The organism is Methylobacterium oryzihabitans (assembly GCF_004004555.2).
GTDB lineage: Bacteria > Pseudomonadota > Alphaproteobacteria > Rhizobiales > Beijerinckiaceae > Methylobacterium > Methylobacterium oryzihabitans.
Genome location: NZ_SACP01000003.1, coordinates 1 through 224249, shown reverse-complemented (window position 1 = coordinate 224249; position 224249 = coordinate 1). Strand labels below are relative to the sequence as shown.

The 224249-nt window shown below is 72.0% G+C and carries 212 protein-coding genes, 2 pseudogenes and 1 riboswitch (1 of these 215 running past the window's edge); of the genes and pseudogenes, 108 read left to right on the top strand and 106 right to left on the bottom strand.

Annotated elements, in window-relative coordinates:
- The 4 genes from sufC to EOE48_RS05020 form a co-directional block, all read right to left on the bottom strand.
- Positions 1 to 416, bottom strand: partial view of a Fe-S cluster assembly ATPase SufC gene (sufC, locus tag EOE48_RS05035; protein ID WP_127727686.1) — the 5' portion only. 337 nt of this gene lie to the left of the window's left edge; 416 of the gene's 753 nt are visible here — the first part of the coding sequence; its start codon is at positions 414 to 416; its stop codon lies off the left edge, out of view.
- A 41-nt stretch (positions 417 to 457) separates the two neighbouring features.
- Complete coding sequence (locus EOE48_RS05030) at positions 458 to 883, bottom strand: hypothetical protein (protein WP_127727685.1); 426 nt, start codon at positions 881 to 883, stop codon at positions 458 to 460.
- A gap of 20 nt (positions 884 to 903) precedes the next feature.
- Positions 904 to 2373 carry a Fe-S cluster assembly protein SufB gene (gene sufB / locus EOE48_RS05025; RefSeq protein WP_127727684.1) on the bottom strand — a complete coding sequence of 490 codons (1470 nt, stop codon included), beginning with the start codon at positions 2371 to 2373 and terminating at the stop codon, positions 904 to 906.
- A 68-nt stretch (positions 2374 to 2441) separates the two neighbouring features.
- Positions 2442 to 3614 carry a cysteine desulfurase family protein gene (locus tag EOE48_RS05020; protein ID WP_127727683.1) on the bottom strand — a complete coding sequence of 391 codons (1173 nt, stop codon included), beginning with the start codon at positions 3612 to 3614 and terminating at the stop codon, positions 2442 to 2444.
- A 275-nt stretch (positions 3615 to 3889) separates the two neighbouring features.
- Here EOE48_RS05020 and EOE48_RS05015 point away from each other — a divergent pair, with 275 nt between their 5' ends.
- Entirely contained in the window at positions 3890 to 4546 is a 657-nt protein-coding gene (locus EOE48_RS05015; RefSeq protein ID WP_127727764.1) for an alpha/beta hydrolase, read from the top strand.
- 39 nt (positions 4547 to 4585) lie between these two features.
- Here the strand turns inward: EOE48_RS05015 and EOE48_RS05010 are convergent, their stop codons facing one another.
- Positions 4586 to 4975: a DUF3775 domain-containing protein gene (locus EOE48_RS05010; RefSeq protein WP_127727682.1), complete on the bottom strand. Its 390-nt coding sequence runs from the start codon at positions 4973 to 4975 to the stop codon at positions 4586 to 4588.
- Positions 4976 to 5086: 111 nt separating this feature from the next.
- Here EOE48_RS05010 and EOE48_RS05005 point away from each other — a divergent pair, with 111 nt between their 5' ends.
- Positions 5087 to 5827 (top strand): sulfate transporter family protein, encoded by a 741-nt coding sequence (locus EOE48_RS05005; protein ID WP_127727681.1) that lies wholly within the window; start codon positions 5087 to 5089, stop codon positions 5825 to 5827.
- Here the strand turns inward: EOE48_RS05005 and EOE48_RS05000 are convergent.
- The 6 genes from EOE48_RS05000 to EOE48_RS04975 all read right to left on the bottom strand — a co-directional run bounded on the left by EOE48_RS05000 (position 5821) and on the right by EOE48_RS04975 (position 10675).
- Positions 5821 to 6987, bottom strand: a complete 1167-nt coding sequence (locus tag EOE48_RS05000; protein ID WP_127727680.1) for a complex I NDUFA9 subunit family protein — start codon at positions 6985 to 6987, stop codon at positions 5821 to 5823. The genes EOE48_RS05005 and EOE48_RS05000 overlap by 7 nt on opposite strands.
- Before the next feature lie 90 nt (positions 6988 to 7077).
- Positions 7078 to 7509: a Rap1a/Tai family immunity protein gene (locus EOE48_RS04995; RefSeq protein ID WP_127727679.1), complete on the bottom strand. Its 432-nt coding sequence runs from the start codon at positions 7507 to 7509 to the stop codon at positions 7078 to 7080.
- 235 nt (positions 7510 to 7744) lie between these two features.
- A complete protein-coding gene (locus EOE48_RS04990; protein ID WP_127727678.1) occupies positions 7745 to 8425 on the bottom strand; it encodes a hypothetical protein in 681 nt (226 codons plus the stop codon).
- 187 nt (positions 8426 to 8612) lie between these two features.
- Complete coding sequence (locus EOE48_RS04985; RefSeq protein WP_127727677.1) at positions 8613 to 8975, bottom strand: septal ring lytic transglycosylase RlpA family protein; 363 nt, start codon at positions 8973 to 8975, stop codon at positions 8613 to 8615.
- A gap of 161 nt (positions 8976 to 9136) precedes the next feature.
- Positions 9137 to 9766 carry a response regulator gene (locus EOE48_RS04980; RefSeq protein WP_127727676.1) on the bottom strand — a complete coding sequence of 210 codons (630 nt, stop codon included), beginning with the start codon at positions 9764 to 9766 and terminating at the stop codon, positions 9137 to 9139.
- A gap of 24 nt (positions 9767 to 9790) precedes the next feature.
- Positions 9791 to 10675, bottom strand: coding sequence for a fumarylacetoacetate hydrolase family protein (locus EOE48_RS04975; RefSeq protein ID WP_127727675.1), 885 nt, complete (start codon positions 10673 to 10675; stop codon positions 9791 to 9793).
- Between the two features lie 416 nt (positions 10676 to 11091).
- Between EOE48_RS04975 and EOE48_RS04970 the strand changes: the two genes are divergently transcribed.
- Complete coding sequence (locus EOE48_RS04970) at positions 11092 to 12384, top strand: OmpP1/FadL family transporter (RefSeq protein ID WP_127727674.1); 1293 nt, start codon at positions 11092 to 11094, stop codon at positions 12382 to 12384.
- Positions 12385 to 12423: 39 nt separating this feature from the next.
- On the opposite strand, the gene phaC is transcribed toward EOE48_RS04970, so the two are convergent.
- A complete protein-coding gene (gene phaC, locus EOE48_RS04965; RefSeq protein ID WP_127727673.1) occupies positions 12424 to 14217 on the bottom strand; it encodes a class I poly(R)-hydroxyalkanoic acid synthase in 1794 nt (597 codons plus the stop codon).
- A gap of 114 nt (positions 14218 to 14331) precedes the next feature.
- On the opposite strand from phaC, the gene EOE48_RS04960 reads away from it, so the two are divergent.
- The 6 genes from EOE48_RS04960 (at position 14332) to EOE48_RS04935 (ending at position 19234) form a co-directional block, all read left to right on the top strand.
- Positions 14332 to 14673 carry a hypothetical protein gene (locus tag EOE48_RS04960; protein WP_246153956.1) on the top strand — a complete coding sequence of 114 codons (342 nt, stop codon included), beginning with the start codon at positions 14332 to 14334 and terminating at the stop codon, positions 14671 to 14673.
- A gap of 303 nt (positions 14674 to 14976) precedes the next feature.
- Positions 14977 to 15249 carry a hypothetical protein gene (locus EOE48_RS04955; RefSeq protein WP_127727672.1) on the top strand — a complete coding sequence of 91 codons (273 nt, stop codon included), beginning with the start codon at positions 14977 to 14979 and terminating at the stop codon, positions 15247 to 15249.
- 39 nt (positions 15250 to 15288) lie between these two features.
- Complete coding sequence (locus tag EOE48_RS04950) at positions 15289 to 16443, top strand: ABC transporter permease (protein WP_127727671.1); 1155 nt, start codon at positions 15289 to 15291, stop codon at positions 16441 to 16443.
- Between the two features lie 106 nt (positions 16444 to 16549).
- Positions 16550 to 17296, top strand: a complete 747-nt coding sequence (locus EOE48_RS04945; protein ID WP_246153966.1) for an ABC transporter ATP-binding protein — start codon at positions 16550 to 16552, stop codon at positions 17294 to 17296.
- A 125-nt stretch (positions 17297 to 17421) separates the two neighbouring features.
- Positions 17422 to 18513 (top strand): MlaD family protein, encoded by a 1092-nt coding sequence (locus EOE48_RS04940; protein WP_127727670.1) that lies wholly within the window; start codon positions 17422 to 17424, stop codon positions 18511 to 18513.
- Between the two features lie 109 nt (positions 18514 to 18622).
- Entirely contained in the window at positions 18623 to 19234 is a 612-nt protein-coding gene (locus EOE48_RS04935; RefSeq protein ID WP_127727669.1) for an ABC-type transport auxiliary lipoprotein family protein, read from the top strand.
- A gap of 69 nt (positions 19235 to 19303) precedes the next feature.
- Here EOE48_RS04935 and EOE48_RS30455 read toward each other — a convergent pair.
- The 5 genes and pseudogenes from EOE48_RS30455 to EOE48_RS04910 all read right to left on the bottom strand — a co-directional run.
- Positions 19304 to 19561: pseudogene (locus EOE48_RS30455) on the bottom strand (type II toxin-antitoxin system RelE/ParE family toxin); the annotation flags it as partial.
- 9 nt (positions 19562 to 19570) lie between these two features.
- Positions 19571 to 19780, bottom strand: a complete 210-nt coding sequence (locus tag EOE48_RS04925) for a hypothetical protein (protein WP_127727668.1) — start codon at positions 19778 to 19780, stop codon at positions 19571 to 19573.
- 107 nt (positions 19781 to 19887) lie between these two features.
- The gene (locus tag EOE48_RS04920) at positions 19888 to 20508 is read right to left on the bottom strand and encodes a helix-turn-helix domain-containing protein (RefSeq protein WP_127727667.1); all 621 of its coding nucleotides are present in this window, start codon (positions 20506 to 20508) and stop codon (positions 19888 to 19890) included.
- 127 nt (positions 20509 to 20635) lie between these two features.
- Positions 20636 to 21082 carry an NUDIX domain-containing protein gene (locus EOE48_RS04915; RefSeq protein ID WP_187371319.1) on the bottom strand — a complete coding sequence of 149 codons (447 nt, stop codon included), beginning with the start codon at positions 21080 to 21082 and terminating at the stop codon, positions 20636 to 20638.
- A gap of 54 nt (positions 21083 to 21136) precedes the next feature.
- A complete protein-coding gene (locus tag EOE48_RS04910) occupies positions 21137 to 21835 on the bottom strand; it encodes a fumarylacetoacetate hydrolase family protein (protein WP_127727666.1) in 699 nt (232 codons plus the stop codon).
- Between the two features lie 124 nt (positions 21836 to 21959).
- Between EOE48_RS04910 and EOE48_RS04905 the strand changes: the two genes are divergently transcribed.
- The 4 genes from EOE48_RS04905 (at position 21960) to EOE48_RS04890 (ending at position 27463) form a co-directional block, all read left to right on the top strand.
- Positions 21960 to 23423, top strand: a complete 1464-nt coding sequence (locus tag EOE48_RS04905) for an FAD-binding oxidoreductase (RefSeq protein ID WP_127727665.1) — start codon at positions 21960 to 21962, stop codon at positions 23421 to 23423.
- Between the two features lie 91 nt (positions 23424 to 23514).
- Positions 23515 to 25878 (top strand): xanthine dehydrogenase family protein molybdopterin-binding subunit, encoded by a 2364-nt coding sequence (locus EOE48_RS04900; protein ID WP_127727664.1) that lies wholly within the window; start codon positions 23515 to 23517, stop codon positions 25876 to 25878.
- Positions 25875 to 26186, top strand: coding sequence for a DUF2218 domain-containing protein (locus EOE48_RS04895; RefSeq protein ID WP_127727663.1), 312 nt, complete (start codon positions 25875 to 25877; stop codon positions 26184 to 26186). Before EOE48_RS04900 ends, EOE48_RS04895 begins: the two co-directional genes overlap by 4 nt.
- 38 nt (positions 26187 to 26224) lie before the next feature.
- A complete protein-coding gene (locus EOE48_RS04890; RefSeq protein WP_127727662.1) occupies positions 26225 to 27463 on the top strand; it encodes an aminopeptidase in 1239 nt (412 codons plus the stop codon).
- A gap of 315 nt (positions 27464 to 27778) precedes the next feature.
- Here the strand turns inward: EOE48_RS04890 and EOE48_RS04885 are convergent, their stop codons facing one another.
- The gene (locus EOE48_RS04885; protein WP_127727661.1) at positions 27779 to 28357 is read right to left on the bottom strand and encodes a hypothetical protein; all 579 of its coding nucleotides are present in this window, start codon (positions 28355 to 28357) and stop codon (positions 27779 to 27781) included.
- Positions 28358 to 28722: 365 nt separating this feature from the next.
- On the opposite strand from EOE48_RS04885, the gene EOE48_RS04880 reads away from it, so the two are divergent.
- Positions 28723 to 28983, top strand: a complete 261-nt coding sequence (locus tag EOE48_RS04880) for a hypothetical protein (protein ID WP_127727660.1) — start codon at positions 28723 to 28725, stop codon at positions 28981 to 28983.
- A gap of 1 nt (position 28984) precedes the next feature.
- Here EOE48_RS04880 and EOE48_RS04875 read toward each other — a convergent pair whose 3' ends face one another.
- The 9 genes from EOE48_RS04875 to EOE48_RS04835 all read right to left on the bottom strand — a co-directional run bounded on the left by EOE48_RS04875 (position 28985) and on the right by EOE48_RS04835 (position 36478).
- A complete protein-coding gene (locus tag EOE48_RS04875; protein ID WP_127727659.1) occupies positions 28985 to 29728 on the bottom strand; it encodes a DUF1223 domain-containing protein in 744 nt (247 codons plus the stop codon).
- 6 nt (positions 29729 to 29734) lie between these two features.
- Positions 29735 to 30715: a lipid A biosynthesis lauroyl acyltransferase gene (locus EOE48_RS04870; RefSeq protein ID WP_127727658.1), complete on the bottom strand. Its 981-nt coding sequence runs from the start codon at positions 30713 to 30715 to the stop codon at positions 29735 to 29737.
- A gap of 144 nt (positions 30716 to 30859) precedes the next feature.
- On the bottom strand, positions 30860 to 31882 hold the full coding sequence (locus EOE48_RS04865) for a zinc-binding dehydrogenase (RefSeq protein ID WP_127727657.1): 1023 nt from the start codon (positions 31880 to 31882) through the stop codon (positions 30860 to 30862).
- A gap of 266 nt (positions 31883 to 32148) precedes the next feature.
- Positions 32149 to 32430 (bottom strand): SH3 domain-containing protein, encoded by a 282-nt coding sequence (locus EOE48_RS04860; protein ID WP_425463621.1) that lies wholly within the window; start codon positions 32428 to 32430, stop codon positions 32149 to 32151.
- Positions 32431 to 32528: 98 nt separating this feature from the next.
- Positions 32529 to 33296, bottom strand: coding sequence for an SDR family oxidoreductase (locus EOE48_RS04855; RefSeq protein ID WP_127727655.1), 768 nt, complete (start codon positions 33294 to 33296; stop codon positions 32529 to 32531).
- Positions 33293 to 34570 carry a beta-ketoacyl-ACP synthase gene (locus EOE48_RS04850; RefSeq protein ID WP_127727654.1) on the bottom strand — a complete coding sequence of 426 codons (1278 nt, stop codon included), beginning with the start codon at positions 34568 to 34570 and terminating at the stop codon, positions 33293 to 33295. Before EOE48_RS04850 ends, EOE48_RS04855 begins: the two co-directional genes overlap by 4 nt.
- Positions 34567 to 35706, bottom strand: a complete 1140-nt coding sequence (locus EOE48_RS04845; protein WP_127727653.1) for a beta-ketoacyl-ACP synthase — start codon at positions 35704 to 35706, stop codon at positions 34567 to 34569. Before EOE48_RS04845 ends, EOE48_RS04850 begins: the two co-directional genes overlap by 4 nt.
- Positions 35703 to 36167, bottom strand: a complete 465-nt coding sequence (locus EOE48_RS04840; RefSeq protein ID WP_127727652.1) for a 3-hydroxyacyl-ACP dehydratase FabZ family protein — start codon at positions 36165 to 36167, stop codon at positions 35703 to 35705. Before EOE48_RS04840 ends, EOE48_RS04845 begins: the two co-directional genes overlap by 4 nt.
- Positions 36168 to 36190: 23 nt before the next feature.
- Positions 36191 to 36478 carry an acyl carrier protein gene (locus tag EOE48_RS04835; protein WP_127727651.1) on the bottom strand — a complete coding sequence of 96 codons (288 nt, stop codon included), beginning with the start codon at positions 36476 to 36478 and terminating at the stop codon, positions 36191 to 36193.
- A 410-nt stretch (positions 36479 to 36888) separates the two neighbouring features.
- Between EOE48_RS04835 and EOE48_RS04830 the strand changes: the two genes are divergently transcribed.
- On the top strand, positions 36889 to 37998 hold the full coding sequence (locus EOE48_RS04830) for an AI-2E family transporter (RefSeq protein WP_425463620.1): 1110 nt from the start codon (positions 36889 to 36891) through the stop codon (positions 37996 to 37998).
- On the top strand, positions 37995 to 38471 hold the full coding sequence (locus EOE48_RS04825) for a RidA family protein (RefSeq protein ID WP_127727650.1): 477 nt from the start codon (positions 37995 to 37997) through the stop codon (positions 38469 to 38471). Before EOE48_RS04830 ends, EOE48_RS04825 begins: the two co-directional genes overlap by 4 nt.
- Positions 38472 to 38476: 5 nt before the next feature.
- Here EOE48_RS04825 and EOE48_RS04820 read toward each other — a convergent pair whose 3' ends face one another.
- Together EOE48_RS04820 and acnA are read right to left on the bottom strand one after the other, a co-directional pair.
- Entirely contained in the window at positions 38477 to 39142 is a 666-nt protein-coding gene (locus EOE48_RS04820; protein ID WP_127727649.1) for a metal ABC transporter permease, read from the bottom strand.
- A 275-nt stretch (positions 39143 to 39417) separates the two neighbouring features.
- Positions 39418 to 42117, bottom strand: a complete 2700-nt coding sequence (gene acnA, locus EOE48_RS04815; RefSeq protein WP_127727648.1) for an aconitate hydratase AcnA — start codon at positions 42115 to 42117, stop codon at positions 39418 to 39420.
- Positions 42118 to 42715: 598 nt separating this feature from the next.
- On the opposite strand from acnA, the gene ccmA reads away from it, so the two are divergent.
- The gene (gene ccmA / locus EOE48_RS04810) at positions 42716 to 43360 is read left to right on the top strand and encodes a heme ABC exporter ATP-binding protein CcmA (protein ID WP_127727647.1); all 645 of its coding nucleotides are present in this window, start codon (positions 42716 to 42718) and stop codon (positions 43358 to 43360) included.
- Positions 43357 to 44025, top strand: a complete 669-nt coding sequence (ccmB, locus tag EOE48_RS04805) for a heme exporter protein CcmB (protein WP_127727646.1) — start codon at positions 43357 to 43359, stop codon at positions 44023 to 44025. Before ccmA ends, ccmB begins: the two co-directional genes overlap by 4 nt.
- A 3-nt stretch (positions 44026 to 44028) precedes the next feature.
- On the opposite strand, the gene EOE48_RS04800 is transcribed toward ccmB, so the two are convergent.
- Positions 44029 to 44202, bottom strand: a complete 174-nt coding sequence (locus EOE48_RS04800; protein ID WP_127727645.1) for a DUF1328 domain-containing protein — start codon at positions 44200 to 44202, stop codon at positions 44029 to 44031.
- Between the two features lie 295 nt (positions 44203 to 44497).
- Between EOE48_RS04800 and EOE48_RS04795 the strand changes: the two genes are divergently transcribed.
- From EOE48_RS04795 to EOE48_RS04760, 8 genes are all read left to right on the top strand, one after another.
- Positions 44498 to 45268: a heme ABC transporter permease gene (locus tag EOE48_RS04795; protein WP_127727644.1), complete on the top strand. Its 771-nt coding sequence runs from the start codon at positions 44498 to 44500 to the stop codon at positions 45266 to 45268.
- 14 nt (positions 45269 to 45282) lie between these two features.
- Positions 45283 to 45429, top strand: coding sequence for a heme exporter protein CcmD (ccmD, locus tag EOE48_RS04790; RefSeq protein ID WP_127727643.1), 147 nt, complete (start codon positions 45283 to 45285; stop codon positions 45427 to 45429).
- Positions 45426 to 46043 (top strand): DsbE family thiol:disulfide interchange protein, encoded by a 618-nt coding sequence (locus EOE48_RS04785; RefSeq protein ID WP_127727642.1) that lies wholly within the window; start codon positions 45426 to 45428, stop codon positions 46041 to 46043. The genes ccmD and EOE48_RS04785 overlap by 4 nt, the downstream gene beginning before the upstream one ends.
- A 3-nt stretch (positions 46044 to 46046) precedes the next feature.
- Positions 46047 to 46367: a hypothetical protein gene (locus EOE48_RS04780; RefSeq protein WP_127727641.1), complete on the top strand. Its 321-nt coding sequence runs from the start codon at positions 46047 to 46049 to the stop codon at positions 46365 to 46367.
- A 115-nt stretch (positions 46368 to 46482) separates the two neighbouring features.
- Positions 46483 to 47259 carry a GntR family transcriptional regulator gene (locus tag EOE48_RS04775; RefSeq protein WP_127727640.1) on the top strand — a complete coding sequence of 259 codons (777 nt, stop codon included), beginning with the start codon at positions 46483 to 46485 and terminating at the stop codon, positions 47257 to 47259.
- Positions 47256 to 48092, top strand: a complete 837-nt coding sequence (kduI, locus tag EOE48_RS04770; RefSeq protein WP_127727639.1) for a 5-dehydro-4-deoxy-D-glucuronate isomerase — start codon at positions 47256 to 47258, stop codon at positions 48090 to 48092. Before EOE48_RS04775 ends, kduI begins: the two co-directional genes overlap by 4 nt.
- 5 nt (positions 48093 to 48097) lie before the next feature.
- On the top strand, positions 48098 to 48853 hold the full coding sequence (gene kduD, locus EOE48_RS04765) for a 2-dehydro-3-deoxy-D-gluconate 5-dehydrogenase KduD (RefSeq protein WP_127727638.1): 756 nt from the start codon (positions 48098 to 48100) through the stop codon (positions 48851 to 48853).
- A 55-nt stretch (positions 48854 to 48908) separates the two neighbouring features.
- The gene (locus EOE48_RS04760; RefSeq protein WP_127727637.1) at positions 48909 to 49388 is read left to right on the top strand and encodes a hypothetical protein; all 480 of its coding nucleotides are present in this window, start codon (positions 48909 to 48911) and stop codon (positions 49386 to 49388) included.
- 21 nt (positions 49389 to 49409) lie between these two features.
- On the opposite strand, the gene EOE48_RS04755 is transcribed toward EOE48_RS04760, so the two are convergent.
- Positions 49410 to 50177, bottom strand: coding sequence for a GyrI-like domain-containing protein (locus tag EOE48_RS04755; RefSeq protein ID WP_246153962.1), 768 nt, complete (start codon positions 50175 to 50177; stop codon positions 49410 to 49412).
- 187 nt (positions 50178 to 50364) lie between these two features.
- On the opposite strand from EOE48_RS04755, the gene dapF reads away from it, so the two are divergent.
- A complete protein-coding gene (gene dapF, locus EOE48_RS04750) occupies positions 50365 to 51252 on the top strand; it encodes a diaminopimelate epimerase (RefSeq protein WP_127727636.1) in 888 nt (295 codons plus the stop codon).
- Entirely contained in the window at positions 51252 to 52484 is a 1233-nt protein-coding gene (mtaB, locus tag EOE48_RS04745; protein WP_127727635.1) for a tRNA (N(6)-L-threonylcarbamoyladenosine(37)-C(2))-methylthiotransferase MtaB, read from the top strand. Before dapF ends, mtaB begins: the two co-directional genes overlap by 1 nt.
- Positions 52485 to 52494: 10 nt before the next feature.
- Here the strand turns inward: mtaB and EOE48_RS04740 are convergent, their stop codons facing one another.
- Together EOE48_RS04740 and EOE48_RS04735 are read right to left on the bottom strand one after the other, a co-directional pair.
- Positions 52495 to 53508, bottom strand: a complete 1014-nt coding sequence (locus EOE48_RS04740) for a zinc-dependent alcohol dehydrogenase family protein (protein WP_127727634.1) — start codon at positions 53506 to 53508, stop codon at positions 52495 to 52497.
- 112 nt (positions 53509 to 53620) lie between these two features.
- Positions 53621 to 54406 (bottom strand): S24 family peptidase, encoded by a 786-nt coding sequence (locus EOE48_RS04735; RefSeq protein WP_127727633.1) that lies wholly within the window; start codon positions 54404 to 54406, stop codon positions 53621 to 53623.
- Positions 54407 to 54629: 223 nt separating this feature from the next.
- Between EOE48_RS04735 and EOE48_RS04730 the strand changes: the two genes are divergently transcribed.
- Positions 54630 to 58166: an SPRY domain-containing protein gene (locus tag EOE48_RS04730; RefSeq protein ID WP_127727632.1), complete on the top strand. Its 3537-nt coding sequence runs from the start codon at positions 54630 to 54632 to the stop codon at positions 58164 to 58166.
- Between the two features lie 331 nt (positions 58167 to 58497).
- Here EOE48_RS04730 and EOE48_RS04725 read toward each other — a convergent pair whose 3' ends face one another.
- The 5 genes from EOE48_RS04725 to EOE48_RS04705 all read right to left on the bottom strand — a co-directional run bounded on the left by EOE48_RS04725 (position 58498) and on the right by EOE48_RS04705 (position 62974).
- Positions 58498 to 59106 (bottom strand): thiamine phosphate synthase, encoded by a 609-nt coding sequence (locus tag EOE48_RS04725; protein ID WP_127727631.1) that lies wholly within the window; start codon positions 59104 to 59106, stop codon positions 58498 to 58500.
- Positions 59103 to 59882, bottom strand: coding sequence for a thiazole synthase (thiG, locus tag EOE48_RS04720; RefSeq protein ID WP_127727630.1), 780 nt, complete (start codon positions 59880 to 59882; stop codon positions 59103 to 59105). Before thiG ends, EOE48_RS04725 begins: the two co-directional genes overlap by 4 nt.
- 24 nt (positions 59883 to 59906) lie before the next feature.
- The gene (gene thiS / locus EOE48_RS04715) at positions 59907 to 60119 is read right to left on the bottom strand and encodes a sulfur carrier protein ThiS (RefSeq protein ID WP_127727629.1); all 213 of its coding nucleotides are present in this window, start codon (positions 60117 to 60119) and stop codon (positions 59907 to 59909) included.
- A complete protein-coding gene (gene thiO, locus EOE48_RS04710) occupies positions 60116 to 61312 on the bottom strand; it encodes a glycine oxidase ThiO (RefSeq protein ID WP_127727758.1) in 1197 nt (398 codons plus the stop codon). The genes thiS and thiO overlap by 4 nt, the downstream gene beginning before the upstream one ends.
- 69 nt (positions 61313 to 61381) lie before the next feature.
- Positions 61382 to 61516, bottom strand: a riboswitch (TPP riboswitch).
- 207 nt (positions 61517 to 61723) lie between these two features.
- Positions 61724 to 62974: an adenylate/guanylate cyclase domain-containing protein gene (locus EOE48_RS04705; protein WP_127727628.1), complete on the bottom strand. Its 1251-nt coding sequence runs from the start codon at positions 62972 to 62974 to the stop codon at positions 61724 to 61726.
- Positions 62975 to 63295: 321 nt separating this feature from the next.
- On the opposite strand from EOE48_RS04705, the gene EOE48_RS04700 reads away from it, so the two are divergent.
- The gene (locus EOE48_RS04700; RefSeq protein ID WP_127727627.1) at positions 63296 to 63550 is read left to right on the top strand and encodes a DUF2798 domain-containing protein; all 255 of its coding nucleotides are present in this window, start codon (positions 63296 to 63298) and stop codon (positions 63548 to 63550) included.
- A 44-nt stretch (positions 63551 to 63594) separates the two neighbouring features.
- Here EOE48_RS04700 and rpoD read toward each other — a convergent pair whose 3' ends face one another.
- From rpoD to EOE48_RS04680, 4 genes are all read right to left on the bottom strand, one after another.
- Positions 63595 to 65595, bottom strand: coding sequence for an RNA polymerase sigma factor RpoD (rpoD, locus tag EOE48_RS04695; RefSeq protein ID WP_127727626.1), 2001 nt, complete (start codon positions 65593 to 65595; stop codon positions 63595 to 63597).
- A 171-nt stretch (positions 65596 to 65766) separates the two neighbouring features.
- Positions 65767 to 67668 (bottom strand): DNA primase, encoded by a 1902-nt coding sequence (dnaG, locus tag EOE48_RS04690; protein WP_127727625.1) that lies wholly within the window; start codon positions 67666 to 67668, stop codon positions 65767 to 65769.
- A 98-nt stretch (positions 67669 to 67766) separates the two neighbouring features.
- Positions 67767 to 69452 (bottom strand): methyl-accepting chemotaxis protein, encoded by a 1686-nt coding sequence (locus EOE48_RS04685; RefSeq protein ID WP_127727624.1) that lies wholly within the window; start codon positions 69450 to 69452, stop codon positions 67767 to 67769.
- Positions 69453 to 69918: 466 nt separating this feature from the next.
- Complete coding sequence (locus EOE48_RS04680) at positions 69919 to 70374, bottom strand: GatB/YqeY domain-containing protein (protein ID WP_127727623.1); 456 nt, start codon at positions 70372 to 70374, stop codon at positions 69919 to 69921.
- Between the two features lie 146 nt (positions 70375 to 70520).
- On the opposite strand from EOE48_RS04680, the gene carA reads away from it, so the two are divergent.
- From carA to EOE48_RS04665, 3 genes are all read left to right on the top strand, one after another.
- Positions 70521 to 71738 (top strand): glutamine-hydrolyzing carbamoyl-phosphate synthase small subunit, encoded by a 1218-nt coding sequence (carA, locus tag EOE48_RS04675; RefSeq protein ID WP_127727622.1) that lies wholly within the window; start codon positions 70521 to 70523, stop codon positions 71736 to 71738.
- Between the two features lie 118 nt (positions 71739 to 71856).
- Positions 71857 to 72228: a hypothetical protein gene (locus tag EOE48_RS04670; RefSeq protein WP_127727757.1), complete on the top strand. Its 372-nt coding sequence runs from the start codon at positions 71857 to 71859 to the stop codon at positions 72226 to 72228.
- Positions 72229 to 72237: 9 nt separating this feature from the next.
- The gene (locus EOE48_RS04665) at positions 72238 to 72936 is read left to right on the top strand and encodes a class I SAM-dependent methyltransferase (RefSeq protein WP_127727621.1); all 699 of its coding nucleotides are present in this window, start codon (positions 72238 to 72240) and stop codon (positions 72934 to 72936) included.
- A gap of 226 nt (positions 72937 to 73162) precedes the next feature.
- On the opposite strand, the gene EOE48_RS29080 is transcribed toward EOE48_RS04665, so the two are convergent.
- From EOE48_RS29080 to EOE48_RS04645, 5 genes are all read right to left on the bottom strand, one after another.
- Positions 73163 to 73339, bottom strand: a complete 177-nt coding sequence (locus EOE48_RS29080; RefSeq protein ID WP_187371315.1) for a hypothetical protein — start codon at positions 73337 to 73339, stop codon at positions 73163 to 73165.
- 85 nt (positions 73340 to 73424) lie between these two features.
- Positions 73425 to 73616 (bottom strand): hypothetical protein, encoded by a 192-nt coding sequence (locus tag EOE48_RS04660; RefSeq protein ID WP_127727620.1) that lies wholly within the window; start codon positions 73614 to 73616, stop codon positions 73425 to 73427.
- 393 nt (positions 73617 to 74009) lie between these two features.
- Complete coding sequence (locus EOE48_RS04655; RefSeq protein WP_246153953.1) at positions 74010 to 74285, bottom strand: hypothetical protein; 276 nt, start codon at positions 74283 to 74285, stop codon at positions 74010 to 74012.
- Positions 74286 to 74733: 448 nt separating this feature from the next.
- A complete protein-coding gene (ilvC, locus tag EOE48_RS04650; protein ID WP_127727618.1) occupies positions 74734 to 75753 on the bottom strand; it encodes a ketol-acid reductoisomerase in 1020 nt (339 codons plus the stop codon).
- Between the two features lie 222 nt (positions 75754 to 75975).
- Entirely contained in the window at positions 75976 to 76902 is a 927-nt protein-coding gene (locus tag EOE48_RS04645) for an alpha/beta hydrolase (RefSeq protein WP_127727617.1), read from the bottom strand.
- 167 nt (positions 76903 to 77069) lie between these two features.
- On the opposite strand from EOE48_RS04645, the gene EOE48_RS04640 reads away from it, so the two are divergent.
- The 3 genes from EOE48_RS04640 to EOE48_RS04630 all read left to right on the top strand — a co-directional run bounded on the left by EOE48_RS04640 (position 77070) and on the right by EOE48_RS04630 (position 79590).
- Positions 77070 to 77522, top strand: coding sequence for a cupin domain-containing protein (locus tag EOE48_RS04640; RefSeq protein ID WP_127727616.1), 453 nt, complete (start codon positions 77070 to 77072; stop codon positions 77520 to 77522).
- Between the two features lie 24 nt (positions 77523 to 77546).
- Positions 77547 to 78398, top strand: a complete 852-nt coding sequence (locus tag EOE48_RS04635; RefSeq protein ID WP_127727615.1) for a branched-chain amino acid aminotransferase — start codon at positions 77547 to 77549, stop codon at positions 78396 to 78398.
- Between the two features lie 82 nt (positions 78399 to 78480).
- Positions 78481 to 79590 carry a calcium:cation antiporter gene (locus EOE48_RS04630; protein ID WP_127727614.1) on the top strand — a complete coding sequence of 370 codons (1110 nt, stop codon included), beginning with the start codon at positions 78481 to 78483 and terminating at the stop codon, positions 79588 to 79590.
- Between the two features lie 3 nt (positions 79591 to 79593).
- On the opposite strand, the gene EOE48_RS04625 is transcribed toward EOE48_RS04630, so the two are convergent.
- Positions 79594 to 81138 carry a sensor histidine kinase gene (locus EOE48_RS04625; protein WP_127727613.1) on the bottom strand — a complete coding sequence of 515 codons (1545 nt, stop codon included), beginning with the start codon at positions 81136 to 81138 and terminating at the stop codon, positions 79594 to 79596.
- A gap of 236 nt (positions 81139 to 81374) precedes the next feature.
- Between EOE48_RS04625 and EOE48_RS04620 the strand changes: the two genes are divergently transcribed.
- The 3 genes from EOE48_RS04620 to EOE48_RS04610 are packed head-to-tail and all read left to right on the top strand — an operon-like array spanning position 81375 to position 84775.
- Positions 81375 to 81830, top strand: coding sequence for a (2Fe-2S)-binding protein (locus EOE48_RS04620; RefSeq protein ID WP_127727612.1), 456 nt, complete (start codon positions 81375 to 81377; stop codon positions 81828 to 81830).
- A 17-nt stretch (positions 81831 to 81847) separates the two neighbouring features.
- Complete coding sequence (locus EOE48_RS04615; protein ID WP_127727611.1) at positions 81848 to 84031, top strand: xanthine dehydrogenase family protein molybdopterin-binding subunit; 2184 nt, start codon at positions 81848 to 81850, stop codon at positions 84029 to 84031.
- Between the two features lie 39 nt (positions 84032 to 84070).
- Complete coding sequence (locus EOE48_RS04610; protein ID WP_127727610.1) at positions 84071 to 84775, top strand: uracil-DNA glycosylase family protein; 705 nt, start codon at positions 84071 to 84073, stop codon at positions 84773 to 84775.
- Here the strand turns inward: EOE48_RS04610 and EOE48_RS04605 are convergent.
- Both EOE48_RS04605 and EOE48_RS04600 read right to left on the bottom strand, forming a co-directional pair.
- A complete protein-coding gene (locus EOE48_RS04605) occupies positions 84762 to 85244 on the bottom strand; it encodes a type II toxin-antitoxin system YhaV family toxin (RefSeq protein WP_127727609.1) in 483 nt (160 codons plus the stop codon). The genes EOE48_RS04610 and EOE48_RS04605 overlap by 14 nt on opposite strands.
- Before the next feature lie 3 nt (positions 85245 to 85247).
- Positions 85248 to 85574 (bottom strand): type II toxin-antitoxin system PrlF family antitoxin, encoded by a 327-nt coding sequence (locus EOE48_RS04600; RefSeq protein WP_127727608.1) that lies wholly within the window; start codon positions 85572 to 85574, stop codon positions 85248 to 85250.
- Positions 85575 to 85738: 164 nt separating this feature from the next.
- On the opposite strand from EOE48_RS04600, the gene pyrF reads away from it, so the two are divergent.
- Both pyrF and EOE48_RS04590 read left to right on the top strand, forming a co-directional pair.
- Positions 85739 to 86452 carry an orotidine-5'-phosphate decarboxylase gene (pyrF, locus tag EOE48_RS04595; protein ID WP_127727607.1) on the top strand — a complete coding sequence of 238 codons (714 nt, stop codon included), beginning with the start codon at positions 85739 to 85741 and terminating at the stop codon, positions 86450 to 86452.
- A 279-nt stretch (positions 86453 to 86731) separates the two neighbouring features.
- A complete protein-coding gene (locus EOE48_RS04590; RefSeq protein WP_127727606.1) occupies positions 86732 to 87076 on the top strand; it encodes a DUF1330 domain-containing protein in 345 nt (114 codons plus the stop codon).
- Between the two features lie 7 nt (positions 87077 to 87083).
- Here EOE48_RS04590 and EOE48_RS04585 read toward each other — a convergent pair whose 3' ends face one another.
- Positions 87084 to 88958: a sigma-54-dependent Fis family transcriptional regulator gene (locus EOE48_RS04585; RefSeq protein ID WP_127727605.1), complete on the bottom strand. Its 1875-nt coding sequence runs from the start codon at positions 88956 to 88958 to the stop codon at positions 87084 to 87086.
- Positions 88959 to 89223: 265 nt separating this feature from the next.
- On the opposite strand from EOE48_RS04585, the gene adh reads away from it, so the two are divergent.
- Positions 89224 to 90744, top strand: a complete 1521-nt coding sequence (gene adh / locus EOE48_RS04580) for an aldehyde dehydrogenase (protein WP_127727604.1) — start codon at positions 89224 to 89226, stop codon at positions 90742 to 90744.
- Positions 90745 to 90792: 48 nt separating this feature from the next.
- Complete coding sequence (locus EOE48_RS04575; RefSeq protein ID WP_187371314.1) at positions 90793 to 91197, top strand: DUF779 domain-containing protein; 405 nt, start codon at positions 90793 to 90795, stop codon at positions 91195 to 91197.
- Here the strand turns inward: EOE48_RS04575 and EOE48_RS04570 are convergent.
- Positions 91182 to 91514: a hypothetical protein gene (locus EOE48_RS04570; protein ID WP_246153951.1), complete on the bottom strand. Its 333-nt coding sequence runs from the start codon at positions 91512 to 91514 to the stop codon at positions 91182 to 91184. The genes EOE48_RS04575 and EOE48_RS04570 overlap by 16 nt on opposite strands.
- A 206-nt stretch (positions 91515 to 91720) precedes the next feature.
- Here EOE48_RS04570 and EOE48_RS04565 point away from each other — a divergent pair, with 206 nt between their 5' ends.
- Positions 91721 to 92581, top strand: a complete 861-nt coding sequence (locus EOE48_RS04565; protein WP_127727603.1) for a S49 family peptidase — start codon at positions 91721 to 91723, stop codon at positions 92579 to 92581.
- 134 nt (positions 92582 to 92715) lie between these two features.
- Here EOE48_RS04565 and EOE48_RS04560 read toward each other — a convergent pair whose 3' ends face one another.
- Together EOE48_RS04560 and EOE48_RS04555 are read right to left on the bottom strand one after the other, a co-directional pair.
- Positions 92716 to 93801 (bottom strand): 2'-deoxycytidine 5'-triphosphate deaminase, encoded by a 1086-nt coding sequence (locus tag EOE48_RS04560; protein ID WP_127727602.1) that lies wholly within the window; start codon positions 93799 to 93801, stop codon positions 92716 to 92718.
- A 64-nt stretch (positions 93802 to 93865) separates the two neighbouring features.
- Positions 93866 to 94390 (bottom strand): hypothetical protein, encoded by a 525-nt coding sequence (locus tag EOE48_RS04555; protein ID WP_127727601.1) that lies wholly within the window; start codon positions 94388 to 94390, stop codon positions 93866 to 93868.
- Between the two features lie 139 nt (positions 94391 to 94529).
- On the opposite strand from EOE48_RS04555, the gene apaG reads away from it, so the two are divergent.
- Positions 94530 to 94922: a Co2+/Mg2+ efflux protein ApaG gene (apaG, locus tag EOE48_RS04550; RefSeq protein ID WP_127727600.1), complete on the top strand. Its 393-nt coding sequence runs from the start codon at positions 94530 to 94532 to the stop codon at positions 94920 to 94922.
- Positions 94923 to 94947: 25 nt separating this feature from the next.
- Positions 94948 to 96117 carry an acetylornithine deacetylase gene (gene argE, locus EOE48_RS04545; protein ID WP_127727599.1) on the top strand — a complete coding sequence of 390 codons (1170 nt, stop codon included), beginning with the start codon at positions 94948 to 94950 and terminating at the stop codon, positions 96115 to 96117.
- Between the two features lie 16 nt (positions 96118 to 96133).
- Here argE and EOE48_RS04540 read toward each other — a convergent pair whose 3' ends face one another.
- The 7 genes from EOE48_RS04540 to wrbA all read right to left on the bottom strand — a co-directional run bounded on the left by EOE48_RS04540 (position 96134) and on the right by wrbA (position 102412).
- Positions 96134 to 96556, bottom strand: a complete 423-nt coding sequence (locus tag EOE48_RS04540; RefSeq protein ID WP_127727598.1) for a GNAT family acetyltransferase — start codon at positions 96554 to 96556, stop codon at positions 96134 to 96136.
- Between the two features lie 25 nt (positions 96557 to 96581).
- Positions 96582 to 97664 (bottom strand): DUF2332 domain-containing protein, encoded by a 1083-nt coding sequence (locus tag EOE48_RS04535; protein ID WP_127727597.1) that lies wholly within the window; start codon positions 97662 to 97664, stop codon positions 96582 to 96584.
- A gap of 66 nt (positions 97665 to 97730) precedes the next feature.
- A complete protein-coding gene (locus EOE48_RS04530; protein WP_127727596.1) occupies positions 97731 to 98234 on the bottom strand; it encodes a PRC-barrel domain-containing protein in 504 nt (167 codons plus the stop codon).
- 110 nt (positions 98235 to 98344) lie between these two features.
- Positions 98345 to 99409: an Hsp33 family molecular chaperone gene (locus tag EOE48_RS04525; protein ID WP_127727595.1), complete on the bottom strand. Its 1065-nt coding sequence runs from the start codon at positions 99407 to 99409 to the stop codon at positions 98345 to 98347.
- A gap of 130 nt (positions 99410 to 99539) precedes the next feature.
- Positions 99540 to 100484 (bottom strand): ornithine carbamoyltransferase, encoded by a 945-nt coding sequence (gene argF / locus EOE48_RS04520; RefSeq protein WP_127727594.1) that lies wholly within the window; start codon positions 100482 to 100484, stop codon positions 99540 to 99542.
- Positions 100484 to 101677, bottom strand: coding sequence for an aspartate aminotransferase family protein (locus tag EOE48_RS04515; RefSeq protein ID WP_127727593.1), 1194 nt, complete (start codon positions 101675 to 101677; stop codon positions 100484 to 100486). Before EOE48_RS04515 ends, argF begins: the two co-directional genes overlap by 1 nt.
- A 135-nt stretch (positions 101678 to 101812) precedes the next feature.
- Positions 101813 to 102412 (bottom strand): NAD(P)H:quinone oxidoreductase, encoded by a 600-nt coding sequence (wrbA, locus tag EOE48_RS04510; RefSeq protein ID WP_127727592.1) that lies wholly within the window; start codon positions 102410 to 102412, stop codon positions 101813 to 101815.
- Between the two features lie 115 nt (positions 102413 to 102527).
- Here wrbA and EOE48_RS04505 point away from each other — a divergent pair, with 115 nt between their 5' ends.
- The 6 genes and pseudogenes from EOE48_RS04505 to EOE48_RS04480 form a co-directional block, all read left to right on the top strand.
- Positions 102528 to 103448, top strand: a complete 921-nt coding sequence (locus tag EOE48_RS04505) for a LysR family transcriptional regulator (RefSeq protein WP_127727591.1) — start codon at positions 102528 to 102530, stop codon at positions 103446 to 103448.
- 140 nt (positions 103449 to 103588) lie between these two features.
- The gene (locus EOE48_RS04500) at positions 103589 to 103849 is read left to right on the top strand and encodes a DUF6489 family protein (RefSeq protein WP_127727590.1); all 261 of its coding nucleotides are present in this window, start codon (positions 103589 to 103591) and stop codon (positions 103847 to 103849) included.
- Positions 103850 to 104070: 221 nt separating this feature from the next.
- Entirely contained in the window at positions 104071 to 106728 is a 2658-nt protein-coding gene (aceE, locus tag EOE48_RS04495) for a pyruvate dehydrogenase (acetyl-transferring), homodimeric type (protein ID WP_127727589.1), read from the top strand.
- Positions 106729 to 106896: 168 nt separating this feature from the next.
- On the top strand, positions 106897 to 108192 hold the full coding sequence (gene aceF / locus EOE48_RS04490; protein WP_127727588.1) for a dihydrolipoyllysine-residue acetyltransferase: 1296 nt from the start codon (positions 106897 to 106899) through the stop codon (positions 108190 to 108192).
- Between the two features lie 28 nt (positions 108193 to 108220).
- Complete coding sequence (gene lpdA / locus EOE48_RS04485) at positions 108221 to 110062, top strand: dihydrolipoyl dehydrogenase (RefSeq protein ID WP_127727587.1); 1842 nt, start codon at positions 108221 to 108223, stop codon at positions 110060 to 110062.
- 463 nt (positions 110063 to 110525) lie between these two features.
- Positions 110526 to 112787 (top strand): annotated as a pseudogene (locus tag EOE48_RS04480) (NADP-dependent malic enzyme); the annotation flags it as partial.
- A 36-nt stretch (positions 112788 to 112823) separates the two neighbouring features.
- On the opposite strand, the gene EOE48_RS04475 reads toward EOE48_RS04480, so the two are convergent.
- Positions 112824 to 113270 carry a Ros/MucR family transcriptional regulator gene (locus EOE48_RS04475; protein WP_127727754.1) on the bottom strand — a complete coding sequence of 149 codons (447 nt, stop codon included), beginning with the start codon at positions 113268 to 113270 and terminating at the stop codon, positions 112824 to 112826.
- 431 nt (positions 113271 to 113701) lie between these two features.
- Positions 113702 to 114667, bottom strand: a complete 966-nt coding sequence (locus EOE48_RS04470; RefSeq protein WP_127727586.1) for a cation diffusion facilitator family transporter — start codon at positions 114665 to 114667, stop codon at positions 113702 to 113704.
- A gap of 166 nt (positions 114668 to 114833) precedes the next feature.
- Between EOE48_RS04470 and EOE48_RS04465 the strand changes: the two genes are divergently transcribed.
- The 4 genes from EOE48_RS04465 (at position 114834) to EOE48_RS04450 (ending at position 118292) form a co-directional block, all read left to right on the top strand.
- A complete protein-coding gene (locus EOE48_RS04465; protein WP_127727585.1) occupies positions 114834 to 115109 on the top strand; it encodes a hypothetical protein in 276 nt (91 codons plus the stop codon).
- 140 nt (positions 115110 to 115249) lie between these two features.
- On the top strand, positions 115250 to 116533 hold the full coding sequence (locus tag EOE48_RS04460; RefSeq protein WP_127727584.1) for an O-acetylhomoserine aminocarboxypropyltransferase: 1284 nt from the start codon (positions 115250 to 115252) through the stop codon (positions 116531 to 116533).
- A gap of 35 nt (positions 116534 to 116568) precedes the next feature.
- A complete protein-coding gene (locus tag EOE48_RS04455; RefSeq protein ID WP_127727583.1) occupies positions 116569 to 116979 on the top strand; it encodes a response regulator in 411 nt (136 codons plus the stop codon).
- A gap of 17 nt (positions 116980 to 116996) precedes the next feature.
- Entirely contained in the window at positions 116997 to 118292 is a 1296-nt protein-coding gene (locus EOE48_RS04450; RefSeq protein WP_127727582.1) for an O-acetylhomoserine aminocarboxypropyltransferase/cysteine synthase family protein, read from the top strand.
- A gap of 4 nt (positions 118293 to 118296) precedes the next feature.
- Here the strand turns inward: EOE48_RS04450 and EOE48_RS04445 are convergent, their stop codons facing one another.
- Positions 118297 to 119049 (bottom strand): RNA methyltransferase, encoded by a 753-nt coding sequence (locus EOE48_RS04445; protein ID WP_127727581.1) that lies wholly within the window; start codon positions 119047 to 119049, stop codon positions 118297 to 118299.
- Positions 119050 to 119354: 305 nt separating this feature from the next.
- Here EOE48_RS04445 and EOE48_RS04440 point away from each other — a divergent pair, with 305 nt between their 5' ends.
- On the top strand, positions 119355 to 120569 hold the full coding sequence (locus tag EOE48_RS04440; protein WP_127727580.1) for an NADP-dependent isocitrate dehydrogenase: 1215 nt from the start codon (positions 119355 to 119357) through the stop codon (positions 120567 to 120569).
- A gap of 33 nt (positions 120570 to 120602) precedes the next feature.
- On the opposite strand, the gene EOE48_RS04435 is transcribed toward EOE48_RS04440, so the two are convergent.
- The 4 genes from EOE48_RS04435 to glgX all read right to left on the bottom strand — a co-directional run bounded on the left by EOE48_RS04435 (position 120603) and on the right by glgX (position 127213).
- Complete coding sequence (locus tag EOE48_RS04435; RefSeq protein ID WP_127727579.1) at positions 120603 to 122219, bottom strand: hybrid sensor histidine kinase/response regulator; 1617 nt, start codon at positions 122217 to 122219, stop codon at positions 120603 to 120605.
- Between the two features lie 221 nt (positions 122220 to 122440).
- Complete coding sequence (locus tag EOE48_RS04430; RefSeq protein WP_127727578.1) at positions 122441 to 124399, bottom strand: AI-2E family transporter; 1959 nt, start codon at positions 124397 to 124399, stop codon at positions 122441 to 122443.
- 34 nt (positions 124400 to 124433) lie between these two features.
- On the bottom strand, positions 124434 to 124811 hold the full coding sequence (locus EOE48_RS04425) for a response regulator (RefSeq protein ID WP_127727577.1): 378 nt from the start codon (positions 124809 to 124811) through the stop codon (positions 124434 to 124436).
- A gap of 125 nt (positions 124812 to 124936) precedes the next feature.
- A complete protein-coding gene (glgX, locus tag EOE48_RS04420; protein ID WP_127727753.1) occupies positions 124937 to 127213 on the bottom strand; it encodes a glycogen debranching protein GlgX in 2277 nt (758 codons plus the stop codon).
- A gap of 190 nt (positions 127214 to 127403) precedes the next feature.
- Here glgX and EOE48_RS04415 point away from each other — a divergent pair, with 190 nt between their 5' ends.
- A complete protein-coding gene (locus tag EOE48_RS04415; protein ID WP_246153950.1) occupies positions 127404 to 127829 on the top strand; it encodes a CBS domain-containing protein in 426 nt (141 codons plus the stop codon).
- 7 nt (positions 127830 to 127836) lie between these two features.
- On the opposite strand, the gene EOE48_RS04410 is transcribed toward EOE48_RS04415, so the two are convergent.
- Positions 127837 to 128106 (bottom strand): hypothetical protein, encoded by a 270-nt coding sequence (locus tag EOE48_RS04410; RefSeq protein WP_127727576.1) that lies wholly within the window; start codon positions 128104 to 128106, stop codon positions 127837 to 127839.
- A 265-nt stretch (positions 128107 to 128371) separates the two neighbouring features.
- Between EOE48_RS04410 and EOE48_RS04405 the strand changes: the two genes are divergently transcribed.
- Entirely contained in the window at positions 128372 to 129802 is a 1431-nt protein-coding gene (locus EOE48_RS04405; RefSeq protein WP_127727575.1) for a hypothetical protein, read from the top strand.
- Between the two features lies 1 nt (position 129803).
- On the opposite strand, the gene cobD is transcribed toward EOE48_RS04405, so the two are convergent.
- A complete protein-coding gene (cobD, locus tag EOE48_RS04400; protein WP_127727574.1) occupies positions 129804 to 130838 on the bottom strand; it encodes a threonine-phosphate decarboxylase CobD in 1035 nt (344 codons plus the stop codon).
- On the opposite strand from cobD, the gene cbiB reads away from it, so the two are divergent.
- Positions 130837 to 131820 (top strand): adenosylcobinamide-phosphate synthase CbiB, encoded by a 984-nt coding sequence (cbiB, locus tag EOE48_RS04395; protein WP_127727573.1) that lies wholly within the window; start codon positions 130837 to 130839, stop codon positions 131818 to 131820. The genes cobD and cbiB overlap by 2 nt on opposite strands.
- Positions 131821 to 131830: 10 nt before the next feature.
- Here cbiB and EOE48_RS04390 read toward each other — a convergent pair whose 3' ends face one another.
- Together EOE48_RS04390 and EOE48_RS04385 are read right to left on the bottom strand one after the other, a co-directional pair.
- Positions 131831 to 133159, bottom strand: a complete 1329-nt coding sequence (locus tag EOE48_RS04390; protein ID WP_127727572.1) for an MFS transporter — start codon at positions 133157 to 133159, stop codon at positions 131831 to 131833.
- A gap of 86 nt (positions 133160 to 133245) precedes the next feature.
- Positions 133246 to 133479, bottom strand: a complete 234-nt coding sequence (locus EOE48_RS04385) for a hypothetical protein (RefSeq protein ID WP_127727571.1) — start codon at positions 133477 to 133479, stop codon at positions 133246 to 133248.
- 394 nt (positions 133480 to 133873) lie between these two features.
- Between EOE48_RS04385 and EOE48_RS04380 the strand changes: the two genes are divergently transcribed.
- The 3 genes from EOE48_RS04380 (at position 133874) to EOE48_RS04370 (ending at position 136278) form a co-directional block, all read left to right on the top strand.
- On the top strand, positions 133874 to 134794 hold the full coding sequence (locus tag EOE48_RS04380) for a sugar kinase (protein WP_127727570.1): 921 nt from the start codon (positions 133874 to 133876) through the stop codon (positions 134792 to 134794).
- A 12-nt stretch (positions 134795 to 134806) separates the two neighbouring features.
- Positions 134807 to 135457: a bifunctional 4-hydroxy-2-oxoglutarate aldolase/2-dehydro-3-deoxy-phosphogluconate aldolase gene (gene eda / locus EOE48_RS04375; protein ID WP_127727569.1), complete on the top strand. Its 651-nt coding sequence runs from the start codon at positions 134807 to 134809 to the stop codon at positions 135455 to 135457.
- A gap of 188 nt (positions 135458 to 135645) precedes the next feature.
- Positions 135646 to 136278 carry a L,D-transpeptidase gene (locus EOE48_RS04370; RefSeq protein WP_127727568.1) on the top strand — a complete coding sequence of 211 codons (633 nt, stop codon included), beginning with the start codon at positions 135646 to 135648 and terminating at the stop codon, positions 136276 to 136278.
- 51 nt (positions 136279 to 136329) lie between these two features.
- Here the strand turns inward: EOE48_RS04370 and EOE48_RS04365 are convergent, their stop codons facing one another.
- Entirely contained in the window at positions 136330 to 136704 is a 375-nt protein-coding gene (locus EOE48_RS04365; RefSeq protein WP_127727567.1) for a gamma-butyrobetaine hydroxylase family protein, read from the bottom strand.
- Between the two features lie 180 nt (positions 136705 to 136884).
- Here EOE48_RS04365 and moaA point away from each other — a divergent pair, with 180 nt between their 5' ends.
- The 3 genes from moaA (at position 136885) to EOE48_RS04350 (ending at position 141428) form a co-directional block, all read left to right on the top strand.
- Complete coding sequence (gene moaA, locus EOE48_RS04360; RefSeq protein WP_127727566.1) at positions 136885 to 137922, top strand: GTP 3',8-cyclase MoaA; 1038 nt, start codon at positions 136885 to 136887, stop codon at positions 137920 to 137922.
- Positions 137923 to 138234: 312 nt separating this feature from the next.
- Positions 138235 to 140283: a methyl-accepting chemotaxis protein gene (locus EOE48_RS04355; protein ID WP_127727565.1), complete on the top strand. Its 2049-nt coding sequence runs from the start codon at positions 138235 to 138237 to the stop codon at positions 140281 to 140283.
- Between the two features lie 146 nt (positions 140284 to 140429).
- Complete coding sequence (locus EOE48_RS04350) at positions 140430 to 141428, top strand: SDR family oxidoreductase (RefSeq protein ID WP_127727564.1); 999 nt, start codon at positions 140430 to 140432, stop codon at positions 141426 to 141428.
- 42 nt (positions 141429 to 141470) lie between these two features.
- Here EOE48_RS04350 and EOE48_RS04345 read toward each other — a convergent pair whose 3' ends face one another.
- From EOE48_RS04345 to EOE48_RS04330, 4 genes are all read right to left on the bottom strand, one after another.
- Positions 141471 to 142403: a DMT family transporter gene (locus EOE48_RS04345; protein WP_127727563.1), complete on the bottom strand. Its 933-nt coding sequence runs from the start codon at positions 142401 to 142403 to the stop codon at positions 141471 to 141473.
- A 277-nt stretch (positions 142404 to 142680) separates the two neighbouring features.
- The gene (locus tag EOE48_RS04340) at positions 142681 to 142902 is read right to left on the bottom strand and encodes a YbdD/YjiX family protein (protein ID WP_127727562.1); all 222 of its coding nucleotides are present in this window, start codon (positions 142900 to 142902) and stop codon (positions 142681 to 142683) included.
- A 4-nt stretch (positions 142903 to 142906) separates the two neighbouring features.
- Entirely contained in the window at positions 142907 to 144970 is a 2064-nt protein-coding gene (locus tag EOE48_RS04335) for a carbon starvation CstA family protein (RefSeq protein ID WP_127727561.1), read from the bottom strand.
- Positions 144971 to 145116: 146 nt separating this feature from the next.
- On the bottom strand, positions 145117 to 145782 hold the full coding sequence (locus EOE48_RS04330; RefSeq protein WP_127727560.1) for a response regulator: 666 nt from the start codon (positions 145780 to 145782) through the stop codon (positions 145117 to 145119).
- A gap of 685 nt (positions 145783 to 146467) precedes the next feature.
- Here EOE48_RS04330 and EOE48_RS04325 point away from each other — a divergent pair.
- The 3 genes from EOE48_RS04325 (at position 146468) to EOE48_RS04315 (ending at position 150608) form a co-directional block, all read left to right on the top strand.
- Complete coding sequence (locus EOE48_RS04325; protein WP_127727559.1) at positions 146468 to 147631, top strand: FIST N-terminal domain-containing protein; 1164 nt, start codon at positions 146468 to 146470, stop codon at positions 147629 to 147631.
- Positions 147628 to 149013: an ATP-binding response regulator gene (locus EOE48_RS04320; protein ID WP_127727558.1), complete on the top strand. Its 1386-nt coding sequence runs from the start codon at positions 147628 to 147630 to the stop codon at positions 149011 to 149013. The genes EOE48_RS04325 and EOE48_RS04320 overlap by 4 nt, the downstream gene beginning before the upstream one ends.
- A gap of 425 nt (positions 149014 to 149438) precedes the next feature.
- Entirely contained in the window at positions 149439 to 150608 is a 1170-nt protein-coding gene (locus EOE48_RS04315; RefSeq protein ID WP_127727557.1) for a lipid II:glycine glycyltransferase FemX, read from the top strand.
- 34 nt (positions 150609 to 150642) lie between these two features.
- Here the strand turns inward: EOE48_RS04315 and EOE48_RS04310 are convergent, their stop codons facing one another.
- Both EOE48_RS04310 and EOE48_RS04305 read right to left on the bottom strand, forming a co-directional pair.
- Positions 150643 to 152190 carry a glucosamine inositolphosphorylceramide transferase family protein gene (locus EOE48_RS04310; RefSeq protein WP_127727556.1) on the bottom strand — a complete coding sequence of 516 codons (1548 nt, stop codon included), beginning with the start codon at positions 152188 to 152190 and terminating at the stop codon, positions 150643 to 150645.
- 31 nt (positions 152191 to 152221) lie between these two features.
- Positions 152222 to 153514, bottom strand: a complete 1293-nt coding sequence (locus EOE48_RS04305) for a VpsF family polysaccharide biosynthesis protein (protein ID WP_127727555.1) — start codon at positions 153512 to 153514, stop codon at positions 152222 to 152224.
- Positions 153515 to 153803: 289 nt separating this feature from the next.
- Here EOE48_RS04305 and EOE48_RS04300 point away from each other — a divergent pair, with 289 nt between their 5' ends.
- A complete protein-coding gene (locus EOE48_RS04300; RefSeq protein WP_127727554.1) occupies positions 153804 to 154943 on the top strand; it encodes a glycosyltransferase family 4 protein in 1140 nt (379 codons plus the stop codon).
- Here EOE48_RS04300 and EOE48_RS04295 read toward each other — a convergent pair.
- From EOE48_RS04295 to EOE48_RS04285, 3 genes are read right to left on the bottom strand one after another with little or no spacing between them, the layout of a single operon-like run.
- A complete protein-coding gene (locus EOE48_RS04295) occupies positions 154937 to 156025 on the bottom strand; it encodes a glycosyltransferase family 61 protein (RefSeq protein ID WP_127727553.1) in 1089 nt (362 codons plus the stop codon). The genes EOE48_RS04300 and EOE48_RS04295 overlap by 7 nt on opposite strands.
- 45 nt (positions 156026 to 156070) lie before the next feature.
- Positions 156071 to 156484, bottom strand: a complete 414-nt coding sequence (locus EOE48_RS04290) for a hypothetical protein (protein WP_127727552.1) — start codon at positions 156482 to 156484, stop codon at positions 156071 to 156073.
- A complete protein-coding gene (locus EOE48_RS04285) occupies positions 156481 to 156708 on the bottom strand; it encodes a hypothetical protein (protein WP_127727551.1) in 228 nt (75 codons plus the stop codon). The genes EOE48_RS04290 and EOE48_RS04285 overlap by 4 nt, the downstream gene beginning before the upstream one ends.
- Before the next feature lie 151 nt (positions 156709 to 156859).
- Between EOE48_RS04285 and uvrC the strand changes: the two genes are divergently transcribed.
- The 5 genes from uvrC to EOE48_RS04260 all read left to right on the top strand — a co-directional run bounded on the left by uvrC (position 156860) and on the right by EOE48_RS04260 (position 161622).
- Entirely contained in the window at positions 156860 to 158911 is a 2052-nt protein-coding gene (gene uvrC, locus EOE48_RS04280; RefSeq protein WP_127727550.1) for an excinuclease ABC subunit UvrC, read from the top strand.
- Between the two features lie 218 nt (positions 158912 to 159129).
- Positions 159130 to 159651, top strand: coding sequence for a DUF4760 domain-containing protein (locus tag EOE48_RS04275; protein ID WP_187371312.1), 522 nt, complete (start codon positions 159130 to 159132; stop codon positions 159649 to 159651).
- Between the two features lie 81 nt (positions 159652 to 159732).
- Positions 159733 to 160332: a CDP-diacylglycerol--glycerol-3-phosphate 3-phosphatidyltransferase gene (gene pgsA, locus EOE48_RS04270; protein ID WP_127727548.1), complete on the top strand. Its 600-nt coding sequence runs from the start codon at positions 159733 to 159735 to the stop codon at positions 160330 to 160332.
- Positions 160333 to 160339: 7 nt separating this feature from the next.
- Positions 160340 to 160591, top strand: coding sequence for a molybdopterin converting factor subunit 1 (gene moaD / locus EOE48_RS04265; protein WP_127727547.1), 252 nt, complete (start codon positions 160340 to 160342; stop codon positions 160589 to 160591).
- On the top strand, positions 160588 to 161622 hold the full coding sequence (locus EOE48_RS04260; RefSeq protein ID WP_127727546.1) for a DUF3616 domain-containing protein: 1035 nt from the start codon (positions 160588 to 160590) through the stop codon (positions 161620 to 161622). The genes moaD and EOE48_RS04260 overlap by 4 nt, the downstream gene beginning before the upstream one ends.
- A gap of 353 nt (positions 161623 to 161975) precedes the next feature.
- Here the strand turns inward: EOE48_RS04260 and EOE48_RS04255 are convergent, their stop codons facing one another.
- The 3 genes from EOE48_RS04255 to EOE48_RS04245 all read right to left on the bottom strand — a co-directional run bounded on the left by EOE48_RS04255 (position 161976) and on the right by EOE48_RS04245 (position 165237).
- A complete protein-coding gene (locus EOE48_RS04255; RefSeq protein WP_127727545.1) occupies positions 161976 to 162875 on the bottom strand; it encodes a metal ABC transporter substrate-binding protein in 900 nt (299 codons plus the stop codon).
- Between the two features lie 71 nt (positions 162876 to 162946).
- Positions 162947 to 164533 carry a regulator gene (locus EOE48_RS04250; RefSeq protein ID WP_127727544.1) on the bottom strand — a complete coding sequence of 529 codons (1587 nt, stop codon included), beginning with the start codon at positions 164531 to 164533 and terminating at the stop codon, positions 162947 to 162949.
- A gap of 29 nt (positions 164534 to 164562) precedes the next feature.
- On the bottom strand, positions 164563 to 165237 hold the full coding sequence (locus EOE48_RS04245; protein WP_127727543.1) for a cysteine hydrolase family protein: 675 nt from the start codon (positions 165235 to 165237) through the stop codon (positions 164563 to 164565).
- Between the two features lie 252 nt (positions 165238 to 165489).
- Between EOE48_RS04245 and EOE48_RS04240 the strand changes: the two genes are divergently transcribed.
- The 3 genes from EOE48_RS04240 (at position 165490) to EOE48_RS04230 (ending at position 168543) form a co-directional block, all read left to right on the top strand.
- Positions 165490 to 165747: a hypothetical protein gene (locus tag EOE48_RS04240; RefSeq protein WP_246153947.1), complete on the top strand. Its 258-nt coding sequence runs from the start codon at positions 165490 to 165492 to the stop codon at positions 165745 to 165747.
- A gap of 112 nt (positions 165748 to 165859) precedes the next feature.
- Positions 165860 to 167635 carry an ABC transporter ATP-binding protein gene (locus tag EOE48_RS04235; RefSeq protein ID WP_127727542.1) on the top strand — a complete coding sequence of 592 codons (1776 nt, stop codon included), beginning with the start codon at positions 165860 to 165862 and terminating at the stop codon, positions 167633 to 167635.
- Positions 167632 to 168543, top strand: coding sequence for a DMT family transporter (locus EOE48_RS04230; RefSeq protein ID WP_127727541.1), 912 nt, complete (start codon positions 167632 to 167634; stop codon positions 168541 to 168543). The genes EOE48_RS04235 and EOE48_RS04230 overlap by 4 nt, the downstream gene beginning before the upstream one ends.
- Before the next feature lie 200 nt (positions 168544 to 168743).
- On the opposite strand, the gene EOE48_RS04220 is transcribed toward EOE48_RS04230, so the two are convergent.
- Positions 168744 to 169469, bottom strand: coding sequence for a fused DSP-PTPase phosphatase/NAD kinase-like protein (locus EOE48_RS04220; protein WP_127727539.1), 726 nt, complete (start codon positions 169467 to 169469; stop codon positions 168744 to 168746).
- Between the two features lie 365 nt (positions 169470 to 169834).
- Here EOE48_RS04220 and EOE48_RS04215 point away from each other — a divergent pair, with 365 nt between their 5' ends.
- Both EOE48_RS04215 and ppa read left to right on the top strand, forming a co-directional pair.
- Positions 169835 to 170341, top strand: a complete 507-nt coding sequence (locus EOE48_RS04215) for a GNAT family N-acetyltransferase (RefSeq protein ID WP_127727538.1) — start codon at positions 169835 to 169837, stop codon at positions 170339 to 170341.
- Between the two features lie 131 nt (positions 170342 to 170472).
- Positions 170473 to 171009: an inorganic diphosphatase gene (gene ppa / locus EOE48_RS04210; protein WP_127727537.1), complete on the top strand. Its 537-nt coding sequence runs from the start codon at positions 170473 to 170475 to the stop codon at positions 171007 to 171009.
- A gap of 49 nt (positions 171010 to 171058) precedes the next feature.
- Here ppa and EOE48_RS04205 read toward each other — a convergent pair whose 3' ends face one another.
- The 3 genes from EOE48_RS04205 to EOE48_RS04195 form a co-directional block, all read right to left on the bottom strand.
- On the bottom strand, positions 171059 to 172306 hold the full coding sequence (locus tag EOE48_RS04205) for an acyl-CoA dehydrogenase (RefSeq protein WP_127727536.1): 1248 nt from the start codon (positions 172304 to 172306) through the stop codon (positions 171059 to 171061).
- A 134-nt stretch (positions 172307 to 172440) separates the two neighbouring features.
- Complete coding sequence (locus tag EOE48_RS04200; RefSeq protein WP_127727535.1) at positions 172441 to 173571, bottom strand: NHL repeat-containing protein; 1131 nt, start codon at positions 173569 to 173571, stop codon at positions 172441 to 172443.
- Positions 173572 to 173652: 81 nt separating this feature from the next.
- Complete coding sequence (locus tag EOE48_RS04195; protein ID WP_127727534.1) at positions 173653 to 174540, bottom strand: protein-methionine-sulfoxide reductase heme-binding subunit MsrQ; 888 nt, start codon at positions 174538 to 174540, stop codon at positions 173653 to 173655.
- Positions 174541 to 174709: 169 nt separating this feature from the next.
- Between EOE48_RS04195 and EOE48_RS04190 the strand changes: the two genes are divergently transcribed.
- The 5 genes from EOE48_RS04190 (at position 174710) to EOE48_RS04170 (ending at position 178617) form a co-directional block, all read left to right on the top strand.
- Entirely contained in the window at positions 174710 to 175042 is a 333-nt protein-coding gene (locus tag EOE48_RS04190) for a hypothetical protein (protein WP_127727533.1), read from the top strand.
- Between the two features lie 51 nt (positions 175043 to 175093).
- Positions 175094 to 175621, top strand: coding sequence for a Uma2 family endonuclease (locus EOE48_RS04185; protein WP_127727532.1), 528 nt, complete (start codon positions 175094 to 175096; stop codon positions 175619 to 175621).
- A gap of 71 nt (positions 175622 to 175692) precedes the next feature.
- Positions 175693 to 176691 carry an adenosine kinase gene (locus tag EOE48_RS04180; protein ID WP_127727531.1) on the top strand — a complete coding sequence of 333 codons (999 nt, stop codon included), beginning with the start codon at positions 175693 to 175695 and terminating at the stop codon, positions 176689 to 176691.
- A 17-nt stretch (positions 176692 to 176708) separates the two neighbouring features.
- Positions 176709 to 177551 carry a sn-glycerol-3-phosphate ABC transporter permease UgpE gene (gene ugpE, locus EOE48_RS04175; protein WP_127727530.1) on the top strand — a complete coding sequence of 281 codons (843 nt, stop codon included), beginning with the start codon at positions 176709 to 176711 and terminating at the stop codon, positions 177549 to 177551.
- 13 nt (positions 177552 to 177564) lie between these two features.
- Complete coding sequence (locus tag EOE48_RS04170; protein WP_127727529.1) at positions 177565 to 178617, top strand: ABC transporter ATP-binding protein; 1053 nt, start codon at positions 177565 to 177567, stop codon at positions 178615 to 178617.
- 2 nt (positions 178618 to 178619) lie between these two features.
- On the opposite strand, the gene EOE48_RS04165 is transcribed toward EOE48_RS04170, so the two are convergent.
- From EOE48_RS04165 to EOE48_RS04155, 3 genes are all read right to left on the bottom strand, one after another.
- Positions 178620 to 179819 carry a DUF2235 domain-containing protein gene (locus EOE48_RS04165; protein WP_127727528.1) on the bottom strand — a complete coding sequence of 400 codons (1200 nt, stop codon included), beginning with the start codon at positions 179817 to 179819 and terminating at the stop codon, positions 178620 to 178622.
- A 112-nt stretch (positions 179820 to 179931) separates the two neighbouring features.
- Positions 179932 to 182478: a hybrid sensor histidine kinase/response regulator gene (locus tag EOE48_RS04160; protein ID WP_127727527.1), complete on the bottom strand. Its 2547-nt coding sequence runs from the start codon at positions 182476 to 182478 to the stop codon at positions 179932 to 179934.
- 150 nt (positions 182479 to 182628) lie between these two features.
- Positions 182629 to 183540 carry a LysR family transcriptional regulator gene (locus tag EOE48_RS04155; protein WP_127727526.1) on the bottom strand — a complete coding sequence of 304 codons (912 nt, stop codon included), beginning with the start codon at positions 183538 to 183540 and terminating at the stop codon, positions 182629 to 182631.
- Positions 183541 to 183685: 145 nt separating this feature from the next.
- Between EOE48_RS04155 and EOE48_RS04150 the strand changes: the two genes are divergently transcribed.
- The 5 genes from EOE48_RS04150 to EOE48_RS04130 are packed head-to-tail and all read left to right on the top strand — an operon-like array spanning position 183686 to position 190105.
- A complete protein-coding gene (locus EOE48_RS04150; protein ID WP_127727525.1) occupies positions 183686 to 185212 on the top strand; it encodes an ABC transporter substrate-binding protein in 1527 nt (508 codons plus the stop codon).
- Between the two features lie 7 nt (positions 185213 to 185219).
- Entirely contained in the window at positions 185220 to 186134 is a 915-nt protein-coding gene (locus tag EOE48_RS04145; protein WP_127727524.1) for an ABC transporter permease, read from the top strand.
- The gene (locus tag EOE48_RS04140) at positions 186131 to 187042 is read left to right on the top strand and encodes an ABC transporter permease (RefSeq protein WP_127727523.1); all 912 of its coding nucleotides are present in this window, start codon (positions 186131 to 186133) and stop codon (positions 187040 to 187042) included. The genes EOE48_RS04145 and EOE48_RS04140 overlap by 4 nt, the downstream gene beginning before the upstream one ends.
- 31 nt (positions 187043 to 187073) lie before the next feature.
- Positions 187074 to 188486 (top strand): M20 family metallopeptidase, encoded by a 1413-nt coding sequence (locus tag EOE48_RS04135; RefSeq protein ID WP_127727522.1) that lies wholly within the window; start codon positions 187074 to 187076, stop codon positions 188484 to 188486.
- Positions 188483 to 190105 (top strand): ABC transporter ATP-binding protein, encoded by a 1623-nt coding sequence (locus EOE48_RS04130; protein WP_127727521.1) that lies wholly within the window; start codon positions 188483 to 188485, stop codon positions 190103 to 190105. Before EOE48_RS04135 ends, EOE48_RS04130 begins: the two co-directional genes overlap by 4 nt.
- 76 nt (positions 190106 to 190181) lie before the next feature.
- On the opposite strand, the gene EOE48_RS04125 is transcribed toward EOE48_RS04130, so the two are convergent.
- Together EOE48_RS04125 and EOE48_RS04120 are read right to left on the bottom strand one after the other, a co-directional pair.
- Positions 190182 to 190652, bottom strand: coding sequence for a PIN domain-containing protein (locus EOE48_RS04125; protein ID WP_127727520.1), 471 nt, complete (start codon positions 190650 to 190652; stop codon positions 190182 to 190184).
- Complete coding sequence (locus EOE48_RS04120) at positions 190649 to 190933, bottom strand: hypothetical protein (protein ID WP_127727519.1); 285 nt, start codon at positions 190931 to 190933, stop codon at positions 190649 to 190651. The genes EOE48_RS04125 and EOE48_RS04120 overlap by 4 nt, the downstream gene beginning before the upstream one ends.
- 153 nt (positions 190934 to 191086) lie before the next feature.
- On the opposite strand from EOE48_RS04120, the gene EOE48_RS04115 reads away from it, so the two are divergent.
- From EOE48_RS04115 to EOE48_RS04055, 13 genes are all read left to right on the top strand, one after another.
- Positions 191087 to 191353 (top strand): hypothetical protein, encoded by a 267-nt coding sequence (locus EOE48_RS04115; protein WP_127727518.1) that lies wholly within the window; start codon positions 191087 to 191089, stop codon positions 191351 to 191353.
- A gap of 469 nt (positions 191354 to 191822) precedes the next feature.
- Complete coding sequence (locus EOE48_RS04110; RefSeq protein WP_127727517.1) at positions 191823 to 192935, top strand: NAD-dependent epimerase/dehydratase family protein; 1113 nt, start codon at positions 191823 to 191825, stop codon at positions 192933 to 192935.
- Positions 192936 to 192943: 8 nt separating this feature from the next.
- Positions 192944 to 194032: an NAD-dependent epimerase/dehydratase family protein gene (locus EOE48_RS04105; protein ID WP_127727516.1), complete on the top strand. Its 1089-nt coding sequence runs from the start codon at positions 192944 to 192946 to the stop codon at positions 194030 to 194032.
- The gene (locus tag EOE48_RS04100; RefSeq protein WP_127727515.1) at positions 194029 to 195321 is read left to right on the top strand and encodes a TIGR04295 family B12-binding domain-containing radical SAM protein; all 1293 of its coding nucleotides are present in this window, start codon (positions 194029 to 194031) and stop codon (positions 195319 to 195321) included. Before EOE48_RS04105 ends, EOE48_RS04100 begins: the two co-directional genes overlap by 4 nt.
- Positions 195306 to 196448 (top strand): glycosyltransferase family 4 protein, encoded by a 1143-nt coding sequence (locus EOE48_RS04095; RefSeq protein WP_127727514.1) that lies wholly within the window; start codon positions 195306 to 195308, stop codon positions 196446 to 196448. The genes EOE48_RS04100 and EOE48_RS04095 overlap by 16 nt, the downstream gene beginning before the upstream one ends.
- Positions 196445 to 197557: a CgeB family protein gene (locus EOE48_RS04090; protein WP_127727513.1), complete on the top strand. Its 1113-nt coding sequence runs from the start codon at positions 196445 to 196447 to the stop codon at positions 197555 to 197557. Before EOE48_RS04095 ends, EOE48_RS04090 begins: the two co-directional genes overlap by 4 nt.
- Positions 197554 to 198666, top strand: a complete 1113-nt coding sequence (locus tag EOE48_RS04085; protein ID WP_127727512.1) for a CgeB family protein — start codon at positions 197554 to 197556, stop codon at positions 198664 to 198666. The genes EOE48_RS04090 and EOE48_RS04085 overlap by 4 nt, the downstream gene beginning before the upstream one ends.
- Positions 198663 to 199817: a CgeB family protein gene (locus EOE48_RS04080; protein WP_127727511.1), complete on the top strand. Its 1155-nt coding sequence runs from the start codon at positions 198663 to 198665 to the stop codon at positions 199815 to 199817. Before EOE48_RS04085 ends, EOE48_RS04080 begins: the two co-directional genes overlap by 4 nt.
- On the top strand, positions 199814 to 200821 hold the full coding sequence (locus tag EOE48_RS04075; protein ID WP_127727510.1) for a UDP-glucuronic acid decarboxylase family protein: 1008 nt from the start codon (positions 199814 to 199816) through the stop codon (positions 200819 to 200821). The genes EOE48_RS04080 and EOE48_RS04075 overlap by 4 nt, the downstream gene beginning before the upstream one ends.
- Positions 200822 to 200857: 36 nt before the next feature.
- Positions 200858 to 201961, top strand: coding sequence for an inositol-3-phosphate synthase (locus EOE48_RS04070; RefSeq protein ID WP_127727509.1), 1104 nt, complete (start codon positions 200858 to 200860; stop codon positions 201959 to 201961).
- A complete protein-coding gene (locus tag EOE48_RS04065) occupies positions 201958 to 202566 on the top strand; it encodes a histidine phosphatase family protein (RefSeq protein ID WP_127727508.1) in 609 nt (202 codons plus the stop codon). Before EOE48_RS04070 ends, EOE48_RS04065 begins: the two co-directional genes overlap by 4 nt.
- 29 nt (positions 202567 to 202595) lie before the next feature.
- Positions 202596 to 203375 carry a TIGR04290 family methyltransferase gene (locus tag EOE48_RS04060; protein WP_127727507.1) on the top strand — a complete coding sequence of 260 codons (780 nt, stop codon included), beginning with the start codon at positions 202596 to 202598 and terminating at the stop codon, positions 203373 to 203375.
- Positions 203372 to 204310 (top strand): glycoside hydrolase 5 family protein, encoded by a 939-nt coding sequence (locus EOE48_RS04055; RefSeq protein WP_127727506.1) that lies wholly within the window; start codon positions 203372 to 203374, stop codon positions 204308 to 204310. Before EOE48_RS04060 ends, EOE48_RS04055 begins: the two co-directional genes overlap by 4 nt.
- A 3-nt stretch (positions 204311 to 204313) precedes the next feature.
- Here the strand turns inward: EOE48_RS04055 and EOE48_RS04050 are convergent, their stop codons facing one another.
- The 5 genes from EOE48_RS04050 to EOE48_RS04030 form a co-directional block, all read right to left on the bottom strand.
- Positions 204314 to 204838, bottom strand: coding sequence for a histidine phosphatase family protein (locus EOE48_RS04050; RefSeq protein WP_127727505.1), 525 nt, complete (start codon positions 204836 to 204838; stop codon positions 204314 to 204316).
- A 63-nt stretch (positions 204839 to 204901) separates the two neighbouring features.
- Positions 204902 to 205495, bottom strand: a complete 594-nt coding sequence (locus EOE48_RS04045; RefSeq protein WP_127727504.1) for a hypothetical protein — start codon at positions 205493 to 205495, stop codon at positions 204902 to 204904.
- A gap of 50 nt (positions 205496 to 205545) precedes the next feature.
- Complete coding sequence (ilvA, locus tag EOE48_RS04040) at positions 205546 to 207072, bottom strand: threonine ammonia-lyase, biosynthetic (RefSeq protein WP_127727503.1); 1527 nt, start codon at positions 207070 to 207072, stop codon at positions 205546 to 205548.
- Between the two features lie 89 nt (positions 207073 to 207161).
- Positions 207162 to 208241: an AbrB family transcriptional regulator gene (locus EOE48_RS04035; RefSeq protein WP_127727502.1), complete on the bottom strand. Its 1080-nt coding sequence runs from the start codon at positions 208239 to 208241 to the stop codon at positions 207162 to 207164.
- 67 nt (positions 208242 to 208308) lie between these two features.
- A complete protein-coding gene (locus EOE48_RS04030; RefSeq protein WP_127727750.1) occupies positions 208309 to 209250 on the bottom strand; it encodes a LysR substrate-binding domain-containing protein in 942 nt (313 codons plus the stop codon).
- 192 nt (positions 209251 to 209442) lie between these two features.
- Here EOE48_RS04030 and EOE48_RS04025 point away from each other — a divergent pair, with 192 nt between their 5' ends.
- Positions 209443 to 211032, top strand: coding sequence for a catalase (locus tag EOE48_RS04025; protein WP_127727501.1), 1590 nt, complete (start codon positions 209443 to 209445; stop codon positions 211030 to 211032).
- Between the two features lie 266 nt (positions 211033 to 211298).
- Here the strand turns inward: EOE48_RS04025 and EOE48_RS04020 are convergent, their stop codons facing one another.
- Entirely contained in the window at positions 211299 to 211514 is a 216-nt protein-coding gene (locus tag EOE48_RS04020; protein WP_127727500.1) for a hypothetical protein, read from the bottom strand.
- A gap of 293 nt (positions 211515 to 211807) precedes the next feature.
- On the opposite strand from EOE48_RS04020, the gene EOE48_RS04015 reads away from it, so the two are divergent.
- Both EOE48_RS04015 and EOE48_RS04010 read left to right on the top strand, forming a co-directional pair.
- The gene (locus EOE48_RS04015) at positions 211808 to 213070 is read left to right on the top strand and encodes an efflux RND transporter periplasmic adaptor subunit (protein ID WP_127727499.1); all 1263 of its coding nucleotides are present in this window, start codon (positions 211808 to 211810) and stop codon (positions 213068 to 213070) included.
- A gap of 99 nt (positions 213071 to 213169) precedes the next feature.
- Entirely contained in the window at positions 213170 to 216352 is a 3183-nt protein-coding gene (locus EOE48_RS04010; RefSeq protein ID WP_127727498.1) for an efflux RND transporter permease subunit, read from the top strand.
- A 16-nt stretch (positions 216353 to 216368) separates the two neighbouring features.
- Here the strand turns inward: EOE48_RS04010 and aat are convergent, their stop codons facing one another.
- The 5 genes from aat to EOE48_RS03985 form a co-directional block, all read right to left on the bottom strand.
- Complete coding sequence (aat, locus tag EOE48_RS04005) at positions 216369 to 217028, bottom strand: leucyl/phenylalanyl-tRNA--protein transferase (RefSeq protein ID WP_127727497.1); 660 nt, start codon at positions 217026 to 217028, stop codon at positions 216369 to 216371.
- 149 nt (positions 217029 to 217177) lie between these two features.
- Complete coding sequence (locus tag EOE48_RS04000) at positions 217178 to 217447, bottom strand: hypothetical protein (RefSeq protein WP_127727496.1); 270 nt, start codon at positions 217445 to 217447, stop codon at positions 217178 to 217180.
- Between the two features lie 162 nt (positions 217448 to 217609).
- Positions 217610 to 218965, bottom strand: a complete 1356-nt coding sequence (gene accC, locus EOE48_RS03995; protein WP_127727495.1) for an acetyl-CoA carboxylase biotin carboxylase subunit — start codon at positions 218963 to 218965, stop codon at positions 217610 to 217612.
- Positions 218966 to 219046: 81 nt separating this feature from the next.
- The gene (gene accB, locus EOE48_RS03990; protein ID WP_127727494.1) at positions 219047 to 219532 is read right to left on the bottom strand and encodes an acetyl-CoA carboxylase biotin carboxyl carrier protein; all 486 of its coding nucleotides are present in this window, start codon (positions 219530 to 219532) and stop codon (positions 219047 to 219049) included.
- A gap of 293 nt (positions 219533 to 219825) precedes the next feature.
- Positions 219826 to 220617, bottom strand: a complete 792-nt coding sequence (locus EOE48_RS03985) for a DsbA family protein (protein WP_127727493.1) — start codon at positions 220615 to 220617, stop codon at positions 219826 to 219828.
- Between the two features lie 114 nt (positions 220618 to 220731).
- Here EOE48_RS03985 and EOE48_RS03980 point away from each other — a divergent pair, with 114 nt between their 5' ends.
- Positions 220732 to 221901 (top strand): pyridoxal phosphate-dependent aminotransferase, encoded by a 1170-nt coding sequence (locus EOE48_RS03980; RefSeq protein WP_127727492.1) that lies wholly within the window; start codon positions 220732 to 220734, stop codon positions 221899 to 221901.
- A gap of 45 nt (positions 221902 to 221946) precedes the next feature.
- On the opposite strand, the gene EOE48_RS03975 is transcribed toward EOE48_RS03980, so the two are convergent.
- Entirely contained in the window at positions 221947 to 223383 is a 1437-nt protein-coding gene (locus EOE48_RS03975) for a sulfatase family protein (protein WP_246153945.1), read from the bottom strand.
- A 278-nt stretch (positions 223384 to 223661) separates the two neighbouring features.
- On the opposite strand from EOE48_RS03975, the gene dksA reads away from it, so the two are divergent.
- Positions 223662 to 224081 carry an RNA polymerase-binding protein DksA gene (gene dksA / locus EOE48_RS03970; protein WP_127727491.1) on the top strand — a complete coding sequence of 140 codons (420 nt, stop codon included), beginning with the start codon at positions 223662 to 223664 and terminating at the stop codon, positions 224079 to 224081.
- The last annotated feature ends 168 nt before the right edge of the window (positions 224082 to 224249 follow it).

Sequence of the window (224249 nt, the reverse complement as noted above, 5' to 3'; positions counted from 1 at the left end):
TTGAGCATCTCCCGGTTGATCTCGAGGGTGTCGGCGGCGGCGTAGACCCGGCGCATGAAGTCGGGAGTGGTCAGTTCGTCCTCGCCCCGCGCCTTGCGCTGCGCGTTGAGGCATGCCTTGAGGAACGTCATGGTGCCGACACCGGGGATCTCCAGCGGGTACTGGAAGGCCAGGAACACGCCGGCGGCGGCACGCTCGTCGGCCGCCATCTCCAGGACGTTCTGGCCGTCGAGCAGGATCTCGCCGTCGAGGACCTCGTAGTCCTCCTTGCCCGCGATGACGTAGGACAGGGTCGACTTGCCGGAGCCGTTCGGGCCCATGATGGCGGCGACCTCGCCGTCGGCGACGGTGAGGTTCAGGCCGTTGAGGATGCGGTTGTCCTCGATCTGGACAACGAGGTTCTTGATTTCGAGCATGTCAGTTCACGTCCATATTCGTTGTTCAGCTCACTCGATGGCTATTTATCAGGGGCGCTGTGAAAGGCATCGAGCTCAAAATATCCGCAACTCCCGATCCCGAACGTGTTCCGAGTCCGAGACGCCTTCGTGAGCGCAACGGTCAGCAGCCTCCGGTCGGATGCTGCCTGAAAAAGGGACGTGCCGAGGCCGCAATTTGCGCTCTCGTCGCCGCCTGATGTCCGAAGCCGGATCTTGCGGTCCAGTTTCCCCTTGATCGTTTTGATCACCGTTGCGTCGCCGAAGACGTCCGGTTCACCACGCCTAGCATCCGGGATTCTGACGCGATCGACTCGAAGAGTCGCCACGAGCTTCGCTTGGTTGAAGCGATAGGCCAGCCTTTCCTCATCCGTCTTGAGACGGCGAGGCCAGAGGCAGTCGCAAGCCTGTGCCCGACCAACCGATGCGGCGACTGCCACGACCAGCATCGCGGCAGCCGTCGTCCGTCTCACCCCACCGAGCCTTCCAGGCTGATCGAGATCAGCTTCTGGGCCTCGACGGCGAACTCCATCGGGAGTTGCTGCAGCACGTCGCGGACGAAGCCGTTGACGATCAGCGCCGTCGCCTCCTCCTCCGACAGCCCGCGTTGCAGGCAGTAGAACTTCTGGTCCTCGGAGATCTTCGAGGTGGTGGCCTCGTGCTCGAACACGGCCGACGCGTTCTTCGACTCGATGTAGGGCACGGTGTGCGCCCCGCACTGGTCGCCGATGAGCAGCGAGTCGCAGTTGGTGAAGTTGCGCGCGCCCTTGGCCTTGCGGTGGGCCGAGACGAGGCCCCGGTAGGTGTTCTGCGACCGGCCGGCCGAGATGCCCTTCGAGATGATCCGGCTCGTCGTGTTCTTGCCGAGATGGATCATCTTGGTGCCGGAATCGACCTGCTGCATGCCGTTCGACACCGCGATCGAGTAGAACTCGCCACGGGAATCGTCGCCGCGCAGGATGCAGGACGGGTACTTCCAGGTGATCGCCGAGCCGGTCTCGACCTGCGTCCACGAGATCTTCGAGCGCGCACCGCGGCAATCGCCGCGCTTGGTCACGAAGTTGTAGATGCCGCCCTTGCCCTCGTTGTCGCCCGGGTACCAGTTCTGGACGGTCGAGTACTTGATCTCGGCGTCGTCGAGGGCCACCAGCTCGACCACCGCGGCGTGGAGCTGGTTGTCGTCGCGCTTGGGGGCGGTGCAGCCCTCGAGATACGAGACGTAGGAGCCCTTGTCGGCGATGATGAGCGTGCGCTCGAACTGGCCGGTGTCGCGCTCGTTGATTCGGAAATAGGTCGACAGCTCCATCGGGCAGCGCACGCCCGGCGGGATGTAGACGAACGACCCGTCCGAGAACACGGCCGAGTTCAGCGTGGCGAAGAAGTTGTCGGTCACCGGCACGACCGAGCCGAGATACTTCCTCACGAGATCGGGATGCTCGCGCACCGCCTCGGAGATCGGCATGAAGATGACGCCGGCCTTGGCCAGTTCCGCCTTGAAGGTGGTGGCGACCGAGACCGAATCGAACACCGCATCGACCGCGACGCGGCGCTCGGGGGCGATACCCTCCAGCACCTCGACCTCGCGCAGCGGGATGCCGAGCTTCTCGTAGGTCTTCAGGATCTCGGGGTCGATCTCGTCGAGCGACTCCGCCGTCTTCCGCTTCGGCGCGGCGTAGTAGTAGATGTCGTTGTAGTCGACCCGGTCATAGGACACCCGCGCCCATTCCGGCTCCTTCATGGTGAGCCAGCGCTTGTAGGCGTCGAGGCGCCATTCGAGCATCCAGTCGGGTTCGTTCTTCTTGGCCGAGATGAACCGGATCACGTCCTCGGAGACGCCCTTCTCGGACTTCTCCATCTCGATCGTGGTTTCGAACCCGTACTTGTACTGATCGACGTCGATGGCGCGAACGCGATCGACCGTCTCCTGCACTGCAGGCATTCACGTCTCCTACCGCTGACGGCTTCAAGGGCCGCGGGTTGATGACACGGCCGGCCGGGGCAGCATGGTCATGCCGCCCTCTCCTGCCGCTTATATAGGGTGGCGAGCAGCCGATCGAAGGCCGCGAGGACCCGGTCCCCGTCGGCGGATTCGCTGTTCCACCCCAGACTCAGGCGCAGAGCGCCCCCGGCGAGGGCCGCCGGAACGCCCATCGCCGCCAGAACCGTCGAGGCCGCCACCTTGCCGGACGAGCAGGCCGCGCCCGAGGACACCGCCACGCCCGCGAGGTCGAGGGCGATCAGCGCCGTCGAGGCCGACAGGCCCGGCACCGCGACGCACAGGGTGTTGGACAGCCGCGCCGCGCCGTCGCCGAACACCACGGCGGCGGGCGCGCGGGCGCGGAGGCCGGCCTCCACCGCGTCGCGGATCGCCGCGAGGCGGGCCGGCTCCCGGGCGAGGCCGCCGGTGGCCAGCTCCGCCGCGACCCCGAAGCCGACGATCCCAGGCACGTTCTCGGTGCCGGCCCGGCGCCGCGACTCCTGGCCGCCGCCGCGCAGGGCGGCGTCCAGCGCGACGCCCGGGCCGAGCACGACGGCGCCGGTGCCCTTCGGAGCGCCGAGCTTGTGGCCCGACAGCGTCACGGCGTCGATCCCGAGCGCCGCGATGTCCACCGGGATCCGGCCGGCGGCCTGGACCGCGTCGCTGTGGACCAGCGCCGCGCCGTGACCGCGGGCGAGGTCGGCGACCCGCGCGAGCGGCTGGATCACCCCGGTCTCGTTGTTGGCCGCCTGCACCGAGATCAGCACCGCCTCGCCGGAAAGGGCGGCGAGGCGCGCCTCCAGGGCGGCGAGGTCGATCACCCCGTCCGCACCGACCGCCAGGATCTCGACCCGATCGGCCGGAAAGCCGTGGCCGTCGAGGACGCACGGGTGCTCCGTCGCCCCGACGAGGAGCCGCGTCGGCGCCGGCCGGCCGGACCGGCGGAGCGAGCCGCCGAGGACGAGGTTTGCCGCCTCGGTGCCGCCGCTCGTGAACACCACCGCGTCCGGCGCCGCGCCGACCAGGGCTGCGACCTGCCGGCGGGCGGTCTCCAGCGCGGCGCGGGCCGCCCGTCCCTCCTGGTGGACCGAGGACGGATTGCCCGGCAGCCCGGTGAGCGCGCGCACGACCGCCGCCGTCACCTCGGGCCGCACGGGCGAGGTGGCGTTGTGGTCGAGATAGCAGCGCGTCCCGCAATCCATCCGTTGATTTCCTTTGCCTTTCCCCCCGGCCGGCGTGGTAAGGCGCGCAGGATGCACGCCCGTGACGCCGTCGCGGTTCCAGGCCGACGAGGGATCAGCACCCGCAGAAACCCAGTTTAGAACGATTCCAGTCACCTAGAACTGTTCTAAGAGTGCTTTTAGGAGAGCGCCGACCCGAGTCAAGGCTCGTGGCCGCGATCTCCGACCGGCCGGCCCGCCCGCCCCGGGGCCTCTGCCGCTCCCCCGCCGACCGCCACGCCAAGAGGTTCGACACCATGCCCGAGGTCATCTTCGCCGGCCCGGCCGGCCGGCTCGAAGGCCGCTATCAGGCCCCGAAGCAGAAGGGCGCCCCGATCGCCATCGTGCTCCATCCGCACCCGCAATTCGGCGGGACGATGAACAATCAGATCGTCTACAATCTTTTTTACACCTTCGCCAATCGTGGCTTCGCCGCCCTGCGGTTCAATTTCCGCGGCGTCGGCCGCAGCCAGGGCTCGTTCGACCATGGCGCCGGCGAGCTGTCGGACGCCGCCGCCGCCCTCGACTGGGTCCAGGCGGTCAATCCGGAGGCGCGGGCGTGCTGGATCGCCGGCGTGTCGTTCGGCTCGTGGATCGGGATGCAGCTCCTGATGCGCCGGCCGGAGATCGAGGGCTTCATCTCGATCGCCGCGATGGCCAACCGCTACGACTTTACCTTCCTGGCGCCGTGCCCGTCCTCGGGCCTGTTCGTCCACGGCTCCGAGGACCGGGTCGCCCCGGCCCGCGAGGTGATGCCGGTGATCGAGAAGGTGAAGACGCAGAAGGGCGTCGTGATCGAGCATCAGGTCGTCGAGGGCGCCAACCACTTCTTCGACGGCAAGGTCGACGAGCTGACCCAGACCGTCGAGACCTACCTCGACAAGCGCCTCGGCAAGCGCGACGAGGCGGCCTGATCCATGGACGGCGCCCCGTTCACGGGGCGCTTCCTCCGGTCACGGGGCGCAGCTCAGGCCGAGCGCGGCCAGCCCCTCGTCGAGCAGGTCGCCGACGTTCGGGATGCCGAGGAGGTAGTCGGCGGCGTTGGTGCCGGCCGCCTCGCGCTCGCGGGCGAGCCGCACCGCGTCGGCCCATTCCTCCGGCTCCAGGTCGTTGCGGCCGATATAGACGAGCGCCAGCAGCTCGGGCCGCTCGTCGTCGTTGAGGCCGGCGATCATCTCGCGCAGTTCCTCCTCGGTGGCGTCGTCGGTGCCGCCGACCAGCACGTCCCGGGCGCCGTCGTCGATCGGGTTGGAGCCGGAATCCGGATCGGTCAGCCCCTCCTTCACGTCGAGGGCCCGGGCCCGCAGGATGAACTCACAGACCTTCTCGACCGCGATCTCCATTCATACCTCCAGCGTGCCGCCCGTCCGTGGCGGCGTCCGCTCTTCAACCCGTGAAGGACGGGGCGGTTCGCAACCCGGCCGCCCCCGCCTTCACCCGCGCCCGAGGTCCCGATGCTGTTCAACGCCGCCTTCGCGGCCCTGCGGCAGGTGCTGTCGCCGCCCCTGCGCCGGATCCTGTGGAAGTCCCTCGGCCTGACGGTCGGGCTCCTGGTGCTGATCTGGTTCGGGCTCACCCGGCTCATCAACGCCTTCCTGGCCGGGCACCCGCTCTCGACCGACTACCCGTTCGTCAACGGGCTGGCGTTCTTCCTCGCCGGGGCCGGGCTGTTCGTCGCCCTGGCCTACATCCTGCCGGCGGTGTCGATCCTGGTGGCCGGCTACTTCCTCGACGACGCCGCCGAGATCGTCGAGCGCAGCGACTTCCCGGACGAGGTCCCGGGGCAGGCGCTGCCGCTCGGCCAGGCGATGCTCTACGCCGCCCGCTTCGCCGGGCTCGCCCTGCTGGTCAACCTCTGCGCGCTGGCGCTGTTCTTCGTGCCCGGGGTCAACCTCGTGGCGTTCTTCGGCGCCAACACCTACCTGCTCGGGCGCGAGTATTTCGAGCTCGCCGCGGCGCGGTTCCGGCCGCTGCCGGAGGCCGGCGCCATGCGTCGCCACCATTCCGGCACGGTCATGCTCGCCGGCGCCCTGCTGGCCGGGCTGATGGTGGTGCCGATCCTCAACCTGCTGACGCCGCTGTTCGGCATCGCCCTGATGGTCCACGTCCACAAGGGCCTGAGCCGCGACCGGCTGCTGATGCCGCCGCAGCGCAGCGGCGCGCTACGGCCGCCGGCGTCGGGGCCGCTTCAGTAGCGCCGGCCCCAGCGCATCCCCGGCGCCTGCCCGGCGCCGGCCCCCTTCTGCCCGACGGCGGGACCGCCGGCATCGTGCGGGTGGTGGGCCGAACCCGGCCCCATCGGCTCCGGGGCGATCAGGTCGGGGATCGTCGCCATCTCGGGCGTGCCGCGGCGGGTGGCGAACTGGCCGGCCTTGCGGAAGCGCCAGAGGTAGCCCGGCACCACCGCCTCGACGGCGGTCGGGGTGATGCCGAGGGCCTCGATCGTGCGCCCCTCGGCCTTGGCCGCCTCCGACACGACGTTGTCGCTCTGGAGCATCACCACCTGATCGCGGGTGAGCTTCAGGCCGTCGGGCAGCAGCCCGAGGGTCAGGGTGTCGGCGAGTTCGAGCGCCCGGGCCTGGAGCATCGCCAGCGGCTGCGGCAGCGGCAGCACGACCCGCTGGCGCATCGTCACGGCGAGCGTGTAGTCGATGAGCTCCTGGAGCGTGCGGATCTCCGGTCCGCCGAGTTCGTAGACGGTGCCGGCGCGGGCGCGGCCCTCGACCGCGTGGGTGATCGCCTCGGCGACGTCGCCGACGAAGACCGGCTGCATCCGGGTCGCGGCCCCGGCGATCGGCAGCACCGGCATCAGGCGGGCGAGACCGGCGAAGCGGTTGAAGAAGCCGTCGCCCGGGCCGAACACGATCGAGGGGCGGAACACGATCGCCTCGGGGCGCGCCGCGAAGACCTGGGCCTCGCCCTCGGCCTTGGTGCGGGCATAGGCCGCCGGAGACTCCGGGTCGGCGCCGATCGCCGAGACGTGGACGAGGGGCGCGCCGATGGCGGCAGCCGCGCGCGCGACCTCGCCGGCCCCCTCGGCCTGGAGCCGCTGGAAGCTCTGGTTGCCGCCCTCCTGCAGGATGCCGACGAGGTTGACCACGATGTCGGCGTGCTCGGCCGCGCGCCGGATCGACTCGGGGTTGCGCAGGTTGGCCTGGACGCCGACGATCTGGCCGACCCGGCCGAGGGGCTGCAGGAACTGGGCGAGGTCGGGCCGGCGCACCGCGACCCGGATGCGGTAGCCCTGCTTGGCGAGCGACCGCACGACGTGCCGGCCGAGGAACCCCGAGCCCCCGAAGATGGTCACGAGCTGCGAGGCGGGCCGGGTCAGGCCGACGGTGTCGAAGCCGGTCATGGGTCTCAGGATCCTGTGCGCGACGGTCATGGGCTCCTTAGTCAAACGCCCGGGCGCTGTGAAGCTCCCGCGCCGCCGCAACGGCATCGCTCACGGCTTGGCCGGAGGCTTCGCCACCGGGGGCTTCTCGTCCGGCTGCGGCCGGTCGCACGGATAGGCGTCGCGCAGGGCGAGGAGCGCGAGCACGCCGGCGCTCTCGCGCTGCGCCGCCGGGCGGGTGCTGCCGTAGGCCACGACCGTGCGCACGAGCTGGATCAGGGTGCCGTCCGGCGGCAGGCAGGTGCGCAAAAGGGGCGGCGCATCGCCGGATTCCGCGACCGCGGCGAGATCCTGGACCGCGCCCATGAACGACCAGCACGCCACCGTGTCGGGGTCCTGGCGGAAATCGACCTGCCTGCCCGTCACCTTGGCGCTGCGGAGCAGGCTCCGGCACTGCGCCACGAGCTGAGTACCCTCGACCGCGGCGGCCGGAAGCGGGGCGAGGCCGGCCGCGAGGGCGGCGGCCAGGAGGATGTGTCGCATGGTCGGGGTCCCGGGTACCGTCGTCGCGCGACGGCCCGGGATGCGGAGCGACGACCGGGGGATCCCGCCGACGACCCCCCGGCCGCCGGGTCCTTCCTCGCCGCCATTCCCGCCCACATCCCGGACGCCCGCGCGACCGCCGGCTCCGTGTGTAGCAAGCTTTGCGGCGGCACGGGCCCGGGCCGGCGGGATGAGCGGTGGAGAGCGCCGCGCGCGTTGCCGCACCGCGGGTGGGTCAGCGGGCGGGGTAGATCACCCGCATCAGCGACGCCTCGGCGCGCGCCTGCGCCGGTTCGGCCGGCTCGGCCGGCTTCGGCCCGCGCCGGGTGAACTTCGCCATCAGCTTGCGGGCCTCGTCGGCCGGCAGCGCCCCGACCGGCGTGGTCATGGCGAGCAGCTCGCGCCGGGTCCGGGCATCGACGGCCTTCGAGGAGCGCACGTCCTCGAAGTCGCTCATCCGGTGCTGGGTGTCGTCCGCGTCGCCGCGGAACACCCGCGGGCCTTCGGGCAGCACCACGATGTCGCCGGGCCGCAGGGTCGGATCGCGCAGGAGCGCCGCGCGGGCGTCGAGCGTCTCGCCCGGCGCCGCCACGACCGGGCGCGGCGGCGGCTTGGGCGCCTCGGGCTTCGGCAGCGCGACGTAGCGGATCTTCGGCCGGTGCTTGCGGACCTTGGCCGAGACCCGGCTACGGGGCGCCCATCCGTAGGGATCGGGCTGGCCGTAGGCCGGCACGGGAGCCGGAACCGGGGCCGGAGCGGCCGCCTGCTGGCCGAAGAGGCCGCGGAAGAAGCCGTCGAGACCGTCGCCATCGGCGGCGTGCACGCCCGCCACCGTCGAGATCAGCAATCCGCACGAGGCCAGCGCCACCAGCAGCCGGCGGGGGCGGGCCGCCGGGTTCGCAGAATGCGGCTGCATGGGCGCTCTCCGGATCGGGTTCACGACAAGTTGAAGCTTTCGCGACCTCAACCGCAATCGCACCCGAACCGTTCCGTTTCGCGGACGGGAAATACGCCTCGCCTTTAACAAATCCGTACTGATCCGGGCGACGGCTCATCCGCCCTGGACTGCCCGGATATGGCCAAGCTTCCGGCCTCTGATGGGTCTAGAGCCGGCTCACGCGGACCTTGGCGACGCCGTGGATGCCGATCGCCCGGGCCGAGGCCTGGCTCAGGTCGATCACCCGGCCGCCGACATAGGGGCCGCGGTCGTTGATGCGCACCACGACCGAGCGGCCGTTGCTGGTGTTGGTGACCCGGACCCGGGTGCCGAACGGCAGCCGGCGGTGGGCCGCCGTGTAGGCGTGGGTGTTGAAGCGCTCGCCGTTGGCGGTGCGGCGGCCCTGGAAGCCCGGCCCGTACCAGGAGGCGGCCCCCGACTGGGCGTGGGCAGGCGTGCCGGCTTGTAGGCTCGCGATGCCGGTGGCAGCCACGAGACCGATGATCGCCAGCTTGGCCTTCGAATCCATGTCGCATTCCCGTCTTGTTGTTGGTGGCGGGCAACATGCCGCCGATCAAGGCGAGAATATGAACCAGTCTATCCAAGTCGTCAGTAGCGGGATCGACTTCATCTTTGCGGAGGTCAGGTCGACATCTTCTATGCCGATCATGACGAGCGGGGTCCGTCGAATCACGTCGCAGCGGCACTCCGGACGGCAATGCGGATCAGGTCGGCGAGGCTGCGCACCCCGAGCTTGTGGCGGAGCTGGGTCGCGGCGTTGGCGACGGTCTTGTAGCTGACGCCGAGCTCGGCCGCGATCGCGGCGTGGGACCGCCCGGCCCCGAGCAGACCCAGGACCTGCCGCTCCCGGGCGGTCAGGCCGGCGAGCGGCGGCGCCGGGGGCGCCGCGCGCAGTAGCGAGACCTCGGCGGCCAGGGCCGGATCGACGTAGGGCTCGCCGGCCCGCACCCGTTCGACCGCCCGGTGCAGGTCGGCGGAGGCGGTGTCCTTCAGCACGTAGCCGAGGGCGCCGTTGTCGAGGGCGCGGGCGACGATGACCGGGTCGTTGTGCATGCTGAAGACGAGGATGCGGGTCTCGGGCGCGTGGGCGTGGATGCGCCGGACGAGTTCGAGCCCGTGCAGGCCGGCGCCCTGGAAGGTGAGGTCGGCGACGACGAGGCCGGGGCGATGGCGGTGGAAGCTGCGGTAGCCCGCCACCACGCCGGTCGCCTCGTGCACCCGGGCGACGCCGGCATCCTCCAGCACCCGCCGGCAGCCGCGCAGCACGATCGGATGATCGTCGACGACCAGCACCTCCATGGCGCCCTCCCCCGCTCCGGCCGATCAGCTCGTCGGCTGGCCGGCGCCCTTGCGGGCGGTCCAGTCGTCGAAGGCGACGACCGCCTGACGCTGCTCGCCGAGCCCCTCGATGCCGAGGCTCACCACGTCGCCGGACTTGAGGAACCGCGGCGGCTTCATGCCGAGGCCGACTCCGGGGGGCGTGCCGGTGGTGACGACGTCGCCGGGCTCCAGCAGCATGAAGTGCGACAGGTACGAGACGATCTGCTTGACGTCGAAGATCATCGTCTTCGTCGAGCCGGTCTGCATCCGCTCGCCGTTGACGTCGAGCCACATCGACAGGTTCTGCACGTCGGGGACCGCGTCCGGCGTCACCAGCCAAGGCCCGAGCGGCCCGAAGGTCGGGCAGCCCTTGCCCTTGGTCCAGGTGCCGCCGCGCTCGATCTGGAACTCGCGCTCGGACACGTCGTGGCAGACGCAGAATCCGGCGACGTAGTCCATCGCCTCGTTGGCGTGGACGTAGGAGGCCCGCTTGCCGATGACGACGGCGAGCTCGACCTCCCAGTCGGTCTTCACCGACGCCTTCGGGATGATGACGTCGTCGTTGGGGCCGACGATGCAGGACGGCGCCTTGTTGAAGATGATCGGTTCCTTGGGGATCTCAGCCCCGGTCTCGGCGGCGTGGTCGGCGTAGTTCAGCCCGATGGCGATGAAGTTGCGGGTGTGGCCGACGCAGGGGCCGAGCCGCGTGCCGGCCGGCACCGCCGGCAGCGTCGCGGGGTCGATCCGCGCGAGGTTGGCGAGGCTGTCGCGGGCCAGATACGGGCCGGCGATGTCGCGGATCACGCCCGAGAGGTCGCGGATGGTTCCGTCCGGGCCGACGAGTCCGGGCTTCTCGTCGCCGCTGTCACCCCAGCGCACCAGCTTCATCGCATCCTCCCATGGCCCGCCCGGGCCGGCATCCGGGGACGCGGTCCGTGGCGCCCCGGACATTGGCGGCCCCCGCCGCAACCCGCAAGCGCCGGGCGGGGCTTTTTCCCCGCCCCGGGACGTGGCCCGCAGGCCACAGATGCGGGCAAATCGCGAACGATCATGCCCAGTCTTACTTTGGATCATGAAAGTCTTTGTTCGGGATGGGCAGAGACAGACTTGCCTGCATAAGTCGACGAAGCCACCGACAAGTCTCCGTCCGATTTTCCTGTCACCGCAACTTGCGGCGATACGCCGGGACGAAACTCGACGCGGCGTTGCCGACCGGCGCGCGAACCGGCAGGATCTCGGCCAAGCCGTGCAGGAGTGGCGACATCCCCTGTCAAACGGTACGAGAGCGGGACGAGGAAACCCCAATGACGAATCGGTGGACGACGCTCATTCCGGCGGGCGTCGCGGCGGCGCTCGTCCTGGCGCCGGGCGGCGAGGCGCGGGCCGGCGCCTTCGGGATCCGCGAGCAGAGCGCCCAGGCGCAGGGCATGGCGTTCGCGGGCGCCGCGTCGGGCTCGGGCGGCCTGTCGTCGATGTTCTGGAACCCGGCCGTCGTGACGATGAAGCCGGGCTGGAACTCCGACTTCAACGCCGCGCTCATCATCCCGCAGGCGGAGCTGCGCACCCAGCCCGGCACGTTCCCGCCGCTCCAGCGCCTCGGCGAATCCGGCGACATCGGCCAGTCGGCGGTGCTCGCCTCGACCTACGCGAACTACCAGCTCGGCGACCGGCTGTTCGTCGGCCTGTCCGGCACCGCACCGTTCGGCCTCATCACCAAGCCCAACGTCGTCTCGGCCGGGCAGGTCTACGGGCGCTCGTCGCGGGTGTTCTCGCTGAACTTCAACCCGGTGATCGGCGTCAGGGTCACCGACTGGCTGTCGGTCGCCGCCGGCCCGGTGGCGGAATACTTCCGCATCACCCTGCGCCAGGCCACCGGCATCGCCCCGACGGCGCCGAGCGCCTTCCTCAAGGGCGACGACTGGGGCGTCGGCTTCACCGCCGGCGTGCTGATCCAGCCCTCGGCCGGCACCACGGTCGGCATCGGCTACCGCTCGTCGATCCATCACGACCTCGAAGGCTCGGCCTCGCCGATCGGCCAGATCGGCGCCAACCTCAACACGCCCGAAAAGGTCTCGGTCGGCCTGACCCAGGCGCTGACGCCGACGATGCGGGTCAATTTCGGCTTCGAGTGGGACAACTGGTCGAGGATCGGCACGCCGGCGATCACGCTGCTGGCGAGCGGGCGGCCGGTGTCCTCGCTGCCGCTCAACTACCGCGACGGGTTCTACTACGCCGTCGGCGGCGAGGTCGACCTGACGCCGCAATGGACCGCCCGGGCCGGCTTCGCCTACGAGATCTCCCCGATCACGGTGGCCAACCGCACCCCTCGCCTGCCGGACGGCGACCGCTTCCACCTCTCGGGCGGCGTGAGCTACCGCTACAGCGAGAAGATCCAGTTCGACCTCGGCTACACCCACATCTTCCAGGCCAGCCCGATCCGCCTCGCCCTGGTGCCGGGCGAGCCGTCCTACATCGCGCCCCTGGCCTACATCGCCACCGCCAGTACCAGCGCCGACATCGTCTCGGTCGGCCTGAAGTACCGCTGGGACACGCCGGCCGCGATTGTCGAGCCGGCGCCGGTCGTCCGCAAGTACTGAGCCTGCGGCGCCGCCCCGGGACCGGGGCGGCGCCGGACGTCACGCCCGTTCGCGCACGTAGGTGCCGGGCGCCGGTCCGAGCGAGGGCAGGCGGCCGCCGCCGGGCTCGCGCGCCGGCACCCGCTCGGGGTTCTGCGCCTCGATCCAGGAGAACCAGTAGGGCCACCACGAGCCCGGATGCTCGGTCGCCGCCCGGACCCAGTCGCCGAGTTCGCCGTGCGCCGGGCCGCCAGTCCAATACTGGTACTTGACCTTGCCGGGCGGGTTGACGACGCCGGCGATGTGGCCCGAGCCGGCCATGACGTACTCGACCGGCCCGCCGAAGGCGCGGCAGCCCTCGAACACCGACAGCGCCGGGGCGATGTGGTCCTCGCGGGTCGCGAGGTTGAAGACCGGCATCGTCACCTTCGACAGGTCGAGCGAGACGTTGCCGAGCCGCATCTCGCCGCGCGACAGCCGGTTCTCCAGGTAGCAGTTGCGCAGGTAGAACGAGTGGTTGGCGGCCGGCATCCGGGTCGCGTCGGAGTTCCAGTACAAAAGGTCGAAGGGCAGCGGCGCCTTGCCCTTGAGGTAGTTGTTGACGAAGTAGGGCCAGATCAGGTCGTTCGGCCGCAGCATGTTGAAGGCGTTGGCCATCTTCGAGCCTTCGAGATAGCCGACGTTCTGCATGCCGGCCTCGATCGCGGCGATCTGCGGCTCGTCGACGAACACCTTGAGGTCGCCGGCATGGGTGAAGTCGACCTGGGTCGTCAGGAAGGTCGTGCTCTCGATCCGGTCGTCGTTCGTCGCCGCCATGTAGGCCAGCGTCACGGCGAGCAGCGTGCCGCCGACGCAGTAGCCCGCCGCGGTGACCCGGCGCTCGCCGGTCGCCTCCTCGATCGCGTCGAGGGCGGCGAAGACGCCCTCGCGCATGTAGCTCTCGAAGTCCTTGGTGGCGTGGCGCGCGTCCGGGTTGACCCAGGAGATCACGAAGACGGTCAGCCCCTGCGACACCGCCCAGCCGATAAAGCTCTTCTCCGGGTTGAGGTCGAGGATGTAGAACTTGTTGATCCACGGCGGCACGATCAGGAGCGGGCGCTTCAGCACCGTCTCGGTCCGGGGCGCGTACTGGATCAGCTCGATCAGGTCGTTGCGGAACACCACCTCGCCCGGCGTCGTGGCGAGGTTGACCCCGACCTCGAACCGGCTCGGGTCGGTCTGGCGCATGCGCAGCTCGCCCTTGCCGGCCTCGACGTCCTCGGCGAGCATCTTCATGCCGCGCACGAGGTTGGCCCCGCCCTCGCGCAGGGTGTCGCGGATCAGCTCCGGGTTGGTCATCAGGAAGTTCGTCGGCGACAGCGCCCCGGAGAGCTGCCGGACGTAGAACTGCGCCTTGGCCCGGGTGTGCTCGTCGAGCCCGTCGGCCTCGTCGACGAGGATCTCGGCCCAGCGCGAGGTGATGAGGTAGCTCTGCTTGATGAAGTCGAACATCGGGTTGCTCGACCATTCGGGCGCCGCGAACCGCCTGTCGCGCGGGTCGGGCATCGCCACCGGCAGCGTCGACTCGCCCTGCATCTTCTGCAGGGTCGAGCCCCACAGGGCGAGGAATTGCCCGCCGAGCAGGGTCTGGGCCTCGGCCGCCTTCTGCGGGTCGGCGAACCACCGCTCGGCGACCGTCCCGAGGGTGCGCACCACCTCGCCGACGCTCTCGGCCATCGCGGTGTTCGGCTTGCCCTCCTCCAGCGGCTTGGCGTAGGCGAGCGCGGCCCGGCCGAACTCCTCGACCAGGAGGCTGGCGTTCCGCGACAGGGCCTCCACGTCGGCGACAGGGGTCGCGATCTTCTCGACCGTCACGCGTCATCTCCTCCCTGATCGTGGGCGGTCCCCCGGAGCGGGCCGCCTTTCCGACAAAGTAATGCGCCACGAAGCAGTTCCACCAGACGTCCCTCCCGGGTTTTGTTCGTTTCCATGCCGCTTCCGCGTCCCCTGTCCCGTGACCCGCGCCCGGCGCTGGTCGCGCTCGCCGCCCTCCTCGGCCTCGGCGGCTGCGTCCTCGACGGCAGCGGCATCCGGGACGGGATCAAGTCGGCCGGCTTCGCCCCCAAGCCGGTCGAGGCGCCGGACTTCGTCGCTGCCTCCCGCCGCGAGGGCGGCGACTTCCTGCCGGTGGGCGTCTCCGCCCCGCCCCGCGAGATCCGGGCCAAGTCGGCCGCCGGGGTGAAGGACCTCGAAGCCGACCTCGAGGCGAGCCGGCGCCGCAACGAGGCCCGGGGCCGCGACGCCGCCCGTCCGGTCGGCCCCGCCCCCTGACGCAGGGATAGCACCGCCGGGCGCCGCAGGCATCTCCCCGCCCGGGCAGGATCACCGGAATCGCGGTGCCCCGGACCGGGGCTTCCAACGGCGTAGGGCCGGCACCGGAACCGACCCCGCCCCCCGCGGTTTCGGGTCACCGGCGCGACGCCGGCTCGCGACCGCGTGCGCAGCGGCACCCCCAAGGGGGCTTTGCGCCGTGCCCGCGTGCCGGCGCGCACGGGCGCCGGGAGGGTTTCGGGGAAGTCTCGGCGGATCGGCCGGTCCTTCGCTCCGGCCGGCCACCACAGGAGGCCCGAGGCCATGCCCCACCCCCGCAAGACCCGCCGAGCCGGGCGCGCGCGCCGCCACCCCCGCCTGCGCCGGGCCGCCGCCCCGCCCTGCGGCGGCGTCGTCCACGTCGTCGACATCCTCGACCTCTTCGTCGAGATGCCGACGCGGGGCGCCAACGACAACGCCCCGGGCGGCCGCCGGTCCCGGCCGCGCCCGACGCTGGCGGCCCTCGCCGGCGGCCGGGGCGCGCCGTTCGAATCCCGTCCGCCGTGGTTTGTCACCGCTTGCCCGGCGGGGGTATAAGCGGGGCCACGAGGGGAAGGGTCGGGTCGAGGAGGGTCCGTGGCTACGGATGCGAGCACGCGCCGGGACGGTGCCGCCGGCATCGCCCTGGAGCGCGGGGCGGACGGCGTGCGGGCGCGGCTCGCCGGCCGCTGGACCGCCGATCAGGCCCCCGCCGTCGAGGCGGCGGCCGACCGCCTCGTGCGCGGCGGGGCCGACGGGCGGATGGTCATCGACCTCGCGGGCCTGGAACGCCTCGACACCCTGGGCGCCTGGGTGCTCGAACGGGCGCGCGGCGACCTGGAACAGGCCGGCCGCTCGGTCGTCTACGGCGGCGCCGCGCCCGAGCACCGCATCCTCCTGCGCGAGGTCGGCTACCGCGAGCCCGAGGCGCCGCCGCCGCGCCGGCCGCGCAGCCTCCTCGACCCGGTCGTCGCCCTCGGCGGCGGGGTGCGCCGCCTCGGCGGCGAGGTCCTGGCGGGCATCGCCTTCCTCGGCGAGGTCGTCGCCGGCTGCCTGCGGGTGATGGCCCGGCCGCGCACCTTCCGGGGCGCGGCGCTGGTCAACCAGATGCAGCAGATCGCCTTCAACGGCACGCCGATCATCATGCTGATCGCGTTCCTGGTCGGCTGCATCGTGACCCAGCAGGGCATCATCCAGCTCCAGCGCTTCGGCGCCCAGACCTTCGTGGTCAACATGATCGGCATCCTCACCCTGCGCGAGCTCGGGGTGCTGCTGACCTCGATCATGGTGGCGGGCCGCTCCGGCTCGGCCTTCACCGCCGAGATCGGCTCGATGCGGATGCGCGAGGAGGTCGACGCCCTGCGGGTGATGGGCCTCGACCCGATCGAGATCCTGATCGTGCCGCGCATCCTCGCCCTGATGCTGGCGCTGCCGCTGCTCGCCTTCCTGGCCGACCTCGCGGCGCTGGCCGGCGGCGCCCTGACCTCGCTGCTCTACGGCGGGCTGTCGGTGGACGCGTTCCTGTCGCGGCTCCAGAACGTCATCACCTTCCGCCACGTCGCCATCGGGCTCATCAAGGCGCCGTTCATGGCGCTGGTCATCGGCATCATCGCGTCGATCGAGGGCTTCGCGGTCGCGGGCTCGGCCGAATCGCTCGGCCGCCACGTCACCGCCTCAGTCGTGAAGTCAATCTTCATGGTCATCGTGTTGGATGGCCTCTTCGCCGTGTTCTTCGCGGCCCTCGACGTCTGAGACGCTCGCTCCCGTGCCGGATCCGCACCCCCTCCCGTCCCCGCCGCCGCGCGACGCGATCATCCGCGTGCGCGACCTCGTCGTGGGCTTCGGCGACCGCATCGTCATGAAGGGCCTCGACCTCGACATCCGCCGGGGCGAGATCCTCGGCTTCGTCGGGCCGTCGGGCCAGGGCAAGTCCGTCCTCACCCGCACCATCCTCGGGCTGGTGCCGAAGCGCTCGGGCACGATCGAGATCTTCGGCGAGGACGTGGACGGGCTCTCGCTGGCCCGCCGCCGGGTGCTGGAGCGGCGCTGGGGCGTGCTGTTCCAGCAGGGCGCCCTGTTCTCGGCGCTCACCGTCAAGCAGAACATCCAGGTGCCGATGCGCGAGCACCTCGACCTCTCCGAGCGCCTGCTCGACGAGTTCGCCCGGCTCAAGATCGCGATGGTCGGGCTCAAGCCCGACGCCGCCGACAAGCTGCCCTCGGAACTCTCCGGCGGCATGATCAAGCGCGCGGCACTGGCCCGGGCGCTCGCCCTCGACCCCGAAGTGCTGTTCCTCGACGAGCCGACCTCCGGCCTCGACCCGATCGGCGCCGGCGAGTTCGACGACCTCGTCGCGACCCTGCAGAAGACGCTCGGCCTGACGGTGTTCATGGTCACCCACGACCTCGACAGCCTCACCACCGCCTGCGACCGCATCGCCGCGCTCGGCGACGGCCAGATCATCGCCGAAGGGCCGATCGAGGCGATGCTCGCCCACGAGCATCCCTGGCTGCGCGCCTACTTCCACGGCAAGCGCGCCCGGGCGGCGCTGCCGCCGGGGCTCGTGCCCGGCGCGCCGCCGCACGCGGCGGCACGGCCGAGCTGATGTGCGGGCGCGCACAACCCGAACCGGGATCGGAGCGTAGCCTTCCCGATCTCACCCCGAGACCCCGCCCGCACGGGCCCGCCGGAGCCGGCACGGCCCCGCGCGCGAACGCAAACGGGTAAGGCATGGAAACCCGCGCCAACAACCTCCTGATCGGCGCCTTCACGCTGCTGGTGATCGTGCTGGGCTTCGCCTTCGCGTTCTGGCTCGGCGGCCGCGCCTCGAACCAAGCCCGGCTGCCGGTGCGGATCGTCTTTTCCGGCGGCGTCGGCGGCCTCGCCAAGGGCTCGGTCGTCACCTTCAACGGCATCCGGGTCGGCGAGGTCACCGACGTGCAGCTCCTGCCCCAGGACCCGCGCCGGGTGATGGCGCTCGCCGCCCTCGACCCGACCACGCCCCTGCGCGCCGATACCCGCGCGCGCCTCGACATGGCGATGCTGACCGGCATCGCCTCGATCTCCCTCGTCGGGGGCAGCGCCGACGCGCCGCCGCTCGCGGCCAACGCCAACGACCCGCTCCCGACGATCTTCGCCGACGCCTCCGACATCCAGGACCTGATGCAGAGCGCCCGGGCGATCGCCCAGCGCGCCGACGACATGCTCCAGCGCCTCGACCGGGTCGTGGCCGGCAACGAGGGCGCGATCAACCGCACGCTCGCCAACGTCGAGACCTTCTCGAAGACGCTCAGCGACAGCGCCCCCGCCCTCGACGCCCTGGTCAAGGCGGTGGACGGGCGCAAGCTCGGCAGCCTGATCGACAACGCCGACCGGTTCTCGGCCGCCCTCGCGGCGGCCTCGCCGGACGGGGCGCCCGCCCCCCCCCCCCCCCCCCCCCACGCCCGCTCCCTCGCCGCCAAGCTCAACGCCTCGGCCGACCGCATCGACGCGGTGCTGAAGGGTGCGCAGAGCTTCCTCGGCTCGGCCTCCGGCGAGCAGGGCCGCAGCGCCTTCACCGACATCCAGGAGGCGGCGGTCTCGGTGCGCGATGCGGGCCGCGCCTTCCGGCTGATGTCGGAGAACCTCGACAAGCGCACCGCGACGCTGGCCACCAGCGTCAGCCGGCTGAGCGGCGCCGGCCGACGCGAGGTGCAGACCCTCTCGACCGACGGCCAGCGCACCCTCAGCACCCTCAACAGCGCCGTGCGCAGCATCGAGCGCGACCCGTCGCAGGTGATCTTCGGCGGCAAGCCGTCGTTGCCCGAATACAACGGGCGGTAGCTTTCGGCCCGGCCCGGACCGGAAGCGGCCCGGGATCTGCTCCGCCTCGGTGCTTCGTTAGGACGACTCGCCTATGTCCCCTGGGCTAGGTGGCCCGAATTCCGCAATGATGACCTGCCGTCCCGTCCCGTTCCCTCCGGCGCCCCGTCGCGCTCCGTCGTCCCTGCTGGCGGCGGCCGGGCTCGTGCTCGCCCTCGCCGGCTGCGGCGGCGCGGTGCCGACGACCTTCGACCTCACCGCCCTGCCCGGCGCGGCGCGGGCGGGAGCCGCGCGCCGCTCGATCGTCGTCGCCGAGCCGGTCGGCATCCAGCCGTTCGAGGCCGACCGGATCATCGTGCGGGCCGGCGGGACGGTGTCGTTCCTCGGCGGCGGCCAGTGGGCCGACCGCCTGCCGCGGCTGATCCAGACCCGGCTGATCCAGAGCCTCGAGAATGCCGGCCGCCTGCGCTCGGTCGGGCGCCCGGGCGACAAGGTCGCGGCCGACATCATCCTGGTCAGCGACATCCGCGCCTTCGACATCGTGGCGCCGAGCCGCGAGGCGGTGGTCGACCTGTCGGTGAAGCTCGTGCAGGACTCCACCGGCACCGTCACGGCGGCGCGGGTGTTCCAGGCCCGGGTCCCGGTCGAGCAGGTCGCCGCGCCCCAGGCCGCCAACGGCCTCGACCGCGCCCTGTCGATCGTGCTCGCCGACGTGGTGCGGTGGGTCGGCGCCGGGGGGTGAGGCCAGGATCGGCGTCCTGGGCGTTCGGAGCACGTCCTGGCTCTGGCCCGGCCCGAAGACGCGCATGACGGTGACGATCCCCGAGCCGGACCGTGACGGGACATCGACGCGATCGATGATCCTGTGTCGCGCGACGCTGCGGGCACGATAGCCCGCATGCTCGCTTTCGGGCCATAGAAGAGGATCGTCCGCCAGAACCAGGATGGCGCGCCGGATATGATCCAGGCGGTTCGTAGCCCTTGGGCCTGCCCCGGCCTGCGTCAACCATCGGCGCGCCTCGGCTAGATCCCTGCGCGCTGCATCGGTGATGCGGAGGCGGTACGGCACGGTGAGGGATCAGCCCCGGTCGCCACCCTGTCGCTTCGGCGTCGCTGCGTCCCCGCCGCCTGCCCAGGCCCGAAGCCATGCTTCGGCTTCATCCCCTTCGATGACGCGGCCCGCATTCAGGTCGTCTTCGGCGGCCGCGAGCATGTGGCGCTCACGCCTTAAACGTTCGCCCTCTGCCGAAGGCTCCTGATCGTGCCATCTGAGGTCGGTCTTCGGCATCACCAGCTCCAGCCGCAGCGTGACGCCTCCGACGCCGTGCGTACAGCGGCGGACATGCCCGATCCGGGGACCGTTGAACGGAATGCGGTGACCGGACCGGACGCCCCCTACTCCATCACCGCCGCCTTCATGATGACCACCATGGTGGCCCGGCCGGGCTTGTCGCCGGTGCAGCGCACGGTGTGGGGCCGGTCGCAGCGGTAGCGCAGGGTCTCGCCGGCCCGCGCCCGCTGCACCGTGCCGGCCACGTCAACCTCGAACTCGCCCTCGATCACCGACAGACACTCGACCGAGCCGCGCTGATGGGCGTCGGAATCGAGTTCGCCGCCGGGATCGGCCGAGAGGTCGTACCATTGCAGCCACTCGACGGTCTTGATCCAGCCGATGATCGCCAGCCGCATCCGGCCGTCGTCGGAGACGAGGATCGGCGTGTCGGCCTTCGACGACTTCTCGATGAACGGTTCCTCGTCGCCGGTGGCGAGCACCCGCTCGATCGACACGTCGAGCGCCTGACTCAGGCGCCAGATCGTCGCGAGGGTCGGGTTGGTCTCGTTGCGCTCGATCTGGCTGATGATCGACTTCGCCACGCCCGACTGCTCGGCGAGTTCCGACAGCGACAGGTTGTAGGCCTTGCGCAGGCGCTGGATCGTCTTGCCGAGCTGGCCCGACAGGACCTGCGCGCCGGTGATCAGGTCCCTGGTGCGCTCACGCCCCCGCTCGACGCCCATGACCGCCCCTCGCACCGTTCGACTCCGCCCCGGCCGTTCCGCATTCCGAACGTCCGTACGCTCCATCAAACGCAAACGGGTCCAGGGTGCAAGGGCGCAGGCGGTCGCGGAACCCGATTTCGCTGCATCACCAGCGGGTCGCGGGCGGCGTTCCCGCAGTGATCTCGGCGAGTCGCGCCCGGGTCGCCGGGGTGGTCCCCTCGGGCAGGGCGTCGAGGGGAAAGAAGCCGGCCTCGGCGATCTCCCGGTCCGGGCGCTTCGGCGCCCGCACCGTGAAGGCGCGGGCGACGTAGAGCGCGACGTGGTCGCGGGCGGTGGCCCGGTCGTTGAGGTAGAAGCCGTGCAGCACCGGCGCAACCGCCGGATCGAGCACCACCTCCGCCTCCTCGGCGAATTCCCGGGTCAGCGCCTCGACCGCGGTCTCGCCCGGCTCGACGCCGCCGCCGGGCAGGTACCAGCCCGGCAGGTAGGTGTGGCGGATGAGGCAGACCCGGCCCTCGGGGTCGATGGCGGCGCCGCGCACGCCGAGCGTCATGCCGCGCGAGACGCGCCACACGAGGTGGGCGCCGCGCATCAGCAGGCGCTGCGAGCGGCGCCGCAGCGCCTCGGTCCGCCGCCGCACGGCGCCTCAGACCACCGTCAGGCGGATCTCGCCGACGCCCTCGATCGCCCCGACCATGGTCTGGCCGCGCGCGACGGCGCCGACGCCCTCCGGCGTCCCGGCGAAGATCACGTCGCCCGGCTCCAGGGCGAAGTAGGTCGACAGGTAGGCGATCTGCTCGGCCACCGACCAGATCATGTCGGACAGGTCGCCCTTCTGGCGCAGGGCGCCGTCGACCGACAGGGTGATGGCGCCCTTGTCCGGGTGGCCGATCTCGGCGGCGCGACGCAGGACGCCGACCGGGCCCGAGAGGTCCGCCGCCTTGCCGAGTTCCCACGACCGCCGCAGCGCCTTGGCGTCGTCCTGGAGGTCGCGCCGGGTCATGTCGAGGCCGACGGCGTAGCCGAAGACGTGGTCGAGGGCGCTCTCGACCGGGATGTCGCGGCCGCCCTGGCCGAGGGCGACCACCAGCTCGACCTCGTGGTGATAGTTCGCGGTCTTCGGCGGATAGGGATGATCGACCGTCTCGCCGTCCGGCACCACTTGCAGCGCGTCGGCGGGCTTCATGAAGAAGAACGGCGGCTCGCGGGTCGGGTCGGCGCCCATCTCGCGGGCGTGGGCGGCGAAGTTGCGCCCGACGCAGTAGACCCGCCGCACCGGAAACAGGTCCTCGGTGCCGCGGATCGGAAGCGTGGTGCGCGGCGGGTTGGGGATCACGGAGAGCATGGACGCCTCAGGACGTTGCGCCGCCTTGGGAAAGCGGGGCCCGAGGGCTATCTAGAGGCCCTCCCCGCCCGGCGCTATCCCGGTGCCGCCACGGTGCCCGCAATCCTGCCGCCGCCCTGCAGCCATGACGCCCAGCGCCCTCCTCGACACCCTCGCGGCCCGCCTCGGGCCGGCCCAGGTCCTCACCGCACCGGACGCGATGGCGACCCACCTCGCCGAGACCCGCGGGCTCTACCAGGGCCGGGCGCTCGCGGTGCTGCGCCCGCGCGACACCGGGGAGGTCGCCTTCGCGGTGCGGGCCTGCGCGGCGGCCGGCGTGCCGGTGGTGGCCCAGGGCGGCAATACCGGCCTCGTCGGCGGCGGGGTGCCGCAGGGCGGAATCGTCCTGTCACTCGCCCGCCTCGACCGGGTGAGGGCGGTCGATCCGCTGAACGCGACGCTCACGGTCGAGGCCGGCTGCATCCTCGCCCGCGTCCAGGAGGAGGCCGAGCGGGCCGGGCTGCTGTTTCCGCTCTCGCTGGCCTCGGAAGGCTCGTGCCGCATCGGCGGCAACCTCGCGACCAATGCCGGCGGCACCGCGGTGCTCGCCTACGGCAACGCCCGCGAACTCGTGCTCGGCCTCGAAGTCGTGCTCGCCGACGGGCAGGTCTGGAGCGGGCTCAAGGGCCTGCGCAAGGACAATACCGGCTACGACCTGCGGAATCTGTTCATCGGCTCGGAAGGGACGCTCGGCATCATCACGGCGGCGGTGCTGAAGCTGTTTCCGCGCCCGGCCTCGACGGCGACGGCGTGGCTCGGCCTCGCCTCGCCGCATGCCGCCCTGGAGCTGTTCTCGCACCTGCGCGAGCGCGCCGGCGGGCGGCTCACCGCCTTCGAGTACGTGCCGCGCTTCGGGCTGGAGATCGTGCTGCGCCACGCCGCCGGCGCCCGCCGTCCGCTTGCCGGGGAGCATGCCGGCTACGCGCTGGTCGAACTCTCCTCCGCCGGCCCCGACGCGCCGGCCGAGTTGGAGGCGATGCTCGCCTCCGCCCTGGAGGCGGACCTCGCCGAGGACGCGACGATCGCGGCGAGCGCCGCCCAGGCGGCCGCCCTGTGGTCGCTGCGCGAGAGCCTGTCCGAGGTCCAGCGCCACGAGGGCGGCTCGATCAAGCACGACGTCGCGGTGCCGGTCTCGCGGGTCGCCGAGTTCCTGGAGCGCGCCACCGCCGCCTGCGAGGCCGACCTGCCGGGGGTGCGGGTCTGCGCCTTCGGCCATCTCGGCGACGGCAACATCCACTTCAACCTCACCCAGCCGGTCGGGATGGACAAGGCGGAGTTCCTGGCCCTGTGGCCGCGCTTCAACCGCATCGTCCACGACATCGTCCACGCCTTCGACGGCTCGATCGCCGCCGAGCACGGGGTCGGGATGATCAAGCGCGACGAGCTCTCGCGCTACAAGGACCCGGTCGCCCTCGACCTGATGCGGCGGCTCAAGCAGGCGCTCGATCCGCAGGGCCTCCTCAACCCGGGCAAGGTTCTTGTCGACCCGGGCAAGATTCTTGCACCCCGCGACGAGGTTCCGGCGCCTTTTCCCCACGGTCAGACCTGACGGCGAAGCCGGTCAGCCCCGCCCGCGGGCGGGTTGCAGGATTTTCGCGGATCGCTAGCTGGAAGCGGCATCCTCTCCCGGAGAGCCCGGCATGAACGCCCGTCCCGACGCCCGCGACTTCGCCTCCCCGCAGAAATTCGGCATTGGGCAGCCGGTGCCCCGCGCCGAGGATCCGGTGCTGGTGCGCGGCGAGGGGCGCTACACCGACGACCTCGCCCTCGACGGGCAGGTCTACGGCGTGTTCGTGCGAAGCCCGGTCGCCCACGGGATCCTCGACGGGATCGACGCCGAGGCGGCGCTCGCGCTGCCGGGCGTGCTGGCGGTGCTGACGGCCGCCGACCTCGACGGCTACGGCGGGATCGGCAACGGGCTGCCGTTCAAGAACCAGGACGGCAGCGACATGCGCAAGCCGGCCCAGCCCTCCCTCGCCACCGGCAAGGTGCGCTACGTCGGCGAGCCAGTGGCGCTGGTCGTCGCCGAGACCCTGGCCGGGGCCCGCGACGCCGCCGAGGCGGTGGTGCTCGCCATCACCGACCTGCCGGTGGTGACGACGCCGGAAGAAGCCGCCGCCGAGGGCGCGCCGCTGCTCTACGACGACGTGCCGGGCAACCTCGCCCTCGATTTCCGCACCGGCGACGCCGCCGCGACCGAGGCGGCCTTCGCCGGGGCCGCCCACGTCACCCGGCTGCCGCTCATCAACAACCGCCTCGTCATCAACCCGATGGAGCCGCGCGCCGCGATCGGCGTGCACGAGGCCGAGAGCGGGCGCTTCACCCTGCATGTCGGCTCGCAGGGCGTGTTCGGCCTGCGCAACGGCCTCGCCGACGGGGTGCTGAAGCTGCCGCGCGAGCAGGTGCGGGTGCTCACCGGCCATGTCGGCGGCTCGTTCGGCATGAAGGCGCCGGTCTATCCGGAATACCTGCCTCTCCTGCACGCCGCGAAGGTGCTCGGGCGGCCGGTGAGGTGGACCGACCAGCGCTCCGAGAGCTTCCTCTCCGACCATCACGGCCGCGACGTCGCGGTCGATGCCGAACTCGCCCTCGACGCCGAAGGGCGCTTCCTCGCCTACCGGCTCCGGGGCGTCGCCAACATGGGCGGCTACCTCAACCCGCTCTCGCCGCTGTTCCAGACCATCAACATCGCCCGCAACATGGTCGGGGTGTACCGCACCCCGGTCTATGACGTGGCGATCGCCTGCCTGTTCACCAACACCACGCCGATCGGCGCCTATCGCGGCGCCGGCCGGCCGGAGGGCAACTACTTCATCGAGCGCCTGATCGACACCGCTGCCGCCGAGACCGGCCGCGACCGGGTCGCCCTGCGGCGGCTCAACCACATCCGGCCCGAGGACATGCCGTACCGGGCTCCCTCGGGCATGACCTACGACAGCGGCGACTTCCCGGCGGTCCTCGACCGGGCGCTCGCCGCCGCCGACTGGGACGGGTTCTCCGCCCGCCGGGCCGAGAGCGAGGCGGCGGGCAAGCTGCGCGGCATCGGCATCGGCGACTATCTCGAGATCACCGCGCCGCCGACCAACGAGATGGGCGGCATCCGCTTCGAGGAGGACGGCACGGTGACGATCCTCACCGGCACCCTCGATTACGGCCAGGGCCACGCCACCCCGTTCGCCCAGGTGCTGCACGACCGTCTCGGCATCCCCGTCGACCGGATCCGGCTGCTCCAGGGCGACAGCGACCAGCTCATCGCCGGCGGCGGCACGGGCGGCTCGAAGTCGCTGATGGCGAGCGGCGCGGCGATCGTCGAGGCCGGCGACCTTGTGATCGAGAAGGGCCGCGAGGCCGCCGCCTCGGTGCTGGAGGCCGGGCCCGGCGACATCGAGTTCCGCGACGGCCGCTTCGTCATCGCCGGCACCGACCGCGGCATCGCCCTCATCGACCTCGCCGCCCGGGTGCGCGCCGGCCTGCCCGACCCGGCGGCGCCGCGGAGCCTCGACGTCGCCCACATCCACAAGGAGTCGCCCTCGGCCTTCCCGAACGGCTGCCACGTCGCCGAGGTCGAGGTCGATCCCGAGACCGGCGTCGCCGCGGTGGTGCGCTACACCTCGGTCAACGATTTCGGCACGGTGGTGAACCCGATGCTGGTCGAGGGCCAGATCCACGGCGGCGTCGTCCAGGGTATCGGGCAGGCGCTCATGGAGCGCACCGCCTACGACGAGCAGGGCCAGCTCGTGACCGGCTCGTTCATGGATTACTGCCTGCCGCGGGCCTCCGATTCCCCGAGCGTCGGCTTCGCCAGCCACCCGGTCCCGGCGACCACCAACCCGCTCGGCGTCAAGGGCTGCGGCGAGGCCGGCTGCGCCGGCTCGCTGCCGGCGGTGATGAACGCCCTCGTCGATGCGCTACGCCCGCGCGGCATCGCCCACCTCAACATGCCGGCGACGCCGCTGGCGATCTGGTCGGCGTTGCAGGAGGCGGGCACCCAGGAGGCCGCATGAGCGATCCCGTCACCCTGACCTCGGAGGCCCGGGTCGAGACCCCGAATGCCAGCCGCTACCTCACCCAGCTCTGCAAGCACTGGAGCCACAAGTTCCCCGAGACCGCGTTCTCGCCGGAGCGCGGCACGGTGCCGTTCGGCGACGGGCGGGCGGCGGCGTTCGAGGCCGATCCGGACGGGCTGACGCTCCGGGTCTCGGCCCCCGACTTGGAGACGCTGACCCGGATGCAGGGCGTGGTCGCCGAGCACCTCGCCCGCTTCGCGTTCCGGGAGGATCTCGGCGGCATCGCCTGGACGCGGGTGGTGTGACCGGGCATCACGGCAGTTCAGCCGAAGGAGATGAGTGCATGTCGTCCAGCCACGATCCTCGCCTCGACCGTCTCGCCGAGGTGGCGGTGCGGGTCGGCCTCGGGCTGAGGCCGGGGCAAGAACTGGTGATGACGGCACCGCTCGAGGCGCTGCCGCTCGCCCGCTGCATCACCGCCGAGGCCTACAAGGCCGGCGCCTCCCTGGTGACGACCCTCGTCGGCGACGACGCCTCCACCCTCGCGCGCTTCGCCCACGCCCCCGACGCGGCGTTCGACACCGCCGCCGGCTGGCTCTACGAGGGCATGGCCAAGGCGTTCCGGAACGGCGCCGCGCGGCTGGCCATCGCGGGCGACGACCCGTCGCTGCTCGCCGGGCAGGACACCGAGAAGGTGGCGCGGGCCAACCGCGCCCGCTCCCGGGCCTACCAGCCGGCGCTCGAACTGATCGCCAACTTCTCGACCAACTGGACCATCGTCTCGGCCGCCACCCCGGCCTGGGCCCGCACCGTCTTCCCGGATCGGCCGCCGGACGAGGCGGTGGCCCGGCTGTGGAACGCGATCTTCGCCGCCTCGCGGATCGAGGGCGAGGATCCGGTCGGCGCCTGGGCGGCGCACAACCGGGCGCTCCAGCGCCGGACCGAGGTGCTGAACGGCCACCGCTTCGCCGCCCTGCGCTTCCGCGGCCCGGGCACCGACCTGACGGTCGGGCTGGCCGACGACCACGAATGGTGCGGCGGCGCGACGACCGCCCGCAACGGCATCGTCTGCAACGCCAACATCCCGACCGAGGAGGTGTTCACCACCCCCCACCGCCTGCGGGTCGAGGGCACGGTGTCGGCGACCAAGCCCCTATCCTACCAGGGCACCCTGATCGAGGACATCGCCGTGCGGTTCGCGGAGGGCCGCATCGTCGAGGCGAAGGCCCGCACCGGCGGCGACGTGCTCGCCAAGGTGCTCGACACCGACGAGGGCGCCCGCCGCCTCGGCGAGGTCGCGCTGGTGCCGGCCTCCTCGCCGATCTCGGCCTCGGGGCTCTTGTTCTTCAACACCCTCTACGACGAGAACGCGGCGAGCCACATCGCGCTGGGCCAGGCCTACAGCAAGTGCTTCCGCAATGGCGGCATCGACTTCGGCGAGGACGACCTGACCGCCCGCGGCGCCAACCGCAGCCTCATCCACATCGACTGGATGATCGGCTCGGCCGAGGTCGATGTCGACGGCGTCTCCCTCGACGGCACCGTCGAGCCGGTGATGCGCCGGGGCGAGTGGGTGGATTGACGGCACGAACGCCACGGCCGAGGACGCGTCGATGACCCGCGGGCGGTCCGGCAGCCACCGGGCCGAGGTCTTGCCGACGGGCGTGCCGGGGATCGAGGCGCTGCGGGTCGTCTCGGAGCGGGGATTTCCCGTCACAGCCACGACCCGTCCGGCATAGGCGCGGTCGGCTTCGGCGCCCAGTGGTCGCGGACCGGTGGAGGCCAGCGACGTCCGGCGAGTCGGTTCGCCAGGGAGAGAAGCCGGGTTCGCACCGGTCACACACCACTGTAGAAACGGCTCCCGGGCGCCAGGGTCCAGGAGCCGTTTCGCTTATGCTCAGAAATATCGAGTCACCGGCTGTCCGGGGATGAAGTCGGGCGTTGGCAGGCAGGCCGATTTGCCCTTGTCGCCGCACACCTTCATGCGCTCCGCATAGAGTTCGAGCTCCTTGAAGGGCGTATAGACCAGCCCATCGCCGCACTCTTCCGTATCGGCGAGCCCGGCCTGACCGATGGCGGGCGTGATCCGCTTCGTCTCCGTCCAGAGTTGACTCCCCGTCATCACGATGCACCGCATGCGATTGGGGCCGTTCGGGTTGATGAAGGGATTCACTCGCGCGGAGTAAGCAGCCCGGACCGGGAAGCGTGCGACGACGGACACTTCCGATCCAAAGAGCGTACGGCCGTAGTACGGGGCGCTGATCTCGGCGCGGCCCGCACCGTCGGCCATGAACCCGTCGAGAAGCCGTTCACCCAGGATGCGCCGGTAGTCGCGCGGCAGCTTCGGCGCTTCGGGCGGAATCTCGGCGGGTTGTCGGATCGGCACGGGTGCCGTGCCCTTGGTGGATGACGTCTGACAGGCCGACAGGCTCGTTCCGGCCAGCAGGCAGGCGGTGATCAGGGACGGGATACGCATCGCTTGGAGGTCGATCTCGACGAGGAGCGGACAGCGTGCGGCATCGTTCCGGCAGAACCAGGCACATGCGACAGTTCAATCCGTGTAGGCCACGAATGCCGGCCTTGCCTCGCCGCGAGACGAAGCCACGCATCGTGTCTCTTAAGGTCGCGCCTGCCGCAGGGGAAGGTGTTTCTCGCCGGCTTCCCCGGCACGTGCCGTTCAAGCGGGCTTCACGCACTCGGACGACCTGCGCCGTTGGGCGATGTCCCGGATAGGCCGTGATACGGTTTCTGATTGATCCCTTCGCGATGCAGAAACCGGCTTCGCTCAGTCGCCGCGCGGGCTGGTGATACGGTTTTCGGAACTGATCGTCCGAAAACCGTATGACAACCCGCCCCGCCCATGCACTCGGCCCCGTGACGCCCCGCGTCGCCTATGCCGATGCCGGACGCCCGGACTGGATCGACGGCTTCGTGCGCCGCACCTTCGTGGCGATGGTGGCGGGTATTCGCGAACCGGCGATCGCCGCCGGCCTCATCGGCGCCGACGCCTTCGACCGGGGCATCCGGGCCCTGCTGCGCACGGCGGAGCCGGACGGCAGCTTCGGCTACACCTTCTTCAAGGCCGTCGGGCGCAGGCCGTGAGCTACAGCCCCGGCCCCTTCGCCGCCCCGAGGATCCGCCCGGGGCCGCCATGCTCGGCCTGGAGCACCAGGACGTAGGAATCCGCTTCGCCCGGGCGCAGGAGCGAGCGGGGCACCTCGTAATGCGCCGCCGCTCCGGACCACGGGCCGACATGGTGCATGCCGCGCACGACGTTGCGGTAGACCATCGTGCGGCCGCGGTTCTCGCCGCGGACGATGGCGACCTCGCGGGTGCGGGCGACCGGCAGCAGCCACAGTTCCGCCCGCCGTCCGGGAACCGGCGAGGGCGCGATGTCGATCGCGATGCTGTCGGGGCCGACCTCGCTGCGGATCGCCACCGGCAGGCTGGCGGCGGTGCCGGGATCGTGGATGCTGCGCTCCAGGGCGGCCCGGTCGGAGCCGACCAGCGTGACGGCGCCGTTGACCACCGCCTGCGGCGTGTAGACCTGACGGTCGCCGCGCATGCCGGCATAGGCGCGCTGGCGCTCGGTGAAGGCACGGCTGGCCAGCGTATCCTTCCAGCCGAGATAGTCCCAGTAGGTGACCGGCAGGCTCAGCACGATCACGTCGGGGTTGCGCGCCAGTTCACCGACGAGACGGTCCGCCGCCGGGCAGGCGGCGCAGCCCTGGCTGGTGAACAGCTCGACCACCGCCCGCGGCGTCTCCCCGGCACCGGCGGCCCGCGGCCCGACCAGGACGGCCGCGAGCGGGACGGCGAGGAGCCAGCGGGAGGACGGGTGCGGCATGCGCCATCAAACCCCGCCGACGGCGCCGACGGAAGTCACGTTGGCTTGAACCGCCGGCTTCGGCAGCATCGAGGGCCGCCAGCGCCGGTGCATCCACAGCCATTGCTCGGGATGCTCCCGCACCCAGCCCTCGATGATCTCGGTCATCGCCTGCATCGCCCCCGCGACGTCGACCGCGCCGCCCTCGTCCCGCGGCAAGTCGAGGGCCGGAGTGAGCTGCAGGCGGAACCGGCCGCGGGCGAGGCGGATCACCCGCACGCCGTGAACCGGGCATTCGTAGTGCCGGGCGAGCTTGGCCAGCAGCGGGTTGACCAGGGCCGGCCGGCCGAAGAACCGCACCACGACGCCGCGGGTGAAGTGCTGGTCGACCAGCATGCCGAGATGGCCGCCGCGCTCGATCACCCCCTGCATCCTGAAGGCGGCGCCGGGGCCGGCGGCGGTGAGGCCGCCCATGGTGGCGCGCCGGACCTCCTGCACCAGTTGCGCCGCCGCCGGGCTGTTGGGTGGCCGGAACACCGCGCTCGCTTCCAGGCCGAAGCGGGCGGCGCAGATCGCCGGCAATTCCCAATTACCGAGATGGGCCGAGAAGATCAGGCCCGGCCGGCCGTCGTCGCGCATCGCCGTGAAGTGCTCGATGCCCTCGACCTCGATCCGGCCGTTCTCGGCCGCGTCCGGGTCGTAGTCGAAGATCTCGCCGAGATGGGCGTATTCCGCGCCGGTGCGGCCGAGATTGTCCCAGGAGCCGAGGGCGATGGCGGCGAGCTCGGCCGGATCGCGGCCGGGATAGGCGAGGCGCAGGTTGGCGAGCGCCGTGCGGTGCGAGGGCAGCCACGGTCCGAGCGTCCGGGCGATCCGGGCGCCGGCGGCGGCGGCCCGCTCCGGGCCGAGCCGGCGGGCGAGCCAGAACAGACCGCGCACCACGGCGACCATCGGCAGCCCGGCGAAGCGGGACAGGGCGCGGTACAGCCTCAGCTTCAGACGCAGCACGGACGAGGGTCTCGCGGGATCGACAGGGCAGGTTGCCCTGCCGGAGGGCAGGTCCTTGCCTGTAAGCGCGCCGCCGAGCCGTCACAAGGGCGCAACCGCAACGCTCCAAGGTCATCGCTTCACAGCGATGCCCCTGAGACGAGCTCACAGCGTCGCGATGATCTTGCCGAAGACCTTGCGCGATTCGAGCCGTTCCAGGCCGTGGGTGAAGTCGGCGAGCGGCAGTTCGGTGTCGATGACCGGGGTGAGGCCGGACGCCATCTTGTCGAGCGACGTGCGGATGTTGTCGAGGCGGCAGCCGAACGAGCCGGTGATGCGGTATTGCTGCTGAAACAGCTGCATCAGGTTCATGGTGGTCGAGACGCCGGAGGTCGAGCCGCAGGTGACCAGCCGGCCGCCGCGCTTGAGGCAGAGCAGCGAGCCGTTCCAGGTCTCGGCGCCGACGTGCTCGAACACGACGTCGACGCCCTTGCGCTTCGTCAGCCGGCGGACCTCGCCCTCGAACCGCTCGGTGCGGTAGTTGACGACGTGGTCGGCCCCCAGTTCGCGCGCCCGCTCGCCCTTGGCATCGTCGCCGACGGTGGTGAAGACGGTGCAGCCGATCGCCTTCGCCATCTTGATCGCCGCGGTGCCGATCCCCGAGCCGCCGGCATGGACGAGGATCGACTCGCCGGGCTCCAGCCGGGCGTTGTCGAACAGCATGTGCTCGACGGTGCCGAAGGCGACCGGCGCGCAGGCCGCCTGTACGAAGCTCACCCCGGCCGGGACCTTCACGACGAGACGGGCCGGCATGGTGACGAAGTCGCGGGCGAAGCCGTCGATGTGGAAGCCCATCACGCCGCCGACCTCCTCGCAGAGGTTGTCGCGGCCCTCGCGGCAGGCCCGGCAGCGGCCGCAGGTCATCGCGCCGTAGAGCGCGACCGCGTCGCCCTCGGTCAGGCCGGTCACGCCCTCGCCGAGCGCCGCGATCTCGCCGGCCGCCTCGGCGCCGACCGTCAGCGGCAGCTTGCGCTTGGCGAAGGCCATGCCGCGGAAGCCCCAGACGTCGATGAAGTTGAGGCCGACCGCCCGCACGCGGACCCGCACCTCGCCCGGTCCGGGCGGCGGCGGGTCCGCGACCTCGGTCAGGCGCATGTCGCGGTCGCCGAAGAGCTGGAGGGCCTGCATGGGGAAACCTTCTGAAAGCTGGCCTGGCGGCCTCGCAGCCCTGTCGGGCGCGAGAATCGCCCCTTTCTCGGACGACTGAAGCGTCGGCGGAAGGAGATCCGGGAACCAGCACAACGAGTCGCGAAGCGTCCGGACTCAGCGACGGTGCCACCACACAGAGTCGCTTCGCGACGATTCTGATGGCTGGATCCCGGATCTCCTTCCACTTCGTTTCAGTCGTCTGGGAAAGGGGCGGAGGTGCAGAGGAACGCAACCCGCCCAAAAAACTAATCGGCGGGCGCGAGGTAGCGCCGCCGGGCCCAGCCGACGACGGCGCCGTACTTGACCCGGCACCAGGTCCGGCCGCTCGGGGTGTCGTTGGTGCAGCCGGCGCCGCGCAGCAGGGCGTTGGCCGGCGCCCGGCCGACGGCGGGCGAGTCCGCATCCGGCGCCTCGCGGATGCCGAGCGAATCGCCCGGCGGCACGTCGTCGACCCGAAAGGTCTCGGCCAGGGCCGGGGCGCCCGAGAGGACGAGGAGGACAGCCGCGGCTCGGACGCGGCGCGGCACGGGGTGCATCATGGATCCGGTGTCATACGGTTTCTGCTTCGCTCAAGCGCCGCGCGGGCTGGTGACACGGACACGGGACTGATCGTCCCGTCACCGTGTCAGGTGCGGTGGATGCCCAGCATCGCGGTGAGGCCGCCATCCACCGGCAGGACCGCACCGGTGACGTAGGCGGCTCCGGGAGACAACAGGAAGGCGACGAGGTTCGCCACCTCGTCCGGCGCGGCGAATCGCCCGGCCGGGATCTGCTTCTCCATGCCGGCGCGGTGCCCGGCATAGGCCGTCATCATGTCGGTGTCGATGAAGCCGGGGGCGACGACGTTGACGGTGACGCCGCGGCGGGCCGATTCGATCGCCAGGGTGCGGCAATAGGCGATCAGAGCCCCCTTCGAGGCGGCGTAGGCGGCGTTGCCCGGATTGGCCCGCAGGGCCGCGACCGAGCCGACCGCGACGATGCGCCCGGCCCTGGCACGGGTCATCGGCCGCACCAGCGCCTTGGCGAGGCGGGTCAGCGACCAGAAGTTGACCTGCATCGCCGCCTCGGCGCGGTCCTGGTCGAGCATCGCGGCGAGCCCGTCGCAGGACTGCCCGGCATTGTGGACGAAGCCGTAGATCCCCTCCTCGGCCATCGCCTCGCTGAAGGCGTCGAGGGCGCCGCGATCCGACAGGTCGAGGGCGTGGGTGCGGATGCTGCGCTCGGGGTGCGCGGCGGCGAGTTCCTCCGCGAGGGCGGCGGCGGCCTCGGCCGACTCGCGAAACGTGAAATCGACGTCGTGACCGGCCGAGACCAGGGCGCGCACGATGGCGGCGCCGAGACCGCGGCCCCCGCCTGTGACGAGGACGCGGCGGGCCGGATCCGGGGCGCTCACGCCACCGGCTCCGCGCCGAAGACGAGGCAGGTGTTCTGGCCGCCGAAGCCGAACGAGTTCGACAGCACCGTCGCGACCGGCAGGTCGCGGGCGCTCGTCACCACGTCGAGGGGGATCGCCGGGTCGGGCACGGCGTAGTTCAGGGTCGGGGGCACGCGGCCATGCGCGATGGTGAGGAGCGAGACCGCCGCCTCGACCGCGCCGGCGGCGGTGAGCGTGTGACCGATCATCGACTTGTTCGACGAGATCGGCACGCTGCGCATCCGCTCGCCCAGCACCGCGAGGCAGCCGAGCGCCTCCATCTTGTCGTTCTCGGGCGTGCCGGTGCCGTGGGCGTTGACGGTGTCGATCCGCTCCGGGCCGATCCCGGCATCGTCGAGGGCGCCCCGGATCGCCGCGATGATCGGCGCCCCGTCCGGCGAGGAGCGGGTGCGGTGGAAGCCGTCGCCCTTCTCGCCGCAGCCCAGCACGTAGCCGAGGATTCTCGCGCCCCGCGCCCGGGCGGCGGCGGCGTCCTCCAGCACCAGGGCGGCGGCGCCCTCCCCCATCACGAAGCCGTCGCGGTTCTTGGCGAAGGGCTTCGACGCCGCCTCCGGCGGGTCGTTCTGGGTCGAGAGGGCCGAGAGCAGCGAGAACCGGATCAGCGATTCCGGGTTCACCGAGCCGTCGGTGCCGACGCAGAGAGCCGCCGCCATCTCGCCGCGGCGGATCGCCTCGACGCCGAGCTGGATCGCGGTGGCACCCGACGAGCAGGCGGTCGAGAGCGAGATCGGCGAGCCACGGGTGCCGAAGCGGTCGGCGATGCGGTCGGCGACGGTGCCGAAGATGAACAGGTCGTGCCAGTCGTCGAAGCGACGGGTGCCGGCGGCGCGCAGCAGGTCGGCATAGGTGACCTCGCCGTACGCCCCCGCGGCCTCGGCGAGCGCCTGGCGCTGCGGCCATTCCATCTCGACCGGCGGCACGGCGATGAACAGCGCACCGGGAAATGCGCGGCCGAGGCCGGCCTGACCGATCGCCTCCTCGGCGGCCGAGGCGGCGAAGCGCTCGGACAGGGCCGGCGCCACCATCGGCTCGGCGTCGAGGAAATCGACGGTGCCGGCGATGCGGGTGCGCAGGCCGGTGGTCGGAAAGCGGCGGATCGCGTGGATGCCCGAGCGGCCGGCGGTGAGGGCAGCCCAGTTCTCGGCCGCGCCGATGCCGAGCGAGGTGACGATGCCGAGGCCGGTCACGGCGACGAGCGGGCGGCCCAGGGCGTCGCGGTCTGCGCGGCTCATGCGGCCTCCGTCGCGGGCAGGATGCGGATCACGCCCTCGCCACGGCGATGGCCGACGACGCTGACGACGGCCTCCCGCGCCGCGCCGGCCGCGACCGCCGCGGCGGCCAGCGCCGCGCCGAACGGGGCGGCGGCTTCGAGGGTGTGGCCGGTGAGGTCGCCGAGTGCCGTCCGGCGGGCGCCGGGGGCCAGGGTGGCGAGAGCCTCGCCCTCCTCGGCGGTGATGCCGGCGCAGCCGGTGGCGGCGCTGATCGCGAGGTCCGGCGCCGTCGCGCCCGCCCCCTGCCACAGGGAGGCAAGGCTCGCCCCGACGCTGCCCGGCACCCGCCGAGTGCGGTCGCTGGCGACGGCGGCGAGGCGTGCCACCGGGGCGGCGCCGCGGGCGCGAGCATGATCGGCCGCTTCCAGCACCAGGAAGGCGGCGCCGGAGCCGAGGATGAAGCCGGGGGCGTCGTCGCGCTCGAAGACCGGGCGGAAGTCCGGCTTGCGCAGGTAGCCGCCCATCTCGTGGACGAGCAGCACGTCGGCCCGTTCGGCGTTGTACGAGCCGCCGACGAGCATCAGGTCGACCTGTCCCGCCGCGATGCGGGCATGGGCGATGCGCAAGGCGTCGGTGCCGGCCGATTCCTCGCCCATGAAGGTGCGCGAGGCGCCGGTGACGCCGTGCACGATGGCGATGTTGCCGGCGAGCAGGTTGGAGAGCTGGGCCAGGAACAGGGTCGGGCGCAGGTCGTTCTGAAGGCGCTCGTTGAGGAACGCGCCCTTGTCGTCCGCCCCGGCGAGGCCGGCGAGGATCTGGCCGTCGACGGCGTAGTCGCGCTCGCCGCCGCCGGCCGCGACCACGAGGTGCATCCCGGCCTTGAGGGCGGCATCGGCCTTGGCCCCGGCGGCGTCGAGGGCGAGCCCGGCGGCATAGACGCCGAGGCGCTGCCACGGCTCCATCTGGCGCTGGTCGGATTTCTTGGGGATCTGCCCGTCGAGGGCGAGCGGCGCCACCGGATGCACCGGGTAGGGCGCGAAGGTCGCGGCATCGACCCGCGGCGTCCCGCCGGCCCGCAGGGCGTCGAGATGGGCCGTCACGCCCTCGCCCGCGCAGGAGACGAGGCCGAGGCCGGTGATGACCACGTCGCGCGTCACGCCGGATGTCCCTCGATCAGGCCGATCGCCCGCGCCCGCTCGCGCATCGGCGCGTCGAGGCCATCGGGGAACGGCATCGTCCTGAACCGCAGTTCCGCGTTGCAGAGCGGCTTGCCCCCGGTGCGGATCGCCGCCCTGGTCACGGCATAGCCCGAGCCGTCGTGCTCCAGGCTCGCCTCGACGTCGAGCACCGCGCCGGGGCCGACGAAGCTGCGGAAGCGTGCCTTGTCGACGCCCATCAGGAACGGCATCTGGCGGAAGTCGAGATGGGCGAGGAGGAGGTAGCCCGACGCCTGCGCCATCGTCTCGGTCAGGAGCACGCCCGGCACCAGCGGGTGGCCGGGGAAGTGCCCCTCGAAGACCGGGCTCGCCGTCGGCACCGTGGCGCGCGCCTCGATCCGGCCCGCCCCCCGGTCGAGCCGCACGACCCGGTCGATCATCTCGAAATATTCGAGCCGCATGGTGCGCGACCGCGTTCCGGCGCCTAGACCTTGGCGGCCTTCTGGGCCACCAGGGCGTCGATGCGCGCGCAGAGGTTCTTCAGCACGAAGTACTCCTCGGCCGGCACCTTGCCCTCGTTGACCTCCTGGGTCCACTGCTCCAGCGGCAGCTTGATCCCGAACGCCTTGTCGATGGCGAAGGCAATGTCGAGGAAGGCGAGGCTGTCGATGCCGAGATCGTCGATCGCGTGGCTCTCCGGCGTGATGGTGTCGCGCGGGATGTCGGCGGTGTCGGCGATGATGTCGGCAACGCGGTCGAAGGTATCGGACATGGGCGTGCAGCCGCTTCCCTGCTGGGGTCTGGCTCGAACGGCGCGGCCTGCGGACTCCCGCCCGAGCCCCTGACCACGGACCGCGACCGGCGGTCTCGAGCGATGGTGGAATGCCGGAACCCGCGCGATTCCGCGGATGCGGACGGCGTCCGATCGAGCGGTCCGCATACACGAGGGGGGTGCGGCGGGCAACAGCCCGGGCGGACGAGCACAGGGCGATCGCGCCGTGTGCCGGGCGCAAGCCAAGTGAGCGGACGCGAACGCCGGCGCTTGAGGGCAAGCAAAAAACCAGGGCGATCGCGTTCGAGCGATTGTCCTGCGGACGGGCGCCCGCCACACGGCCGACACGCTCCGTTCACCCGGCCCGGCCATGCCCTAGATGCACCCGCACCCAGCGCCGGAACGCCCGCATGCCCGACCCGATGCCGCCCCCCGCCCCGCCGGTCGAGATCCGGGCCGGGGCGACGCCCGCCCTCGCCCGCGCGGCGCTGGTGCTCGGCCTCGCCGCCCTCGGCCTGTGGATCCTGCACGAGTTCCTGCCGGCGCTGGCCTGGGCGGTGGTGCTGGCGGTGGCTCTGTGGCCGCTCTACCGCCGGCTGACCGGGCGCTTCCCGCCCGGTCCGCACAACATCCTGTGGCCGGCGCTGTTCACCGGCGCGGTCGCCCTGGTGTTCCTGATCCCCCTCGCCGTCGTGGCGATCCAGGCGGCCCGCGAGGCGAGCGAGGTGCTCGACTTCTGGCGCAGCGTCGAGCAGTCGGGCTGGCCGGTGCCGGACTGGGTGTCGCACCTGCCGTTCGGCGCCGCCGCGGTGTCGCGGTGGTGGAGCGATACCCTCGGCCATCCCGCCGGCTCGTCGGAGCTGCTGCACCGGCTCGACCGGACCTCCCTGATCGGGTTCGGTCGCCTGTTCGGCTCGCAGATCGTCCACCGGGTGGTGGTGTTCCTGTTCACCCTGCTGACGCTGTTCTTCCTGTTCCGCGACGGCGAGGCGGTGGCCCGGCAGGGATTGAGCGCCTGCCGGCGGCTGTTCGGCCCCCGCGGCGAGCGGGTCGCGCGCCAGATGGCGGCCTCGGTCCACGGCACCGTCGACGGGCTGGTGCTGGTCGGCCTCGGCGAGGGCTTTCTTCTGGGCATCGCCTATTTCTTCGCCGGCGTGCCGCACCCGGTTCTGTTCGGCGCCGCCACCGCCTTCGCGGCGATGATCCCGTTCGGAGCGCCGCTGGTGTTCGGCATCGCCTGCCTGCTGGTGCTGGCGCAGGGCCACGTCACCGCGGCGATCCTGGTCGGGGTCGCGGGCCTCGTCGTGACCTTCGTGGCCGACCACTTCGTGCGCCCGGCGCTGATCGGCGGCGTCACCCGCCTGCCGTTCCTGTGGGTGCTGCTCGGCATCCTCGGCGGCGTCGAGACCTTCGGGCTGCTCGGCCTGTTCCTCGGCCCGGCGGTGATGGCGGCCCTGATGCTGCTGTGGCGCGACTTCACCGGCGAGGACGCGCCGACCCACGGAGACACCCCCCGATGACCCAGCCCCACGGCACGATCGCGACCCGCCTCGCCGCGCTCGGCCTGACCCTGCCGCCGGTGCCGGCGCCCCGCGGCGCGTTCCTGCCGTTCTCGCGCCTCGGCCCGACGGTGTGGCTCGCCGGCCAGATCTGCGAGCGCGACGGCGTGATCTCGCATACCGGCCGGCTGGGCGAGGACCACGACCTCGCCGCCGGTCAGGCGGCGGCGGAGCTGTGCGCCCTCAACCTGCTCGCCTCGCTCAGCCTCGCCCTCGACGGCGACCTCGACCGGGTGGTGCGCTGCCACCGCCTCGGCGGCTTCGTGCAGGTGGTGCCGGGCTGGCCCGACGTGCCGAAGGTGGTGAACGGCGCCTCGGACCTGATGTTCAGGCTGTTCGGCGAGGCCGGCCGCCACGCGCGCACGGCGATCGGCGTCGCGGGCCTGCCCGGCAACGCAAGCGTCGAGGTCGACGGGATCTTCGAGGTGCGCTGAGCGGGCTACATCGGCGGGCGCAGGCCGTCCTTGCCGACCGAGATCGAGCGGCCCTCCAGGCGGTCGCCGTCGCGGCTGGCGACGACGAACACCTTGGCGCCGGCCACGAGGAGCGCCCGCGAGCCGGGCTCCAGGGTCACGACCGGCGTCCCGGGCGGCACCGCGACGGTGAGCGCCTTGCCGCCGCCGTAGCCGACGGTGAGCAGCGTGGTGCCGTCGCCGGCCTTGCGGGTGCCGACCGTGCCGTTGGTCATCCGGGTCTCGACCTCGGGCGGGCGCACGGTGCCGTTGGTCATCCGGCTCTCGACCGGGGCGCCGCCGGCCGTGGTGTCGGGAAGCACGTCCCACGGGCGATGGCCCTCGCCGGCGCCGCGTAGGGCCTCGGGGAAGATCAGCACCTCGAGCGCGACCGGCGGGTCGCCGTCCTTGGTCGCGGTGCCGATGTAGCTGCCGTCCCTCACGCCGTCGAGGCTGGCCGGGACGAGGGACGAGATCCGGGTGTCGTCGGCGAGCGCGACCGTGCGGGCAGTGCCGTCGTCGGTGCGGATCGTGACCGTGCCGGATTCGGTTCTTTCGATGGTGCCGCGCAGCCGCTCGACCTGCGGAGCGGCGAAGGCCGGGCCCGGCAGGGCGAGCAGGCCGAGGAAGGCGATGGAGGTGAGCTTCGTCACGGATGATCTCCCTGGGGGTCAGGGAGTCAGTTCGGTGGCCGGCGGGGAACCGTTACAGGGGCATCCCGCCCGAACCCTCCCCCCTTTTGCGGGGGAGGGTGGCGAGCGGATGCGAGCCGGGAGAGGGGAACCACGTTTCCGGATTTGGCTCGGCAGCCGTGCAAAGCGCCACGTTCTGGACTGGCGCGATCCCCTCTTGCGGGACTATCGTCCCGGCCCGCCCCACTCTCTGGGGCACCCTCCCCCGCAGAGGGGGGAGGGTCAGACCGGAGCCCTCAGGCCGCGAGCTGGCGCAGGACGTAGGGCAGGATCCCGCCGTTGCGGAAGTATTCCAGCTCGTCGAGCGTATCGATGCGGCAGGTGAGCGGGACCTCCTGCTTGGTGCCGTCGGCCGAGGTGATCTCGGCGACCAGGGTCTGGCGCGGCTTCAGCTCGCCGGCGAGGCCCTTGATCGTGACGGTCTCGTCGCCCTTGAGGCCGAGCGACGCCCACGAGGTGTCGCCCTGGAACACCAGCGGCACCACGCCCATGCCGACGAGGTTCGAGCGGTGGATGCGCTCGAAGCTCTCGGCCACCACGGCGCGGACGCCGAGCAGCTTGGTGCCCTTCGCCGCCCAGTCGCGCGACGAGCCGGTGCCGTACTCCTTGCCGGCGAAGATGACGAGCGGCGTGCCCTCGGCCTCGTAGCGCATCGCCGCGTCGTAGATGAACATCTTCTCGGCCGAAGGCTGGAACAGCGTCCAGCCGCCCTCGACCACGTTGCCGGACTCGTCGCGCACCATCTGGTTCTTGATGCGGATGTTGGCGAAGGTGCCCCGCATCATGACTTCGTGGTTGCCGCGGCGCGTGCCGTACTGGTTGAAGTCCTGCACCCGGACCTGATGATCCTGCAGGTAGGCACCGGCCGGCGAGGCCGCCCGGATATTGCCGGCCGGCGAGATGTGGTCGGTGGTGATCGAGTCGAGAAACAGCCCGAGGATGCGGGCATTCACCACGTCCTCGACCGGCTTCGGGGTCTTCTCCATGCCGACGAAGTAGGGCGGGTTCTGGACGTAGGTCGAGCCCGGGTTCCACGAGAAGGTCTCGGCCTGCGTGACCTCGACGCCCTTCCAGTTGTCGTCGCCGCCAAACACGTCGGCGTAGCGCGACTTGAACAGGCCGGACGTGATGTTGGCCTCGATGAACTCCTGCACCTCGGCGGTCGAGGGCCAGATGTCCTTCAGGTAGACCGGCTGGCCGTCCGAGCCGTGGCCGATCGGGTCCTTGGTCAGGTCGAGCTGCATCGAGCCGGCGAGCGCGTAGGCGACGACGAGGGGCGGCGAGGCGAGGTAGTTCGCCCGCACGTCGGGGTTCACCCGGCCCTCGAAGTTGCGGTTGCCCGACAGCACCGCGGCGGCCACGACGTCGTTGTCGTTGATCGACTTCGAGATCGCCGCCGGCAGCGGACCGGAATTGCCGATGCAGGTGGTGCAGCCGAAGCCGACGAGGTTGAAGCCCAGCGCGTCGAGGCTCGGCTGGAGGCCGGCCTTGTCGAGGTACTCGGCCACCACCTGCGAGCCGGGGGCGAGCGAGGTCTTCACCCACGGCTTCGAGCGCAGGCCCTTGGCGACCGCGTTGCGGGCGAGCAGGCCGGCGCCGATCATCACGCTCGGGTTCGAGGTGTTGGTGCAGGACGTGATCGCCGCGATGACGACGTCGCCGTGGCCGATGTCGAAGTTCGCGCCCTCGACGGGATAGCGCCGGGCGATGTCGGCCGCCTTCTTGAACTCGGTCTCCATCGCGCCGGCGAAGCCGGTCTTGGCGCCGTCGAGCAGCACCCGGTCCTGCGGCCGCTTCGGGCCGGCGAGCGACGGCTTCACGTCGCCCATGTCGAGTTCGAGCGTGTCGGTGAAGACCGGGTCCGGGGTGGCCGCGTCACGCCACATCCCCTGCGCCTTGGCGTAGGCCTCGACGAGCGCGATGCGATCGTCCGCGCGGCCCGTGACCGTCAGGAAGTCGATGGTCTTCTGGTCGACGGGGAAGAAGCCGCAGGTCGCGCCGTACTCGGGGGCCATGTTGGAGATCGTGGCGCGGTCGGCGACCGACATGTCGTCGAGGCCGGGGCCGTAGAACTCCACGAACTTGCCGACCACGCCCTTCTTGCGCAGCATCTGCGTCACGGTGAGCACGAGGTCGGTGGCGGTGGTGCCCTCGGGCAGCTTGCCCGACAGCTTGAAGCCGACGACCTCGGGGATCAGCATGGAGAGCGGCTGGCCGAGCATCGCCGCCTCGGCCTCGATGCCGCCGACGCCCCAGCCGAGCACCGCGAGGCCGTTGACCATGGTGGTGTGCGAGTCGGTGCCGACGAGCGAGTCCGGATACGCGACCTCGGTGCCCTCGAACGGCTTCGTCCAGACGGTCTGCGACAGGTATTCGAGGTTGACCTGGTGGCAGATGCCGGTGCCGGGCGGCACGACCGAGAAGTTGTCGAACGCCGACTGGCCCCACTTGAGGAAGGTGTAGCGCTCGCCGTTGCGCTCGTATTCCAGCGCGACGTTGTCGGCCAGCGCCTTCGGGGTGCCGAACTCGTCGACGATGACCGAGTGGTCGATGACGAGGTCGACCGGGACGAGCGGGTTGATCTTCTGCGGGTCGCCGCCGAGCGCCACCATGGCGTCGCGCATCGCCGCGAGGTCGACCACCGCCGGCACGCCGGTGAAGTCCTGCATCAGCACGCGGGCGGGGCGGAAGGCGATCTCGACCTCGGTCTTGCCGCGGTTGCCGAGCCAGCCCACCACCGCCTCGATGTCGGCCTTCTTGACCGAGCGGTCGTCCTCGTAGCGCAGCAGGTTCTCGAGCAGCACCTTCATCGAGAAGGGCAGCGTCGCCGCGTCGGCGAGGCCGTTCTTCATCGCCTCGGGGATCGAGAAGTAGGTGTAGCTCTTGCCGCCGGCCTGGAGCGTCTGACGGGACTTGAAGCTGTCGATGGATGCCACGGCGTGGTCCTCGCGAGGGGTTGTCGAACACGGCGCAGGCATAACCTGCGCCAGGGTGCAGTGTTCGGCCGGATGCGCTCACGGAGCCCGCGCCGCCGCGGCGGCCCCGACTCCGATTCCCGTGCGGCACCGGCGGGCGAGGAGTCTTGAAAGGTCCTCGCGCCGCCGACCCGACGATGCGCGCGCCGCCCCGGGGGTGCCCGGACTGGGATGCGCGACTGGGCGGTTTGGACGCCTCTGAAGCTCGCGCGGCGCAGCCTGCGCTGCATATAGAACACTTCGAAACTGCCCGCTACCGCGGCCTTGCGACCTACAAGGGCAATCGCTCCATAGCGATTGCCCTTGTTTCCTGCTTGGCCTCAGGCGCCGGCATTCGCATCCGCTCACTTGGCTTTCGCTCCGTTCTGCATTCGAAGGGACGTTCGTCCCCTCGAACCCGCTCCGCGGGGCGCTCTTCGCGCCCGCCATTGAGCGTCGCCCTGCGGGCGACCGCAGGACAATCGCTGGAGCGATTGTCCTGGCGACCTGGGATGCAGGCATTCTCAGGCGCGGCGGGCCGTCGTAGGACGGCGCTCCTCCCCTTCCGTCCGGAGCGCCCGTGCGCCTGATCGCCGAGACCCTCGCCTGCCGGCGCTCCGGCCGCCGGATCTTTTCGGGGCTGTCCTTCACCCTCGCGGACGGGGACGCCCTGGTCGTCACCGGGCGCAACGGGGCCGGCAAGTCGTCGCTGCTGGCGATCCTCGCCGGGCGGCTGCGGCCGGAGTCCGGGCGGCTGCGGGCCGAGGGCATCGGCGAGCGCACCATCCCCGAGACCCTGCACGTCGTCGGGCACCGCGACGGCCTGAAGGGCGCGCTCACCGCGCAGGAGAACCTCGCCTTCGCCCGCGACCTCCTCGGCGACGCCGCGATGGCGCCGCGGGAGGCGCTCGCCCGCCTCGGCCTCGCCCATGCGGCGGGCCTGCCGGTGGGCTACCTCTCGGCCGGGCAGCGGCGGCGGGTGGCGCTCGCCCGTCTCCTCGTCTGCCGCCGCCCGCTCTGGCTCCTCGACGAGCCGACCGCGGCCCTCGACGCCGCCTCGCAGGCGATGCTGGCCGGGCTGATGCGCGAGCACCTCGCGGCGGGCGGCCTCGTGGTGGCGGCGACTCATCAGGCGCTCGGCCTCGACGACGCGCGGCGGCTGTCGATCGAGGCGTACCGCCCGGCCCGGCCGTCGCCGGACGCGGCGGCGGAGGATTGGGCATGACCCGCGCCTTCCTGGCGGTGCTCGCCCGCGACCTGCGGCTCGCCGGCCGCATCGGCGGCTCGGGGGCGCTCGGCCTCGTGTTCTTCCTGATGATCGTGGTGATGGTGCCGTTCGCGCTCGGCCCCGACCTCAACCTTCTGTCGCGGATCGGCCCGGCGATCCTGTGGCTCGCCGCGGTGCTCGCCACCCTGATCGGCCTCGATCGGCTGTTTCAGGCCGACGAGGAGGACGGCTCCCTCGACCTCATCGCCGGCACGCCGGCCCCGCTCGAACTCGTGGTGGTGGCCAAGGTCGTGGCGCACTGGCTCACCACCGGGCTGCCGCTGGCGCTGGCGGCGCCTGTGTTCGGGCTCCTCGTCGCCCTGACCCCGACCGCGATGGCGGCGACCAGCCTGACGCTCCTCGTCGGCACCCCGGCCCTGACCTTCATCGGCGCGGCGGGCGCCGCGCTCACCGCCTCGATCCGCCGAGGCGGCCTGATCCTCGCGGTGGTGGTGCTGCCCCTGATGATCCCGACGCTGATCTTCGGCGTCTCGGCCACCGAGGCGGCCGGCGGCGGCACCGTGCCGTTCGCCACCCCGCTGATGATCCTCGCGGCGCTCAGCCTCGTCGCCGCCGTCACCGGCACGCTGGCGGCGGCGGCGGCGTTGCGGTGGGGGGAGTAGGGATCAGAACACCGCCTGCCCGAGCAGCACCGCCACAACCACGATCACCACGGCGATCACGAGGAACAGGCCGAACAGCAGCCGGGCGATGCCGCGGGCCCCCGACGCGACGTTGGTGAAGCCGAGCGCACCGGCGACCAGCGAGATGACGAAGAAGATGATCGCCCACTTCAGCATGACGGACCCCCGACGCGAAACCGTCGCATCAACCGCCGCGGCCAAGGTTCGTTCCCCCATGGCTTGCGCCCGCAAGCCATGCCGCGTGACGGGCGCGAAAAGCGCCCCGTGGAGCGGGTTCGTCAGGACGTCGTCCTCACGAACACGGAGCGGAACGAGAGCCGAGGTCGCGGACGCGACCGCCGTCGCCTGAGGCGAGAGAGGATGCAGTCCGGGCGACCGCGCACGCGGCCGCCCGGACTGCGCCCATCGTCCGCATTGCCGCCGCGCCGGCCGCCGCGCTAGACCATCCGCCATGGCGATGTCCGTGTTCACGCGGCTGGCACAGCCCGGCCATTTCATGCGCTGGTCGGGCGCGGCCCTGCCGGCCCTGTGGGGGGTCGCGGCCACGCTTCTCGGCGTCGGGCTGTACCTGTCGTGGTTCGTCGCCCCGCCCGACTACCAGCAGGGCGAGACGGTGCGGATCATGTTCATCCACGTGCCCGCGGCGTGGCTCGGGGTGTTCTTCTACGCCACGATGGCGGTGTCGGCGGTCGGCACGCTGGTCTGGCGCCATCCGCTCGCCGACGTCGCCCAGCGCGCCGCTGCCCCGATCGGCGCCGCCTTCACCCTGGTCTGCCTCGTCACCGGCTCGCTGTGGGGCAAGCCGATGTGGGGCACCTACTGGGTCTGGGACGCCCGGCTGACCTCGATGCTGGTGCTGCTGCTGATCTATGCCGGGCTGCTCGCCTTGTGGCGGACGATCGAGGATCCCGCCCGGGCCGCCCGGGCGGTGGCGATCCTGACCCTCGTCGGCGCGGTCAACCTGCCGATCATCAAGTTCTCGGTGAACTGGTGGTCGACCCTGCACCAGCCGGCCTCGATCCTGCGCATGGGCGGCCCGACCATCCACCCGACGATGCTCTACCCGCTGCTGACGATGATCGCGGCGTTCTCGGTGCTGGGCATCGCCCTGCACCTTCAGGGCATGCGCACCGAATTGCTGCGCCGGCGCGTGCGCACCCTGACCATCCTGGAGGCCGAGCGCCTCGACGCGGCGCCGCTGCCGGCGCCGCAGGCGGCCTGAGCCGGAGGCGACCCGTGGACCTCGGACCGCACGCCGCCTTCATCCTCGGCGCCTACGCCTTCACCGCCCTGGTGGTGGCGGGCCTGATCGGGCACGCTTTGCTCGACCACCGCGCCCAGCGCCGGGCGCTCGCCGCGCTCCAGCACCGGAGGGAGCCGTGAGCGCGCCCGGCGAGGCTCCGCCGGCTGCCGGGCTCGACGCGGACCTGCCGGCGCGCCGCTCGCGGCTGGTCTTCCTGCTGCCGCTGCTGGCCTTCGCGGCGCTCGCCGGCATCTTCCTCGGCAAGCTGCTCTCGACCGGCTACGACCCCTCGGCGATCCCCTCGGCGCTGATCGGCAAGCCGGTGCCGGCCTTCGCGCTGCCCGGCATCCCGGGGCTGGTGCAGCCGGACGGCAAGCCGGTCCCGGGCCTGTCGAGCACCGACCTCACCGGCGAGGCGACGGTGCTCAACGTCTGGGCGTCGTGGTGCGCCCCGTGCCAGATCGAACACCCGATGCTGATGCGGCTGTCGCGCGACGGCATCCGGCTCGTCGGCATCGACTACAAGGACGAGGCCGAGAACGGCCGACGCTTCCTCGGCCGCCACGGCAATCCGTTCCGGGCGGTCGGCGCGGACGCGAGCGGACGCACCGGCATCGATTTCGGCGTCTACGGCGTGCCCGAGACCTTCATCATCGGTCCCGACGGCCGCATCCGCGACAAGCTCGTCGGCATCCTGACGCCCGAGAACTACGACGGCTTCGTCGCCCGGGTGCGGGCGGCGGGCAAGCCCTGACGGATGGGGCGCGGGGCCGCCCTGGCGGCGCTGGCGGTCGCCCTGGCCGCGACCGGCGCGGCGGCGGACGCGGACTCTGCCCGCCGGTATGCCAGCGAGGGCCGCGCGGCCCTCGCGCGCGGCGACGCCGCGGCGGCGCTGGCGGCCTACGACGCCGCCCTGGCGCAACTCGGCGACCACATGGCGCCGGCCGGCACGATCGACGACACCGGCCTCCACCTCGCCCTCGCCGACGCGAAAGCCCGGCAGGGCGACCCCGCCGCCGCGGCGCGGCTGAAGGCCCGGGTCGTGGCGACGCGGCTGTCGTTTCCCCCGCACCGGTGAGGCCGGCCGCGGCGAACCGCTCGCCGCCGCAAACCGCTTGCCAATCTGATATATCAGATTAATGTGCCGTTCGACGGGCGCCGGCAGCAGCGTGCCGCAGCGGTGGGAGGAGCGCATGGAGACCGGCAGCACGACGCCCGCGCGGCGCACGCCCGCTCGCCGGCCGGATCCGACCCGGGAGCGGCCGCCGACCGCCTCGGCGCTGATCCGCCAGGACCTGCGCGCCCGCATCACGTCCCTGGCGATGCGGCCGGGCGAACCGATCAACGAGAAGGAACTCGCCGCCGCCTACGGCGTCAGCCGCACCCCCGTCCACGAGGCGGTGCTGAAGCTCGCCGAGGAAGGGCTGGTCGCGATCTTCCCGCAGGCCGGCACCTTCGTCGCCCGCATCCCGTTCGGCGACCTGCCGGAGGCGCTCATCATCCGGCGCGCCCTGGAGGAGACCAGCGCGCGGCTCGCCGCCGAGCGGGCCGGGGCCGGGGCGCTGGCCGACCTCGACCGGGCGATGGATGCCCTGCGCGACGCCGCCGCCCGCGACGACCGCGAGGACTTCCACCAGGCCGACGAGGCGTTCCACGCCGGCATCGCCATGGCGGCGGGCCATCCCGGCATCTGGCGGCTGGTGCAGCAGGTGAAGATCCAGGTCGACCGCTTCCGCCGCCTCACCCTGCCCCAGCCCGGCCGCTTCGAGCGGGTGCTGGTCGAGCACCGGGCGGTGCGCGACGCGATCGCGGCCCGCGACCCGGCCGGGGCCGCCACCCGGATGGGCGCCCATCTCGACGGCCTGCTCGCCGACCTCGGCGACGTCGCCGGGCTCAACCCCGACTATTTCGACGCGCAGGCGCGCCCCGAGCGCGCCCCGCCCTCCACCACGAGGACGCCCGTTCCATGACGATCGAGATCCGCCAGGTGGCGCACCCGGAGGCGGTGCGCGGCTTCGACACCGAGACCCTGCGCCGCCACTTCCTGATCGAGCGGCTCTTCTCCCCGGGCGAGGTGCTGCTGACCTACAGCCACATCGACCGGCTGGTGGTCGGCGGCGCGATGCCGGTGGACGCGCCCGTGACCCTGCCGACCCCGAAGGCGGTCGGCACCGACGCCTTCCTGGCCCGGCGCGAACTCGGCGCGATCAATGTCGGCGGCCCCGGCCGGGTCCGGGTCGGCGGCGCCGTCCACGCGGTCGGACCGCGCGACGCGCTCTATGTCGGCATGGGCGCCGGCGAGGTGGTGTTCGAGAGCGACGACGCGGCGAGCCCCGCCAAGTTCTACCTCGTCAGCACCCCGGCCCACGCGGCCCACGAGACCGTGGTGATCCCGGCCGAGCGGGCGAACCGGATGGAGGTCGGCGATCAAGCGACCTCGAACCGGCGCACCATCCGCCAGTACATCATCCCGGGCGTGTGCACGTCGTGCCAGCTCGTGATGGGGCTGACCCAGCTCGAACCCGGCAGCATGTGGAACACCATGCCGTGCCACACCCACGACCGGCGCTCCGAGGTCTACCTGTATTTCGACCTCGACCCCAACGCCCGGGTGCTGCACCTGATGGGCGAGCCGAGCGAGACCCGCCACCTCGTCGTCGCCTCCGAGCAGGCGGTGCTGTCGCCGGGCTGGTCGATCCATTCCGGCGTCGGAACCAGCCACTACGCCTTCATCTGGGCGATGGGCGGCGACAACCAGGACTACACCGACATGGACATGGTCGCCATGTCCGCGCTGCGGTGAGCGCCATGGGCGGAGCCTTCGATCTCTCGGGCCGCAACGCCGTCGTCACCGGCGCCAATACGGGTCTCGGTCAGGCGATCGCGGTCGCGTTGGCGGAAGCGGGGGCCGGCATCGTCGCGGTCGGCCGCTCGGACATGAGCGAGACCGGCGACCGGGTGCGCGCCCTCGGCCGGCCGTTCCGGGCGGTCACCGCCGATCTGTCGAGCCTGGAGCCGGTCGCCCGCGTGGTGGCCGAGGCGGAGACCGCCGGGCGGCCCGACATCCTGGTCAACAACGCCGGCATCATCCGCCGCGCCGACGCCCTCGACTTCTCCGAGGCCGACTGGGACGCGGTGATGGACGTGAACCTGAAGTCGGTGTTCTTCCTGTCGCAGGCCTTCGCCCGCCGGATGCTCGCCGACGAGCGCGGCGGGCGGATCATCAACATCGCCTCGCTGCTGTCCTTCCAGGGCGGCATCCGGATCCCGTCCTACACCGCCTCGAAGAGCGGGCTCGCGGGCCTGACCCGGCTGCTCGCCTGCGAATGGGCGGGCCGGGGCATCAACGTCAACGCGATCGCGCCGGGCTACTTCATCACCAACAACACGGAGGCCCTGCGGGCCGACCCGGAGCGCAGCGGCCAGATCCTCGGGCGCATCCCCGCCGGCCACTGGGGCGACCCGCGCGACCTCGGCGGCGCGGCGGTCTTCCTCGCCTCCCCGGCGGCGTCGTACATCCACGGGATCGTGCTGCCGGTCGACGGCGGCTGGCTGGCCCGCTGAGTTCCGTTCGCCGGGACCGCGCCGGCGGGAACGCGACGGAGCGGGAGGAAGCGCGATGCGGTGCATCGGGACCGGACGGGCGGCGCGCTCCGTCGTGCTGCTGACTCTGGCGACGGCCGGGCTGTGCTCCGCGGGCGTCGGCGCGGCGCAGCCGGCCGGGAGCGAACGCGGCGCGGACCTTCCGCTTCCGACCTGCGCCGAGGTGAGGGCGTCGGCGCTGGTCGGCGGCGCGCTCGCGGACGCGTTCTATGCGCGCTATCCCAAGCGTCTCGCCGACCCGCGGACCGTCAGAAAACTCCCGCTCGACCGCGACGGCCTCGCCAACGTCGTGGACTACCTCGTCTGCGTCGCCGGCCTGACCGAGTTCGATCCGGTGGTGGTGGAGAACAGCCTCGCGCTGTTCGCCGACCGCGTCCAAGGCCCGGCCGCCACCGCGCGTCTCACCGCGCTGGCGCAGGGGACCGGCTGGGAGGCGAACGCCGCCCGCACGTTCCGGACCCAGGTCCGGGGCCATCTGCGGGGTCCGGGGCGGTGACCCGAGACGAACCGCGCCGCCCTATTTCGGCAGGGCGTAGATGTTGACCTCCAGGTCGCCGTCCTGCGCGGTCTTGAGGTCGGTCAGGTACTCCTCCACGAAGGCGTCCTGGACGATGATGCCCTTGGCGTCGAGATAGGCGGTCACGGTCTCGTAGGTCTGGTCGATCCCGTCATAGGGGCCCTTGTGGACGAAGCGCAGGGCCTTGCCGCTCGGCGTCGTGCCGAAGCGCAGCTCCGCCGGCAGCCCGCCGGGCCGGGTCGCCGGGACGGCATCGACCGGCACCATCGCCTCGTACTGGAAGCCGTCGTCGTCGGTGCGGGTGAAGACCGCCACCGGCCGGCCGGTCGCCTTCACGCCGGCCTGCGCTAGCGCCGCCTCGATGCGCCCGATCGTCTCCTTCAGGCTCGCCACGGCGTTGTCCCAGGACGACTTGCCGGCGAGGATCGCTACGGGCTTGGCCGGCAGCGTCACCTCGTCGACGTCGGCCGGGTCGCCGGGCGCCTGGACCAGGGGCTGGCGCGCGCCGGCCGGGGGCGCGACGCCGGGCACCGGCAGCGCCTTCTCGGGCAGCGGAGGCTTCGGCGCCTCGCCCGAGGACGGGCCGGGGCCCGGCGCGGTGGTGCTCGGCAGCGGGGTCGCCTGGGCCGGCGACGGCGTGCCGGCGGGCGGGGCGGCGGTCGAGGGCGCCGGAACGGCCTGCTGCGCCCGCACCGGACCGGACAGGACGCCGACCGACAGGACGAGGCCGAGCACGGCGAGGGGGGCGGACACTCTCTTCACGGACAAGATCACGGGCAGGACGCTCCGTTCGCGAATCGCGGGCCTCGCGGCCCGGCTCGGTCCGGCGGGAGGGCCGACGGACCGACCGCCCGAACATAGGAGCGTTCCGGCGTTCCGGCGAGGCCGCGGTTTCGCGGCTCGCGCCGGGAACCGTTCTGTCCCATATAGCCGGCATCGCCACCCGGACATCGCCATGAGCCCCCTCGCCCATCGCCGCTTCCTCAAGATGAACGGCCTCGGCAACGAGATCGTGGTGCTCGACCTGCGCGGCTGCGCCGACCGGGTCCGGCCCGACGAGGCCCGGGCGATCGCCGCCGACCCGCGCTCGCACTTCGACCAGCTCATGGTGCTGCACGATTCCTCGGTGCCGGGCGTCGACGCGGCCCTGCGGATCTACAACACCGACGGGTCGGAGGCCGGCGCCTGCGGCAACGGCACCCGCTGCGTCGCCTGGGCGATGATGGACGATCCCGTCATGGCCCGCCCGGCCCCGGAGGGCCGGCTGCTGCTGGAGGGGCGCGGCGGCCTCCTGCGGGTCGAGCGCGTCTCGGCGACCGACTTCACCGTCGACATGGGGGCGCCGCGCCTGCGCTGGGACGAGATCCCGCTGGCCGAGCCGTTTCCCGACACCCGCCGCATCGAGCTGCAGATCGGCCCGATCGACGATCCGGTGCTGCACTCGCCGGGCGCCGTCAGCATGGGCAACCCGCACGCGGTGTTCTTCGTCGAGCGCGACCCGGAGACCTACGACCTCGGCCGGATCGGCCCGCTGCTCGAAGCCCACCCGATCTTCCCCGACCGGGCCAACATCTCGATCGCGCAGGTCCGCGACCGCGGCCGTATCGTCCTGCGGGTTTGGGAGCGCGGCGCCGGACTGACCCGGGCCTGCGGCACCGCCGCCTGCGCCGCCCTGGTGGCGGCCGCGCGCCTGCGGCTCACCGGCCGCGAGGCGGTGGTGAGCCTGCCCGGCGGCGACCTCGGCATCGCCTGGGGCGGGGACGACCACGTCCGGATGACCGGCCCGACCGAGCTGGAATGGGAGGGCACCTTCGCACTGGACCTCTTTGCCGGGGCGGCCTGATGCCGGTCGAGGTGCTGAGCTACGGCTGCCGCCTCAACACCGCCGAGGGCGAGGTCGTGCGCCGCGAGGCCGAGGCCGCCGGGCACGACGGCCTCGTCGTGGTCAACACCTGCGCGGTCACCGCCGAGGCCGGCCGGCAGGCGCGCAAGGCAATCCGCGCCCGGGCGCGGGACGGCGCCCGGATCGTCGTCACCGGCTGCGGCGCCCAGATCGAGACTGCCGCCTACGCGGCGATGCCGGAGGTGGCGGCGCTCGTCGGCAACGACGCCAAGCTGCACCGCACCACCTGGGACGGGCTCGACACGGGCGAGCGGGTGAAGATCGACGCGATGACGGGCCTCGCCCGGGCGGCGAGCCCGGCGCCGGTCCGCCCGGCCGGCCGCACCCGGGCCTTCGTGCCGGTGCAGAACGGTTGCGACCACCGCTGCACCTTCTGCGTGATCCCGGTCGGCCGCGGCAACTCGCGTTCGGTGCCGTCCGGGACCGTCATCGCGCAGATCCGCGACCTCGTGGCGGCGGGCAGCCGCGAGGTGGTGCTGACCGGGGTCGATCTCACCGCCTGGGGCCGCGACCTCACGGAAGGGTTCGGCCTCGGCGGCCTCGTCCGGCGCATCCTGCGGGCGGTGCCGGACCTCGACCGGCTGCGTCTGTCCTCGATCGATTCCGTCGAGGCCGATGCCGACCTCCTCGATGCGCTGGCCGAGGAGGCGCGGCTGATGCCGCATCTGCACCTGTCGCTCCAGGCCGGCGACGACCTGATCCTCAAGCGGATGAAGCGCCGCCACGGCCGCGACGACGCGGTCCGGTTCTGCCAGACCGTGCGGCGCCTGCGGCCGGACGCGGTCTTCGGCGCCGACCTCATCGCCGGCTTCCCGACCGAGACCGAGGCGCAGTTCGCCCGCTCCCTCGACCTGGTGGCGGAATGCGGGCTGGCGCACCTGCACGTCTTCCCGTACTCGCCCCGGCCCGGCACGCCGGCGGCCCGGATGCCGCCGGTGCCCGAGGCGGAGATCCGCGCCCGCGCCGCCCGCCTGCGCGAGGCCGGAGCCCGCGCCCTGGCGGACCGCCTCGACGGCGAGGTCGGACGGATGCGCCGGGTGCTGGCCGAGCATGGCGGGGTCGGGCGCACCGAGGGGTTCTTCCCGGTGCGCCTCTCCGAGGCCGTCGCGCCCGGCAGCCTCGTCGACCTGCGCATCGCCGGCCATGACGGGCGGGTGCTGCGGGCAGCCTGACCCTGCGCCGTCACCACTCGGCGCAGATCTTGCCGAAATGCGCCGCGGCTTCCTGGGTGCGGAACGCCTCGGCCAGATCCTCGAACGCGAAGGTCCGGTCGATCACCGGGCGCAGGGCCGACAGGCTGAGCGCCGCGACGAAGTCCTGCTGCTGGCGCCGGCTGCCGACGATCAGCCCTTGCAGCCGGGCCTGCTTGGCCATCAGCACCGAGGTCGGCACCTCGCCGCTGCGGCCGGTCAGCACGCCGATGAGCGAGATGTGGCCGCCGACCCGCACCGCCTGGATCGACTGCGCCAGGGTGCCGGGGCCGCCGAGCTCGATGACGTGGTCGACGCCGACGCCGCCGGTCCATTCGCGTGCCCTGGCGCCCCAGTCGGCGTGCTGCCGGTAGTTGATGGTGTGGTCGGCGCCCAGCGCCCGGGCCCGCTCCAGCTTCTCGTCGGAGGACGAGGTCACGATCACCGCTGCGCCCATCAGCTTGGCGATCTGGAGCGCCAGGATCGCGACGCCGCCGGTGCCGAGGGCGAGCACGGTGTCGCCGGCCTTGAGGGCGCCGTCGCCGACGAGGGCGCGCCACGCGGTCAGGCCCGCGGTGGTGATGGTGGCGGCCTCCGCGTGGCTCCAGCCCTTCGGCGCGTGGGTGAAGGCACCGACCGGCCGGACCGCGTGTCGGACCGCGAAGCCGTCGACGCCATCGCCGGGGGTCTCCGAGAAGCCCCCGACCGAGCCGCGGGGCGCGCCGTCCGGCCATTGCGGGAAGAAGCACGACACGACCGAGTCGCCGGGCCTGAACTCGGCGACGTGGGGGCCGACCGCCTCGACCACGCCGGCCCCGTCCGACATCAGCACCCGGCCGTCCTCGGACGGCGACCGGCCGCTCGCCACGATCAGGTCGTGGTAGTTGAGCGAGGTGGCGTGGATCGCGACCCGGATCTCGCCGGGTCCGGGGGCGCCGGGATCGGGCCGCTCCGCGATTTCCAGCCGGTCGAGGCCGCCCGGGGCGCGCACGACGATCGCCTTCATGACAACTCCTGGTCCTGCCGACACCGTAGCGGGACCGGTGATCGCGCATCCCGCACGGACCAACGCCCGAGATCCGTTGCGGATCGGGGAACCCGGCAACGCCGGCGCCGCCTCAATCGCCGTCGAGCTGGCGCAGCATCCCCTTGATGCGGCCGACGATCCGCAGACCATCGAGATCGGCCCGGGACACGACCTCGTCGGCGTAGCCCTCGGCCTTGTTGTCGCTGATGACCCGCACGCCGCCGCCCGCGAGCGGCTGAAGCCGTTTGGCCCGGACCATGCCCCCGATCACCAGCGTGTAGAGGCCCTCCTCCAAGACGTCGATCACCGAGGTGTCGACGATCACCACGTCACCACTCTTCAGCGTCGGGTACATCGAGTCGCCTCTGATCGGAAGAACGTGGGCATTCCGCGGTTGCACGCCGAGGCCACGCAGAAATCCTTCCTTCAGGGCGATCGTCCCCGCAGTCTCGTCGTCCGGAGGCACCGCCCCACGCCCCGCCAAGGCCTCGACGTGCAGGCGGGGCAGCATGACGAACCCTGAGGCAGGGAGCGTCTGAGTCGGCGACTGGACCATGCCACTTCCTATTTGTTCCTGTTTGGTTCCTCCTGGTACCTCATCCGACGATCCGGTGTCACGGGGCCCCTCGCCTGTTGCCATCCATTCGACGCGGAATTTCGCCGCCCGGCACAAGGCCACGACTCCCGGGAAGGGCGGTTTGGTCGGCCCGCGGCGCCAACGGCCGATCGCCTCGTCGGAGACGCCCACGATCTCGCCGGCCGCCGTGGAGCCGCCCAGCTTCGTGACCGCTTGGCTGATGCGGTCTCGAAGCCGGTCATCCATGAAATCATGGAAACCGAAGACCGGCCTCGCGGATGCGTCGCTAGAATCGGCCATCGTCCTCAAACCTCTCGCAAATTAGGGATCACCAAGGACATTTCCATAAAAATATGGAATCATGTCCACGTTTTTGCGTTGCAAACCACGAAAGTGTGGATACGGTCCATCCACCGGCCATTCAGCGGTCGGCGGACGGGGACGTCGGGGGTCAGCCCGAGCGCTTCCGGATCCCGTCCACGGCGGCCGACGCCGGGACCTTCTCCCTTGTGACGAGAGACCGATGACGAACTCCACCGACACCTTCTCCTCCGCGACCGTCGATCAGACCGCGGCATCGACCGCCGCCCCGGCTCTGCGCCGCTACGCCCACCCACCGCTCGTCAACCCGATCGAGCCCGGTGTCGCTGCCCATCCCGCGCGTCCGGGAACAGGCGTCGACACGATGCCGCTGCGCCCGGACTTCTTCGAGGAGCGCCGCGACCCGGCGATCTACGACATCGACGAGCAGGACGTCCTCATCACGGCCGCCGGTGGGCACCCGGCCAAGGGGCATTCGTCGGGCTGGATTCTGTACGGCCGCCATATCGTGATGGTGGGAATCGAGCGCACCGCTGCCCCAACCATCGGCGCGCCCAAGATCACCTACTACATGGGGCCGCTCGGCCGGCGCCACGTCGAGGGCTGCGTGTTCGACGGGTCGCTCGGCGGCGCCGACGATCAACATTACTCGATCCAGGGACCGCATCTCTGGAATCCCACGACGCTCGCCGATTTCTCGAGATTCCACGTCGGCTCGCTGATCATCACGCCGTCGCTGCGGCTCTATCGCCTGACGACGCCTGGAGTGTTCGTTACCAAACCCGCGCCGGTCGAGCCGACGCACGAGGGTACGATCGAGGTCTTCAACGGCACCGCCGGCCTCACATTCAAGAAAAAATATTCAGATCTCAACGGAGTGTTGGCTCACGACCAGTTCAAGGCCGACTTTCCACGCCAGACCCACACCTACCAGAACATCTATTCCCGCGGGCGTCACGGTTCCTATTTTCCGTTCGACGGCGGACCTACGGAACTTCCCAACAACGTTCGGGGGGACGGGCAGGACTACGTCCGCGCCTCCACGCCGATCACGGAGATCAGCCGCGATGGACTGGGCGTCGTCACCCTGAAGGCGCCGGGTCACGGCCTCGTCGCAGGGACGCACACCCGGATCAACGTCTGCTTCGCGCCCTACGAAACCCTGACAGATGGAAGCGTCGTGCGCCGCCTCGGGGGCGTGTGGGTGCCGACGGTCGTCGATGCGAGCACGATTACCTACCAGACGGGCATCACATCGCGCTTTCCGCCGCTGAACGCCCAGGGCCAGATCGAGCCGCTCAAGCCGCCGACCGACGAGCCGTTCGTGCTCCAATCGTTCACCAAGGCGGCAAGCTGTTCTCTCGTCATCTCCCAGACCGGCGTCGCAACGATCACGACCGAGGCGCCCCACAACAGCCCCGGCCTCAACACGAACCCCGATCTCGGCTTGAAGACGGTCCGCCTGTTCGGCCGCTCGCTGCCCAAGACGCTCGTCGGCACCGATCTTCCGGTGACCGCAACCGGCGCCAGCACCTTCACGGTCGATGTTTCCGACTTCACGAATCGTGGCGCATCCGGTCTTCAGGTCGGCAACTCGTATCCCGACCTCGTCGTGACGATGCATGGTAAGTTCACCGATCGCTACTCGCTGTCGTCGCACGCGGATTTCGACCAGTGCGACAACAACAGCCGCAACGGCACCGTACGGTATTATCGGTGCACCGACACTCATCACAGCTACGACCACACCATCGGCGGGCTGCGCTTCAAGGTGGAAACCGGATCGAGCGGGCTCGAATATGACAGCATCAACATTCGGCGGCGCCAGGAGATCATCCCCTACGACAACAGAAACTTCACTCTCTACTGCAACGAGTCGGACCAATCGGCGGGCGGCCCCATGGGTCGTGACGATTTCGCGGCGCAGTGTCCCCGCAGACTCACCGAGGTCAACTTCGGCAACGAGGTCAGAATCGAACTGGACCTGGACGAGGACGGCACAAGCGTCGTCCACCCGCCGGCCGGCAGCCGATGCAACGGTGACGAGACGGGGTCGATCGACCAGACCGTGGCGGGGCAGCGCTTCCTGACATGGCCGGCCGAGGGCAAGATGTTCGGCCGCTGCAATCTCGACCCGTGCCAGGGCGGCGACACGACCGAGCGCGACATCGTCCAGCGGTCCCAGGTCGGGAGCGGCTACGTCATGGACCGGCTCACCACGGCGTCGGCGCCGCCGGCTCCGACCGTGGAGCCGTCACCCACGTCGTTCTCCGAGAACACCCCCAAAGATGCCCAACTCGGCTGGATCCGCTGCCCGCACGGGCAGGAGGACCAGATCGTCGATGTGACCCTCGACGAGGACCACGGCGGCTCGCTCGGAGGGCGCTTCCGCATCCGTGGCGCGCGTCTCCTGCGTGGGCTCAAGGCGCTGAACTACGCCGGTGCGCAGGACATCGGCGGCGGTCAGCGGGGTTACAAGGTTCCCCTGATCGCTACGATGCGTAGCGACATCACCAAGAAGACGGCAGCGATCGTGACGATTCCGGTCACGAGGGAGATGAACCCGTTTCCGGTGAGCAGCGCGACTTGGAGCCCGACCGCGCTTCCGGCCGGCCTTGAACTCTCGGACGTGAACCTGACCGTCTCGGTCGAAGCCAACCAGAGTGCGATCGTACGCACCATCAAGGCCACGCGGGCGATCACCGACCAGAAGGCGTACTTCGAAGTCAAGGCGCTCGGCGTCACGGCCCCGGCCGACGGCCGATCCGCCATCGGCCTCGCACCGGCGACGCTCGGCTCCGGCACCACCCTGTACCAGTCCGGTGCAGGCGGAGTGAGCCTGCTCAACAGCGGAGCACTGCTCATCAACGGGGCTGCACCACCTGCGAACCAGGCATCGCCGAACCTCCCGTTCCTGGTGGCAGGCTCGGTGATACGGGTCTGCGTCGATCGGGTGGCGGGGAAGTTCTACCTCGCCCTCAACGGCGGGGCCTGGGCCAACGGCGCCGACCCGGTCGCCGGCACCGGCGGCTACAGCCTCCCGTCCGGCAGCACGAGCCTGTTCCCGGCCGTCACGACAAGGGGCGTCGGCGACAGATTCACCCTCCTGGTCGATGGAGGCTCGATCAACTACCCGATCCCGGCCGGCTACGCGGTGCTCAGCGAGACCTGGAACCCGGCCGCGCTGGCGGCCGGGCTGGTGCTCTCCAACGCCAACCTGACGGTGTCCGTCGCCTCCGGCCAGGGCGCGACCAATCGCACCATCAAGGCGACGAAGGCGATCACCGGCCGCAAGGTGTACTTCGAGGTCACGACCCTTGGCGTCACGCCGCCCGCGGCGAACGGCCGGGCCGCCATCGGCCTCGCGCCAGCGGCCCTCGGGTCCGGCACCCACCTGTTCCAATCGGGCAGCGGCGCGGTGGGCCTGCTTAACAACGGTAGGCTCTACATCAATGGGACCGAAATCCCGAACGTGAGCGGCCTCGCGTTCCTGGCGACAGGTTCGGTGGTGCGGGTCTGCGCCGATCTGGTGGCGGGAAAGCTCTACCTCGCCGTCAACGGCGGGGCCTGGGCCAACGGCGCCGACCCGGTCGCCGGCACCGGCGGCTACGACCTCCCGTCCGGTAGCACGAGCCTGTTCCCAGCCGTCACGACAAAGGGCGTCGGCGACAGCTTCGCGGCCGCCTTCGACCGGGGCGCGCTGAGCTACCCGATCCCGGGCGGCTACGCGGCACTCTAGCGCGGACGGCGGCGAGGCGACGACCGCCTCGCCGCTCAGGTGGCACGCTCAGGATTTCGGGCAGGATCCGGCGATGGCCGGATCCTGCCCGAGCCGTTGGATGCCGGTGCCGTCGTCCCGGCGCACCGAGTGATCCGCCTCATCCGGCTGCCGATCGATTGTTTCATACGAAATCCGATTGATCGCTTCGCGATGCGGATTTCGGCTTCGCTCATGCGCCGCGCGGGCTGACGATACGATTTCTGAATGATCGCTTCGCGATGCAGAAACCGGCTTCGCTCACGCGCCGGCTCAGGAGAGGGTTCTCGGAACGGCGCGTCCGACAACCGCATCACAGAGCAGCGAGCAGCGCCCGCACCGCCGCACCGGGATCCTCCGCCGCCATCACGCCGCCCATCACCGCGACGCCGCTCGCCCCTGCGGCGCGGCAGGAGGCGGCGGTGCCCGGATCGATGCCGCCGAGCGCCAGCACCGGCAGCCCGGTCGCGGCGGCGGCACGCAGGGCCTCCAGGCCGAGGGCGGGGCCGTAGCCGGGCTTGCTCGCGGTCGCGAAGATCGGGCTGAGCGTCGCGTAGTCGGCACCGGCGTCCCGGGCCGCGGCGACCTCGGCGAGGGAGTGGGCCGACACGCCGATCACGGCTCCCCCCCCGAGGCGGACGCGGGCCACCGGCACCCCGTCGGCACCGCCGAGATGGACCCCGCCGGCGCCGAGCCGCGCCGCCAGTTCCACGTCGCGGCCGATGGCGAGGCTGCCGCCGGCCCGGCCGACCAGCCCGGCGACCTCCTCCGCGAGGGCGGCGCGCTCGGCCTCGGGCAGGTCGCGGTCGCGCAGCCAGATCCAGCGCGCCCCGCCGGCCAGGGCCGCCGCGACCCGGTCGGTCAGCGGCGTCGCCGCGCCGTGGCGGTCGGTGACGACGAGGAGCCGGGACGGCAGGCTCACGAGCCGACGAGGCCGAGCTGCGGGCTCGACGGCTCGGCCCGGGCGCGGCGCGGGATCCGCCCGGCCCGGTGGGCGAGGCGGCCGGCCTCGACGGCGTGGCGCATGGCGCGGGCCATCGCCACCGGATCGTCGGCCTTGGCGACCGCGGTGTTCAGCAGGACCGCCGCGGCGCCGAGTTCCATCGCGATCACCGCGTCCGACGCGGTGCCGATGCCGGCATCGACGATCACCGGCACCGGCGAGCGCCGGCAGATCAGTTCGAGGTTGGCCGGGTTGGCGACGCCCATGCCCGAGCCGATCAGCGAGCCCATCGGCATCACCGCGGCGGCTCCGAGATCGGCGAGGCGGCTGCACACCACCGGGTCGTCGTTGCAATAGGGCAGCACGACGAAGCCGGCATCGACGAGCTGGCGCGTCGCCTCCAGGGTCTCGGCGACGTCGGGATACAGCGTCTCGCGGTCGCCGATCACCTCGACCTTGATCCAGTTGGTGCCGAGCGCCTCGCGGGCGAGTTCGGCGGTGGTGACCGCGTCGCGGGCGGTCTCGCAGCCGGCGGTGTTGGGCAGGAAGCGGTGGCCCTTGAGGCGGGACACCGTGTCGGAGCCGTGGCCGTGCAGCGAGATGCGGCGGATCGAGACCGTCACCACCTCGGCGCCGCTCTCCCGCACGGCCTCGCTCATGATCGCCTGGGTCGGGTAGCCGGCGGTGCCGATCAGCAGGCGCGACGCGAGGCTCGTGCCGGCGATGGTCAGGGGGTCGTCGTAGGCGTCGGTCATGGGTTCTCTCCCGGGGTTCTGGTGTCAGCCGCCCTGCATCGCGCGGACGATCTCGACGCGGTCGCCCTCGGACAGGGCGGTCGCGGTCCAGTCGCGCTGGCGCACCACCGCGCCGTTGAGCGCGATGGCGAAGCCCTGCGGGCCGGGCAGGTCGAGGTCGGCGGTCTCCTCGCGCCACAGGGCGTCGAGGGTGGCGGCCGCGCTGTCGCGGGGCTCGCCGTTGACGTGGAGCTTCATGCGGTCCCTCCGGAGCGGAAGCGGGCGAGGCCGAACGGCGCGGCGACCGGCGGCAGCGCCCCGCCGACCAGGAGCCCGGCGATCGCCGCGGCGGTGACCGGGGCGAGCAGGTAGCCGTTGCGGTGGTGGCCGGCCGCCAGGACCAGCCCGGGCGCCGCCTCGCCGAGGATCGGCGCGTCGTCGTCCGAGGTCGGGCGGTAGCCGCTCCAGATCCCGGCGATCCGCATCTCCTCGATGCCCGGCAGGGCGCGGCGGGCGCCCTCCAGCAGGGCGAACAGGCCGCCGGCGGTGAGGTCGGGGTCGAAGCCGGTCTCCTCGACGGTGGCGCCGACGATGAGGGTGCCGTCACCCTTGGGCGCCATGTGGACCTGCTCGGTCCAGACGACATGGTCGATGCCGCCGCTGCGCGGGGTGACGGCGAGCGCCATCGACTGGCCCTTGAGCGGGCGGACCGGCAGGGCGAGGTCGGGCAGCAGGCCGCCCTCCCCGGCCCAGGCGCCCGAGGCGATGATCGTGGTGGCGGCCCGCACCGCACCGGCGCCCGTGCGCAGGCCGACGACCCGGCCGCCCTCGCGCTCCAGCGCCTCGACGCTACAGCCCTCGATCAGCCGCCCGCCGGCGGCCCGCAGGGCGAGCCGCAGGGCCGCCATCACCCGGGCGGGGTCGACCTGATGGTCGTCGGCGCAGAACAGCCCGGCGGTGACGGTCGGGCGCAGGCCCGGCTCGCGGGCGCGGATAGCGGGGCCGGACAGCCACTCGACCGCGAGGCCGTCGCGGCGTTGAAGCTCATGGCGGAAGCGCAGGCGCTCGACCTCGTCGCGGCCGAGGGCGACGACGAGCGTGCCCTCGCGGCGGTAGTCGATGGACAGGCCCGACGCCGCTTCGAGGTCGTCGCGGAACGGGTGCCACAGGCGCTGGCTCTCGAGGCAGAGCGGCAGCAGCGCCTCGCCGCCCGGCTCGTGCTCGGCCGCCGCCGCCAGCATGCCGGTCGCCGCGAGGCTGGCGCCGTCGCCGGCCCGGCCGCGCTCGATCACCGCGACGGCGAGGCCCGCCGCCGCCAGCCGCCACGCGACCGACAGGCCGATCAGCCCGGCGCCGACGATCGCGACGTCGGCACGCTCCGGCAGCCGGTCGTCGGCGGCCGGCACCGGCTCGGCGATGCGCCGCCGGCCGAGGGGCGATGGGGGTTCGATGCGCAACCTCGTCTCCACGGTGGCCCGTCGAGATCGGAACTGCGCCTGCCTGCGGTGAAAGCGCCGGGTCTCGCGGACCCCGTCCAATCCCTACGCCGGTATGAGCCGGATCAGGTTCGAAGGATTTCCGCGCCGACCGGCGGCCGTGACGGCCTCGGTCCAGCGGTGTCTCAGCCCCTTGTCGGGGATCTCCCTGGAACGGACCGTTATGTGGGCGCCGGCGGGCGCGCCGTCAACCCGAGAGGGCAATCGCGTCGGCGATTGCCCTGGGGTCGCCCGAAGGGCGACGCTTGATGGCGGGCGCGAAAAGCGCCCCGCGGAGCGGGTTCGAGGGGACGAATGTCCGCTCGAACACAGAGCGGAGCGAGAGCCAAGTGAGCGGACGCGAACGCCGGCGCCTGAGGTCAGCAGTCAACCAGACTTGCCCGGACGGTAGATCTCCATCTCCTCGGCGAAGCCGTCGAGGGGATGGGTGCCGAGCGGCTCGGGATCGCCCCACAGGAAGTCGACGAACGGCTTCGACATCAGCAGCGGCTCGCTCAGGATCTTGTTGAGCTTGGCGAGCCGGCTGGCGAGGTTCACGTCGCGCCCGATGACGGTGAAGTCGAGCCGGGCGCCGGAGCCGACATTGCCGTAGGCGGCCTCGCCGTGATGCAGGCCGATTCCCGCCTCGATCCGGGTAGCGAAGCGGCCGGCGCGGTTGGCCTCGTCGAGGCGGCGCAGGGCGTTCTGGGCCGCGGTGAGCGCGCCCTGGGCGGCCCCGCCGAGGTCGTCGCCGCTCTCGCGGAAGATCGCCAGCAGGCCGTCGCCCATGTACTTCAAGACCTCGCCGCCCTCGCTCTCGATCGGCGGCACGAGGCAGTCGAAATAGGTGTTGAGCAGTTCGACCGACTCCTCGGGCGTCAGGGCGTCGGTGAGGTGGGTGTAGCCGCGCATGTCGGCGAACAGGATCGCCGAGCGGATGCGCTGGACCTGCCCCCGCCGGATGATGCCCGACAGGATCGCCTGATGCGGCCCGTCGCCGACATAGACCCGCAGGACGTGGTCGAGGCGGGAATTGACCGCGCGCATCTCCATCACGGCCGACAGCGTCGGCACGACGAAGCGCAGGACCGCGAGGTGCTCGTCGCTGAAGCCGTCGGGGTCGCGGGTCGCGAAGGTGACGCCGTTCTTGGTGCCGTTGGTGAAGAACAGCGGCACCGTGAGGTAGTGTACGTAGCCCTCCGCCTTCAGTTCCGGGATGATCGAGAAGCGGTCGTCGGGCGTCTCGCGCAGGTCGAGGAGCAGCCACTCGCCGGTGGCGTAGACGTGGGCGAACGGGCTCGCGGCGAGCGCCTGCTCGCTCGCCTCGCCGTGGGGAAACAGCCGGATCGTCACCCCGCTCTCGCGGGTCCAGAACCGGCCGATGCCGGAATAGTCGGAATGCAGCGCGTCGATGGCGGTGGTGGCGCGGTCGACCGGCAGGCCGAGGTCGATGAGGCGCCGGGCCATGCCGGACAGGAGGTCGCTCGCCTCCGGGATCCTGGCCCCCTCGCTGAGCAGCCAGTCGCGCAGCGCGACGCAGGCCCGGATCGACCCGACCGGGATGGCGCTCGCCTCCGACCCGTCCGCCTGCGCCGTCGGCGGCGGAGCGGAGGAAGCGGAGGCGTCGGCGGCGGGCATGGGGGGCAGATGGGCTCTCCCGTCCGGGACGGCAAGGCTTGGCCGTGCGGCGAGAGGGGCGGATCGTCGTCCGTGCTCCATCCATCGACCACGGAGGGGTTTGGTGGTCGAAGGATGGAGCGTAGCAGCCCGCGTCCCATGGGCAACGCGCACCGGGGCTTGGCAGCCGGACGGCGCGATGCTAGCCACGCTCCGTCGCGCTTCCCGAGCGCCGGCCGTAAGCGTCTCACGTCAGGCAACGCAGGGTCCCCGGCCTTCCCGCTCGGGTCGATGCAAGCGATGCCTCAGGCCCGGCCGGAAGCCCGTTCCGAAAGACGCTCGATGATGGCCTTTCGTTTTCGCAGATTGCCGGCGCGCACCGCGCCGCTGGTCATGCCTCTGCTGCTGTCGGTGATGATGACCTTCATCATCTCCGGCCTCTCGACGCTGATGAGCCTCGGACCGCATCCCGAATTCCTCGGCCACTGGTCGCGAGCCTGGGGCGCGTCCTGGATCGTCGGCTTCCCGACGCTGCTGCTGGTGCTGCCGCTCGTGCGCCGCGCGGTCGCGCTCATCGTCGAGCCGCCGGCCCGCTGAAGCGATGCCCCGGCGGAGAATCGTCTCCGCCGGGCTCGTCCGGGTCAGTTGTCGAGGAAGCTGCGCAGCTTGCGCGACCGGCTCGGGTGCTTGAGCTTGCGCAGGGCCTTGGCCTCGATCTGGCGGATGCGCTCGCGGGTGACCGAGAACTGCTGGCCGACCTCTTCGAGGGTGTGGTCGGTGTTCATGCCGATGCCGAAGCGCATGCGCAGCACCCGCTCCTCGCGCGGGGTGAGCGAGGCGAGCACCCGGGTGGTGGTCTCGCGCAGGTTCGACTGGATCGCCGCGTCGATCGGCAGGACGACGTTCTTGTCCTCGATGAAGTCGCCGAGGTGGGAATCCTCCTCGTCGCCGATCGGCGTCTCGAGGGAGATCGGCTCCTTGGCGATCTTGAGGACCTTGCGCACCTTCTCCAGCGGCATCGCCAGCTTCTCGGCCAGTTCCTCCGGGGTCGGCTCGCGGCCGATCTCGTGCAGCATCTGGCGCGAGGTGCGGACGATCTTGTTGATCGTCTCGATCATGTGGACCGGAATGCGGATCGTCCGCGCCTGGTCGGCGATCGAGCGGGTGATCGCCTGCCGGATCCACCACGTCGCGTAGGTCGAGAACTTGTAGCCGCGGCGATACTCGAACTTGTCGACCGCCTTCATCAGGCCGATGTTGCCCTCCTGGATCAGGTCCAGGAACTGCAGGCCGCGGTTGGTGTACTTCTTGGCGATCGAGATCACGAGCCGGAGGTTGGCCTCGATCATCTCCTTCTTGGCCTGACGGGCTTCGCGCTCGCCCTTCTGGACCATGTGGACGATCTTGCGGTACTCCTGGATCTCCAGGCCGGTCTCGGAGGCGAGCGCGGTGATCTGCTCGCGCAGGGCCGCGATGCCGTTGGTGCCGCGCTCGGTGAAGTTCTTCCAGCCCTTGCCGCCGAGCTTGGCCACCCGCTCGACCCAGTGCGGGTCGAGCTCGTAGCCCTGGTAGTGGCGCAGGAACTCGTCGCGGGACACGCCGTGGCTCTCGGCGAGCCGCATCAGCTTGCCTTCCTGCGAGATCAGCCGCTTGTTGATGTCGTAGAGCTGCTCGACCAGCGCCTCGATGCGGTTGGCGTTCAGCGACAGCGACTTCACGTCGGCGACGACGCGGCTCTTCAGCTCGACGTATTGCCGGTCCTGGGCCTCGTCGGCGCTGCGGGCGAGCCGGGTCTCGGCCTGAGCGGCCTGGACCGTGCGCAGCTTGCGGTAGTTCTGGGCGATCGCGTCGAAGGTCTCGAGGACGCGGGGCTTCAGCTCCGCTTCCATCGCCGACAGCGAAACGTTGTTCTCGAGGTCGTCCTCGTCGCCCTCCCCCTCCGGCGACGGCACGTCGCCCTCGGGAGCGTCGCTCTCCGCTTCCGCCTCGCCCTCGACCGGACCGCCGCGGCCGTCGGGCCCGGCATAGGTCGCCTCGAGATCGATGATGTCGCGCAGCAGCACCCGGCCGTCGACGAGCTCGTCGCGCCAGATGATGATCGCCTGGAAGGTCAGCGGGCTCTCGCACAGGCCGGCGATCATCGCCTCGCGCCCGGCCTCGATCCGCTTGGCGATGGCGATCTCGCCCTCGCGCGAGAGCAGCTCGACCGAGCCCATCTCGCGCAGGTACATGCGCACCGGGTCGTCGGTGCGGTCGGTGGGCTCCTTGGTGGTCTCGGGGCGCAGGGCCACCGGGCGCGCCGGCGACACCTCGGCCACCTCGCCGCCCTCGGTGCTCTCCTCCTCCTCGCCGCCGCCGCTCTCGCCGGCGGCGCCCTCGCCCTGGGCGTCGTCGGCCTCCTCGGCCTCGACGACGTTGACGCCGAGCTCGGAGAGCTGGCCGAGCACGTCCTCGATCTGCTCGGAGGTGAACTCCTCCTGCGGCAGCACCTCGTTGAGCTCGTCGTAGGTGACGTAGCCGCGCTTCTTGGCGAGCTTGATCATCCGCTTGACGGAGGCATCCGTCAGGTCGAGGAGCGGCCCGTCGGTCTGCTGCTCGGGAGCCGCTTCGGTCTCTTCTCGTTCCGTTGCCTTCGTCGCCATGTTCAGCCTATGCTTCCGGTGCCGGCGCGCCCGAGCGGGATGTCCCGCCGCGGCGGCACCGCGATGTACTGACGGGCGGCGGAGCCCACGGCCCAGCCGCCCCTGAACGCCTACGATTCCGCGAGCCGATCGCTCGGTTTTCCGCTCACTATCCCGGTTCGGGCCCGGAAGTCACGCGTCGCGGGATTCGGGTTCCTCGGACGCGGGAACCTCGGTCTCGGCGCCGGCCACGACGGACAGGCGGCTCTTCACGTCGCGCAACCACGCGAAATTCGCCTCCGTTTCCTCTTGGGCCAGGGCGCGCTCGGCGGCCCGGAGTTCGCTATGTAGCGTTCCGGCCTTCCTGTGCAAGATCATCGCCTGCCGGAGCGCGTCTTCGAGCCGCACCGGGTCGGCGTGGGGCTCCAGCGCCCAGCGGTCGCCCGGCCCGACCTGCGCGGCCAGCCGCTCGGCCGCCCCCGCCAGCCCGGCCCGCTCCAGGCGGCCGGCCAGCAGGTCGGCGCCGCCGGCCTCGCCCTCGGCGGCGTGGTCGAGGAGCAGGCTGCACAGGGCCTTGGCGTCGGCGCTCTGGAGGTCGAGGCCGGACAGGTCCTCCGCCTCGTCGCCGAGCAGTTCGGGGTGGCGCAGCAAGGCCGCGATGATGAGCGCCTCGCGCGACGACGACCCGCCGGCGAAGCGGGCCGAGCGGGCGAGCAGCGGGCTCGCCCGCACGGTCAGGCGCGGCGAGGCCGGCCGGTCGGGGGCGAAGCGGCCCCGGGGCACGAACGGCGTCCGCTCCCGGGCCGGCTCGCGCCGCGGCCCGCCGCCCGGCGCCAGGGCCCGCAGCCGGGCGCCGATGTCGTCGTAGTAGTAGCGCCGCAGCCGCTCGTCGCGGATCGCCCCGACCCGCTCGCGCAGGCGCTGGGCGAGGCCGGCGCGGCGCTCGGGCGTGTCGGCCGGCATCATCTCGCTCTCGCGCGCCCACAGCATCTCGACCAGCGGCCGTGCCGCCTCCAGTACCCGGTCGATCGCCGCCGCGCCGCCGGAGCGAAGCAGGTCGTCGGGGTCCTGGCCCTCGGGCAGCATCGCGAAGCGCAGGGACTTGCCGGCCTCGATCGCCGGCAGCGCCACGTCGACCGCCCGGTAGGCGGCGCGCTGCCCGGCGCCGTCGCCGTCGAAGCACAGGATCGGCTCGTCGGCCATGCGCCACAGCAGGGCGAGCTGGTCCTCGGTGAGCGCGGTGCCGAGCGGCGCCACCGCCTCGGGATGGCCGGCCATCGTCATCGCGATGACGTCGACGTAACCCTCGACGGCGATCACCCGGCCCGCCTTGTGGGCGGCCTGCCGGGCGGCGTGGTGGTTGTAGAGCACCGCACCCTTGTGGAAGAGCGGGGTCTCCGGAGAGTTGAGGTATTTCGGCTTGGCGTCCGGCCCGAGCGCCCGGCCGCCGAAGGCGATGACCCGGCCCCGCACGTCGAGGATCGGGAAGATCACCCGGTCGCGAAAACGGTCGTAGGGCACTGCGACGTCCTCGCCGGCCTTGAGCAGGCCGAGCTCGATCATCGTCTCGGCGGCGATGCCGCGTCCGGCGAGGTGGTCGCGCAGCGCGTGGCGCTCGCCCGGGGCGTAGCCGAGGCGGAAGCGGTCGCGGATCTCGCCGCCGAGGCCCCGCCCGGCGAGATAGTCCCGCGCCCGCCCGCCGGCGCGCCCGGCGAGCTGGCCCTCGAAGAAGACGGCGGCGAGTTCCATCACGTCGAGGGCGGAGCGCCGGCGCTCCTCGTTCTCGCGCGCGCCCTCGCTCGGCGCCGGCAGCGGCACGCCGGCTTCCGCCGCGAGCCGCTCGACCGCCTCGGGGAACGTCACCCCCTCGGTCTCCATCAGGAAGCGAAAGACGTCGCCGTGCTTGCCCGAGGAGAAGCAGTGGTAGAACTGCTTCTGGTCGTTGACGTAGAAGGATGGGGTCTTCTCGGCGTTGAACGGCGACAGGCCGCGCCATTCGCGCCCGGCCTTCTTCAGCCGCACCCGCCGGCCGACGACCTCGGAGGCCGGCAGGCGGCTGCGGATCTCTTCCAGCAGGTGGGGCGGATAGCGCACGAGTCGGTCCGTGTGGCGGAACCCGGTCTATAGCGCGGTTTGGTCAGCGGAGTCCTAACGCGGCCCGGGCCGTGGGCCCGGACCGCCTCGGCCCTGCCTCAGGCCGCCCGCACGGTCGCGAGGAAGCGCCCCACCTCGGCGCCCAGCTCCTCCGAGCGCCGCGACAGCTCGGAGGCCGAGTGGAGCACCTGGCTCGACGCGGCGCCGGTCTCCTCCGCCGCGCCGGCCACCCCGACGATGTTGCGCGTCACCTCGCCGGTGCCGGTGGCGGCCTGGGCGACGTTGCGCACGATCTCCTGGGTCGCCGCGCCCTGCTCCTCCACCGCCGCCGCGATGCCGCTGGCGACCCCGCTGATCTCGCGGATGCGGCCGGTGATGCCGCCGATCGCGGTGGCCGCCTGCTCGGTGGCGGCCTGGATCTGGGCGATCTGGCCGCTGATCTCGGCGGTGGCCTTCGCGGTCTGCCCGGCGAGGTCCTTGACCTCGGCGGCGACGACGGCGAAGCCGCGGCCCGCCTCGCCGGCCCGCGCCGCCTCGATGGTGGCGTTCAGCGCCAGCAGGTTGGTCTGGCTCGCGATCGAGGAGATCAGCCCGACGACGTCGCCGATCCGCGCCGCGGTCCGGCTGAGCACCTGCACGATCTCGACGGCCCCGTCGGCCTCGGCGACGGCGCTCTGCGCGAGGGCGGCCGAGCCGCTCACCTGCCGGCCGATCTCCTGGACGGAGGCACCGAGTTCCTCGGCGGCGCAGGACACCGTCGCGACGTTGCCCGCCGCCTGCTCGGCCGCGGCGGCGACGGCGGTGGACTGGCTCGCCGTCTCCGTGGCGGTGCCGGCCATGGTGCGGGCGGTCGCCTGCAGCTCGGTCGCGGACGCCGCCAGCCCGCCGACGATGCCGCCGACCGCCGCCTCGAAGCCGTCGGCGAGCGCGATCGTCGCCCGGCGGCGTTCCGCGGCCGCGGCCTCGTCGGCGAGCCGGCGCGTCTCGGCCTGCTCGGCGGCGGTGCGGGCGACCAGCGCCTTGATGTCCTCGACGGCGCGGCCGATCGCGCCGATCTCGTCGCCGCGCCGGGCCTCCGCGGTCTCGACGTCGGTCTCGCCGCCGGCCATGCGGCGCAGGGCGGCGGTCAGCCGCTTGATCGGGCCGGTGATCCCGGCGACCACGACCGCGACCGCCGCCAGGAGGCCGACGACGATCGCGGCCCCCGACAGCAGCATGGTCATGTGGCGCGCGGCGTTGGTCTGGACGGTGAGAGCGTCCGAGCCCTTCCGGATCGCGGCCTCCACGTCGTTGCCGAGTTCGAGCGAGGAGCCGAACAGCGCGCGGCGTATCGGATCGAACTTCTCGCGCAGCCGCTCCCGCGCCTCATCGTTGGCGTTGCGCTGGCCGAGGTCGCGCACCAGAGCGGCCTCGGCCAGCATGCGGTCGATGTCCCGCGACATCGCATCGACGCGGGTGCGGAACGCCGGCAGGGTCTGGCGCATGATATCGAACACCGTCTTGAATTCCGGCCCGATCTTGTCGAAGGCCGCGGCGGCCTCGCGGATGCGGTCCGGTTCGGTCTCGATGATCATCCGCCCGGCCGCGTCGCTGGTCTGGAACACCAGCCGGTTGAGGCGCCGCGTGGCCGCCCATCCGGTCGCGTCGCGGTCCAGGAACGTCGAGTAGGCGTCGTTGATCACCGTCATCTGGGCGGTGGCGTACCAGACGCAGCCGCCGATGATGACACCGATCGCTCCGATGACCCCGAGGAACTTCGTGAGGATACTGACGCGCGCGAGCATGACCCATGGATCCGATGGAGAGGAGGCTCGCAGTATCGTCCAGCCGGCTTAATAAAACCTGGATCTTTTCGCCTCATCGGGCCGTAGAGTCGCGAAAAAATCGCACTGACCCAACGGAACCTGACACAATCATGACGTGTTCGACTAGGTCAGGCGGCAATTCGGCGACGGTCCTCGGACGTGGCGGCACGAAAGACGCAGTGAAGTCGCCCCGATCATCCGCGAGGGCCGACCGCCCCCGAGTGGATGTCGCAAGCTCTGGCGCCTTTCCCGGCGCGGAAACCCGAGACGTGACGATCATTCGCGCGTTGTCGCGCGCACGGAAGCTTGTCCGGATCCCGGGGGCGACGCCGCGGCGGCGGCCGGGATCTGTGCTCGCGCCGATTCTCCGCCGTGGACCGCGGCGGCGCGATCGGCCGGACTTCGCGCGAACCGGCCGCGGACCGGTTCGCGCGTCCGGGCCGGTTCAGCCGGCCAGCAGGCCCTTCACCACGCCGCTGACCTTCGAGAAGTCCATCCGCCCGGCATGGCTCGCCTTCAGGGCCGCGATGACCTTGCCCATGTCCTTGGGCGAGGCGGCGCCGGTCTGCGCGATCGCGGCCTCGACCGCCGCGCGGGTCTCGGCCTCGTCCATCTGCCGGGGCAGGAAGGAGGCGACGATGGCGGCCTCGGCCTTCTCCGCCCCGGCGAGTTCCGGGCGCCCGCCCTGCTCGTAGACCGCGGCGGACTCGTTGCGCTGCTTGATCATCTTCTGGAGCAGCGCGAAGATCTCCTCCTCGCTCGCCGGCTCCTTGCCGAGGCCGCGCGCCTCGATGTCCTTGTCCTTGAGAGCGGCCTGGATCATCCGGACGGTGGCGAGCTTCGCCTTGTCGCCGGCCTTCATGGCCTCCTTCATCTCGGCGGTGAGGCGCTCCCGCAGCATGGTTCGATCTCCGTTGACCTTGAGGATGTCGAGGCGGGCGCCCACATTGACCGCGTCGCGGCGGCGCCCTTAAACGGGAGCACCCTGCCGGCCCCGCGGGCCGCCCCGCCGGCCCTCGCCGCCGGCACATAAGCGAGATCAGGATCATGCTGCAAGACGACGGCGCCGCGGCGCCCGCGCATCACGAAGGCTGGGCCGAGCCGGTCGTCACCGCCGTGCTGGCGCTCGCCGACGGCACGATCCTCGACGGGTTCGGCATCGGCGCCACCGGCGAGGCCCCCGGCGAGGTCTGCTTCAACACCGCGATGACCGGCTACCAGGAGATCCTCACCGATCCGTCCTATGCCGGCCAGATCGTCACCTTCACCTTCCCGCATATCGGCAACGTCGGCACGAACGACGAGGATCTCGAGAGCCTCGACGCGGCGCCGGCCTCGGGCGTGCGCGGCGCGGTGATCGCCGCGGCGGTGACCAATCCGTCGAACTGGCGCTCGTCGAGCCATCTCGATGCCTGGCTCAAGGCCCGCGGCATCGTCGGCATCACGGGCATCGACACCCGGGCGCTCACCGCCCTGATTCGCGACCGCGGCATGCCCAACGCCGTGATCGCCAACGACCCCGAGGGCCGGTTCGACCGCGACGCGCTCGTCGCCAAGGCCCGCGCCCTGCCCTCGATGGAAGGGCTCGACCTCGTGCCGCCGGTGACGAGCCGCGAATCGGCCGCCTGGGGCGAGTCGGTGTGGCAGCGCGGCCAGGGCTACGGCCGCCGGGCGCCGGGCACTGGGCTGAAGGTCGTTGCCATCGATTACGGCGTGAAGCGCAACATCCTGCGGCTGCTGACCGAGGCCGGCTGCGACGTGACCGTCGTGCCGGCGACCGCGACCGCCGACGAGGTGCTGGCCCGGAACCCGGACGGCGTCTTTCTGTCGAACGGCCCCGGCGACCCGGCGGCGACCGGCGAATACGCCGTGCCGGTGATCCGCGCGGTGCTGGAGCGCAAGGTGCCGACCTTCGGCATCTGCCTCGGCCACCAGCTCATGGGCCTCGCGCTCGGCGGGCGCACGGTGAAGATGAGCCAGGGCCACCACGGCGCCAACCATCCGGTGAAGGACAAGACCACCGGCAAGGTCGAGATCGTGTCGATGAACCACGGCTTCGCGGTCGATCCCGACAGCCTGCCGGAGACCGCGGTCGAGACCCACGTCTCGCTGTTCGACGGCTCGAATTGCGGACTCGCTCTCACCGACCGGCCGGCCTTCTCGGTCCAGCACCACCCGGAAGCCTCGCCCGGCCCGCGCGACAGCCACTACCTGTTCGAGCGCTTCGTCGATCTGATGCGCCAGCACAAGAACACTAACGCGTGATCGGTGGCGCCGGTTCCTCCGGCGTCACAAAAAACCCGAACTCGCCACCTAGGACCCCGGTCATCCACCGCCCGCAAGCGACGCAGGTCGCGGGGCCGAGACCGGGGCTTTGCCAGTGATCCGCCACGACGCCGCCGACGACGCCTTCACGCGCCTGCACCGCAGCTTCACCTTCCATCTCGGGGTGGCGACGGCCCTGGCCTGGAGCACGGCCTGCGTCGCGGCGCTCTACGCGCCGTGGGTGCGCAACATCCGGCCGTTCGTCGATCCCCTCGGCAGCCGGGTCGAGAGCACCGCGTCGTTCCTGTTCGTGATGCCGTGCGTCCTCGCGCTCGCCTGGCTCGCCAGCACCTTCGGCCGCGAGACCCTGCGCCAGTTCCGCACCCTGCCGAGCGACGCCGCCGAGTTCGCCCTCGCGGGCCTCGTCGCCTTCGGGGTGTTCTACCTGTCGATCGACCGCGCCGTCTCGGCGCTGCTCATCGGCGGCTGACGCGCCGCCATGGCCGGGTCCTGGCGCGAGTTCTGGAACCGCGACAGCGCGATCTACGTCAACGACCGCCACCGGACCCTGCACTATGCCGGCCTCGCCGAGGAGGTCGCGGCCCTGGTGCCGCATCGCCGGGCCAGCGTGCTCGACCACGGCTGCGGCGAGGCGCTCGCGGCCGAGCGGGTCGCGGCGGCTTGCGCCCGGCTCCATCTCTGCGACGGCGCCCCCCGGGTGCGGGCCGCCCTCGACGCCCGCTTCGCCGGAAACGACCGGGTCAGCGTGCTGGCGCCGGAGGATCTTCCGGCGCTGGCCGATGCGAGCCTCGACCTCGTCGTCGCCAACTCCCTGGTACAGTATCTCGACGCGGCCGAGTTCGAGGCCTGCCTCGTCCTCTGGCGCAGGAAGCTCGCCCGGGACGGCCGACTGATCCTCGCCGACATCATCCCGCCGGACCTGTCGGCCCTGGCGGATGCGCGGGCGCTCCTGGCGTTCGGGCATCGCGGCGGGTTCCTGGCTGCGGCCCTCGCCGGGCTCGCCCGCACCGCGCTGTCCGATTACCGCACCCTGCGCCGCAGCCTCGGGCTGTCCCGCTACGGCGAGGCGGAGATGCTCGCCCGCCTCGCTGCCGCCGGCTTCGCGGCCCGCCGGCTGCCGCGCAACCTCGGTCACAATCAGGCCCGCATGGCCTTCGAGGCACGGCCCCCGGCCTGACGGACCAGGACAATCGATTCAGCGATTGTCCTGCGGTCGCCCGCAGGGCGACGCTCGATGGCGGGCGCGAAGAGCGCCCCGCGGAGCGGGTTCGAGGGGACGCATGTCCGCTCGAACGCAGAGCGGAGCGAGAGCCAAGTGAGCGGACGCGAACGCCGGCGCCTGAGGCCAAGCAAAAAACCAGGGCAATCGCTCTCAAGCGATTGCCCTGCCTGACGGACCGGGATCAGTTCACGCTTGCGGGCGCCGGTTGCAGCGGGTCGGACGCCGCCGGATCGGCCACGGCGATCACCGCCGGTTCGGGAGCGGGAGCGGGCCGGTGCCCGCTCATCAGCCAGGTGCCGACCATCGCGATCAGCGCCAGCTTGCCCACGAACAGGATGTCGTCGATCGTCCGGCCCATCACCCGCCCCCCGCGATCCGTCGATGGGTGGGGTGTAGGCACCGGCCTTTGCCGGCGGATTGCGCGGAATGTTGCGTCGCCATCCTCACGCCTCCGCGCCGCGCAACTGGATCTCCAGACGGCCGATGTCGTCGCGCAGCCGCGTCACCTCGCGCCGCGCCATCGGGTCGTTGGGCGAGGCGCGCAGCGCCTCGGTCGCGGCATCGAGCGAATGCCGCTTGGCTTCGAGGGCGAACGCGATCTGAGCCCGCGCCTCCTCCGGGGTCCTGGTCGTCATGACCGTCTCCTCCATCCTCGTGCGCCGACAACGCCCATCGTGACGAAACGGTCCCGCGGCAGTGCAGGGACCGGTGTGTCGCAGGGGCAGGGGGCCGGGAGGACAGTCGAGCGACGGGGCTCGGTTGAGGCGGATGGTGGCGTGCGAGAGCCCGGGGCGATGCGCGGGCCGGGGCGTCTCGCCGGGTGTTGGAGGATGGACGAGAGAAGCCCCCGAGCCCTCCCCTTCTGCGGGAGAGGGTCGGGGGCGGCAGGATCGTCGCCGGCAAGTCCGAGTTCCCGTCCCGCCACTGCACCCAACCGGTTCCGACCCGCCGGAACCCATCAAAAAGCCCGCGAACGCATCCGTTCGCGGGCGACGATTCTCGTTCCGCCGCGTGAGCGGCGTTCGGGATCAGCAGTTGTTGGCTTCCTGCGCCGCGGTCTTCTCACCCTTGCTCTGCTTGGCGACGTCGCTCGGCGAGGTGGCGTTGGCGCCGACGTTCTGCATCGCGCCGACCGTGCCGGGCGACTCGGCCTTGGCGCCGGGCGTGACCGTGGCGGTCGAGGGCGGATCGACGGTCGAGCTGCGGTTCTGGGCGTTCGCCTGCTGGCCCGGGGCGCAGGGCCCCGCCACGGCCGCCGCCGCGCTCATCACCAGGATCGCGCAGGTGCCAGCGAGAGTGGTCATCCTCATCGGGTTTCCTCCGGTCGTTTCGTGTGGCGGCAACCGATGCCGGGGAGGGAGGGTTCCGGTCGCGGGCTCGCCCTTTGGTCGAAACCGTCCGCGCGACTCAACCTCGGAACCGCGTCGGCCGGCGCGGAGCGGGTCGCGGGCGGCGGCGTCCGCTCTCGACGCCATCGCGACGTTCCATGCGCCCCGCGCAGACCGGCCACGCTTCGGTAGCGCCCGGGATCCTCCAAGTGGGGGTTGCGCTTTGTGCGCCGCGATATAACTTGTGCATTGCAAGGTCGCGATGGCGTCGCGGCCCTGCTGCCCTCTTTGGGCGTTTCCTCCCTAGACTTCGGGCCGCTCGCAAGAGCGGCCTTTTTTCTTGGCCTCCACCCCTCGGGGTACAGGGGAAGCCGGCCTCTCGTGGAAGCCGGCCGGGACTCCCCGGCCGGACCGCGACGGTCGGTCAGTTCTTGGACTTGTCGACCAGTGCCTTCTCCTTGATCCACGGCATCATGCCGCGCAGGCGCTCGCCGACCTCCTCGATCGGATGGGCGGCGTTGCGGGCGCGGGTGGCCTTGAACGAGGTCTGGTTGACCCGGTTCTCCAGCATCCAGTTGCGGGTGAAGATGCCCGACTGGATGTCGGTGAGCACCCGCTTCATCTCGGCCTTGGTCTCGGGCGTGATGATGCGCGGGCCGGTCACGTACTCGCCGTACTCGGCGGTGTTCGAGATCGAGTAGTTCATGTTGGCGATGCCGCCCTCGTAGATGAGGTCGACGATCAGCTTCACCTCGTGCAGGCACTCGAAATACGCCATCTCGGGGGCGTAGCCCGCCTCGACCAGGGTCTCGAAGCCGGCCTTGATCAGCTCGACGAGGCCGCCGCAGAGCACGACCTGCTCGCCGAACAGGTCGGTCTCGCACTCCTCCTTGAAGGTGGTCTCGATGATGCCGGCGCGGCCGCCGCCATTGGCCGAGGCGTAGGACAGGCCGAGGTCGTGGGCGTTGCCGGTGGCGTCCTGGGCGATGGCGATCAGGGTCGGCACGCCGCCGCCGCGCAGGTACTCGGAGCGCACGGTGTGGCCCGGGCCCTTCGGGGCGACCATCAGCACGTCGAGGTCGGCGCGCGGCTCGATCAGGTTGAAGTGGACGTTGAGGCCGTGGGCGAACAGCAGCGCGGCGCCCTGCTTCATGTTGGGGGCGAGCGAGTCGCGGTAGATCTCGGCCTGCAGCTCGTCGGGGGTGAGCATCATCACCACGTCGGCCTCGCGGGCGGCGTCGGCGACTTCGAGCACCCGGAAGCCCTCGGCCTCGGCCTTCTTGGCACTGGCCGACCCCTTGCGCAGCGCGACAATCACGTCCTTGACGCCGGAATCGCGCAGGTTGAGGGCGTGGGCGTGGCCCTGGCTTCCGTAACCGACGATGACGACCTTCTTGCCCTTGATCAGATTGATGTCCGCATCACGATCGTAATAGACCCGCATGGCGGCCCCCCGTGCTGTTGGTTTGGAAAACGCGAACGCTCCGGGCGCTGGAGCGGCCGTGCGACGGGCCGGCTTGTAGCCAAGCGAATCACCCGAGGGAATACCCTTCCGGCGGCGGCGTCACATGGCTGGCCCGCGCGGTGCGACAGATCGTGACCCGTTCGCCGCCGCGCCCGGCCGGTTCGTTGCGCCGGGCGGCCGGGTGGGCGCAACGAAATGCCGTCAGCCCCCCGCCAGAACCTCCCGCAGCTCCCCGGCGATTCCCCGCAGCGCCGCGGCGGCCACCGGGATGAGGCCGCCGAGGGAATAGAAGTCGTGGATCAGGCCGGGATGGCAGGTGTGGCGCACCGGCACGCCGGCCGCCGCGAGCCGGTGCGCGTAGGCGTCGCCGTCGTCGCGCACCATGTCGTACTCGGCGGTGTGGATCAGGGCCGGCGGCAGGCCGGCGAGGCTCGCGGCGCGCAGGGGCGACAGCCGCGGATAGAAGGGATCGAGCGCGCCGGCATAGGCGGCGAGATCGCGCGCCAGGGTGGCGCGGTCGAGGCCGTGGCCCTCGGCGAAGGCGGCGCGCGAGCCGCCCTCCCCCGCCGCGTCGAGCACCGGGCACAGCAGGAGCTGAGCCGCGACCGCCGGACCGCCGCGGTCGCGCGCCTCCAGGCACAGCAGCGCCGCGAGGTTGGCGCCGGCGGAGTCGCCCCCGACCGCGAGCCGCGCCGGGTCGATGCCGAGCCGCCCGGCCTCGCCCGAGACATGGGCGAGCGCCGCCAGGGCGTCCTCGGGAGCGGCCGGGAACGGATGCTCGGGGGCGAGCCGGTAGGCCACCGACACGACGCGGCAGCCGGACCCCGCCGCGAGCGCCCGGCACAGCCCGTCATGGCTGTCGAGGTCGCCGGCGACGAAGCCGCCGCCATGCAGGTAGACGAGGCCGGGCCCCGGCTCCGCGGCGTCGAGGGGGCGATAGAGCCGCAACCCCACCGCGCCGGCCGGTCCGGGGCAGGTCTCCTCGCTCACCGCAGCGACCGCAGCCGGCGGGCCGGCGAAGCGCGCGAGTGCCGCGAGTCCCCGGCGACGGGCCGCGACGGTGGCGGGACCGGCCGCCCCGATGGCGACGATGTCGAGGAAGCGGCGGGCGCGGGGGTCGATCGGCATCGCAGGCGTCCGGGGGTTGTCCGAGGGAAAGACTGCGCAGCAGACTGCACCGGAGGGCAAAATCGTTGCAGAAGGCTGACGCGATCGGCGGAAATCCGACGATCGGCTTTCAGTCCGCGGCAATCGCTCTGTGTTCTGCTCGCCGACATCCCGCAGGAGTGCCGCCCGTGTCCGTGCCGCCCATCGTGTACTCGCCGACCGACGTCCCGCTGGTCCCGGCCCCGATCAACCCGGGCTGGATCCGGGCCGGCACGCCGCAGGCCCGCAACACCGTGCTGTCGCGCAGCGAGGACGAGACCACCAGCACGATCCTGTGGGATTGCACCGCCGGCGAGTTCGTCTGGCACTACGACATCGACGAGACGATCTACTTCCTCGAAGGCGCGGCGATCATCGGCGACGCGACGACCCCGCCCCGGCGCTTCGTCGCCGGCGACGTGCTGTTCCTGCCCAAGGGCGCGGTCGCCGACTGGAAGGTCGAGAGCTACGTGCGTAAGGTCGCGTTCTGCCGCCGGGTGCAGCCGCGGATCGTCGGGCAGGCCCTGCGGGTCGCCGGCGCCGCCAAGCGGCTGCTGACCGGCCGCGGCGCCGCCGCGCCGTCCCTGTCCCTCGGCGGCTGACCGCAACAACCCGGAGGAGCCGCGATGGCCGAGTCGACCTGGACCTTCTTCGAGGGCGAGTGGCACCCGGGCAACGTGCGGATGATGGGGCCGCGCACCCACGGCGCCTGGCTCGGCTCGACGGTGTTCGACGGCGCCCGCGCCTTCGAGGGCGTGACGCCCGACCTCGACCTGCACCTCGCCCGGGTCAACCGCTCGGCGGCCGCGATGGGCCTTCGCGCCGTGGTGACCGAGGCGCGCTGGCACGACCTCGTCGCCGAGGGCCTGCGCCGCTTCGCCCCCGACGCCGCGCTCTACATCCGGCCGATGTACTGGGCCGAGTCGGGCTTCGCCGGCGGCGTGCGCCACGATCCCGACTCGACCAGCTGGTGCCTGTGCCTCTACGAGGCGCCGATGCCGGTGCCGGGCGAACTCGCGATCACCCTGTCGCCCTACCGCCGGCCCACCGCCGAGACCGCGCCGGTCGACGCCAAGGCCGGCTGCCTCTACCCCAACGGTGCCCGTGCGCTGCTGGAAGCCGCGCAGCGCGGCTTCGGCAACTGCCTCATGCGCGACGGGCTCGGCAACGTGGCGGAATTCGCCAACGCCAACGCCTTCATGGCCCGCGACGGGGTGGTCTACACTCCCGCGCCCAACGGCACCTTCCTCGCCGGCATCACCCGCGGCCGGGTGATCGCGCTGCTTCGCGCCGCCGGCGCGACCGTGGTCGAGACGGCGCTCGCCTATGCCGACTTCGCCGGCGCCGACGAGATCTTCTCCGCCGGCAACTACGCGAAGGTCATGCCGGTGACGCGGATCGACGACCGGCCGCTCGCGCCGGGCCCGTTCTACCATCGGGCGCGGGAGCTGTACTGGGCCTTCGCGCACGGACGCTGAGCCGGAACGAAGCCTCGCGGCTGGAAATCCGGGGCTGCGCCCTTATCCTCTCCGTCATCTCGGACAGGATGGAGCGGACGGCATGATGGCGGCGAGGCTGGGTGTTGCGTGGGGGAGCGTCGCCGCGTTCCTGATCCTGGGATCCGGCTGGCTCGCCGACCTGTCGTCGCCGGTCTGGGCCGGGCTGCTGTTCTGCTGGCTGTTCGGCGTCATCCTGTGGTCGTCGTTCGGGGTGGTGCACGAGGCCGAGGAACTCGCCCACCGCCTCGGCGAGCCCTACGGCACGCTGATCCTGACGCTGTCGATCGTCATCATCGAGGTCGCCCTCGTCGCGGCGGTGATGCTCGGCGCCAAGACCGCGCCGACGCTCGGGCGCGACACGATGTTCGCCGTGCTGATGATCGTGATGAACGGCCTCGTCGGGCTCGGGCTGATCCTCGGCGGCCTGCGCCACCACCGCCAGAACTACAACCTCGACGGCGCCGCGGCCTACCTCGCGGTCATCATCCCGCTCACCACGATCGCGATGATCCTGCCGAACTTCACCACCTCGACCACCGGCGGCACGCTGACGACGCTGCAGGCGGTGTCGTTCTCGCTGTTCACCATCGCCCTCTACGCGATCTTCCTGGCGATCCAGACCGGGCGCCACAGCGACTTCTTCGAGGCCGCCACCCTGACCTCGGCCGGGGAATCGGGCCCGGTGCCGGAGGAGCCGGTGCGGCGCGACACCCGCGCCGGCCCGCTGCTCAAGCATACCGGCCTGCTCCTCGCCAGCCTGCTGCCGATCGTGCTGCTGTCGAAGAGCCTCGCGGCGATCATCGACCACGGCATCAAGGCGCTCGGCGCGCCGCCGGCGCTCGGCGGCGTGCTGATCGCCGCGATCGTGTTCACGCCGGAGGGCATCAGCGCCGTCAAGGCGATTATCAAGGACGAGTTGCAGCGGGCGATCAACCTGTGCCTCGGCGCCGTCACCTCGACGGTCGGCCTCACCGTGCCGGCGGTGCTGACGATCGGGCTCGTCACCGGCCAGACCGTCGTGCTCGGCCTCGCCCAGACCGAGATGGCGCTGCTCGCCGTCACGCTGGTGCTCAGCATCCTGACCTTCTCGCGCCAGGGCACCACGATCCTGGAGGGCGCGGTGCACCTCCTGGTGTTCCTCGTCTACCTCGTGCTGATCTTCAGCCCGTGAGGTTCAGGCCGCACGGACGGCGGCGCGCCCGGCCCGCGCCGGGTCCTCGTCCACCTCGATCGCCGGCAGCGCGTCCATCACCCGCGCCGCCGGGAAGGTGACGATCACCTCGGTGCCCTCGCGCGGCTTGGACTTGAGCTGGAAGCTGCCGCCGTGGAGGTCGACGAGGCCCTTGACGATCGGCAGTCCGAGGCCGGAGCCCTGCTCGGCGGTCTTGATCGCCAGCGAGCCGCGGCCGAACGACGACATCACGGTCGGGATCTCGTCCTCGGGGATGCCCGGCCCGGTATCCTTGACGCTGACGTACTGGCCCCCCGACGAGGTCCAGCCGACCTTGACCACGATCTCGCCGCCCGGCGGGGTGAACTTGATCGCGTTCGACAGGACGTTGAGCACGATCTGGCGCACGGCGCGCTCGTCCGCCCATAGCCGAGGCAGCGACGGGTCGACCAATTCGCGAAAGGTCTGGTTCTTCGCCCGCGCCCGCAGCGACATCATGTGGCGGCATTCCTCGACCACGTAGGCGAGCTGCACCGCCTCCTCGTTCAGCTCGTAGCGCCCGGCCTCGATCCGCGACAGGTCGAGGATCTCGTTGATGAGGTTGAGCAGGTGCAGGCCGCTGTCGTGGATGTCGGTCGAGTATTCCTGGTAGGACGGCGCCGCGTGCGGGCCGAAGACCTGGTTCTTCATCACCTCGGAGAAGCCCAGGATCGCGTTGAGCGGCGTGCGCAGCTCGTGGCTCATGGTGGCGAGGAAGCGCGACTTGGCGAGGTTGGCCTCCTCGGCCCGCCGCCGCGCCTCGTCGGAATTGGCCTTGGCCTGTTCCAGCTCGCCGAAGATCGCGTCCTTCTCCGCCCGCGAGCGCAGGGCCGCCACGGTCGAGGCGTGCAGGTGGTTGGACAGCAGCAGGAAGAACAGCTGCGCGCCGACCGCCATGGTGATGAGCAGCACCGATTCCACGTCGCGGGTCATCGCCAGCAGCGACAGGGCGGCGGCGCTGAGCGGCAGCAGGCCGGCATAGGCCGCGAACGGTACCGTCGCGGCGAGCGTCGTGGTGACCGCCGCGACGATCACGAGGGCGAACATCACGAACGTGCGCAGGTTGGTCGAGTCGATCGCGAACACGATCACCACCAGCAGCGCCCAGGCGGTGCTCTGGAGGAACTCGCCGACCATCGCCCGGCGGCGGGCCGAGCGCAGCGACAGGTGGTCCGGGTCGGCCCGCAGCAGGAACCGCGCCAGGGCGGCGACGCCGCCGGCACTCGCCAGCACGCCGCCGAACCACGCCGCGCTCAGCGCGACCGGCGACCAGAACGCCGACGCCGCGGCGACGCAGAGCGCGAGCAGCATCAGCGGCAGGAAGGCGCCGATCCGGTACTCGGCGTAGAGGCGCAGCAACTCGTAATCGAAGGCCCGCTCCAGGCCGATCGACGAGGTCAGCCGCTCGCGCGCCGAGCGCACGTCGCGGGCGAGCTGGCGCCGCCGCGCCGCCTCCTCCGCCGTCGGGCCGCGCCCGCGCTGGACCATCTGCGCCGTGAGTTCCGACATGATCCCTGGCTGCGCCGCTCCCGCCGATGATGGCTCCCCGAGGCCGGGATCGTCAGCGAAAGAGATTAAGGTCCCCCTGCCGCGATCCGGCGATTGCGGGGTAATCCGGTCGGCCGCCTCACCTTCGGGCAAGATCCGATTGTGCGCTGGCGCACATCGGCCGCGCTTGCGCCTGCGGCACAGCCGGGGTCAACCAGTGCGGTTGGAACGGTTCCAACCGAACGTCGGAGCTCGCGATGCCGAAGCTGACCGTCAACGGCGTGACCCGTGAGGTCGACGCCGACCCCGAGATGCCGCTCCTCTGGGCGATCCGCGACCACCTGAACCTCACCGGCACCAAGTACGGCTGCGGCATCGCCCAGTGCGGCGCCTGCACGGTGCTGCTCGACGGCCAGCCGGTGCGGTCCTGCCAGACCCGGATCGGCGACGTCGCCGAGGCCAGGATCACGACGATCGAGGGCGTGTCGGGCCGCGTCGCCGAGGCGGTGCAGGCCGCGTGGCGCAAGCTCGACGTGGTCCAGTGTGGCTACTGCCAGTCGGGCCAGATCGTCTCGGCGATCGGCCTGCTGACGGAGAACAAGGCCCCGAGCGACGCCGACATCGACGGCGCGATGGACGGCAACGTCTGCCGCTGCGGCACCTACCAGCGCATCCGCGCGGCGATCCACGACGCCGCCCGCTCCCTCGCCTGACCGGGAGTTTCCTCGCGATGTTCGACGCCCCCACCCCCTCCCGCCGCACCTTCCTGGCCGGCGCCGTCGCCGGCGCCCTCGTGGTCGGCTTCCGCCTCGACCTCGCCGGCATGAAGGCGCTCGCCGCCGGCGCGCCCGACCTCTCGGCCGGCAAGCCGCAGCCCAACGCCTTCGTGCGCATCGGCGCCGACGACACCGTGACGGTGGTGATCAAGCACCTCGACATGGGCCAGGGCAACACCACCGGCCTCGCCACGATCGTGGCCGAGGAACTCGACGCCGACTGGGCGACGATCCGCACCGCCTTCGCGCCCGCCGACGCGACGCTCTACGCCAACCTCGCCTTCGGGCCGATCCAGGGCACCGGCGGCTCGACCGCGGTCGCCAATTCCTGGATGCAGTTGCGCAAGGCCGGCGCCGCCGCCCGCGCCATGCTGGTCGCGGCCGCCGCCGCCGAGTGGAAGGTCCCGGCCGGCGAGATCACGGTCGAGAAGGGCGTGCTGCGCCACGCCTCCGGCAAGGAGGCCCGCTTCGGCGCGCTCGCGGGCAAGGCCGCCGCCCTGCCGGTGCCGGAGAATCCGCGCCTGAAGGAGCCGGGCGAGTGGCGCCTGATCGGCACGAAGCTGGCGCGGCTCGATTCGGTGCCGAAGACCAACGGCAGCGCGGTCTACTCCCTCGACGTCCGCCGTCCCGGCCAGCTCACCGCCGTCGTGGCGCGGGCGCCGAAATTCGGCGCGACGCTGAAGAGCGTCGACGACAAGGCCGCCCGTCAGGTCGCGGGCGTGGTCGAGGTGGTGCGGATCCCGAGCGGCGTCGCCGTCGTCGCCCGTGACACCTGGTCGGCGATGAAGGGCCGCGAGGCCCTGGTCCTGGCCTGGGACGAGGCCGGCGCCGAGCGGCAATCGTCGGACTCGCAGCTCGCGGCGTACAAGGCGCTCGCCGACAAGCCCGGCCTCGTCGCCTCGCAGCGCGGCGACGCCGCCGCGGCGATCAAGGGCGCGGCCAAGGTGGTCGAGGCGGAGTTCAGCTTCCCCTACCTCGCCCACGCGCCGATGGAGCCGCTCAACGCCACCATCGAGAAGGCGGCGGATGGCGGCTACGACATCCATGCCGGGTCGCAGTTCCAGACCATCGAGCAGGTCGTCGTCGCCAAGATCCTCGGCACCACGACCGACAAGGTCCGGATCAACACCCTGTGGGCCGGCGGCTCGTTCGGCCGCCGGGCGACCGGCAACGCCGATTACTTCGCCGAGGCCGCCCACATCCTGAAGGCGACCGGCGAATCGAAGCCGATCCACCTCGTCTGGACCCGCGAGGACGACATCACCGGCGGCTATTACCGGCCGGCGGCCTACCACCGAATCCGCGCCGGCCTCGACGCCAAGGGCGCGATCGTCGGCTGGCAGCACACGATGGTCGGCAAGTCGATCCTCATCGGCACGCCGCTCGAGACCGCGATGGTCAAGGACGGCATCGACGCGACCACGGTCGAGGGCGCCTCGGACACGCCCTACGCCCTGCCGGCCTACCGGTTCGAGGTCCACAACGCCCGCGAGGGCGTGCCGGTGCTGTGGTGGCGCTCGGTCGGGCACTCGCATACGGGGCAGGCGATGGAGGCGTTCGTCGACGAGCTCGCCCACGCCGCCGGCCAGGACCCGGTCGCCTACCGCCTCGGCCTGCTCCAGGGGGCGCCGCGCCTGTCGGCGGCCCTGCGGCTCGCGGCCGAGAAGGCGAACTGGGCCGGGCGCGAGACCAAGCCCGGCCGCGGCTTCGGCGTCGCGGCGCACCAGTCCTTCGGCTCCTACGTCGCGATGGTCGCCGACGTCACCGCCGATTCCGGCAAGGTGAAGGTCAACCGCATCGTCGCGGCGGTCGATGTCGGCGTCGCGGTCAACCCCGACGTGATCCGGGCCCAGGTCGAGGGCGCGGTCGGCTTCGCGCTGTCCTCGGTGCTGCGCAACCGCATCACCTTCAAGGACGGCGAGGTGCAGGAGAAGAACTTCGATGCCTACGAGCCGACCCGGATGAGCGAGATGCCGGTGGTCGAGGTCCACATCGTGCCCTCGAACGCCGCGCCGACCGGCATCGGCGAGCCCGGCGTGCCGGTGCTGGCGCCGGCGATCTCCAACGCGATCTTCGCCGCCACCGGGCAGCGCCTGCGCTCGCTGCCCCTCGATCTCGCCGCCCTGCGCGGCGTGTGACGCAGCGCACATCCGGCGCCGCCGCCCCATCTTAGGGTGATGGCACCCCAGACGTTTCGATCCCCTCCCGGGCGCGGTGCAAGCCGCGCCCGTCTTGTTTCCGCCGAGGCCCCGGCGCCGTTCGAGGAGGTCGCGGCAGCGCTGCGCGCCTGCCGCCTGTGCCGGGACGCGCCGACCGACGGCCCTCCCCTGCCGGTCGAGCCGCGCCCGATCGTCCAGGGCCGCGCCACGGCGCGGCTGTGCATCGCCAGCCAGGCGCCGGGCCACCGCGCGTTCCGGAGCGGCATCCCGTTCCAGGACCCGTCCGGCACCCGCCTGCGCGCGTGGCTCGGCCTCGCCGAGCCGGATTTCTACGATGCCGGCCGGGTCGCGATCGTGCCGATGGGTGCCTGCTTTCCCGGCCACGACGCCAAGGGCGGCGACCTGCCGCCGCGGCGCGAATGCGCCGCGACGTGGCGCCGGTCGCTGCTTGCCGGCCTGCCGGAGCTGGAACTGATCCTGGTGATCGGCCAGTACGCGCAGGGCTGGCACCTCGGCACGGCGAAGGAAGGCCTCACCGCGACGGTGGCGCGCTGGCGCGAGATCCTGGCCGAGCCGCGCCGGCCCCGGGTGCTGCCGCTGCCGCACCCGTCCTGGCGCAATTCCGCGTGGCTGAAGAAGCACCCGTGGTTCGAGGCCGAGCTGCTGCCGGTGCTGCGGGCGGAGGTGGCGCGGGTGACGGGGGCGGGTCCTACCTCGGCCTGATCGTCTTCAGGCGTGCGACGGCGGCTTCCTCCGAGGCCGCCGCCAGCAGGGCCTGCCAGTCGTCGGGCGGATTGCCCCGTTCGAGCATCCCCCGGAAGACATGGTAGGCGTCAGTCTTCGCGCCGTAGGTCCGGAGCGAGGTCTGGTCGTTCACCCAGGCGAAGATGACCACCTTCGTCCGGCTGTCGAAGCGGAAGAACGGCCGGAACCGGCCGTTGCCGAACTTGGCCCGGAACCAGTGCTTGCGGGCATCCCCGAGCGTGCTGCCCTGGCGATAATCCGGCCGGGTCGGATCCGCCGGAATCGTGTCGAAGACCAGCTTGGCGAGCATGGCCAGCAGCTTCGCCTGCGCCGTCCCCTGGTAGCCTTCCGGATCGACCGCCCGGGCCTTGTCGACGGCGACCGTCGCCCTCTCGAACTGATCGAGCACGAGCGGATGGGCGAAGACCGTCCAGCCGTTGATGACCACGGCTCAGAGCGTCACGGGTCCGTCGATCTCCTCGTCGAGATCGACGGTCATGCCGGCCATGAGCGCGGCCATCCGCTCCGCGAGTTCGGTCGGGAAGGCGGCGATGTGCGAGGGATTGCGGGTCATATCCTGCGCCAGGAAGGTCAGGAAACCGTCGATGACGGGATCGGTTTCCTCCTCCGCCCTGACCAGACTCACCCGGCCGGTCTCATCGACGACGTAGTCGATCTCGCCGCCGTAGCCCACGCCGAGCGCCTGCCGCACGGCCTTGGGCACCGTCGTCTGTCCCTTCGCGGTGATCCTGCTGCGCTCGCGAACGAGAATCGCCATGTCGTTTTCCGCCGGATAGCAAGGAACAATTCTTCCTTTATCGCGGAAGGGTCGGCAACGGCGCGAGCGTCGCGGCGCCCTCGGACCGCACGGGAAACGCCCGCCATCCGCTTGATTTCCGGGTCCCGGATGTGGTCCGTGCGCACGAGCGACCGCGAGAGACCATGCCCGAGCCCATCAGCCCCCTCGACCGCCTCATCGTCGCCCTCGACATGGCGAGCACGGACGAGGCCGAGCGCCTGATCGCGCGCATCGGCGACGCGGCGCGGTTCTACAAGATCGGCTACCGGCTCGGCTATGCCGGCGGGCTCGGCCTCGCCGAGCGGCTAGTCCGGGCCGGCCACAAGGTGTTCCTCGACCTGAAGCTGCACGACATCGGCAACACCGTCGAGGAGGGCGTGCGGTCGGTGGCCGGGCTCGGCGCGACGTTCCTCACCGTCCACGCCTACCCGCAGACGATGCGGGCGGCGGTGCGAGGACGCGACGCGGTGCCGGGCTCGGGCCTGAGGATCCTCGCCGTCACGGTACTGACCTCCTACGACGACGACGACGCCCGCGAGGCCGGCTATGCGCTGGGCGTCGCCGACCTCGTCGCGGTGCGCGCCGCGGCGGCGCGGGAGATCGGCATCGACGGCATCGTCTGCGCGGCGACCGAGGCGGCGACGGTGCGCGACCGCGTCGGCCCCGACCGGCTGATCGTCACCCCGGGCATCCGCCCGGCCGGCGCCGAGGCCGGCGACCAGAAGCGCATCGTCACCCCGGGCGCGGCGATCCGCTCGGGCGTCGATCACCTCGTGGTCGGCCGCCCGATCACCGCAGCCTCCGACCCGCGCGACGTGGCCCGGCGCATCGTCGCGGAGATCGAACAGGCGCTGTGACGGTCGGCCCGAAGTGAAAGATGGATCACCGGCCTTTTCCCGGACGACTGGAACGTAGTGGAAGGAGATTCGGGATCCAGACGTAAGATGGGCCGCGAAGCGGCTCAGAGTGTCGGCACTGTCGCTGCGCATGGATGCTTCGCAAATTCTTGTGCTGGATCCCGGATCTCCTTCCGCTGACGCTTCAGTCGTCCGGGAAAGGGGGTGGATTTCATGACCGGCACTGCTACCATTCGGATTGGCGGGTTCAAGGCCGCAACGAAGTCGGGAGGAAGCGCGATGGCGAGGGGCTACTGGATCGGCCGGGTCGACGTGACCAAGCCGGAATCCTACAAGAACTACGTCGCGGCGAACGGCGCCGCCTTCGCCAAGTTCGGCGGCCGGTTCCTGGTCCGCGGCGGCGGGTTCGAGTCGGTGCTCGGCACCAGCCGCGAGCGCAACGTGGTGATCGAGTTCCCGAGCTACGCCGACGCCCTCGCGTGCTGGAACTCGCCCGAATACCAGGACGCCCGCGCCAAGCAGGAGGGCGGCGCCGAGATCGACCTCATCGTGATCGAGGGCTACGACGGCGTGCAGCCGGGCCAGACCGCCGCGCCGGTGCCGCCGAACCCGGCTTCGGAATAGGGTCCGGTCAGGCCCGGTCCGCCGCGAGGCAGCGGCGGTAGAGCGTGCTGCGGCTAATCCCGAGGCGGCGGGCGGCGCGGCTGACGTTGCCGTCGCAGGCGGCCAGGGCCGCCCGCATCGCGTCGCGGGTCAGGCGGTCGAGGGTGTCGGCCGCCGGCGATGCGGACGCGGCGGGCTTGCGGCGCGGCTCCGTGCGCCGGGGCGGCGCGTCCCCCGGCAGCGCGTCGATCCCGACGACCTCGCCGGGCTCGGCCAGGGCCAGCATCGCCCGCAGGGTCCCGGTGAGCTGGCGGAAATTGCCCGGCCAAGGCTGGGCCGCCAGGGCGTCGCGGCACTCCGGCGACAGGCTCACGTTTCTCGCCCGCCCGCCGAGTCGATCCCACAGGGTCGCGACCAGCCCCGCCAGGTCGTCGCGCTCGCGCAAGGGGGCCAGGGCGAGGCGGTAGGGCGCGATGCGGTAGAACAGGTCGGCGCGGAATCCCCCCTCCTCCACCAGCCGGGCGAGGTCGCGGTGGGTGGCGCAGACCAGGGCGAAATCGACAGGCACCGGGCGCTGGCCGCCGACCGGCAGCACCTCGCGCTCCTGCAGCACCCGCAGCAGCCGGGTCTGGAGGGCGAGCGGCATGTCGCCGATCTCGTCGAGGAACAGCAGGCCGCCATCGGCCTGCCGCAGCAGGCCGCGGGCGCCGTGGCGGGCGGCCCCCGTGAAGGCGCCGGGCTCGTAACCGAACAGTTCGGCCTCGATCAGGCTCTCGGGCAGGGCGGCGCAATTGACGGCGACGAAGGGACCGCCGGCGCGGGCGCAGGCGGCGTGGACCGCGCGGGCGAAGACCTCCTTGCCGGTGCCGGTCTCGCCCTCGACCACGACGCCGAGGCCTGCATCGACGAGGCGCACCGCCTGGGCGAGGCGGCGGGCCGTCGCCGCGTCGAGCACCGGCCCGTCGGCGGCCTCCGGCAGGGCCGGCCGCGCCGGCGCCTTCGCGGCCCGTCCGGCCGGGGCCTCGCGGCGCAGGCCGTGCAGGGGCCGCCCCTCGGGGTCGCGCAACGCCAGGGCGCCGCCCCGGCCTCGCTCGATGCGCGGGAAGAGCGCCTCGAAGCCGTCGCGGCCGAGCGCCGACCAGTCGCGCCCGAGCAGCGCCAGCCCGATGCGGCTCGCCGCCACGAGGCGGTCGCCCTCGAAGACCAGGATCCCCTCCCGGGGCGTGCCGAGCAGGGCGGGGTCGTGGTGCAGCCGCAACACCTCGCGGCCGGCGAACCCGGCCTCGAACTGGCGATGCTCGATCGCGTCGACGGCGAGCCGCACGAGGCCGAGCGCGTGCGACGACCCCGCCAGCGCCGGCCCCGACAGGTCGAGCACGCCGGCCACCGCCCCGAACGGATCGAGGATCGGCACCGCGGCGCAGGACAGGATGCGGTGGGGCTCGAAGTAATGCTCGGGCCCGCGCACCTCGACGGCGCGGCGCTCGACCAGCGCGGTGCCGATGGCGTTGGTGCCGGTCACCGCCTCGCTCCACGGCACGCCCGGGCGCAGCGACACCTGCGCCGCCTTGCCGGCGAAAGCCGGGCTGCCGAGGGTGTCGAGGACCAGCCCCTCGGCATCGGTAAGGATCACGAGGCTGTCGCTCGATTCGGCGTCGGCGTGCAGCGCCTCGATCTCCGGCCGGCAGCGCCGGCGCAGGGCCTCGTTGCGGTCGCACGCCTCGCGCAGGGCCCGGGCGTCGAGCGGCTCGACCCGCGGGCGGGTGCCGAAATCGAGACCGAGATCGGCGCAACGCTGCCACGAGCGCAGGATCGGATCCGGCGGCACGGCGGCCCCGGCCGGGCCGAAGGCGCGCTGCCGGGCGGCCAGGAGCGTCCTGGGCGTCGCCACGAGGCTGTGCATCGGCGCTCCTCCCTGTCGCAGATTGCGACAGGTGTCGCCGATGTCGCAGGATCGGCCAAGAGACCTTTGGTCGAAATCGTCGCGACGGACGCCGGCAATCTGGAAAACCTCAAGTCTGCGCCCCGCCACGATCAGTGGATCAGCGACTTACCGCACCGCAACATCGCACCTTTGGCGGGCGGCGTGAGTGCTGGCACGGCGCCTGCCATGGATCGGAGGTCCGGTTTGCTGCACCGGGCCTGATATCGACGATGGGAGGAACGACATGAACAAGCCGGAATTCCTGCAGGGCACGACCCGCTCGCCGTTCTCGCGGCGCTACGACAACTTCATCGGCGGGCAGTGGGTGGCGCCGGTCGCCGGCCGCTATTTCGACAACACCTCGCCGCTCACCGGCGGGGTGATCTGCGAATGCGCCCGCTCTGACGCGCAGGACATCGAGCGGGCGCTCGACGCCGCCCACGCCGCCAAGGACGCCTGGGGCCGCACCGCCCCGGCCGAGCGCGCCCTGATCCTCACCCGCATCGCCGACCGGATGCAGGAGAATCTCGACGTCATCGCGCTGGCCGAGACCTGGGACAACGGCAAGCCGATCCGCGAGACCACCCACGCCGACATCCCGCTCGCCATCGACCATTTCCGCTACTTCGCCGGCTGCATCCGGGCGCAGGAGGGCTCGCTCTCCGAGATCGACCACGACACGGTGGCCTACCACTTCCACGAGCCGCTCGGCGTGGTCGGGCAGATCATCCCGTGGAACTTCCCGATCCTGATGGCGGTGTGGAAGCTCGCCCCGGCGCTGGCCGCCGGCAACTGCGTCGTGCTGAAGCCCGCCGAGCAGACCCCGGCCTCGATCATGCTGCTCGCCGAGCTCATCGGCGACCTGCTGCCGCCGGGGGTGCTCAACATCGTCAACGGCTTCGGCCTGGAGGCCGGGAAGCCGCTCGCCTCGTCGCCGCGCATCGCCAAGATCGCGTTCACCGGCGAGACCACCACCGGCCGGCTCATCATGCAGTACGCGAGCCAGAACCTGATCCCGGTGACGCTGGAGCTGGGCGGCAAGTCGCCGAACATCTTCTTCAAGGACGTGATGGCCGAGGACGACGACTTCCTCGACAAGGCCCTCGAAGGCTTCGCGATGTTCGCCCTCAACCAGGGCGAGGTCTGCACCTGCCCGAGCCGGGCGCTGGTCCACGAATCGATCTACGACCGCTTCATCGAGAAGGCGGTCAGGCGGGTCGAGGCGATCAGGCAGGGCTCGCCGCTCGATCCCGCGACGATGATCGGCGCCCAGGCGTCGAGCGAGCAACTGGAAAAAATCCTGTCCTACATCGACATCGGCCGCCAGGAAGGCGCCGAGGTGCTGACCGGCGGCGAGCGCCACCGCCTCGACGGCGAGTTCTCGGAAGGCTTCTACGTCAAGCCGACCGTGTTCCGCGGCCACAACCGGATGCGGATCTTCCAGGAGGAGATTTTCGGGCCGGTCCTGTCGGTCACGACCTTCCGGGACGACGAGGAGGCGCTGGCGATCGCCAACGACACCCTGTACGGCCTCGGCGCCGGGGTGTGGACCCGCGACGGCACCCGCGCCTACCGCTTCGGCCGGGCGATCCAGGCCGGCCGGGTCTGGACCAACTGCTACCACGCCTATCCGGCCCACGCGGCCTTCGGCGGCTACAAGCAGTCCGGCATCGGCCGCGAGACCCACAAGATGATGCTCGACCACTACCAGCAGACCAAGAACATGCTGGTCAGCTACTCGGCGAAGAAGCTCGGCTTCTTCTGATGGCAACGGCCCCGCCCGTGCGGCGGGGCCTTCCGCGGAGCATCGTTCATGGCGCAGATCCAGACGGTCCCGGCCCGGGTCACCGCGACGCCGGCCGCCCTCACGCTCGTCGCCGAACTGACGGCCGAGCACGGGCCGATCCTGTTCCACCAATCCGGCGGCTGCTGCGACGGATCCTCGCCGATGGCCTACGCGGTCGGCGACTTCCTCACCGGCGACGCCGACGTGCATCTCGGGGCGATCGGCGGCGCCGAGTTCTACATCAGCCGGCCGCAATTCGCGGTCTGGAGGCACACCCAGCTCATCATCGACGTGGTGCCGGGGCGCGGCGGCATGTTCTCGCTGGAGAACGGCCGCGGCGTGCGCTTCCTGCTGCGCTCGCGGGTGTTCACCGATGACGAGACCGCGGCGCTCGACGCCGCGGTCCCGGTGTCGCCTCAGAAGCCGAAATAGACCCGCGGCCGGCCGTAATACCGGCGATGGTAGTACGGCCGGTACGGGCGGTAGTAGCCGTAACGGCGGTACGGCCGGACGTAGTAGCGGCGATACGGGCGATAGTACCGGTAGCGGCGATAGGGCCGATAGTAGCGGCGCACCGGCCGGTAGTAGGAGCGCCGGTAGTGCCAGCGCGCCTGCGACACGATCGGCGCCTCGCCGGCGACCGCGGTCGCGCCTCCCGGAACGACGGCCGCCTGACTTCGGCCGGCCGAGATCCCCAGAGTACCGGCCGCCAGCGCCAGCACGAGCGTCATCCACCGCAGGATCCGCATGTGTCCCTCCCTGGCCTTCCGCACGGTCGTCCGCGCGGTTCGATGCCCCGGGACGCCGGCACCGGCCGGCCGGGACATGCGGGAACAGCTAGGCGGCGGACCGGCAAGGTCCAGCCCGAGCCTTTTCGGCGGCCGTCGGCGACGGCGCTTGCCGCCCCTCCCCGCTCCGCCTAACCCTGCCGGCCCAACCTGCCGGAGACCCGCCCATGCCCGCCCCGCTCCGCGCCCTGCGCGCCCTCCTGCCCGGGCGCCTCGGCCGCAAGGCTCCCGTGGTGCCGGTCGTGCGCCTCAGCGGGGCGATCGGGGCGGTGTCGCCTTTGCGCCAGGGCCTGTCGCTCGGACAGTGCGCGCCGGCGCTGGAGCGGGCCTTCGCGATGCCCGGCGCCGTCGCGGTGGCGCTGGTCATCAACTCGCCGGGGGGCTCGGCGGCGCAGTCGCACCTCATCCACCGCCGCATCCGGGCGCTGGCCGCCGAGACCGCCCTGCCGGTCCTCGCCTTCGTCGAGGACGTGGCGGCGTCGGGCGGCTACATGATCGCCTGCGCGGCCGACGAGATCGTGTGCGATCCCGCCTCGCTCGTCGGGTCGATCGGCGTGGTCTCGTCGGGGTTCGGCTTCCAGGAGTTGATCGCGCGGCTCGGCATCGAGCGCCGGGTCCACACCACCGGTCCGTCGAAGGCGATGCTCGATCCGTTCCGGCCCGAGGACCCGGCCGACATCGCCCGGCTCAAGGGCATCCAGGCCGAGATCCAGGCGCTGTTCTCCGGCCTCGTCCGCTCGCGCCGCCCGGGGCTGAAGGGCGACGATTCCGAGCTGTTCTCCGGCGCGGTCTGGACCGGGCAGCAGGGCGTCGCGCTCGGCCTCGTCGACGCGCTGGGCGACCTGCGCGGCGTGGTGCGCGGGCGCTTCGGCGAGACGGTGGAGATCCGGGTGGTCGAGCAGGTCCGCGGCGGCCTGCTCGCCCGCCTGCTGCGGCGCAAGGAACCCGGCGCGGTCGGGGTCGCGGCGATGCACGGGGTGCTGGCGGCGGTGGAGGAGCGGGCGGCATGGGCCCGCTACGGGCTGTGATACGAAATCCGGAAGATCGCTTCCGGGTTTCGTATCACAAGCCCGCGCGGTGGAGCCGAAGGCTCCACACGCATGAGCGAAGTCGATTTCCGCATCGCGAAGCGATCAATCGGAAATCGTATGAGGGCCCGCACTCACACGAAGTGCTTCGACAGCTTCAAGCCCTGCGCCTGGTAGTTCGAGCCCGAGGCCGCGCCGTAGAGCGAGGCCGGGCGCTCGGCCATGCGCTCGTAGACGAGGCGGCCGACGATCTGGCCGTCCTCCAGCATGAACGGCACGTCGCGGGAGCGCACCTCCAGCACCGCCCGCGCCCCGGAGCCGCCGGCGGCGGCGTGGCCGAAGCCGGGGTCGAAGAAGCCGGCGTAGTGGACCCGGAACTCGCCGACGAGGGGATCGAACGGCACCATCTCGGCGGCGAAGTCCGGCGGCACCTGCACGGCCTCCTTCGAGGCCAGGATGTAGAACTGGCCCGGATCCAGGATCAGCGTGCCCGAGCCGTCGGCGTGGAGCGGCTCCCAGAACTCGCCGGCCGGGTAGGAGCGCGGCCGGTCGACATCGACGAGGCCGGTATGGCGCTTGGCCCGGTAGCCGACGAGCCCGTCGAAGCCGGCGAGGTCGACCGAGACCGCGACGCCGCCCTGGAACGAGGGCGCCGCCTCGCTGACCAGGGGGCTTCCCGCATGCAGCCGCGCCAGCGCCTCGTCGTCGAGGCGCACCGCGCCGCGGCGGAAGCGGAGCTGCGACAGCCGCGAGCCGGTGCGGACGAGGACCGGGAAGGTGCGCGGCGAGATCTCGGCGTAGAGCGGGCCGGCATAGCCCGGTTCGACCATGTCGAACTCGCGGGCGTGATCGGTGATGACGCGGGTGAAAACGTCGATGCGCCCGGTCGAGCTCTTCGGGTTGGCGCTCGCCGCGAGGTCCGGCGGCAACGCCAGCCCCTCCTGCAACTCGGCGATGTAGACGCAGCCGGTTTCCAGCACCGCGCCCTGGCTCAGGTCGATCGCGTGCAGCTTGAGCTTGGCGAGGCAGGCCGCGACGTCGCGGGTGCGGCCGGGCAGGAAGCTCGCCCGCACGCGCCAGACCCGGCTGCCGAGGCGCAGGTCGAGGCTCGCCGGCTGGATCTGGTCCTCGGCGAACGGCGCGGCCGTGCGGATCACCCCGGCCGCGGCGAGCGCCGCGATGCCCTGTGACGCCTGAATCCCGTCCTGCAAAACCACCATCGCCGGCCCATCCTCGCCCCCCTTGTCGTAACAAGGGGTTGCCGATGCGTGAAGGCCGCGCCGGTCAGGGTTCGTCGTGATTTCCCGCCCGCAGCACCGTGACGGCGAGCGCCGCCCGGGCGAGCGCGCCCATCAGGGTCAGGCCGGCGAGGGCGGCGGCGAGGAGCGCGAACCACTCCGGCCGCCACGAAGCGGCGGCGAGGACGGCTCCGGCGAGCGGCCCCGCCGCCGGCCCCGGCAGGATCAGGGAGGCGTAGCCGAAGGCGGGGAGCCGGCCGGCGGCGTGGAGGCGCGCGAGCCCGCCGGTCGCCGCGGCATCGGCCGCGAAGGCGGCGGCGAGCAGCGTCGCCGGGATCGCCGCGACCGGCACGAAGGCGAGGGCGAGGCCGGCGCGGGCCAGCCGCTCGGCGACCGGGAGCGGCGCGCGCGCCAGGGCGTGCAGCAGGGGCGCCAGGAGGGACGGCAGCGCCGCCGCGGGAGCGCCGCGGGCGACCAGGATGGCGGCGGCCAGGGTGGCGGCGAAGGCCGCGGCGTGGAGGGACAGCGCCCGCGCGCCGAAGGGCCGCCGGCCGGCGGGAAGGCGTTCCATCGGTCGTCGGGCCCGGGGGCTCTCCCATGGGAATGCCGACCGGCCTTCGGGGCGATTGACGGCCGTGGAGCCCGGCCGTACCACGACCCATCGCGGCTGTCGCCCTGAAGGTTCCGGCGGCGAGCCCCCGGAGGCCCCGATGTACAAGGCCGAGACCCACGGCATCAGCGTGACCGTCACGCCCCGCTTCGTCGAGGAGGAATCCTCGCCGGGCGAGAGCCGGTATTTCTTCGCCTACACGGTCGAGATCACGAACAACGGCATCGACCGGGTCCAGCTGCGCTCCCGGCACTGGCGCATCGTCGACGGGCGCGGCGCCTTGCAGGAGGTGCGCGGCGCCGGCGTGGTCGGCAAGCAGCCGGTCCTCGGTCCGGGCGAGTCGTTCAGCTACACCAGCGGCTGCCCCCTGACCACGCCGGACGGCACGATGGAGGGCACCTACACCATGGCGACCGCCGACGGCGGCAGCTTCGAGGCGGCGATCCCGGCCTTCTCGCTCGATTCCCCCCACGCCCGCCGGGTGCTGCACTGACCGTCCCGTCCCGAGAGGAGCCCCGATGAGCGCCGGCCCGCGGATGACCCCGCTCGAGATGCTCGCGCGACTGGTCTCCTTCGACACCGAGAGCCAGAAGTCGAACCTCGCGCTGGTCGACTTCGTGGAGGAGTACCTGACCGCCTGGGGCGTGCCCGTCGTGCGCGCGCCCAACGCCGCCGGCGACAAGGCCGCCCTGTTCGCGACCTTCGGGCCGGTGCAGGACGGCGGCGTCGTGCTGTCGGGCCATACCGACGTGGTGCCGGTGGCGGGCCAGTCCTGGACCACCAACCCGTTCACCCTGCGGGTGGCGGACGGCCGCGCCTACGGCCGGGGCGCCGTCGACATGAAGGGGTTCTGCGCCCTGGCCCTCGCGCTGGCGCCCGACTTCCAGGCCGCGTCCCTGCGCCGGCCGGTCCACCTGCTCTTGTCCTACGACGAGGAGACCACCTGCCTCGGCGTCGCCGACATCATCGCCCGGCTCGGCCGCGACCTGCCGCGGCCCGGCGCGGTGATCGTCGGCGAGCCGACCGACCTCGACGTCGCCGACGCGCACAAGAGCATCGTCACCTACGTGACCACGGTGCACGGGCACGAGGCGCATTCCTCGAAGCCGGCGCTCGGCGCCAACGCCGTGATGGCGGCGGCCGAGCTGGTGGCCGAACTCAACCGCATCGCCGACCGGATGGTCGCCCGGGGTGATGCGAGCGGCCGGTTCGACCCGCCCTACAGCACGGTCCATGTCGGGATGATCGGCGGCGGCACCGCGCGCAACATCCTGCCGAAATCCTGCGAGTTCCTGTGGGAGTTCCGCGGCCTGCCGGACCTCGACCTCACCGAGATCCCGGCCCTGTTCGCGGCAAAATCCGAGGAGGTCGCCCGCGAGCGGCTCAACCGCCACGGCCCCTACGGCCGCATCGAGACGGTGCAGGACGCCTCGGTTCCGGGCCTCGCCCCCGAGCCCGGCTCGCCGGCCGAACGCCTCGCGATGCGGCTCGCCGGCCGCAACCGCACCGTCTCGGTGCCCTACGCCACCGAGGCCGGCCGCTTCCAGGTCGCCGGCCTGCCGACCGTGGTCTGCGGCCCCGGCTCGATCGACCAGGCCCACCAGCCCGACGAGTACATCACCCTCGCGGCGCTGGAGGCCGGCGAGGTCTTCATGCGCGGGCTGATCCGGGAGTGTGCGGCGGGGTAGGAACCGAACCGGCCTCCTACCGCCCACCCAGCCGTTTGCTCATGCTGATGCGCGCCTCGACCGCGTATCCGGACCGGGCGTAGAACTCGGCCGTCGCGGCGTTCGAGGCCAAGACCTGCAGGTTGACCTTGATGCAGCCGAGCGCGGCGAGCCGGGCCTCGGCGTGGTCGAGCAGGCTCCGGCCGAGCCCCCGGCCGCGGAACGCCTTCAGCACGGCGATGCGGGAGATCCAGCCGCGATGGCCCTCGTAGCCGGCCATCACCGATCCGACGACCGCGTCCGCCTCCAGGGCGACGAAGAACAGGTCGGGCTGGAACCGCATCTTCTCGGGAATCGCGACCTCGGGCCGGTTCCAGGAGGAATCGTCCGGGAAGGCTTCCGCCCACAGGGAGGCGACGCCGGCGAAGTGATGGTCCCGGTAGGGCATGATGGTGGTCATCGTCGGTTCTCCGGGAGCGCATGGGTCACGGGGGCGCTGGCCGATCGTCGGCCGACCACCCTCGCCACGACACCGACCGGCCATGGGCGTCCGCCGTCGCGATCCGGCGGGTCTCGCCGCCCGGCCACAGGGTGAGGTCGAGGACCGGCGGTCCCGGCTGGGCGGGATCGACCTCGTAGGCGAGGCGCGCCAGCGGCGTGTCGGGGGTCGCCGCGGCGCCGGCATCGGTCAGCAGCGCGGCGATGCGGTCCTGCTCGGGACGCGGAAAGTATTGCAGCGCGATCGAGTGCTGCACCACCCGGACCGTGCCTGGCGTCGGCGGCCCGGCGAGGCGGGCGGCGAGCCAGTCGCCGGCGGCGGCGCGGTCGAGGGGCGGCGGGTCGGCGGCGGCGAGCGCCAGGGCGGCCTCGACGCGGGCCAGCCGCTCGCGCTGGTCGGGCCAGACATAGGCGGCGAGGCGCTCGCGGTCGGCCGGCGCGGCGGCGTCGAGCGGGTTCAGATCGACGCCCCGGCGGGCGGCGAGCCGCACCGGGGCATCCGGCGGCGGCGAGCCGGTCCAGGCCGGGGCGAGGCGCACCGGCGAGCCCGCCTCCCCGGCGGTCAGGCCGCCGAGATCATAGGCGTAGCGGTCGAGCCGCAGGTTGAGGCCGCCGCTGGCGCCGAGTTCCCACAGCACGATCGGGCGCCCGCCGGTGAGGGACGCGACCGTCATCAGGCCCGGCATCAGCACGCCCGAGCGGGCGACCTCGTTGGTCTGGGGCGGGCCGTCGAGCCACGGGTCGAGATCGGCCGCCGTCGCGAGGGCGTCGGACACGGCGGCCCACAGGGATTCGGGGTCGAAGGCGCCCGGCGGGTAGAACGCCGCCAGGGCCGGCAGACGGCCCCGCCGCACCAGGGCGTGCAGCCCGCCGACGAGCCGCAGCGCCAGGGCATCCGGCTCCGGCGCGCCGGCCCAGCCGAGGACGCGGCGGCCGATCGCCGTGCCCTCGTCCAGCCGCTCGCCGAGCAGCCGGCACAGGGTCGCGGTGAAGGGCGACCCCATCCGCTCGCAATGGCCCGCCTGCACCGCGAAGGCGCGCCGTACCGTGTCCTCGTTCCGCGCAGCCATGGCTCGTGTTCCGGCACCGATCGCACCGGGCCAGTCTAAGCGGTCGGCGCTCCGGCGCCAGGGCGTCTACTTCGTGGCGGGCGCCGGGTTCGTGCTGCCGGTCGCCGGGCTCGGATCGGGCTTGGGCGCCGCGGCGTCCTTCTTGGCGTCCTGCTGCGACAGGTAGACGTATTCCGGCGCGGCGCGGAGCTGGTCCTTGTCGGTGTCGATCGTCGCCTTGAGAGTGCGGTCGTCGACCCGGGTGACGGTCAGCGCGTTGCGGGCGACCGAGACGTACTTGGTGCCGATGCCGAGGAAGCCGCCGACGCCGACGACGTAGGACTTCACCGTCAGGTCGGGGCCGAACACCACGTCGGTGACCGAGCCGATGGTCTCGTTGCCCTTGTTCTGGATCGTCAGGCCGATCAGCTTCGAGGCGACGATGTCGCTCGGCTCCTGGGCGACGAAGGTCGGGCGCAGGCTGTTGTCGAGGGTGGCCGGCGCCGCCGGCTGGGCGTCCGCCGGCTGGGCGGCGGCGATGCCGGACGACGCGACCAGCAGGATCGCGGCGGCGAGGAAGGGGCGGGACATCGACGGCTCCGGGTAGTGCGGGGGCAGGCTCAAGGCCCGGGCGAGCGCCCAAGCTCGCGCGGGCGCCTAGGAAGGCGCCGCTGCGGCAGAAAGTTCCCGTCCCGCCCGGCTTATCCCCGCTCGGAGGCGGCCTCGGCGGCGATCTCCGCCTCGACCTCGGCCGGGTCGAGGTCGTAGTGGCGCGAGCAGAACTCGCAGGTGATGCCGATGCGACCGTCGTCGCCGACCATGTCGCGACGTTCCTCGTCGGAGAACCGGCGGATCATCCCCATCACCCGCTCGCGCGAGCAGCGGCAGGCCTCGTGGACCGGCTGGCCGTCGAACACCCGCACCCCGCGCTCGTGGAACAGGCGGTAGAGCAGCCGCTCGCTCGACACCGCCGGATCGACGAGTTCGTGGTCCTCGATCGTCGCGACGAGGGACTTGGCCTCGACCCAGGCGTCGTCCTCCGGCACGCCGCCCTCGCCGAGGCGCTCATGGCCCTCCGGGACGTCGCCGGGGGGCAGGTCGGCCTGCCGCGCCCGGTCGGGGGATTGCGGCAGGAACTGCATCAGCAGCCCGCCGGCCCGCCACGCCCGCGTGCCGTCCTCGACCTGCTCGGCGACCGCGAGGCGGACCCGGGTCGGGATCTGCTCGGACTGGCGGAAATACTGGTGCGCCGCCTCCTCGAAGCCCTGGCCGTCGAGGGCGACGACGCCCTGGTAGCGGCTCTGCGACGAGCCCTGGTCGATGGTCATGGCGAGGTGGCCGCGGCCGAGGAGGTCGGCGGCGCCGGGGCGGGTCCCGAGGGCGGCGAGGCGCTCGGCGTCGAAGCGGGCGGTGGCGCGGACCCGGTCGGGCGCCTCGTAATCGACCACCACCATGTCGACCGGACCGTCGGTCTTGGTCTGGAGCTGGAACCGGCCCTCGAACTTCAGCGACGAGCCGAGCAGGGCGGTCAGGGCCGCGGCCTCGGCGAGTGCCCGCGCCACCGGCTCGGGATAGCCGTGCCGGCGCAGGATGGTGTCGACCGAGGAGCCGAGGCGCACCACCCGGCCGCGCACGTCGAGGGGCTCGACCGCGAAGGGCAGGATCACGTCGTCCCGGCCCTCGGGGGCGAAGTCCCCGCGGGCAGGGTCGGTGGACGGGGAGGCAGCAGAAGTCGTGGCGTGGGACGTCTTAGCGTGGGAAGTCATGGCGTGTCCGCGGACGGGCGTGCCCGGTCGGGGCGCGCGGGGAAATCCTCGAAGGTCTCCCCTATATGGGTCCGCAGCCCGCTTTCGCGAAGCGGTCCCGCCCGGACGCGATCGCCGGGCGGGACGATCCTCACGCCTGCACGGCGCCGAGGCACCAGGCGAGGATGCCCTTCTGGGCGTGGAGGCGGTTCTCGGCCTCGTCGAACACCACCGATTGCGGGCCGTCGATCACCTCGGCGGTGACCTCCTCGCCGCGATGGGCCGGCAGGCAGTGCATGAACACCGCGTCCTTGGCGGCGGCCGCCATCAGCTTGGCGTTGACCTGATAGGGCTGGAGCAGGTTGTGGCGGTGGGCCTCGTCCTCGTCGCCCATCGAGACCCAGCAATCGGTGACGACGGCGTCGGCCCCGGCCACCGCCTCGAACGGGTCGCTCGTGACCTCGACCGCCGCGCCCTCCCGGCGGGCCCAGGCGACGAGGTCGTCGGGCACGGCGAGTTCCGGCGGGGTCGCGACGGTGAGGCGGAAGTCGAACCGCGCCGCCGCGTGGGCCCAGGAGGCCAGCACGTTGTTGGCGTCGCCCGACCACGCCACGGTCCGTCCCCTGATCGGGCCGCGATGCTCCTCGAAGGTGAGGATGTCGGCCATGATCTGGCAGGGATGCGACTGCTTGGTCAGGCCGTTGATGACCGGGACCTCGGCGTGCTCGGCCAGTTCCAGCATCATGCCGTGGTCGAGGATGCGGATCATGATCGCGTCGACGTAGCGCGACAGCACCCGGGCGGTGTCGGCGACGGTCTCGCCGCGGCCGAGCTGCATCTCCTTGCCGGTCAGCATCAGGGTCTCGCCGCCGAGTTCCCGCATCGCGACGTCGAACGAGACGCGGGTGCGGGTCGAGGGCCGGTCGAACACCATCGCCAGGAACTTGCCGGCGAGCGGCCGCTCGGCCGCAAGCTCGCCCTTGCGGCGCTGGCGCTTGATGTCGGCGCAGGCGTCGAGGACGGTGCGCAATTGCGCCGGCGAGAAGTCGGCGAGGTCGAGGAAGTGCCGCGTCGCGGTCTTGAGCGGGGCGTTCATCACTCGGCGGCTCCCCGCATCCGGGCGGTCATGGCGGTGCAGGCCGCCTCCAGCTTGTCGAGGGCGGCGTCCACCTCCGCCTCGCCGATGACGAGCGGCGGCAGCAGGCGCACGACGTTGTCGCCGGCCGGGATCACGATGAGGTGCTCGTCCCGGGCGGCGGCGGCGAAGTCGGTGTTCGGCACGCCGAGGCGCAGGCCCATCATCAGGCCCTCGCCGCGCACCTCCTCGATCACGCCCGGGAACCGGTCCTGGAGCGAGGCGAGGCGCTGCTTGAGCCGGAGCGCGATCTGCCGGACGTGGTCGAGGAAGCCCGGCGCCAGCACGACGTCGAGCACCGCGTTGCCGACCGCCATGGCGAGGGGGTTGCCGCCGAAGGTGGTGCCGTGGGCGCCCACCGTCATGCCGCGGGCGGCCTCGGCGGTGGCGAGGCAGACGCCGAGCGGGAAGCCGCCGCCGATGCCCTTGGCCGCCGACAGGATGTCGGGGGCGATGCCCGACCACTCGTAGGCGAAGAGCTTGCCGGTGCGCCCGACGCCGCTCTGGACCTCGTCGAGGATCAGCAGCAGGCCGTGCTCGTCGCAGAGCGCGCGCAGGGTGCGCAGCCATTCGGGCGGGATCACCCGCACGCCGCCCTCGCCCTGGATCGGCTCGATCATCAGCGCGGCGGTCTCGGGGGTGATCGCGGCCTTGAGCGCGTCGAGGTCGCCGTAGGGCACCTGATCGAAGCCGTCGACCTTCGGGCCGAAGCCCTCGATGTACTTCTGCTGGCCGCCGGCCGCGATGGTGGCCAGCGTGCGGCCGTGGAAGGCGCCCTGGAAGGTGATGATCCGGAACCGTTCCGGGTGGCCGCCGGCGGCGTGGTACTTGCGCGCCATCTTGATCGCGGCCTCGTTCGCCTCGGCGCCCGAATTGGCGAAGAAGGCGACGTCCGCGAAGGTGGCGTCGACGAGGCGCTGGCCGAACCGCTCGCCCTCCGGGATCTCGAACAGGTTCGAGACGTGCCAGACCTTCTGCGCCTGCTCGGTCAGGGCGGCGACGAGGTGCGGGTGGGCGTGGCCGAGGCCGTTGACCGCGATGCCGGCCCCGAAGTCGAGGTATCGCGAGCCGTCTCGGGCGACGAGCCACGCGCCCTCCCCCCGCTCAAACGAGACCTTGGCCCGGGCATAAGTCGGCAAAAGGGCAGACGTCACGATCGTCTCCGTCGCGGTCGACCAAACAGAGTCGGCCAAAATGAAAGCGCCGCCCGAAAAGGGGCGGCACGCGCGCGGATACTATGGAACGAGCCCGGATTGTCAACGATTCGTCGCCAATGGCGGGCCGTCGCGTCAGCCGGCGAGCTTGGCCGCGACCCCGGCGACGTGGCGGCCGAGGAAGCGGGCCCCGTCGAGTTCCGTCTCGCTCGGCTGGCGGGAGCCGTCCCCGCCCGCGATCGTGGTGGCACCGTAGGGCGCGCCGCCCGCGACTTCGTCGATCCGCAACTGGCCCTGGAACGCATAGGGCAGCCCGACCACCACCATGCCGAAATGCAGGAGGTTGGTGATGATCGAGAACAGGGTCGTCTCCTGGCCGCCGTGCTGCGAGGCGGTGGAGGTGAAGGCGGCGCCGACCTTGCCGGTGAGGGCGCCCTTCGCCCACAGCCCGCCGGTGCGGTCGAGGAAGGCCGCCATCTGCGACGACATCCGGCCGTAGCGGGTGCCGGTGCCGACGATGATCGCGTCGTAATCCGGCAGTTCCTCGACGGTGGCGACCGGTGCGGGCTGGTCGAGCTTGTAGTGGCTGGCGCGGGCGACCTCCTCGGGCACCGTCTCGGGCACGCGCTTGACCGCGACCTCGGCGCCCGCCGAGCGGGCGCCCTCGGCGATGGCGCCGGCCATGGTCTCGACGTGGCCGTAGCTGGAATAATAGAGGACGAGGATCTTCGGCACGGTGTCGGCTCCCTGCGGCCCCGACGGGGGCGGTGATCGGTGCGGGCAAGTTAGGGCTTGCCTTCCCCCGCGAGAACCGAAACGACCGAAACGCATCGTTTCCGGATCCGCACCCATGGCGCTGCCCGATCTCGAGGCCTGGGCGATCTTCGCCCGCGTGGCCGACCTGTCGTCGTTCTCCCGCGCCGCCGAGGAGCTCGGCCTGTCGAAGGCCACCGTGTCGAAGGCGGTGACCCGGCTGGAGGCGCGGCTCGGCACCGGCCTGTTCCATCGCACCTCGCGCCGCCTCGCCCTGACCGAGGCCGGCCGCTCCGCCCTCGGCGCCGCGCGGCGGATCCTCAGCGAGGGCGAGGCGGCGGAGGCCGACGCCCTGGCGCAGGCGGCGACGCCGCGCGGCCTCGTGCGCCTCGCCGCCCCGATGTCGTTCGGCCTGCGCCACCTCGCGCCGCTGCTGCCGGACTTCCTGGCCGAGCATCCGGAGGTCTCGGTCGACCTGCACCTCAGCGACGCGGTGATCGACCTCGTCGGCGACGGGTTCGATCTCGGCCTGCGCATCGCGGCGCTGGAGGATTCGAGCCTGCGGGTGCGCCGCCTGTGCGCGGTCGGGCGCTCGGTCGTCGCGGCGCCGGCCTATCTCGACCGGCGCGGCCGGCCGCGCCACCCGCACGACCTCGCCGGGCACGACTGCCTCGGCTACGCCTACCTGCCCAATCCCGACCGCTGGCACTTCATCCACCACGACGGCACCCAGGCGACCGTGGCGCCGGCCGGGCGGCTGCGGGCCAACAACGCCGACGCCCTCGGGCCGGCCCTGCGCGCCGGGCTCGGCCTCGCGATCCAGCCGGACTTCCTGGTCTGGGACCACCTCGCCGCCGGCCGACTCGAACGGGTCCTCGACGGCTGGTCGCCGCCGCCGATCGCCCTCAACCTCGTGACCCCGCCGGGCCACCGGCGGCCGGCACGGGTGACCGCGCTGATCGCCTTCCTGGAGCGGCACCTGCGCGACGCGCCCTGGGCGCGGCCGGAGGCCGCCTGACCACCGGCTTTTGCCGCACCGCAGCTTTACAAACCCGCCGAAATGTCTCTGGTTTGGCGCCGGTCCGGGGCCCCGTCGCGGCCCCGCAGGGTGTAGGCGGCGGGGAGCGCCGCAGCCCGGGCCCGGGAAGGACAGAGTCGATGAAGTTCCGCGTCGAGGTCGACTGCACCCCGCTCGAAGCCCGCCAGTTCGTGGGCCTGCCGAACGTGGAGCCGATGCAGGCGGCGGTCATGGCGGAGGTCGAGCGGCGGATGCTGGCCGACATGGAGCGGTTCTCGCCGGACGCGATCCTGCGGAGCTGGTTCACCCTGGTCCCGCAGAACGCCGAGCAGATGCAGGGCCTGTTCCTGAAGATGTTCCAGCAGGGTTTCGGCGGCGGGGCGGGGCCGAAGCCGGAATGATCCGGCGCGGGCGGCGGGCGGGCTTCGCGCCGTCCGGCGCCGTGCGGATTTCCGGACGCCTGCGGACGAATATTCTGGACTTCCGCGCCCATATCCCCCCTACCAAAGTCTAACGCGCTGAAGTATCGAGTGGTTTCCGCTGCGAGAGCCCTGGCACGAAGGATGCTGTCAGGGGCGGCAACGGCCGGAGCGCCGGCCACGAGCACACGAGGGAGGATAGGATGGAACGCAGCCGCGATCTCGACCCGGTCGAGACCCAGGAATGGCTCGATTCGCTCGACGGGGTGCTGGAGGTCGAGGGCCCCGAGCGGGCGCACTTCCTCATCGAGCAGGTGATCGAGGGCGCCCGCAAGAAGGGCGCGCCGGTTCCGTACTCGGCGAACACCGCCTACGTGAACACGATTCCGGTCGACAAGCAGGACCCGCATCCGGGCGACCGCGCGATCGAGCACCGGATCCGCTCGGCGATCCGCTGGAACGCCATCGCGATCATCCTGCGCAACAACAAGGATTCCTCGGAACTGGGCGGCCATATCGCCAGCTTCCAGTCGGCCGCGACGCTCTACGACACCGGCTTCATGCATTTCTGGCACGGGGCGAACGGTGAGCACGGCGGCGACCTGATCTACGTCCAGGGCCATTCCTCGCCCGGCGTCTACGCCCGCGCCTATCTCGAAGGCCGGCTGACCGAGGAGCAGTTGCTCAAGTTCCGCCAGGAAGTCGGCGGCAAGGGCCTGTCGTCCTATCCCCATCCCTGGCTGATGCCGGACTTCTGGCAGTTCCCGACCGTCTCGATGGGCCTCGGGCCCCTGATGGCGATCTACCAGGCGCGCTACCTGCGCTACCTGCACCACCGCGGGCTCGCCAAGACCGACGGCCGCAAGGTGTGGGCGTTCATGGGCGACGGCGAGATGGACGAGCCCGAGTCCCTCGGCGCGATCTCGCTCGCGGCGCGGGAAAAACTCGACAACCTCGTCTTCGTCATCAACTGCAACCTGCAGCGCCTCGACGGCCCGGTGCGCGGCAACGGCAAGATCGTCCAGGAGCTGGAGGCGAACTTCCGCGGCGCCGGCTGGAACGTCATCAAGGTGCTGTGGGGCTCGGGCTGGGACGAGCTCCTGTCGCGCGACACCACCGGCATGCTGGCGCGCCTGATGGAGGAGTGCGTCGACGGCGAGTACCAGGACTTCAAGTCGAAGAACGGCGCCTACATCCGCGAGCACTTCTTCGGGAAGTACCCGGAGACCGCCGCCCTGGTGAAGGACTGGAGCGACGACGACATCTGGCGGCTCACCCGCGGCGGCCACGATCCGCGCAAGGTCTTCGCCGCCTACAGCGCGGCGGTGAAGCACAAGGGCCAGCCTACCCTCATCCTCGCCAAGACCGTCAAGGGCTACGGCATGGGCGAGGCGGGCGAGGCCCAGAACATCACCCATCAGCAGAAGAAGATGGGCGAGGCGGTGCTCAAGCAGTTCCGCGACCGCTTCCAGATCGACCTGTCGGACGAGCAGATCGGCGAGATCCCGTTCATCCGCTTCCCCGAGGGCAGCCCCGAGCACCGCTACCTGATCGCGCGGCGCGAGGCGCTCGGCGGTCCGCTGCCGGCCCGGCGCGCGAAGTCGCAGAGCCTGGAGATCCCGCCGCTCTCGGCCTTCGCCGCCCAGCTCAAGGAGACCGCCGGCCGCGAGATCTCCACCACCATGGCGTTCGTGCGGGTGCTGAACACGCTGCTGCGCGACAAGAACATCGGCAACCGCATCGTGCCGATCGTGCCCGACGAGAGCCGGACCTTCGGCATGGAAGGCATGTTCCGGCAGTTCGGCATCTTCAGCCAGGTCGGCCAGCTCTACCGGCCGGAAGACGCCAACCAGCTGATGTACTACCGCGAGGACGAGAAGGGCCAGATGCTCCAGGAGGGCATCAACGAGGCCGGGGCGATGTCGTCCTGGATCGCGGCCGCGACCTCGTACTCGCATTCCGACGCGCCGACGATCCCGTTCTACATCTACTACTCGATGTTCGGGTTCCAGCGCATCGGCGACCTCGCCTGGGCGGCGGGCGACATGCGGGCCCGCGGCTTCCTCATCGGCGGCACCGCCGGGCGCACCACGCTCAACGGCGAGGGGCTCCAGCACGAGGACGGCCACAGCCACCTGTTCTCGGCCACGATCCCGAACTGCGTCTCCTACGACCCGACCTTCTCCTACGAGGTGGCGGTGATCGTGCAGGACGGCCTGCGCCGGATGTACGCCGAGCAGGAGGACGTGTTCTACTACCTCACGGTGATGAACGAGAACTACGAGCATCCCGGCATGCCCGAAGGGGCCGAGGCCGGGATCCTCAAGGGCATGTACCTGTTCCGCGAGGGCAAGGCCGGCAAGAACGGCCGGGTGCAGCTCCTCGGCTCGGGCACCATCCTGCGCGAGGTCATCGCCGGGGCCGAGCTGCTGGAGCAGGATTTCGGCGTCGGCGCCGACATCTGGTCGTGCCCGAGCTTCACCGAACTGCGCCGCGAGGCGATGGGCGTGGAGCGCTGGAACCTGCTGCATCCGACCGAGACGCAGAAGGTGTCCTACGTCGAGACCTGCCTCACCGGCCGCGAGGGCCCGGTGATCGCCGCGACCGACTACATGCGGCTGTTCGCCGACCAGATCCGGCCCTTCGTGCCGGGCCGCTACAAGGTGCTCGGGACCGACGGCTTCGGCCGCTCCGACTACCGCGTCCGCCTGCGCGAGTTCTTCGAGGTCAACCGCTACTGGGTGGTGGTGGCGGCGCTCAAGAGCCTCGCCGAGGAGGGCACGGTGCCGGCCGCCAAGGTCGCCGAGGCGATCGCCAAGTACGGGCTCGACCCGGAGAAGCCGGCGCCCTGGACGGTCTGAGGCGCGGACGGGCCGATCACGGGGCCGCGGGGCGGCGGAACGCGGGAGGCAGCGTCTCCCGCCACCCTCCCCCGCGTGCCCGGATCCGGCGACCGGGCCGCCCCGCCGGGGTTGGCCCGTCTCGATTTTTTCTACAGATCAACGATTTCATCTTCGGGAGAGCGCGTAGTGTCGATCGAGGTCAAGGTCCCGGATATCGGTGACTTCAAGGACATCCCGATCATCGAGATCCTGGTGAAGGAGGGCGACACGATCGGGCCGGACGACCCGCTGGTGTCGCTCGAATCCGACAAGGCGACGATGGAGGTCCCCTCCCCGTCCGCCGGCGTCGTCGAGAAGGTGCTGGTCCAGATCGGCGACAAGGTGAGCGAGGGCAGCCCGCTGCTGCTGCTCAAGGGCGAGGGCGAGGCCAAGCCGCCGGCCGCCGCCTCCGCCGCCTCGGCTCCCGCCGCCGACACCGCCGCGCTGATGCCCAAGCAGGAGCCGGACCCGGCGGCGCCCACGCCCCCGGCCCCGACCCCGGCCGCGTCGAGCGTGCCCGACTTCTCGTCGGTCCATGCCAGCCCGGCGGTGCGCCGCCTCGCCCGCGAACTCGGCATCGACCTCAACGCCGTCAAGGGCACCGGCGAGAAGGGCCGGATCACCAAGGAGGACGTGAAGGGTCACCTGACCCGCTCGGCCGCCCCGGCGCCGGCCGCCGGCACCGCCGTGATGGCCTCGGGCGGGATGGGCATTCCGGAGATCCCGGCGGTCGACTTCTCGAAGTTCGGCCCGGTCGAGACCCGGCCGCTGGCGCGGATCAAGAAGATCTCCGGCCCGCACCTGCACCGGTCCTGGCTCAACGTGCCGCTCGTCACCCACACCGACGAGTCGGACATCACCGACACCGACGCCTACCGCAAGGAACTCGACACCGCCGGCAAGGACAAGGGCTACCGCGTCACCCTGCTGGCCTTCCTCATCAAGGCCGCGGTCTCGGCCCTGCGCCAGCATCCGGAGTTCAACTCCTCGCTGAGCCCCGAGAAGGACGCGCTGATCCTCAAGAAGTTCTACAACATCGGCGTCGCCGTCGACACGCCGGACGGCCTCGTCGTCCCGGTGGTCAAGGACGCCGACCGCAAGGGCATCGTCGAGATCAGCCAGGAACTCGGCGCGCTGTCGAAGAAGGCCCGCGACGGCAAGCTGTCGGGCGGCGACATGCAGGGCGCCACCTTCACGATCTCGTCGCTCGGCGGCATCGGCGGCACCCACTTCACGCCGCTCGTCAACGCCCCCGAGGTCGCGATCCTCGGCGTCGTGCGCTCGAAGATGGCGCCGGTCTGGAACGGCCAGGAGTTCAAGCCGCGGATGATGCTGCCGCTCTGCGTCTCCTACGACCACCGCGTCATCGACGGCGCGCTCGCCGCGCGCTTCACCCGCCACCTCGCCCACGTCCTGGAGGACGTCCGGCGCCTCGTCGTCTGAGGATTCCGGCATCCAGGGAGGTGAACCGATGAGCAACGAAGTCAAGCTGCCGGATATCGGCGACTTCAAGAACGTCCCGGTCATCGAGGTCCCGGTCAAGGCCGGCGACACGATCCAGGTCGACGACACCATCGTGGTGCTCGAATCCGACAAGGCGACGATGGACGTGCCCTCGCCCGTCTCCGGGCGGGTGGCCGAGGTGAGGATCAAGCCCGGCGACACCGTCACCCAGGGCGACCTGATCCTGGTGATGGAGGGCGTCGCCGAGGAAGGCGCGCCCAAGCCCGTCACCGCCGACAAGACCGGCAAGGCGGTGCAGGCGACGCCGGGCCTGAGCACCGGCGCGCACAAGCCCGGCGAGGGGCAGGCGGGCTACGGCTCGTCGGCTGCGGGCGCCACCCTCGACGGCAGCCCGACCAAGGCGGCCCCGGCCCCGAAGGCGCCGGTCGCCGGCGAGGACATGCGGGCGCAGGTCGTGGTGCTCGGCGCCGGGCCCGGCGGCTACACCGCCGCGTTCCGGGCCGCCGATCTCGGCCAACAGGTGATCCTGGTCGACCGCTGGGCGACGCTCGGCGGCGTCTGCCTCAACGTCGGCTGCATCCCGTCGAAGGCCCTGCTCCACGCCGCGAAGGTCATCGACGAGACGCACGCGATGGCCTCGCACGGGATCAGCTTCTCCGCGCCGCAGATCGACATCGACAAGCTGCGCGAGTGGAAGGAGGGCGTCGTCAAGCGCCTGACCGGCGGTCTCGCGGGGCTGGCCAAGCAGCGCAAGGTGACGGTGGTGCGCGGCACCGGCCGGTTCGTCAGCCCGCACCAGATCGAGGTCGAGGGCGAGGACGGCCGCAAGGTGATCGGGTTCGACCACGCGATCATCGCGGCGGGCTCCGAGCCGGTGCAGATGCCGTTCATCCCGCATTCCGACCCGCGGGTGATCGACTCGACCGGCGCCCTGGAACTCGACGGCGTGCCCGGGCGCCTGCTCGTGGTCGGCGGCGGCATCATCGGGCTCGAGATGGCGACGGTCTACCACGCCCTCGGCTCGAAGGTGACGATCGTGGAGCTGATGGACCAGATCATCCCCGGCGCCGACAAGGACCTCGTCACGCCGCTGATGAAGCGGATCCAGAAGCAGTACGAGGCGATCCACCTCAAGACCAAGGTCACGGCGGTCGAGGCCCTGCCCGAGGGGCTGAAGGTGACGTTCGAGGGCGGCTCGGCCCCGGCGACCGACACCTTCGACAAGATCCTGGTCTCGGTCGGCCGCCGTCCCAACGGCAAGCTGATCGGCGCGGACGCCGCCGGCGTCATCGTCGACGAGCGCGGCTTCGTGCCGGTCGACAAGCAGATGCGGACCAACGTGCCGCACATCTTCGCCATCGGCGACGTCGTCGGCCAGCCGATGCTGGCCCACAAGGCGGTGCACGAGGCGAAGGTGGCGGCCGAGGTCGCCGCCGGCCAGAAGAGCGTGTTCGACGCCCGCGTCATCCCGTCGGTGGCCTATACCGATCCGGAGGTGGCCTGGGTCGGCATGACCGAGAACGAGGCCAAGGGCCGCGGGCTCAAGGTCGGCAAGGGCGCGTTCCCGTGGGCGGCGAGCGGGCGCTCGCTGTCGCTCGGCCGCGACGAGGGCCTGACCAAGGTGCTGTTCGACGAGGAGACCGACCGCATCATCGGCTGCGGCATCGTCGGCCCCTCGGCCGGCGACCTGATCGCCGAGGCCGCGCTCGCCATCGAGATGGGGGCGGACGCGACCGATATCGGCCTCACCATCCACCCGCACCCGACCCTGTCGGAGACGGTGGGCATGGCGGCCGAGGCGTTCGAGGGCACGCTGACCGACCTGTACATTCCCAAGAAGAAGCACTGACCCGCGCGATGCGAACCCTCCCCCCCGCGGAACTCGGGCTTGCCCGAGTTCCGCACCCATGTGCCCAAGTCGGGCAAGCCCGACTTGGAATGGGGGAGGGTGTCCCACGGAGTGGGGCGGGAGAGGGGACGCCGCTTCCGGAAGGGTCGCGACCGATCTGACCGGCGCCACATCCTGAGCCGGCGCGCTCCCCTCTCCCGGCTCGCTCCGCTCGCCACCCTCCCCCACAGAGGGGGGAGGGTCAGGTGCTCGCAAGTCGAGCGTCTGAGTTGCACGTGACGCGTTCAGACACGACCGCCCCACATCCAGTCCAGGCTGCGCTCACGGTAAGAGACCGGCCGACATCCCGCGGATCAACGGCGATCCGCCCGCGTAAATCCGGTTCATCCGACCCGACGACGGCGAACGGCGCTTCGCGGCCCCGCCCCGGCGGCCCCATCCTCTTGCCCCGAAGGAACACACCATGGACGAGCAACTCGAAAAGGCCGCCCTCGACTACCACCGTTTCCCGACGCCCGGGAAGATCACGGTGCTGCCGACCAAGGACATGAGCACCCAGCGCGACCTCGCCCTCGCCTACTCGCCCGGCGTCGCCGCCGCCTGCCTCGCCATCGAGAAGGACCCGCTGCAGGCCTCCGAATTGACGTCCCGCGGCAACCTCGTGGCGGTGATCTCCAACGGCACCGCGGTGCTCGGGCTGGGCAACATCGGCGCGCTCGCCGGCAAGCCGGTGATGGAGGGCAAGGGCTGCCTGTTCCGCAAGTTCGCCGGCATCGACGTGTTCGACATCGAGATCGACGAGACCGACCCCGACAAGCTGGTCGAGATCATCGCCAGCCTCGAGCCGACCTTCGGCGGCATCAACCTCGAGGACATCAAGGCCCCCGAGTGCTTCGAGATCGAGACCCGTCTGCGCGAGCGGATGAAGATCCCGGTCTTCCACGACGACCAGCACGGCACCGCGATCATCGCGGCGGCGGCCGTCCTCAACGGCCTCGAAGTGGTCGGCAAGAGGATCGAGGACGTGCGCCTCGTCTGCTCGGGCGCGGGCGCCGCGGCCATCGCCTGCCTCAACCTGCTGGTGGGCTTAGGCCTGCGCAAGGAGAACGTCCTCGTCACCGACAGCCGCGGCGTCATCTACGAGGGCCGCAACAGCCTCGACGAGCAGAAGCGGCAATATGCCCGCAAGACCGAGGCGCGCACGCTCGCCGACGCGGTGCCGGGCAGCGACATCTTCCTCGGCCTGTCGGCCGCCGGCGCCCTCACCCAGGACATGGTCAAGGGCATGGCCGAGAACCCGCTGATCCTGGCGCTCGCCAATCCCGAGCCGGAGATCCGGCCGGAGGCGGCCAAGGCGGTGCGGCCCGATGCGATCATCGCCACCGGGCGCTCGGACTACCCGAACCAGGTCAACAACGTCCTGTGCTTCCCGTTCATCTTCCGCGGCGCCCTCGACGTCGGCGCGACGACGATCAACGAGGAGATGAAGCTCGCCTCGGTGCGCGCCATCGCCGAACTCGCCCGCGCCGAGCAGTCCGACGTGGTGAGCGCGGCCTACGGCACCCATGACCTGCGCTTCGGCCCCGACTACCTGATCCCGCGTCCGTTCGACCCGCGGCTCATCACCAAGATCGCCCCGGCGGTGGCGCTGGCGGCGATGGCGACCGGCGTGGCGACACGGCCGATCGCCGACATCGACGGCTACCGGCGCTCGCTGGAGCGGCTGGTCTACACCTCCGGCACGGTGATGCAGCCGGTCTTCGCCGCGGCGGCCGAGCCCGGCCTGAAGCGGGTCGCCTACGCCGAGGGCGAGGACGACCGCATCCTGCGCGCCGCTCAGGTCGTGGTCGACGAGGGGCTGGCCCGTCCGGTGCTCATCGGCCGCGCCGAGGTGATCGGCGAGAAGATGCGGACGCTCGGCCTGCGCATCCGGGTCGGCGACGACGTCGACGTGCTCGGGCTCGACGACGACGCCCTCGCGGGCGAGGTCGCCGACGGCTATTACGGCCTGCGCAAGCGCGACGGCCTGTCGCGGGAAGTCGCCTGGGCGGAGGCGCGCCGCAACCCGACGCTGTTCGGCGCGATGCTGCTGCGCACCGGCTGCGTCGACGGCCTGCTCTGCGGCGGCTACGGCTCCTACCACAGCCACCTGCGCCCGGTGCGCGAGGTGATCGGCACCGCGGCCGGCGTCGCGGGGCTGGCGGCGATGAGCCTGCTGCAACTGCCCCGCCACACCCTGTTCATCTGCGATCCCTACATCCACCTCGACCCGACCGCCGACGAGATCGCCGGGATGACCCTGCTCGCCGCGGCCGAGATGCGCCGCTTCGGCCAGACCCCGCGGGCGGCCCTGGTGTCGCATTCGAGCTTCGGCACGGCGCGCAACGCCTCGGCAGCGAAGATGCGGCGGGCGCTGGCGCTCATCACCGAGCGCGATCCGGAGTTGGAGGTCGAGGGCGAGATGCAGGCGGACGCGGCGCTGAGCCGGCCGCTGATGGAGCGGGTGTTTCCGGAGTCGCGGCTGACCGGGGAGGCCAACCTCCTCATCATGCCGAACCTGGACGCCGCCAACATCACCCTCAACGCCCTGAAGGTGGTGGCGGGCCAGGGCATCAGCGTCGGGCCGATCCTGCTCGGCGCCGCCCAGCCGGTCCACATCCTGACCCACACCACGACCGTGCGCGGCATCGTCAACATGACGGCGGTGACGGCGGTGGGGGCCCTTCCTGTCCTCGAAATCCTGTGGCGGCGTGCCGGCGCCTCAGGCGCCCTTGCCGGCACCGCGGCTCTTGCGCTGCTGCCCGAGGCCGATGCTCTTGGCGAGTTCGGAGCGCTGGGCGGCGTAGCTCGCCGCGACCATCGGGTAGTCGTGCGGCAGGCCCCACTTCTGGCGGTACTGGTCGGGGGTGAGGCCGCGACCGGCAAGGTGGCGCTTGAGCGACTTGTACGGCTTGCCGTCCTCGAGGCTGATGATGTGGTCCGGCGTCACCGTCTTGCGGATCGGGACCGGCGGCGTCAGCTTCTCGGGCTCGGGCTCGGCCGGCGTCACCAGACCGCGCAGCGCCCCGTGGACGGCGCTCAGCAATCCAGGCAGTTCAGTCACCGGCACCGAATTCTTCGAGACGTAGGCCGACACGATGTCCGCGGTCAGGCCGACGAAATCCTCGCTCTCCACTGTGTCCCGTTCCTGGCTTTCCACGTCCGTCATCATCAGGGTCCTGCCTGTCGAGTGTTGGGGGCTGCATAACCCGGCTCCGATGCCGTCTGGATCGTCACCGGCATGATCGGCATCGCCTTCGCGCGGTTTCCACGCGCTCCGGACGCGATGGGACCACGACCTGTTGTCTCGTCTGCGCTTGCCTTGCAAGGTGCCACAAGCAAGAAGCTACCAGCCGCACCGTAGTTTCTGTGGATCCCTGCTCGTGCACCCTGAGGCACCTATACCGCAGGTTGCATTTCCAGGGAAGGTGGCATGCCCAAATTGTAAGCTTTAAGTGCCCTGTTGCAGTGGATGACGGGGATGCACCGCGACCGGTCGAAGGGATACCGTAAAACGAGCCTCAGTCTAGCGACCTAAGCGATAGGGCCTACAACCCGGGAGCGAAGCCGGCACCGTTTTCGAGCCACCGGCAGGGCGGATCAGGCCGGCGTCGCGCGGGTGCGGGCGTGCTCCTCGCGGGCCTGGATCTCGATGAAGACGCGGGTCAGCCGGGCGTCGCGCTCGCGCACCTTCGCCTCCATCCGCGACACGAGGCGCTCGATCTCGCCGGCACTGATCCGGTCGTCGACGTCGAGGCTGAGGTTCACCAGCACGTCGTCGGGCCCGAGATGCTGGGTGAGGACCTCGTTGACGTGGCGGACCTCGGGCTCGGCCGCCGCGATCTCCCGGATCGCCGCGACGACGGAGGGCGCCGCCGCTTCCCCGACGAGGAGGCCGTGGGTCTCGATCATCAGGAACGCCGCCATGCCGATCAGGATGAGGCCGATGACGATCGAGGCCCAGCCGTCGAGGGCGGGCCGGTCCAGCACCTCGGCCAGGATCACGCCGGCCAGCGCCACCGAGAGGCCGAGGAGCGCGGCGACGTCCTCGATCAGCACGGTGAACAGGGCCGGGTCCTTGCTGCGGCGGATCGCGGTGATCGGCGGGGCGTGGCCCTTCTCGCTCCAGAACGCCCGCAGCGCCACGACGCAGGAATAGCCTTCGGCCGCCACCGCGAAGCCGAGGATCGCGAGGTTGACCCAGAAGCCCGGGATGGCGCGGCCGAGGATCACCGCGTCGGCCGCCGGCTCGGGATGGCCGATCTTGTGGATGCCCTCGTAGATCGCGAAGGCGCCGCCGCCGAGGAAGATCAGCAGGGCGACCAGGAAGGCGTAGAAGTAGACCTCGCGGCCGTAGCCGAACGGGAACCGCGCGTCGGCCGGCCGCGACGCCCGCTTGAGCCCGACCAGCAGCAGGATCTGGTTGGCGGTGTCGACCACCGAGTGGACGCCCTCCGCGAGCATCGCGCTGCTGCCGGTGAACCAGCTTCCCACGAACTTCGCCGCCGCGATCGCGAGGTTCGCTCCCGCCGCCGTGTAGATCGCGCCGCTGCCGTGATGAGCCATGATCCGCCGCCTCTCGCCGGGACTTGTCGGGCCATGAGCGTGGCCGTGGCGCCCGCGCTCAACGCCGGGACGAGCGGAACAGTTCACGGCCGGATGCAGGATCCTTCGGGAAACGCGGCGGTTGATCTTCCGGCCGGCGCGCGCCGGCCGAGCAAGGAGCCGCCCGATGACCCGTTTCGCCATCCAAGCCCTCGCCGGCCTCGCCCTCGCGCTCCTGGTGCCGGCCGCCGCCTCGGCCCAGGGCATCCCCGGCGGGGTGCAGCGCGGCGCGGCGGAGGGCAACCGCGTCGGCGGCCCGGTCGGCGGCATCGTCGGCGGTGCCGTGGGGGGCGCGGTCGGCGGGGTCAACGGCGTGCTCGGGCGCGATCCGGGGCCGGGGGCCTACCGCACCAAGCTGCGCTCGCGCGACCGCGGGCACCGGCGCCACCGCGACCACCGCTGAGTCGCGCGCGACAGGTTCCCGCCGGATCGTCTTGACCCTCCGGCCGGGCGGGTCCTAAGCAGGCCCGTGGCGACGGCCACGGGCGTCGGTCGAGGACCCGGGCGCCCCGTCCCGAGCGCCCCGCCCACAGGAGCCGCCCCATGACCGACCGCCTGCCCGGCTTCAACACCCTCGCGATCCATGCCGGCGCCGCCCCCGACGCCGCCACCGGCGCGCGGGCGACCCCGATCTACCAGACGACCTCGTTCGTGTTCGACGACGTCGACCACGCCGCGTCGCTGTTCGGGCTCCAGGCGTTCGGCAACATCTACACCCGCATCACCAACCCGACCAACGCGGTGCTGGAGGAGCGCATCGCCGCCCTCGAGGGCGGCACCGCCGCGGTGGCGGTGGCGTCCGGTCACGCCGCCGAGTTCCTGGTGATGCACGCGCTGATGCAGCCGGGCGACGAGTTCATCGCCGCCAACAAGCTCTACGGCGGCTCGATCAACCAGTTCAACCACTCCTACAAGAACTTCGGCTGGTCGGTGGTGTGGGCCGACACCGACGACCCGGCCTCGTTCGAGGCGGCGATCACCCCGCGCACCAAGGCGATCTTCATCGAGTCGATCGCCAATCCGGGCGGCGTCATCACCGACATCGCGGCGATCGCTCAGGTGGCCAAGCGCCACAACATCCCGCTCGTGGTCGACAACACCATGGCGACGCCGTACCTGATCCGGCCGTTCGAGCACGGCGCCGACATCGTGGTCCACTCGGCCACCAAGTTCCTCGGCGGCCACGGCAACTCGATCGCCGGCCTCATCGTCGACGGCGGCTCGTTCAACTGGGCCGGCGACGCGCGCTACCCGATGCTGTCGCAGCCGCGGCCGGAATATGCCGGCATGGTGCTGTCCGAGACTTTCGGGAATTTCGGCTTCGCGATCGCCGTGCGGGTGCTCGGCCTGCGCGACCTCGGCCCGGCCCTGTCGCCGTTCAACGCCTTCCTCATCATCAACGGCATCGAGACCCTGCCGCTGCGCATGCAGCGCCACTCCGACAACGCCAAGCTGGTGGCCGAGCATCTGAGCCGCCACCCGGCGGTGGCCTGGGTGAGCTATCCCGGCCTCGAGGGCGACCGCTACCACGCCCTGCACAAGCGCTACTGCCCGCACGGCGCCGGCGCGGTCTTCACCTTCGGCCTCAAGGGCGGCTACGAGGCCGGCGTGGCCCTGGTGTCGAACCTCAAGCTGTTCTCGCACCTCGCCAACATCGGCGACACCCGCTCGCTGGTGATCCACCCGGCCTCGACCACCCACCGCCAGCTCACCGACGAGCAGAAGACCCGCGCCGGCGCCGGCCCCGAGGTGGTGCGGCTGTCGATCGGCATCGAGGACCCGGCCGACCTGATCGCCGACCTCGACCAGGCGCTTCAGCCGGCCTGAACCTTGTCCGCTTCCCTCTCCTTCCCCGAGACTCGATGACGCGTGACGCGGACGATCCCGCCGGCCTCCGGGCCGGCGACCCGCCGGTGGTGCTGCTGGTGGAGGACGACAGCTTCCAGATGATGGCGGCCTCCGACACCCTGGCGGAGGCGGGCTTCACGGTGCTGGAGGCCCCGCACGCCGACGAGGCGCTGGCGGTGCTGGAGGCCCGGGCCGACATCGAGGTGCTGATGACCGACGTCGACATGCCGCTCGGCTCGATCAACGGCTTCGCCCTGGCGCGGCTGGTGGCCCGGCGCTGGCCGTGGATTCCGGTCCTCGTCGTGTCGGGCATGGGCAGCCCGGGGCCGCGCGACCTGCCGACGGGTGCCCGCTTCATCCCCAAGCCCTATCACCCCTCCGCCCTGGTCGAGACGCTGCACGAGACCGTGCGCCGCGCCGCCTGACTGCCCTGGACTTCGCCATGCCCCCCTTCGATCCCTCCGCCCTCGGCTTCGCCACCCGGGCGGTCCATGCCGGCACCGGGCCGGACGCGGCCACCGGCGCGCGGGCGCAGCCGATCTACTTCACCAACGGCTTCGTGTTCGAGTCGAACGAGCAGGCCGCCGACATCTTCGCCATGCGGGCGACCGGCTTCTCGTATTCCCGCGGCTCGAACCCGACCGTCGCCGCCCTGGAGCGGCGGGTCGCCTCGCTGGAGGGCGCCAAGGCCGCCGTCGCGGTGTCGTCGGGCCAGTCGGCCGTGCTGCTGGTGATGCTGACCCTGATGCAGTCCGGCGACGCCTACGTCGCCTCGTCGCGGCTGTTCGGCGGCTCGCTCGGGCTGATGCGCCGCCTGGAGACCCGCTACGACCTGACGCCGCACTTCACCCGCGGCCTGACGCCGGAGGATTTCGAGGCCGCCATCACCCCGAAGACCCGGGCGATCGTCTGCGAGTCGATCGTCAACCCGTGCGGCGCGGTGACCGACCTCGCCGGCATCGCGGCGGTGGCGCGGCGCCACGGCCTGCCGCTCGTCGTCGACAACACCCTGGCCTCGCCGGCGCTGATCCGGCCGATCGAGCACGGCGCCGACATCGTGGTCCACTCGACCTCGAAGTTCCTGTCGGGCTCCGGCACGGTGATCGGCGGCATCATCTGCGATGCCGGCCGCTTCGACTGGAAGGGCTCGGGCCGCTACAACCTCATCAACGAGCCGTGGCCGGACTACGACGGCCTCGTGGTCTCGGAGAAGTTCCCCGAGACGAGCTTCGCCACCGCCTGCCGGCTGTTCGGCCTGCGCGACCTCGGCCCCGGCCTGTCGCCGATGAACGCCTTCCTGACCCTCACCGGCACCGAGACGCTGCCGCTGCGGATGGAGCGGCACTGTTCCAACGCCCGCGCGGTCGCCGGCTTCCTGCGCGACCACCCGAAGGTGGCCTGGGTCAGCTACCCGTCCCTGCCCGGCCAGCCCGGCGAGGAGACGGCCAACCGCTACGTGCCGAACGGCGCCGGCGCGATCTTCACCGTCGCGCTCAAGGGCGGCCAGCAGGCGGCGCTCGACTTCATCACCGGCCTCGACCTGATCTCCCACCTCGTCAACATCGGCGAGATCAAGTCGCTGGCGATCCATCCCGCGACCACGACCCACCGCCAGCTCCGCGACGAGGAGCGGGCGGCGGCCTTCGTCGGCCCGGAGACGGTGCGGCTGTCGATCGGGCTGGAATCGGTCGAGGACCTGATCGCCGATGTCGCGCAGTCGCTGGCGAAGCTGCCCTGACCGCTCAGGACTCCTCCGGTCGCCGCGCCAGCGCCCGCAGGGCGCCGCGCAGGCTGCGCACGTCCTGCTCGGTCATCTGCATGCGGTGGAACATGTCGCGCATGTTGCGCACCATGCCGCCGCGCTTCTCGGGCGGGTAGTAGCCGGCCGCGTCGAGGGCGCCTTCCAGGCTCTCGAACAGGCTCAGCACCGCCTCGCGCGCCGCCGGGGGCGAGCGCATCCCGCCGTCGAACGGCAGCACCGCGAGGCCGGCGGCCCGGCGCCACTCGTAGGCGAGCAGCAGCACGCTCTGCGCGAGGTTGAGTGAGGAATAGTCGGGAGCGACCGGGAAGGTCACGATCGCGTCGGCGAGCGACACCTCGTCGTTCGACAGCCCGACCCGCTCGCGCCCGAACAGGATCCCGACCCGCTCGCCCGCGCCGCCGCGCGCCGCCACCTCGCGCATCGCGTCCTCGGGCGCGAAGACCCGCTTCATCTGCCCGCGCTCGCGCGCCGTGGTGGCGAGGAGGTAGTGCAGGTCGGCGACCGCCTCCCCGACGGTGGCGTGGATGCGGGCCCCGTCGAGGACGTGGGTGGCGCCCGAGGCGGTCTCGCGCACGCCCTTCTTCGGCCAGCCGCCCTTCGGCGCGACGAGGCGCAGCTCGGACAAGCCGAAATTCGCCATCGCCCGGGCGGTCATGCCGATGTTCTCGGCGAGCTGCGGCTCGACCAGGATGACGATGGGGCGGGGGAGGAGGGGAACGGACTCGGTCGTCATGGTGGCGTCGATGGCGGGGATGCGGGATCGCGTCTCTGTACGGAGGAGCGGCCGGGGAAACCAGCCGGGGAAACCGGCCCGGGGAACGAATCCCGATGCCGGGACGTTGAACCGTCAGACCTCCCTGAGCCCCCCGGCGCGCGCGCCGGGGATTTTTTATGGGCGACGTGGGCGTTTGACAGGTCGGCCCGTCTGTCACCCGCCGGCTTCCCCCTCATGGTGCAGCGCGCTATGACCGCGCCACGGCCCGGCTACGCCTCCGCGGCGGCCCGGCTCGCGTGCGGACCAGGGAAGGCTGATCGACCATGGCGAAGATCAAGGTGGCGAACCCCGTCGTCGAGCTCGACGGCGACGAGATGACCCGGATCATCTGGCAGAACATCAAGGACAAGCTGATCCACCCCTACCTCGACATCCCGCTGGAATATTACGACCTCGGGGTCGAGCACCGGGACGCCACCAACGACCAGGTCACGGTCGATGCCGCCGAGGCGATCAAGCGGCACGGCGTCGGCGTGAAGTGCGCCACCATCACGCCGGACGAGGCCCGGGTGAAGGAGTTCAACCTCAAGGAGATGTGGAAGTCGCCCAACGGCACCATCCGCAACATCCTCGGCGGCGTGATCTTCCGCGAGCCGATCATCTGCAAGAACGTGCCGCGCCTCGTGCCGGGCTGGACCCAGCCGGTCGTCGTCGGCCGCCATGCCTACGGCGACCAGTACCGCGCCACCGACTTCAAGGTGCCGGGCAAGGGCCGGCTGACCGTCAAGTTCGAGGGCGAGGACGGCACCGTCATCGAGCGGGAGGTCTTCAAGTTCCCGGGCGCCGGCGTCGCGCTGTCGATGTACAACCTCGACGACTCGATCCGCGACTTCGCCCGCGCCTCGCTGAACTACGGCCTCGCCCGCAAGTTCCCGGTCTACCTGTCGACCAAGAACACCATCCTCAAGGCCTATGACGGCCGGTTCAAGGACATCTTCGAGGAGGTGTACCAGAACGAGTTCGTCGACACATTCAAGGCCGCCGGCATCACCTACGAGCACCGGCTGATCGACGACATGGTGGCGGCGGCCCTGAAGTGGTCCGGCGGCTACGTGTGGGCGTGCAAGAACTACGACGGCGACGTGCAGTCCGACACCGTGGCGCAGGGCTTCGGCTCGCTCGGCCTGATGACCTCGGTGCTGCTCACCCCCGACGGCCGGACCGTCGAGGCCGAGGCCGCCCACGGCACCGTGACGCGCCACTTCCGCGAGCACCAGAAGGGCAAGGAGACCTCGACCAACTCGATCGCGTCGATCTTCGCCTGGACCCGCGGCCTGACCCATCGCGCCAAGCTCGACGACAACGCCGAACTGGCGAAGTTCGCCACGACCCTCGAGACGGTCTGCGTCGACACCGTCGAGGCCGGCTTCATGACCAAGGACCTCGCGCTCCTCGTCGGGCCGGACCAGAAGTGGCTCTCGACCACCGGGTTCCTCGACAAGATCGACGAGAACCTCAAGGCCGCGATGGGCGCCTGACGCCGCTGCGACGCCGCCCCCGCGGGGGCGGCGTCAGCTCACCCCGTCGGGTCCGTCGAGGACCCGCCGCACCCGCCGCGCCAGCTCGGTGCGGCGGTAGGGCTTGCTGATGACCTCGAACTCGCTGCCGCCGGCATCGGTGCGCTCCAGGCTCGCCTCGGCGTAGCCGGTGGTCAGCAGCACCTTCAGCCGCGGCTGCCGCCGCCGGGCCTCCCGCGCCAGCACGACGCCGTTCATGCCGCCCGGCATGATGAGGTCGGAGAACAGCAGGTCGACGCGCTCGCTGCCGTCGAGGATCTCCAGGGCGCTGCGGCCGTCATGGGCGACCAGCGTGGTGTAGCCGAAGTCGCGCAGGATCGCCCGGGCCAGCTCGGCGACGTCGCTGCGGTCGTCGACGATGAGGATCGTCTCGGTTCCGGTCTGCTCCGCCGGCCGGGACGGAACCCGCGGCGCCGGCCGCTCGGCGGCCTCGCTCGCCGGGAAGGTGAGCCGGACCGTGGTGCCGCGGCCGACCTCCGACTCGATCTGGACGCCGCCGCCGGACTGCTTGGCGAAGCCGTAGACCATCGACAGGCCGAGCCCCGTGCCCCTGCCCTCGTCCTTGGTGGTGAAGAACGGCTCGGTCACCCGCGCCAGCACCTCCGGCGGCATGCCCGATCCGGTGTCGGTGACGCTGACGGTGACGTAGCGCCCCGGCGCCAGCCCGCCGAGGCTCGCTTCGCCGGCGATGGTGCGGTTGGCGGTCGCGATCGCCACCGTGCCGCCCCCGGCCATGGCGTCGCGGGCGTTGATGAGGATGTTGAGCAGCGCGACCTCGGTCTGGGTCGGGTCGAGGCGCGCGTTCCACAGGTCTGGGGCGAGGTCGGTGCGGATGGTGACGTCGTCGCCCAGCGTGCGGTTGGCGAGGTCGCGCATCCCGTCGACGAGGTTGTTGAGGTTGACCGCCCGCCCGTCGAGCCGCTGCTTGCGGGCGAAGGCGAGCAGTTGCGCGGTCAGGGTCGTGGCGCGCTCGGCGGCGCCGCGGATGTTCTCGACCGCCCGCAGCATCCGGGCCGGGTCGGCGGGGGGCTGGGTCAGGCCCGATTGCAGGATGTCGACGTAGCCGATCACCACCTGGAGCAGGTTGTTGAAGTCGTGGGCGATGCCGCCGGTGAGCTGGCCCACCGCCTCCATCTTCTGCGACTGGCGCAGGGCGTCCTCGGCGTCGCGCCGGCGGGACACGTCGAGCTGCGAGCCGAAGAAGTAGATCAGCTCGCCCGAGCGGTCGTAGACCGGCGAGACGAACAGCGCGTTCCAGAACGACGAGCCGTTCTTGCGGTAGTTCAGGATCTCGGTCGCGATCTCCCGCCGGTCGCGGATCGCGTCCCGGATCTCCGCCACGGTGTCGGGATCGGTCTCGGGCCCCTGGAGGAAGCGGCAGTTGCGTCCGATCATCTCCTCGGGCTCGTAGCCGGTCATGGTCCGGAACGCCCAGTTGGCGAAGATGATCGGGTTGTCGGGCTGGCGCGGATCGGTGACGATCATCGGCATCCGCGTCGTCTCGACCGCCGCGAAGAAGATGTCGCCCTGGTCCGGGTGGTGGCGCGGCGAGGTCTCGTCCGACACGGTCGGCGCGCCGCGGGCCGGCGATGTCTCGGAGTTGTCGCTCATCGTCGCTCCCTGACTGGCGGACTCTGTTTACCATAAGTCATACGATTTTCGATCGATCGCTCGGCGATCCCCGCGGGATCGTGGCGATCGCCGTGCGATCGCTTCGCTCGGGTGTGCGGAGCCGAAGGCTCCACCGCGCGGGCCTCGAGACGAGTGTCGGAGCCAATCCCGACAATCGTCTCGAACGGGCGACGTGACCCCGTTCGCGGCGGCCCCGGGCCTCACCCCGGCAGGGCGGCCCCGGCCAGCCCGGCGGTCGTCGGCACCGGCTCCGCCCGCGGAGCCGCGTCGCCGCGGATGCCGGCGGGCCGGCCGGCCAGGGCCATCGCCGCCTCCACCGCCTCGCCGAGGGAGGTGACCAGCACGTCCGCCGAGGTGGTGCGGCGCAGGCGGTCGAGCATCGCCCGGTCGCGCTCGCGCCACACCGCCACCATGACCCGCACGCCCGGGATCTCGCGCCGGGCGAGGCGGGCGGCGAGACGGATATGCGAGGTGCTGAGCGGCTCGATGTAGGAGAAGCAGACCAGCGCGACGCCGGCGAGGTCGGGGCGCTCGCCGCGGGCGAGGGAATCCTGGCTCACGCTGCGGGCCGCGAGGCCGTGCCGGCCGAGCACCTGCGCCAGCATGCCGGCGGCGGCGGCGTCGAACGGACCGCGGCTCGCCACCACCAGCACCGGCGCCGCGCCGTCCCAGCCGGCGGCGAGCTCGTCCGGCCGCCGGACCGGCGCGACCCGGTCGGGACCGATCTCGTCCACGGCGGCGGCGGTCTCGGAGCCGACCGCCCCGCCCTTCTGGACCGGCATCGTCCCGAGGGTCCGCACCACGGTCTCGATCGCGGCGCCGACCTCCTCCTGCTGCTCGCGCGACAGGCTGCCCCGGGCGCGGTCGTCCTGGGCCAGGCGCAGGCCGCCGAGGGCGATCTCGTCGTAGTAGGTCACGAGGTTGCGCCGCTTGAGGACCTGGCGCGCCTTGTCGATCGCCTCGGCCGGGTCGCCGGCGAGCATGCGCTGGTAGAAGATCTCCGACGGCGACAAAGCCGGGCGGTCGCCGAGCATCACGTCGAGGAAGCGCAGCCGCTCGACGTGGCGCCCGAGCACCACGAGGCAGACGGTGAGAGGAGTCGCGAGCACCAGCCCGACCGGCCCCCACAGGAAGGTCCACAGGGTCGCGGCCAGGATCACGGCGATCGGCGACAGGCCGGTGGAGTGGCCGTAGAGCAGCGGCTCGATCACGTGGCCGGCCACGGGCTCGACCACCGCGAACAGGATCACGGTGGCGATCAGCATCGACCAGCCCGGATCGACCGCCGCCGCGACGACGAGGGGCCCGACCATGCTGATGACCGCCCCGATATACGGCACGAAGCGCAGGATGCCGGCGAGCACGCCCCACAGGATCGGGCTCGGCACGCCGATGAGCCAGAGCCCGAGCCCGACCACCGTGCCGAAGGAGAGGTTGAGGGCGGCCTGGGCGAGGAAGAACCGCGACAGCCGCGAGATCGCGTCGTCGATCGCCGCGGTGGTGGCGCGCAGGTCCGAGGCGCCGGTCAGGCGGATCGCGCGGTTGCGCAGGTCCTCGCGCTGGGCGAGGATGAACAGGCTGAACAGCAGGATCAGGCCAGTCGTCGCCAGGGGGTGCAGCACCGGGCTGAGATAGCTGCCGAGGGCCGCCGGCAGCGCCGGCTTGCGCTCGTGGATCTCCACCAGCATCGGCTTCTCGCCCCCGCCGGCGGGGGCGGAGGCCGGCGCCGTCTCCGGCGGTTGGATCGCCCGGCCGAGATCCTGCGCCATGTCGATCAGCCGGTCGATGGTGACGCTGCCGCCGGCCGAGTTGCGCAGGGCGTCGATCTTGTCGCGCATCGTCAGGGTGTAGCGCGGCAGGTCGGCGGCGAGCTGCGCCGCCTCGCGGGCGATGAGCGCGCCGATCCCGAACAGCGCCCCGAACGCGACCACCACGACGACCAGCACGGCGAGCGCCCGCGGCAGCCGCCAGCGCTGGAGCAGCCGCACGCCCGGCGCGAGCACGAAGCTCAGCATGATCGCGAGCGTCACGGGCATCAGCACGTCGCGGCCGAGCGACAGGATCACCGCGAGCACGAGGACGAGCAGGCATCCGGCCAGCAGGGTGAAGACCGGCATCGCCTCGCGGAGACGGCGGGCCGTGACGGGATCGTCGATCATGCGGGTCTCGCGAAGCCTCCGGGACGACCCGCGCTCACGGCGAGGCCGGCGTGCCGAGGGCGGCGCCGATCTGGGTCAGCAGGCGCGAGAAGTCGACCGGCTTGGGGTGGTAGTCGTCGCAGCCGGCCTGGATGACCTTGTCGCGGTCGCCCGACATGGCGTGGGCGGTGAGGGCGATGATCGGGATGCGCGAGGTCTCGGTGTCGGCCTTCAGCGCCCGCGCCGCCGACCACCCGTCGAGCACCGGCAGGTTCATGTCGAGCAGGATGATGTCGGGACGGCTGGAGCGGGCCTTCATCACGCCCTCCTGGCCGTCATGGGCCAGGACCACGTCGTAGCCGCGGCGCTTGAGCCGCCGCGAGAGGAAGTCCCAGATCTCCTCATGGTCCTCGACGAGCAGGATCTTCGCCACGGTGTCCTCTCCGACTGTCGCACCCGCGAACAACGCGTGGGGACACGCTTTCGCACATCGTCCTCGGCGCCGCACCTGCGTCGGCGCTGGGGGACGCCGGGGCCTGCGCCGGCCCCGGCTTCCGGTCAGCCGAGCCCGGGCAGGCCGAAGCTGACCGATTCCGACTCGGCGCGCTCGAACGCCTGGATCACGTGCTGGTACGAGCGCCAGGTCTCGCTGGCGTGGTCGTCCTCCGCCGGCCGCAGCACGAACATCAGGATCGAGCGCCCGGTGACGTCGTAATCGGCGCCGGCATCGAAGCGCGACAGGTCCTGGGTGTCGGGCAGGTTGGTGTCGAGCAGCCGCATCCAGCCGTCGCCGCCCACCACCTCGGGCAGGCGGAACTGCACCACGTCGTGATAGGCGTTGAACAGCAGCAGCACCGTCGCCTCGGCCCCGCGCACGTGCAGGCCGCTGGTCTGGGCGCGCCCGTCGAGGAGCACCGCCAGGGAGCGCGCCGCGCCGTCGTTCCAGTTCTCCGGCGCCATCTCCTGCCCGTCCGGCCGCAGCCAGGACACGTCCTTGACCCCGAGCTCCTCGTCGTAGGCGCCGGTGAGGAACCGGCCGCGGCTCAGCATCGGCAGGGCGCGGCGCAGGATGATGAGCCGCTGGGCGAACTCGGCGAGATCGGCCTCGTCCTCGCCGATGCCGGTCCAGTCGACCCACGAGATCTCGTTGTCCTGGCAGTAGGCGTTGTTGTTGCCCTTCTGGGTGCGGGCGAACTCGTCGCCGGCGAGGATCATCGGGGTGCCGCGCGACAGGAGCAGCGTGGCGAGCAGGTTGCGCATCTGGCGCAGCCGCACCGCCTTGATCGCCGGGTCGTCGGTCGGCCCCTCGGCGCCGTAATTGTACGACAGGTTGTGCGAGTGGCCGTCGCGGTTGTCCTCGCCGTTGGCCATGTTGTGCTTGTCGTTGTACGACACCGTGTCGGCGAGGGTGAAGCCGTCATGGGCGGTGATGAAGTTCACCGAGGCCCAGGGCCGGCGGCCGCGCTTGTTGAACTTGTCGGCCGAGCCGGTGAGGCGCGAGGCCAGGGACGGCAGCAGGCCGTCGTCGCCCTTCCAGTAGCCGCGCACGTCGTCGCGGAAGCGGTCGTTCCACTCGGCCCAGCCGGGCGGGAAGCCGCCGACCTGATAGCCGCCCGGGCCGCAATCCCACGGCTCGGCGATGAGCTTGACCGAGGAGAGGACCGGGTCCTGGCGGCAGGAATCGAGGAAGCCGCCGCCCTCGTCGAAACCGTAGGGCTCGCGGCCGAGGATCGTCGCGAGGTCGAAGCGGAAGCCGTCGACCCGCATCTCGGTCGCCCAGTAGCGCAGGGAATCGGTCACCATCTGCAGCACCCGCGGGTGCGAGAGGTTGACGGTGTTCCCGGTCCCGGTGTCGTTGATGTAGTAGCGCTTCTGGTCCGGCAGCAGCCGGTAGTACGAGGCGTTGTCGATGCCCTTGAACGACAGCGTCGGCCCCTTCTCGTTGCCTTCCGCCGTGTGGTTGTAGACCACGTCGAGGATCACCTCGAGGCCGGCGCCGTGCATGCGCGCGACCATCTCCTTGAACTCGGAGAAGGCGAAGTCCGGCACCGCGGCGTAGCGCCGGGCCGGGGCGAAGAACGACAGGGTGTTGTAGCCCCAGTAGTTCACCAGATCCTTCTCGAGCAGGTAGCTGTCGTTGACGAAGGAATGGACCGGGAGCAGCTCGACCGAGGTGACGCCGAGGCTGCGGATGTATTCGAGCACCGCCGGGGTGCCGAGGCCGGCATAGGTGCCGCGCAGCTTCTCGGGCACCGCCGGGTGCAGCTTGGTGAAGCCCTTGACGTGGGTTTCGTAGAAGACGGTCTTGTCCCAGGGCACGTTCGGCTTCTGGTCGCGGCCCCAGGTGAAGGCGGGGTCGATCACCCGGCACTTGCGCACGAAGGGCGCGCTGTCGCGGGTGTCGAAGGTGGTGTCGTCGCCGCTCTCCATCACGTAGCCGAACAGGGCCGGGTTCCACTCCACGGAACCGACCAGCGCCTTGGCGTAGGGGTCGAGCAGCAGCTTGTTGGGGTTGAAGCGGTGGCCGGCCTCCGGCTCGTAGGGGCCGTGGACGCGGTAGGCGTAGATCGTGCCGGGCCGGGCGTCGGGCAGGTAGCCGTGCCACACCTCGTCGGTGTATTCCGGCAGCTCGATCCGCTCGATCTCGGTCTGGCCGTCGTCGTCGAACAGGCACAGCTCGACCTTGGTGGCGTGGGCCGAGAACAGCGCGAAGTTGACCCCGAGGCCGTCCCAGGTCGCCCCGAGGGGGAAGGGCTGCCCCTCCTTGACCCGCGAGCGCCGCGCCCCGGCCTGGGTCGCGTCCTGCGCCGCGACCGGCTTGCCCTTGAGTTCCATGTTCATGCTCGACCCGCGTTCCCGCGCCGAGGCTCGCGCCCGAGGCGCAAGCCTGACTGTTGGCTGAACGCGCCACCGAGCGCCCAAGCTCCCTGTGGATCGCCAAAATTTCCGGTGCGGCGGGAGCGGAACCTTCGGGGCTCCGGGCGCATCGGCCCGGTGGACCGCATCGACCATGGGAGGACCCGACGTGCCGACGATCGCCGACGTGATGAGCCGCGACGTGGAGTTCGTGGCCGGGGACGCGCCCGTGCAGGAGGCGGCGGTCCTGATGGGCGAGCTCGACGTCGGCGCCCTGCCGGTCGGCGGCCCGGACGCCCTCGAGGGCATCGTGACCGACCGCGACATCCTCTACCGCGTCGTGGCCCAGGGCCGCGACCCGGCCGCCGTGCGGGTGCGCGAGGTGCTGTCCCGGCCCGTGGTCGCCTGCGCCGAATCGGATCCGGTCGGCACGGCGCTGGACCTGATGGCGGGACACCACGTCCGGCGGCTGCCGGTGCGCGACGCGGGCGGGCGGGTGACCGGCTGGGTGACGCTCGCCGACCTGTCCCGGGCCCTGCTCGTCGGCAGCGACGCCCTCCAGGCCGGCCTCAGGCAGCTCACCGAGGCGGAGTAGGGCCCGCTCAGATCCCGGCGTCGGGTCCGCCGGAGCCGGTGTCGCGCTCGGCGATCGTCTGGCGGGCGAGGTGGCGGGTGATCCGCTCCTCGATGTCCCGGATCGTCTCGTCGATGAGGTGATCCTGCAGCAGCGTGCGCGGGTCGTCCGCGGTCATCTCCTGCCGGTCCTGGAGGCGCCGCACCGCCTCCCGGACGGTGGTGTAGACGGCTTCGCGCTCCTCGCGCGACATCGACGGCGACACGGCCCGGGCGACCAGATCGGTGAACTCGGACATCGGGACGGTTCTGTTCTCCTGACGGCCCGGGAGCCGGCGGCGGGCGCGGGGCCGAGCGTTGGTCCCGATGCCCCGCGGCTGTCAAGCCTGCGGGGACGAGGCCCCAGGACAATCGCTGAAGCGATTGTCCTGGCTTCCTGCTTGGCCTCAGGCGCCGGCCGTCACATCCGTGACTTTGGCTTCGCTCCGCTCTGCGTTCGAGCGGACATGCGTCCCCTCGAACCCGCTCCGCGGGGCGCTCCTCGCGCCCGCCATAGAGCGAGAGGTGCGGCCGGGTCGGAGGCACGAAGGTCGCGAGATAGACCTGCTGGCGGTTGGCCGAGATGCGGGCGCGTTCGAGCATCATCACGGCGGATTCGTTGAGACGGTTGGCGATCGTCCGCTCGACCTGCAATCCCTCGTATTCGAGGATCGCCTCGGCCGCGTTCGGAGCCTTGACCGCCATGTTGTCGCTGGTGAGCGAGTCGCGCAACTGCTTGATCTGCTGGTCGAGGGCGGCGATGTTGGCGAGCAGGGCCTGGATCGGCCGCGCCTTGTCGTCGAGCGACGAGGAGCGCAGGACCTGGAGGTCGTTCTCCGACCTGATCCGGTCCTTCTGCAGCGTCATCAGCGTGGCGTAGGTGGCCTGCGCCGACTTCGCCGGATCGATGATGCCCCAGCGGTTGCGGAAGCGGTTGAGGGCGATGTGTGCGTTGCGCAACCGCTCCTCGGTCTTCGCCAGCTCGGCGCGGCTATGCGCCAGCATGTCGTTCTGGGCGCGCTCGGAGATGTCGTTCACCAGCGACTCGGCCCGGGCGAGGATGTGCTTCGAGATCGCGACCGCGTCGTCGGGGTCGAAGGTGCGCACGCTCAGGGTCACGACACCCGAGATCAGATCGATATGGGTCTGGACGTGCTTGCGCCAGTACTTGACCAGTTCCTCGATCGGCCCTTCACCACCGTAGCGGCTGAAATAATCACCCGCCTCGGCGCTGAATATCTTCGAGATCTTCAGCGCCTTCTCGGCATCCTCCACCATCGCCTGGCTGGAGATGTAGTTGGTGACGATGTAGGTGTCCTGGTTGTTGTTCTTCTGGATCAGGCTCGTGAACTCGCCGAGCGAAACGCTGCCCATCGGCTCGACCTCGCCACGCACCGTGAAGCGGCTCTCGACGACGTACTGGTCGGAGGCGACGGCGAACAGGTAGAGCGCCACGGCGGCGGTCGGCAGCAGGACGAACAGGCTGAAGTTGCGCACCAGTTGCACGGCGAGCCGGGGCTGGGGCGCCTCCGGGCCCGGGCGCAGGGCGACGCGGCGCCACAGCACCGGCTTGATCCGCGCCAGCATGCGCGAACCGGGCCGCCCCGGAGCCTCGACCGGCTCGATCGTCTCGGCGTTGCGGCGCAGGTCCGGCACGGTGCGCCGGGCGAATGCCAGGACGCTGCCGATCCTGTCGCGCCGTTTGACCTCGTCGTCCGCGTTCATCCTGATCGGTCCCCGTCGCCGCCGTCCCGGCGGCTGTCCGCTCCGCGGGTCCGCGCGGGCGCGGTCCTGCGGCCTCCCGCCGGAAAGCGCCGCGTTCGCCCCTGCACGACCGCCCTCCCGGCGAGCGGAGCCATCGCGGCGTTTTCGGCCTTTTTGAAGGCGCGGGCCGGCCCGCCGGCGCCGCTGCGGCGGGCCGCCGGGGCGGAGCGGCGAGGCGCGCCAGCCACTTAGGTCAGCCTGTGGCACTCCCGCCACGCGATGCCGCGACCGGTGCGAGGACGGCGTCGAGGCGGCGCCACTGCGTCTCGCCGGCGGGCAGGCCGAAGCGCAGCCTCCCGGGGTCGTCGTCGAAGCGGCGGACGTGGATCCCGGCCCGGCCGAGGGCCTCGAACAGGGCCGGCCCGTGCGCGAAGGCGGCGGTGCGGAACAGGCAGGTGCCGCCGACGATCCGCCCGCCGGCGCGCTCCAGGAGGCCGTCGAGGCGCGCGGCGTCGCGGGCGCGGTCGGCGCGGGCGCGCTCCCGCCACGGGGCATCGGCGAGGGCGCGGCGGCCGACGGCGATCGCCGGGCCCGAGACGGCCCACGGCCCGAGCCCGTCGCGGATCGCCGCCGCGAGGTCCGGCGCGGCGACCGCGAAGCCGAGGCGCAGGCCGGCGAGCCCGTAGGTCTTGCCGAAGGAGCGCAGCACGATCGCGTTCGCCGGCAGCACCGGGCACAGGGACGGCCCGGGTTCGAGGTCGGCGAAGGCCTCGTCGACGACGAGCCAGCCGCCCGGCGCGAGCCGCCCGGCGAATGCGGCGAGGGCCCCGGGCGCCCAGCGGCGGCCGTCGGGGTTGTTCGGCGTGACCACGACGGCGACGTCGAAGCCGGCGCTCTCCTCGGGCCCTGCGACCGCCGCGACCGCGTGCCCGGCCCGGCGCCAGCCGGCGGCGTGCTCGGCATAGGTCGGCGCGACCACCGCGACCCGGCCCGCCGGCCGCAGGCGCGGCAGCAGCGCGATCAGCGCCTGCGTGCCGGGCGCGGCGACGACCTGTCCGGGCGCGGCCCCGTAGGCGCCGGCCGCCGCGGCCTGGAGCGCGCGCAGGTCGTCGGGGGCCGGCAGGCGCTCGAAGTGGCTGGCCTCGATCGGCGGGCACGGGTACGGGACCGGATTGATCCCCGTGGACAGGTCGATCCAGGGCTCGGGGGCGCCGGGGAAGCGGCGCCGCGCCTCGCCCAGGTCGCCGCCGTGCCGGATCGGCCCCTCCCCCGTCGCGATTCCCGCCATGGCCGCCCTGCTGCACCCGCCCGACAGCCTCCTGGTGCTCGCCCTCGCCCTCGCGGTCGAGGCGGCCCTCGGCTATCCCGACCGCCTCTACAGGGCGGCCGGTCACCCTGTCACCTGGATCGGGCGGCTGATCGCGTGGCTCGACCGCCGGATGAACCGCGACGGCGCGTCCCCGGGCCGGCGGCGCCTCGCCGGGGTGGCGGCGCTGGCGCTGCTGCTGCTCGCGACCGGGCTCGCCGCCGCGCTCCTCACCGGGCTCGCGGCGGCGACCGGCGCCGGCCTCCTCGTCTGCGGGCTCCTCGCGGCGAGCCTGCCGGCGCAGCGCAGCCTGCACGTCCACGTCGCCCGGGTGGCGGCCGACCTGCGGCGCGACGGGCTGGCGGGCGGGCGGGCGGCGGTGTCGATGATCGTCGGGCGCGATCCCGACAGCCTCGACGAGGCGGCGGTGTGCCGGGCGGCGATCGAGAGCCTCGCGGAGAACTTCTCCGACGGGATCGTCGCGCCGGCCTTCTGGCTCGGCGCCGGCGGCCTGCCCGGCGGCGCGCTCTACAAGGCGGTCAACACCGCCGACAGCATGATCGGCCACCGCACGGCGCGCCACGAGGCGTTCGGCTGGGCCGCCGCCCGCTTCGACGACCTCGTCAACCTGCCGGCCTCGCGCCTCACCGCCGGGCTCCTCGTCGCCGCCGCGGCGTTGCGGCGCGACTGCTCCGGCCGCGAGGCGCTGGCGGCGGTCCGCCGCGACGCGCGTCGCCACCGCTCGCCCAATGCCGGCTGGCCCGAGGCCGCGATGGCCGGGGCGCTGGGCCTGCGGCTCGCCGGCCCGCGCATCTACGGCCATACCCGGGTCGAGGATCACTGGATGGGCGCGGGCCGGGCCGAGGCCGGCCCGGCCGACATCGAGCGGGCGCTGGGGCTCTACCGCACCGCCTGCGCCCTGCTGTGGCTCCTCGTCCTCGGCCTCCTCGGGCTGACGCTCTGAACCTCCGCGCTCAGCGCCGCAGCGGCGTGAGGTCGGAGGACTCGGCGGCCAAGGCCCGGCGGCGCAGCGCCGCCTGGGCGACGAAGACCATGCCGGCGCCGACATACAGGCAGGCGGCGAGGAACAGCATCGGGGCGAGCGTGCTGCCGGTGGCCTGACCGATCTGCGGCACGACGTTCTGGGCGACGAAGCCGCCGAGATTGCCGACCGAGTTGATCGCCGCGATCCCGGCCGCCGCGGTCGCCCCCTTGAGGAAGGTCGGCGGCAGCGACCAGAACACCGGCTGGCCCGAGAAGATGCCGGCGGCGGCGACGCAGAGCAGCGCGAACTTGATCGCGTTGCCCGGCACCACGACGCTCAGCACCAGGGCGGTGGCGCCGACGAGGGCCGGGATCACGATGTGCCAGGTGGTCTCGCCGGTGCGCGCCGCGTGGCGGGGCACCCACCACAGGGCGAAGCCGACCGCGATCCACGGCAGCACGTTGATGAAGCCGTTGGCGGTGTTGGAGACGCCGAAGCCCTTCACCACCGTCGGCAGCCAGTAGCTCAGGCCGTAGGCGGCGAGCGGGAAGGCGACGTAGAGCAGGGCGAGGATCTGCACCCGCTTGTCGAGCAGCACCTTGAACGGGTTGGCGTGCTCGGTGTGGCCGGCGCCGGCCTGCTCGCGGGCGAGCGTGTCGGCGAGCCACCGCTTCTCGTCCTCGGGCAGCCAGCGCGCCTTCTGCGGCCCGTCGGGCAGGATGAAGATCACCACGGCGGCGAGCAGGATCGCCGGGATGCCGGTGGCGACGAACACCCATTGCCAGCCGCGCAGGCCGAGCAGGCCGTCGAGGTCGAGGAGCGCGCCGCCGATCGCCGCCCCGACGGCGTTGGCCACCGCGCTCGCGATCATGAACCAGCCGACCATGCGGCCGCGATGCGCCTGCGGGAACCACAGGGTGAGGGCGAACAGCACGCCCGGGAAGAACCCCGCCTCCGCCGCGCCGAGCAGGAAGCGCAGGACGTAGAACATCGCGGTGTTCTGGGTGTAGCCGAGCAGGATCGTGATGAGGCCCCAGGTCGCCATGATGCGGGCGAACCACAGCCGGGCGCCGACCCGTTCCAGGATCACGTTGGCCGGCACCTCGAACAGGAAGTAGGCGACGAAGAACAGCGAGGCGCCGAGCCCGTAGACCGCCTCGCTCAGCCCGAGGTCGCCGACCATCTGGAGCTTGGCGTAGGAGATGTTCTGCCGGTCGATGTAGGCGATCAGGTACATCAGGCCGAGGAGCGGCATCAGCCGCCACGTGATCCGCGCCACGGTGCGGGCACCGAGCGCGTCCTGCGCTTCGTTCGTCATCGCGTTGGTCCTCCCTCGCCGGCCCGAACAAGGGTCGATCGTGGGGAAGCCAAGTAGAACGTCGCCCGGCGGCGGCCAGGGAGGCGCTACGCGCCCGCCGGCGCCCGGTCCTCGTCGATCTGCAGCGACCAGACGCGCCGGCCGTCCTCGTCGGTCATCCAAGCCGAGGCGGCATCCGCGCCGAAATGCTCGTCGGCCCGGCCGAGGACGACCGCCTGGGCGTGGCGCAGGCTCGGCGCCTCGATGGCAACCGCGTCCGCTCCGCCCTCCCCGGACGGAGCGCGGGAGCGGGTCGCGACGTGCAGGCGGAACGTCGACATGACGGAGGGTCCTTCTGCCAAGGGGCCGCGACGCGTCGGATCGGTCTCGTCATACGGCAATTCGCGCAACGGTCAATCCGCCATCGACAGTCATCCCACGACGAACGCCCGGCGGACGCACCGGACCATAGCCTTATCCGTCTTGGACAGGCCCGGTTCGCACTTGCGGAAACCGGAAACGAATGTTCTCCGGACCACGGTTTCCAGGGACGAACACGGCGATTCGGCAGGGGAACCGAAGGAATGTCCTGCGCCGTTCGCATCGGGGGCAGGATCACGCCGGATCCGCGAGGTCGCTTGCGCGGGCGTGGCCGCCGGGCCAGTGTCCGCCGCATCGCGGGATCAGGCGCCGCGGCGCGGCCGACCCGGGCGTTTCTGTGTGGAGGATGACGGGATGAGGGTCGCCTGCGTCGGCGAATGCATGATGGAGCTGTCGGAACGGGCCGACGGCGCGCTCACCCGCGCCTTCGGGGGCGACACGCTCAACACCGCCCTCTATCTCGCGCGGCTCGGCATTCCGGTCGACTACGTCACGGCGCTCGGCGACGATCCGTGGAGCGACGAGATGGTGGCGGCCTGGGCCGGGGAGGGCATCGGCACCGGACAGGTGCGGCGGGTGCCCGGCCGCAATCCCGGCCTCTACATCATCCGCACCGACGCCGCCGGGGAGCGTAGCTTCCATTACTGGCGCGACAGCGCCCCGGCCCGCGACCTGTTCGCCGGCCCCGACGCCGCCGCGACCCAGGCGGCGCTGGCGGGCTACGACCTCGTCTACGTCTCGGGGATCAGCCTGTCGCTCTACGGCGAGGCCGGCCGGGCCGCCCTGGCCGAGACCCTGGCCGACCTGCGCGGGCGCGGCGGGCGCGTCGCCTTCGACACCAACTTCCGCCCCCGCGGCTGGCCCGACCGCGACCTCGCCCGCCGGGTGTTCCGCGATGCGATGGCGGCGGCCGACCTCGTCTTCGCCTCGACCGAGGATCTCGACTGGCTCTACGGCGCCGGGGGCGAGGCCGAGGCGCTGGCCCATCGCGGCCGGGCCGAGATCGCCCTCAAGAGCGGCGGCGACGCGCCGGTGGTGCGGGTGCTGTGGGCCGACGGCGACGAGACCGTGCCGGCGCCGCCGGTGGAGGCGGTCGTCGACACCACCGCCGCCGGCGACAGCTTCGCCGCCGCCTACCTCGCCGCCCGCCTGACCGGCCGCGACCCGGTCGCCGCCGCGAGGGCCGGCCACCGCCTCGCCGGCGCGGTGATCGGCCATCGCGGCGCCGTCATCCCGCGCGCGGCGATGCCCGACCTCCCGCTCCAGCCCCTGTAAGGACGTCCCGCCATGACCACGCCCGCCGACAGCCGGCTCCAGCGCCTCCAGGCGCTCCTCGCCGACGCCCCCGTGATCCCGGTCATCACCGTGCCGGAACTGCGCCACGCCGTTCCCCTCGCCCGCGCCCTGGTGGCGGGCGGCATCCGCACCCTCGAGATCACCCTGCGGACCCCGGTGGCCCGGGACGCCGCCCGGGCGATCATCGCCGAGGTGCCGGAGGCGGTGGTCGGGATCGGCACCGTGCTCACCCCCGACGACCTCGAGGCGGCCCGCGACCTCGGCGCCCGCTTCGCGCTGAGCCCCGGGGCGACGCCGGAGCTGCTGCGGGCCGCCGCCGCGAGCGACATGGCGTTCATGCCCGGCATCGCCACCCCGAGCGAGCTGATGCAGGTGCTCGCCGCCGGCTTCACCATCGCGAAGTTCTTCCCGGCGGTGCCGGCCGGCGGCATGGCGGCGCTGAAGGCCCTCGGCGGGCCGTTCCCGCAGGCGCGGTTCTGCCCCACCGGCGGCATCGGCGAGGCCGACGCCAAGGCGTGGCTCGGCCTGCCGAACGTGGTCGCGGTCGGCGGCTCCTGGCTGGCGCCCGAGGCCGAGATCAAGGCCGGCAACTTCGCCGCCATCACCGAACGGGCCCGGCGCACCCTCGCGGCCCTGGTCTGACCGGCTCCCCTGCGGCAACCCGGTGTGGCGCCCGAACCACGGCGCCGGCGCAACCGGTGGCGGCCCACGCGTTTAAGCTTGGCTTTAATCCAGGCGCGTTTACGGCTTGGCCATCGGTTCCGCCGCAAGGTGCGCGGCAGTCTCCGCACCTTCCCCACCATCGGACATCGGGTTCCACAGAGGGTTCCATGCGCCGTTTCGCCCCCGCCCTGGCCGGGCTCGCCTGCGCGGTCGCCGCCTGGGCGGCGCCCGCCGCCGCCTACGAGATCGACCCGCTCACCCGCCAGCCGCTCGACATGCCGCTCGCCGTCACGGTGCGCTCGCAGCCGACCGCCGCGCTGCCGGCGGATCCGCTCGACGCCACCGTGCCGAAGCTGAGCCCGATCCCCCGCGAGACCGTGGCCTATACGGGCGCCTACGCCCCCGGCACGATCGTGGTCTCGACCGCCGAGCGCCGCCTGTACTACGTGCTCGGCGGCGGCCAGGCCCTGCGCTACGGCGTCGGCGTCGGCCGGCCCGGCTTCACCTGGGCCGGCAACCAGACCGTCACCATGAAGCGCGAATGGCCGGACTGGCGCCCGCCGGCGCAGATGATCCGCCGCCGCCCCGACCTGCCGCGCTACATGAAGGGCGGGCCGGAGAACCCGCTCGGCGCCCGCGCGATGTATCTCGGCGGCTCGCTCTACCGCATCCACGGCTCGAACGAGCCGGAAACGATCGGCACCGCGGTCTCGTCCGGCTGCATCCGGATGACCAACGACGACGTCATCGACCTCTACAGCCGCGCCAAGGTCGGCTCGCGGGTGGTCGTGCTGCGCTGACGCGGACCCGATCGACACGACGCGAGGGGGCCGGCGCGAGCCGGCCCTTTCTCATGTGCGGCGGGCAGGATCGCGGCCGAGGCCGCGGCTCGCCAGTTCGGCCTCGTAGCGGGAAAAGCGCGCCGCGTGCTCCTCGCCGAGCTCGCGCAGGTAGCTCCAGGTGAACAGCCCGGTATCGTGCAGGTCGTCGAAGCTCAGCTTCACGGCGTAGTTGCCGACCGGCTCGACCGCCAGGATCTGTACCAGCCGCTTGCCGCCGAGCCACTTGCGCTCCGACGGCGCGTGCCCCTGGACCTCCGCCGACGGGCTCTCGACCCGCAGGTACTCCGCCGGCAGCGCGTAGGCGGCGCCGCCCTCGAACGCGACGTGCAGCGTGCGCTTGTCCCGGGAGAGCCGGATCTCGGTCGGCCAGCCTGCATCGTCCATCGGCGGGTGTCCTCGTCCACGAAGCCGGACCCGGTATCGGGGTCGCCCGATACCGTGCCGCACTATGCCTTGGGCGCGCTTGTCGCCCGCGCCGGAAGCCCTCATATGCAGAGGCCGCGCCCGCCGCCAGGGCGATGTCCCTGGGCGGGTGAGCGAATCACCGCCGGAATCGGAAGTGCCATGTGGGGTCCCCGCACCGACCTGACGACCGCGCCGGCCCGGCCGGCGCCGCTGATCGACCCGTTCCAGCGCGCGATCACCTATCTTCGGGTCTCGGTGACCGACCGGTGCGACCTGCGCTGCGTCTACTGCATGTCCGAGGACATGGCGTTCCTGCCCAAGCGCGACCTGCTCACGCTGGAGGAGCTCGACCGGGTCTGCACCGTTTTCGTCGAGCGCGGCGTGCGCAAGCTGCGCATCACCGGCGGCGAGCCGCTGGTGCGGCGCGACATCATGCACCTGTTCCGCGGCCTGTCGCGCCATCTCGCCTCGGGCGCCCTCGACGAACTGACCCTGACCACCAACGGGACCCGGCTCGGCCAGTACGCGGCCGAACTCGCCGCTCTCGGCGTGCGGCGCATCAACGTCTCCCTCGACACCCTCGACCCGGACAAGTTCCGGGCGATCACCCGGCGCGGCGACCTCGCGGTGGTGCTCGACGGGATCGCGGCGGCCCGGGCCGCCGGCATCAGGGTCAAGATCAACGCGGTCGCCCTCAAGGGCGTCAACGAGGACGAGATCCCGGCGATGCTCGCCTGGGCGCACGGGGCCGGCATGGACATGACGCTGATCGAGGTCATGCCGCTCGGCGACATCGAGCCCGACCGGGTCGACCAGTTCCTGCCGCTGTCGGTGGTGCGCGGGCGCCTCGCCGAGCGCCACACCCTCACGCCCCTGCCCGACCGCACCGGCGGCCCGGCCCGCTACGTGCGCGTCGAGGAGACCGGCGGCCGGCTCGGCTTCATCACGCCGCTGACCCACAATTTCTGCGAGAGCTGCAACCGGGTCCGCCTGACCTGCACCGGTCGGCTCTACATGTGCCTCGGCCAGGAGGACGCCGCCGACCTGCGCGCCGCCCTGCGGTCCTCGCCCGACGATGCCGTGGTGGCGGCGGCGATCGCCGAGGCGATCACCCGCAAGCCCAAGGGCCACGACTTCGTCATCGAGCGCGCCGCCCGCCCGGCGGTGCCGCGCCACATGAGCACCACCGGCGGCTGACCGGCCCGGACCCGTCCGGATGCCGGCCGGGCCGGCGTTGCAGGCATCGGCGCAGGCATCGGCAGTGGAGGCGGCAAGTTCAACTTCACGTTGAACCACGTGCGAACCCGTCGTTTCCACGGGCCTCGTCGCATCCGATGACCGTCGCGACTTGGCGCAACATGAGCAGGTTTCGCGTCTGGCTGCGATCGACCTCACCTCGTCTTCGCGACAAGACGATGGTATTTATCAAGTAGAATTCGGAGTCCTATTACCGGACGGTAAGATTCTACATCTATGATCGACCTCGGCTTGAAGAAGAGCGGTCGATCGATGTTGATTCTCGGAACGCTGCGGTCGCGCATCGTCGCGGTAGCGCTCATTCCCTGCCTCGCCTTCGCGGTGGTGGCGCTGCTCGCGGTCGCGGAGCGGGTCGCGCAGAGCCGGGACATGCACCGGCTCGAAGCCCTGGCCGGGCTCGCCGGCCGCGTCGGCGCCGTGACGCACGAGGTGCAGCGCGAGCGCGGCGCCAGCAGCCTGTTCCTCAACGCGCAGGGCGCACAATTCGGCGACGAGTTGGCCGCCCAGCACCGCCGCACCGACGCGGCGCTCGCCGGGCTCCGCACCGCCCTCGGTGGCCTGGACGGCGGCGGGATGGGACCCGGCTTCGACGCCCGGGCCGAGGCGCTGGAGCAGCGCCTCGCCGGGATCGCGGCGCAGCGCCGGACGGTGCTCGCCCTGTCCTCGACGCCGGCGGAGAGCATCGCCGTCTACACCGCCACCGTCGAGGCCGGCCTCGCGATGGTGCGGGAGGTGGCCCAGGTCGCCGCCGATCCGGCGGTGGCGGCCCGGGCCGCCGCGCTCTCGGCCTTCCTCGCCCTCAAGGAGGCGGCGGGCCAGGAGCGCGCGGTGCATGCGGGCATCCTGGCGAGCGGACGCCTCGACGTCGCCGGGGCGCGCCGCCTCGCCGCCGTCGCGGCCGATCAGGCCACGAATGCCGGCCTGTTCCGGGCGGCGGCCCCGCCCGAGCAGGCGGCATGGCTCGACGCCGTCGAGACCGCCGCGCCGGCCCGCGAGGTCGTGCGCCTGCGCGACCGGACCCTCGCGACGATCCCCGGGCAGGCGCTGCCCTCCACCGACGCCAGGGGCTGGTTCGCGGTGGCGAGCCAGCGCGTCGATGCGCTGAAGGAGGTCGAGGACCGCCTCGCCGCCTCCCTGGCCGGGCAGGCGGCCCTGGCCCGGGCCCGGGCCGACCGGGCGGTGCTGGTGTGGTCGGGCGCGGCTTTGGCGACGCTCGCCCTCGCCCTCGGGCTCGCCGTCGGGCTCGGCGCCGCCGTCGCCCGCCCGATGACCCGGATGAGCGCGGTGCTGGCGGCGATCGGGCGCGGCGAGACCGACATCGCCATCCCGCAGGGCGGCCCGGTCGAGATCCGCCGGCTCGCGGCGGCGGCGGAGACGTTCCGCGACAGCGTCGCCGAGGGACACCGCAACCGGGCCGCCCGCGAGCAGGCGGCGGTGCAGGAGGCCGAGCGCCAGCGCGCCGCGATGCGCGAGGTCGCCGACGGCTTCGAGCGGGCGGTCGGCAGCGTGATCGGCGCCGTCACGGCGGCGGCGACCGAGTTGCAGGCGACCGCGGAGAGCATGGCCGGGATGGCGGCCGGGACCGCCGGCCGCTCGGCCGCGGTCGCGGGGGCCGCCGAGGCGGCGGCCTCGAACGTCGGCACCGTCGCGGCGGCGGCCGAGCAGCTCGGCGCCTCGGTGCAGGAGATCGGCCGGCAGGTCGACGGTTCGACCCGGCTGGCGCGGCAAGCGGTCGCCGAGGCCACCCAGGCCGGCGACCTCGTGCGCGACCTCAGCGGCGCGGTCGGGCGCATCGGCGACGTGGTCGGGCTGATCTCGACCATCGCCGGGCAGACCAACCTGCTGGCGCTCAACGCCACCATCGAGGCGGCGCGGGCCGGCGAGGCGGGCCGCGGCTTCGCGGTGGTGGCGGCCGAGGTCAAGGCGCTCGCCAACCACACCGCCCGGGCGACCGGCGAGATCACGGCCCAGATCGGCCGCGTCCAGGGCTCGACCGATCAGGCGGTGGCGGCGATCGGCGGCATCGTCGCGCGCATCCACGAGGTCGACGCCGTCGCGACCTCGATCGCCGCGGCGGTGGAGCAGCAGGGGGCGGCGACGCAGGAGATCGTCCGCAACGTCGCCCAGGCGGCGGGCGGAACCACCGACGTGACCCACAACATCGCCGGCGTCGCAGCGGCGGCCGAGGAGACCGGCGCCGCCGCGAGCCAGGTCCTCGCCTCGGCCTCCGAGTTGTCGCGCCAGTCCGAGCACCTGTCGGCGGAGGTGCGCGACTTCCTCGGCGCCGTTCGGGCGGCGTGATCCCTGCGCTTGGGCCACAAGGTGGCGCGGGCATCCCTGCGTCACCGGAGCGGATCATCTAAGTCACTCTGCAAAAACGAATTTTCCGGTGAACGGACCGGGCGTGGGATCGTTGTGTGGCTGATTCACGCCACACGGAGGATCCGATGCCGAGCCCCCACAAGCCCCTCGACCGGCAGGTCGTCGTCATCACCGGCGCGTCGAGCGGCATCGGCCTCGCGACCGCCCGCATGGCGGCCCGGCGCGGCGCCCGGCTGGTCCTGGCCTCGCGCAACGCCGACGCCCTGGCGCAAGTGCAGGACGACCTCGGCCGCGAGGGCGCGCAGGTGACCCACCGCGTCGCCGATGTCGGCCGGCGCGAGGACGTCCAGGCGGTGGCGGATTGGGCGGTCGAGCGCTTCGGCGGGATCGACACCTGGGTCAACAACGCCGGGATCTCGATCTACGGCCGCCTGGAAGACGTCTCGGACGAGGACCACGAGCGCCTGTTCCAGATCAATTTCTGGGGCACGGTCTACGGCTCGCTGGTCGCGGTGCCGCTGCTGCGGCGCGACGGCGGCGCGCTGGTCAACGTCGGCAGCATCGCTTCCGACCTCGCGATCCCGCTCCAGGGCATGTACGCGGCGAGCAAGCACGCCATCCGCGGCTTCACCGACGCCCTGCGGATGGAGCTGGAGCAGGACGGCGCCCCGGTCTCGGTGACGCTCATCAAGCCGGCGGCGATCGACACGCCGTTCCCGCACCACGCCCGCAACTACACCGACCGCGAGCCGATGCTGCCGCCGCCGGTCTACCACCCCGACGAGGTCGCGCACGCGATCCTGCACGCCGCCGTGCATCCGCAGCGCGAGCTCATCGTCGGCGGCGGCGGGCGGGCGATGACCGGGTTCAAAAAGGTGGCGCCCGGCACCTTCGACCGGCTCGGCGGCCTGATGGCGTCGCAGCAGTTGCGGGCCGAGCCGCCGCGCGATCCCCGCGGCTCCCTGCACGGGCCGGGCGAGGACGGCCACGCCCGCGGCGACCATCCGGGCTACGTCCACCGCACCAGCGCCTACACGAGGGCGCGGACCCATCCGCTCGCCACGGGCGCGGTGCTGGCGGGCGTCGGCTTCGCGGCGGCGGCGCTGCTGCGGCGGCGGGCGTGAGGCGGGTCGCGATGTCTGGAGGGGGCTGAACCGCCCCCTGCCTCAGCGAGCGGCGCGGCTGATCCGCTCGCGGTGGGCGGTGTAGAGGCCGCTCGCGGCGATCACGGTGACGCCGAGGGCGACGTAGACGTCCGGCACGGTGCCGAACAGCGCGAAGCCGAACAGGGCGGCCCAGACGATCTGGCTGTAGGAGAACGGCACCAGGGTCGAGGCCGGGGCGTGGCGGTAGGCGATGGTGATGATCCAGTGGCCGGCGGTCGAGATGACGCCGATCATCAGCCCGATCCCGACCTGCTCCAGGTTCGGCGCCGTCCACACGAACGGGACGATGCAGGACAGGATCGCGAACCCGACCACCGCCGACCACGTCATCGTGGTCTGGGGCGCGTCGTAGCCGTTGATCTTGCGGGTGGCGACGAGAGCGCCGGCCCAGAACAGGGCCGAGCAGATCGGCAGCAGGGCGGCGGCCTGGAACGCGCCGGTGCCCGGCCGCATGATGATGACCACGCCGCACAGGCCGACGACGGCGGCGATCCAGCGCCGCATCCCGACCTTCTCGCCGAGGAAGACGATCGACAGGGCGGTGACGAAGACCGGGGCGACGAAGCCCAAAGCCGTCGCCTCGGCGATCGGCAGGAAGCGCAGGCCGGTGAGGAACAGCGCCGCCGACCCGACGATGCAGGTGCCGCGCAGGAGCTGGAGACCGGGCCGGCTGGTGCGCAGCGGAGCGCCGCCGCGGGCGCTGCGCAGGCCCGCCGCCACCAGCATCACCGCGAGGTAGCCGATGTAGCGCAGCCACGCGATCTCGAGCCCGTGCACGGAGCCGGCGAGAACCTTCGCGGTGGTGTCCGAGGTCGACAGGAACACGGTCGAGAGCACGACCAGCCCGATGCCGAGGATCGGCGCCTCCACCGACGAGGCGGAGCGGACGGGACGCGACAGGACGACGGGAAGAGCGGGAGCGAGGGTGGCCACGAGCCTGAACTGCGTTGAAGCGGGTTGGTCTTCAACGTAGCACCCGCCTCCCGAACTCAGCCGTGATGATCCCGCGGAACGGCCATGCTTCAGGATCAGCCCTGATTAAGGCCGGATTTACCGAATTGCGACAGCGGCGTGGCCTAGGTGACGGCAGGGCCTGTGCTTGCGGCGAAGTCCGGTTTGGTTCCGGCCAAGCCCTGTCGTTTTCGCCGCCGAGGTATTCCCGCAACGAACGGCGGACGATCCCGGCGGCGTGACGGCCGCCGGGTGCGGATCAGCAGCAGCGGAACCCGCCGCGGCCGCCGACCCCGTAGCGGGCGTTCTGCCGCTCGCGGAAGAACTCCGTCGGGGTCATCGGCTCGCGGTCGGGGTGGGTGCGGCGGACATGGTCGGCATAGGCGTCGTAGTTGCCCTGGCCGACCATCAGCCGCGCGCCGTCGCAGACGCATCGGGTGAGCGTCTTCCAGCGGTCGCGCAGGGTCTCGGCGGAGGTCATCACGTCACTCCGCCGGGGCCGGGACGGTGCGCGGATCGGCTTCCAGCGCGGTCCAGCGGTCGGCCCGGTAGGCCTTGAGGCAGGCCATCACGCCGAACACCACGATCGCCACCACGACGGCGACGAACATCAGCGCCAGCACGGCGTCGATGCGGTCGTTGAACACGATCTGGCGCATCTGGTCGAGGGTCTTGGCCGGGGCCAGCACCCGGTTCTCGGCGAGCGCCGTCGCGTAGCGGTCGGCATGCGCCAGGAACCCGACCCGGGGATCGGACGAGAACACCTTCAGGAGGCCCGCCGTCAGGGTGCAGGCGATGAGCCAGACGGTCGGCACGATCGTGATCCAGGCGTAGCGCTCGCGCTTCATCTTGAAGATCACGACGGTGCACAGCGTCAGCGCGATCGCCGCGAGCATCTGGTTGGAGATTCCGAACAGCGGCCACAGGGTGTTCACGCCGCCGAGGGGATCGGTGACGCCCTGGTAGAGGAAGAAGCCCCAGGCGGCGACGCAGATGCCGGTGGCGATGATGCTCGGCCCCCACGAGGCGGTGTCCTTGAACGCCGGCACCGCGACGCCGATGAGGTCCTGGAGCATGAAGCGCCCGGCCCGGGTCCCGGCATCGACCGCCGTGAGGATGAACAGCGCCTCGAACAGGATCGCGAAGTGGTACCAGAACGCCATCATGGTCTTGCCGCCGATGACGTTCGAGATGATGTGGGCCATGCCGACCGCGAGGGTCGGGGCGCCGCCGGCGCGCGAGATGATGCTGTGCTCGCCGACATCCGCCGCGGTCTGGGCGATCGTATCGGGCGTGATGGCGAAGCCCATCGCGGTCACCGCCGCGGCGGCGCTCTCGGGCGTGGTGCCGACGACCGCCGCCGGCGAGTTCATGGTGAAGTAGACGCCCGGATCGATGACGCTGGCGGCGACGAGCGCCATCACGGCGACGAACGATTCCATCAGCATGCCGCCGTAGCCGATGAAGCGGGCATTGACCTCGTTGTCGATCAGCTTCGGGGTCGTGCCCGACGAGATCAGGCTGTGGAAGCCCGAGACCGCGCCGCACGCGATGGTGATGAACAGGAACGGAAACAGGCTACCCGACCAGACCGGGCCGGTGCCGTCGACGAACTTCGTCACCGCCGGCATCTGGAGGTGGGGCGCCAGCACCAGGATGCCGAGCGCCAACCCGACGATGGTGCCGATCTTGAGGAAGGTCGAGAGGTAGTCGCGCGGGGCGAGCAGCAGCCAGACCGGCAGGATCGAGGCGACGAAGCCGTAGCCGATCAGCATCCAGCACAATTGCGTGCCGGTGAAGGTGAACATCGCGGCGAGCGTCGGGGTCTCGGCGACGGTCTGGCCGAGGATGATCGCGAGCATCAGCAGGACGAAGCCGAGGACCGAGACCTCGCCGATCTTTCCGGGGCGGATCCAGCGCGAGTAGACGCCCATCAGCAGCGCGATCGGGATCGTCGCCATGACGGTGAAGGTGCCCCACGGGCTCTCGGCGAGCGCCTTGACGACGATCAGCGACAGCACCGCCAGGATGATGACCATGATGAGGAAGGCGCCGAACAGCGCGATGATGCCGGGTATCGTGCCGAGCTCGGCCCGGATCAGCTCGCCGAGGGAGCGGCCGTCGCGGCGCATCGAGACGAACAGGACCATGAAGTCCTGCACCGCGCCGGCGAGCACGACGCCGGCGAGGATCCACAGCAGGCCCGGCAGGTAGCCCATCTGCGCGGCGAGCACCGGGCCGACGAGGGGGCCCGCGCCCGCGATGGCGGCGAAGTGGTGGCCGAACAGGACGTACTTGTCGGTCGGGACGTAGTCGAGCCCGTCGTTGTGGCGTTGCGCCGGGGTGGCCCGGTTCGCGTCGAGCTTCATCACCCGCTCGGCGATGTAGAGCGAGTAGTAGCGGTAGGCGATGAGGTAGACCGAGACCGCCGCGACCACGATCCAGAGCGCGTTGACGCTCTCGCCGCGGTTGGTCGCCACCACCGCGAGGGCGGCGGCGCCGAGCGCCCCGACCAGGGCCCAGGGGCCGTGTCTGCTGATGGCCGTCATGATGCGCGTCCCTCCCGACAGCGTCGCCGGCCCGCACGCCGGCGGGGCGGTGTTTCCGCCATCATGGACGGGTTTCAACTCATCATAAAGTCTGATCCCGCAGCGGCAGCCGGCTCGTGCGACCGCAGGCTGCGTCCGCTTGCGGTTCAGTGCGCCGGAAGGTCCGACAGGATACGGTCGTAGTCGAGGTTGGCGGTCTCGATGACGATCTGGGTGCGGCTGATGACGCCGAGCTTGCGCAGGATCTCGGAGACGTGGGCCTTGACGGTGGAATCGCCGACCCCGAGCTCGTGGGCGATCTGCTTGTTGAGCTTGCCCTGGCGGATCATCAGCAGCACCCGGACCTGCTGCGGCGTCAGCTCGGCGATGCGCTGGGCGATCGGCGGCTTGCTGCCGCGCGGGGCGGCGGCGCCGGGCTCGGCGAGCAGGCCGTCCGGCACGAAGATCGCGCCGCCCAGCACGTCGGTGATCGCCTGGGTCAGCACGGTCTTGGCGGCGGCCTTCGGCACGAAGCCGGCGGCGCCGTGGTCGAGGGCCTCGCGCACGATGCGCGGATCGTCGAGGCCGGACACGACGAGGACCGGGATGCGCGGGAAGCGGGTGCGGATCGCGATCAGCCCGTCGAAGCCGTTGACGCCGCGCATGGTGAGGTCGAGCAGGGTGAGGTCGACCGAGCGGGCGCGCGACAGCGCCTCGCAGGCGCTGTCGATGCCGTCGGCCTCGCCGATCTCGGCCTCCGGGAAGGCGAGGCGGACCGCGCTGGTCAGGGCCTCGCGGAACAGCGGGTGATCGTCGACGATCATCAGGTGCATGTCCGCTCCCTCCGCGACGGCCGCCGGCTCGTCGTCCGGAAGCCTGCCTCGGGAAGCAGTCACCTGCCCGGCCGGGCGGGTCAATCCCACCATCGCGCTCCATCCTGCCTCATCGTCGCGGTCTCCCGCCACCGCCGCGCCCTCGTCCGCTCGGCAACCGCACCGCGTCACCGCCTCGCGCGCTGCCGGAGCGAAGTTGTGTCATGTATCCGCCCGTGGGACCGGGCTAGCATGCGCGCTTCCGGGCAATCCACTGTGCTTTGGTACGGCGGCGGACACTTGCGGGTAACGGCGGCACACGAAAGGCGGCCGGGTGGGCAGCGGCGGAGCAACTTGACGGCCGGCGGCAACGGGGCTGCACCTTGGTCCAATAGGCCGTTCGGGCGGTGCGGTCCTATCGTCGTCGGGGTCAGCGGTCGGAGAGAGCATCGCCGCGCCGCAGGCGGGGCCGGGGCCGGCATCACGACGGGCACGCTTCACGCGGCGGGCCCGGCGGATCGCGGGGGCGATCGCCGCCCCGTTCCCCAGCGCAGGCGCAGTCGCCGCACCGGCTGCGCCTGCGCACCTGCGCGGGCCTCCTCCGTCGGGCGACCACCTGCCGTTGCGCCCGCGGCCCGCCCGTCGCATAATGGGTCCTCACCCGCCCGGCGCAGCCTGACGCAGCGGCGGGACAAGGGAGGACACCGTGGCGCAGAGCACGCGAACGTGCTCGCACCTGTGCGGCATCCAGACGGCCTGGACCGACGAATCCGGTGCGGACGCCGCCGTGGCGGCGATCGCGGCCGCGCTCGACCGAGGGCGGATCGCCCACCTGCTGCTGTTCTTCTCGCCGGTCTACGGGCCGGAGGCGCTCAACGACGCCCTCGCGCGGCACTTTCCGGGCACCCGGGTCGCCGGCTGCACATCGTCGGGCGAGATCAGCCCGACCGCCGGGCTCGCCCGCGGCCTCGTCGCGGTCGCGTTCCCGCACGAGGGCTTCCGGATCGCCACGACGGTCCTCGACCGGATCCGCGACCTCGACGCCGAGCGCGCGGCGAGTTCGGTGCGGCGGCTGCGCCAGGACCTCGACGGGCTCGGCGGACCGCCGGGCCACCGCTTCGCGATCTCGCTCATCGACGGCCTCGCCAATGCCGAGGAGGCGGTGATCGCCGCGGTGACCCAGGGCCTCGACGGGGTGCCGCTGGTCGGCGGCTCGGCGGGCGACGAGATGACCTTCAGCGACACCGCCCTGATCCACGACGGCGCGGTGCACCGGCGCGCGGCGATCCTGCTGCTGGCCGAGACCGACTTCCCGGTCGAGATCTTCAAGAACGACAATTTCGAGCCGACCGGCATCAAGTTCGTGGTGACCGAGACCGCCGACGGGCAGCGCACGGTGCGCGAGCTGAACGCCGAGCCGGCGGCGGCGGAGTACGCCGCGGCGCTCGGGCTCTCGCCCGACCGGCTGACGCCGTCGAGCTTCGCCGCCAACCCGCTCGTGGTGCGGGCCGGCGGCGACTATTTCTGCCGCTCGATCCGCCACCTCAACCCGGACGGCTCGCTGAGCTTCCACTGCGCCATCGACGAGGGCGTGGTGCTGACCCTGGCACGCCAGAAGGACCTGGTCGCGGCGACCCGGGACGAGCTGGCGCGGCTCGATGCCAGCCTCGGCGGGCTCGACCTCATCATCGGGTTCGAATGCGTGCTGCGCCGCCTCGACGGCGAATTGCACCGGGTCCGCCACCGCATCGCCGACCTGTACCGGCGCTACAACGTCGTCGGCTTCGAGACCTACGGCGAGCAGTTCCGCTCGATGCACCTGAACCAGACCTTCACCGGCATCGCGATCGGGCGGCCGGCCCTGTCATGACCGCCGACCGGCTGATCGCCGAGATCGCGGCGCCGGCGGACCCGGCCGCCGCCGACGAGACCGAGGCCCTGCGCCGCCGGGTCGCCAAGCTTGAGCGGATCAACGCCGCGCTGATGTCGCAGGTCGAGCGCTCGACCTCGCAGCCCGGCAGCGCCTACGCCCTGTTCCAGACCGCCGTCACCCTCGAAGGGCAGGTGCGGGCCCGGACCGAGGAGCTGACCGCGCTGATGCGCAGCCTGGAGCGCTCGAACGGGGCGCTCACCGCCGCCAAGGAGGAGGCCGAGCGCGCCAACCGCTCGAAGACCCGGTTCCTCACCGCGGCGAGCCACGACCTGCTCCAGCCCCTCAACGCCGCCCGCCTGTCGCTGTCGGCCCTGTCCGACATGACGCTCGGGGCCGAGGCGCTCGGCATCGTCGGGCAGGTCGAGCGCGGCCTGCAGACCATCGAGGACCTCATCAAGACGCTGCTCGACATCTCGAAGCTCGATGCCGGGCTGGTGCAGCCAGCGCCCCGCGCGGTGCGGGTCGCCGACGTGCTGGCCGGGGTCGAGGCGAGCTTCGGGCCGCTCGCCGCCCGAAAGGGCCTGCGCCTGACGGTACGGCCCGGCAGCGCCTGGGTGTCGAGCGACGTCGTGATGCTCCAGCGCATCGTCCAGAACCTCGTCTCGAACGCGATCCGCTACACCGTCACCGGCGGCGTGCTGGTGGCGGCGCGCCGGCGCGGCGGCGGCGTGCGCATCGACGTGATCGATTCCGGCTCCGGCATCCCGGAGGCCGACCGCGACCTCATCTTCGAGGAATTCCACCGCGGCGGGCGCGAGAGCGTCGACGGCGAGATCGCGCTGGGCCTCGGCCTGTCGATCGTGCGCCGCTCGGTCTCGGCGCTCGGCCACTCCCTCGCCCTGGCCTCGCGGGTCGGGCACGGCTCGCGCTTCAGCCTGTCCCTGCCGGCCTGCGCGCCGGAGCCGCCGCGGCCGCCGGTGGCGCTCGCCCTGCCGAGCAGCCTCGCGGGCGCCCGCATCGCGGTGATCGAGAACGACCGCGCCGCCCTGGAGGCCCTGGCCCGGCTGTTCCAGCGCTGGGACGCCTACGCGCTGGCCGCCCGCGACCACCTGAGCCTCGTGCGGCTGATGCCGGGCTCGACCTGGGGTCCGGACGCGATCATCGCCGACTACCACCTCGAGGGCGGCGCCTGCGGCCTCGACACGGTGGCGTGGCTGCGCGCCGTCCACGGCCACGACATCCCGGCGATCGTCACCACGGCCGACCATTCGGCCGAGGTCGAGGCGGCGGTGCGCGCCGCCGGCTGCGAACTGGTCCACAAGCCGATCAAGCCCGGCCAGCTCCGCGCGCTCCTGGCGCACCTGCTGCGCAAGTCCTGATCCGGCCCGGGCGCGCGAGGCGCCACGACGCGTCCTTGCATAGCACAACCTGAATTGATCTTCGGCCGTCCTGAGACGTCTCGGTCCCGCCACCGTCGAACGAGACGCCTCGTCCGGTTTCTGATTGATTGCTTCGCAATGCGGAACCCGGCTTCGCTCAAGTGCCGCGCGGGCTGGTGATACGATGTTCGGAACTGATCGTCCGAAAATCGCATCATCCATATTCGGGCCCGATCCATCGCGCCATTCCGCCGTTGTCCCGATATCGGCACGGCATCTGCTCCCAGTCGTCGCGATCGGGAGAGATCGTCGCGATCTGACGCTACGGCAGACGAAGTTGCCCGCAACGGCACAACCCGCCCTGCGTTCGATCCGCGACTGTCTTTCCTTGGGTCATGTCTCGCTGATGCCCGAGGAGGTCCTCCGTGTCCGATGCCGCCGTCCTGTCCGACTTCGCGTCCTCGCATGCCGCCGTCCCGGCCGGCGGCCCGTCGATCGCGGTCGACGGCCTCACCCCCGCGGCCTGGGACCGGCTCACCGGCCGGTTCGCCGACGTCAGCCGCTTCCAGACCGCCGCCTATGCCGACGGCCTGCGCGGCCCCGGCCGGATGAGCCACCTCGTGCTGCTGCGGGACGGCGACCCCGTGGCCGGGGCGCGGGTGGCGCTGATGCGCCCGCCCGGCCTCCCGGTCGGCGTCGCCTACGTCAAGGGCGGGCCGTTCTGGCGCCGGCACGGCCGGGCCGCCGACCCGGACGTCTACCGGGAGATCCTCGTCGCGCTCCGGGCCGAGTACGGCGACCGGCGCGGGCTGTGCCTCACCGTCTGCCCCTCCCCTCACCCGGACTACCAGGAGATCGAGGCGGCGCTGCTGCGCGAGAGCGGGTTCCGCCGGAACCGCGACGGCGCCGGCAACGACAGCTTCCTGATGCGGCTCGGGCCCGACGCGGCGGCCCTGCGGGCCGACCTGTCGCAGAAGTGGCGCTACAACCTGAAGCTCGCCGAGCGCAACGGGCTGACCGTGCGGTTCCGGGACCCGATGGAGGCGCTGCCGGAGTTCCACGCCCTCCACGACGCCCTCGTCGCCCGCAAGCGGTTCGTCGGCCGCGAGGCGCTGCACACGCTGCCGGCGCTGTTCCGGCAGTTGCCGCCCGAGCGCGTCCTCGTGGCGACGGTCGCCCATGACGGTGAGACGGTCGCGGCGGCGATCGTGATCGCGGGCGGGGACGTCGCCCATTACCTGTTCGGCGCCACCGCCGATGCGGGCCTGTCGCTCCGGGCGGGCTACGCCCTGCACTGGGGGATCGCGTGCCGCCTCGCCGCGTCCGGGGCGGCGTGGTACGACCTCGGCACCGGGATCGGCAATCCGGGCCTGCGCCTGTTCAAGCAGGGGCTGGTCGGGCGCAGCGGCCGCGTCCTCGCCTCGGCCGGCGAGTTCGACCATGCCGCGACGCCGCGCGCCATCCTCGGCGGCCGGCTGCTCTACGGCCTGCGCGACATCCGGGTGCGGACCTCGGGCCAGTACGCGCACGCGCGCACGCGGCTTCAGGCCGGCCTGCGGCGGATCGCGCCGGCGCGGAGCGTGGCCGGCGCCTGAGAGCGGATCGCGCCGCCCGCGGCCGCGGGCGGCCTCAGAACAGCCCGTCGATCACCTCGATGCCGCCGCCGCGGTTGAGAGTGTGGAGGCCGGCCGTCGCCCAAGGCCCGCCGGGGCGCAGCACCGTCTCGAGGCTCTGGCGGTACTCGGTCGGGGTGAGGCGGTCGATCCGGCACAGCGACAGGGCGGAGCCGTAGCCGCCGGTGGCGTCCTGGGCCGGGCGCCAGAGGTGCCCGCCCTTGCGGTAGAGCGCGCCGCCGGGCCGGGCCGCGCGCAGGTCGACCACGACCGGGTTCTGCGGGTGCGGCGTCCACGGGCCGAGCAGGTCGGGCGCGCTGAACAGGCTCAGGGTGTCGCGCACCGAGGATTGCCAGGGATGGGTGCCGGCGAACATCCACCACGTCCCGCGCATCCGCGTGAGCGTCACGTCCGAGGCCGCGATGCCGTCGAGGAGGATTGCGACACGCTCCCAGCGGTCGGGCAGCCGGGTGGCCCGGTACAGCTCGACCCGGCGGCAGGACGAGCTTTCCGGGATCATGTAGTGGGCGCCGGCATGGGCGAACACGAACGGGTAGGAGAGGTGGTGCGCCTCCTCGATCACCGGGCGCGGCGTGCCGATGCGGCCGTCGGGGCCGATCTCGGCGGCCGAGATCAGGCCCTTGCCGCCGGCGTAGCCGTATTCCTCGACGAACAGGAACCGCCGTCCGGCCTCGGCGAGGACGAACGGGTCGGCGTAGTAGCGCCGGCCGTCGTCGGGCAGCACCGCGTAGCCCCCCGGGACCTGCCCGGTGCGGCCGGTGAAGTCGGCCTCGCCCGACAGCGGCCGCCAGCCGACGCGCCAGTGCGGCGCCGTCGTGCACAGGCGGGTCAGGCGGGCGGCGAGCTTGGCGGCGGCGGTGCGGGCCAGGAAGGCGCCGAGCGCGGCCGCGCCCGGCCGGGCCGACCGCGCCCGCACTGCGACGCCGGCCCGGCGCTCGGGCGCGGCGAGAGGACCGAGCGCCTCGGCGAGGCAGAGGCTCAGGACCGTGCTGAACACCCGGTTGAGGCTGCGGGTCAGAACCGTCCGGCACTCCGCCGCCGGCAGCAGGTCGGCGTCGGCGCGATGCGGGCTGCCGGCGAGGCGCAGCCGCACCGGCTCGCCGGCCAGCAGGGCGTCGAGGAGCGCGTCGTCCCCCGCCAGGCCGCCGTAGAGCGGCTGCAGGCACGGCCCGCCCGCCGCGCAGGGGTCGCCGGTGAGATCGATCACGAGGTCGGGCCCGCCCTCCGGCCCGGACGCGACCTTCGGCCCGAACGCCCGCAGGTCCCCCGGATCGACGAGGTCGGCCGCCTGCTCGCCGCGCAGCCGGTAGATCTGACGCTCCAGGGACAGCAGCAGACGCAGGGCCGGCGGCAGCGGATGCCCGGGCCCGAACGCCACCGCGACCTGCCCGATTCCGGCCCGCGCCAGCGCGTCGAGAAGCCAGAGCTGCCAGCGCCAGATCCGGTCCGGATCGAGGCGGACGGTCACCCGGCGAGCCGGAACCGGCGGCGACTGGGGCGACGCCTCCCGGTCGGGGGACCGCATCAGGCTCAGCGGCGACATGGCGAGGCGACCGGACGGGGACGGCGGAGGGTCATGCGGCGCCGCTCCTTGGCGCGAGGGGATTTTTGGGCGCGAGGGGATTCCTGGACGCGAGGGGGTGCGGCGGGTGGAAGGCGATCGCCAGCGTCACGATGAGGAACATCGCGGTCGTCTTGGTCGACAGGCCGTTGTTGCTGAGCGCCACCGCGAAGAACGCGACCACGGCCATCACCACGCTGCCGGGGGAGCCGGCGACGAGCACCCGCATCAGCCGGGCGAGCATGCCGAGGAACAGGGCGGCGCCGATCAACCCGAACTGGACCGCGAACACCACGAAGGAGCTCTCGATGAACGGCAGGCCGAAGCGTTCGTTGACGATCTTGAGCACCGCGTTGATGTCGGTGCCGAGCAGGATCTCGCCCCAGGACAGGAACCGGAACACGCCGTAGACGTCGACCCGCGCCATCGCGTTCTCGTCGGCGATGCCGCCGCCGAAGCGGCCGAGCGCCCCCGCGGCCGCGAGGACCGCGAGGAGGACGGGGGCGAGCAGCACCACCCCGAGCCCGGCGAGGAGCCGCCGCTGCCGGCGCTGCTCGGGCGGCAGGCCGGCGCCGGCGCCGTGGACGAGTAGCCCGGCGGCGCAGGCTCCGGTGACCATCGTGGCGAGCCGCGCCCCCGAGGCGACGCAGCCGGCGACGAGGATCGCCGACGCGGCGGCCCGCCCGAGCGGGCGCCAGTCCGACGCCGCGACGAAGCCGAGGCCGGCCGTGCACCACAGGCCGAGCTCGAGCGGGTGCGAGGTCAGGGCGGTGGGCCGGAAGACCGCCTCGCTCTCGCTGAACGGCATCAGCCGGACCCGCAGCAGGAACTCGGCGATGCCGACGAGCGCCGAGAGCACGACGTAGCCGAGCAGCAGATGGCCGAAGCCGCGCCGCCACGCCGCCGGAAACGCGAACAGCACCGCCAGCACGATCAGGGTGACGTAGCTGTCGAGGAGGTAGCCGACCGACGCGCTGCGCCCCGACAGGCCGGCGACCACGAGGAGCGCGCTCGCCACCGCGCAGAACCCGAGGAGCGCCCGCACCGCGCGCAGTTCCCAGGCGTCGAGCGCCACGCGGACGGTCGCGAAGGTGACGGCCGCGACGGCGAGCAGGCCCCAGAACGCGGGGTGGATCTTCTCGACTATCGTGCCGCCCTCGGCGGTGTAGTTGATGACGAGGTCGAGAACCCGCCCGTTCAGCCCGATCCGCATCAGGATCAGGGCCGCGGCCGTCAGAAAGAGCGCAGAGTACAGCGGGGTCGCCGTCTCGTCTCCGGTCCACGCCTGCCGTCCGGTTCCGCTCATCGCGCGAGAGTGACCCTGGTGTTCCCGAAGTCGCGACGCCCCGGACGGTCCCGATCACGCACGACCCATCTGCCGACGACTTCGCCACTCTGCCCGGTTCGGGCGCGCGAAGGCAATCGCGCCGGCGCGATTCGGGCCGATCCGCACGGGAAACAATGCGGGCGGGGTTAATGCCCCGTCCCCTCGTCCGGCTTCCGGGCGCCGGACGGGGTTTTCGGCGGTCGCGGCAAGGATTCCTTGTCACCGCCCGGCGCAGGCTGGCGCGACAGCACCGCAGCGGGGACGAGCCGTGAACGCGCATGCCGAGATCGCGCCCGCCGGCGGGCCTGCCCGGGCGGCCGCGCGGCCGCTCCGGGTCCTGTGCGTCACCCCGGCCGGACCGGAGGGACAGGGCGGCATCGACCGGCTCTACCGCTACCTGCGCGAGGCGGGCCGGCTGACGCCGGCGGAGGGCATCGACCTGCGCTTCGTCGCCGGGCGCGGAACGGGGGCGGGCCCCGCCGGCTGGGTGCCCGGCTTCCCGGCCAGGGCCGCCGGCTTCGCGGCCCTGGCGGCGCGCTGGCGCCCGGACGTGGTCCACGTCAATTTCGCCACCGGCGGCAGCCTCCTGCGCAAATGGGTGCTGGCGCGCATCGCCCGCGCCTTCGGGGCCCGGGTGGTGATCCATTTCCACGGCCAGTTTCCGCTCGCGGACGGCCGGGCCCGCGACCTCCAGGGGCGCGTGTTCCTCGCCCTGTGCCGCCTCGCCAGCCGGGTCGTCGCCCTCGGGCCGGTGTCGCGCGAGCGGTTCGCGGTGCGGGCCGGGGTGGCGCCGGAGCGGATCTGCGTCGTGCCGAACGGCATCCCGGACTTCGCCCCCGGTCTGATGCTGCCGAAGGCCTCCGGCGGGCCGGTGCGGATCCTGCTCGCCGGGCTCGTCGGCGAGCACAAGGGCGTGCCGGTGCTGATCGAGGCGCTGGCGCGGCTCGCTGCGAATCCCGCCTGGACCTGCACCGTGGCCGGCAACGGCGAGGTCGACCGCTGCGCCGGGCTCGCCGCCGCGGCCGGGCTCGCCGACAGGATCAGGTTCACCGGCTGGATCGACCCGGAGGCGATGCACCGGCTGATGCGCGAGGCCGACCTCGTCGTGCTGCCGTCCCTGTCGGAGAACATGCCGCTGTCGCTGATCGAGGGCGCCTGCGCGGGGGCGGCCCTGGTGGCGACCGACGTCGGCGAGACCCGCTCGATCCTGAACGACGGCGTCAACGGCGTCCTGGTCCGGCGCGATCCCGAGGCGCTCGCCGCCGCGATCGGCGGGCTGATCGGCGACCGCGGCCGGCTCGGGGCGATGCAGGCGGCGTCGCGGCGGATCTACGAGGCCGATCTCGGCCTCGACGCGATGGCCGACCGGCTGAAGGCCGTCTACGCCGCGGCGGCGGGGGATCAGTAGCGCCGCAACCGCGCCAGGGCGGCGAACGCCCGCTCGACCAACCCGGCCGGGCGGTCATCCGCCCGCATCGCCTCGGCCCAGCGCAGCAGGTCCTCGGCGGCGCCGCGGGGATCGGGCAGGCGGTGGCGGACGCTGAACCCGCTGCCCCCGACGTCCTCGGTGCCGGGCTGGTGCAGGTACGCCACCCGGTTGCCGGCCAGCACGTCGACGAGGCGGAAGGTCGGGTTGATCCGCGGCGCGTGGCTGAGGCCGATCACCCGCCGGCCGGGGGGGGCGAAGATCGCGGTGTGCAGCGCCGAGCCGACCGAGCCGAGCACGACCCGGCGGGTGGCGAACAACCGGACCTGCTCGGAGAAGCTCATCGCCTCGGGATGGACGATCTCGACGCCGCCGCGCTCCAGCACCGCCACGACCTCGTCCTCGTTGTCGATGCGCCGCACGCCGCCGGCGAGCCGGGTCTTGGCGAGGTAGGCCGGGCGCTCGTCCCGGTCGACCTCGTCGGGCGCGTAGCAGCCGGCCCCGATGGCGAGGCAGAGGTCGCGGTAGACCGGATGCGCGAAAGCCTCCTCCTGAAGCGCCGGCGCCGGCACCACCACCCGGCGCAGGATCCGCGGCTCGTCGAAGGCCGCGACGTCCCTCGGCGCCAGCCCGAGCCGGGCCAGGATGTCGATCGCGAAGCGGAACGGCTGCCACAGCGCCTCGGTCGCCGGGGCGTAGCACAGGATCGGCGGCCGCTTCGCATCCCGGTCGAGGAGCGGCCAGAACCGCGGCACGGTGTTGATGACGAAGTGCCCGTAATGCATGTGCGCGCCGCCGAGGAACAGGTAGGCGTCCTCCGGCGCCACCGGCACCTCCGGCGGCAGGTCGTCGGGCCAGTCGGTGCGCTGCCACGCCGGCTCGCCCCGGCGCCCGCGCCGATCCACGCTCTCCGGCACGCAACGCCGGTCGCCGTCGAACAGCCCCGAGGGCCGGCCGCGCGCCGCGCTGTGCGGCAGGTAGAGCGCGCCCTCGAGGGTGCGCACGGCCGGCAGGCCGCGGCGGATGCGGATGCGCGAGGCGACGGTGCAGGGACGGAGGGACATGCGGGGCCTGTGGCGGTGCGGTCACGCCGACGCGGACGAGCCGGCCTATCGGCCCTCCTTCCGCAGGACCCTTCGGCGGGACTTGATCGCTTCGACCTTGGAGTTCAACCTCCGGATCGAGCGGGCCCGCGGCCTCTCCCGGAAGATCGTGTGGTCGGTGAGAGCGACGAGGATGACGGCGTCCTGGGTCTGCTCCACGATCAGCAGCACATCGTCATCGACATCGTGACCGACATGAAGGTGCATCCAACCGTAATCATCGAGCAGGAAATCACGCCCCGCACTCTTGCGATAATAATGATCCGGCAAGCCAGTCCCGGCCTTGATGCGGTCGACGATGTCGGCGATGTTTCTCTTGAATCTCTCGAAATCGATCCCTGGCTTGACCGCGAAGGTTCCATCGGACAACAGGACCAGCTCGACCGACTTCGGCCTCGCCTCGATCCTGTCGGCCTTCATCGCTTCCGGTTGCCGGCGAACATCGTCTCGGCGACCTCGCTGCCGGACAGGCCGTCGGTACCGGTGCGCCGGCCGGTACGGCCCGCAAGCTCGACGACCTCGAACGCCTCCGAGGCCGTGTCGACCACGAGGTCGTCGCGCCGGGTCACGAAGACCCGAATGGTCGGTCGGGCGCCGATCCCGGATCCGAGAATCGTCTTGGCGGCACGCTTGAGAACGGGCACGGCGCTCCTCCGGTTCGGCGGGAACTTGTAGCACGGAAACTCCCGCGAGGCAGCCAGGGTCCCCGGCCCGCGTCTCCGGCCCGCGTCTCCGGCCCGCGTCTCCGGCCCGCGCGCCCTTTCCTCCCGCCGCCGGGCCTCTTACATCCGGGGCATGAGCCGCACCACCGGGAACGACGTCCCGCCCGACGCCCTCGACGTCCTCGACGAGGACGCCGACGAGGCGGTCGAGGCCCTCGACACCGCGCCGGAGATCGATTTCGACCTCGACGCCGAAGCCGGGCAGTTGCGGGCCGGAACCGAGGTGATCCGGCGGTTCTGGTCGACCCTGCCGTCCTCGCCGGGCGTCTACCGGATGTTCGACGCCAAGGGCGACGTGCTCTACGTCGGCAAGGCCAAGAACCTGAAGAACCGGGTCGGCTCCTACGCCCGCGGGCAGGCGCATTCGAACCGCATCGCCCGGATGATCGCCGAGACGGCGTCGATGGAGTTCGTCACCACGGCGACCGAGACCGAGGCGCTGCTGCTCGAGGCCAACCTCATCAAGCAGCTGAAGCCGCGCTTCAACGTGCTGATGCGGGACGACAAGTCCCTGCCCTACATCCTGCTCACCGCCGACGGCGAGGCGCCGCAGCTCGTCAAGCACCGCGGCGCCCGGCGCCGGCCGGGCAACTATTACGGTCCGTTCGCGAGCGTCTGGGCGGTCAACCGCACGGTCAACGCGCTCCAGCGCGCCTTCCTGCTGCGCTCCTGCTCCGACAGCTACTACGAGAACCGCACCCGCCCCTGCCTGCTCTACCAGATCAAGCGCTGCTCGGGCCCCTGCACCGGCGAGATCGCGCCGGAGGACTACGCCAAGCTCGCCGACGAGACCCGGGCGTTCCTGTCCGGCAAGTCGACGGCGGTGAAGGAGCGCCTCGCCGCCGAGATGCAGGAGGCGGCCGAGACCTGGGAGTTCGAGAAGGCGGCGCGCCTGCGCGACCGCATCGCCGCGCTCGCCGCCATCCAGGGCGTACAGGGCGTCAACACCCAGGACATCGAGGAGGCCGACGTGTTCGCCCTCGACGAGCAGGCCGGGCAGTTCTGCATCGAAGTGTTCTTCTTCCGCAACTGGCAGAACTGGGGCAACCGCGCCTACTTCCCGAAGGCCGACCGGTCGATGGGCCCGTCCGAGGTGCTGGGCTCGTTCATCGGCCAGTTCTACGACGACAAGCCGGCGCCGCGCTTGGTCCTGGTCTCGCACGCGATCGAGGATGCCGAATTGCTCGCCGCCGCGCTCTCGACCCGGGCCGAGAACCGGGTCGAGATCCACGACCCGCGCCGGGGCGAGCGCCGCAACCTCGTCGAGTACGCCGCCCGCAACGCCAAGGAGGCGCTCGGCCGGCGCCTCGCCGACACCGCCTCGCAGGGCAAGCTGATGGCGGCGCTCGGCACCTCGCTCGGGCTGGCGCGGGCGCCGCGGCGGATCGAGGTCTACGACAACTCGCACATCATGGGCACCAACGCGGTCGGGGCGATGATCGTCGCCGGCCCGACCGGGTTCATGAAGACCCATTACCGCACCTTCACCATCAAGTCGGCCGAGGTGAAGCCGGGCGACGATTACGGGATGATGCGCGAGGTGCTGCACCGCCGCTTCAGCCGGCTGGTCAAGGAGCATCCCCGCACCCCGGCCGAGGCCGCCGTCGCGGCGGCGGAGGGCGGACCGGCCGTGCCGGAAGCACCGCCGCCGGAGGAGTCCGACGTGTTTCCGCCCTGGCCCGACCTCGTGCTGATCGACGGCGGGCGCGGCCAGCTCGACGCCGCCCGCACCGCGCTGGAGGAGATCGGCGTCACCGACGTGCCGCTCGTCGGCATCGCCAAGGGCCGCGACCGCGACGCCGGCCGCGAGACCTTCTTCCTGCCGGCCAAGCCACCGTTCAAGCTGCCGCCGCGCGATCCCACCCTGTACTTCGTCCAGCGCCTGCGCGACGAGGCCCACCGCTTCGCCATCGGGGCGCACCGGGCCAAGCGCAAGCGCGAACTCATCAAGAACCCACTCGACGAGATCCCGGGCATCGGCCCGACCCGCAAGCGGGCGCTGCTGCACCATTTCGGGACGGTGAAGGCGATCGAGCGGGCGGCGCTCGAAGACCTCGCCCGCACCCCGGGCGTCAACGCCGCCACGGCGCGGGCGGTGTACGACTTCTTTCACGCCAATGGCTGAGCATCCGGCTTGCCCGGGCTCCGGGTGCTCCCATATGCTACTTCATCCGGGAAAATTCCGGAAAAGCTCCTTCCTCGGAACACGTACGACGCAGGTGGAGACCGTCATGAGAAAGCTTGAAGGCGTTCGCTACTGACGTAAGGTTGCGGAAGCGAATCAGGCAACGGGCGACATCGATGCCTTGGTGGAGTCCGTTCGTCCCTGCCGTCGCGACCCTCGTGTCTGTGATCGCCGCAGGAATCTACGCAACCGTCACGATCCGCAACAATCGCGAGATCGCCCGTCTCAAGGCGACGCTCGACCTGATCGAGAAAGCCGAGTCGTCGGAATTCTACCGTGATCTTGCCGTTGCCTTCCGCAATGCCCTGGCGCCGGACGACCCGGCCAAGAAGACGCCCCTCGACGCCATTCTCAAGCCGAAGAATCCCTACGAAGTCGATCAGAGAACAAAGATCGTTTTCTTTCTTAATCACTATGAACTGATTGCCACGGGCTTCGAGCGCGGGGTCCTCGACAAGAGCTTCTACGCATCTTTCATGCGTGGAGCCGTGGTCCGCGATTGGCGCGCCGCCGAGCCGTTCGTCATCGCGTTGCGCTCGAAAGATCCGAGCCCCCATCCCAGCCCGAAGAAGATCTATGAGAAGTTCGAGGCCCTGGCCGGTGGATGGGCGAGAGAGATCGAGGCCGAGGCGCGAGTTGCACGCGCTCCACCCCGGAACCCGACGGGTATCGCGCGGTGAGAATCCGGCATCTGCGCCGCACGCTCCGGCGGCCCCAAACCGGTTGACGGCCCCTCCCCGCGCGTGGTTTCACCCGGGGCAATGAACGCGGTCCTGCCCCGGCGCCGGTCGAAGGCCCTGAACCTCGCCAACCTCCTGACCTACGGCCGTCTGGTCGCGGTCCCGGTGGTGGTGGCGCTGCTGTTCTGGCCGCTCGACCCGACCGCGCGGTTCAGCGCGCTGGCGGTCTACGTCGCCGCCGCGATCACCGACTATCTCGACGGCTACGTCGCCCGCACCTACGCCCAGACCTCGGCGCTCGGGCGGATGCTCGACCCGATCGCCGACAAGCTCCTGGTCGCCGCCTGCCTGCTGATGCTGTGCGCCGACAACACCATCGCCGGATACTCGATCTGGGCCGCGATCGTGATCCTGTGCCGCGAGATCCTGGTCTCGGGCCTGCGCGAATACCTCGCCGAGCTGAAGGTCGGCGTGCCGGTGAGCCGGGTCGCCAAGTGGAAGACCGGGGTGCAGCTCGTGGCGCTCGGCTTCCTCATCCCCGGCCCGGCCGGGGAGGCGATCCTGCCGCACGCGATCGCCATCGGCCTCGTCCTGCTCTGGGTCGCCGCCGGCCTGACCCTGTGGACCGGCTGGGACTACATGCGCGCCGGCATCCGCCACGTCATCGACGACGACGCCTGAGGCCGCGATGAAGCTCGTCTACTTCGCCTGGGTCCGCGAGCGGATCGGCCGGCCGGAAGAGATTCTGGACCCGCCGCCCGAGGTGACCACCGTCGCCGAGCTGGTCGGCTGGCTGCGCGGCCGCGGCGAGGAATACGCCTACGCCTTCGAGAACGAGGGCGTCGTGCGTGCCGCCGTGGACCGCGTCCACGCCAAGCCCGACACGGCGCTCGCCGGCGCCGCGGAGGTCGCGTTCTTCCCGCCGATGACCGGCGGATGAGGCCCCTCCCCGCCTCCGCGGCGCTTCTCTTCGCCCTGCTCGCCGCCGCGCCCGCCCGGGCCGAGGCGACGGCCGGGCCGGTCCTCGTCCATACCGGGATGTGCGAGGCGTCCGGCGCCGTCGCGTATCCGCCCGGGGGCTTCGACGACCGCTTCCTGGTGGTGGACGACGAGGACAACCGCCTGCGGCTCTACGCGGCCGGCGCCGGCGGCCCCGCCCTGGCGCTCGGCGACGCCGATCTCGGCCCCGCCCTCGGCCTGTCGGGCAAGAAGGCGGCGGATTTCGAGGGCGCGGCGTGGCTCGGCCCCGTCCTCGTCCTGACCGGCTCGCACAGCCGCAACCGCCACGGCGAGGTGTCGGAGAGCCGGCGCCGCCTCATTGCGGTGCGGATCGCGGGCGGCGACACGCCCGGTGTTGTGGTGGCCGGAACGGCGCGGCGCGACCTCGCCCCCGCCTTCGCCGCCCTCGACCGCCGCCTCGCCAAGGCGATCGGGTCGGAGGGCGCTCCGCGGCCGAAGCTCGACCCGAAGCGCAAGGGCTTCAACATCGAGGGGCTCGCCGCGACGCCGGACGGCGCGACGCTGTGGTTCGGCCTGCGCAACCCGCTCACCCGGCGCGGCGAGGCCCTGGTGGTGCCGCTGGAGAATCCGCGCGAGGTGCTGGAGCGCGGCGCCGCCCCCCGCTTCGGCCGGCCGGTGCCGCTGGCCCTCAGCGGGCGCGGCATCCGCGCCATGGCGTTCAGCCCGGCGAGCGGCGGCTACACCCTCGTGGCCGGTCCGGTCGGCAACGACGGCGCGTTCGACCTCTACCGCTGGTCGGGCCGCGCCGGCGAGGCGCCGCGGCCGGTGCCCGGCGCCGCCGCGGTCCTGGCGGCCTTGCCGCAGTTCCAGCCGGAAGGGCTCGTCGCCGACCCGGCCTCCGACCGGGTCCGCCTGCTCAGCGACGACGGAAACCGCACGATGCCGGACGGCAGGACCTGCGACAGATCCGACGCTCCGGCCTTCCGCAGCGTCGTGCTCGACCTGCGCTGACCTAAGAGGCTGTTCGAGCCGTCGTCCAAAGTATTGAACGCGCGAAGCACCATTTCCCGGACGACTGGAGCGCCAGCGGAAGGAGATCCGGGATCCAGACGTAAGACTTGCCGCGAAGCGGCTCCGTCCACCAGCACTGTTGCTATTGATAGACGCTTCGCGATTTATTGTGCTGGATCCCGGGTCGCATTCCGCTGGCGCTTCATGCGCCCGGGAAAGCGGGAGCTTATTCTTTAGATCGAGAGTCAAACAGGCTTCAAGCAGAGTTACATAGCCGAAATCTGCTTTAATTCCTTGTTTTTACATCATTTTCGCCACCGAGACGGCAACCGTTCGGCGAACGATGCTGAGCATCACCCCGCCAGCGCGGCGGTGAACTCCTTCAGGTTGTGGCGCATCAGGTCGAGATAGGTCGGGGCCGGGCCGTTCGGCTCCGACAGCGCGTCGGAAAACACCCGGCCGCCGGCCTTGGCGCCGCTCTCGCGCGAGATCTGCAGCATCAGCCGCGGGTCGGCGACGTTCTCCAGGAAGACCGCCGGGATCTTCTCGCGCCGGATCTGGCGCACGATGCGTGCCACGTCCTTCGCCGTCGCCTCGCTCTCGCTCGACACGCCCTGGGGGGCGATGAAGCGCAGGCCGTAGGCGCGGGCGAAGTAGCCGAAGGCGTCGTGGGTGGTGATGACCCGGCGGCGATCCTCGGGGATGCGGGCGAGCCCGGCGCGCAGTTCGGCGTCGAGGGCGGTCAGCCTGTCGCGGTAGGCGGCGGCGTTGGCCTCGTAGGTCGCGCGCCCCTCGGGATCGGCGGCGATCAGCCCGTCGCGGATGTTGGCGACGTAGATCGCGACGTTGGCGACGTTCTGCCAGGCATGGGGATCGAGGGCGTGGTCGCCGTGCGAGTGGCCGTGGCCGCCTTCCTCCTCGATCGCCTTGACGCCCTTCGAGGCGGTGACCACGACCGCCCTGGTGCCGGACGCCCGCACCAGCCGGTCGATCCAGCCCTCGAAGCCGAGGCCGTTGACCACCACGATGCGCGCCGCAGCGAGGGTCTGGGCGTCGCTCGGCGAGGGCGAGAAGCCGTGAGCGTCGCCGTTCGGCCCGACCAGGGAGGCGACCTCGACCCGCTCGCCCCCGACCTGCCGCACGAGGTCGGCGAGGATCGAGAAGGTCGCCACCGCCTTCAGGGGCGCCGCCGCCGCCGGCATCGCCATGAGGGCGAGGAACAGCACCCCGGCCCAGACTCTCGCACCGATCATCGCGCACCCCTCTGCGAACCGGGCCGCTTATGCCGCCCGGCCGACGGGGATGCAACACTGTTACACTGCGCCTACTCGGCCGGCACCGCCCCGTGCGGCACCGCCGGCGCCGGCGCGCCGGCCCGGGCGGCGGCCATCAGCAGGCCGGCGACGAGGAGGTAGGAGACGGCGAGCGCCGGCTTGACCGCGACGCCGACCGCCGGGCCGTGCATGAAGCCGAAGAAGGTCAGCACCGCGCCCGCGAGGGCGAAGGCGGCGGCGCGGCGGAACTCGCGCTCGATGATGAAGGCGGCGATCGCCCCGAGGATCAGGCCGCCGAGGATCGCGCCCTCGCCGAGGACTTCGAGGCCGGCATACAGCACCCCGGCCTGCCCGAGCTTGTCGAGCCCGACCGCGGGGGCGCTGGTGCCGGCGGCGGCGAGCGCCCCGTCGATGAGGGTCCGGGCCCAGTGGGCGAGATGGGGCGCGAAGGCGAGCACGATCGCGGGCGCGTGGGAATGCGGCGTCTCCTGGAACGCCTGGGCGCCGATCAGCATGCCGATGTAGAGCAGGATCGGCGCGATCGCGACGATCGGCACGAGGCTCGACAGCAGCGAGATCAGGTTGAGCCAGGCGAGCACCAGCACCACCGCGCCGGTGGCGAAGGAATAGCCGATCCGCCCGCCCATCGCCTTCCAGCCGGGATGGCCGATATAGACCGCGTTGATGAACGGGTTGCCCATCAGGCAGCCGATCAGGCTGACGGCGCCGTCGGCGGTGAGGACCCGGGTGGTCGGGTAGGCGTCGCCGGCGGCCTCGGCGCTCTCGACGTTGTCCATCGCCTCGACGAGGTCGTAGATCCCGAACGGGATCGCCGTGACCAGGATCACCCCGAGGAACTCGAACCCGCCGAAGACGTGGCCGACGGCCGGCAGCGGCACCGAGAAGCCGATGCCGTGGAGCGCCGCGAGGAAGCCCGGCCCGCTGACGCCGCCGACGTCGATCCCGACGAGCTTGGCGCCCCAGGCGACGGCGAGGCCGAACAGGATCGCCACCAGCCCGGCCGGCAGGCGGCCCGGATAGCGCACGCCGCCGAACCACGCGAGCAGGATGATCGCGAAGGCGACGACGCCGATGACCGGCGTGGTGATGAGTTCGAGCGCCGGGCGCATGGCGATGAAGGTGACGGAGACGCCCGCGAGCGTCCCGAGCAAAGCCGCCCGCGGGGTGATGCGGCGCACCACCGGGGCGACGAAGCCGCCGATCATCAGGATGAAGCTCTGGATGAACACCCAGGCCAGCCCGGCCTCCCAGCCCTTCACCGGATCGCCGGTGGCGAGCTTGATCGGCAGCATCACCACGAACACGACGATGAACATGTGCGGCACGCTGATGCCGGAGGGTAGCGCGCAGACGTCGTCGCGGCCGCTCGCCTGCGCCAGCCTCCAGGCGAGCCAGCCGTAATAGGCGGTGGAGAGGAACAGCATCAGGCCGACCGCCGGCAGGATGCGCCCGAAGGTGATCGCGTCCGGCATGCCGAGCACGAAGCGCAGCAGCCCGGTCAGCACCAGCAGGTTGACCAGGATGTTGGTGCCGAAGCCGAACAGGGCGTTCCAGTCGCCGGGCACCCAGAGGGCCGGCCGGAACCCGGTGGGCGCGGTCGCTGCGCTGCCTGACATCGCGATCTCCTGTCGCGCGGGGAGACGGATCAGCCGGCCTGCCGCAGGGCCGCCACCGCGGCGGCGCTGGTCGAGACCCAGCCGAAGATGCCGCCCTGCGCCTTGACCATCGCGAGGCCGGCCTCGTGGAACTCGGGGAAGTACGACGCGCAGGCGTCGGCGATGACGACGCAGCGGTAGCCGCGGTCGTTGGCCTCGCGCACGGTGGTGTGGACGCAGACCTCGGTGGTGACACCGCAGACGAGGAGCGCCTGGACGCCGCGGGCCTCGAGAATCGCCCCGAGATCGGTGGCGTAGAACGCGCCCTTGCCGGGCTTGTCGATCACCGGCTCGCCGGGGCGCGGCGCCAGGGCCGGCACGATGTCGTGGCCGGGCTCGCCGCGGATCAGGATGCGGCCCATCGGCCCGGGGGCGCCGATGCGGGCGCTCGGCTCGCCGCGCTCCAGCTTGGCCGGCGGCGCGTCCGACAGGTCGGGGGCGTGGCCCTCCCGGGTGTGGATGACGAGGAGCCCGGCGTCGCGCGCGGCGTCGAGCACCGCCCGGCACGGCAAGACCGCCCGGGCCAGCCGCGACACGTCGTTGCCGAGGGATTCGCCGAATCCGCCCGGCTCCAGGAAGTCGCGCTGCATGTCGATGATGACGAGGGCGGTCGTCGCGGGGTCGAGGCGCAGGGGCGCGGGCTCGGCGTCGATGAGCACGGTCATGCGGATGGGCCCTGGTCGGGGGCGCCGCGGCACGGGACGCGCGACGCCGTCCGCGACTGTGCCATCGCGGCAACGACTTGGCGTGAGGGAAGAACAGGCAGTCGTGCCCAGGATCAGCGCAAGCTCTGCCGCCGGGATGAGCCGCCGCGGCTCGGGACGGACCTGCGTCAGGTGCAGGCGCCGGGGTTGACGCTCGCGGCGCGGTCGGGCCACCATCCCGTCCCAACCGCGCTTCGCCGCGCAAGGCCAGTCATGCCGCACCACCAGACCACCGCCCGGCGCGCCCCGAAGCAGCCCGACCTGATGAGCCTCGACGACGCCGCCTGTCCCGCCTGTCACGGGCAGATGCGCGCCCACTGGGAGGAGCGTCCGCACGGCCGGCTGATGGTGGTGGCCTCGACGCCGGTGGTCGAGGCGTTCGGCGGCGGCGTCGAAACCCGTTACGTCTGCCTCGAATGCGGCCACACCCTGCTGCACTCCACCGGCCGCTTCGGCCGCGGCTGGCACTGAGCACATCACAGCCGCGCGCCGGCCCGCGTTGCCGCCCCCCCGTCGTCCATGGTAGCGCCGCGGCCTCGCGAGGAACCGGAGGGCAGCCGGTCCGGAGGCCGGGAGGGCCCACATGGCGCGGCGCATCCGGGGAGACACGCTCCCGCTCCTGCGGCGGCTGTGGCGCGACTGGCTGAGGCCGCACGCCGCGACGCTGGCGGTGGTGCTGGTGCTGATCGCCGTCGTGGGCGCCAGCACCGGGTTCTACCCGACGCTCATCAAGGCCGCCTTCGACGCCTTCGACGCCAAGGACGCCGCCGCCCTCGCCTACGCGCCGGTCCTCGTCATCGCCGTGACCTCGGTGCGCGGCTTCGCGCTGTTCGCCCAGACCGTGCTGACCAACCGGGTCGTGACCCGGGTCGAGGCCGACATGCAGGCGGCGCTCTACGCCCACATGATCGACGCCGACCTCGCGCAGCTCGACCGCGAGAGCCCGGCGAGCCTGACCCAGCGCTTCACCACCGACTTCGCCTACGTCAAGGAGGCGCTGACCCGCATCTCGACGGTGCTGCTGCGCGACGTCGCGATGCTGGTGGCCCTGTTCTGCGCGATGCTGTGGATGGACCCGGTCCTGACTCTCGTCGCCGCCGTGACGGTGCCGTTCGTCGCCGGCCCGATCGCCCGCATCGGCAGGAAGCTGCGCCGGGTCGCGACCTCGACCCAGGAGCAGGTCGGCTCGACCGCGAGCCTCATCAGCGAGAGCCTCGCCGGCGCCCGGGTGGCCAAGACCTACGGCCTGGAGGGCTACCTCAAGGCCCGCACCGCCGCCGCCCTGGAGGAGGTGCGCCGCCTCAAGATGAAGGCCGCCAACGCCCGCGGCCGGCTCGACCCGCTGCTGGAGATCGGCGGCGGGCTCGCGGTCGCCGGGGTGCTGGTGCTGATCGGCAACCGCATCCTGTCGGGGGAGAAGACCGTCGGCGACTTCACCGGCTACGTCGCCGCCCTGCTGCTCTCGGCCCAGCCGGCGCGGGCGCTCGGCAACCTCAACGCAATCCTCCAGGAGGCCGGCGCGGCGCTCGCCCGCACGTTCGCGCTGATGGACGAGGCACCGACGATCCGCGAGGCGCCCGGCGCCCCGGCCCTGCGGGTCGCTGGCGGCGAGATCCGCTTCGAGGGCGTGCGCTTCCGCTACCGCGACGACGCCCCGGCGCTGGAGGGCATCGACCTCGTGGTGCCGGCGGGCTCGACGACGGCGCTGGTCGGCCGCTCGGGCTCGGGCAAGTCGACCCTGCTGTCCCTGGTGCCGCGGCTCCACGACGTCGCCGGCGGCCGGGTCGCCATCGACGGGCAGGACGTGCGCGCGGTGACGCTGGCCTCCCTGCGCCGCGCGGTGGCGGTGGTGTCGCAGGAGGTGGTGCTGTTCGACGACACCATCGCGCAGAACATCGCCTTCGGGCGCGAGGGCGCGGACCAGGACGAGATCGAGGCCGCCGCCCGCAGCGCGGCGGCGCACGACTTCATCGCCGCCCGGCCGGGCGGCTACGAGTTCCGGGTCGGGCCACGGGGCGAGCGCCTGTCGGGCGGCGAGCGCCAGCGCATCGCGCTGGCCCGCGCCTTCCTGCGCGACGCGCCGATCCTGCTCCTCGACGAGGCGACCTCGGCCCTCGACACCGAATCCGAGCAACTGGTCCAGGCGGCGCTCGCCCGGCTGATGCGCGGCCGCACCACCCTCGTCATCGCCCACCGCCTGTCGACCGTGCGCGAGGCCGACCTGATCGTCGCGATGGAGGCCGGCCGGGTCGCCGAGACCGGCACCCACGCCGCGCTGCTCGCCGCCGGCGGCACCTATGCCCGGCTGCACCGGCTCCAGCTCGGCGGCGCCGACCCCGACCCGGTGCTCGTGCCGTGAAGCCGTTCCCGCCTCCCGCCGTCGAGCCGGCTCCCCTCCCCGCGCAGCCGCCGCGCCTCGCCGCCGGGATCGCGTGGGCGATGCTGGCGGTGTCGATCTGGGGCGGCTGGTTCGTGGTCACGCGCCGGGCGGTCGGGGGCGGCAGCGGCCTCGGCCCGGCGGATCTCGTGGCCCTGCGCTTCGGCATCGGCGGGCTGGTGCTGCTGCCGGTGCTGCTGCTGCGCCTGCGCGAGATCCGGCGTGCCCGGATCGGCGACGGGGTGGTGCTGTTCCTGGCCCAGGGCGCCCCGTTCGCGCTGTTCATCTCGATCGCCCTGCGCTACGCCCCCGCCGGCCACGGCGCCGCGCTGACGCCCGGGACGATGCCGCTCTTCGCCGGGCTGTTCGGCATCGTGCTGCTCGGCGACCGGCCGCGGCGCGGCGCCCTCCTCGGGCTCGGGCTGATCGCCCTCGGTGCGCTCTCCCTCGCCGGCGGATTCCGCGATGCCGACGAGCTGTTCGGCTACGCGCTGTTCGTCACCGCCGCCATGGTCTGGGCCTACGGCACCGCGCGGATGCGCCGCTCGGGCCTGCGCGCCCTCGACGCCACGGCGCTGATCTGCGTCGCGTCGCTCGTCACCTACGTGCCGACCTACCTCGCCCTCGGCCTGTCGCGGCTGTCGCAGGCGCCAATGCACGAGGTGCTGTTCCAGGGCGTCTACCAGGGCGTGCTGGCGAGCGTCGTGGCGCTGATCGCCTTCAACCGCTCGCTGGAGCTGATCGGCCGGCGCACGCCCGGCTTCACCGCCCTGGTTCCGGTCATCGCGACGCTGCTGGCGATCCCGGTGCTCGGCGAGGTGCCGGACGCACTCCATGTCGGGGCGATCGTGGCGATCGGCGCCGGCGTGCTGCTGACGACGCGGGGGTGAGCGGGATCATACGGTTTCTGATTGATCGCTTCGCGATGCAGAAACCGGCTTCGCTCAGTCGCCACGCAGGCTTCGATACGATTTTCGATGGATCGCCCGGCGGTTGCTGCGCAATCGCCGGGCGATGCGAAAATCGGCTTCGCTCAAGCGCCGCGCGGGCTTGTGATACGGAATCCGGAAGCAATCTTCCGGATTCCGTATCACTCGCGCTTCAGCAGGCGGTCGACCACGAGGTCGGACCAGAACCCGGCCCGGAACTCCCGCGTCAGCGCCTCGGGGTCGTAGGCGGTCTCGACCCAGTCGAGGAAGGACAGGCCGCGCGCCGGGCCTTCGGCGAGGTAGCGGTCGAAGAACGCGTCGAGGATGCCGGTCTTGGCGAAGCGGAAATGGCCGAAGCGCGGCGAGAGCTGGCGCGCGGCCTCGGCCACCGGCCGGTCCTCGTGCAGGATGAGATAGAGCGCCGCGGCGAAGCCGGCCCGGTCGGCGCCCGACTTGCAGTGCAGCACCGCCGGGTAGTCGATGCCGGCGAAGAAGTCGCGGGCGGCGAGCAGCGTCTGCCGGGACGGCGCCTCGCGGGAGCGGACCACGAACTCGACGAGGCGCAGGCCCTCGCGCTCGCACGCCTCGCGCTGGAGCTGCCACGAGCCGTGCTCGCGCCCGCCGCGCAGGGAGATGATCGTGCGCACGCCCCGGCGCTTGAACCACGCGAGGTCGTGCGGCGCCGGCTGGGCCGAGCGCCACAGGCCGCCGGTTCCGACCCGGTGGCGGTTCTGGTAGGCCAGCCGCAGCACGCCGTGGTCGACGAACAGCATGTTGGCCCAGGCGCGCAGGCGGCCGCGGCGGCCGACGATCGGCTTCTCCCAGCGGGCGATGCGGGCCATGCGCCGGGCGTAGCGGGTCTCGGGCGGAAGGAAACGGTTGATCACGCGGTCTCGAACCCGGGCGGGCGGCTTTTCCACCCCGAAAGCGCCGGCCGGCGGCCCCGGCGCCGCCGCGGGCCGCGGACGGGTCTCGTTCCGGGCGGGTCGCGTGCTCTAGCAGCCGCGTGGCGCATCCGCAACGAGGGGGCCGGATCTGAGCCGGCTCGCCACCCTGGCATTGCGCTTGCTGCACCCCTTCCCGCACTCTGAGGCCTCGGTCGCGCGGACCGGTCACGCTGAAGGACCGGCGCGCGGACGGTGCCTCCGATCCGCGGGCCCAGCGCCGGTCGTCCAGACCCGGCGGCCGGGACCGGCGGCGCCGGCCGGGTCGTGGACCCGGACGATCCATCCATCGGTTCGGGGGCTTGGCCGTGAGCACGAAGGTCGTCAGTATCCGCCGGGCGAGCCCGGACGACGCGGTGATGCTGTCGGGGGTTTTCGACGCCGCCTGGCGCGAGGCGTATCAGGGCATGATCCCGGGGGTCGCGCTCGACCGCATGCTGGCGCGGCGCGGCCCGGCATGGTGGCGCTCCACCGTCGGCCGCGGCCGGCCGCTGGTGGTGCTGGAACTCGGCGAGGCCGTCGTCGGCTACGTCTCCTACGGCCGCTGCCGCGACCGCGCGCTGCCGGCCGAGGGCGAGATCGACGAGATCTACCTCGCCCCGACCCACCAGGGCCTCGGCTACGGCACCCGGCTGTTCCGCGCCGTGCGCAACGACCTCGGCGACCGCGGCATCGCGCGGGTGGCGGTGTGGTCGCTCGCCGACAACGACCGCGCCCGGAGCTTCTACGAGCGCCTCGGCGGCCGCCTCGTCGCCGAAGCGTCGGACCGGATCGCCGGGGTCGAACTGGCGAAGGTCGCCTATCTGTTCGGATGAGATGCATCGGTCGCCCGAATCAGTAACCGGTTCGGGGCGACCGTGGCCGGGCGGCGCTTGTGCTCCCGGCACCGGGTCTCTAAGCAGCCGGTGATCCGGGGCCCATGGCCCTCCTGGGAGCTCGACACGTCATGCGCCTCGACGCCATCTCCATCGGCAAGAACCCGCCGGACGACGTCAACGTCGTCATCGAGGTTCCCCTCGGCGGCGAGCCGATCAAGTACGAGATGGACAAGGAGGCCGGGACGCTCATCGTCGACCGCTTCCTCTATACCTCGATGCACTACCCGGGGAACTACGGCTTCATTCCCCACACCCTGTCGGGCGACGGCGACCCGTGCGACGTGCTGGTCGCCAACACCCGCGCCATCGCGCCCGGCGCGGTGATGAGCGTGCGCCCGGTCGGCGTGCTGGTGATGGAGGACAATGCCGGCGAGGACGAGAAGATCGTCGCGGTGCCGTCGCGCCACCTCACCAAGCGCTACGACCGGATCGAGAACTACACCGACCTGCCCGAGATCACGATCCACCAGATCCAGCACTTCTTCGAGCACTACAAGGATCTGGAGCCCGGCAAGTGGGTGAAGATCGTGCGCTGGGGCGACAAGGCCGAGGCGCACCGCCTGATCCTCGAAGGCATCGAGCGCGCCAAGGCCGAGAAGGCCTGAGCCTTCCCGAGCGACGGAAAGAGGGGCGCCGAGGCGCCCCTCTTTCCGATCAGAAGAACGCCTGCAGCCCGGTCTGCGCCCGGCCGAGGATCAGGGCGTGGACGTCGTGGGTGCCCTCGTAGGTGTTCACCGTCTCGAGGTTCTGGGCGTGGCGCATCACGTGGTACTCGCCCATGATCCCGTTGCCGCCGTGCATGTCGCGGGCCTCGCGGGCGATGGCGAGCGCCTTGCCGCAATTGTTGCGCTTGACCAGCGAGATCATCTCCGGCGCCATCCGGCCCTCGTCGAACAGCCGGCCGACCCGCAGGGAGCCCTGAAGGCCGAGCGCGATCTCGGTCTGCATGTCGGCGAGCTTCTTCTGCACGAGCTGGGTCTGGGCCAGCGGCCGGTTGAACTGCTTGCGGTCGAGCGTGTATTGCCGCGCCCGGTGCCAGCAATCCTCCGCCGCGCCCATCGCCCCCCACGAGATGCCGTAGCGCGCCCGGTTGAGGCAGCCGAACGGCCCCTTCAGCCCCGAGACGTTCGGCAGCAGAGCGCTCTCCGGCACCTCGACGCCGTCCATGACGATCTCGCCGGTGACCGAGGCGCGTAAGGACAGCTTGCCCTTGATCTTGGGGGCCGATAGGCCCTTCATCCCCTTCTCCAGGACGAAGCCGCGGATCTGGTTGTCGTGGGCCGGGGACTTGGCCCAGACCACGAACACGTCGGCGATCGGGGCGTTCGAGATCCAGGTCTTGGCCCCCGACAGCCGGTAGCCGCCGTCGATCTTGTCGGCCCGGGTCTTCATGCCGGCGGGATCCGAGCCGGCATCCGGCTCGGTCAGGCCGAAGCAGCCGACGAACTCGCCCGAGGCGAGCTTCGGCAAGTACTTTTTCCGCTGGGTCTCGTCGCCGTAGGCATAGATCGGGTACATCACCAGCGACGACTGCACGCTCATCATCGAGCGGTAGCCGGAATCGACCCGCTCGACCTCGCGGGCGACGAGGCCGTAGGCGACGTAGGACGCCCCGGCGCAGCCGTACTCCTCCGGGATCGTCACGCCGAGCAGGCCGAGCTCGCCCATGGCGTTGAACAGCGCCCGATCGGTCGTCTCCTCGGCATAGGCCTCGACGATGCCGGGCAGCAGCCGCTCCTGGGCGAAGCTGCGGGCGGTGTCGCGGATCAGCCGCTCGTCGTCGGTGAGCTGGTCCTCCATCAGGAAGGGGTCGTCCCACCGGAAGGCGCCGCGGGTGCCCTCGTGCGGCTTGGCCTCGCTGAGGTTGGTCTGGGTCGCGACGGCGACGGACGGGGCGTTCATGCGGCTTCCTCCGGGTGCTCTCTCGATCGGGTCGCCCCGGTTCTACCCCGCACGCCCGCCCGCCGCCAGAACGTGAAACCGCGTTTCGCACACGGCCGCCATGCCCCTGCGGACGGGACGAGACCGGGCCGGCCTCACGGGGCCGCGGCGCGCTTGCGCAGCACCATGTCGCCCCGGAACAGGAACTTCTGCGCCCGCTTGCCGGTATCGACCTCGGTGGTGAAGACGTTGCCCCTCGAATCGACCGCGAGGTTGTGGACCCAGTGGAAGTCGCCGGCCATGCGGCCGTTGCGGCCGAAGCGGCCCAGCACCTCGCCGGTGTCGCGACTGAGCGTGCGGACCTCGTTGTTGGCGCCGTCGGCGTTGAGGATGTAGCTCTCGCGCTCGTCCGGCCACAGGGCGAGCTCCCACACCGAGCCGTTGGCGCGGGTGGCCTTCTCGACGAACATCTCCTTCACGAAGCTGCCGTCCTTGCGGAAGACCTGGATGCGGTTGTTGGTGCGGTCGCAGACGTAGACGTAGACGAGGCCGTCGCGGGCGACCTGGACGCAATGGACCGGGTTGCGGAACTGCTGCGCCGGTTCGGCCGCCGGGTCGAAGGCGCCGAGCTTCTCGTCGGTCGGCGGCCGGCCGTAGGCGCCCCACATCCGCTTGAACGCGCCGGTCTCGGCGTCGAACACGATGATCCGGTGGTTGTAGTAGCCGTCGGCGACGTAGAGCTCGTTGGTCTCGGGATCGACCATCATCCCGGCGGGCCGGCCGAGGCGGGTGGTGTCCCGGCTGTCGGTCTGCGGCCCCTGCTTGCCGATCTGGAGCACGAAGCGGCCGTCCTGGGTGAACTTCAGGATCTGGCCGTCGGCCTCGCCGTTGCCGGCGAGCCAGACGAAGCCCTTGTGGTCGATGTGGATGCCGTGCTCGTTCTGCGGCCAGTCGTAGCCCTGCCCGGGCCCGCCCCAGGAGCGGATCAGCGTGCCGGCCTGATCGAAGACCAGCACCGGCGGTGCCGGCTTGCAGCAGCGGGTGCGCGGCGGATCGAGGCTCGCCGCCTTCTCGTCGTCGGTGAGGGTGCGGGGGCGCTGGACCACCCAGACGTTGTCCTGCGCGTCGACGGCCACGCCCGAGGCCTGTCCCATGATCCAGTCGTTCGGCAGCGGCCTCGGCCAGGCGGGATCGACCTCGAACCGCAGCGGCTCGGCGGCCAGGGCCGGCAGCGCGCAGGCGATGGCGGCCACGGCCGCCGCGCGGCGCAGCAGGTCTCGCACCATGATGTCCTCCCTCGATCGCCCCGATGTGGTCCCGGGGACGGAGGGCAGTGGACATCATGCCGCAGCGCGAGTCCAGCCGGGTCAGGGCGCCGGGACGGGACGTCCCGGGCGGAGGGCGGGGCGCTCGCCCTGGGGCCGGGGCGTCGAGCCGCCCCGCACGGTCCCGCCCCGCACGAGGTTGAGCGGCACCGTGAGCGCGACGATCCCGGCGACCCACCAGGCCGGGCGGATCTCGTAGAACTCGAGGTTGGCGGCCAGCACCGCGCCCGCCGGAACGCCGGTGGCGAGCGCGTACCACAGGGACTCGACGCCGGCCGTGGCCAGACCCGAGACGACCGCGAGGCCAGCCAGCGTGACCGGGCTGGTCGGCACCCGGAAGCGCTGCATCGCCCGCCAGCCCATCAGGGCGAGGAACAGCCCAGTCCAGAACACCGGGGTCGAGACGTCGATCTTCGACTGCAGGAAGAAGTGGAACAGCGCCAGCGCGGTCAGGGTGTAGACCAGCCGGTGCAGCTTCGGCCAGGACTGGCCGAGCCGGCGGATCATCGCGTCGGTCGAGGTGGCGCCGAGCACCGCGAGGCCGACGAGGGCGGCGAAGCCCACCGTGAGGTAGAACCGGACCGCGATCTCGGTCGCGACGCGGACGAGGTCGAACTTCTGGTCGGCAATGTACAGGACGAGGTGGACCGCCGCGTAGGCGAGCGCGGTCAGGCCGAGCATCCGCCGCACCAGGATCAGCCGCGGCATCCCGGCGATGCGCCGCATCGGCGTGACGGCGAGCCCGAGGATCAGGAACCGCACCGACCAGTCGCCCATGGCGTGCAGGGTGGCGGTGAGCGGCTTGGGGCCGAGCTGACCGAGGCCGTAGGCGGCGCTGTACCAGAGGCCCGGCGCGAGGGCGAAGGCGAACACCGCGAGCTTGAGCCGGGACAGGCGGCCGGCGCGGTCGAGCCAGGGAAGGGCGAGCATGCGGTACAACCGGATGGTGGGGAGGCTGGTCGGGGTTCGTGCGGCGCGCGCCGCGGGTTACGGCCGCGGGGCGGGTTTCGTTCCGCACGATCCCGTGAGCGGCGGGAGCTTGCCTCCGGCGGGCCTCCCGGGCCAGGAAGCGCGACGCCATACCCGACAGGAGCCGCCCGTGCCCAGACCCGCCGACAGGTCAGCCCCCGCGGGCGCGCTCGCCCTGCTCCTGCTCGCCGCCGGCCCGGCCGGCGCGGCCTGCACCGCCCCCTCCCCGCCCCCGGCGGCGGAGAAGCCGGCGAAGCCGGTCCTGCCGCCGAAGCCCGCCTGCCTCGACGCCAAGGCCGGCTGCCCGGGCTGGGAGGCCTACACCTACGGCGACCAGATCAAGGCCTACAACGCCCAGCTCGGCCCCTTCCGGACGGGCGCCGAGGCCTATGCCGGCAAGCTCAAGGCGTTCGTCGATGCCAGCGTCGCCTACGCCAATTGCGAGATGAAGACGCTCCAGTAGGGCGCCCGCCCGTGGTAGTCTGACGCCATGGGACCGGTCCGCAAGCCCCGCATGACCGTCGACGAGTTCCTGGCGTGGTCGCAGACCGTGCCGGGCCGGCACGAACTCGTCGCCGGCGAGGTGGTGGCGATGGCACCGGAGCGGGCGCGGCATGCGGAGGCGAAAGCGGCGGTCTACACCTCGCTTCGTCAGGCTTTGCGGGACGCCGGTTTGTCCTGCCGGGTCCTCCCCGACGGCATGACGGTACGGATCGACGGGCACACCGCATACGAGCCTGACGCCATCGTGTATTGCGGACCACGGATCGATCCGGAGACCGTCGAGGTGCCGGAACCGCTGATCGTGGTCGAAGTTCTTTCGCCCGGTACGAAGAGGATCGATACCGGCGAGAAGCTCGTCGGCTACTTCAGGGTCCCGAGCATCGTGCATTATCTCGTGGTCGATCCGGTCCGCGCCCTGGTCATCCATTACCGCAGGGCCGGCGAGCGGATCGAGACGGCCATCGTCGCGCAGGGATCCCTCCATCTCGACCCGCCCGGCCTGCGCATCTCCCTGGCCGACCTGTTCGAGAACGCCTGATCGGCCCGGCTTGACCGGCCGGGCCCCGGATGCCACAGGCGGCGCAGGACCGTCCGATACCCCAGGCCACCATGCCCGCCTCCCTCGACCTCCTCGTCCTCGGCAACGCCATCGTGGACGTGATGGCCCGCACCGACGAGGCGTTCCTGGTCCGCGAGGGCGTCCACAAGGGCGCGATGCAGCTCATCGACGAGGCCCGGGCCGAGCACCTGTTCGGCGTGATGGGGCCGGCGACCATCGTGTCGGGCGGCTCGGGCGCCAACACCGCGGTCGGCGCGGCCCTGCTCGGTGCCAGGACCGGCTTCGTCGGCAAGGTGCGCGACGACGAGCTCGGCCGGCTGTTCGCCCACGACCTCACCGCCACCGGCGTGCGCTTCGCCACCGCCCCGGCGGGCGAGGGGCCGGCGACCGCCCGCTGCTTCATCCTGGTGACGCCCGACGGCGAGCGCACCATGAACACCTATCTCGGCGCCTGCCAGGGCCTCTCGGCCGACGACGTCGACGAGGCGACGGCGGCGAGCGCCCGCTTCGTCTACCTCGAAGGCTACCTGTGGGATCCGCCGGCGGCCAAGGAGGCGTTCCGCAAGGCCGCCCGGGCCGCCCACGGCGCCGGCAACAAGGTCGCGCTGACCCTCTCGGACGCCTTCTGCGTCGATCGCTACCGCGACGAGTTCCTCGGGCTGATCCGCGACGGCAGCCTCGACATCCTGTTTGCCAACATCCACGAGCTGAAGAGCCTGTACCAGACTGCCAACGCCGAGACCGCTTTGGCGGCCCTGCGGGAGGAGACGGGCCTGCTCGGAATCGTCACCCGCTCGGAGGACGGCGCCCTCGTGGTCGCCGGCGGCGACACCCGCGCGGTGCCGGCCGCTCCCGTCCGCGAGGTGGTCGACACCACCGGCGCCGGCGACCTGTTCGCCGCCGGCTTCCTCGCCGGCCTCGCCCGCGGGCTCGACCACGCCGATTGCGCCCGCCTCGGCGCGGTGGCGGCGGCCGAGATCATCCAGCACATCGGCGCCCGGCCGCAGGCCGACCTCGCCGGGCTGGCGGCGCAGGCCGGCCTCCTCTAGCGGGACGCGGGGGCTCCGTGGTCGAGAACCGCCGCTTCGGCAACCTGATTCCCCATCTCGTCCTCTGCGTCGGGGTCGGGATCGTCGCCTTCCCGGTGCTGCTGGCGATCATCGCCTCGACCCACGACGCCGCCACCATCGCCAACGGCCAGATGCCGCTCTGGCCCGGCGACCGGCTCGTCGAGAACTACCGCCGGGCGCTCACCGAATCCGGCATGGCCGGCGCGCCGGTCGCCGCGATGCTGGTCAACAGCCTGATCTCGGCGCTGGTCATCGCGCTCGGCAAGATCGCGATCTCGCTGCTCTCGGCCTACGCGCTGATCTACTTCCGCTTTCCTTTCCGGCAGGCGGCGTTCTGGGCGATCTTCGTCACCCTGATGCTGCCGGTCGAGGTCCGCATCTTCCCGACCTACAAGGTCGCGGCGGATCTTCGCCTGCTCGACACCTATGCCGGGCTGACCCTGCCGCTGATCGCCTCGGCGACCGCCACCCTGCTGTTTCGCCAGTTCTTCCTCACGGTGCCGAACGAACTGGTCGAGGCGTCGCGCATTGACGGCGCCGGGCCGGTGCGGTTCTTCTTCGACACCCTGCTGCCCCTGTCGCGCACCACCACCGCGGCCCTGTTCGTCATCCTGTTCATCTACGGCTGGAACCAGTACCTGTGGCCGATCCTGGTGACGACTCGGGACGACATGCAGACGGTGGTGATCGGCCTGCGCAAGATGACCTCGATCACCGACCAGCTCACCGAGTGGCAGATCGTGATGGCGACCGCCGTGCTGGCGATGCTGCCGCCGGTGGTCGTCGTGTTCGCGATGCAGAAGCTGTTCGTGCGCGGTCTCGTCGAGACCGAGAAGTAGCGAGTCCCCCGCCATGGCAAGCCTCACCCTGGACCGGCTCGGCAAGACCTATCCGGGCGGCTTCACCGCCGTGCACGGCATCTCCCTCGACGTGCCCGACGGCGCGTTCTGCGTCCTCGTCGGGCCGTCCGGCTGCGGCAAGTCGACGGTGCTGCGGATGATCGCCGGGCTGGAGACCGTTAGCGCCGGCGACATCCGCATCGGCGCCCGGGTGGTCAACCAGGTCGAGCCGGCGGCCCGCGACATCGCGATGGTTTTCCAGAATTACGCGCTCTACCCGCACATGCGCGTCTACGACAACATGGCCTATGGCCTGCGCAACCGCGGCACGCCGAAGGCCGAGATCGAGACCCGGGTGCGCGAGGCCGGCAGGATGCTCGGCCTCGATGCCCTCCTCGACCGCTACCCGCGCCAGCTCTCCGGCGGCCAGCGCCAGCGCGTCGCCATGGGCCGGGCCATCGTGCGCAAGCCGCAGGTCTTCCTGTTCGACGAGCCGCTCTCCAACCTCGACGCCAAGCTGCGGGTGCAGATGCGGGTCGAGATCCGCCGGCTCCAGCGCCAGCTCGGCGTCACCACGGTCTACGTCACCCACGACCAGGTCGAGGCGATGACCATGGCCGACGTGCTGGTGGTGATGAATGGCGGCCGGATCGAGCAGGTCGGCACGCCGCTCGACATCTACCGCCGCCCGGCGAGCCGCTACGTCGCGACCTTCATCGGCGCCCCGCCGATGAACATCCTGCCGGCCGAGGTGGCGGAGGGCGGGGTGCAGGTCGGGGGGCGGTGGCTGCCGGCCGACACCGGCGGGCTCGCGCCGGGCGCGACGGTGGAGGCGGGCCTGCGCCCCGAGGCGCTGCACGTCGCCCCGGACGGCATCCCGTTCCGCGTCGCCTTCGTGGAGGAACTCGGCGCCACCCGCCTGCTGCACGGGCGGCTCGGCGAGGCGGACCTCGTGGTGCAGGTGCCGGCCGGCACGGCGCCGGCGGAGGGCGACACGATCGGGCTCGCGCCCGAGCCGGGGGCGATCCACCTGTTCGACGCCGGGTCGGGCCAGCGGCTGGGATAGGATCAGGCGGACGGCGGGGCGGGCGGGCCCTCCGGCTCCTCGTCCGGCTCCAGCCAATCCTCGATCCGGGCCTTCAGCGCGTCGAGGCCGAGAAGCGCGGTGAGGCTCGCCGACTCGTAGGGATGCGGCGTGTAGGGCGGCTTGCCGTCGACGGCCGGAGCGTCCCGGCGCAGCGCGACGCCGCGATGCAGCCGCTCGCTGTCCTGCTCGCACAAGGTCCGATTGTATCGCCGCTTCAGCGTCCACGGGAGACCGTTCCAGGAATCGACCGCGGCGCCGACGGGATCGGGCTTGAGGCGCCGCGCGAGGTACTCCTCGTCGAAGGCGAGCCCGTGCCGGCGTGCCTTGCCGATCATCCAGCCCCAGGCGAGGTCCGACAGCCCGGCATCCTCATAGCCGCCGCCGACGTTCGAGTGGGCTCCGGGGAACCAGCGCTGCTCGATGACCTGCCGGTCCGGGCTCACATGGGGGCGGCCCGGCTCGGCGGGCGGGGTGTCCGTCGTCCGCCGCGTCCAGATCGCCGGCTTGAACGCCTCCCGCTGCTCGTCGATCGCCAGGGCCTGATAGGCGTTCTCGACGAAGGCATTGAGTTCGGTGTCGTGGAAGGTCGGCCGGCGGCGGCCGATCAGCGGCAGCGCCCCGGCCGGAATGCCGAGGGCGCCGACCGTGTCCCACACCCCCAGGAACCGGACCAGGGGGAAGCGCCGCCGGTCGGAGCGCTGCGAAGCGCCCTCCGGCTTGCACAGTTCGGCGACGAACGCGGCCTTCGCCTCGCCGAGTTGCCGCTTCTCCTCGTCCGTCCCCCGCGGGTGCCGGTAGAGCGCGTAGGCGTCGGGAAACAGGTTCATGTCGCCCTTGTGCAGCAGCCCGACCTGCCCGAGCAGGCCGGCCAGACTGCGCACCGTGTAGGCGCCGCGGGAGAACCCGAACAGGAAGAGGGCATCGCCCTCCTCGTAGTTGTCGGCCAGGAAGCGATAGGCGTCCTGCACGTTCTGCGACAATCCGGTGCCGAGCGCTCCGTCGACGATCCGTCTCAGCTTGCTACCCGACGAGCCGACGCCCTGATCGTAATAGACGACCTGGGGATTTCCGGCCGCATCGCGCGGCGCCAGCGCCCGCACCGTCTTGACGACATTGGTCGGATACGGCTGGTCAGGCCAGTTCCAAGTTCCGTCGCAGGCCACGATCAGGTTCTTCGACATCGGCCGGACATCCCGTCAGTATTCGGCCATCGATAATCAACACCGTGATCCTCGGCAATGCCGGTCGATGGAATGCACGTCTCCCCGCCATTGCGCCCCGTCGCGGCGGTTCTCACGCCGCCCGGGCGCTCGGCGCGTGCTGGACCAGGATCCGGGCGATGTCGGCTTGCCGGAACGGCTTGTCGAGCTGGCGGAACCGGCGGGCGGTCTCGGGCAGGTGACCGCGGGGCGCGGCGAGGACGATGTCGAGGCTCGGATTGGTCAGCGACACCACGGCGGCAAGTTGCAGGCCCGACAGGATCGGCATCGCGTAGTCGGCGATCATCACGTCGTAGTCGCGGTCGGCGGCGAGAAGCTCCATCGCCTGGAGGCCGGACCCCGCCTGGGTCACCACGTGGCCGAGATCGGCGATCGCCGCCGCCGTGCTGTCGCGCAGCAACCCGTCGCCATCGACGAGGAGGACCCGCAGCGGCCGGTTGAAGGCCGGGACCGGCATCGGCGCCGGGACCTGCGGCGCCTCGCGGGAGGCCGGCAGCCACAGCTCGGTCACGGTCGCGCCCGCGGCGTCGGTGGCGCGCCGGAGCGCGCCGCCGACCTGCCGCAGCAGCAAGTCGACCGCCTCGATGCCGGCGCCGCCCGCGGCGTCGCTCGCGGCCGGGACGGGCTCGTGGTTGATCACCGCGACCCGCAGGTACGGGCCCGGCGGCAGCGCCGGCCCGCCCGGGGCGGGCAGCTCGGCGGCGGCGGCCGAGACCGTGAGGCGGCCCTCGGGCGCCATCGTGTCGCGGGCCTCGAAGGCGAGGTTGAGCAGCGCGATCTCGATCTGGCGCTCGCTGCACTGGGCGGCGGGGAGTTCGGCGGGGATCTCGACCGCGAGCCGGGCCTCGGGCAGGACCGAGATGCGCAGGAAGCCGTCGAGGTCGGAGAGGATCATCCGCAGGTCGGCCTGGGCCAGGGTGCTGGTCTGGCGCCGGGTCAGGGCGACCATGCGGCGGGTCAGGCCGGCGCCGCGCTCGGCGCCCTGGAGGGCGTGGTCGAGGAGGCGCGCGCCCTCGGGCGAGACGTCGTGGCGGTGCTGGAGCACCGACAGGCTGGTCAGGACCACCGTGAGGGCGTTGTTGAAGTCGTGGATGATGCCGTCGGTCATCCGCCGCATCACGTCGCGGCGGCGGCGCTCGACCGCGGCGTCGGGCTCGCCCGGGCTCAGCGGATGGGCGGGGGCGGCGCGCACCGGCCCTTCGAGGGCGTCGTCGACCTCGCGGCTGAGGGCGTGCAGGCGCGCGGTCGGGCGGCCCTGGTCGATGATGCGGGTGAAGCGCATCAGCAGCCGCCGCTCGCGGCCGTCCTCGCGGCTGCGCACCGTGACGTCGTGGGGCACGCTGCCGTCGAGGGCGGCCTGCATCGTGAGCTGCAGCACCGCCCGGTCCTCCGGGTGGATGCGCTCGATGATCTCGTCGAGGGAGGCGGCGCGCTCGGCGGCGTCGGAGACCCGGGTGCGGGTGAGGTCCGACCACGTCACCTGCCGGGTGGTGTGGTCGATCTCCCAGCAGCTCCAGCCGGCGAGGGTCTTGAACGCCTGCACCCGCTCCTTGCTGCGCCGCAGGGCCGATTGCGCCTCGCGCAGGGCGTGGTCGCGGATCAGGTGGCGATCGGCGCTCTCGATCGCGCGGGCGACGAGGGTGCGGAACTCGGCGACCGGCGGGGCGACGAGGGTGCGGGTGGTGTCCTCGCCGAGGCAGGTCCGGCCGGCGGCCCTCAGGCAGCGCACCAGCGGCCCGGCGAGGAGCCAGCCGAGGATGGCGGCGAGCCCGATCGCGCCGAGGAGCAGCGGCAGCAGCACCGGCGTGCCGAGGCCCGGAAACAGGCCCGGCGCCAGGGCGGCCTCGGCCGGCACCCGGGCGACCACCATCCAGCCGAGGCCGGAGAAGTCGCGAAAGCCGGTGGCGGAGGCGGAGCCTTCGAGCGCCGGCGCGCCGGAGCCGGTCCAGGCCTGCTCCGGCCCCGAGCGGTACAGCACCTGCCCGGCGGCGCTGAGCACCGTGAACGAGACGCCGCGCTGGGCGTCGCCGAGCGCCGTGCGGGCGAGCTGCTCGGCCTCCCGGGCCCAGGATTCGTCGAGCTGCACCGCGACGACGCCCCGCGGCACGCCGCTCTCGGTCGTCACCGGCGCGGCGATCTGGACGAGGCGGCCCGAGCCGGCGCCGGACCGGCCGGCATCGGAGCCGTCGATGATCGCGGTGCCGGCGCGGCCGCGGCCGAACCACGCGCTGCCGCCGGCGTCGCTGCCCTCGGCGCGGCCGCTCGCGGTGGCGAGCACCCGGCCGTTGGGCGCCGCGTACAGGATCTCGGCGTATTCCGGCCGCAGATTGCGCCAGGCCACCAGGAACTGGTGCTGCGCCTCCGACGAAGGGCCGGCCTGGATCAGCAGGCCGTTCTGCGCCGCGAGGCGCACGTCGCGGGAGACGTCGTAGAGCGTGCGGTCGAGGCCGTTCGACAGGATCGTCGCGGCCGAGCGCAGGGCGAGCCGGGTCTCGTCGGCCCGCCGCTCCTCGGTGCCGGCGCCGAGCCCGGCCAGGATCGCCGCGGCGCCGAGGGCCGCGGCCAGACCCAGCGCGGCCGCGGAGACGGTCCGCAGGGACGGCGTCGAGAAACCAAGCATCGCAGAGCCTATTCTGGGGGCCGGCATCGCCCTCCCGCGGCGGCGATCCGCGAGAGGGAGGCGGAGGTCAAGCTGACAGTCCGGGGTTAAGGTGACTTTAACGATGTCGGCGCGCGGGGCCCTTCCGGTGGGGAACCGCCGCCGGCGCGCTCACAGTCCCGCCGACAGCGCCGAGGTGAGATAGCCCACGAAGGCCCGGCAGGCATGGGGCAGGCGCCGCTCGCGCATGGTCTGGACCTGGATGTCGCGGTCGAGCCGCATGCGAGCCCGCAGCGGGATCGCCGCCAGCTCGCCGTGGCGCAGCGGCGTCGTCACCGACAGGGCCGACATCACCGCCAGCCCGCGGCTGCCGCGCACGAACGGGAACAGGGCGGCGAGCCGGTTGGCGGTCAGGACGGGCTCGACCGCGAGACCCTCCTCGTGGCAGGCGGCGTCGAACACCCGGCGCAGGGTGGTGTCGGAGGTCACCAGCGCCAGCGGGTAGGAGGCGAGATCGGAGAGAAACAGGACCTCGCGGCCCGCGAGGGGATGGTCCGGGGCGCTCACCGCGACCATCGCCACGACGCTCTCGTAGAGGACCCGGACCACCGCCTCGGCGCCGGCCGGCGGCCGGCCGAGGGCGAAGGTGACGCCGAGATCGACCTCGCCCTCGGCCACCAGCCGGGTCACCGTCGCGGGCGCCTCGACCGCGAGCTCGAAGCGGATGCCGGGATGGACCCGGTGGAACGCCGCGATGGCGTTGGGCAGCAGGTCGAGGGCGAAGCCTTCGGTGCAGGCGATGCGCACGAAGCCGCGGGCGAGGCCGCGCAGCTCGTGGATCTCGGTGGCGACCTGCTCGGCGCCGCGCAGGGTCGCCCGGGCGTGGCGCGCCAGCAGCTCGCCGGCCGGGCTCGCCACCATGCCCCGGGGCCGGCGCTCGAACAGCACGCAGTCCAGCTCCGCCTCCAGGTTGGCGATCTGCCGGCTGATCGCCGAGGCGGCGACGTTGAGCTGCTCCGAGGCCCGGGCGATCGAGCCGGTGCGGGCGACGGCGAGGAAGTAGCGCAGGCTGGTGGTCTGCATCGGGGAACTCGCCGGGCTGCCTTGCCGATGCGGCAACGCAGCGATCGAACAATTCTACTTGTTGCGAATGCAGATGCACAACATCCTGCCATGAGCAGATTTTCGGCAGTCGCGGTGTCGCAAGTCACGGAGCAGGAGTGGTCCAATGCGGTTCAGGTCTCGCGCGTCCCGTCTCGCCCTCGGCCTGATCCTCGCGGCCGGCACAGCGCCCGCGCTGGCCGGCAAGGCCAACGATACCCTGGTCTATGCCTCGGACACCGAGCCGGAGAACGTCAGCCCGTACCACAACAACGTCCGCGAGGGCGTGATCCTCGCCCGCAACGTCTGGGACACGCTGCTCTACCGCGACCCGAAGACCGGCCAGTACCTGCCGATGCTGGCGACCGCGTGGCGCTGGGTCGATCCGACCACCCTCGAACTGACGCTGCGCGACGGCGTGACCTTCCACAACGGCGACCCCTTCACCGCCGACGACGTCGTCTTCACGGTCAACTGGGTGCTCACCCCCGAGGCGAGGGTGGTGACCAAGCAGAACGTCGAGTGGATGAAATCGGCCGACAAGGTCGATGCGCGCACGGTGCGGATCCACCTCAAGGCGCCGTTCCCCGCCGCCCTCGAATACCTCGCCGGCCCGGTGCCGATCTACCCGGCCGCCTACACCAGGAAGGTCGGGCTCGACGGCTTCGCCAAGGCGCCGGTCGGCACCGGGCCCTATCGCATCACCGCGGTCGAGAACGGGCGCGGCGTGAAGATGGAACGGTTCAGGAACTACTGGAAGGGCAGCCCGGCCGGCGAGCCGAGGATCGGCAAGCTCGAATTCCGGGTCATCCCCGACGCCGACAGCCGCATGGCCGAGCTGATGACCGGCGGCGTCGACTGGATCTGGCGGGTGCCAAGCGATCAGGCCGACCAGCTCAGGACCGTCCCCAACCTCACCGTGCTCAGCGCCGAGACGATGCGGGTCGGCTTCCTGCAATTCGACGTGCGCGGCACCGCGATGGCGAACTCGCCGCTCAAGGACGTGCGGGTCCGGCAGGCGATCTCCCACGCCGTCGACCGCAAGGCGATGGTCGACAACCTCGTGCGCGGCGGCAGCCGGGTGATGAATTCGGCCTGCTTCATCGAGCAGTTCGGCTGCACCGACGCGGGCGTGCCGGTCTACGCCTACGACCCGGCCCGGGCGAAGACGCTCCTGGCCGAGGCCGGCTACCCGAACGGCTTCGACATCGACCTCGGCGCCTACCGCGAGCGCGACTACGCCGAGGCGGTGCTCGGCTATCTCCGCGCCGTCGGCATCAGGGCGCGGCTCAACTACCTCAAGTATGCCGCCCTGCGCGAGCAGGGCCGGGCCGGCAAGGTGTCGATCTTCTTCCAGACCTGGGGCTCGTTCTCGGTCAACGACGCCTCGGCGTTCACCGGAGTGTATTTCGGCGGCGGCGACGACGACACCGCCAAGGATCCCGAGACGGTCGCGCTGCTCAAGGCCGCCGACACCGCGACCGATCCGGCCGAGCGCAAGACGCGATACGCCGCCGCCCTCAAGCGGATCGCCGCGGAGGCCTACGCCCTGCCGCTGTTCTCGTACTCGACCCACTACGCCTTCACCCACGACCTCGCCTTCACGGCCCAGCCCGACGAGGTGCCGCGGTTCTACGCCGCGTCGTGGAAGTGAGGCCGCCATGCTGCGCTTCACCCTGCGCCGCCTCCTCGTCGCGCTGGCGGTCGCCGTGACGGTCTCGGTCGCGACCTTCCTGCTGCTGCACCTGTCGGGCGACCTCGCCACCGCCATCGCCGGGCCGGAGGCCTCGGCCGAGCAGGTCGCTGCGGTCCGCACCGAGTACGGCCTCGACCGGCCGCTCGCGGTGCAGTTCGCCGCCTGGGCGTGGCGGGCGCTGCGGTTCGATTTCGGCAACTCGTTCTACTTCCGCGAGAGCGTCGCAGACCTGCTCGCCTCGCGCCTGCCGATCACCCTGACCCTCGGGATCATCGCGCTCGCCGTCGCGCTGTTCGTGGCGATCCCGCTCGGCGTGCTGGCGTCGGTCAAGCGCGACACCTGGATCGACCGGCTGGCGCTGTTCGTCTCGGTGCTCGGGCAGGCGATGCCGAGCTTCTGGTTCGGCCTGACCCTGATCCTGGTCTTCGCGGTCAACCTGCGCTGGCTGCCGGTCTCCGGCAACGCGACCTGGAAGCACTTCGTCCTGCCGGCGGTGGCGCTCGGCTACTACGCGATGCCGGCGGTGATGCGGCTGACCCGCAACGGCATGCTGGAGGTGCTGAATTCCGACTACGTCCGCACCGCCCGGGCCAAGGGCCTGCCGGCGCGCACGATCCTGGTGCGCCACGCCCTGCGCAACGCCGTCATCCCGGTGATCGCGCTGGCCGCGGTGCAGTTCGGCTTCATGCTCGGCGGCTCGATCGTCATCGAGGCGGTGTTCTCGCTCCAGGGCCTCGGCCAGCTCGCCTGGGAATCGATCGCCCGCAACGACTTCCCGGTGGTGCAGGCGATCGTGCTGGTGCTGGCGATGATCTACATCGCGCTCACCCTCGCGGCCGACCTCCTCAACGCCCTGCTCGATCCGAGGCTGCGCCGATGACCTCGCTCCCCTCCCCCGCCGCCGTGGCGACGCCCGCGCTGCCGCCGGTCGCCTCGCCGCTCGCCATCGCGCTCGGCCGCTCGCTGGGCCATCGCGGCTTCGTCCTCGGCGCCGCGATCCTGGCGGTGATCGTGGCGGCGGCGCTCGCCGCGCCCCTGATCGCGCCGCACGACCCCTACGCCCAGGACGTCGCCCGCCGCATGGTGCCGCCGGTCTGGCACGCCAAGGGCACCTGGGAGCACGTGCTCGGCACCGACAAGCTCGGGCGCGACTATCTCAGCCGGCTGCTCCACGGCGCCCGGATCTCGCTGCTGATCGGTCTGTCGAGCGCGCTGATCTCGGGGGTGATCGGCACCGTGCTCGGCGTCTGCGCCGGCTATTTCGGCGGCCGGGTCGACGCCGTGGTGAGCTACGTCGTCACCACCCGCCTCGCGATGCCGGTGGTGCTGGTGGCGCTCGCGGTGGCCGCCCTGGTCGGCGGCTCGCTCGAGGTGGTGATCCTGGTCCTCGGCCTGCTGCTGTGGGACCGCTTCGCGGTGGTGACGCGGGCCGCGACCCAGCAGGTGCGCAGCCTCGACTTCGTCTCCGCCGCGGTCTCGGCCGGGTTCTCGACCCCGCGCATCGTGCTGCAGGAGATCCTGCCCAACATCCTCAACCCGCTGATCGTGGTGGCGACGCTGGAGATGGCGCACGCGATCCTGCTCGAGGCCGCGCTGTCGTTCCTCGGCCTCGGGGTGCAGCCGCCGCTGCCGTCCTGGGGGCTGATGATCGCCGAGGGCAAGCCGTACATGTTCTTCTCGCCCTGGGTCATCACCATCCCGGGCGTGGCGCTGCTGCTGCTGGTGCTGGCGATCAACCTCGTCGGCGACGGCGTGCGCGACGTGACGGCCCCCGAGGCGCGCCGCTGACCCTCTCCTCCCTGCGTAACGGGACCCTGCCATGAGCCGATCCGACGCCCTCGCCCGCGCCGCCCGCCTGTTCGACGACGGCGGCTTCCTCGCCCTGCTGCGCGACAAGGTGGCTTTCCGCACCGAGAGCCAGGCGAGCGGGCAGGACGACGCCCTGCGCGCCTACCTCGCGGACGGGCTCGGGCCCGATCTTCTCCGGCTCGGCTTCGAGAGCCGCATCCTCGACAACCCGGACGGCCGCCACGGCCCGTTCCTGATCGCCGAGCGGCACGAATCGGCCGAACTGCCGACGGTGCTGGTCTACGGCCACGGCGACACCGTGCTCGGCGTGCCGGAGCAGTGGCGCGCCGGGCTGGAGCCCTGGCGGGTCGTGGTCGAGGGCGAGCGCTGGTACGGCCGCGGCATCGCCGACAACAAGGGCCAGCACCTCGTCAACCTCGCGGCCCTCGAACAGGTGATGGCGGCGCGCGGCGGCCGGCTCGGCTTCAACGTCAAGCTCCTGGTCGAGATGGGCGAGGAGGTCGGCTCGCCGGGCCTGCGGGCGCTGTGCGCGGCCGAGCGCGAGGCGCTCGCCGCCGACCTGCTGATCGCCTCGGACGGGCCGCGCCTGAGCGCCGAGCGCCCGACGCTGTTCCTCGGCTCCCGCGGCGCCTACAATTTCGAGCTGGTCGTCGACCTGCGCGAGGGCGGCCACCATTCCGGCAACTGGGGCGGGCTGCTGCGCAACCCCGGCATCGTGCTCGCCCACGCCATCGCGGCGCTGGTCGATGCCGACGGCCGCATCCTGGTCGAGGGCCTGCGCCCGCCGCCGATCCCCGCCGGGGTGCGGGCGGCCCTGGCGGGCCTGGAGGTCGGCGGCGGCCCGACCGACCCGGCGATCGACCCGAACTGGGGCGAGCCCGGCCTGACCGCGGCGGAAAAGCTGTTCGCCTGGAACACCCTCGACGTGCTGGCCTTCAAGACCGGCAACCCCGAGGGTCCGCTCAACGCCGTGCCGCCCCGCGCCGTGGCGACGCTGCAGATGCGCTTCGTCGTCGGCACCGACTGGGAGAACGCGCCGGCGATCCTGCGCGCGCATCTCGACCATCACGGCTTCGGGTCGGTCCAGGTCCGGGCGGCGCGCCAGGAGGTGTTTCAGGCCACCCGCCTCGACGTCGAGGATCCGTGGGTCGACTGGGCGCTCGGCTCGATCCGCCGCTCGACCGGCAAGGACCCGGTGCTGCTGCCCAATCTCGGCGGCTCGCTGCCCAACGACGCCTTCGCCCACCTCCTCGGCCTGCCGACGCTGTGGGTGCCGCATTCCTACCCGGCCTGCTCGCAGCATGCCCCGGACGAGCACCTGCTCGCCCCGGTGGTGCGCGAGGGGCTGGTGCTGATGGCCGGCCTGTTCTGGGACCTCGGCGAGACCGGGCCGGCGCTCCTCGCGAGCAGGAGGGCGGCGTGAGCGAACCCGTCGTCGCGATCCGCGACCTCACCATCGCCCTGCCGAAGGGCGCCGACCGGCCGAACGCCGTCGAGGGCGTCAGCCTCGACCTGATGCCCGGCCGGATCCTGTGCCTCGTCGGCGAATCGGGCTCGGGCAAGTCGATGAGCGCCTACGCGCTGATGGGCCTCCTGCCGCACGGCTTCTCCCCGAGCGGCGGCACGATCCGGTTCGAGGGCCGCGATCTCGTGGGCTTGCGGGAATCCGAGTGGCGGGCGATCCGCGGCCGGCGCATCGCGATGATCTTCCAGGAGCCGATGACGGCCCTGAACCCGGTCCTGCGCATCGGCGACCAGATCGCCGAGATGTTCGAGGCCCACGGCCTGCTGACCCGGCGCGAAAGATGGGACCGCGCCGTGGCGCTCGCCACGGAGGTCGGGCTGCCCGATCCCGAGCGGATCGTGCGCTCCTACCCGCACCAGCTCTCCGGCGGGCAGCGCCAGCGGGCGATGATCGCGATGGCGCTGGCGCTGGAACCCGCCGTGCTGGTGGCCGACGAGCCGACGACGGCCCTCGACGTGACGACCCAGGCGCAGATTCTGAAGCTCATCCGCGACCTCCAGCGCCGCCGCAACATGGCGGTGCTGTTCATCACCCACGATTTCGGCGTGGTCGCCGACATCGCCGATCACGTCGCCGTGCTCCAGCGCGGCCGGGTGGTCGAGGAGGGCCCGGCCGCGGCGGTGCTGCGCACGCCGCGGCACGCCTACACGAGGAGCCTGCTCGCCGCGGTGCCGGGACTGGTGCCGCCGCAGCGCGCCGCGCTGGACGACGCTCCGCCGGCGCTGGCCGTCGAGGGGCTGGCCAAGACCTACGTCACCCGCACCGGCCTGATCGGCCCGCCCCGGGTGGTCGCCGCGGCGAAGGGCGTGAGCTTCGTGGTGCGGCGGGGCGAGACCCTCGGCCTCGTCGGCGAGTCGGGCTCGGGCAAGTCCACCACCGCGCGGCTGGCGATCCGTCTGGTCGAGCCGGATTCCGGCGCGATCCATCTCGGCACCACCGACTACGCGGCGCTCGCCCCGGCCCGCCTGCGCCAGGAGCGCAAGCGGGTGCAGATGATCTTCCAGGACCCGTTCGCCTCGCTCAACCCGCGCCGCACCGTGGAGCAGATCATCGCCGGCGGCCCGATCGCCCACGGCACTCCGGCGAGCGTCGCCCGGGCGCGGGCGCGGGAACTGCTCGCTCTCGTCGGCCTCGACCCGCGGGCGGGCGACCGCTACCCGAACGCCTTCTCGGGCGGGCAGCGCCAGCGCATCGGCATCGCCCGGGCGCTCGCCCTCGAACCGGACGTGCTCGTCGCCGACGAGGCGGTCTCGGCCCTCGACGTCTCGGTCCAGGCGCAGGTGCTGGCCCTCCTCGACGACCTCAAGCGGCGCCTGCATCTGGCGATGCTGTTCATCACCCACGACCTGCGGGTGGCGGCGCAGATCTGCGACCGCATCGCGGTGATGCGGAAGGGCGAGATCGTCGAGATGCAGCCGGCCGCGGCTTTGTTCGCCGATCCGCGGCATCCCTACACGCGGACGCTGCTGGAGGCGATTCCGGGGCGCTCTGTGTTCGGGCGGGACGACGCGGCGTGAGGCGCAGGGGCCGGCAGCCACCGGGACGATGATCGGTGTCGAACCTTGTTTCGCAAGGATCCGGCCGAGCGGCGCCTTATATCAGTCCATAATCTTCACGCTGGTGGTTAAAACTGACGGCTTGAAGGCCGCTGATGCTCGCAGCGACGAACAAGTCTAGGTCGGCGGTCAGGATTTGATACGCTGGCAGCTTGCAAGCTTCGAGAATCGCCGTATCCGTGAGTCCGAGACGGCGAAAATCCGGTCGTAGCACCACCTCGGAACTCGGGACGTATCGCTCGACATTCGATCCGACGATCGTTTCGAGGGTTGCCATGATCCTGCTTCGCTCGGGGTCCCTATGCTGACGGAGCAGGTTCGCGGCCTCCGAGACGGTGTTGGGCAACAGGATCAACTCGGGATCGCGTCCGAGGAGGTGCAGCAGCAACTCGAAATCATCGACGGTGAATTCGGTGAGATTCTTGTGCTTCGGAATGATCGAGAGGGATGTCGCACCGACCGCCAGCAACACCATGAGCTGCGTGTCGAGCAGGATCGGAATCGTCATTCGTTTCCGAATTCACGAATCTTGATCGACGGATAATCGTTGGTGTCCTCCGGGATGCGAACGACCTTGTAGGCCTGCCTCAAGCGCCCCTGATTCATCAGGGCCGTGAGCGCCCCCTGCTCGCTCGCGACGGATGGCCTCGTCATCCCAAGCGTCACGAGCCACGCGCGCTCCTGCCGGTCGTACTCCACCTCTTCGAGCCGGAGTCCGGCGATTTCTTCATCGGCGAAAACGGCGCCGAGGAATTCCTTGGCCTTGGCCACCGCCTGCTTCACGTCCATCGCATGCTCCGCGTCAAACAGGGACCTGTTGCGCGTTCATCAACCTAGCACCGGTACCGTCGGCGTCCAGCAGCGGAGGGCACGGGCCGCGACAGCGCGGCGGGAACCACCGGCACCGACCTCCGTTGACTCACTCGCATCCGGGTACCGTCCATGACCTCGACCGTCCTTCGCCTCGCCCTCGCCGCCGGCCTGCTCGTCGCCGCGACCGGAGCCTCCGTCGCGCGCAACAGCGACAGTGGCAGCGGGCTGTCACCCTACGCGGCGCTCAGCGGCAACGACCGCTCGGCCGGCGTCAACAACGGCAACTACACCCAACCGCGCTACAACCCGTACCTGCGCGCCTACGGGCCGCGCCGCGCGCCCGTGACCTATCCCGGCCGGCCGGTTCCCACGCCCTATTACGGCTATCCGTACTGAGCGGCGGCCGGAATCCGCGACCGATCGCCCCGCGAGGTCCGATCCGGATCCCGCGGCCGGCGATCCCATGCGCCCCACCCATGCGCTTCTCGGGCGTGAATCACCGTCACGACCGCACCACGACCGGCCGGTCCCGCCGTGCGGTGAAATCTCGACCTTGCCGAATCGACCGGATCGACGGTCGCCGTCCGGTGTCTGGTCGGGCACGATACGAGCCGCAACAATCCGGGCGCACATCTGACCTTCGGGAATATTGACAACGACCGTCGGCGTCGCCGACGATGACGTTGCCGCGCGGCACGATCCCGCTCCGGCTTCCCGCGCGGCCGCCTCCGGCGGTCGCGGAGTGCCGGTGCTCCACGGGGCGCCTCGCCCCGGTGGATGCCCTGCCCGGAACAGGCAAGGAACTTACCTCCCGGTCCCGCATTATACTCCAGGATAGTATTCCTGGCAGCGAGGACCGAGGCGCTTGGCAGAGACCGTTCTGATCACCGGCGGGGCCGGATTCATCGGCCGGCACCTCGCGGCGGAACTGCTCCGCCGGGGCTACGGCGTCCGGGTGCTCGACAGCCTCATCGATCAGGTTCATGGCGGCCGCGGCGCGCCCGAGGGGCTCGATCCCCGCGTCGCCTTCATCGACGGAGACGTGCGCGACGCCGCCGCGGTGGCCCGCGCCCTCGACGGGGCCGGCAGCGTCGTGCACCTCGCGGCCGAGGTCGGCGTCGGCCAGAGCATGTACGCCATCGACCGCTACGTCTCGGTCAACGACCACGGCACCGCGGTGCTGTTCCAGCGGCTGATCGAGGCACCGGTGCGCCGGGTCGTCGTCGCCTCCTCGATGAGCGTCTACGGCGAGGGGCTCTACGCGACGCAGGACGGCACGACGCTGGCCGACGTCGCCCGCAGGCCGCGCCGGCCGGGCGAGCCGTGGGACCCCCTCGACGGCGAGGGCCGCCCGCTGCGCCCGCGGCCGACCCCGGAATCCAAGCAGCCCGCCCTCGCCTCGGTCTACGCGCTGACGAAGTACATGCAGGAGCGCCTGACCCTCACGGTGGCACCGGCCTACGGCATGGAGGGCGTCGCCCTGCGGCTGTGGAACGCCTACGGCCCCGGTCAGGCGCTGTCGAACCCCTATACCGGCGTCCTGGCGATCTTCGCCTCGCGGCTTCACAACGGCCAGCGGCCGATGATCTTCGAGGACGGCGAGCAGCGGCGCGACTTCGTCCACGTCGCCGACGTGGCGCAGGCCTTCGCCCTGGCCCTGGAGCACCCCGCCGCGGCGGGGCAGGTCTACAACGTCGGCAGCGGCGAGGACCGCACGGTGCGCGAGGTCGCGCGCATGCTCGCCGCCGCGATGGGCCGCGAGGGAATCGAGCCCGAGGTCACCGGCAAGGCCCGGGCCGGCGACATCCGGCACTGCATCGCCGACATCGGCAAGATCCGGCGCGAGCTCGGCTACGCGCCGCGCCGCGACTTCCGCGAGGGGCTGGCGGAACTCGCCGCCTGGGTCGCCGAGCAGGAGGCGGTCGACCGCGTCGGCGAGGCCCGCCGCGAACTCGAAGCCAAGGGGCTCGTCGCGTGAGGCCGGGCATGGCCGGGGGACCCGCCCCCGCGGGTCCCGTCCTCGTCACCGGCGGCGCCGGCTTCATCGGCGCCAACCTCGCCGACCGCCTCGCCGGAGACGGCCACGACGTGATCGTCTACGACGCCCTCGCCCGGCCGGGCGTCGCGCGCAACCTCGGCTGGCTGACCCGGCGCCACCCGCAGCGGATCACCGCGATCGTCGCCGACATCCGCGACCGCGACCGCCTCGGCGAGGCGGCCCGGGACGCCGCGGCGGTGTTCCACTTCGCCGCCCAGGTCGCCGTGACCACGAGCCTCGACGCGCCGCGGGAGGATTTCGAGGTCAACCTGCTCGGCACCCTGAACCTGCTCGAGGCGCTGCGCGCCCGCGCGGTGCCGCCGCCGCTGCTGTTCGCCTCGACCAACAAGGTCTACGGCGACCTCGCCGACGTCGCCCTGACGGTCGAGGACGACGCCCACCTGCCGGCCGATCCGGGCTTGCGCGCCACCGGCATCGGCGAGGCGCGGCCGCTGGACTTCCACACCCCCTACGGCTGCTCGAAGGGGGCCGCCGACCAGTACGTCCTCGACTACGCCCGCAGCTTCGGCATCCCGGCCGCGGTGATGCGGATGAGCTGCATCTACGGCCCGCGCCAGCGCGGCAGCGAGGACCAGGGCTGGGTCGCCCATTTCCTGATCCGCGCCCTGGAGGGCGAACCGGTCACCCTCTACGGCGACGGCCGGCAGGTGCGCGACGTGCTCCACGTCGCCGACGCGGTCGCGGCCTATCTCGCGGCGTGGCGGCGGATCGACGCCGCCGCCGGACGCGCCTTCAATCTCGGCGGCGGCCCGGGCAACGCGGTCAGCCTGCGCCGGGTCCTGGCCTGGATCGGGCACCTCCTCGGGCGCCCGGTCGAGACCCGCTTCGCCGACTGGCGCGCCGGCGACCAGCGCTACTACGTCTCCGACACGCGCCGCGCCACGGCCGCCCTCGGCCTCGCGGCGCCGATGCCGTGGCAGGACGGCGTCGCCGACCTCGCCCGCTGGCTCGCCGCCGAGCGCGGGCCGGACGCCGCCATCGGAGCCGCTCCGGCTCCGACAGGAGCCGCCTCATGAGAGTGGCCCTCGTCAACCCGTCCTGGGACTACCGCAACAGCATCTATTTCGGCTGCCGCGCGCCGCACCTGCCGCTGGAACTCGGCTATTCCCGCGCCCTGCTGGAGGCCGCCGGCCACGACGTGCTGGTCGTCGATGCCCACCTCACCGGGCTCGACCATGCCCAGGCCGCCGCCGCCGTGGCGGCGTTCTCGCCCGGCATGACGGTGGTCGCCACCGCGCCGACCTACCTGTTCTGGCGCTGCGCCCCGCCCGAGCTGCGGGTGCCGCGCGCCTTCCTCGACGCCCTGGCGGGACGGGGCGGGCGGACCGTCGCGGTCGGTCCGCACGGCTCGGCGACGCCGCGCCCGCTCCTCGACAAGCTCGGGGTCGACGTCGCGGTGCGCGGCGAGTGCGAGGAGATCCTGCCGCTGCTGTGCGCCGCCGATGACCTGCGTCGGGTCCCGTCGATTGCGTTCCGGTCGGGGGCAGAGACGGTGGTCACCGGAGGACCGCATGCCGGCCGCTTCACCGACCTGCCGGCCTTGCGCTGGCCGGACGAGTGGATCGCCCGCCACCACCATCATCACCACCGCTTCGACCGCGAGCCGGACGGGCCGGGCGCCGAGGTCGAGGCGTCGCGCGGCTGCCCCTACACGTGCAGCTTCTGCGCCAAGATCGACTTTCGCGACCAGTATCGCCGCCGCGACCTCGGCCACGTGATCGAGGAGATCGACGGCCTGATCGCCCAGGGCGTCACCTACGTCTACTTCGTGGACGAGATCTTCCTGCCGCAGAAGCCACTGCTGGAGGCCCTGGCCGGGCGGGACCTGCGCTTCGGGGTGCAGACCCGGATCGACCTGTGGAAGCCGGACATGCTCGACCTGCTCGGCGCCGCCGGCTGCGTGTCGATCGAGGCCGGGATCGAGAGCCTGACCGAGGCCGGCCGCGCCGCCCTCGACAAGAAGTGCCGCGCCTCGACCGACGACCTCGCCGAGCGGCTGATCCACGCCCGGCGCACCGTGCCGTTCGTCCAGGCCAACCTCATCGCCGTGGCGGGCGACGATCCCGACCTCGTCGCCTCGTGGCGCGACCGTCTGCGCGGGGCCGGCGTCTGGGCCAACGACCCGGTGCCGCTCTACCCCTATCCGAGCTCCCCCGATTACCGCCGGCTGTGGGGCGCGCCGGACGACCGGGCCTGGGAGCGGGCGCACGCCCATTACCTCGGCCAGTTCGACCGCTTCAGCGACATCCAGGAGGAGCGCCCGCTCCCGCTCCACGAGCTGGAGGCGGCATGCGGATGTCGCTGACCGGCGGGGACGCGCCCCACGTCCTGATGACCGCCGACGCCGTCGGCGGCGTCTGGCAATATTCCCTCGATCTCGCCCGCGGGCTCGGGGCGGAAGGGTTTCGCGTCACCCTGGCGGTACTCGGGCCGGCGCCCTCGCCGGCCCAGGTCGCGGCGGCAGGGGCCGCGGAGGCCGAGGCCGGACCCGGCCCGCGGCTCGTCACGACCGGTCTCCCCCTCGACTGGACCGCCGACACGCCCGAAGCGGTGATCGAGGCCGGCCGCGCCCTCGGACGGCTCGGCCGGGCGCTCGGCGCCGACCTCGTCCACCTGCACGGGCCGGCCTACGCGGCGGCCGGCGGGTTCGGGGTGCCGGTGGTGGCGGTGTGCCATTCCTGCGTCGGCACGTGGTGGGACGCCGTGATCGGCGGCAAGCTGCCGGCCGACCTCGCCTGGCGCCACGACCTCGCCACGCAGGGCTGCCGGGCCGCCGACGCCCTGCTGGCGCCGACCCGCGCCTTCGCCGAGGCGGTCCGGCGCGTCCACGGCCTGCCGGCGGCGCCGGTCGCGGTGCATAACGGCCGCCGCCCGCACCGGATCGCGCGCGACGCCGCCCCGGCCGCCGGGGCGGTGACCGCCGGCCGGCTGTGGGACCGGGCCAAGAACGCCGCCGGCCTCGACCGCATCGCCGGCCGCATCGCGACGCCGATCCTCGCCGCCGGCCCGACCGAGGGGCCGACCGGCGAGCGCATCGCCCTGACGCATCTGCGCGCCCTCGGGCAGCTCGACGGGGCGGCGATGGCCGGGATCCTGTCGGGCCGGCCGCTCTTCGTCTCGCTGGCGCTCTACGAGCCGTTCGGCCTCGCGGTGCTGGAGGCGGCGCAGGCCGGCTGCCCGCTGGTCCTGTCCGACCTGCCGGGCTTCCGCGAGCTGTGGGACGGCACGGCCCTGTTCGTGGATGCCGACGATGAGGCCGGGGCCGGGGCCGCGATCGAGGCGCTCGCCGCCGATCCGGAGCAGCGCCGCGCTCTCGGCGACGCCGCCCGGCGGCGCGCGGCGCGGTACGGCGTCGCGGCGATGATCGCGGGCGTGCGCGACCTCCATCGCCGGCTGCTCGGCATCGGTGCTTCGGCGGAGGCGGCGGCATGAGGATCGCCTACTTCACCCACTCCCTCGCCTCGTGCTGGAACCACGGCAACGCCCACTTCCTGCGCGGCGTGCTGCGCGACCTGATCGCCCGCGGCCACGCGGTCGAGGCGTTCGAGCCCGAGGGCGCCTGGAGCCTCGCCAACCTGACCCGCGACCACGGCGAGGCCGGGCTCGACGCTTGGCGCGCCGCCTATCCGGAACTGCGCTCGCAGTCCTACGGCGCGGTCAAACCCGTGGTCGAACGGGTGCGCGACGCCGACCTCGTCATCGTCCACGAGTGGAACGAGCCCGCCCTCGTCGCCGCTCTCGGGGCGCAACGCCGCCGCGGGGCGCCGGGCCTGCTGCTGTTCCACGACACCCACCACCGGGCGGTGAGCGAGCCCGACGCCATGCGCCGCTACGATCTCGGCGGCTACGACGGCGTGCTCGCCTTCGGCGAGACCCTGGCCGAGGTCTATCGCGGCTGGGGCTGGGGCAATCGGGTCTTCGTCTGGCACGAGGCCGCCGACGACCGCCTGTTCCATCCGCCGGCCGAGGACGGGCCGCGCGAGGGTCTGGTGTGGATCGGCAACTGGGGCGACGGCGAGCGCGGCGAGGAACTCGAAACCTTCCTGCTCGCTCCGGCCCGGGCCACCGGCCTGCCTCTCGACATCCACGGCGTGCGCTACCCGGACGAAGCCCTGGCGACGCTGGCGCGTTACGGCGCCCGCTATCGCGGCTGGGCCCCGAACGCCGCGGCGCCGGCCCTGTTCGCCCGCCACCTCGCCACCGTGCACGTGCCGCGGCGCTTCTACGTCGAGCACCTCCCCGGCATCCCGACGATCCGGGTGTTCGAGGCCCTGGCCTGCGGCATCCCGCTGGTCTGCGCCCCCTGGCACGACGCCGAGGGGCTGTTTTCCCCCGGCGAGGACTACCTCCTCGCCCGCACCGGCGCCGAGATGGCGCGCCACCTCGCGGCGTTGCGCGACGATCCGGCCCTGCGCCGGAGCCTCGTCGCCCGCGGGCTCGCCACGATCCGGGCCCGCCACACCTGCCGCCATCGCGTCGACGAGCTGCTCGCCCTCGTGGGCGCCCTGCGCGACCGCGCACCCCAGGAGGTCCCGGCGTGAAGCTGAGTTTCTACGGTTCGAGCCTGCTGTCGTCGTACTGGAACGGCGCCGCCACCTATTACCGGGGGCTGCTGCGCGACCTCGCCGGGCGCGGCTACGAGATCACCTTCTACGAGCCCGACGCCTTCGACCGCCAGAGCCACCGCGACATCGACCCGCCCGACTGGGCCGCGGTGAGCGTCTACCCGGCGACGCCCGAGGCGATGCGGGCGGTGGTGGCCGAGGCGGCCGGCGCCGACGTGGTGGTGAAGGCGAGCGGCGTCGGCGTGTTCGACGACGAATTGCTCGCCGGCCTCGCCGCGGCGGCGGACCCGGCCGCCGTGACGATCTTCTGGGACGTCGACGCCCCCGCGACCCTGGCGGAGCTGCGCGCCGATCCCGGCCACCCGACCCACCGGGTCCTGCCCGGCCTCGACCTCGTGCTGACCTATGGCGGCGGCCCGCCGGTGGTCGCCGCCTACGAGGGCTTCGGCGCCCGGGCCTGCATCCCGATCTACAACGCCCTCGACCCCGCGACCCACCACCCGGTGCCGCCGGATCCGCGCTTCTCCGCCGACCTCGCCTTCCTGGGCAACCGCCTGCCCGACCGCGAGGCGCGGGTGGACACGTTCTTCCTCGACGCGGCGCGGCACCTGCCGGAGCGCGCCTTCCTGATCGGCGGCAGCGGCTGGGAGAGCAAGGCGATGCCCGGCAACGTGCGCCATCTCGGCCACGTCTCGACCCGCGAGCACAACGCCTTCAACGCGACCCCGCTCGCGGTGCTCAACATCGCCCGCGACAGCATGGCGGCGGTGGGCTTCTCGCCGGCGACGCGGGTGTTCGAGGCCGCCGGCGCCGGCGCCTGCCTCGTCACCGATGCCTGGGAGGGCCTCGACCTGTTCCTCAAGGAAGGCGAGGAGGTGCTGGTCGCCCGCGACGGCCACGACGTCGCCGGGCACCTCGCCGCCCTCACCCCCGAGCGGGCCCGGGCGGTCGGCGCGGCGGCGCGCGCCCGCATCATCGCCGAGCACACCTACGCCCATCGCGGCGCCGGGGTCGACGCGATCCTGCGCGACGCGGTGGCGCGCAAGCGCGCCGGGCAGGCCGCCCCGGCCCGGAGCGTCGCGTGAGCGCCCCGCTCTCCCTGGTCGTCCTCGGCCTCAGCCTGTCCTCGTCCTGGGGCAACGGCCACGCCACGACCTACCGTGCGCTCCTGCGCGCCGTCGCCGCAAGCGGCCACGACGTGCTGTTCCTGGAGCGCGACGTGCCCTGGTACGCCGCCCACCGCGACCTGCCGCGGCCGGATTTCTGCCGCTTCGCGCTCTATGCCGGCCTCGACGACCTCGAAGCCCGCTTCCGCGGCGCCATCGCGGAGGCCGACGCCGTGGTGGTCGGCTCCTACGTGCCGGACGGCGTCGCGGTCGGGGAGCGGGTGCTCGACTGGGCGTCCGGCGTGCGCGCCTTCTACGACATCGACACCCCGGTCACCCTGGCGAAGCTCGACCGGGGCGACCACGAATACCTGACGCCCGACCTGATCGCCGGCTACGACCTCTACCTGTCGTTCACCGGCGGGCCGACCCTCGACCTCCTGGAGCGGCGTTACGGCTCGCCGGCGGCGCGGGCGCTGTACTGCTCGGTCGATCCCGACGCCTATCCGCCGCTCGATCGCCCGGCCCGCTACGACCTGTCCTATCTCGGCACCTACAGCCCGGACCGGCAGCCGACCCTCGACCGGCTGCTGCTGGAGCCGGCGCGCCGGGAGCCGGGGCTGCGCTGCGCCGTCGCCGGGCCGCAATACCCGGCGCAGATCGACTGGCCGGCCAATGTCGAGCGCATCGAGCACCTGCCGCCGGAGGCGCATCCCGACTTCTACGCGGCGAGCCGCTACACCCTGAACGTCACCCGGGCCGACATGATCCGCGCCGGCTACAGCCCGAGCGTGCGCCTGTTCGAGGCCGCCGCCATCGGCACGCCGATCCTGTCCGACCGCTGGGACGGGCTCGACACCGTGCTGGTCCCCGGCCGCGAGATCCTGCCGGTCGACACCGCCGACGAGGTGCTGGCGATCCTCGCCGTGCAGCCCGAGGCCGAGCGCCGCCGCCTCGGCGCGGCCGCCCGCGCCAGCGTCCTGCGCCGCCACACCGCCGCGCACCGGGCGGCCGAGCTGGAGCGGCATCTGCGCGAGGCCGCCGAACTCCGCGCCGGCACCGCCAGGAACCCCGCGATGCGGGCCACGATGGTCACGAACACGCTCACCGAGGGAGGGCCGACCGCATGAAGAACGGACGAACCACGCAGGTCCTGGTCGCCGGAGGCGCCGGCTTCATCGGCTCGCACCTCGTCGACGCGCTGCTCGCCGAGGGCGCGCGGGTGACCTGCCTCGACAGCTTCCTCACCGGCCGGCGGGTCAACCTCGCGCATCTCGCCCGCGAGCCGCGCTTCGATCTGGTCGAGGCCGACATCACCGCGCCGCTGCCGGCGCTGCCGCGCTTCGACCGGGTGTTCAACCTCGCCTGCGCCGCCTCGCCGCCGCACTATCAGGCCGACCCCCTTCACACGATGATGACCAGCGTCGTCGGCACCCACCGCCTGCTCGAACTCGCCCGCGAGAACGGGGCCCGCTTCCTCCAGGCCTCGACCAGCGAGGTCTACGGCGACCCGGACGTGCACCCGCAGCAGGAATCCTACTGGGGCAACGTCAACCCGACCGGGCCGCGGGCCTGCTACGACGAGGGCAAGCGCGCTGCCGAGAGCCTCGTGTTCGACTTCGAGCGCGTCCACGGCCTCGACGTGCGGGTCGCCCGGATCTTCAACACCTACGGGCCCAGGATGCGGGCCGACGACGGCCGGGTCGTCTCCAACGTCATCTGCCAGGCGCTCGCCGGCGACGACATCACCCTCTACGGCGATGGCCGGCAGACCCGCTCGTTCTGCTTCGCCAGCGACCTCGTCGACGGGATGATGCGGCTGATGCACCACGACGGTCCGCTCGGCGGCCCGGTCAACCTCGGCAACCCGCACGAGCTGACGGTCGCCGACCTCGTCGCCCGGGTGGTCCGGCTCACCGGAACGGCGTCCGAGATCGTCCACCGCCCGCTGCCGGTGGACGACCCGCGGCGCCGGCGCCCCGACATCACCCGCGCCCGCACCCTGCTCGCCTGGGCGCCCCGGGTCGCCCTCGAGGACGGGCTGAAGGCGACGCTGACGTGGTTCGCCGACGAACTGGCCGAGCGCGCCCGCGGCCGGCCGGCCGCGCAACCCGGGGAGCCGGCCCTTGCCTGATCCGATGTCCTCCCCTCTCGCACGCCGGAGGCGGTGATGAGCCGCAAGTCGATCCGCGTCGGCCTCGTCGGGGTCGGCAACTGCGCCTCCTCCTTCGTGCAGGGGCTGCACCATTACCGCGACGCCCGCTCCAACGAGGCGGTGCCGGGCCTGATGAACGTCGCGCTCGGCGGCTACCACGTCGGCGACGTCGAGATCGCCTCGGCCTTCGACATCGCGGCCGCGAAGGTCGGCCGCGACCTCGCCGACGCGATCCTGGCGCCGCCGAACAACACCGAGATCTTCGCCCGGGTGCCGGAGAGCGGGATCGTGGTGCGCCGGGGCCCGACCCTCGACGGGCTCGGCCGCTACCTGCGCGACGAGATCCCCGAATCCGAGGCGCCGGAGGCCGACGTGACCGCCGAGCTGAGGCGGACCGGGACCGAGGTGCTGGTCTCCTACCTGCCGGTCGGGTCGCAGCGGGCGACGGAGTTCTACGCCGAGCGCGCCCTCGAAGCCGGCTGCGCCTTCGTCAACTGCATCCCGGTCTTCATCGCCTCCGACCCGTCCTGGCGCCGGCGCTTCGAGGAGCGGCGGCTGCCGCTCGTCGGCGACGACATCAAGAGCCAGGTCGGCGCCACCATCGTCCACCGGGTGCTCGCCAACCTGCTGCGCGAGCGCGGCGTGCGGCTCGACCGCACCTACCAGCTCAATTTCGGCGGCAACGCCGACTTCAAGAACATGCTGGAGCGCGAGCGGCTCGAATCGAAGAAGCTGTCCAAGACCCGCGCCGTCACCAGCCAGCTCGACGGAATCCTCGACCCGGACGACATCCATGTCGGTCCGAGCGACCACGTGCCATGGCTCACCGATCGCAAATGGGCGCATATCCGGCTCGAGGGCACCGCCTTCGGCGGGGTGCCGCTCAACCTCGAACTGAAGCTGGAGGTGTGGGACTCGCCGAACTCCGCCGGCATCGTCATCGACGCGGTGCGCTGCGCCCGGCTCGGCCTCGACCGCGGCCTCGGCGGCGCGCTGGTCGGTCCGTCGAGCTACTTCATGAAGTCGCCGCCGGTGCAGTTCACCGACGGCGAGGCGCGGGCGCACACCCTGCGCTTCATCGACGGCGAGCCCGACCTCGCCGCCGCGGAGGTGGCGTGACGGTCCTGCGCCTCGTGCGCCACGCCTCGCACGGGCGCGTCGGCTCGGTGCTGTGCGGGCGCATGCCGGGCGTCACCCTCGACGCGGCCGGGCTGGAAGAGGCCGACGCCCTGGCGCGGCGCCTCGCCGGCTGCGGCGCCGAGCGGGTCCTGACCAGCCCGCAGCCGCGGGCGGGCGCCACCGCCGCGCCGGTCGCCGCGGCCCTCGGGCTGACGGCGGAGGTCGCGGACGACCTCGACGAGATCGATTTCGGGGCCTGGACCGGACGCGGCTTCGCCGATCTCGACGGCGACCCGGACTGGCGGGCCTGGAACGAGCGCCGCGGCAGCGCCCGCCCGCCGGGCGGCGAGAGCATGGCGCAGGCGCAAGACCGCATCGTCGGGCTGATGGACCGGCTCGCCGAGGCCGGGAATGCGGCGATCCTGGTCGGCCACGGCGAGGTGATCCGCGCCGCCCTGCTCCACGTCCTCGGCCTGCCGCTCGACGCCTGGCACCGGATCGAGGTGGCGCCGGCCTCGGTCAGCATGGTGGAGCTGTGGGCCGGCGGTGGCCGGGTGCCCGGCCGTGGCCGGGTGCTGGGTCTCAACGAGCGGGTGGCGCCATGACGGAACCCGTTCCCCCCGCCGGCGCCCCGATGGCTGACGCCGACGAGGCGGCCCTGCGCCGCGAGATCGCGGCGCTCGGGCCGTGGTTCCACAACATCGACCTCGGCGGCGGGGTGACGACGGCGCCGGACCACTTCCTCGGCGACTACCCGGCGGTGAAGTGGCGCCGCTTCGCCGACGCACTCCCCGCCGACCTGACCGGCCGCAGCGTCCTCGACATCGGCTGCAACGGCGGCTTCTACGCCATCGCGATGAAGCGCCGGGGCGCCGCACGGGTGGTGGCGGTCGATTCCGACGAGCGCTACCTCGCGCAGGGGCGCTTCGCCGCCGCCCGGGCCGGGGTCGAGATCGAGTTCCGCCGGCTCTCGGTCTACGACGTCGGGGCGCTGGGCGAGCGGTTCGACCTCGTCCTGTTCATGGGCGTGCTCTACCACCTGCGCCACCCGCTGCTGGCCCTCGACCTCATCCGCACCCACGTCGCCGACGGGCTGCTGGTGTTCCAGTCGATGCAGCGCGGCAGCCGGACGGTGGCGGCGCTCGCCCCGGACTACGATTTCTGGGACATGGACCAGTTCGAGGAGCCGGGTTACCCGCGCCTGCACTTCGTCGAGCACGCCTACGCGGGCGATCCGACCAACTGGTGGATCCCCAACCGCGCCGCCACCGAGGCGATGCTCCGGGCGAGCGGCTTTCGCATCGCCGCCCACCCGGAGGCCGAGGTGTACGTCTGCGAGGCCGCCCCCCTGCCCTATCGCGGCGAGGGACCCGTCTACCCGGCCGCCCCGGCCAGCCCCAGCGAGACCGCATGATCGAAGCCGCGATGCTCTGGAACGAGCCCAACAACAAGTCGCACTGGGACCCCGGGATCGACCCCGACTGGTCGCGGTTCGGCGCGATGGTGCGGGGCGCGTCGCGGGCGATCCGGGTCGAGAACCCGGACCTGCCGCAGGTGCTCGGCGGCATCTCGCCGATCGATCCGGGCTTCATCCGGCGCATGGACGAACTGGGCGCCCTCGACGGGCTCGACGCGGTGGCGGTCCACGGCTTCCCCCTTGACTGGAACCTGTGGCGGATCCACGACTGGCCGGAGAAGATCGACGAGATCCGCGCCGTGACCGGGCTGCCGGTCTGGGTGTCGGAGGTCGGCGTCTCGACGTTCGGCGCCGACGAGGTCCAGGCCTGGGGCCTCCAACGCACCGCCGAGCTGCTGGTCGGCCGGGCGCCGCGCATCCACTGGTACAGCCTCTACGACCTGCCGCGGGAATGGGAGGCCACCACCCGCCACAAGGAGGCGGAGGGCTCGTCCTACTACCGCCACTTCCACATGGGGCTGCTGCGCCAGGACGGCACGCCCAAGCCCGCCCTCGAGGTCTTTGCCCGGCACACGCCGCATCTCGGCCTGTGTCAGTGGTTCCACTTCGAGGATCACCGCCTCGACGACGCGGTCGCCTGGATGCGCCGGCTCGGGGTGACGCACCTGCGCACCGGCCTGTCCTGGGCCGACAGCTTCCGCCCCGGCGCCCTCGACTGGTTCGACCGCCAGATGGCGGCGCTGGCCGAGTTCGAGACCACGGTGACGTTCTGCTTCACGCCCGAGCACCGCGGCATCGCCGCCCACCACACCAGCGCGCCGCAGGTGCCGGAGGAATTCGCGGAATTCTGCGCCGCGATGATCCGGCGCTACGCCCCGGGACGGGTCGGCGTCGCAGCGGCTCCGCTGCCGGAGCCGGCGGGATTGGCCTGAAGATCAGACCGGCCCGGCGACCCGCACCCACTGCCCGTTCGGCAGGCCCTGGCCGGTGAGCGCCTGGATGAAGCCCCAGTGGCAGACGACCAGGGTGTGGGCCCAGTCCGGGTGCCGCTCCTGCTCCAGCCGGAACAGGGCGGCGCGGGCCTCGAAGGCGTCGTGCGGCTCGATGTCGTGCGACCACCACACCTCCTCGATCGCGCCGAAGTCGAGATCCGGCCACGCCCGGGAGAGGTCGGTGCGGCACGAGCCGATGTCGCAGCTCGCCGCCCGGCGCTCGCGCACCGCCGCGGTGACGATCACCGGCAGCCCGAGCCGGCGCGCCACCGGGGCCGAGGTCTGCAACGCCCGGGTGTAGGGCGAGCACAGGATCAGCCGGATGTCCTCGCCGGCCAGCGCCGCGGCGGCGGCCTCGGCCTGCTCGCGGCCGAGGGGCGTCAGCGGCGCGTCAGGGATGTCGGGGTCGATCCCGGTCGCCCCGTAATGCAGGTTGAACTCGCTCTGGCCGTGGCGCAGCAGGATCATGTCGGGGCCTCCCTCCGGTCGCGCCCCGTGCGACGGCGCCGCGGCAGGAACAAGGCGGCACCGTCACCGCATCGGAGCGAACGGATCCAGCAGCGGCTTCTGCTCCGGGCTGGCGGGAAGGGACCCCTTGGTATCGAACGGGCTGACGGCCGGATTCGAGATCCGCCGGCTGCCCGACCCGAGTGCCGAGCTCGGATCGGTGCGCAGCCGCGGATCGGTCGTGGCCCGGTCGACGCCCCCCTGGGCGAAGCCGGCTCCGAACTCGACGTCGCTGACGCGGCGCGCCGCGTCCTGCAGGCGCCGCGCCGCGTAGCTGTCGGCCTCCGCGTTGCAGGCCTGGATCGCCTGGGCGAACCCGGTCCCGATGTCGCGCTTCTGGGTCCGGTTCGCGGTCGGGATGAGCTTGACGACCGGGTCCAGGGTCGCGGTCGGATCGACGGACAGGAACAGGCGGATGGTCGACGAGAACTGGTTCCCGCCCGTGGGGAAGCGCTCGAGCAGCCCGGCCGGCCGGACCAGGAAGGCCGCGATCTGCGGCCGGGTCTGGACCGAGGGCAGGCGGGTGCAGTCGGCACGGGCCTCGCCGGCGGCGAGGGCCGCGAGCAGGATCAGTCCGCCGAGGCGCATGCCCGGCCCCGCCGCTCTCCGCGTCCTCACCGCATTCCTCCCGCTTGCCCCCGCCGCGCCCGGATGGTCCATGCCCTGCCTCATGCCGCCGCCGCGCTGCCGTCGAGGAACAGCCGGAAGGCGGGATTGTCGGATTCGTCGTAGTACGGATAGGCCAGCGCCTCCAGGGCGGTGCGGAACCGCCCGCGCTCGGCCTCCGGCACCTGGATGCCGGCGAGCACGCGGCCGTAATCGGCGCCGTGGTTGCGGTAGTGGAACAGCGAGATGTTCCAGTCGTCGCTGAGGCTGTCGAGGAACTTCATCAGCGCGCCGGGCCGCTCCGGAAACTCGAAGCGCAGCAGCCGCTCGTCGGACAGGCCCGGCACGCGCCCGCCGACCATGTAGCGGACGTGGACCTTCGCCATCTCGTTGTCGCTGAGGTCGAGAACGGGATAGTCGCGCCCGCGCAGAGACGCGATCAGCTCGCGCTTCTCGGACGGGCCCGACACCTCGACGCCGACGAAGATGTGCGCCGGCGAGCCCGCCGCGTAGCGGTAGTTGAACTCGCTCACCGCCCGCGGGCCGATCGCCTCCATGAAGGCGCGGTAGCTGCCGGGCCGCTCCGGGATGGTGACGGCGAGCAGCACCTCGCGGCGCTCGCCGAGCTCGGCCCGCTCGGCGATGTGGCGCAGGCGGCTGAAGTTCAGGTTGGCGCCGCTGTTGATCGCCACCAGGGTCCCGCCGGCGCCGAGCCCGCGGGCGACGTACTCCTTCAGCCCGGCCACCGCGAGGGCGCCCGACGGCTCCGACATCGCCCGGGTGTCGTCGAACACGTCCTTGACCGCGGCGCAGATCGCGTCGGTGTCGACCGTGATGACGCCGTCGAGATGCGTGCGGCAGAGCCGGAACGTCTCCTCGCCCGCCTGCCGCACCGCGACGCCGTCGGCGAACAGCCCGACCTGATCGAGCACCACCCGCTCGCCGGCGGCGAGTGCGGCCGCCATGCTGGCGGCGTCGTCGGGCTCGACGCCGTAGACCTTCGTGCCGGGGCGCAGGAACTTGACGAAGGTGGCGACACCGGCCGCGAGCCCGCCGCCGCCGACCGGCACGAAGATCGCCTCGATCGGCCCGGAATGCTGCTCCAGGATCTCCTTGCCGATCGTGCCCTGGCCCGCGATCACGTCTGGGTCGTCGTAGGGGTGGATGAAGGTCAGGCCGTGCTCGGCCTCGAGCGCCTTGGCGTGGGCGTAGGCCTCGTCGAAGGCGTCGCCGTGCAGCACCACGTGGCCGCCGCGGGCGCGCACCGCCTCGACCTTGATGCCGGGAGTGGTGCGCGGCATCACGATCGTCGCGGCGACGCCGAGGCGGTTCGCCGCCAGCGCCACGCCCTGGGCGTGGTTGCCGGCCGAGGCGCAGATCACCCCGCGGGCCAGCGCCTCCGGCGGCAGGTTCGCCATCTTGTTGTAGGCGCCGCGCAGCTTGAACGAGAACACCGGCTGCAGGTCCTCGCGCTTGAGCAGGATGCCGGCGCCCAGGCGCGCCGACAGGCGCGGCATCGGGTCGAGCGGGCTCTCGGTCGCCACGTCGTAGACGCGCGCCGAGAGGACTTTCTTGATGACGTCGTGCACGGGGGGCGGTCCAGGAAACGGTTCGGCCGGGCGGATCTGCCCGTGCGATACCCGGTTTCGGCGGGCGATGCGAGTGTGGCCGCGGCCGGTCAGCGGCGCTCGGGCGGCACGCCGCGGGCGATCCAGCGGGCGACGATCGGCCCGGTGACGATGACGACGAGGAGCCGCAGGGTCTGGACCGCGAGTACGAACGACACGTCCGCCCGCGATCCGACCGCGATGATCGCCACCGAATCGAGCCCGCCGGGGCTGGTGGCCAGGAAGGCGGTGAGCAGGTCGATCGGCAGCAGGAAGGTCAGGCCGTAGGCCCACAGCCCGCACAGGGCGATCAGCCCGAAGGTCGCGACCAGCACCCCCGGCAGGGCGTGCAGGGTGGTGCGCACCGTCTCGGTGGTGAAGCGCAGGCCGACGGTCCAGCCGATGCCCGCATAGGCGAGCGCGAGCAGCCAGGGCGGCAGCGCGAGCTCGGCGAGCCCGGTTGCGTGCAGCGCCGCGCCGATCGCCATCGGCCCGACCAGGGCGCCGGCGGGGATGCGCAGCAGCCGCCCGAGCCACGCCCCGCCGGCCGCCACCGCGAGGGTGACGAGGAGGCCGGGCAGCGTCGGGTCGGCGGTCGGGGCCGGGCCGGCCGGGTTCGCGCCGACGAACAGGCGGGCGACGACCGAGGCCGAGAGCGCGACGCAGGCGACCCGGACGTACTGCATGAAGGCGACGAGGCGCGGGTCGGCGCCGTACTCCTCCGCCATCGCCACCATCGCGGCGGCGGCGCCGGGCGACGAGCCCCAGGCGGCGGTGGTGCCGGGCAGGAGCCGGATCCGGGTCAGGATCCAGCCGACGAGGCCGCTCGCCACCACCGTCACGCCGACCACCGCGAGAATCAGCGGGCCGTCCTCGATCAGCGTCGCGGCGATCGACGGCGTCACCGAATGGGCGACGAGGCAGCCGATCAGCGCCTGCGCGCCGGCGAAGCCGGCCCGGGGTACCCGCACCGCCGCGCCGCCGACCCCGAAGGCGATGCCGGCGAGCATCGGCCCGAGCAGGAGCGCGGCCGGGAAGCCGGCGAGGTGGAACAGGGCGGCGAGCGCCGCCGAGGCCGCGACCAGCCCGGCCCATTGCGCGGCGGCGCCCGAGGGCAGGCGGCGCCGGAGCGCGGAGGTGGGCTGGAGCACGGCGGTCCGGGGGCAGGGAGGGCGCGGAGGGCGGCAGGTCGGTGGCTACACGCCGAGTGCGGCGCTGTCACGGCGCCGCGGCGGCTTCGGCATCGACGCAGGGCAAGGTTGCGCCCGGGGCATGGGCCCGGAAGAAGGCGGCGAGCCGGTCGAGGCCGCCGCTGCGCGGGTCGCTGGCGCGCCAGACCAGGGCGATGATCCGGCTCGGCCCGTCCTCGCCGAAGCCGCGGGTGACCGTGAGGCCGTGCGGATCGGCCTCGGCCGGGGCGGCGAGCGCCGGCAGCAGGGTGTAGCCCGCCCCCGCCGCCACCATCGAGCGCAGGGTCTCCAGGCTGGTGGCGTGGCGCCCGGTGGCCGGGCCGGCGCCGCAGGCCATCACCGCCTGGTCGCGCAGGCAGTTGCCCTCGTCGAGGAGCAGCAGCCCGGGACCGGCGAGGTCGGCCGCCCGCGGGCCCGGATGGGTCGCGAGGTCGTGATCGGCCGGGCAGGCGAGGAGGAACGGCTCGCGGAACAGCGGCGCGACGGTCAGCCCCGATTCCGGCAGCGGCAGCGACAGGAGCGCGGCGTCGATCCGCCCGTCGCGCAGGCCGTCGAGGATCTCGGCGGTGCGGCCCTCGCTCAGCGCCAGCGCGACCTCCGGGAAGTCCTGGCGCAGGCGGCGCAGGACGCGCGGAAAAAGGTACGGCCCGAGGGTCTGGATCGCCGCCAGTTCGAGCCGCCCCGAGAGGGCGGTGCCGCTGCCCTCGCGGGCGACCGTGAGCAGCCGGCGCGCCTCGGCGAGGACGAGCCGGGCCTGCCGCACCACCGCCTCGCCGCCGGCGGTGAGCAGGATCCGGCGCTGGCTGCGCTCGAACAGGACGAGGCCGAGCAGCCCTTCGAGCTTTCGCACCTGGACGCTCAGCGTCGGCTGGCTGACGTTGCAGCGCTCGGCCGCGCGCCCGAAATGGCCCTCCTCGGCCAGGGCGACGACGTATTCGAGATCCCGGAGGGACAAGGCCGCGGCGTTCATAGGCTGCATCTATCACGATCGTCGCAACGATGCATTGGCTCTCGTGTCACGACCGGTTCATAAGCTCGAACGAGAACGGTTCGAGGTTCTCGGGCTCCGGATCCTTGGGATCCTAGAGCCCATCCCCATGTGACCCGTTCCGGCGCCGGCCCCTCGCGGTGGTCCAGCGCCCAAGACGCCAGAGGAGTTGCCATGAGCGACCAACGCCCCATCCTGACGACCCGCCAGGGCCACCCGGTCCGCGACAACCAGAGCCTGCGCACGGTCGGCGAGCGGGGGCCGGCGACGCTCGAGAACTACCAGTTCATCGAGAAGATCACCCATTTCGACCGCGAGCGGATCCCCGAGCGGGTGGTCCATGCCCGCGGCGCCGGCGCCCACGGCTGGTTCGAGGCCTACGGCAAGATCGGCGACGAGCCGGCCTCCAAGTACACCCGCGCCCGCGTGCTCACCGAGACCGGCGTGAAGACGCCGATGTTCGTGCGCTTCTCGACCGTGGCCGGCGCCAAGGAGAGCCCGGAGACGGAGCGCGACCCGCGCGGCTTCGCGGTCAAGTTCAAGACCGTCGAGGGCAACTGGGACCTCGTCGGCAACAACCTGAAGATCTTCTTCATCCGGGACGCGATCAAGTTCCCGGACATGATCCACGCCTTCAAGCCCGACCCGGTGACCAACCGGCAGGAGGCGTGGCGGTTCTTCGACTTCGTGTCGCAGCACCCCGAATCGATCCACATGGTGACGTTCCTGAAGTCGCCGTGGGGCATTCCCGCGAACTACCGCGAGATGGAAGGCTCGGGCGTCAACACCTACAAGCTGGTCAACGACCAGGGCGTGGCGCATCTGTGCAAGTTCCACTGGATCCCGAAGCAGGGCGTCCGCAACCTGACCTCGGCCCAGGCGTCCGAGATCCAGGCCAAGGACGTCGGCCACGCGACCCGTGATCTCTACGACAACATCAAGGCCGGCAACTTCCCCGAGTGGGAGTTCGCGGTGCAGATCATGCCGGACGGCCCGAACGACCACCTGTCGTTCGATCCGCTCGACGACACGAAGCTCTGGCCCGTGGACCAGTTCCCGCTGCTCAAGTGCGGCCGGATGGTGCTCGACCGGGTGCCGGACAATTTCTTCGCCGAGGTCGAGCAGTCGGCGTTCGGCACCGGCGTGCTGGTCGACGGCATCGACTTCTCGGACGACAAGATGCTCCAGGGCCGGACGCTGTCGTACTCGGACACCCAGCGCTACCGCGTCGGCGCCAACTACCTGCAACTGCCGATCAACGCGCCGCAGCCGGGCGTGAAGGTGTATTCAAACCAGCGCGACGGCGTGATGACCTATCACGTCGACGGCACCGGCCCGAACCGGCACATCAACTACGAGCCGAGCACGCTGGCCGAGGGCCTGCGCGAGGCGCCCAAGCCCGCGCGCGACTACCACCAGCCGGTGCAGGGCAATCTCGGCCGCTACCAGACCTCGCGCACCGAGGACGACTACACCCAGGCCGGCGAGCGCTACCGCAGCTTCGAGCCGTGGGAGCGCGACGAGCTGATCGCCAACCTCGTCGGCGACATGAAGCAGTGCCCGGAGCCGATCCAGCTCCGGATGGTCTGGCACTTCTGGCACGCCGACGAGGAGTACGGCCGCCGCGTCGCCGAGGGGGCGGGCATCGACCTGGAGAAGGCCAAGGCCCTGCCGCCGCTGCCGGGCCGCGCCGCCCCGGGCCAGCGCCTCCAGGCCGAGACCTACTCGGACGGCACCCAGGCCCACAAGGTCGCGGCCGAGTAAGGCTCGCGCCCGATCTGACCTGCCATCGCAGCCCCGCCCGGATCCCCGTCCGGGCGGGGTTCTTGCTGTGCGGCGGAAGATCGTCGCGCCATCCCCGACGCGGCGTCACCCGGGCGGCGACCCACCCTGCCTCAGAGCCTGCTTGCCTCTCGGTCTGAAGAACAAGCAGCCGTTTCCCGGACGACTGGAACGCAGTGGAAGGAGATCCGGGAAAGGGGTGCTTCGCGCGGTTGATACGATGAGCGGCCACTCAAACAGAGAAGCCCTCAGAACAGAACGATGCCGGCGACGTAGGCGAGCACCCCGATCACGTCGAGCACGGACAGCGCCCGCAGGGTCGGCCCCCAGCCGAGGCCGTGATGCACCGCCAGATGCACCGCACCGGCCAGGGTGGCGGCGCAGACCAGCATCAACGCCCACAGCGCCCGGATGTCCTTGAGGCCGAGGCCGACGACGGCGATGGACAGGACGGACTTGAGCATCGGGGGCCTCCTGGGAACGCGGCCGCGGTCGTGCCGCAGCGCCGGCGGACCCGGCGACTTATCATGATGGACGCCTCCGGCCGAGTTCCTCTCGACTTAGATCGGGTGGAATAAGCCACAATCCGAGACCGTTGCCGCGCCGCGTCACGGTTCCGTCGCAGTCGGCCCTTATCGACTCTCGTAACGTCTTGTGTGATAGCGCGGGTCAGCGCACTGGAACGAAGTCGGCGGCCGGCTCATTGCATTCGGCAGGCCGCCTCAGGGCGTTTGATCGATCTGCCGAGTAGAGCGCGATGACCGACGCCGATGCTGCGCCCCCTCCGCCCCGCGGGCTGAAGCTGCGCACCCAGATTCTCATCCTCGCCGTGCTCGCGGCCGGGACCGGCCTCGGTTACGCCCAGCTGCGGCAGGGCGGCGCCGCGGACGCGGCCGAGCGCGCCGCCTACATCCCGGCCCCGCGCGGCAATGCCGCCGGCGGCGCAACCGGCTTCGTGCTGACGCCCGAGCAGCTCGCCACCGTGTCGACCTCGCCGGTGGAGCAGCGCCTGTTCTCCGAGGAGATCCTCACCGAGGGCAAGATCGGCGTCGACGAGTACCAGGCGACGCCGGTCTTCTCGCCCTACCAGGGCCGCGTCGTGCAGATCCTCGCCCGCGCCGGCGAACGGGTCGAGCGCGGCCAGCCGCTGTTCTCGGTCCAGTCCAGCGAGATGGTCCAGGCCCAGAACGACTACCTCTCGGCCCTCAACGTGCTGAGCAAGGGCCGCTCGCAGCTCACCCTGGCCCAGGCGGCCGAGAAGCGCCAGCGCGACCTCTACGAGACCCGCGCGACCACCCTGCGCGAGCTGCAGAACGCCCAGAACGACCTCAACGCCGCCCAGAACGACGCCCGCACGGCGGAGGTCGGCCTCGAGGCGGTGCGCAACCGCCTGCGCATCCTCGGCCTGCGCGACGACGAGATGACCGCGCTCCAGAAGGGTGCGATCAACCCCGACACGCCGATCAACGCGCCGCTCAGCGGCACCATCATCCAGCGCAAGATCGGGCCGGGCCAGTACGTCAGCAACAGCGGCGAGCCGTCCTACCTCATCGGCGACCTGTCGAAGGTCTGGCTGATCGCGCAGCTGCGCGAGACCGACGCCGCCAAGGTCGAGATGGGCGAGCGGCTGCAGTTCCGGGTCCTGGCCTACCCGGACAAGGTGTTCGACGGCAAGGTCAGCTTCATCGGCAGCTCGGTCGACCCGGCGACCCGCCGCATCGTGGTGCGGGCCGAAATCGACAACAGGCAGGGGCTGCTGAAGCCCGAAATGTACGCCAACGTGCGCATCCTCAACGAGCGCGAGTCGATCTCCGCCGCGATCCCGCGCCCGGCGGTGATCCTCGAGGGCAACAAGGCGAGCGTCTGGGTGCTGAAGGCCGACAACACCGTCGAGAATCGCCGGGTCCGCACCGGCATCATCGACGGCGACACGATCGAGGTTCTCGACGGGCTGAAGCAGGGCGAGCGCGTCATCACCCGCGGCTCGCTGTTCATCGACCGGATGACCAACCAGGGCTGAGCGGCTCCCGCTCCGCCGGCCTCCAGACCCGACCGAACGCCACGCCGCGCGCCGAACCGCCGGGCGAGGGCACGAACCCACCTTGAAAGCCATCGCGTCATGACCGGCATCGTCGCCCTCGCCCTGCGGCAGCGCGCCCTCGTGGTGCTGGCCTTCGTGCTCCTCGTCGTCGCCGGGCTGGCGGCGTTCCGGAACCTCAACATCGAGGCCTATCCGGACCCGACCCCGCCGATGATCGACGTCATCACCCAGGCGCCGGGGCTCTCGGCCGAGGAGATCGAGCGCTACATCACCGTGCCGATCGAGGTCATCACCTCGGGCCTGCCGAACCTCAAGCAGGTCCGCACGGTCTCGCTCTACGGCCTGTCGGACGTGAAGCTGCAATTCGGCTTCGAGTTCACCTACCAGGAGGCCGAGCAGCAGGTCCTCAACCGGCTGGCGCAGCTCGACCAACTGCCGAACAACGCCAAGCCGGCAATCTCGCCGGTGAGCCCGATCGGCGAGATCTTCCGCTACAAGCTCGCGGCGCCGGCGGGCTACAGCGTCCTCGACCTCAAGACCCTGCAGGACTGGGTGCTGCGGCGGCGCTTCCGCGCCGTGCCGGGCGTCATCGACGTGATCGGCTGGGGCGGCAAGACCAAGACCTTCGAGGTCAACGTCGACCTCGACCGGCTCACCGCCTACGGCCTGACGCTCGCCAACCTCACCAAGACCCTCACCGACAGCAACCTCAACGTCGGCGGCGACCGCATCAGCCTCGGCAGCCAGTCGGCGGTGGTGCGCGGCGTCGGCCTGATCCGCTCGGTCGACGACATCGAGCAGACGGTGCTGACCTCGTCGGGCGGGGCGCCGGTGCTGGTGCGCGACGTCGCCAGCGTCACCATCGGCCACCAGCCGCGGCTCGGCATCGCCGGGATGAACGAGGACGACGACGTCGTCCAGGGCATCGTGCTGATGCGCCGGGGCGAGAAGAGCACGCCGACGATCCAGGCGGTCGAGGAGGAGGTGCGGCGCATCGAGGCCGCCGGGATCCTGCCGCCCGGGGTGCGGATCGAGCGGATCTACGACCGCTCCGACCTGATCGAGGTCACGACCCACACCGTGCTGCACAACATGGTGTTCGGCATCGCCCTGATCCTGGTGATCCAGTGGCTGTTCCTCGGCAACCTGCGCAGCGCCCTGATCGTGGTGGCGACGATCCCGTTCGCGCTGTTCTTCGCGGTGGTGATCCTCGTCGCGCGCGACGAATCGGCCAACCTGCTCTCGGTCGGCGCCCTCGATTTCGGCCTGATCGTCGACGGTACGGTCATCATGGTCGAGAGCATCTTCCGGCGCCTGTCGGGCCACGGCACGCCGGTCTCCGGCCATGCCGGGGCGCCGCTCGCCGCCACCGGGCTCGGCGACAAGATGCGGCGGATCGTGCTCGCGTCGAGCGACGTCAGCCGCTCGATCGCCTTCGCGGCGGTCATCATCATCACAGGCTTCCTGCCGCTCTTCACCCTCACGGGCGTCGAGGGCCACATCTTCGGCCCGATGGCGCAGACCTACGCCTATGCGCTCGCCGGCGGCCTCATCGCCACCTTCACGGTGACGCCGGTGCTGTCGGCCTACCTGCTGCCCGAGCACATCGAGGAGGTCGAGACCCTGCTGGTGCGCACCCTCGACCGGCTCTACCGCCCGGTGGTGCGCGCCGCCGTCGCCAACCGGGTGCTGACGCTCGGCCTCGCCGCCCTGGTCTTCGCCGGGGTCGCGGTCACCGGCCGCGGGCTCGGCCTCGAATTCCTGCCCAAGCTCGAGGAAGGCAACCTGTGGCTGCGCGCCACGATGCCGGCGACGATCTCGCTCGCCGAGGGCAACACCTACGTCAACCGCATCCGCCGGATCATGGCCGAGGTGCCGGAGATCGAGCGGGTGGTGTCGCAGCACGGCCGGCCCGACGACGGCACCGACGCCGCCGGCTTCTTCAACGGCGAGTTCTTCGCGCCGCTCAAGCCGGTCGAGAAGTGGCGGCCGGGCGTGACCAAGGAGGCGATGCTGGACGAGCTGCTCGACAAGCTCAGGCGCGAGTTCCCCGGCGTCGAGTTCAACGTCTCGCAGTACCTCCAGGACAACGTCGCCGAGGCGGTGTCGGGCATCAAGGGCGAGAACTCGTTCAAGATCTTCGGCCCCGACCTCCAGACCCTCACCGACATCGCCCGCAAGGTCGAGGCCTCGCTCAAGACGATCCCCGGCGTCACCGATCTCGGGGTGTTCACGTCGCTGGGCCAGCCGACGGTGCAGATCAACGTCGACCGCACCCGGGCCGCCCGCTACGGGCTGACCCCCGGCGACATCAACTCGACGGTGCGCACCGCGATCGGCGGCGACAGCGCCGGCGACCTCTACGACGGCGGCAGCGACCGGCACTATCCGATGATCGTGCGCCTCGCCTCGCAGTTCCGCCAGAGCGTCGCGGCGATCCGCAACCTGCGCATCACCGGCCAGGGCGCCAACGGCACGGTGCTTCAACTGCCGCTGTCCTCGGTCGCGACGGTCGAGCTGGTCTCGGGCCCGGCCTACATCTACCGCGAGGGCCAGGAGCGCTACCTGCCGGTGAAGTTCAGCGTCCGCGACCGCGACCTCGGCAGCACGATCATCGAGGCGCGCGAGAAGGTCGCGTCCGAGGTGGCACTGCCGCCGGGCTACCGGATCGAGCTCGTCGGCGAGTTCAACAACATGCAGGGCGCCCTGGCGCGGCTGTCGGTGACGGTGCCGCTGGCGGTCGGGCTGATCGCGATCCTGCTGTTCATGAACTTCAACTCGATCGTCGACACCCTGCTGGCGCTGAGCGTGATCCCGATGGCGGTGGCAGGCGGCATACTCGGGCTGGCACTGACCGCGACCCCGTTCAGCGTCTCGGCGGCGATCGGCTTCATCGCGCTGCTCGGCATCGCGGTAATGGACGGGATCATCGTGATCTCGCACTACAACGGCCTCGTCGCCGCCGGCGAGGAGCGGGTGCGGGCGATGCTGCGCACCTGCCACACCCAGATGCGGCCGGTGGTGATGACCTGCGTCGTCGCGGGCGTCGGCCTGCTGCCCGCCGCCTTCTCCAGCGGGGTCGGGTCGCAGGTCCAGAAGCCCCTCGCCCTGGTGGTGGTCGGCGGCATGGCGCTGGCGCCGCTCCTGATCCTGCTGATCCTGCCGGTGCTGATCCTGATGTTCTCGCGCCGCAGGCCGCCCCGGATCGCCGGCAAGGCCGGGAGTGCCCCGCACCTGCACCCGGAATCGCTGCCGGCGTGAGCGTCCGGGAGCCGGATCAGGCCCGCAGCAGCGCCACCGCCTCGGCGCCGCTCAGCGGCGCGGCGTCCCACTGCGCCGTGGCGGCAACCGCCTCGCGCAACTGCCGCTTGTAGGCCTGGCGCGGGATCTCGATCGCGCCGAACTGGGCGAGATGGCCGGTGACGAACTGGGCGTCGAGCAGGCGGAAGCCGCCGCGGCGCAGCCGGGCGGCGAGATGGACGAGAGCGACCTTGGACGCGTCGCGGGCGACATGGAACATGCTCTCGCCGAAGAACGCCGCCCCGAGGGAGACGCCGTAGAGCCCGCCGACGAGGGCGCGGTCCTCGCCGGCATAGACCTCTACGGTGTGGCAATGGCCGAGGTCGAACAATTCGCCGTAAAGGTCGCGGATGCGGCGGTTGATCCACGTCCGCGCGCCATCCTGGCGCGGCGCGGCGCAACCGGCGATCACCGCCTCGAAGTCGCGGTCGGCCACCACCTCGAACAGGTCCTGGCGGACCGTGCGGGCGAGCCGGCTCGACACGTGGAAGCCGTCGAGGGGCATGACGCCGCGCTCCCGCGGCTCGACCCAGTAGATCGTCGGGTCGTCGGCATCCTCCGCCATCGGGAAAATGCCGGCGGCATAGGCCTTCAGCAGGATGTCGGGGGTGATGTCGACGTAGGCGTTGCCGTGCATCGGTGCAGCGTCCCGCGGGCGGAGCCGGAGCGACGACCCCGGCTTGCACCACACCGGAGATGGGGTCGCAGAGCCCGTCCGGCGAGGGGCGCGCACGCCCCGTCCGCGATCCCGCGCGGCGGGCGCCGCGCGGAGTCGCGGGGTGTGGCTCAGAAGCCCGGGCCGCCCGAGGTATCGCCGAGATTCGGCACCATGCGGTTGGGGTTCTTGGCGTTGCCGCCCTTGGCCGAATCGACGAAGGTCTCGACCTGGTTCGGCGGCAGCGGGCGCGAGGGCGCCACCGGGGCCACGACCGACCCGGTCACGTCGGGCACCACCATCACGGCGGGCGGGGCCGCCGGCCGCTCGACGACGACCTGGGCGAGGGCGGGGGTGGCGGCCAGCAGCGCGGCCGCGCAGGCGAAGGTCGCAAAGCGCATCGGAGGCATCCTGTCTGTTGTTCGACCAGCCGGTCCGGGCTCGTCGAAGACGAGGCCAAGTCGTGCCGCGGTCGGGATGCCGGGAGAACCGGCCGGGGAGCGGGAGGTTCCCCAGGGGCCGGGTGGATTTTGCGTCGCGGCATGCTGCCGCCGCCGGCGTCCTCAGCCGGCGTCGAGGCCGCCGGTGCGCAGGAACTCCTCCAGCCAGTGGATGTCGTAGAGGCCGTTCTGGATGTCGGGGTTGCGCACCAGGGTGCGGAACAGCGGCAGCGTCGTGTCGACCCCGTCGACCACGAACTCGTCGAGGGCCCGGCGCAGGCGCATCAGGCACTCGTTGCGGGTGCGGCCGTGGACGATGAGCTTGCCGAGGAGGGAGTCGTAGTGCGGCGGGATGCGGTAGCCCTGGAAGGCGGCCGAATCGACCCGCACGCCGAGGCCGCCGGGCGGGTGGAAGTAGGTGATCGTGCCGGGCGAGGGCCGGAAGGTCGCCGGGTGCTCGGCGTTGATCCGGCACTCGATGGCGTGGCCCTCGACGCGCACGTCCTCCTGACGCACCGACAGCGGCGCCCCGGCCGCGACCCGGATCTGCTCGTTGACGAGGTCGATCCCGGTGATCATCTCGGTCACCGGATGCTCGACCTGGATCCGGGTGTTCATCTCGATGAAGTAGAACTCGCCGTCCTCGTACAGGAACTCGATGGTGCCGGCGCCGAGATAGCCGAGTTCCTGCATCGCCTGGGCGACCGTGGTGCCGATGCGCTCGCGCATCTCGGCGTTGAGGGCCGGCGAGGGCCCCTCCTCCCACACCTTCTGGTGGCGGCGCTGGAGCGAGCAGTCGCGCTCGGCGAGGTGGACCGCACCGCCGCGGCCGTCGCCGAGCACCTGGACCTCGATGTGGCGCGGCTTCTCGAGGTACTTCTCGATGTAGACCGCGTCGTCGCCGAACGCCGCCTTGGCCTCGGTGCGGGCGGTGGCGAGCGCCACCTCCAGGTCGGCCTCGCTGCGCGCGACCTTCATGCCGCGGCCGCCGCCGCCGGAGGCCGCCTTGATGAGCACCGGGTAGCCAATCTCCGCGGCGATGCGCCGGGCCTCGTCGGGGTCGGCGACGCCGCCCTCGGAGCCGGGCACGCACGGGATTCCGAGGCGCTTGGCGGTGCGCTTGGCCTCGATCTTGTCGCCCATCACCCGGATGTGCTCGGCCTTGGGGCCGATGAACGCGATGTTGTGATGGCCGAGCACCTCGGCGAAGCGCGCGTTCTCCGACAGGAAGCCGTAGCCCGGATGCACCGCGTCGGCGCCGGTGATCTCGCAGGCGGCGATGATCGACGGGACGTTGAGGTAGCTGTCCCGGGCCGGGGGCGGGCCGATGCAGACGCTCTCGTCGGCCAGCCGCACGTGCATCGCGTCGGCGTCGGCGGTGGAATGGACCGCCACGGTGGCGATGCCGAGTTCCTTGGCGGCGCGCAGCACCCGCAGGGCGATCTCGCCCCGGTTCGCGATGAGGATCTTGTCGAACATTGCGGCCGTACTCCAGCCCGACTCGTCACAGGTCCGGCGAGCGCGACGCTGCGTCCGGCATTCAGGGGAAGGGGAGCGGCCCTACTCGATGACCAGCAGCGGCTCGCCGAACTCGACCGGCTGGCCGTCCTCGACGAACACGGCGGTCACGGTCCCGGCCCGCGGGGCGACGATGTCGTTGAAGGTCTTCATCGCCTCGACCAGCAGGACCCGGGCCCCGGCCTCGACCCGCGTGCCGACCTCGACGAACGCCTTCGCGTCCGGCGACGGCTTGCGGTAGGCGGTGCCGACCATCGGCGACAGCACGGCGCCCGGATGGGCCGCGGCGGCCTTGCCGCCCTCGGCGGGTGCCGGCACCGGGGCGGCGGCCGGCAGCGGCGGGGCCGCGGCGGCGGGCGCGGCCACCGGCACCTGGATGTTGGCGGTGAGGGTGCGGGCGACGCGGATGCGCAGGTCGCCCTTCTCGACCTCGATCTCGCTCAGGCCGGTCTCGGCGATGAGGTTGGCGAGTTCGCGCACGAGTTCCGGGTCGAACGGGTCCTGCTTGTGGTTCGGGGGCTTGGACATCGCGGGTGGGATCGATCTGAACGGTTGCGGGGGAGGACGGGGTCGCGGCCGATATGGCGCGGAATCGGCGAGTGTCACCGGGCGGCGGCGACCACCGGGCAGGTCGGTCGGAGAGGAGACGAGGAGGTCATCGCAACCCGGGCGGCCTGCACGAGGCGGTGCCGCAAGGCCGGCCGGGCGGCGGCGGAAGCGGGCCGTCCGGGGGGCTTGAGGATGCCGGCGCTCTTACCCGATGGCGGGCCGCGGCGATAGGCCCCCGGCGCACGACGCGGCCGCGCCCGGAGACGTCGGCCTCAGCAGGTGGCGTGGCCGCACTGGCGCACGCCCGCAATGGTCTTGCGGATCGGCTCGGCGCCGACCGCGCCCGGGATGATCTCGTCGCCGATGATGAAGGCCGGGGTGCCCGACAGGCCGAGCTTGTCGCCGAGCCCGACATTCTCCTGCAAGGCCGCCTGGACCTCGGGGGCCTGCATGTCCTTCTGCACCCGGGCGACGTCGAGCCCCATCTCGCGGGCCACCGCCAGCGCGCGCTCGCCGTTGACCCGGCCGCGGGATTCGAGCAGGCGGGTGTGGTACTCGAACAGCCTGTCGCCCTTGAGCTGCGCCTTGACCGCGAGCGCGACCTTGCTGGCCTCGACCGATTCCGGGCCGAGGACCGGGAAGTCCTTCAGCACGACCTTCAGCTTCGGGTCGGCCTTCATCACGGTCTGGAGGTCGGCGAGCGCCCGCTTGCAGTAGCCGCAATTGTAGTCGAAGAACTCGACCAGGGTGACGTCGCCGTTCGGGTTGCCGGCGACGATGCCGCCGAGGCCGCCATGCAGGGTGTCGCGGCTGTCCTTGAGCGCGCTGGCCTGGGCCTGCTTCTGCGCCTCCTGCTGGCGCTTCTCCAGTTCGGTCATCGCCTCCTGGAGGATCTCGGGGTTCTTCAGGAGGTAGTCCTTGATGATCCCCTCGACCGCCTGACGCTGGGCGTCGCTGAACGGCGCCGCGGCCTGGGCGCCGGCCGGTGCCTGGGCGCGGGCGGGGGCGGCCAGGGCGACGAGGCCGGTCAGGGCGAGGGCGGGCATCAGGCGGGTCAGGGGCATCGTCGTCCTCGTCGCGGCGGAGCGCCGGCTTGCGGCGTGCGTGATGCCGTGGTGGTTAGGCGGTTTCGCGGCGGCCGGTCAAATCGCGCCCCGCCCGCCCCAACCGGACGCGCCATGGTCTCCGACACCCCTCCCCCGCTCTCCCGCCGCGCCGCCCGCGTCGCCCCGTTCCTGGCCATGGACGTGCTGGCGGCCGCCGCCCGGCGCGAGCGGGCGGGCGACCACGTCGTGCACATGGAGGTCGGCCAGCCCTCGGCCCCGGCACCCCGCGCCGCCCTGGCGGCCGCGCAGGCGGCGCTCGCCACCGGGCGCATCCCCTACACCGAGGCCCTCGGCATCGCGCCCCTGCGCGAGCGCATCGCGCGCCACTACGCCGACGCCTACGGCCTCGCGGTGGCGCCCGAGCGGGTCGTCGTCACCACCGGCTCCTCGGCCGGGTTCGTGCTGGCGTTCCTCAGCCTGTTCGACGCCGGCGGCCGGGTGGCGATCGCGGCCCCCGGCTACCCGGCCTATCGCAGCGTGCTCCAGGCCCTCGACCTCGAACCGGTCGACCTGCGCCTGCGCGACGCGGACGGCTTCGTGCCGACCCCGGCCCTCGTGCGGGCGGCCCACGCGGAGGCCGCGCTCTCGGGCCTGCTGGTGATGAGCCCGGCCAACCCGTCGGGCACGATGATCGACGCCGCCGGTCTCGCGGCGCTCGGCGAGACCTGCCGGGAACTCGGCCTGCGCTTCATCTCCGACGAGATCTACCACGGCCTGACCTACGGCGCCCCGGCCGCGACGGCGCTGGCGGCCGACGACGGCGCGGTCATCATCAACTCGTTCTCGAAATACTACTGCATGACCGGTTGGCGCATCGGCTGGATGGTGGTGCCGGACGCCCTGGTGCGCCCGGTCGAGCGGCTGGCGCAGAACCTCTACATCTCGGCGCCCTACCTGTCGCAGGTCGCCGCGCTCGCCGCCTTCGACGCGGCCGAGGAGCTCGAGGCGGTCAAGGCGGATTACGCCCGCGCCCGCGCGCTGCTGCTCCACGAGCTGCCGGGGCTCGGCCTCGGCGACGTCCACCCGGCGGACGGGGCGTTCTACCTCTACGCCGACGTCGCCCGGCTCACCAACGACTCGATCGGCTTCTGCCGCCGGATGCTCGACGAGGCCGGCGTCGCGGCGACCCCCGGCCTCGACTTCGACCCGGCGGAGGGCAGCCACCACCTGCGCTTCTCCTTCGCCGGCCGCGAGGCCGAGGCGCACGAGGCGGTGCGGCGCCTGCGCGGCTGGCTGCGCTGAGCGGGGCGGGCCCGTCAGCCGCGTGCCCGGGCAGGGCGCGGGACCTCAGCGCGGCCCCTCCCCGGCCGTCGCCGGACGGGGCGGGGCCGGCGGCGTCGGGGCGCCGAAATGGTCGGCGAGCTGCGCGCCGGTATAGGTCTCGGAGAAGCTGTCGGGCCGCTCCGGCAGCATCGTGGCATCCCACGCCGCCCAGGCCGCTTCGAGCCGGGCGAAATCCTCCGGGCGGCGGGACTTCAGGTTGGCGCGCTCCAGCGGGTCGGCGACGACGTCGAACAGGAAGGTGTTGCCGCGGATCCGCAGGTACTTGAGGTCGCCGTCGCGCATCGCCGCCTGGGCATTGGCCCGGTAGCGCCAGTGGAAGGTCCGCGGGCGCTCGGGCGCCTGCCCGGTGAGGATCGGCAGCAGGTCGATCCCGTCGGAGGGATGGGCGGGGTCGGGCGCGGCGCCGGCGGCGGCGAGCAGGGTCGGCAGCCAGTCCATCGAGATCATCGGCTGGGCCGAGACCACGCCCCTCGGCAGCCGGCGCGGCCAGGAGACCAGGGCCGGGATGCGCAGGCCGCCCTCCAGCAGCTCGGTCTTGCGCCCGGTGAACGGCCAGGTGTCGGAGAAGCGCTCGCCGCCGTTGTCGCTGGTGAACACCACGATGGTGTCCTGCGCGACGCCGTGCGTCTCGAGGGCGTCGAGCACGCGGCCGATCTGGGTGTCCATCTCGGCGACGATGCGCCGGTAGGTCTCCTGGGTGCCGCCGTCGAAGTGGCGCAGGTTGCTGCCGGCGATCCGGCGCGACTCGGCCTCGTCGTCGGGCGTCTCCCACGGCCAATGCGGCGCGTTGAAGTGCAGGCTGAGGAAGAACGGGCGACCGGCTGTCGCCGCGGCCGCGACGGTCTCCACCGCCCGGCGCCCGAGCAGGTGGGTGGCGTAGCCGACCTCCTCGATCCGCACGTCGCCGTCCCACAGGTCGGGCTTGTCGTCCGTTCCCTTGTGGCTGAAGTAGTCGATCGTGCCGCCGCGAAAGCCCCAGAACGCGTCGTAGCCGCGCTGGAGCGGCCCGAACTCCCGGACGCTGCCGAGGTGCCACTTGCCGACCAGCGCCGTGCGGTAGCCGGCCTCGCGCAGCAGCCCCGGCAGGGTCGGGTGCCCGGCCGGGATGCCGCCGGCGAACCGGGTGGTGACCGGCTCCTCCAGCCCGACCGGCAGCCGGTACTGGTAGCGCCCGGTGATGAGCGCCGTGCGGGTCGCCGAGCAGACCGCCGAATTGGCGTAGCCTTGCGTGAACCGCACGCCCCGGGCGGCGATCCGGTCGATGTGCGGCGTCGCGAGATCGGGCCGGCCGTAGCAGGCGACGTCGGCGTAGCCGAGGTCGTCCGCCATGATGAACACGATGTTGGGCTGCCCCGCCGCCCGCGCCTCGCGCCCGAAGGCCGAGACCGCGGCGCCGGCGGCGGCATTCCGCAGCACGCGCCTGCGTGTCAGATCCGCCACCGCCACCTCCCCGGCCCGCTCCGCAGGATTACTCCGGGCCCGGCCCGGCCGGCAAGGTCCGGGCGATCCGCGCGGGCCTCCCGGCAGCGGGGTTCCGCTGCGCCGCCTCGTTCCGGCGGAGCGTGACACGATTGCAGCATGCGCCGGCCGAAGCGCGCGGAAGATTAACCGCCGCGCTCGCGCGTCGCGGCACCACGTTGTGATGGCCGCCGGCCTCGATTATACGCCTGCCTCATTCGGCTGACGCCGCCTGAACATCGTTGTCTCGAGGGCCCCGGATGGCAAAGGTCGTGATCGAGGAGGGTTACGCCCCCAGTGACGGCGAGCCCTTCATGAACGATCGGCAGCGCGAGTATTTCCGCCGCAAGCTGCTGAATTGGAAGCAGGACATCCTCCGCGAAGCCCAGGACACCCTGGTCGCCCTGCAGACCGAGAACGAAAATCATCCTGATCTCACCGACCGGGCTTCGTCCGAGACCGATCGCGCGATCGAGTTGAGGGCCCGGGACCGGCAGCGAAAGCTGATCGCCAAGATCGATTCCGCACTCTCACGGATCGAGGACGGATCCTACGGCTATTGCGAGGAGACCGGCGAGCCGATCTCGCTCCGGCGCCTGGAGGCCCGGCCGATCGCGACCCTGTCGCTCGAGGCGCAGGAGCGGCACGAGCGCCGGGAGCGGGTCTACCGCGACGACTAAATAGAAACTGTCTCCAAGTGACTGACTTGATGAGTAATTTCTGAACGCGGGATCCCCTCTCCCGAGTGGGAGAGGGGTAGGGGTGAGGGTGGCTCGGGCTCAAGATTAAGCACCAACGGTCGAGCCGCGCAGCTCGACATTCGGCGTTTCATTCTGAGCCCGAGCCAC

Coding starts and splice junctions, on each gene's coding strand:
- EOE48_RS04630 (WP_127727614.1), top strand. CDS start 78,481: ATGATGGCGGCGAGGCTGGGTGTTGCGTGGGGGAGCGTCGCCGCGTTC.
- kduI (WP_127727639.1), top strand. CDS start 47,256: ATGACGATCGAGATCCGCCAGGTGGCGCACCCGGAGGCGGTGCGCGGC.
- ilvC (WP_127727618.1), bottom strand. CDS start 75,753: ATGCGGGTCTATTACGATCGTGATGCGGACATCAATCTGATCAAGGGC.
- EOE48_RS04645 (WP_127727617.1), bottom strand. CDS start 76,902: ATGCCGATCGACCCCCGCGCCCGCCGCTTCCTCGACATCGTCGCCATC.
- EOE48_RS04505 (WP_127727591.1), top strand. CDS start 102,528: ATGGCGCTGCCCGATCTCGAGGCCTGGGCGATCTTCGCCCGCGTGGCC.
- EOE48_RS04460 (WP_127727584.1), top strand. CDS start 115,250: ATGACCGACCGCCTGCCCGGCTTCAACACCCTCGCGATCCATGCCGGC.
- EOE48_RS04205 (WP_127727536.1), bottom strand. CDS start 172,306: ATGAACGCCCCGTCCGTCGCCGTCGCGACCCAGACCAACCTCAGCGAG.
- EOE48_RS04410 (WP_127727576.1), bottom strand. CDS start 128,106: ATGTCCGAGTTCACCGATCTGGTCGCCCGGGCCGTGTCGCCGTCGATG.
- EOE48_RS04025 (WP_127727501.1), top strand. CDS start 209,443: ATGAGCGACCAACGCCCCATCCTGACGACCCGCCAGGGCCACCCGGTC.
- moaD (WP_127727547.1), top strand. CDS start 160,340: ATGAAGCTCGTCTACTTCGCCTGGGTCCGCGAGCGGATCGGCCGGCCG.
- eda (WP_127727569.1), top strand. CDS start 134,807: ATGACCACGCCCGCCGACAGCCGGCTCCAGCGCCTCCAGGCGCTCCTC.
- EOE48_RS04105 (WP_127727516.1), top strand. CDS start 192,944: ATGGCCGGGGGACCCGCCCCCGCGGGTCCCGTCCTCGTCACCGGCGGC.
- EOE48_RS04380 (WP_127727570.1), top strand. CDS start 133,874: ATGAGGGTCGCCTGCGTCGGCGAATGCATGATGGAGCTGTCGGAACGG.
- EOE48_RS04180 (WP_127727531.1), top strand. CDS start 175,693: ATGCCCGCCTCCCTCGACCTCCTCGTCCTCGGCAACGCCATCGTGGAC.
- EOE48_RS04100 (WP_127727515.1), top strand. CDS start 194,029: ATGAGAGTGGCCCTCGTCAACCCGTCCTGGGACTACCGCAACAGCATC.
- EOE48_RS04800 (WP_127727645.1), bottom strand. CDS start 44,202: ATGCTGAAGTGGGCGATCATCTTCTTCGTCATCTCGCTGGTCGCCGGT.
- EOE48_RS04160 (WP_127727527.1), bottom strand. CDS start 182,478: ATGCTTGGTTTCTCGACGCCGTCCCTGCGGACCGTCTCCGCGGCCGCG.
- EOE48_RS04310 (WP_127727556.1), bottom strand. CDS start 152,190: ATGTCGCCGCTGAGCCTGATGCGGTCCCCCGACCGGGAGGCGTCGCCC.
- EOE48_RS04355 (WP_127727565.1), top strand. CDS start 138,235: ATGTTGATTCTCGGAACGCTGCGGTCGCGCATCGTCGCGGTAGCGCTC.
- EOE48_RS04240 (WP_246153947.1), top strand. CDS start 165,490: ATGCCGCACCACCAGACCACCGCCCGGCGCGCCCCGAAGCAGCCCGAC.
- EOE48_RS04890 (WP_127727662.1), top strand. CDS start 26,225: ATGTCGTCCAGCCACGATCCTCGCCTCGACCGTCTCGCCGAGGTGGCG.
- EOE48_RS04370 (WP_127727568.1), top strand. CDS start 135,646: ATGCGCCGTTTCGCCCCCGCCCTGGCCGGGCTCGCCTGCGCGGTCGCC.
- EOE48_RS29080 (WP_187371315.1), bottom strand. CDS start 73,339: ATGGGCCGGACGATCGACGACATCCTGTTCGTGGGCAAGCTGGCGCTG.
- EOE48_RS04960 (WP_246153956.1), top strand. CDS start 14,332: ATGCCGCTTCCGCGTCCCCTGTCCCGTGACCCGCGCCCGGCGCTGGTC.
- EOE48_RS04955 (WP_127727672.1), top strand. CDS start 14,977: ATGCCCCACCCCCGCAAGACCCGCCGAGCCGGGCGCGCGCGCCGCCAC.
- EOE48_RS04535 (WP_127727597.1), bottom strand. CDS start 97,664: ATGGCTGCGCGGAACGAGGACACGGTACGGCGCGCCTTCGCGGTGCAG.
- EOE48_RS04730 (WP_127727632.1), top strand. CDS start 54,630: ATGACGAACTCCACCGACACCTTCTCCTCCGCGACCGTCGATCAGACC.
- EOE48_RS04705 (WP_127727628.1), bottom strand. CDS start 62,974: ATGCCCGCCGCCGACGCCTCCGCTTCCTCCGCTCCGCCGCCGACGGCG.
- EOE48_RS04610 (WP_127727610.1), top strand. CDS start 84,071: ATGGCACCCCAGACGTTTCGATCCCCTCCCGGGCGCGGTGCAAGCCGC.
- EOE48_RS04050 (WP_127727505.1), bottom strand. CDS start 204,838: ATGATCCTGCTGCGCCACGGCCAGAGCGAGTTCAACCTGCATTACGGG.
- argF (WP_127727594.1), bottom strand. CDS start 100,484: ATGAACGCCCCGCTCAAGACCGCGACGCGGCACTTCCTCGACCTCGCC.
- EOE48_RS04250 (WP_127727544.1), bottom strand. CDS start 164,533: ATGTCAGGCAGCGCAGCGACCGCGCCCACCGGGTTCCGGCCGGCCCTC.
- EOE48_RS04305 (WP_127727555.1), bottom strand. CDS start 153,514: ATGAGCGGAACCGGACGGCAGGCGTGGACCGGAGACGAGACGGCGACC.
- EOE48_RS04530 (WP_127727596.1), bottom strand. CDS start 98,234: ATGTCCCGCCCCTTCCTCGCCGCCGCGATCCTGCTGGTCGCGTCGTCC.
- aat (WP_127727497.1), bottom strand. CDS start 217,028: ATGCACGGCAACGCCTACGTCGACATCACCCCCGACATCCTGCTGAAG.
- EOE48_RS04585 (WP_127727605.1), bottom strand. CDS start 88,958: ATGCACAGCCTCGTGGCGACGCCCAGGACGCTCCTGGCCGCCCGGCAG.
- cobD (WP_127727574.1), bottom strand. CDS start 130,838: ATGGCGGGAATCGCGACGGGGGAGGGGCCGATCCGGCACGGCGGCGAC.
- EOE48_RS04010 (WP_127727498.1), top strand. CDS start 213,170: ATGACCGGCATCGTCGCCCTCGCCCTGCGGCAGCGCGCCCTCGTGGTG.
- EOE48_RS04940 (WP_127727670.1), top strand. CDS start 17,422: ATGGAAACCCGCGCCAACAACCTCCTGATCGGCGCCTTCACGCTGCTG.
- EOE48_RS04590 (WP_127727606.1), top strand. CDS start 86,732: ATGGCGAGGGGCTACTGGATCGGCCGGGTCGACGTGACCAAGCCGGAA.
- EOE48_RS04290 (WP_127727552.1), bottom strand. CDS start 156,484: ATGAAGGCCGACAGGATCGAGGCGAGGCCGAAGTCGGTCGAGCTGGTC.
- EOE48_RS04125 (WP_127727520.1), bottom strand. CDS start 190,652: ATGACGATTCCGATCCTGCTCGACACGCAGCTCATGGTGTTGCTGGCG.
- EOE48_RS04780 (WP_127727641.1), top strand. CDS start 46,047: ATGGGGCGCGGGGCCGCCCTGGCGGCGCTGGCGGTCGCCCTGGCCGCG.
- EOE48_RS04945 (WP_246153966.1), top strand. CDS start 16,550: ATGAAGGGCCTCGACCTCGACATCCGCCGGGGCGAGATCCTCGGCTTC.
- EOE48_RS05020 (WP_127727683.1), bottom strand. CDS start 3,614: ATGGATTGCGGGACGCGCTGCTATCTCGACCACAACGCCACCTCGCCC.
- EOE48_RS05005 (WP_127727681.1), top strand. CDS start 5,087: ATGCTGTTCAACGCCGCCTTCGCGGCCCTGCGGCAGGTGCTGTCGCCG.
- EOE48_RS04000 (WP_127727496.1), bottom strand. CDS start 217,447: ATGCGCTTTGCGACCTTCGCCTGCGCGGCCGCGCTGCTGGCCGCCACC.
- EOE48_RS04760 (WP_127727637.1), top strand. CDS start 48,909: ATGCGGTGCATCGGGACCGGACGGGCGGCGCGCTCCGTCGTGCTGCTG.
- EOE48_RS04825 (WP_127727650.1), top strand. CDS start 37,995: ATGACCCAGCCCCACGGCACGATCGCGACCCGCCTCGCCGCGCTCGGC.
- EOE48_RS04390 (WP_127727572.1), bottom strand. CDS start 133,159: ATGACGAACGAAGCGCAGGACGCGCTCGGTGCCCGCACCGTGGCGCGG.
- cbiB (WP_127727573.1), top strand. CDS start 130,837: ATGGCCGCCCTGCTGCACCCGCCCGACAGCCTCCTGGTGCTCGCCCTC.
- EOE48_RS04165 (WP_127727528.1), bottom strand. CDS start 179,819: ATGTCGAAGAACCTGATCGTGGCCTGCGACGGAACTTGGAACTGGCCT.
- EOE48_RS04445 (WP_127727581.1), bottom strand. CDS start 119,049: ATGACGACCGAGTCCGTTCCCCTCCTCCCCCGCCCCATCGTCATCCTG.
- EOE48_RS04620 (WP_127727612.1), top strand. CDS start 81,375: ATGCCGAAGCTGACCGTCAACGGCGTGACCCGTGAGGTCGACGCCGAC.
- rpoD (WP_127727626.1), bottom strand. CDS start 65,595: ATGGCGACGAAGGCAACGGAACGAGAAGAGACCGAAGCGGCTCCCGAG.
- EOE48_RS04925 (WP_127727668.1), bottom strand. CDS start 19,780: ATGCCGAAGACCGACCTCAGATGGCACGATCAGGAGCCTTCGGCAGAG.
- EOE48_RS04525 (WP_127727595.1), bottom strand. CDS start 99,409: ATGACTTCCCACGCTAAGACGTCCCACGCCACGACTTCTGCTGCCTCC.
- EOE48_RS04840 (WP_127727652.1), bottom strand. CDS start 36,167: ATGCGGCTCGAATATTTCGAGATGATCGACCGGGTCGTGCGGCTCGAC.
- EOE48_RS04600 (WP_127727608.1), bottom strand. CDS start 85,574: ATGGCGATTCTCGTTCGCGAGCGCAGCAGGATCACCGCGAAGGGACAG.
- EOE48_RS04990 (WP_127727678.1), bottom strand. CDS start 8,425: ATGCAGCCGCATTCTGCGAACCCGGCGGCCCGCCCCCGCCGGCTGCTG.
- EOE48_RS04090 (WP_127727513.1), top strand. CDS start 196,445: ATGAGGATCGCCTACTTCACCCACTCCCTCGCCTCGTGCTGGAACCAC.
- EOE48_RS04735 (WP_127727633.1), bottom strand. CDS start 54,406: ATGGCCGATTCTAGCGACGCATCCGCGAGGCCGGTCTTCGGTTTCCAT.
- EOE48_RS04020 (WP_127727500.1), bottom strand. CDS start 211,514: ATGCTCAAGTCCGTCCTGTCCATCGCCGTCGTCGGCCTCGGCCTCAAG.
- EOE48_RS04985 (WP_127727677.1), bottom strand. CDS start 8,975: ATGGATTCGAAGGCCAAGCTGGCGATCATCGGTCTCGTGGCTGCCACC.
- accC (WP_127727495.1), bottom strand. CDS start 218,965: ATGTTCGACAAGATCCTCATCGCGAACCGGGGCGAGATCGCCCTGCGG.
- EOE48_RS04910 (WP_127727666.1), bottom strand. CDS start 21,835: ATGCTCTCCGTGATCCCCAACCCGCCGCGCACCACGCTTCCGATCCGC.
- EOE48_RS04060 (WP_127727507.1), top strand. CDS start 202,596: ATGGCTGACGCCGACGAGGCGGCCCTGCGCCGCGAGATCGCGGCGCTC.
- EOE48_RS04665 (WP_127727621.1), top strand. CDS start 72,238: ATGGCCGGGTCCTGGCGCGAGTTCTGGAACCGCGACAGCGCGATCTAC.
- EOE48_RS04150 (WP_127727525.1), top strand. CDS start 183,686: ATGCGGTTCAGGTCTCGCGCGTCCCGTCTCGCCCTCGGCCTGATCCTC.
- accB (WP_127727494.1), bottom strand. CDS start 219,532: ATGTCCAAGCCCCCGAACCACAAGCAGGACCCGTTCGACCCGGAACTC.
- argE (WP_127727599.1), top strand. CDS start 94,948: ATGAGCGCCGGCCCGCGGATGACCCCGCTCGAGATGCTCGCGCGACTG.
- EOE48_RS04365 (WP_127727567.1), bottom strand. CDS start 136,704: ATGGACGATGCAGGCTGGCCGACCGAGATCCGGCTCTCCCGGGACAAG.
- EOE48_RS04980 (WP_127727676.1), bottom strand. CDS start 9,766: ATGGAGGTGCTGGTCGTCGACGATCATCCGATCGTGCTGCGCGGCTGC.
- EOE48_RS04565 (WP_127727603.1), top strand. CDS start 91,721: ATGCCCGCCCCGCTCCGCGCCCTGCGCGCCCTCCTGCCCGGGCGCCTC.
- EOE48_RS04455 (WP_127727583.1), top strand. CDS start 116,569: ATGACGCGTGACGCGGACGATCCCGCCGGCCTCCGGGCCGGCGACCCG.
- EOE48_RS04030 (WP_127727750.1), bottom strand. CDS start 209,250: ATGAACGCCGCGGCCTTGTCCCTCCGGGATCTCGAATACGTCGTCGCC.
- EOE48_RS04330 (WP_127727560.1), bottom strand. CDS start 145,782: ATGCACCTGATGATCGTCGACGATCACCCGCTGTTCCGCGAGGCCCTG.
- EOE48_RS04850 (WP_127727654.1), bottom strand. CDS start 34,570: ATGAGCCGCGCAGACCGCGACGCCCTGGGCCGCCCGCTCGTCGCCGTG.
- EOE48_RS05030 (WP_127727685.1), bottom strand. CDS start 883: ATGCTGGTCGTGGCAGTCGCCGCATCGGTTGGTCGGGCACAGGCTTGC.
- EOE48_RS04435 (WP_127727579.1), bottom strand. CDS start 122,219: ATGAGCGACAACTCCGAGACATCGCCGGCCCGCGGCGCGCCGACCGTG.
- EOE48_RS04245 (WP_127727543.1), bottom strand. CDS start 165,237: ATGACCGTGCTCATCGACGCCGAGCCCGCGCCCCTGCGCCTCGACCCC.
- EOE48_RS04170 (WP_127727529.1), top strand. CDS start 177,565: ATGGCAAGCCTCACCCTGGACCGGCTCGGCAAGACCTATCCGGGCGGC.
- EOE48_RS04260 (WP_127727546.1), top strand. CDS start 160,588: ATGAGGCCCCTCCCCGCCTCCGCGGCGCTTCTCTTCGCCCTGCTCGCC.
- EOE48_RS04895 (WP_127727663.1), top strand. CDS start 25,875: ATGAGCGATCCCGTCACCCTGACCTCGGAGGCCCGGGTCGAGACCCCG.
- EOE48_RS04575 (WP_187371314.1), top strand. CDS start 90,793: ATGGCGCAGATCCAGACGGTCCCGGCCCGGGTCACCGCGACGCCGGCC.
- mtaB (WP_127727635.1), top strand. CDS start 51,252: ATGCCGGTCGAGGTGCTGAGCTACGGCTGCCGCCTCAACACCGCCGAG.
- EOE48_RS04975 (WP_127727675.1), bottom strand. CDS start 10,675: ATGAAGCTGGTGCGCTGGGGTGACAGCGGCGACGAGAAGCCCGGACTC.
- kduD (WP_127727638.1), top strand. CDS start 48,098: ATGGGCGGAGCCTTCGATCTCTCGGGCCGCAACGCCGTCGTCACCGGC.
- EOE48_RS04700 (WP_127727627.1), top strand. CDS start 63,296: ATGATGGCCTTTCGTTTTCGCAGATTGCCGGCGCGCACCGCGCCGCTG.
- EOE48_RS04680 (WP_127727623.1), bottom strand. CDS start 70,374: ATGCTGCGGGAGCGCCTCACCGCCGAGATGAAGGAGGCCATGAAGGCC.
- EOE48_RS04880 (WP_127727660.1), top strand. CDS start 28,723: ATGACAACCCGCCCCGCCCATGCACTCGGCCCCGTGACGCCCCGCGTC.
- EOE48_RS04915 (WP_187371319.1), bottom strand. CDS start 21,082: ATGCGCGGCGCCCACCTCGTGTGGCGCGTCTCGCGCGGCATGACGCTC.
- EOE48_RS04340 (WP_127727562.1), bottom strand. CDS start 142,902: ATGACCTCCGCCGAGACCCTGCGCGACCGCTGGAAGACGCTCACCCGA.
- EOE48_RS04140 (WP_127727523.1), top strand. CDS start 186,131: ATGACCTCGCTCCCCTCCCCCGCCGCCGTGGCGACGCCCGCGCTGCCG.
- aceE (WP_127727589.1), top strand. CDS start 104,071: ATGGAACGCAGCCGCGATCTCGACCCGGTCGAGACCCAGGAATGGCTC.
- EOE48_RS03980 (WP_127727492.1), top strand. CDS start 220,732: ATGGTCTCCGACACCCCTCCCCCGCTCTCCCGCCGCGCCGCCCGCGTC.
- EOE48_RS04115 (WP_127727518.1), top strand. CDS start 191,087: ATGACCTCGACCGTCCTTCGCCTCGCCCTCGCCGCCGGCCTGCTCGTC.
- EOE48_RS05000 (WP_127727680.1), bottom strand. CDS start 6,987: ATGACCGGCTTCGACACCGTCGGCCTGACCCGGCCCGCCTCGCAGCTC.
- EOE48_RS04095 (WP_127727514.1), top strand. CDS start 195,306: ATGCGGATGTCGCTGACCGGCGGGGACGCGCCCCACGTCCTGATGACC.
- EOE48_RS04295 (WP_127727553.1), bottom strand. CDS start 156,025: ATGTCCCTCCGTCCCTGCACCGTCGCCTCGCGCATCCGCATCCGCCGC.
- EOE48_RS04635 (WP_127727615.1), top strand. CDS start 77,547: ATGGCCGAGTCGACCTGGACCTTCTTCGAGGGCGAGTGGCACCCGGGC.
- EOE48_RS04450 (WP_127727582.1), top strand. CDS start 116,997: ATGCCCCCCTTCGATCCCTCCGCCCTCGGCTTCGCCACCCGGGCGGTC.
- EOE48_RS04660 (WP_127727620.1), bottom strand. CDS start 73,616: ATGACGACCAGGACCCCGGAGGAGGCGCGGGCTCAGATCGCGTTCGCC.
- EOE48_RS04145 (WP_127727524.1), top strand. CDS start 185,220: ATGCTGCGCTTCACCCTGCGCCGCCTCCTCGTCGCGCTGGCGGTCGCC.
- EOE48_RS04900 (WP_127727664.1), top strand. CDS start 23,515: ATGAACGCCCGTCCCGACGCCCGCGACTTCGCCTCCCCGCAGAAATTC.
- dapF (WP_127727636.1), top strand. CDS start 50,365: ATGAGCCCCCTCGCCCATCGCCGCTTCCTCAAGATGAACGGCCTCGGC.
- lpdA (WP_127727587.1), top strand. CDS start 108,221: ATGAGCAACGAAGTCAAGCTGCCGGATATCGGCGACTTCAAGAACGTC.
- EOE48_RS04685 (WP_127727624.1), bottom strand. CDS start 69,452: ATGCTCGCGCGCGTCAGTATCCTCACGAAGTTCCTCGGGGTCATCGGA.
- EOE48_RS04070 (WP_127727509.1), top strand. CDS start 200,858: ATGAGCCGCAAGTCGATCCGCGTCGGCCTCGTCGGGGTCGGCAACTGC.
- EOE48_RS04615 (WP_127727611.1), top strand. CDS start 81,848: ATGTTCGACGCCCCCACCCCCTCCCGCCGCACCTTCCTGGCCGGCGCC.
- EOE48_RS04475 (WP_127727754.1), bottom strand. CDS start 113,270: ATGACGGACGTGGAAAGCCAGGAACGGGACACAGTGGAGAGCGAGGAT.
- dksA (WP_127727491.1), top strand. CDS start 223,662: ATGGCAAAGGTCGTGATCGAGGAGGGTTACGCCCCCAGTGACGGCGAG.
- EOE48_RS04830 (WP_425463620.1), top strand. CDS start 36,889: ATGCCCGACCCGATGCCGCCCCCCGCCCCGCCGGTCGAGATCCGGGCC.
- EOE48_RS04055 (WP_127727506.1), top strand. CDS start 203,372: ATGATCGAAGCCGCGATGCTCTGGAACGAGCCCAACAACAAGTCGCAC.
- EOE48_RS04555 (WP_127727601.1), bottom strand. CDS start 94,390: ATGGAACGCCTTCCCGCCGGCCGGCGGCCCTTCGGCGCGCGGGCGCTG.
- EOE48_RS04075 (WP_127727510.1), top strand. CDS start 199,814: ATGAAGAACGGACGAACCACGCAGGTCCTGGTCGCCGGAGGCGCCGGC.
- uvrC (WP_127727550.1), top strand. CDS start 156,860: ATGAGCCGCACCACCGGGAACGACGTCCCGCCCGACGCCCTCGACGTC.
- EOE48_RS04920 (WP_127727667.1), bottom strand. CDS start 20,508: ATGGGCGTCGAGCGGGGGCGTGAGCGCACCAGGGACCTGATCACCGGC.
- EOE48_RS04865 (WP_127727657.1), bottom strand. CDS start 31,882: ATGCAGGCCCTCCAGCTCTTCGGCGACCGCGACATGCGCCTGACCGAG.
- EOE48_RS04905 (WP_127727665.1), top strand. CDS start 21,960: ATGACGCCCAGCGCCCTCCTCGACACCCTCGCGGCCCGCCTCGGGCCG.
- EOE48_RS04320 (WP_127727558.1), top strand. CDS start 147,628: ATGACCGCCGACCGGCTGATCGCCGAGATCGCGGCGCCGGCGGACCCG.
- ppa (WP_127727537.1), top strand. CDS start 170,473: ATGCGCCTCGACGCCATCTCCATCGGCAAGAACCCGCCGGACGACGTC.
- sufB (WP_127727684.1), bottom strand. CDS start 2,373: ATGCCTGCAGTGCAGGAGACGGTCGATCGCGTTCGCGCCATCGACGTC.
- EOE48_RS04795 (WP_127727644.1), top strand. CDS start 44,498: ATGGCGATGTCCGTGTTCACGCGGCTGGCACAGCCCGGCCATTTCATG.
- ccmB (WP_127727646.1), top strand. CDS start 43,357: ATGACCCGCGCCTTCCTGGCGGTGCTCGCCCGCGACCTGCGGCTCGCC.
- EOE48_RS04350 (WP_127727564.1), top strand. CDS start 140,430: ATGCCGAGCCCCCACAAGCCCCTCGACCGGCAGGTCGTCGTCATCACC.
- EOE48_RS04835 (WP_127727651.1), bottom strand. CDS start 36,478: ATGTCCGATACCTTCGACCGCGTTGCCGACATCATCGCCGACACCGCC.
- thiS (WP_127727629.1), bottom strand. CDS start 60,119: ATGAAGCTCCACGTCAACGGCGAGCCCCGCGACAGCGCGGCCGCCACC.
- pyrF (WP_127727607.1), top strand. CDS start 85,739: ATGCCCGAGCCCATCAGCCCCCTCGACCGCCTCATCGTCGCCCTCGAC.
- EOE48_RS04560 (WP_127727602.1), bottom strand. CDS start 93,801: ATGGTGGTTTTGCAGGACGGGATTCAGGCGTCACAGGGCATCGCGGCG.
- EOE48_RS04200 (WP_127727535.1), bottom strand. CDS start 173,571: ATGGTGCGAGACCTGCTGCGCCGCGCGGCGGCCGTGGCCGCCATCGCC.
- EOE48_RS04775 (WP_127727640.1), top strand. CDS start 46,483: ATGGAGACCGGCAGCACGACGCCCGCGCGGCGCACGCCCGCTCGCCGG.
- pgsA (WP_127727548.1), top strand. CDS start 159,733: ATGAACGCGGTCCTGCCCCGGCGCCGGTCGAAGGCCCTGAACCTCGCC.
- EOE48_RS04995 (WP_127727679.1), bottom strand. CDS start 7,509: ATGCGACACATCCTCCTGGCCGCCGCCCTCGCGGCCGGCCTCGCCCCG.
- EOE48_RS04465 (WP_127727585.1), top strand. CDS start 114,834: ATGACCCGTTTCGCCATCCAAGCCCTCGCCGGCCTCGCCCTCGCGCTC.
- EOE48_RS04015 (WP_127727499.1), top strand. CDS start 211,808: ATGACCGACGCCGATGCTGCGCCCCCTCCGCCCCGCGGGCTGAAGCTG.
- moaA (WP_127727566.1), top strand. CDS start 136,885: ATGTGGGGTCCCCGCACCGACCTGACGACCGCGCCGGCCCGGCCGGCG.
- EOE48_RS04625 (WP_127727613.1), bottom strand. CDS start 81,138: ATGTCGGAACTCACGGCGCAGATGGTCCAGCGCGGGCGCGGCCCGACG.
- EOE48_RS05010 (WP_127727682.1), bottom strand. CDS start 4,975: ATGGAGATCGCGGTCGAGAAGGTCTGTGAGTTCATCCTGCGGGCCCGG.
- EOE48_RS04155 (WP_127727526.1), bottom strand. CDS start 183,540: ATGCAGACCACCAGCCTGCGCTACTTCCTCGCCGTCGCCCGCACCGGC.
- EOE48_RS04385 (WP_127727571.1), bottom strand. CDS start 133,479: ATGTCGACGTTCCGCCTGCACGTCGCGACCCGCTCCCGCGCTCCGTCC.
- EOE48_RS04970 (WP_127727674.1), top strand. CDS start 11,092: ATGACGAATCGGTGGACGACGCTCATTCCGGCGGGCGTCGCGGCGGCG.
- EOE48_RS04470 (WP_127727586.1), bottom strand. CDS start 114,667: ATGGCTCATCACGGCAGCGGCGCGATCTACACGGCGGCGGGAGCGAAC.
- EOE48_RS04255 (WP_127727545.1), bottom strand. CDS start 162,875: ATGATCGGTGCGAGAGTCTGGGCCGGGGTGCTGTTCCTCGCCCTCATG.
- EOE48_RS04440 (WP_127727580.1), top strand. CDS start 119,355: ATGGCGAAGATCAAGGTGGCGAACCCCGTCGTCGAGCTCGACGGCGAC.
- glgX (WP_127727753.1), bottom strand. CDS start 127,213: ATGGAACTCAAGGGCAAGCCGGTCGCGGCGCAGGACGCGACCCAGGCC.
- EOE48_RS04655 (WP_246153953.1), bottom strand. CDS start 74,285: ATGACCACTCTCGCTGGCACCTGCGCGATCCTGGTGATGAGCGCGGCG.
- adh (WP_127727604.1), top strand. CDS start 89,224: ATGAACAAGCCGGAATTCCTGCAGGGCACGACCCGCTCGCCGTTCTCG.
- EOE48_RS04570 (WP_246153951.1), bottom strand. CDS start 91,514: ATGCGGATCCTGCGGTGGATGACGCTCGTGCTGGCGCTGGCGGCCGGT.
- EOE48_RS03985 (WP_127727493.1), bottom strand. CDS start 220,617: ATGCCCCTGACCCGCCTGATGCCCGCCCTCGCCCTGACCGGCCTCGTC.
- EOE48_RS04935 (WP_127727669.1), top strand. CDS start 18,623: ATGACCTGCCGTCCCGTCCCGTTCCCTCCGGCGCCCCGTCGCGCTCCG.
- EOE48_RS04540 (WP_127727598.1), bottom strand. CDS start 96,556: ATGACCACCATCATGCCCTACCGGGACCATCACTTCGCCGGCGTCGCC.
- EOE48_RS04430 (WP_127727578.1), bottom strand. CDS start 124,399: ATGATCGACGATCCCGTCACGGCCCGCCGTCTCCGCGAGGCGATGCCG.
- EOE48_RS04740 (WP_127727634.1), bottom strand. CDS start 53,508: ATGAAGGCGATCGTCGTGCGCGCCCCGGGCGGCCTCGACCGGCTGGAA.
- EOE48_RS04120 (WP_127727519.1), bottom strand. CDS start 190,933: ATGGACGTGAAGCAGGCGGTGGCCAAGGCCAAGGAATTCCTCGGCGCC.
- EOE48_RS04885 (WP_127727661.1), bottom strand. CDS start 28,357: ATGCGTATCCCGTCCCTGATCACCGCCTGCCTGCTGGCCGGAACGAGC.
- EOE48_RS04185 (WP_127727532.1), top strand. CDS start 175,094: ATGACCGTCGACGAGTTCCTGGCGTGGTCGCAGACCGTGCCGGGCCGG.
- EOE48_RS04235 (WP_127727542.1), top strand. CDS start 165,860: ATGGCGCGGCGCATCCGGGGAGACACGCTCCCGCTCCTGCGGCGGCTG.
- carA (WP_127727622.1), top strand. CDS start 70,521: ATGCTGCAAGACGACGGCGCCGCGGCGCCCGCGCATCACGAAGGCTGG.
- EOE48_RS04875 (WP_127727659.1), bottom strand. CDS start 29,728: ATGCCGCACCCGTCCTCCCGCTGGCTCCTCGCCGTCCCGCTCGCGGCC.
- thiG (WP_127727630.1), bottom strand. CDS start 59,882: ATGACCGACGCCTACGACGACCCCCTGACCATCGCCGGCACGAGCCTC.
- EOE48_RS04195 (WP_127727534.1), bottom strand. CDS start 174,540: ATGCTCGCCCTTCCCTGGCTCGACCGCGCCGGCCGCCTGTCCCGGCTC.
- EOE48_RS04500 (WP_127727590.1), top strand. CDS start 103,589: ATGAAGTTCCGCGTCGAGGTCGACTGCACCCCGCTCGAAGCCCGCCAG.
- apaG (WP_127727600.1), top strand. CDS start 94,530: ATGTACAAGGCCGAGACCCACGGCATCAGCGTGACCGTCACGCCCCGC.
- EOE48_RS04335 (WP_127727561.1), bottom strand. CDS start 144,970: ATGACGGCCATCAGCAGACACGGCCCCTGGGCCCTGGTCGGGGCGCTC.
- EOE48_RS04135 (WP_127727522.1), top strand. CDS start 187,074: ATGAGCCGATCCGACGCCCTCGCCCGCGCCGCCCGCCTGTTCGACGAC.
- EOE48_RS05015 (WP_127727764.1), top strand. CDS start 3,890: ATGCCCGAGGTCATCTTCGCCGGCCCGGCCGGCCGGCTCGAAGGCCGC.